Below are 230,686 nucleotides of genomic sequence, written 5' to 3' on the forward strand. Positions count from 1 at the left end.
AGGTGCAACTGCTCCGCAGGCGGCCGGTGTTATCCACACGGATTTCGAGAAAGGATTTATCCGTGCAGAAGTGATGAAGTACGACGATTATACCACTTTGGGTTCCGAAGCAGCAGTAAAAGAAGCGGGGAAATTCAAAGTAGAAGGAAAAGAATACATTGTGCAGGACGGAGATATCATGCATTTCAGATTTAATGTGTAAGCTCTTAATGAAGTATACTGATTTTGAAACCCCGGCATTTATCGCCGGGGTTTTTTGCATATAATAAGCAGTGTTCGATATTGTTTTACAGATATGAATTCACGAAAAAATTAAAAATCTGGTTATCAGCAAGTTCAAAATCCGGCCTTTTGCAGTCGTGAATTCATCCTGTTTTATACTTCTAAATTCCCCGTAAACCCTTACTGAATGGCTAATTTTGTGCCTGGTTTAATAAGAATTTGTATGAAATTAACAGCATTAACACTCATTTGCACCCTCTTTCTGATGGGAGCAAGGGCACAATCATTAAGTCCCGTATCATTGGAACAACTGGTGAATACAGACATCCCCACGACACAATACAATAGTCAGGTCGCCGCCGACCCAACGGGCGGCTACGTGATTATCTGGACTACCCAGGAATCCGGGGGAGCGGTTATGGGTCGCCGATATGATAACACACACACCGCAATTTCAGGCGAATTAACCATCAATGCGGAAACTTCGAATAACATCAGTATCGAGCATTGGAAAGCCGGGAAATACATTGTTTCATACCTCGAAGGCTTTAACCTGAAATTTGCTGTTTTGGACGCAGCGAACGTCATGGGCGCAGAGGTATCAGTGATCTCGTCCACTTCCAGATACGATCTTTCCCCGAAAGGAGATTCATTGGCTTTTATCTACAATAGGACCAGCAACGATCAATTGTATTTGAGAGGATACAACCTGGCTTCCAATTCCTGGCTGAATGCAGAAATGCTGGTAACAGAGGTCGGATCGGCAGATTACGATGAACCGAACATCGTGTATCACACCAATGGACGCATGACGGCAATTTACCACATGTATATCAATACTTCCGGCTGTTGTACATATGACAAAAGAGTAATGCGTAAAACTTTCAGTAGTTCCTACGTTGCAGAGATTCCTGAATATGCCTTGTGGTCCATCGATTACCAATTTAACGTGGGGTATGACCTGGATGCAAGCGGAAATAACAATAATGAGGTGATCGTTACAACCACACATGGTACAACCTCTTCGCAGCGATACATGCGCATGTGGATTTTAGGAAATACGGGTACACCCATTGTCAACAATGCGGTAATGCTTCCTGTGGTAACCACCAACGATTGGTACGATTATATTAAAGGGTATTTGTATGATAACGGGGATTTTGTAATCGCTAAAACGATTCGAACTGGAGGTTATACGAATCCGAATGGAAGTGAAGCATACGTTATTTACGGAACAAATTACAATGCAAGCAACAGTGGACTTTTACGCATGAACAGTACATTGTCGGGTGACCAGGTACATACCAATGTGGCAAAATTACCCAACGGAGGATTTGTAGGATGTTGGTCCGGAAACGGTTTCCAGGGCGATACACAAGGAATTTATTCCAGGGCTTACAATGCAGTGGCATTTCCAGGTGTTGTATTCAGCAATGCAGGAGCATACACGGTTAGTGAAGCGGGAACCACTGCGACTATTGGTGTTACTCTTGCTACTCAGCCAACAGCGAATGTAACGGTAAACCTGAGTTCATCAGACTTAACAGAAGGAACAGTGAGCCCGGCTCAGTTAACGTTTACAACCTCAAACTGGAACCAGGCACAGAATATTACCGTTACAGGAGTTGACGATACAGCCGACGACGGAAACATTTCTTTCAACCTGGTGGCTTCAACTACCGGAAGCACGGATGCAACTTATTCCGGTTTGGCGAATAAAACCCAGGCGATAATCACTTTGGATAATGATGCAACGATTACCATGCCTGCTGCTCAAAGTTTTTGTAAATCCACAGGAATGAGCGGCGTAAACGCGATCTTTACGAATGTTGGTTCTGCTATTACATCCGTAACCGGTGCAAGCAGCGACCAATCTGTTGTTGATAACAGCGATATTACCGTAAACAACTTAGGAAGCGGAACGTATGGGATCACGATCAATAACCTGAATAACAATGTAACCGGAACGGCACAAATCACATTAACGGCAACTGACGGACAATTTAATTACACGGGAAGTTTCAGCATTACTACTACGGGAGTTAACCTGGTAGTGAATGCATCTTCCAATGCTATTTGTGCGGGAGAATCGGTGACACTTTCAGCTACCGGCGGACAAAACATTTCCTGGAGCAACGGTGTTGTAAACAATGTGGCTTTTACGCCTGCTGCAACAACAACTTATACCGTAACGGCAGACAATGGTTCAGGATGTAACGCAACTGCGACTCAGACGATTACTGTGACACCTGTTCCTGCCGTTCCTTCGATCAGTGCAAGCGGATCACTCGCTATCTGTGGAAATGGTGCTGTAACACTGACTTCTTCCAACGCAACAGGAAACATGTGGTCAACAGGAGCAAATACCCAAAGTATTACGGTTTCAAGTACCGGAACTTATACCGTTTCGGTTTCGAACGGGGCATGCTCCGCAACTTCTGCACCGGTGGCAGTAACTGTGAACCCGGCTCCGGCAGCACCTGTTATTACCCCGAACGGACCAACTACTTTTTGTGACGGAGGTTCTGTAACGCTGACTTCCTCGCAAGCGAACGGGAATACCTGGTCAACCGGTGCCGCTTCTCAAAGTATCACCGCAACAACTGCTAATACTTATGTATTGACTTACACAGATGCAAACGGCTGTACTTCTCCGGCAGCAAGTATATTGATTACGGTAAACCCTGTTCCGGCAGCACCTGTTGTTTCTACAAGTGGGCCAACGGCCTTTTGTGCAGGCGGATCGGTAACACTGACTTCGTCTTATGCTTCCGGAAATACCTGGTCGAACGGCTCAACGGCGTCCAGTATTACTGTTTCCAACGGAGGAACTTATTCGGTGACTTATTCGAATGGCGGAGCTTGTTCGGCAACTTCAATTCCTGTTGTTGTAACTGCAAACCCGGTTCCGGCAGCACCGGTAATCACTCCAAACGGACCAACTACTTTCTGCGACGGAGGTTCGGTAACGCTGACTTCATCACAGGCAAGCGGAAATACCTGGTCTACAGGAGTTAGTTCCCAGAGCATCACTGCTGTAACAACCAATACTTATGCATTGACCTATACAGATGCAAACGGTTGTGTTTCACCATCAACAAGTGTGTTGGTTACCGTACAAAGCGCACCGAATGTTTCAGCAGGATCGGACCAAACGGTTTGTGAAGGCGAAATGGTAACATTACTTGGATCGGGAGCTACATCTTATTCCTGGACAGGTGGAATCACCAACGGGATTAGTTTCCCGATCACGAATCAAACGACTTTCCAGGTAACAGGAACAGGAAGCAACGGATGTACTGCAACAGACCTGGTAACTGTATTCGTAAACAGTGCTCCGAATGTGAGTGCGGGACCGAACCTGGTTGTTTGTAACGGGGAATCAATTACACTGAACGGAAGCGGCGCGGCAACTTACGATTGGGATAACGGAGCTGTAAACGGAGTTTCTTTTGTTCCGACTTTGGGAACGACAACTTATACGGTGACCGGTACCAATGCTGCAGGTTGTGAAGCCGAGGATGAAATGACCGTAACGGTGAATCAATTGCCGAATGTGAGCATTTCAACTATTCCGGTTTTCTGTTTATCAGATGGTCCGGCAGCTTTAACCCAGGGAACACCTTCAGGTGGAACGTATACAGGAACCGGAATTACAGGAGTTATTTTCACTCCTTCAACAGCAGGCCTGGGAATTTTTCCGGTAAGTTATACTTACACAGATATCAATGGTTGTGAAAATACTGCTCCGGGAACGATCACGGTAGATCAGTGTTTGGGAATCGATGAGCAAGCATTGGCAGAGTTATCGGTTTACCCGAATCCTACAACCGGATTGGCAGTAATCGAATTTCCGGGAGTGTTCAGCTACACGGTAACAGATGCGCAGGGTCGAAAAGTGCTGGAAGGAAATGCTTCTGACAAAGCACCGGTGGATCTATCCGCTTTCAGTGATGGCGTATACCAGGTAGTGATTCAAACTGAAAATGCTTCTACCAGCCTAAGAATGGTGAAGAACCAATAAAAAACGTTTATTTGATCGAAAAGGCATTCGTTACTCAGCGGATGCCTTATTTGTGATGTTCCGCTTCAACAACCTGATCAGGTAGAGAGAAATATAAAAGATACTGACAGAAACAAGGTGATAAGTTAATCCTGAGTCAATGAATGGGAGATTGTTAAACATGTTGACTCTGTGTTAGATAACCAAAGAAAAAAGCATCACGCAAGTGATGCTTTTTTAATATTAAATTCGACTTCAAATATTAAACACAAAATAAAGAGCTATCGGTTGAGAAAACGATGTGTAAACACTCTTTGTGTTCGGAGCTATTTCATCCGGTAAATCCGGGAATCCTGAAAGTGGGGTGTAAATGTTACGTGTCTTGTATTTAGAAAAATTTACGCTGAAGTTTGCTTCAGTCAATAGGCTAATCCGATTATTTATTCTGAATCTAAACCCTAAAACCGGTGCGAAACCATAAGTTACTGAATGGTTTTCAAAACCTACAGCGTAACCACCATTGAAAAATGCTGCTTCATTCCGTTCACTTCCAATAGACAGTCTAAAATCCAAGCCGTAAAAAACCTGCCAGCGTTTAGACAACTCTGATTTAAATTCCCATCCCAATCTTGAATCTACCGAATTGGATTTACGTTTGTAAATACTCGAATCACCCACCATTCCAGGAATTTCTTCATCAGAAACTTGTCCTCCGATTCCAAAACGGATATTCCCGGGTTCAAAATACCGGCGGTAAGTGAGGTAATAAGTAGGCGAATAGCTATAATCCGAAGTGTTCTGGAATTTCGTGAAAAAACGAATAGTTCCCGTAACATCAATACCAAACTCATTCTTGTACTTATGAACTGAATCATTTTGAGACAAGCCATTCTGTGCCAGAAGTAAGCATCCGGAGAGTATGATAAGCAATTTGTTTTTTTTCATTTTGAATTAGTGTTTTAGTAGTCTATCGGATTACCACTCTTTTACTTAGCTTATTGGTTCCATCCCCAATATTAACAATATAAATTCCATTAGAAAGATTTCCAAGGGTAATAAATTCTGTTAGTTGACCATTTGAAACGGTTGATGATTTGGAATAAATCCGCTGACCAATAACGTTGATTACTTCTATATTGATTTTTCCCTCTAATTTAAGGTTTGATCCTACGATTGAAAAATTACCTGTCGATGGATTCGGATAAACTGTAAGATTTCCATTCGTTTCATCATTATCCAAATCATGAAGACCCAAAACGACATCGGTTAAATCGAACTGAGCAAGAAAACCATCCGTCCAGGCAAGCGGTAGGTCCATAGCACTTCCGGAGTTGTCATATTGGATATATGCGTTGGGTGATGCTGTTAAGTCGACAGTAATTGGAAAGTCCTGATTTGAATTGGTACTTCCACCAATGTACAATATTTGGTCATTATAGACAGTAATACCATTTCCATAGTCGTTGGATGCGGCATTTACATTAGAACCGTTATAATACCATTCTCCTCCAAAATAAGTTCCCCATCCGTAAGCAAGCCATGGATTCAGTCCTAGAATAAAGCTATCGTAATGAACTCCGGTCGGATCATTTTCAAGTACCGGTTGATTGTAATTTCCATTTAAATTTTGAAGCGGAAAATTGGTGCTTTTAGACATCCCGATCACGTAAACATTACCAGCGTCAGAAATTTCTACATTTCCGCATTGATCATCGCTTGAACCACCAAAATAAGAGGAGTAATACAGAATGTGCCCACCTGTGGTTTCAGTAATAAATTTCAACACAGAGATAAATCCATCCGATGCACCACTTAATGTGTTATTAAAATGGATTTGCGGATTTGAAAGCGATTGCAAAGGGAAAGTAGTTGAATTACTTTTGGTTTGGCCTGTAATGAAAAGGCTCGTGGTAGATGGATTGTAATCAATTCCCAAACCTAGATCTTCTCCGGCTCCTCCAAAGAAACTTGACCAGCGAAGTACGTCTGAAGAATTGAATTTTGCAAAGAATGCATCCGAAGCACCTCCCTGATAGCTCGCTTGGTAGTCGTTTAGTAATTCAGCAGTCATAGGGAATGAATTTGTATTGGTTCCTCCGGTTGTACCTACAATGAAAAGTTCATTCTGACTAGTTTGAGGATTAAAAATAGTATTCATTTCATTAACTACTAAGTCATTGTTTCCAAACATAGTTGACCAGGTTAACGCATTAGCCGCGTTGAATTTAGCAATGAACCCTACTTTTGTTCCTGTTGTACTTTGCGAGTATTGTGAACCGGTTGCTACTATCGGAGAACTGGAAACTCTTTTTCCTTCCCCGGCAATGTAGACATTCCCGGAATTGTCCGTAGCAATACATTTACCTCTGAAATCAGCATTGGTTGTATGTTCACCGAATAGAGTAGCCCAGGTACGTGCGCCGTTACTCTGATTGAATCTATATAAAGTCGCATAGGTTGCATTTACGGTAGAAGTTGAAGGAGCAAGATTGTAAGCTCCAACCTTTGTGAAAGCGAGAAATTTATTGGGTTCTGAATATACTCCGGTTAATCCGGTTACATAGACATTTCCTAATTGATCTGTTGCAATTCCACTTGCAAGTTCTGTTTGCGCCCCGTAAATAGTACTCCAATTTCTTTCTCCAAGAGGCTTGTGACTCCCAACTATAATTCTTGTATAGTAAGTCGTTGATGGTGAATAAACTGTTTGTGTTGTGTGTGGAAAAGTTAACCCTGTTGTGTAACCTGTGAAATAGACATTTCCTGAGCCGTCGTGATCAATATCCTCGATGTAATCGTCTTCTGTGTTGCCATAATAAGTACTCCAAAGAAGATTGTCTATTGACTTCGGTGCTGCTGCTGAATGCCCTTGGTCCATCACAATGATAAGAGGTTCAGTACCTGAGTAACCTACAATTTGAAAACCAATTGTAGAATCATCCACTAATTCATATTCAGCATTGCAAAGAATTGCCTGAGGAAAGCCCGTAGAGTCAATCGTATAAACATGGGGTTTTTCAAATTCCATAGTACCCAATGTAGATTGGACATAAAGGTGATTTAGACTGTCTATTATCAAAGAGTCTAACCCATCGAATTGTAAACGGATATTTTCGGTTTTTGCACCAGGATAAATAATAAAATAGTTTTTCAATCCATTTTTATTGCTGTATTGGTGATAATCAATTTTGTCGTATATGCCATTAAGCACAACTCTGCTGTATGCTTTATTCTTTGTTATTCCATCCGGAATGTGGGGAAGGTAATAATTAGTAAATCCTGCTACTTCTTCTGTTTTAAAAATTCCATAATCCGCATTTGCATTTAGAAAGGTCATATCCACTTTCTGATATGCTTTTTGGGATGATTGTTCACCTACAAACACGTAAGATATGCGGTCTTCACAAATAAAAACACCCGGATTGGAATGATCATTATATATTTTCACTTCTTCTGCGACATCACCGTTTGTATCTAAAAGTTGACCGCGATTAACTTCCATACCCCAGCCCGATGTAGGAGGCTCAATCAACATATCCGGTGGGATCACCAAGAATATTCTTTTGATGGAAATTGAAAATGTAGATGGGTCGGTAGAGTTATTAGCTGTACAACCGGCTCTTGAACAGGTCTGATTTGGAACCTTTCTGTCAACCCGGATGAAATATGTTTGTCCAATTGAAAGGTTGGAAGCGTTGAGATCAATGTTTAATAACTTGGCTTCTGAGTAATGAGGCAATTCATCCTCTGCAATCATATTAAGACCGGTACAACTCCCTGAAAACAGTTGTATAGAATGAATATGTGGTACGTTAAGTCCATATTTCGCGGTTTCCAAGGAAATATTGACATAGGGACTTGTAGCGGTAAACTCAAACCAAAAAACAGTATCGGCAGTTGTATGGTTGGAGTAGTCAGTAGAATCGGTTGGAATAAGCGTAATAGCATCACTACAAGTGGCACCTGTTTGTGAGAAGCTATTGTGGGACGCAAAAAGTGCAAACAGCGCAGTAATAGCGAAAAGTTTAGTCTGTTTCATAAGTAAATAGTTGGGTCCAAAAATGTAGATAGGGATTTTGAACGGTAGTTAATAATTGTTGTGAATTAGTTTTCTGTTGCTAGGCGAAATACCCAGGATGGAATAGTGATTTTTTCTGTGTTGTGAATTAACGGTTTAATTTTTACTAAAGTAGAAATTTTTGAATTCGGAAAATTTTTCAATTGAAATTTAACATTGTAAAATTTGCTTCAAATCATCCATTAAATAAAAAAGCACCGATCCACTGACCGATGCCTTTTTACTTATCCATTTAAATTTGACTTACGGTGATTATTTCCATCCGCCACCAAGGGCCTGGTAAACACTTACCATGTTATAAAGTTGTTCCTGTTTGATCTCTACCAGGTCAAACTTGGCTTCGATAGCGTCGCGCTGTGTCATTAAAACTTCCATGTAATCTGCTTTCGCGGATTTAAACAAGTTTGTGGAAATGGTAATCGACTGATTCATCGCATCCACTTGCTTTAATTTCAGGTCATAACTGTTTTTCAAATTCTGAACTTTTGTGACCCGGTTGGCTACTTCGATGTATGCATTCAGGATCGTTTGTTCGTATTTGTAAACCGCCTGGAATTGTTTGGCGTTTGCAGAAGCATACTTCGCCTTCAGCGCATTTCTGTTGATCAACGGAGCTACCAGATCACCGGCAATGTTATACAACAAGGACTGCGGCGATGTTATCAGGTACTTGACATTGAAAGCCTGGTAACCAACTCCGGCAGTAATGCGCAGGGAAGGGTAGAATTGAGCCCTTGCAACTTTCACATCCAGGTTCGATGCTGTCAGGTTCAATTCAGCCTGCCGGATATCCGGTCGGTTTTGAAGCAATTGGGAAGGAATCCCGTTGTAAATCGTATCCGGAACCATTTGCTGGAAAGCTGTTGAGTTGCGCTGAACCGGTTGCGGGAAGCGTCCTACCAGGAAGTTGATGCGGTTTTCTGCCTCGACGATCTGCTGCTGGATGTAAAATAAGTGGCTTTGGTTCTTGTAAACCTCCGCCTCAAACTTCTTCACGGCCAATTCGGTTACTTCACCGGCAACTTTTTGCAACTTCACGATTTCCAGCGCATTTTTCTGGATCTCCAGGTTTTGCTGCAGGATCATCAGTTTGTTATCGTATGCCATCAATTCGTAGTACGACTCCGAGATTTCAGCCACCAGGTTGGTAACCATGAAGTTTTTACCCTCCACACTTGCCAGGTAACGGGATGCAGCTGCATCTCTTCCGTTTCGCAATTTGCGCCAGATATCGATTTCCCAGGAAGCATTTACGCCTACCATTAAATCTCCAAGCGGTTCGGGGAAAGCTTTCCCGTCGTGGATCGGCAGGTTTTTCTCCACTGCTCCGTCACGGGTGTATTCACCGACTTTTTCCACACCGGCCCCAACGCGAACACCGGCTGAAGGCAGGTATTCTCCCTTTTTGGCTCTTACTTCTGCTTTTGCCACATTGATCTCCTGCATGGTGATGTTCAACTCCTGGTTATTTTTCAGGGCAGTATCAATCAATGCAATCAGGTACTGGTCCTTGAAGAAATCTTTCCATTTGATGTCGGCCGTATTGGTGCTGTCTTTGGAATCAGAACCCGGATACGTTGCAGGAGTCGATTTATTTTCCGTCTTTAAAGCTATTTTCAGGTCTTTACATGCGGTGACACTGACTGCCAGTGCTGCAATGATGAACCAGCTTCCTATTTTATTTTTAGTGCGCATTGTCTTCAGTTTCATCGGTTGTTGGAAAATTGTCTATTGCATGAACGAAGTCCTCTGTCAAAGAGCTGTCATCTTCGTTCTTGATCAGTTTGCGGCCATCAGCCAGCGTACCGAAGATGTAGTACAGACCCGGGATAATGATTACTCCGAAGATCGTTCCGAAGAGCATTCCTCCCAGTGCACAAGCCCCGATCGTTCTGTTACCGATAGCTCCCGGACCGGTTGCAATAACCAATGGGATCAACCCGGCGATGAACGCAAAGGAAGTCATCAAAATCGGACGGAAACGCACTTTTGCACCTTCAATGGCCGCTTCCAGAACGGTTGCTCCTTCGTGGTGCTTCTGCATGGCGAATTCCACGATCAACACGGCGTTCTTACCTAAGAGCCCGACGAGCATGACTAATCCTACCTGTGCATAGATGTTGTTCTCCAATCCCATTAATTTGATCAGTAAGAACGACCCGAAGATCCCGGCAGGAAGTGAAAGAATTACAGCCAATGGAATGATGAAGCTTTCATACTGTGCCGCCAATACGAAGTATACGAAGATCAATACGACGATGAAAATGTACAAAGCTTCGTTTCCACGCATGGTTTCGTCTTTTGAAAGTCCTCCCCAGTCGATGTCGTAACCTCTCGGCAATGTTGATTTGGCAACTTCCTGTGCTGCTTTGATCGCTTCACCGGAACTGAATCCTTTTGCAGCAGAACCACGAATGGATGCGGTTGTGTACATGTTGTAACGGTTGATCTCGTTGGCTCCCTGTGATTTCACGATTTTCATAAAGGAAGAGAAAGGAACCATTTCGCCGCGGTCATTTTTCACATATAGTTTCATGATATCTTCCGGCAATCTTCTGTATTCCGGAGAAGCCTGAACGAATACCTTGAAGAAACGCTGGTACTTGATGAAACCAAGTTCGTAAGTACTACCGATCAAAATGGAAAGCGTGTTCATCGCGTTTCCGATGGAAACTCCTTTCTGCATCGCCAAATCGTTGTTGATCTGAAGTTCGTATTGCGGATAATTCGCACTATAGAACGTGAACAGACCTGTGATTTCCTTGCGTTTGCGCAATGCATTCATGAATTCCGTATTCACACGTTCCAATTCCAGGTAATCACCCGTGTTGGTCTTATCCAGCAACTGAAGAGAGAAACCTCCCGCTGCACCATACCCCGGAACCGCCGGCGGATCAAAGAACTCGATGGTTGCACCCGGAATTACTTTCGCTTTTTCTTCCAGTTCATAGATGATTTCCTGCACGTTATGCTTTCTTTCCGACCATGGATCCAGGTTGATCAGACAGGTTCCGGCATTGGAACCACGACCTTCCGTCAATACCTCGTATCCCGCAAGGGCAGAAACGGATTTGATACCATCTACTTTTTCGGCAATTGCCTGCAGTTTTCGTGCAATATCATTGGTTCTTTCCAAAGTTGATCCCGGAGGTGTCTGGATAATCGCATAGATCATTCCCTGGTCTTCACTCGGGATGAACCCGGAAGGCAGTTTCTCACTGAGCCCGAAAATACCCAACCCGAATGCAATCAGGATAATGGCGGTCACCAGTCGCCGGTTTACGATCTTATTCAATAACCCGACGTATCTTCCGGTCATTTTCTCGAATCCTCTGTTAAACCAGTCCAGGAAACGGTTGATCGGTGTCTTCTTGCGTGGTTTCCCGTGGTTGTTTTTCAACAGCATCGCACAAAGTACCGGTGTCAGTGTCAATGCAACCAACCCGGAAAGAACGATGGAAGTTGCCATGGTAATCGCAAACTGGCGGTAGAAAATACCTACCGGACCCGACATGAACGCTACCGGAACGAACACGGCCGTCATCAATAAGGTAATGGCGATTACGGCACCACTGATCTCTTTCAATACTTTCTTCACTGCCTGGTAAGGCGAAAGGTGTTCTTCTTCCATCTTGGCGTGAACGGCCTCGACGACGACGATGGCATCATCGACCACAATACCGATCGCCAGTACCAATGCGAACAGGGTGATCAGGTTGATCGTTAACCCGAACATTTGCATGAAAATGAACGCACCGATCAATGAAACCGGAACGGCAATGGTTGGAATAAGGGTAGAACGGAAGTCTCCTAAGAATAAGAATACTACCAATGCCACGAGGATAAATGCTTCCCCAAGGGTGTGAAGTACTTTTTCAATGGATGCATCCAGGAAGTTCGAAACGTCATAACTGATCTCGTACTCCATTCCCGGAGGGAAGGAAGTCTTTTTCAATTCTTCCAGTTTCTCTTTCACGCGTTCGATGACCTCTGTTGCGTTACTTCCGTAAGTTTGTTTCAATACGATCGCTGCAGAAGGATATTCATCCTTGTTGGAGTAAATATCGTAGTACTCACTACCTAGTTCTACCTCCGCTACGTCTTTCAGTCGCAGGATTTCCCCGTCCGGATTGGAGCGGATAATCACATTCTTGTATTCGTCTGCTTCGTTGAAACGGCCTTTGTAGGTCAATACATATTCCAGTGCTTCCGCACGTTTACCGTCACTTCGCCCGATACGTCCCGGAGACCCGATGACACTCTGGGAGTTCAGGGCTTCCATGATTTCGTCGGTGGAAATGTTGTAAGCCCGCATACGGTCCGGCTTCAGCCAGATACGCATTGCATACTGGCGGCTACCCAAGATACTTGCCTGACCAATCCCGTTAATACGCTGCAATTCAGGAATCATGTTTACCCCGGCAACGTTGAAAATGAATTTCATGTCGGCTTTCGGGTCCTTACTGTACAGGTTGACGTACATCAACATACTCGGCATGATCCGGTTCACGATAACCCCTTCACGCTGTACGAGGACAGGAAGACGGTTCAATACCTGTGCAATACGCGTATTCACCTGTACCAATGCCTGATCGGGATCTGTTCCAAGGTTGAATACGATCTGGATATTTGCTTCCCCGGCACTGGTTGCATCGGAAGTCATGTATTTCATTCCCGGAACCCCGTTTACGGCTTGTTCCAGTGGAATCAGTACGGATTCTGTCAGTACTTTCGCACTCGCTCCCGGGTAGGAAGCTCTTACGATAACTGTAGGCGGTGCAATCTCGGGGAACTGTGAAGTTGATAACCCACTGATCGCAAGTACACCCATGAAGATGATGACCAATGATAGCACGATTGCTAAAACAGGTCTGTGTATGAATTTATTAAACATAATCTGATCGGATTAAAGTGGGTGTTACTCCGTATAAACTTTCAGGTGATTGATTACCGATTTCGGGTCCTGATACTGGTAAGTGATCTTATCTCCATCTCTTACTTTACGAATTCCTTCCAAAAGAATGCGCTCGTCCGTTTTCAACCCGCTTTTAAGAATATACAAATCCGGGATTTCGGAACGGATTACGATTTCTCTGGAATGTACCACATTGTCCTTATCAACTACATAAACGTATTTCTTTTCAAGAACTTCGTATGTTGCTTTTTGAGGAATGATCATTGCACGCTTCAAAGGAACCACCATTTGGATACTTCCTGTTTCCCCGTGTCTGAGCAATTTTTTCGGATTCGGGAAGGTAGCACGGAAAGCGATGTTACCGGTTTCATTGTTGAAATCCGCTTCAATGGTTTCTACTACTCCCGGGTATTCATAGATCTCGTTATTGGCCATCAGCAACTGGACATTTTTCATGTTATCGCCCTGGTTAACCGTTTTGAAATTCAGGTACTGAGCTTCAGGAACGTTGAAATAAACCCACAATTTGCTGTTATCGGAAAGGGTTGTCAGCAAGTCGCCTTCATCCACCAAACTTCCCAAACGAACCTGGAAACGGTCCATAATCCCGTCAAACGGAGCTTTGATCTCTGTGAAGCCCAAACGAACCTGTGATAAAGACAATTCAGCTTTTGCCTTGTCGTATTTTGCTTTCACCAATGCCAATTGGTTTTTGGAAATCACGTTGCTGTCTGCAAGCATTTTCGCGTTCTGGTATTCTGTTTTCGCAAAGTTTGCTTCAGCTTGTGCTTTTTGCATCTCCGCTTCGTACATCATTGGCATGATCTGGAACATCAACTGGCCTTTTTTCACCATTTGACCTTCGTCTACATAGATCTTTTGCAAATAACCTTTTTCAAGGGCTCTGATCTCAATATGTTGGATTGCACGGATCTGACAAACATAATCCTGTACAATGGTAGTATCTTTTAATAAAGGACTTGTCACCAATAATTTACCGGTTTCTTCCTTTTCTTCTTCTTTCGGACCGCAGCTTGTAGCGCACACTGCAACGATCAAGCTCATGAAAATGAGAACTCTCTTCATAATAATCGTGTTTTTAAAACGAGTTGTTTTTGTTGTTAAATTGTGTTTGGATTTTTAGATCCAGCGATAGTTTTCCGAACTAATATAGGATTGTTTTAACAAACATCAAATCAATCAGTAAGGAAAAAATAATTAGTTGAGACAATGAGCATTGTCTGCTGGATTCTATATTCTGAATACCTGAAAAACGACATGTCTTTTATTGGCTGTAATAAAAGACAACTGTTCACAGAACACAGAACTGTTTTTGGTATTGCCGTAGAGGTAATCGAGCGATTGATCTACCGGGATACCCGCAAAGAACAGATTATTATAAAGGTGTTTACCGGAAGAGAAGTCTTCCGTTTCTTCTTCCAGGTTTTCAAAGATCAATTCGGTATCTTCAGCAGGAATGGAAGAGTTTGAATCGATAGAGGAACTTGATTTGTGGTGTTTAACTACAAATTTAGAATGTTCCGGATAATGATGATGAAAATTGAAAGGAGTGTTTGCCCGCTCTGCCGGATGGGCGTTCAGCTGGTTCGAACCAAGGATCTGGAGAACACACAAGAGCTGAAAAAATCCAATAAGCAAACTTTTCATGGTGTAAAACTAACAGAGAGTTGAAACATAGCCAAATTTTCCGGTGTTAAATATTGGTTAATGGTTACAGGTACGTGATCCGTCGTTACCTACCATACAGAAAATCACACTTTTCGCCCGAATGCTGATGTACAAAAAAAGGTTCTCATTTCTGAGAACCTTTCAAAAGTGTTTTATGAATTAATATTCATCTTCATTAAATAGGAAGTCATCCTTAGACGGATAATCCGGCCAGATTTCTTCAATGCTTTCATATACATCACCCTCATCTTCTAAATCCTGGAGATTTTCTACTACTTCTAAGGGTGCACCTGCTCTGATCGCATAATCAATCAGCTCGTCTTTTGTTGCAGGCCAAGGAGCGTCTTCTAAGTAGGATGCTAGTTCTAATGTCCAATACATGTCTTAGTATATTGTTGTTTATTTGCGCAAAAATAACCTTATTCTAAAAAAATCCAAGTGTTTTCTGCCTGATTAAAAAAAAACTTTTTAGTTTGTTTCTAATAGTTTGAAAATCAGTTTGTTCTTGGTTTCCACGGGGTTTCCACCGCATTTAGTTCGTGAGCCAGTTTCCGGGAAAGGACGAATAAATAATCACTTAGCCGGTTCATATAGGCACTGATTAGCGGTTCTACAGGTTCCGATTCGCTCAAATGAGCAACCAGCCTTTCTGCTCTTCTGCAGATGCAACGTGCTATGTGACACTGAGAAACCACGACATTGCCGCCAGGCAGCACGAAGAATTTCATCGGAGGTAATGCATTGTCCATTTCGTCGATCTGGTTTTCCAGATAGGTGACGTCACTTTCGAATAATTCCGGAAGTGTCATTTTGGATTTGACCGGGTCGGCAGCCAGGTGCGAACCGATCGTAAACAAACGGTCCTGGATCTCGATCAAAACCGCTGATTTGGATTCTTCACCGATCAGGTCGCGCAATAAACCGATGTAACTATTCAGTTCATCCACGGTACCGTAGCTTTCAATCCGGATATGATGTTTGGGGAGCCGGGTTCCGCCAATGAGTCCCGTGGTTCCTTTATCGCCTTTTTTGGTATAAACTTTCATACTCTAAAGTTAACGATATTTCACTTATTTGTTCCTCCGTAATCTATTTACCATGGAAGATTTTTGTTTATATTTGGTTGAACGAAAACAAAAACTATGAAAATAATCACGGCACTGACCATGTTCCCGGTGATCCGATCATCGGTTTCCTGGTGCCATGCTTTATCATATAACCCCATTAATCAAAAGTTGTAAGAGTATGAAGAAGAAAAGCCTATTAGCAGTTGCCGGTATCGCCATTTTAGTTGCGTGCAGTACCGCAAAGAATTCCTCTGAGTCGTCGGCTCCGAAAGTAGAAGCGATGCCCACCCAGGGAGATGTTGACCGCATGCAGTCTAAATTCCCGGGAATGACCCTGGATGAACTGTACCAGGGAAAACAATTGTTCGAATCGAACTGTAATTTGTGCCACAAGCTGAAAAAACCATCTTCCGAGCCGGAATCGGAGTGGAGAGAAATTGTGCCGCGAATGGTCAAAAAAGTGAATAACAAAGAAGGCCATCACATTGATGAGGCAGGGCAGGAGAAAATCCTCCGCTATGTAATCACGATGGGATCGGTAGAGAAATCATAACAGACAACAGGCCGGCGATTATCGCCGGCCTGTTTGTTTTTATAAATCAAACCGGTCGGCATTCATGACCTTGGTCCATGCTGCCACGAAATCGGTTACAAATTTCTCAGAAGCATCCGAACTTCCATACACTTCGGCGATGGCTCTTAATTCGGAATGAGAACCGAAAATCAGATCGGCACGTGTGGCCGTCCATTTTACGGCTCCTGTTTTGCGATCGCGGCCTTCAAACAATTCCTGGTGATCGTCTGTTGCTTTCCAAACGGTATTCATATCCAGTAGATTCAGGAAGAAATCATTAGTCAGTGATCCGGGTTTTTGAGTAAGGACACCGTGTCTGGAATTGTCGAAATTCGTATCGAGAACGCGCATTCCTGCAAGAAGCACTGTCATTTCAGGAGCGCTTAAATTCAGTAGCTGAGCTTTATCGACCAGCAATTCTTCCGTTGAAATGAGCGATTTGGCTTTCAGGTAATTGCGGAATCCATCTGCAAAGGGTTCCATTGCGGTAAAGGAATCCACATCGGTTTGCTCCTGTGAAGCATCCATACGCCCGGGAGTGAAGGGAACGTTAATGGAATGTCCGGCGTTTTTTGCTGCCTGTTCAATTCCGGCACAACCTGCCAGCACGATTAAATCGGCCAGTGAGATCTTTTTGCCGTCTGTTTGTGCGTCGTTGAATGTTTTTTGAATGGCTTCCAGTTTTTCCAGTACCGTCCCAAGCTGAGCGGGATTGTTCACTTTCCAGAATTTCTGCGGGGCCAACCGAATACGTGCGCCGTTTGCACCACCGCGTTTATCTGATCCTCGGAAAGTAGAAGCAGAGGCCCAGGCAGTTGAAATGTAATGGGATAAAGGAATTCCCGAATTCACTAGTTGCTCTTTCAGGTGCTCCACGTCTTTTTCATCAACCAGTTTGTGATCCACTTTCGGAATGGGATCCTGCCAAATCAATTCTTCTTTCGGGACTTCCGGCCCTAAATAACGCGCAACCGGTCCCATATCCCGGTGTGTGAGCTTGAACCATGCACGTGCAAACGCGTCTGCAAATTCATCCGGATTCTCGTAAAAACGGCGTGATATTTTTTCATAAACAGGATCAAACCGTAAGGAAAGATCGGTGGTGAGCATGGTCGGAAGGTGTTTTTTGGACGAATCGTGTGCGTCCGGGATGGTTTTCTCAGCGTTCTTAGCAACCCACTGATTTGCACCGGCCGGACTTTTGGTCAATTCCCATTCGTTGCCGAAGAGGTTATCAAAGAAATGGTTGCTCCATTTGGTAGGAGTTTGTGTCCAGGTTACTTCCGGTCCGCCGGTTGTGGTATCGGCACCTATTCCGGTATTGAACGTATTGGCCCAGCCTAAACCTTGCGCTTCGATTCCGGCTCCTTCAGGTTCAGCTCCCACCAAATCCGGGCTTCCTGCTCCGTGGGCTTTTCCGAAAGTATGCCCGCCTGCAATCAATGCAACAGTTTCTTCGTCGTTCATGGCCATGCGTGCGAACGTTTCGCGGATATCTTTTGCTGCTGCAATCGGGTCGGGATTTCCTCCGGGACCTTCCGGATTTACGTAAATCAATCCCATTTGAACGGCCGCTAGCGGATTTTCCAGGTTCCGGTCACCGGAATAACGCCCGTCATCGCTGAGCCAGGTCTTTTCAGAACCCCAGTAAACATCCTGATCCGGTTCCCAAACATCTGCCCGCCCGCCGGCAAACCCGAAAGTTTTGAAGCCCATGGATTCCAATGCGACGTTCCCGGTTAGGATCAATAAATCCGCCCAGGATATTTTCTGCCCGTATTTTTGTTTGATCGGCCATAAAAGACGCCGTGCTTTATCGAGATTCGCATTATCCGGCCAGCTGTTCAAAGGTGCAAAACGCTGTTGCCCGGATCCGGCACCGCCACGGCCGTCGCCAATGCGGTAAGTTCCGGCACTGTGCCACGCCATGCGAATGAAAAACGGCCCGTAATGTCCGAAATCTGCGGGCCACCATTCCTGGGAATCGGTCATTAAATGGTGCAGGTCTGCTTTGACTGCCTGTAAATCCAGGCTATTGAATGCTTTTACATAGTTAAAAGAGCTACCCAGGGGATTGGACTTTGAATCATGCTGCCTCAGCACATTCAGTCGTAATTGGTTTGGCCACCAGTTGTTATTTCTGATTATTTTTTCGGTTGAAGAATTACCGTTTGTTGCGCCTGTAAAAGGACATTTTGAAGCGTCTCCGTTTGAATGATTTTCCATAACTGTTTCATTTGGTAGTGTCTTTAAATGTATTAATTGTTTGGATGAATGGAAAAGGTTTTTATAAAAAAACAGGCACGCGATTAATTGCGTGCCTGCTTAAAATAATTTCGTCTTAAAGATCTTCGGGCGGATGGTGAACTGTTCTTTGGTTTGTTCTTCCCTGCGCCAGAGAATTCCCATGCGTCCCAGATCAACGGAAACATGGAAACGCGGATCGGAGGAGAGGTATTTCCAGCAATCCCACATGTCTTCGCTCCAGCGGATATCATCCAGGATGAATGCGGTGTTGCTGTGTGTCTGATCGAATAGTTTGTCGATGTATTCCATGGTGGCTTTCCCGGAGTGATTTCCGTCCAGGAAGACCAGGTCGTATTTCCCGATTGCGGGAAGTTCCAGGAAATCGTCGAAAGAACTGCAAATGGTTGTAATACCGGAAAGGTTCCAGCTGTCAAACTGCCTGGATGCACGCGATAGAATGGCATCGCAGCCTTCAACGGTAATCAGATGCCCGGAAGGATTACCGGACTTTAAATGAATGGAGCCTGTTCCGATGGATGTTCCCAGTTCCAGCATCAATGCGGGTTTGTAGTGGTTTGCCAGTTTCCATAGAATGTCGCCGTAAATGCCTTTGCTGCTGGCGTTTTTTGCAAGTTCTGAAACGGAACGGCTTGTCCCGGCCATGCGGGAAGTCTTTCCCATTTGTTTGGATCCTGCACCTAAATCGATTATTTTAAATTGTTCCGTATCCTTTTTGACTTTTTGTAGCCATTTTTTTCGTGCAGAGAGAAAATTTTTATCCACTTTTGTCGTTAGACAGTTGTCGACAAAGTCGAATACAAAGGGAGAATGAATGCCATGTCTGCCTTTAGATTTGAGTAAAAATCCGAAAATTGATTTGGAATTTTGCATGACACAAAGAAACGAAAAAACGCTACAGGAAGCATGCTTATGCTAAAAACTACAATAGAAATACAATCGGAACGCCTGCGGGCTCCGCAACCGGCATTAAACCTGGTTTCTGCCTGTAAAATACAGGAAGGGATCATTGCTTTGAGCGACGAGAAAATTGCGGATCTGGCGCAAACATTTTATCAATCGACCAAAAAGATTTCGGTCTTTATTCCGGCATCCGGTTCGGGATCACGTATGTTCCATTTCCTGTTTGAATTTCTGGATAACCCGAATGAAAGCAATAGCGGATATGTAGAGCGTTTCCTGACACATATTGAAGATTTTGCGTTTTTCTACCAGTTCCCCGGCTCTATTCAAAAAGCTTTGCGAAACAGGAGCATGGACCTGGATGCTTTCGTGTCATTTATCCTGAACAATAAAGGCTACGGGTTGGCGCATCTTCCGAAAGGGTTGATCCCGTTCCATAAAAACGGGCCTTTCTTATTGTGCCCGATCCAGGAACATGTGGTTCAGGGGCAATTGCTGAACCAAAATGCGTGTTCGTTCCATTTTACGATCCAGCCCAAATTCCAGGAGTACATTCAACGGCAGCTGGAGTTTCTCGAAGGAATGACATCCCGGAAATTCGATGTGGATTTCTCGGTACAGAATATTGAAACCAACGCGGTTGCTTTTGACGATAATTACCAGCCGATCCTGAATCCGGAAGGCGATTTGCTGACCAGGCCGGCCGGACATGGTGCTTTACTGGAAAATTTCGGCCAATTGGATGCAGATCTGATTTTCATCAAGAACATCGATAATATTCAGCATTACAACCACTCGGAAACGGCAATCGAAACACAGCGCATGCTGGGCGGTTTATTCCTGGAAGTGCAGGAAGAAGTGCAGAAACTGATCGCTGATTTTTCGGAAGAGGCATGGAATGATTTCAACAGCGAATATCAATTATTCCATGAATCGGTGAATGGTTTGTCGCACCGGGAGAAACTGGAGTTGCTGAAAAGACCGCTTCGCATTTGCGGAATGGTGCGCAATGAAGGCCAGCCGGGAGGAGGTCCGTTCTGGGTTGAGAATAACGGCGAAATCACGAAGCAAATTGTGGAAAAAGCGCAAATCAATCCTAAAAGCGACCAGGTGCGGGTGATGATCCAGTCTTCGCATTTTAACCCGGTAATCATGGTTTGCCAGGGAAAAAACAACGATGGTTCGAAAATCGACCTGGATGCATTTAAAGACGAGAATGCGTATTTCAAAGTGAGTAAATCACATAATGGGCAATCCATTCATTTTGTGGAGCTTCCGGGGCTTTGGAACGGTTCGATGGCGAAATGGAATACGGTTTTCGTAGAAGTGCCTAGCAAAACGTTCAGCCCGGTGAAATCCATTCTGGATTTATTGGATAAGGCGCATCAACCCTGATTTGATGTAAAATGTTGAAATGTCAAAAGTCAAAAGTTAAAAAGGTCTCCTTTTTCTTGTTTACATTTCCCTTTTTACATTTGACTTAATATAGTTTTTGTCGTTTCAATAAATACTTCACCAATACATCCTGGATCGGGTCTTTGATGTCGATTGCATAAAAATCTACGTGGTATTGCGTGCATTTTAAACTCACCTCGTTGAAGTAGCGATTGATTTCCGTGGTGTATTTTTCCTTGATCTCAGCCGGTTGCAGTTTCATTTTTTCACCCGTTTCCATGTCGATGAGGTTGATCGGGTTGTGGCCCAGTTCAAAATCGATTTCCGTAGATTTGTCCATCACGTGGAAAAGGACCACTTCGTGTTTATTATGCTTCATGTGCTGAATGCTTTGCATGAATTCATCCAGGCGTGAAGGATCGTCCAGCAAATCCGTGAAAATAACAATCAGGCTTCTTTTGTGACACAATTCCGCAACATCGTGCAGGCTGGAAATGGTTTCCGTTAATTTCGGGTCAACAGGCTGGTATTCGTGCAGCTGTTTTTCCATTTCGTGCAGCAGGAAACGGTGATGAGCACCCGATGATTTTGCCGGAGTATGCAGGAACAGTTTGTTGTGGAACAGGGAAAGTCCCACGGCATCGCGTTGTCTTTTCAGTAATTCGGATAAAGATGCTGCGGCAAGTACCGAAAATTCCAGTTTCGAAAGCGTATTTTTCCCGCTGTAGTACATGGAAGAAGAAGTGTCGACCACCATTTGGCAGCGCAGGTTGGTTTCTTCCTCGTATTTTTTGGTGAACATTTTTTCCGACCGGCCATACAATTTCCAGTCGATGTGGCGCGTAGATTCTCCGGGATTGTACAAACGGTGCTCTGCGAATTCCACGGAAAAACCATGGAACGGACTTTTGTGCATTCCGGTAATGAAACCTTCTACGACCTGTTTTGCAAGTAATTCAAGATTGCCGAATTGGGCCAGCTGGTCCTTTTGGATGGTAGTCAACATGCTTCGAAAATACGTATAAATGTGATTGATTGCGGGAAGTTTGACGAATTTTAAGAAAGAACTTCCGTTTCGGTATCGATTACCAGTTCTGCTTCTTTTTTACTCTTTCTGCCGGCCCGGAAAACAGTGCCTGCAATGACTCCGGAAATCACCAGGCAAACACCGATTAATGAAGCTAATTCCAGCTTTTCATCAAAAATAAACCAGCCGGAAAGCAAAGCGTAGATCGCGCCGATGTATTGGAAAGGTGCAACGACTGCTGTATTTGCCGACAGGAATGCGCGGGTCATACAAACTTGTGCTATTTGGGTAAACACCCCGATAGTCAATAGAATCAGCCATTCGATTCCCTGTGGAAAGGTGAAATCAAACAAACACCAGATTCCTGTCAACGGAAGTGCCAGCATGGGAAAGTAAACCACGATATTGATAGTTTCTTCGGTTTCTTTCAGTTTTGAAATGGCATTGTAGGCAATTCCGGAGAGAACAGCAGAAAGGATTCCCATTCCCATCCAGAAAAGATCCGCATTTTGCCCGCTGAATCCGCCTGAAAGCCCGTTGAGCCCGATGAAAACAACCCCGAGGAAAGCAATCAGGCTGCTGAAGTACTGCATTTTGCTGACTTTTTCACTGAACAGGCGAGAAGCAATCAAAACGGTGAAAATAGGAGAAAGGTATTGCAAGGTAGAGGCGATTGCCAGAGGAAGTTTGTGCAGCGTGAAAAAGAAAATCGTCAGTGCGAGCATTCCGGCAGTTCCTCTTAAAAGAAGCCATCTGCGGTTGTTTCCAAGCAAGGGAAGTCCGCGGTATCTGATAATTGCCGCGCTGATCAGGAATGAAACCAGGCTTCTGAAAAATACCAATTCGTGTGCAGGATATTTTTGAAGGTGAGGAATGAGATCGTTATCCGGATTGCCGAGCAATTTCACGAAAAAGTTGATGACGAAAAAAGCCATTCCGGAAAGAATGATGTAGACAATTCCTTTGATCATATCACAAAAGTACACGGTATGTTCAATTTCCGTTCCTATTTGTTCAATTTCATGAACCTGTCTGGAAATACTTTCGTAGTTTTAGAAGTATAAATGAAGGTGTTTATGAAAAAGCTTCTGATACTGTTATTCGTTTTGAATTTGTTTTCATATTCCAATGCACAAATTGAAAATGACAAATGGAGTATAACCGGTGAGTTGATGCTGCCTGCCGGATTGGGAAATAAAATGTTCAAGAATTATCTGAACGGATTGGTATACGCCCATCCGAAAATTCAGTACAAACCGTTTAAACACTGGTATGTGGCTTTCGGACCGAAATACATGTATTACAAAGTGAACCAGTTCCGTATCCCGTTTGAACCGGGAGTCAGTGACGATTCTGTTTCCAATCACCAGAAAGTATATTCCATGACCGGCGGAATGCACGTACTTGGAGGCGATATTGAACTGGGATGGACGAGTTGGGTCGGGCCGCGTTTAGGCCTGGAATTCGGTGTGCGCGGTGGAATTGCGCAGCATTGGTTCAATACTTCCGGCACGCGTGCTTACGGAAAACAGGAAGTAGTAGCAGCTTATGTTGAACCGCTGATCTCTATCGTACTGGCATCCGATGAAGCGGTTGCTTACCGCTGGATAGTGGGATACAATTTTACCGGATACAAATTTACCGGCAGCCGCATCGGTTCCACGACTTCGGGCGGATATTCCGAGAAGGATCTGAGGGGCCCGACACAATCCGTGTTTGTCGGCTTTGCCATTTCCCTATATTTCAATAATCAACGTTCAGACGTGTTCCTGGATGAGCCGGCAGAGTAGCAAAGTTTAATGGTTCAAAAGTTTAAAAAGGTCAAAAAACTGTGAATTCCTTTTGAACGATTAAACAAATTTATCTTTTGAACAAAAACGAGCTATGCTCGTTTTTTGCTTTTTATTTAACTGTTTCCACCATTCACGGTGTTGTAGTTACCATTCGCCGATTTTTGATGGTATGGTAAACGTTCCGTGCCGAAATTTGCTCCGATTAATAGTTGATTTAACTCAAAGTGCTTAGTTTTACTGAGATTTTGGATTACTCAATGAATAAATCGAAAAGAATTTAAACGCTTGTTTAAAATTGTTGTTTAAATTTGTCGCGATTTTAAAAATATGAGCAAAGAACTATCTACAGAAGAAAAGATCCGCGAAGCTGCAAAGAGTGTCTTTATTGCTAAGGGATTTGACGGCTGTACCTCCCGGGAAATAGCCAAAGCTGCGGGAATGAACGTGGCGCTTGTAAACTACTACTTCTGTTCCAAGAAACAATTGTTTAAGCTCATTTTTGAAACCGCCATGGAAGATTTTATGCTTTCAACGGTGGAAGTCTTCCGGAAGGATCTTAGCCTGGAGTCGAAAATGCGCATTTTTATCGAGCGGGAATATGAATTCCTGACTTCTCATCCGGATATTCCGCGTTTTATTTTATCCGAGCTTTCAAGAGGTGATAAGTGTGAATTCGATCATGCGGGAATCCTGGATAAAATCTCCAGTACAGGCGTTTTTGAAGAATTGCTGGAAGCCCAGGAAAAAGGAGTGATCCGCAAAATCGATCTTACCAATATCATGCTGATGATCATGTCGAACTGTCATTATCCCTTCATGGCAAAACCCTTGTTGAAATACCTGAACAGTTTGTCGGAAGAAGAATACCAGGAGCGTTTGATGCTCCAGAAACAATACGTTACGGAAATGCTGATCGGGTATCTGTTTAACCCGAAAACAAATATATAAACACTTCATTTAAACAAAGATTTAATATGAGAAATGGTTTTTTAGGTGTACTCATGGTTTTAGGAGTCGGAAGCGGTGCTTCGGCTCAGGTACTGGACCTTGAAACATGTTTGAAGATGGCGGATACGGCCAATTTATCCATTGTTAATTCCCGTTTGGACGTAACAATGAATAAAAGCCAGGTTTCTTCCTACTTAACTGCGCGTTACCCGAAGATTGTGGCAAATGCCGATTATCGGTACAACGCGATTATTCCCGGCCAGTTATTGCCGGCAGAGATCTTCGGAGGTACTCCGGGACAATATGCAACGGTAAAATTTGGTGTTCCTTACGTATTCAGCAACTCCATCCAGTTGCAGCAGATTTTGTTCAATCCGCAGGTAAATTACGGGATCGCTACCCTGAAAATTCAGCAGGAAGTAGTGGAAATCCAGCAAAAGATTACCGAGCGCGACAGCAAAACGCAGGTTGCCAATACCTTCTTCAATTTGCAGGCAGTGAACAAACAAATTGCTTTCGTGGATTCGAACCTGGTAAATATCGAGCGCCTGATCGGGAATATGGAAGCCATGGAGAAACAGAAAATGGTAGTGAAAACAGAAGTGGACAAATTGCGTATCAACCGCTTGAATTCGGTGAATGCCAAGCAAACACTTTTGGCCAATAAAGACCAGTTGGAAATGCTGTTGAAGATCCTGATCGGTTTACCGGAAGATCAGAAAATCACCCTGGCATCGGATGATTTGGTGGAGAAATCCATTTTGGTGGACGGAAGCACGATCAATTACCCGGAACTGGAATTGGTAAGTGCACAGAAACGGATGAATGAAGAAGAGAAAAAAGGAAATAATATGGCGTATTTACCTTCGCTTTCTTTCATTGCGGGATACAATTATACTTATAACATGAAGCCGGAAGATAAAGTGCGCCAGGGAATTCCATCCGCGTTTTTGGGAATCCGCCTCGACTGGACCTTGTTTGACGGAATGGAGAAATACTACAAGCAAAAAGTTACCAAGGTGGCCCACATGAAACTGGAGAACCAGGAAGAATTGTTGAGCCAGCAATTGCACATGCAAACTGAAAATGCAAAACGCCAGATCGAAATCCAGGTGAATTCATTGGGGATTGCACAGGAACAATTGAAGCTTTCCCAAAGTGTTTACAAGCAAACGGAACTTCAGTATAATGAAGGAACAGTTGATTCCAACGATCTTGTAAAGGCGAGCACGGATTTGCAGCAATCACAAACGAATGTGGTTTTGGCGTATGTTCAGTTGCGCCAGGCGGAATTAGAGTATTTGAAAAACATAGGAAACGTTAAATAAGAGAAAGCTCTGTATCAACAGATCTGATAATATAAAAAAACAAGCAATGAGAAGAGTTATTACTATAGTCGTCGTAGCAGTAGTTTTGGTAGGACTAATTGTATTTAAGTTAATGTCGAACAAGAAAGAAGTTCAGGCAAAAATTTTCATCAACGATGTAAACGCAGCGGTTTTGGTTAAGACCGGATATCCGACTACCCATTCATTTGAAAGTTCATTGGCTTTTCTCGGAACATTCGAGCCTTCCCGCCAAAATACGATCGGATCTGATGCAAACGGGAAATTGGTAAGCATCCGTTTTGAAGAAGGAGACCAAGTGCGTCAGGGCCAGTTATTGGCAAAAGTAGATGATGAAATGCTACAGTTACAGCTTCAGAATGCCGACGTAGGTTTGGAAGGCCAGAAGAATGACGACAGACGTTACTCCAACCTGGAAAAAGAAAATGCCGTTTCAGGTGTTCAGGTAGAGAAAACGCGTTTGGGAGTTCGTTCCGGTGAATTGCAGAAGAAGCAAATTCAGAAACAAATCAAGAGTACTTCCATCGTTGCTCCTTATTCCGGGGTGATTACCAGAAAAATGATCGATTTGGGATCATTCGTGGGGCAGGGAACGCCTTTGTTTGAATTGACAGATATTTCAAGCCTGAAACTGACGGTAAACGTTCCGGAAAGAGACGTGTTGAAATTCCGTTTGGGACAGGCAGTTTCTGTAAGAGCAGATATTTACGGAGACCAGGAATTTCCCGGAAAGATTACGAATATTTCGGTAGTTGCGGACAGAGCACACAACTTCAAAGTGCAGATCACGGTTCCAAACCCGAAAAGAGATTTGATGGCGGGAATGTACGGTTCGGTTCGTTTGAAAAACAATGCAAGCGTAACCCGCCTTGCTGTGCCGCGTGTTGCTTTGGTAGGTTCATCCAAGAATCCGCAGGTATATGTTGTTCGTAACAACGTAGCGCATCTGACCACATTCAACGCAGGAACTTCAGACGGAGATTACATCGAAGTAGTGAGCGGAATCAACAAAGGAGACGTCATCGTTGTAAAAGGACAGGTGAACCTTCAGGACAAAACAAAGATCAAAACCAATTAATAATCTAAGAGGTCATGACATTAACGGAATTATCCATTAAGAGACCGTCCTTCATTATTGTAATCTTTACAATTCTGATCGGTGGAGGTCTGATAAGTTACAATCAATTAAGCTATGAGCTATTGCCGGATTTCTCTCCGCCAATTCTTACAGTGACTACTTTATACCCGGGAGCTTCTCCTGCAACTGTTGAAACACAAGTCGCCAAACCTTTGGAAGATGCTTTGAGCGGTTTGGAGAACATTTCCGAGGTAACTACTTTTTCCATGGACAATGCGTCCATCGTCATGCTGGAGTTCAAAGCTTCCGCAGATATTGATGCCGCCCTGGAAGATGCACAGCGAAAGGTCAATACGATCCTGAATGATTTACCGGAAGGAGCGAAATCTCCGACCATTGCCAAGATCGAACCGAATGCAGCGCCGGTACTCCAGGTGAGTGCAATTGCGAAGAATATGGACGACCGGGAATTCATGGAGTTGATGGATAAACAACTTCTTCCCCAGATCAAACAAACCAAAGGTGTTGCTGAAGTTCAGGTAATCGGAGGTGAGAAAAGAGCATTTCGTGTGGATGTGGACAAAGACCGCCTGAAAATGTACGGCTTGTCTTTAGGACAAGTGAACCAGATTGTTGCTGCTGCAAACGTGGAGTTTCCTACCGGGAAGCTGAAAAATGAATCGGAGCAGATGACTGTTCGTTTGGCCGGAAAATTCCAAACGGTTGACGACCTGAAAAACCTGATTATCTATACGGACGGAACTTCTTCTGTGCGTTTAGGTGATGTGGCCGATGTAACCGACGGATCGGAAGATGTGGTAACCGTGAGCCGTTTTAACGGATTGAACGGGATAGGTCTTCGAATCAAGAAGCAAAGTGATGCGAACGCCGTGGATATGGCCAACCTGACGAAGAAGAAATTCAAGGAAATCGAAGAGAAATACAAGGAAGAAGGAATTAAATTCACCGTTGCAACGGATACTTCGCTTCCTACGATTGAATCGGTAGACGCCGTATTGCACGATTTGGAATTGGCCGTACTATTGGTAGCGGCGGTAATGATGTTGTTCCTGCACAGTTTCAGAAATGCCCTGATCGTATTGATTGCCATTCCGGCATCTTTGATCTCTACATTTATTGCGATGTACTTGCTGGGTTACACCCTGAACCTGATGACTTTGCTTGCGATGTCTTTGGTAATCGGTATTCTCGTGGATGACTCCATTGTGGTACTGGAAAACATTTACCGCCACTTACAGATGGGGAAAGGCCGCAGAAAAGCAGCTTTGGACGGGCGTAACGAGATTGGATTTACGGCATTGGCCATTACCCTGGTGGACGTCGTGGTATTCTCGCCGGTTGTCTTCATTGAAGGAACGATTTCTGATATCCTGCGCCAATTCTCGGTAGTAGTGGTTGTTTCCACATTGATGTCGCTATTGGTATGTTTTACCCTGACACCTTGGCTGGCTTCCCGTTTGGCAAAAGAAGTGAAATTGAATCCGAAGAATCCGTTCCAATTATTCCTGATCTGGTTTGAGAATATGATCAAATCCTTCACGGAAGGTTATGTGAAACTGGTTGCGTGGTCTTTGAAACACAAGATCATCATGGGGCTTGGTGTACTTGTTATTTTCTTTGCAAGTATGGCATCCATGGGACTTGGTATTGTGGGACAGGAATTCGTTGCCCAGGGAGACCAGGGGAAATTCATGATCAAACTGAAATACGATAAGAGTACCACTTTCGAAGAAAACAATGCTACGACGCTGGAAATCGAGCAGATGATTCTTGCTCAGAAAGACGTGATCGATATTGTTTTTGCCAATGTGGGTGGGCCTTCTTCCGGGATGGGTGCTGCTTCTTTCGGTCAGGAAAACCGTTCTGAGATTACAGTGAAAATGAAGAAGGATATGCAGAAGAAATATCCGACGCTGAAATACATGAACGAAATCCGTAAGAAAATCCAGGACAAATACCCGGGAGTAGAGGTGAAAGCTTTGAACATGGGAATGGTTGACTCGGAAGAAGCGCCGATCGAGATTTTCCTTTCTTCGGATGATTCTGATCTATTGATGAAAGAAGCGAAACGCTTGAAACAGCACATTCTGACCATTCCTGGAGCGAAAGATCCGAGTATTTCCACGGATGAGTTTTCCCCGGAAGTACGCATCGATTTGGACCGCGAGAAAATGGGACAATTGGGCTTGCCGATCGCAAGTGTCGGAATGCAGTTGCAAAACGGGTTGACCGGTAATGACGATGCGCGTTTTGATGTAAAAGGAGAAGAGTACGATATCCGAATTATGCTGGACAAATACGACAGAAGCAACGTGGATAACATCAATGAGATGACTTTCGTTACCAATGATGGAAAACAGGTTCGTTTGAGCGAATTTGCGGATGTTTCCGTTGAAAACGGGTACGGTCAGCTGGAGCGTAAAAACCGTATTTCGAATACCACTCTGAGATCTTACGTATTGGGGACAGCTTCCGGTACGGTAGCGGATTCCATTACAGCTTACCTGAAAAAAGCGCCGCTGGATAAAAACGTGCGCATGCTTTGGGGAGGTGAAGTAAAACGTCAGAAGGAATCCATGGGAGCATTGGGTACGGCAATGGGAATCGGTTTGATCCTTGTTTACCTGATCATGGTGGCACTTTATGACAACTTCGTTTACCCGTTCGTCGTATTGTTCTCCATCCTCGTTTCGTTGATCGGGGCAATCCTGGCGCTGAACTTAACACAGTCGAATATGGGAATCTTTACTATGCTCGGGATGTTGATGCTCCTCGGACTCGTGGCCAAGAACGCCATCCTGATCGTGGATTTCACCAACCACTTGAAGGCGGAGGGAAGATCTACGTACAGTGCGCTTCTGGAGGCGGTTCGCGAACGGATGCGACCGATTTTGATGACCACTATCGCCATGGTAATCGGTATGATTCCGATTGCAACTGCAACGGGTTCCGGAGCGGAATGGAAGAACGGATTAGCGTGGATTTTGATCGGTGGTTTGACAAGTTCAATGTTCTTGACTATTATTGTAGTACCGATCATGTACTACGTAGTAGATCGATTACAAGTGAAATTGACAAGAAAGAAAATAAACCTCGAAGGTGAAGACGATGCTACCGTTCACGGAGTGATCTAATATTAACTAACACCAAAGAATGGGAAATCCGGCATACTATCAATGCCGGATTTTTTTGTTCCTATTTTCCGGATCACGAAGGATTTATATTAATTTCGATTCGAACCTTGTTTTAATGAGAAGTTTACCAGTTTTTTTGTGTCTGTTTCCTGTTTTTAGCAGTTTGATCGGTTTTTCCCAGGAAGAAAGTGTATTTCAGCCGGTTGATATTTCATTCGATCTGGATAAACTGAAAATGCTGGATTTCGGAAGCGATTCTTTGGATAGGAATAAGCTCTTGTTTCAGTTATTTCCCGCCCCGATGAATGAAGACGATCCCGAATTGTCCGAATGGCGGGTTTCTGCTTTCTGGAAATGCTCTTCCTGTGTCAAGCAGGATTTCGTTGCTTACCAGGATGAAGAAATGATAGAAAAAGAAACACTTCCCTACGATGCAAATTATACGATCTGTACGAATATCCTCTACTATCAGTCGGAAAAGGGAAGTCTGAGAGCAATAGCCAGCTTTTCCACTTCTTTGATGAATGACGGTACGGGAAGATTCACCCGCGGTTTGCTGAGCCTGGCACATTTGGAGAAGCAGAACGGAAAATGGGAGTTGCTGAATTTTGAGCCTTTCGTGAATTTGCAGGGGACATTTACGGTTGCTTCACCTGTTGACGAGGTAATGATCGGTGAAAACGGAAAAACCTATCTGCTGATTCATGGCGGCGAGGCAAATGGTGTTTCAGCAGAAGAATACATGCCGTGGTACCAGGGCTTATATGTCCTGGATGGTGAAACCTTGAGGGGGCTTTTTACCCAGCAGTCAGCCAGTTGCACTGAAAATGGCCCACCTGTCGGCAGTAACTGGACCACAACAATCAAAGATATAAAAAATGTTGCCGACGGAGTTCAGTTCACGCTGGAAACAAAAGGATTACTGGTAAAGGAATTTGATTGGTACAGGCCGACCGTTCTTCAATATGTGAACCAGGAAGATTTTGACCATTTACCTGCCCGTTTCGAATTTGAAGCAACCATGCAGGTCATCAAGTTGGAGAAAAGACTTCAGATAGAAAAACCGGTTGTTTCGATCCGTTACAAAGACGAAAAAGGAATCATCCGTACACAAGCGATAGCCACTCACAACACAGACAAGAAATGAAAGGAATTTTAAGCACATGGCTTTTACTGGCTGCTTTATCCCTGAATGCTCAGGATAAAAAAGTCTATATCGATGAATTCAGGGTAACAGACCAGGTTATTCACGGGAGTATTGATGAGAAATACGAGATTACGATGTACCTCAAACTTGACGATTATTTCGAGGATGGAACTAGCCACACGGTTTCCGGATGGTATTATTACGACAACGTGAAAAAGAAGATTCCACTGATCGGTGTTTGCTCGGACCGTTTTGTTTTGTACCAATTCGCAGATCAGAAACGTGCCGACAGTATCCGGGAATTCAATGCTCCGGTTAACAGTATGTGGGAAGTGATGGAGAATCTGAGCAATCGTTCCGGGTATCTGGAAAGGTTTGAGTTTGCCTACGAAGATTATACTTACAAAGGAACCTGGAAAAATGACAAGAAGGAATTAAAGGTCGTTTTTAATACCAGCGACATTAACCTCACCGGAAGAAATGAATTTTTGGTCCTTCAGTTCGGTGCTCAAAACAAAAAGCACTTCGATATGAAGCAATTCGGTCCGTTCTATTATGGATATTCCGTTTTTGCGAGTAAAATGGATGCAACAGGGTGCAAAGTATTGCTGCAATACGAATTGAGCTCACGGCTGAATCCTAACGGAATGTGTGGTGCAGGACAAGAAATCGGGTATTTGCTCCTGACATTCGATGCGAAAGGTGATCTGTTGGATTACCGGGACGAACAAGTAGAAAGCTGCCTGGGAAATATCTGGTCGGAAGTGACCGAAATTCCGAATACAGGCGGGAAGAAATTGACTTATAAGGTGATCTATCCAGATGAAAAGGAGCGAACCGTCACGGTTGATGGCATAAATTTCACGCTTCTTTCCAAATAATTCATGAAACGAAGAGCAAAGCGGTTTTATACGATTCTGGTTGGGATATTTATCCTGACAATAACCGCTTTTGCATCCATGTCATCAGAATATGAACCCGTTTCTACGGAAATTCAGATCGATACATTCGAGGTGCTCGATAGTGTACGGAATCGCTTGATCCCTTATGCTTTGTATTCCCCGGTAACGAAAAAAACTCCGGATTCCATTCGCGTGGTGATTTTCAGTCATGGATACGGGTCGAATTATTCGCGGAACTACCTGAATTATTCTTACCTCACTAAAAACCTCGCGCGCGCCGGATTCTGGACTTTGAGTATTCAGCACGAATTGCTCGGAGACCCTTTGATCCCGAAGGAAGGGAACATGCAGGTTGTTCGTATGCCTTTCTGGGTCAGAGGTGAAGGAAATATCCTGTTCGTATTGAATGATTTTAAGCGGAAACACCCGGGACTGAAAATTAGTTCGGTTGACCTGATCGGTCATTCAAACGGGGGAGATATGAGCGTCTTGACGGCAAAAGATCATCCGGAACTGATCCGGAAAGTCATTACACTGGATCATTTGAGAATGCCCGTTCCGATTACATTGAAGCCCCAGTTTTCGAGTTTACGGTCGACCGATAAAGTTGCAGATTCGCTGGTGATTCCTTCAGCAGAAGATTGTCTGAAGTATGGGATACACATCGTTCAATTGAAGCATGTCACACATAACGAGATGAATGACGAAGGGTCGAGGAAGCAGAAAAAGCAGATCAATCAGTACATTCAAAAAATCCTCGAAGACCGGTTCTGATTTCCTCTGAAAAGCCCGTTACCACTGACTGAATAGACACATGTCTATCCGTATTTTTTAGATGAGTGGGCGTTCGTTGGCTTGTGCTATTAATCCCGCAGCAAATAATTGTAACGCTGAACCGTATTCTCCAATCCCAGGTAAAGCGCATCCGAAATCAAAGCATGCCCGATAGATACTTCTGCCAATTGAGGAATGTTTTCCTTAAAGTAACGAAGGTTTTCCTGGTTCAGATCGTGTCCAGCATTCAACTCCAGGCCTAATTCCAATGCACGGTTTGCGGCGGTGACAAACGGTTTGATAGCGTCTTCCCTGTTTTCAGCATAATGGTCTGCATAAGGACCGGTATACAATTCAATGCGGTCTGTTCCTGTTTTCACAGCGTATTCAATGTTCTGTAAATCGGTGTCGACAAAAATAGAAGTGCGCACGCCCCAGGATTTGATACGACGAATAATATCCTGCAGTACTTCCAGGTGTTCTTTTGTGTTCCAGCCTGCATTGCTTGTCAGAACATGCGGCGGATCCGGCACTAAAGTTGCCTGTGCCGGGCGAATAGCTTCAATCATTTGCATAAAGCGCTCGTCCGGGTATCCTTCGATATTGAACTCGGTAGTAACTACTTTCGATAAGTCCACGACATCCTTTCCGGTGATGTGTCTTTCGTCGGGTCTTGGATGGACCGTAATTCCGGCAGCACCGAAGCGCTCACAGTCAATAGCTACCTGTACCACATTGGGAGTGTTTCCCCCGCGGGCATTTCGGATAGTAGCAATTTTGTTGATGTTCACGCTTAATTTTGTCATGGCTTTTTTCTTTGGATTGCGAAGATAACGAGTATTTATTGCTTTCAGATGTTAAAGTTCTTGAAAGTTTCCGGAGTCGATTTTAACGTTTTCTAAGATGAAAATTTGACATAAAATTGTATCATTGAAGCATGAAACTCCTTTCGATAATCACTTTTTTGTCTTTGCCCGTATTCCTTGGCGGGTGTTTTCTATTTGCACCTTCAGCACAGAAAACCAATCGTAAATACCTGCAAAAAGCTCCATATGATGCGATCATTGTTCCGGGTGTTCCGTATGACGGGAAACACTGGAGCGAAGCTATGCGGAATCGCGTGCAGTGGTCAAACTACCTGTATAAAAAGGGGATTGCCAAAAATATCATTTACTCAGGTTCGGCGGTGTATACCGAATACGAAGAAGCTCATATTATGGCGCTTTACGGCGAGGCACTGGGCATTCCGAAAGAACACATATTCATGGACCCGAGATCGGAACACAGTACCGAGAATGTTTATTATTCCTACCGCCTGGCGAAAAAACAGGGATTTCAAAAAATCGCTTTGGCCACAGATCCTTTTCAACTGAACGGTATGCGCCAGTTCATCAAGAAATTCGAGCTGCCGGTAGATTTGCTGCCAATCGTTAAGGATACACTGCTAAAGCAGGACCTTAGGGAACCAACGATCAATCCGGATGCCGCAAAACGCCCGAATTTTGTTTCCATTGTGAACCGGCAATCCAAATGGCAGCGACTCAGGGGTACTTTCGGGCAATACATTTGCTGGAAGGAAGAAGACCTGAAGAAAAAACATTTACGTAAGAAATACGGGGACAGAATTGAAAATTAATGCATTACTTTCAGAACAGGGGGTTGAAATGCTAGATGGTGAAATGTTTAAATGTAAAATGTAAAATGTAAAATGTGAAGTGTGAAGTGTGAAATGTTCGAAGGATTTGCAGGAAATGATTTTAAGTTTCTTTTTTGAACTTTTGAACTTTTGAACTTTTGAACTTTTGAACTTTTGAACTTTTTTAACCTTAAACTCCAAACAGAATCAGTGCCTTAAAACTTCCAATTATCCTTATTTTTAATTACAAAGGAAAAAGATATGAATGCATTAGAATGGGGAGCTTTGTTCGGGCTAGAATCAATCACTGTTCCGGCGAGAACGCAGTTGGTGCAGGAAGGTTCCATTGCGAGAAAGATCTACATCATTGAAAAAGGAGCGCTCCGGATCTGGCTGAATAAGAACGGAAATGAAATTACCAGCCAGTTTTTCTTCGAGGGTAAGCTAGTTGCTTCCCTGGAAAGTTTTCTAAGTCTCGAGCCCAGTGAGTTTTGCCTGGAAACCCTGGAAGAATCAAAATTGTATGTGCTGGATAAAATGACCTTCGATGAATTGATGAAAAACGATACCGATTTCAAAGAATGGTTCCAGGAATACATTTTAGACCGCTTTTTGTATTACTCGAAACACGTGCTCTCTTTCCTGAGAGACAAACCGGAAGAACGTTATCTGCACTTGTTAAAGACCAATCCTGAATTATTGAAACGTGTTCCGCAGCAGGATTTGGCAACCTATATCGGCATTACGCCGGTTTCATTGAGCCGCATCCGGAATAAAATCGCGAAGAGTAAGTGAGAAGGTGAAATGTAAAATGTGAAATGTAAAAAGTGAGACGCTTCTCTCGCATTCTGTTTCTTAATTAATTTACAATTGTTAAGAGAGAAGATCCCGGTTTGACAGACCTTTGCAGCTAAAAGAAAGTATATGAAAGCTGCAATTATCAAAGAACTGGGACAAACTCCCGTTTATTCCGATCATCCGGATCCTGTACCTGCCAATGAAACCGAATTGCTCATGAATGTGAAAGCCGCCTCGGTAAAGAACCTGGATAAGCTTCGGGCGAGTGGAAAGCACTATGCCAGTTATACCGAACTTCCTGCTGTTGCGGGAATCGACGGAGTTGGTACACTGGAAGACGGCACACTGGTTTATGCGCAGGGAATTTCAGGAACACTGGCCGAACAGGCACTTATTCGAAAAGGTCAGTACGTCGTTGTTCCGCAAGGGTTGGATATAATTCAGGCGGCGGCATTGCCCAATGCGGTAATTGGCGCTGCAATGGCTTTGCGTTTCCGGGCAAAGATGAAAAAAGAAGATGTCGTGTTAATCAACGGAGCAACAGGAGTTACAGGTAAACTGGCGGTTCAGCTTGCAAAGCACGACGGAGCTTCCAAAATTATTGTAACGGGAAGAAATAAATCCGTTTTAGAAGAGTTACGTGGTTTGGGAGCAGATGAGGTGATTTCGCTGCTGGATTCCGATGAAGCGATTATCGAACGGCTTAAATCCATTCATCGGGAAACACCCATTTCCTGCGTGATTGATTATTTGTGGGGAAAACCGGTGGAACTGATCATTTCTGCACTGAAAGGCGGGGGTGTCAATTCCTTTACTCCTCAGGTAAAAATCGTGACAGTAGGAAGTATGGCCGGAGAAAACATCTCACTTGGTTCCGGAACGTTGAGAAGTTCGGCTATTGAAATCCTGGGATCCGGTTTGGGAAGTCTTTCCAGAGAAGACCTGCATCGGTTCTATAAGGAAGTTTTACCCGAAATATTTGAATTGGCGAAGGATGGAAAATTAAAACTGGATACTTATACAGCACCACTTTCCGAAGTTGAAAAGGCCTGGGAGTTGGCTTTGGAGGGAGGAGTGAGATTGGTCATTTCGGTAGATTAAATTTCTACAAATTCTTCGCTCGTAGCGACCTTTTTAGTACTTTGGCAGACAACATGACAGCAAAAGAAGTAATAACAGACGAGATTCCCCCGTTAATTCATACAGATTCAGGGGAGAAGGCATTGATATGGATGGAGGAGTTTAAAGTTTCCCATCTTCCGGTATTAAAAAACGGCAATTTTGTAGGCTTAATTTCCGAAAGCGACATTTTAGATAAGAAAGACCTGGAATTGTCATTGGATGTACTATTTGACCATCTTCCGAGACCGTATGTTTTGGAAACAGCTCACATATATGAAGTTTTGGCTAAAATGGCCGAGCACCGCATTTCGGTTTTACCTGTATTGGACGTTGCAGAGCAATACCTGGGATGTACGAGCGTTCATCAGCTAATGACGTTGATCGCCAATACAGCAAGTATCAAAGAATCTGGAGGAATAGTGGTGCTGGAAATGAACCGGGTAGATTATTCCCTGGCCCAGATTTCCCAGATCGTTGAAAGCGAAAATGCAAAAATCCTTTCTTCGTTTATCATGTCCTCCGGAGACAGTACTAAAATCGAAGTGACCCTCAAAATATCCGAAGTAGATTTATCGCGGATCATCCGTTCATTCGAGCGACACGATATGTTGGTAAAGGCAAGTTTCCAGCGTTCAACGGACCAGGACGATATGCAGTTCCGATATGACGCATTGATGAATTATTTAAACATTTAAAATGCTTGTAGCGGTATATAGTAAGAAAGTAAATAAAGCTACGATCCCGATCTTCAGGCATTTCGTGACATTGGCTGACCGTTTTGGCTGGAAATTGATCCTCGAAAAAGAACTGAAAGACCAATTGGTGAAGAAAGCCGGGATTTGCAGCGAAGCACAAGTATTCACAAGCTATGCGGATTTTCATCATGGAATAGACCTGGCATTCAGTATCGGTGGCGACGGAACGTTCTTAAGAACGGTTGCTTACATCCGTGATTCCGGGGTTCCTATCCTGGGAATAAACACCGGAAGATTGGGCTTTTTGGCAACGTTGGGCGATGAATCGTTTGACAATGCGCTGGAAATGGTCAATCAAAAACGCTATGATTTCCAGAAAAGATCCTTGCTTCGGGTAGAAACCGAACGCAGTATTTATGGTGCGGATAACTTTGCGATGAATGAAGTGACACTTTTAAAGAAAGATACTTCATCCATGATTACCGTAGACGCTTTCCTGGATGATAAATACCTGAATTCGTATTGGGCGGATGGGCTGATTGTAGCTACTCCGACCGGTTCTACGGCTTATAATCTCAGTTGTGGCGGACCGATTGTTACTCCGGGTTGCCAGGTTCACATCATCACACCGATTGCACCGCATAATCTGAATGTCCGGCCGGTTGTTGTTCCCGATAACATGCCGATTAAACTGAGAATTGAAGGAAGGGAACGAAACTACCTGATCTCTGTCGACGGAAACGCCAAAAGTATCAAACAGAACGAAGAAGTTTTGATCAGAAAGGCCGAATATATGATTAATGTCATTAAATTAGAGGACACTAATTTCCTGGATACGATCCGTAACAAAATGTCATGGGGAAAAGACCAGAGAAACTAACGTTTTAGGAATGAAATCAAAAAGGACATCACTTGCGGATATTGCCGAAAGTTTAAATGTTTCAAAATCTACTGTCTCATTTGTGTTGAATGGTAAAGGAAAACAGTTCAACATCAGTGAAACGACGCAGAAATTAATTTTGGATAAAGCAAAAGAGTTGAACTATGTTCCGAACTACTTTGCAAAGGGCTTGAGAGAAGGAAAGACACAGACAATCGGTTTGGTGCTTGCGGATATTTCGAACCCGTTCTACTCGGAATTGAGTAAGGCTATCCAGGAATCACTTTACGAGAAAGGATATAGCTTGTTCATTGTTTCAACGAATGACGACAGTACCATGGAGTTGAAATTGATCCGCGACCTGATCCTGCGTTCCGTAGATGCATTGATTATTGCTCCTTGTAACGGAATTCCGGCTTTGAAACCGGTATTGGACGAAACACCCATTCCGGTGGTTTGGGTAGATCGTATCGGGGATGAATTTGCAGATTTTGTGGGAGTGGATAATTACATGGAAGCTGCCATGCTTGTAAAGAAATTCTCGGTGAAACCTAAAAAAGTAGGAATTCTTCATCCGAAAAGATCCGATGTAATGACCATTCAGCTGCGTATTGACGGAACAAAATCGGCATGCGAGAAGCAGCATATTCCTTTTGAATTGGCCGAGTTGAGCGAAAATCACGACGACAGTTTCCATAAAATAAAGCAAATGCTCGACGCAGGCGTGGATTCATTTGTGGCTTTGAACAATAAAGTAGCCCTTCACGCAATCAACGCACTGAACCTGTTGAAAGTAGAAATCCCGAAAAAAGTACGCATCATTTCGTTTGATGATTCGGAAGCATTCTCTTATTTTGCGCCGCCTGTTACAGCTTTAAGACAACCGGTAAACGGAATCGGGAAAGAGACCGTGGAAAGATTGATGGACCGCTTGAAAGAATCTACTGAAAACCGCAAGCATTTGATGATGGAATGCTCTTTCATAGAAAGAGGGTCACATTAAACAAGTTTAAATAGTTTAAAAGTGTAAAATTGTTCAATGAAAAACGTTTGAACATTTGAACATTTGAATCTGACACGGCAGAAACATTTGAACCTTGTTAAGGGCTCAATAAAAAACCGCAGACAAACTCCGCGGTTCCATATCGGTAATAGACGTGTTAGAATTTCTTCCTGAACAAATATATTTAAGCACTTAACTACTTCCAAATTAATTTACTAGTTCATTTAAATTATTCGGCAGGTGTTAAAAAAAATGGGTTGAATACCTGAAAATAACAGCATGAATGTTTTTTATCGATCCATGAAAAAACGCTGATTTTCAAAAACAGTTTCCTCTTTATTCCATGATCTCAGCATATAAATACCTTCTGACAGAGAAGTAATCAGTTGATTTTCAGATTTCTCATCGTTATTCAATACTTCGGTAATAGCTTTTCCGTTCAGATCAAATAGCTGATAATAAACTGATTTGTCTGCAAAATGGATCGAAACAATCCCGTCTTCAGAAGAAAGCCCGGTAATAAGTTTTTTGGAATCTGCCGAGCAATTGAAAGCTGAAATCAGGTCGCTGTATTCCAGTTCACCGTCAAAATCAACAGATGTCAGACGGTAGTAAACCTGCTTGTCGGTTTTTTGCGGATCGAGGTAGGAATATTCCAAAGGAACTTCCGAGTTTCCGCTTGCCTCGATGGTTGCAAGCGGGTAAAAAAGTTGCCCGTCATACGTGTAATCGATGACGTAGTGATCCAGGCGGCTTTCGGTTTCAACTCTCCAGAATATGCGGTTGGATTCGCCCTCGCAATGTGTTTTAAAGATGCTCAGTTCCACCGGAAGTACAACCGTTGCAGGACAGAAATACTGCTGGTTGTTCAATCCGCCTGTCGCTGCAGTAGCCCCCCAATACACGGTATTATTTCCTCCGAATACGGAGGTCACAAAATTTCCGTTGCAGGTCAGGCGCAAACTTCCGTCCACGTATACTTTCAGGTTTAGTGTCACAGGGTCCCAGGAAATCATAATGGTGTGAACAGCGCCGTCATCCAGGTTTGCCAGCGAAGCAAAAGCAGCTACAGGGCCGCAATAAGGAGCACCGGGACCTTGCAGGTTTCCGTCAATTTCCACAGCAATGTGATCTGCGAGCATGTCGTAAACGTGGGTCGGATTGTCATTGTCGTAAGTGTCGAATTCAATTACCAGGGAATTGGGAATATTTCCCGCTCCAAGTTGTCCTCCTGAAGTTCCACAAGCTGTTGGGTTCGGCTGGAATGTAAAGGTCGTTCCATCGGCACCGTTGATGTTATTCCCGAAGTAATAGTTCAGGGAAAGATTAAACGGCTGGTTGAAATTGATTGCGGTATTGTTCCAGGCACATCCGGTTTGATTGGAAGTTTCCGGAGTAAGTTCAATACAGCTTTGACCACCGATTGTCTGGTAACTTGCATTTCCGTTCAAACAGTAGCTCCCGGTATTTGCGACCATTTTATAAGCCATGGTCACGTTGGAAGTTAAATCATGCACGCAATTGTATTTGGAAATCAGGATCCGGATGGTTCCCGTAAAAGTAGCGGTCCAGTTAATGGAAGCATTGCTGCCGCATATGTCATCGGCATAAACAATCTGCGTAGCGCCGGTTGCATCCAGCAAAGTCAATTGACTGTCTATCGAGGAAGAACTTCCACCGGCACAAAATGTAAATTCGTATTGGTTGCATTTGACCACATTGACCGTATAATACCTTCCGTTTTGGGTAGCAACTGTCTGGTATGCTGCAGTTGGTGTCAGTGATCCGGATGCTGTTCCGCCGGTGCAGGCGAATACAGGAATGAGCGATAGACTACTAAAAAATAGTAGTAGGATAGTTTGCTTCATAATCGTAGTTTTAGCAAACATACTAAAACGATCTAGTCATTTCCTAATTTTTTAACGAATAATTTACTAAAGATTTAGCTTTTCTTCATGAATAGAATAAATACAAAAAAAACTCCCCACCGGAGTGAGGAGTTTTTACATAATCAAATGTGTTTATTTCGGTTAAAAACTTGGGCAACTGATTGTTCGGAAAGTTTTCGTGCTGATCTTGGCATTTTTCGGATATTTCACCGAATACCCGATTTCAAGGTTGGCCGTTTCACCCGGTTGCAAGGTAATCATGTAGGAAACTTCTCCGGTCAGATCGTTTTTCTTACCGATTCCGATGGTTTCTACCGTAACCGTAATTTCGCTGGAACTGGAAAGCGGAATCTGGTCGAATACATTGATCTTCACAGGGACTGTGCGGTTATTTCGAACCTGGATATCATAGAAGTACGTGTCTTTCTTCGTGCTTCCGGATACTTTCTTCGTACTCATTTCAGATTTCAGCTTGCGCAATACCTGGATTTTTGAATCGCGACCGAATGACAGGCTTAGCGTGTCGTCAACATTATTGGTGTTGATCTCGCTCACACCGACATAATTTCCTGCAAAGTAAACATTGGTCGGACCGGGAATCAGATCCAGGTCCTGCCATCCTACAATGTTTGCCAGTAAGAAAGATCCCTGATCCAGTTTCGGTACCGAAACATGGGTGAAAGTTGCCGGCATGTTCATTTCCTTGATCTCAACGATGTATGGTTTGGCATCGGTAGGGCAGGAGAACGGATGCGCGATCAGGAATTCAGCATTCAGGTCGGATATCTCGATTTGTTTCATGGCAACCGTGCTGACTTTTTTTCCTTCATTTTTACCCATTTTGTCAGAGCCGAAAAAGCCTGCAGAATTTTCCGTTACTTTCTGGTCCAGCACGTAGTTGTCATAAGCACGCTGATTAGCCATATTGATTTCATTCATGACCTCATTGCGGTAATCTGCTTTTTGCTGAATCGGCTGAACATACGATTTTTTGGTGTATTCTACCTGCTCTCCGTAACGGATGTAGAACGGGTTCAATACCGGAGAAGCAGCACTTAAAAGCGGATCTGAAGTACTCAAAGTCAGCGCAACATTTTTCCACTCATTTCCGGTATTGTTATAAACCTGTGCTTTGTATTTCAGGTTGATGGGCTGGTTCAGGTCTGTGGCGGAAAGATCGTAAGTTGCTGCCCAGCCGCAGTCGGAAACCAAATACTTCAAAGTCCCGGAAATGTCGGTGTTATTGTCCACATCAATCAACACGATAACCTGGTTACTGCGCTGATTTTCGGTGTAGTTCAACTCCGTTAACTGAAAACGGGTATCATTGATCTTTGCAGAAAGCACGTCCTGTTCTTTTTTGATTTTGGTAATGGTTTTATTGATCTCGAACGTGCGTGTACGGTAGTATTCACCGGCTGCCTTGATCTGATCAATCGTTAAGGTATTCTGGCCCTTCAGATCTTTATTGGTGTTTAAAATTCCCAACTCAGCCTGGTACGAGCTCAATAAATCCACATTCAGCTGATGCCGGTCTTTTAATTGTTCCAGTGAATCGGCCAGGATTTTAATTCTGGGGTTCCATTGTTCGGCAGCTAAAAAATCCATTTCAGTGGAAATAGAAACCAGCCGGAAAGAACCGGAACTGGTAAATTGGATGGTTCTCGGATCTGCAAATGCAGAAATCCCTGAAAAAATGACCTTGTTTCTCCCTTTTGTCAATTTTATGGGTGTTTCGTGGGTCATTTCTCCCGCTGTCAGGAATAGCTTCACCTTCTTGATCTCTGTTTTAAGGACCTGTTCGTGCATGTTCTGTCCAAGAAGTGCAAGTGGAAAAAGAACCAGCAAAAGGTGTAAAAAGTGTTTTTTCATAGAATTGGTTTTAGCGTAATACATATGAATGGTAGTTGCGTTCAAAAAATGAATTGTTTTATTTAAAACAAAATGTGTTAAAACAAAAACTTTGTGAAATAAATAAATTGTTTCTAATTTTGAACCCTGAAAAGTAGTAATAAAATGAACTCGACATTATTGGAAGCTGTTGCGGGAGAATATGGTACTCCTGTGTATGTATATGATGAAGCAAAAATTATTTCACAGTATAACCGCCTGAAGAACGCTTTCGGGAAGCAGGAAGTGAAATTGCATTATGCGATGAAAGCATTGAGCAATATCAATGTGTTGAGAACACTTAAGGATCAGGGAGCAGGTTTGGATGCTGTTTCTATCGAAGAAGTTCATTTAGGCCTGAGAGCAGGTTTTGAACCCGAAGAAATCATGTACACACCCAACGGAGTGGCTTTTTCCGAAATAGAAGAAGCGGTTGCTTTGGGAGTGATGATCAATATTGATAACCTGAGTGTACTGGAACATTTCGGGATGGTATTCGGATCTCTGGTACCGGTTTGTATTCGCATAAATCCGCACATTCTGGCAGGCGGGCACGCAAATATTTCTGTCGGGCACATTGATTCCAAATTCGGGATTTCGATTCACCAGTTGAGACACATTCAGCGGATCGTTGAACATTATAAACTGCACATTGTAGGTTTGCACATGCATACGGGCAGCGATATCGTGGATGCGGATGTATTCCTGCAGGGAGCAGATTTGCTCTACCAGGCGGCAAGCTATTTCCCGGAATTGCAGTTCATGGATTTCGGTTCCGGCTTCAAAGTGGCCTATAAAGAAGGAGATTTTGTAACACCGATCGAAGAAATCGGGGCGAAAATCGGGGAATCCTTCCAACATTTTTGCAAAGAATACGGCCGTGATCTGGAATTGTGGTTCGAACCGGGAAAATTCCTGGTGAGTGAAAGCGGGGTGCTCCTGGTTTCTGTCAATGTGGTGAAACAAACTACTTCAACAGTTTTCCTGGGCGTGAACAGTGGGCAAAATCACCTGATTCGGCCGATGTTCTACAACGCTTATCACCGCATTGAGAATGTTTCCAATCCGGAAGGCTATAAAAAATTGTATTCGGTGGTGGGATACATTTGTGAAACGGACACGTTCGGTTATGACCGCCCGATTGCAGAAGCGAAAGCCGGAGATGTGCTGGCAATTTACAATGCCGGGGCCTACGGCTTCAGTATGAGCAACCAGTACAATTCGCGATTGAGGCCTGCAGAAGTTTACATCCGGAATGGGATGCCGCAGCTGATTCGTAAAAGAGAAACCCTGGATGACGTTATCCGGAATGAAATCGATTTGTCAGTAAGTTCTACCTACGCTACAAATGAATAATTAAAGTTCCGATATCTACCGTCGGGACTTTTTCATTGACCTTCGTCGGGCCGACATTCCTTGCCGGCTCAATAATTTTTGGGAGTAGCCTGCTTTTGAGCGATCAGGATCAAATCGGTATCCGTTTCTGTTTCGGAAACCGGGAATGGCTGCTCATGGGTTGAAATCACGCGAAATCCGATCTGTTGCAGCAAACGGGTTAAAAAACCGGTTTCGTAATAATACATCATCACTTCCTCGCCGGTGCTGGAAGCTTTCATACGCGAATTTTCGTACAAATCCGTCATCGTACTTAAATAGAGAATCCCGTTTTCGTTCAGTTTTTCATACACCTTAAAAAGAAACAACTCAACTTGTTCGATAGCCAAATAGGGAAATAGAAATCCTACTACGATGGCGTCGAAAGAAGTGTCGAGGTAATCGATTTGGAGAGCATCGTATACCAGGAAGCGCGCGTTCGGATTGTTTTTCCGGGCCAGTTCGATCATATTCGGAGCGAGGTCTATTCCAAGCAATTCGAGTTGAGGCAAACGTTCCAGCAAATAATGGCTGATATTGCCCGGACCGCAGGCTACATCCAGTACTTTCGAACGTTCTTCCAGGTGATTCAACAGGATGTTCAATGATTCGCCGTAATGATCTACCGAAAAGAAACGCTGCTGGTAGGAGTCTGCCAGTTTATTGAATAAATCAACTGCTTTTTGATTATTCATTGTGTTCACAATTTTTTCGGGTAAATTAGCAAAAATGTTGCTTTTATGATGCGCACCTTAGGATTTGTGATCGCCTTACTGATAGCGATACCGCTTTTCTTTTCTTGCTCTGATAATAGTGAAACAAACGGGAGTGAAAAGTCGCGGAGAGCTCAAAAGGAAGGGCTGAAAGGAAAGAAAAAGAACTCCGGTAAAGAAAAAGTGGTGGAGGCTTTGCCTAAAAATTATGAGTTTGTCTATAATGACTCATTAAGCGATTATATCAATGCGTATAATAAAACGCTGGCTCTGTTTGAACTGCCTATCGTTGAAAAGGATATTCAGACCAAATACGGGAATGCACACGTGCTCGTTTGCGGAAATTCCAATAATCCGCCGCTTGTATTGCTTCATGGAATGAATGCGAGCTCAACCATGTGGTATCCGAATATGAAAACCTTCGCCAAAAATTATTGTGTCTATGCAATTGATTTTCTATTGGAACCCGGAAAATCGACCTGTAATCTGAAGCGTTTGGATAAAGACCAGATTGCGGAATGGTACGATGAAATTTTTACAAAACTGGGATTGAATTCCGTTTACCTGATCGGTTGTTCACGCGGAGGATGGCTTGCAACGGCGGTTGCCCTGAACAAACCCGAGAAAGTGAAAAAACTCGTGCTGTTGAGTCCCGCCCAGACATTTACATGGATTCCTCCAAGTTCGGCATTGTTGAGTAATATTACCTATTGCATTTCCCCGGACAAGGAAAAACTGGGAAATATCCTGGCCGGATTATCGGTTAGAAGTGTCAAGATCAGTCAAACGTATTTCGATCAGTACTACCTGGGGACGGAAAAGGACAATCTTTCTTCCTGCATTTTTGAAATGACCCCTTATTCCAGGAGATCCATGGAAAAGTTGAACATGCCGATCCTGCTCCTGATCGGAGATAAAGATATTGTCAACAACCAGCGCTGTCTGGACAAAGCGAAGAAGTGGATCCCGGACATACAAACCGGAACAATCCAGGATGCGGGGCATTTTTTAAGCTTCGATCAGCCGGATACGGTCAATAAACTCGTACTGAATTTCCTGAGGAATTAAGTGTGTTCAATAATTAACAGTTGGTTATAACTTAGTTAATCCTCTCTGCTTCATAAGAATCAGGCAACTACTTTGTCGTAATTTCGTTCTTGAATTAGAATTTGTAAATAATTCGACACACTATGAGATTACTACTACTAGCAGCAATAGCTTCGTCTATTGGTGCAACTACTACGCACGCACACGAAAACGGTGTGCCCTTAAACTCTGTTTGCCAGGTTTCCGGTGATACCCTTTCATCAGATTCCCTGCAAAAACTCTATCAGCACATTGATCTGCTTTCCGTATTCGATTTGAAGAAATGGCGTGAATCCTACATTTATAAGAACAGGACACAGCCTTCCGATCAGAATAAGCAGATACTGATTTACATCGAAGAACGCCTAAAAGTTATCAAATGAAAAAGCTGATCTACTTTCTAGTCTTCGTTCTGACCGGTATGTCAGGCTATGGACAACCTCCCTGCGGATCAAATCCTGCAGCGGGGAATACCTGTGCAACAGCAACTCCTATCTGTGAATTAAACGGTTATTGCGGAAACACATCTTCCAGTTACACAGCTGATGCGTGGGGTTCTGCCGGCGCTCCTTTCGGATGCGGCTTCCTGGGATTAAGTTCTTGTCCGGGTACGGGAGTTCTGGGTTCGTTTTGCGGATCGGTGGAAAATGATTCCTATTTATCGTTTGTGGCTTCATCTTCGTCCATTTCGTTCAACTGCTGGGTGTATAATTCAACCTACGGCGACGGAATCCAGATCATGATTTTCTCCGGTACCTGCGGAGGGAATATCACGTCTTATTATTGCGACCAGATCGTTCCATCTTCGTCTTCACAAACCGTTTCTGCAACGGGATTAACTCCCGGAAACACCTACTACATCATGATAGATGGTTTCGCTGGAGATATTTGTGATTATACATTCGCAGCAAATACAGGTATTTCTGTTCCAGTGGACGTAACACCGGCTACTTCTACTATTTGTGCCGGACAATCCGTCACACTTACAGCTACTGGCGGTAACGGAACATATACCTGGAACGCTTCGCCGAATTTAAGCGGAACTACCGGAGCTACCGTAACGGCAACACCGCCATCGACTCCCGGAACTTATACTTACACGGTGAATTCGGCAACAGGAAATGCCTTGTGTCCGTCTTCCACCGTCGCCACAGCAACCATTACGGTTAATTCCTGCGGAGGTTGTACGGTCACCGCCGGAAACAGCGGCGATGTTTGCCAGGGAACAGCAACTTTTAACCTCACGGCATCCAATGTGGCCGGTGCTTCCTGGAATTGGGTAGGGCCAAACGGATTTACGTCCAATGTCCAAAACCCGACCAATGTACCTGTTCCTGCTGCTGCAGGTTCTTACACTTATACCGTAACTGCAACTGTGGCGGGTACTCCGTGTACGTCCACCACAACAATTGTTGTAAATCCTACACCGACGATCAATGCTCCGCTGACAACGATCTGTGTTGGCGGTACAACCAATTTGACGGGGTCGGGAACTGCTCATGCATCCACTCCGTGGGCTTCTTCGAATCCTGCAGTTGCAACGGTTTCTGCATCCGGAGTGGTAACGGCTGTTTCCGCGGGATCAACAACGATTACTTTTATGAACTCCGGAGGCTGTACGGTCACACAGGCAATTACTGTCGTTTCTTTGCCAACGGCTACCATTGCCGGAAGTACGACCATTTGCAGCGGTCAGAATGCAACCATCACATTTACCGGAACACCCAATGCAACAGTTACTTACCAGGTTGGCGGACCCAATCAAACCATTGTGCTGGACGCTGCCGGAAACGGAACATTGCCGGTTTCCCCGGCTGCAACAACCACGTATACGCTCGTAAGTGTGCAGGTGAATCCACCTGGCGGCTGCAGTTCCACGCTGAGCGGATCGGCTACTGTGACCGTGAATGCGCTGCCAACAGTAACGGCCATTACCCCGATTACCGTTTGTTCCAATGCAACGGTGAACGTACCTGCATTCACATCGACTCCTGCAGGAGCGACTTTTGACTGGACAAACAGCAATACAACTATTGGCCTGGCCGGAAGTGGTTCCGGGAATATCGCTTCATTTACCGGCCTGAATCCGGGATCGGGTTCCAATGCCGGAACAATTACCATTACACCGACTTTAAGCGGATGTGTCGGTAGTGCAGCAACTTTTACAATTACCGTAGATTCACCACCGGTTGCAAACGCCGGAAACGATGTAACGATGTGTGCCAATGCACCGGGATCGTACCAAATCGGGCAAACTCCTGTTGCAGGTGTAAACTACTCGTGGTCACCGGCAACCGGTTTGAGCAATGCGGCAATCGCCAATCCGACTTTTGACGGAAGTGTTGCAGGTGTTACAAATTATACGCTTACAGCCAGTGTGGGCGCTTGTTCTACCACTGATAATGTCACCGTTACTATTTTTGCTTTGCCGGTCGTTACTTTCAACAGCGACATTACTTCCGGATGTAATCCGCAGCAAATTATGTTCTACAATACAACCGCGAATTCCGCCAATTGCAGCTGGTATTTCGAAGGGATCGGAACGGATAATATCTGCGGGCCACCGGTTATTCAGAATTATACCAGTGACGGGGTTTTTGATGTGAGCCTGACGATTACCGACCTGAACGGATGTGTGAACATAGCCCTGGTTAACGATATGATTACAATATTCCCGCAGCCAGATGCGAGTTTTAACGCTACTCCGACCGAAGTATTCATTTACAATCCGCTGGTGAATACGGATAACAATTCGAGCAATGCGACCGGTTATTCCTGGGATTTCGGTGACGGATTTACTTCCGGAGCATTCAATCCGAGCCATACTTACCCCGACAGGGCGGCAAGTTACACCATCACTTTGTATGCAATGAATGGAATTTGTATCGATTCGGCAACAACGACGGTTGAAGTGAAAGAGGAATTGACCTGGTTTGTACCGAATTCCTTTACGCCGGACGGAGATGAAATGAACAATGTTTTCCTGCCGGTTTTCAACGATGCCTTCGATAAACAGTCTTACACGATGCTGATCTTTGACCGCTGGGGAGAAATTATCTTCGAAACGCATGACACCAATTTTGGCTGGGACGGAACCTACAACGGCCAGCTTTGTAAAGAAGGAGCCTATACCTGGAAGATTGTCATCAAGCAAAAGGTAAAAGATTACAGGATCGACCTCAATGGTCATGTGAATATCCTGAAATGATGCGAAAATCCCCGGCCTGCTATTGCGAACCGGGGATTTTCTATCAGACACCAACCACTACTTAGCTACTTAAATATCGATTGTTTTTAATTTGAGTTTTTTCCGTCACAGACGGCAATCAAATCAATCAGCCACGGCTGATTGATTATTTCATTTTCTTCTTTTCCCGTAAATGCAATGCTTTGTGATAAATGATAGGGAATACAAGTAGTGTAAATACCGTAGCTGTGACCAACCCGCCGATAATGACAATCGCTAAAGGTTTCTGGCTTTCCGATCCGATTCCGGTACTGATCGCAGCAGGAAGCAAACCGATTGCAGCCATCATGGCAGTCATGACAACCGGCCTTGTTCTGACTTTCACGGCATTCACAATAGCCTGGTTCAGATCATCCATGGTTTTGGATTGCTTGTGGAATTCCGAGATCAGGATCACACCGTTCTGTACACAAATCCCGAAGAGCGCTATGAAACCGACTCCGGCAGAAATCCCGAAATTCATTCCGGTAATGTGCAGCGCCAGGATTCCCCCGATCAGTGCAAAAGGAACATTGATCAATACGTAGGCGGCATCACGGGCGTTGTTGAACATGATGAATAGCAAGATAAAGATCATGATCAAACTGATTGGAACTACTTGTGATAAACGATGACTGGCACGCACCTGGTTCTCAAATTCCCCGTTCCAACTCATCCGGTATCCGTCCGGAAGTTTTACGTGGGCTTTTACTTTGTGCTGCGCTTCGGCGATCGTACTTCCAAGGTCTCGTTCCCGCACAGAGAATTTCACCCCGATAAAACGTTTGGTATTGTCGCGATAAATAAACGCCGGGCCGGTTACCTGTTTCACTTTCGCTACCTCTTTCAGCGGGATCCGGTCACCGGTGATTGTCGGGATCATCAGCATCAGGATGTCGTCCTCATTCTTTCTGAAATCCTTGTCGTAGCGAATCCGGATATCGAATTTCTTTTCTCCTTCGTATTTCTGGGTCGCCGTTTTTCCACCGATCGCCATTTCGATCACAGCCTGGGTTTCCGCTTTCGTAACCCCGTAGATGGCCATTTTTTCTTCGTCGAGGACAACGCTCATTTCCGGCTGACCGATATTCCGCAAAATACCGACGTCTTTGATTCCGGGAACGTCCTTGATCTGGTTCAGTACCTGGTTGGCATATTCGTCGAGTTTGTCGAGGTCGTCGCCGTAAATTTTGATCGCATTGGAAGCGTTCATTCCGGCTACCGCTTCTGCTACGTTATCGATAATGGGCTGCGAATAGTTGTAATTGATTCCCTGGTACTTTTTCAGTTTTTTGTCCATTTGTTCAACGAGGTCGTCGAGTGTAATCTTACGCTTCCATTCTTCTTTCGGCTTCAGGTTAACCTGCATCTGAACATAGTAAAATCCGCTAGGGTCCGTTCCGTCATTACTTCTTCCGGTTTGGGAAAGGACTCCGTTTACTTCCGGGAATTTGGTTAATTCACTTCGCAATGTATGCACCATTTCAACGGTTTTCGGCAGGGAATAACTCATCGGCATTTTAGCTTCTACCCAAAGAGCTCCTTCGTTCAATTGCGGCAGGAATTCCGTTCCCAGCCAGCGGGTAGAGAAGATGGTCAATCCGAATACGATCAAGGAGATCAGGATGGCCAGTTTTTTCCGTGCGAAAGTCCAGTTGAATCCTTTTGCAACCGTTTTACTGACGAACCGCGTGAAGAAATTCTCTTTTTCCACCACGTTTTTGCGCAACAGGATCGAACTCAAAACCGGAACCAGCGTTAGTGTGAAAATCAAGGCTCCCAGCAAAGCAAAACCTAAAGTCCAGGCCAACGGTGAGAACATTTTTCCTTCTACTTTCTCAAAAGAGAAGATGGGAAGCAGGGCGGAAATAATGATCAGTTTGGAGAAGAAGATGGCTTTCCCCATTTGAACTCCTGTTGAACGGATCAATCCCATTTTGGCAAGCCGGTTGAATTTTTCCGTTCCTACCTGTTTTGCTTTGTGATCGAGGGCGACAAATATCCCCTCGACCATGACGACGGCTCCGTCAATGATGATTCCGAAGTCGATAGCACCGAGTGATAACAAATTGGCGCTCATTCCTTTCAGGTAGAGCATGAAAAAAGCAAACAATAATGCCAGCGGAATGACGATCGCCACGATAACCGTGGTTCGCCAGTCGGCCATGAAAATAAATACGATCACTGTTACCAGCACAATTCCTTCTACCAGGTTGTGCATCACCGTATCGGTGCAATATTTCATCAGGTTGTCGCGGTCATAGAATGTTTCCATTTTGACATCCGACGGAAGGGTGGTGGAATTCAATTCATCGATCTTTTCTTTCACACGCGAAAGAACTTCACTCGGATTTTCCCCTTTCCGCATCACGACGATTCCTTCCACCACGTCATCCTGTTTGTCCATTCCAACCTGCCCCACGCGCGGAGCACTGGATTCGTTCACGCTCGCTACGTTTTTAACCAAGAGCGGATTCCCGTTGAAAATGTCCACGATCGTATTTTCAATATCTGTTTTGCCGTCCAGCAAACCGATTCCCCGGACCACATACGCCTGCCCGTTCTTTTCGATCACGTCACCACCGACGTTGAGATTGGATTTGCTCACGGCATCGTACAATTCAAGCGGAGTGAGGTTGTATTGCTGCAATTTTACCGGATCTACGGAAATCTCGTAGATTTTTTCCTGTCCGCCGAATGCCACTACGTCTGCAACGCCGGCAACACTTCTCAATTCCCGGTCAATAGTCCAGTTTTGAATGGTCAGCAACTCACGCGAATCCCGGTCTTTGCTTTTCAGCACGTAGCGGAAAATCTCGCCCGTTGGCCCGTATGGAGGCTGCACGTCTGCATCCACTCCGTCGGGAAGCTGCACGTTTTTCAGCTGATTGTTGACCTGTTGCCGGGCAAAGAAGTCGTCTACATCGTCTTCAAAAATGACTTTGATCACTGAAAGCCCGAACATGGTGATGCTTCGTACATTGGTTTTGCGCTGCACACTGTTCATGGAGATTTCGATCGGTGTCGTTACAAAACGTTCGACTTCTTCGGCACTTCGCCCGTTCCATTCGGTTACGATAATGATCTGTGTATTGGTCACATCCGGAAATGCTTCGATCGGAATGCGGATGTAACTGATCACACCTGCAATAACGATTAATCCGACCCAGAAAAACGTGAAGAATTTGTTCTTCAGGGAGAATGATAGAATGCCTTTGATGAAATTGTTCATATTCCCTGTTTTAATCGTTTAACGCATCGTAAATCAGCAAACCGTTTTGTGAAATGATCTTTTCACCGGTTTTCAATCCGTGATTGATGTAGGAAATATCCCCGAGTTGCCTGTAAACTTCCACTTCGCGGGTTTCAATATCGTGACGGTTTTTGAAAACCATGACCCAGTACTTGTTCTTATCAAAAATGATGGAAGAAGAAGGGACCGTGATCATCTGCTGGTTTTCTGAATAATGCACATCGACCGTACAATTCATTTCAGGCTTCAGTTTGAAATCCTCATTCGGAATGGAAATCCGGATTTTCATGGATTTTGTTTGAGCGTCGATCACGTTGTAGATCTTCTGGATCTTGGATTTGTAGGGATGATCCGGAAAAGCAAGTGTCTGAACCGTCACATCGTAACCTTCTTTGATCTTGCTGATATCGATTTCATTAACGTTCGCTACCGCCCAGATTTCCTTCGTTTCAGCAATGGTAAATAGTGCTTCGGAATCGGTGGAACGCAGCTGCTCGTTCTGGAACAGGGTTTTGGTGATCACAAATCCGCTCATCGGGGCAACAATGTTGTAAATAGAACCCGATTTCAGGTTGTAGATCTTGTAAATCTCGTTGATGCGTTTCAACTCCGCTTTGGCCATTTCGAGTTCTTTGGATGCCATCGCCACATCTTTTTCCGAATTCAATTTCCCGGAAAACAAGTCTTTTGCTACCTGCAGGTTCTTTTCCGCTGTGGCAACATCGTTGATCGCATCGAGCCGTTCTTTTTGGAAACCGGCTATTTCCACACTCTGGATGCTGGCAAGGATTTGTCCCTGTTTCACATAATCCCCCAAACCAACATTGATCGATGTAACGACTCCGCTCAGGATCGGGTAGATCTGTGCCATTTTGTTGTTATCAGCTTCGATTTTCCCGAATAAGCGAATGCTGTTCTTTACATCCTGGTTGCTTGTGGTGTAGAATTCACATTTCTTCAGCATGGTGTCGCTCATGGTGAATGTCTCGATCGTTTCTTCCTGCTTGTTTCCGCATGCACTCAGGATTACCAGTAATAGAAACAGGCAAATCGCAATTCCTGTATATGTTCTTCTTCTTTCCATGTTAATAAATATCTTTTCCGGTTAATAGATTGATTTGTTCTGCTGAAATCACTAATTGGGTTTTGATGCGCATCAATTCGGCAAGCACGTCGTTGTAGGATTCAAAAAAGTCAATGAATTCAATGATGGAAACATTTCTTTTCTGAAAATTGATGCTCATTCCTTCGACCGTTTTTTCGAAATCATCGTTATACAATTCGTTCGATTTCCTGTATTCCGAAACGGTCTGGATGTAATACGCATAGCTGTTGTTGATCCTGCTGACGATCTCATTCTCTTTTGCTTTTAGATTGTACTCGGCTTCCTGCAAACGGTATTGGGAAGTCTTGATATTTCCCTGGTTCCGGTTCCAAAGCGGCAACGGAATGGCAATACCGGCATTGACCTGGTTGTTGAAAGCGCCGCCCCGCTGATCATAGGAAGCAAACAAATTGATATCTGGAACAGCTGAGCGTTTCTGGTACTTTAAATATTGTTCGGCAAGCACCTTGTTTTCTTTGATAACGAGTAATTCCGGCAGGTTTTCCATGGCCATCGCCCGGATATCCGCCACAGAAGCGGGGATGAGGTAATGGTCGAGGTTAGCGTCTGTCGGATCGGGTAAAACAACGGAATTGGTCTGCAATAAAATCTGCAGATCGGTTTGGGTCTGAATGTATGCCTGGAACAATTCTGCGCGGTCATTATTCAGCTGAATGTAAGCACCGCGTAAACGAACCACTTCTTTCAGGGCAATGTTTCCCTTATTGGCCTGGATCTCGTAGGATTTCAGCAGGGTATCCAGCAAGCTTAGCTGGTTGGCATATTTCCGGAGCAGGAAATCCTGCTGGCCGATTGTATACAAATCACTGTGCAGCCTGAATTTCAATTCCCGGACCAGTTGCTGGAATTCCAGTTCAGCGATTCCTGCGTTGGTTTTCGCCAGTTCAATTTCAGACCGGCGTTTTCCTCCCAAGACAATCAGCTGCTCCAGTTGAAACGATTTCTGCCCGGTTTTTCCTACATGGAAAGCCTGGTTGTTTGCCGGATCGTAGGCATTCACGTCGGCGGTGAAAATCGGATTCGGGTAGATCTTTGCCTGGATAATCTGGGCTCTTTGCGCTTCGATATCCATGGATGCTGCCAGGAGGTAATAATTTTTGGCCAGGAAAATGCTGTCTGCTCTTCGGATGCTGAGATGTAAAGTGTCTTGCGCATGCAGTCCGATTGAAGTCAGAAGAATCAGGAATAGTGACGCTGCTAATTGTTGCATGTACTTCTGTTTTAAAGTACAAAACTCCAATTATAGAGCTTAAAATTGCCTTAAAGTCATTAAAATTTACCTTAAGGAAGGGTGATTTTGAAGCGGTTGGTGTTTTTGGACGGAGATTCGTAAGTAATTGATCCTTCATGCATTGTAATGATCTTGTTGACGAATACCAATCCAAGTCCGAATCCTTTTTTTCCTTTGCTGTTCCCTCCGCGGAAGAAATGCTTAAACAGGTAATTCACTTCCTGCTCATTGATCGTTTTCCCTTTGTTCTCGAAGAAAATCTCCAGTTGTTCCTGCGTTTGGATGTGAATAGTTGCATGACCGTCCGAACTGTAATTGATGCAGTTTTCCATCAGGTTGGAAAGAATGGCTTTCATCAACCGTGCATTTCCGGTGATCACCAATTTGTTTTCATCAAGTGGTTCGGCATACTCCACGGAAAAAACAAAGTCGGGATAGACATTCCTTAAATTATCCGAAACATCGAAGATCAGTTCGTCAATCCGGAATTGTTCATTGAATTTGGCGCCTGCCGTTTCAATTTTTGCCATTTCCAGCAGGGAATTGATGATCTCACTCAAACTTCGTGTATCTTCCATTTGATTCCGGATTATTTTTTTCAATGCTTCGGGATCGGTTTCTTTTTCCATCCGTTCAAAATTGGAAACCAGGATGGCAATCGGGGTTTTCAGTTCGTGGGAAATGTGATGGATAGCGTGTTTCTGAAAGGCAAAAGCCTCGTTCATGCGGGTCATTAATTCATTGAAAACGGAAGCCAAAACGGCTAATTCGTCGCGGGTGTCGGTATAAGTGATCGGTTGGAAATTGGAACTGAAATCGTAGGAACTGATCTTGGAGGTAATGTCTTCCAAAGGAGTGGTGATTTTTCGCGAAATGTAAAACGAAACCAAAATGATCACCGCCGTGATGCTGATAAATGTCACGATCAGGATGTATCTCAGGTAGCGCAGTTTGGAATACCCGAAATCGTCGTAAGCCTTACTGATCCCGTAATAAATTTTTCCTTTCCGGGAAATGTAGGTCCCAACCACGTCATACAAACCGTCTTTGGTTTCGATCCATTTGTTTTTGGGATTCAGGTGCTCGAGGATGTTTTTTGAAACCGGAACCGGGATATCCACGATGTTCGAATAGATCAGCTCTTTGTCTTTGTTGAACAGGAGCAATTTCTCATTGTACAATTCGTTGATCGTTATCTGGTCCAGGGTTTCAATAATATCGGCATCCGATTCTTTGATGTCCGAGAGAAATTCCAGCGTAGTGGCAATTTTCTCTTTTTGCCGCATCTGGAAACTTTCTTCCCGGTTCTCGGAAAACAAAATATAGATCACGCCAAAGGTAACGGCCGTAATTGCCGGGATAATCAGCGAGAAATAGAACAATATTTTATTCCGGATCTTCATTCCGGATCGAAAAAGTAGCCGTAGCCGATCTTGGTTTTAATGTTTTGCTTTCCGAAGGGCTTATCGATCTTACCGCGCAGGAAATTGATATACACTTCGATGGTGTTGGTATTCGCATCCACGATATTTCCCCAGATCTCGCGTACTAAATCCTGTTTGGAAACCAATTCGCCTTTGCCCGAAACCAATTTAACCAGGATTTGGAATTCGCGCGGGGTCAGTGAAATTTCCTGTCCCTGACGGGTTACTTTCTTGGTGGTTTGATTAATCACCACGTCATCTGCAACCAGCACGGCATTTTCCGATTGTTCCCTGTTCGTATTCGTTTCGCTGCGTTTTATTAAGGATTGGATACGCAGCAACAGTTCGCGCATGTAAAAAGGCTTGGTGAGGTAATCATCCGCTCCGCAATCGTATCCCTGGATTTTGTCTTCCAACTCGTCAAAAGCTGTCAGCATGATTACCGGTGTTTGCGTATTGTACGAACGGAAATTCCTGCAAATCTCGTAACCGTTTTTCCCGGGAAGGTTTACATCCAGGATCACACAGTCGAAAGTCATTTTCTTCAGCAATTTTTCTGCGATATTCCCGTCATAGGCGAATTCAACCTGCAACTGTTCTTCCAGGAGGGCATCGCTGATGTTGCGGCTTAAAATAGCATCGTCTTCAACCAATAAAATGGATTTCACCGGAACAATTTAAATTATGTTTTGCAAAATAGGCATTTAATATGAATTCAAAATTCAAAATGTAAAATTCAAAAGGTAGGAACGCGATGCATCGCGTTCCTACGGTATTTTCATTTTAATCAGGAATCAAATCCGTGGTAATTTTCGCTGAAAGCAGACAAAGCGGAATTCCTCCGCCCGGATGCACGCTTCCCCCGGAGAAATAAAGCCCGTTTATTCTGGAAAAATTCGGGTGACGGAAAAATGCGGCCATGCGGTCGTTGGAACTTGCTCCGTAAAGTGCTCCGGCGAAACTATTCGTGCGTTCTGAAATACGTAACGGGTCCAGGTAATCTTCTTCTTCAATCAGGGATTCTATATCAGTTTGAAGGATGCGGCTGATCTTTTGAATCACCTGTTTCCGCACGTTCGAACGGAGTTTTTCCCAATCCTGTCCCTGATCGCCTGGGACATTGACCATCACAAACCAGTTCTCAGTTCCTTGCGGCGCATCTGCAGCAACCACTTTGGAGGAAATGTGAATGTAAACCGTCGGGTCATCGCAGACCGTTTTTTCTTCGAAAATGGCCTTGAATTCGTTTTGATAATCTTCGCTGAAGAATATGTTGTGGACATCCAATTCCGGGAAAGATTGCTTCATTCCCCAGTAAAAAATAAGTGCGGAACTGCTTGGTTCCTGTTCCAGGGTCTTTTTCGGTGCTTTCTGCTGCGGAATTAATTGCCGGTAACTTTGTTTCACATCGCAATTGCTGATCACCAGCTCTGCCGGATAAAAGCCTTTAGCAGTTTCTATTCCGGTAACCTTTTTGCCGCTAATCCGAATGTTTTGAACGCGTTCACCGAAATGGAATTTCACTCCCGACTCTTCGGCCAATTGCTTGCAGGCCATCGTTATCTGATGCATTCCTTCCATCGGGAAATAAGAGCCGATGCCGAATTCCAAATGCGGAATACTGTTCAGTACTCCCGGAGCTTTGTAGGGATTGGAACCGTTGTAGGTGGCAAACCGGTCGAAAAGCTGTACCAGTTTCGGGTGGTTCAGGCTTTTTTGATTGACCTCGTGCATACTCTCGAATAAATGCAGTTTGCGCATCGATGAAACCGTTTTCAGGATGTCCGAAGAAATGTAAGTACTGAACTTATGCAGCGATTTTTCGAGGAAAGAATGACGTGTCCGCTCGAAAATATAGGTGCTGTGTTCAAGGTATTCTTTCAGTGGCAAAGGATCAATGCGGAGCTTATTTTCGACTTCCTGCAGGAATTTCTCCCGGTCTGCGTACGCATGCAGCACCGTTCCGTCTTCGTAGAAATAATGACAAAGCATTTCCAGTTGCCGGTAGGAAAAATAATCCCGCGGATTTTTCCCCGCCAGTTCAAATAATTCATCCACCAGGTAAGGAAGCGTGAACAGGGAAGGCCCGGCATCAAAACGGTAGTTTCCCAATTGGATGGTGGTGAGTTTTCCGCCCGGGTATTCATTGGCTTCAAATACAGAAACCGCATATCCTTTAAGTGCTAAACGGATTGCAGCGGCTATTCCTGCAATTCCCGATCCGATAACAATCGCCTCCTTCGCCATGGCCTAAAAGTAACTTAATTTCAAAATACTGCTTTGGAATTTGCCGGTTAATTGTTCATATTTAGGAAAAAATGAATCTATGGGCAGAGCAATTGGAATAGGAGGAATTTTCTTCAAGTTTAAGGACGAGAAAGCGATGATAAACTGGTATAAAGAAGCATTGGGACTCAACCCGAACGATTACGGCGTTTTGTTTGCTTTCAATGGAAATTCCGGCCCGCGGGCATATTTGCAACTGGGCGTTTTCCCCGAAACCAGTGATTATTTCGGAACGGAAAGCCAGCGTGCCATGATCAATTTCCGGGTGGAAGGAATCGAAAGCCTGCTGGTGCATTTGCAAACAATGGGTACGGTAATCTGCGACAATATTGAGACGTACGAGTACGGCAAGTTTGTTCACATTCTGGACCCGGAAGGAAACCGGATTGAGTTGTGGGAACCGGTGGATTCGGGGTTTGACAAAGAAAATATCCAGGAAATGCGCTAAAATTCAATTCAAAGTGTTTCTTAACCCAAGTCAATGAAATTGGGAAATGACCGGAATACTTTTGTGTTGTATTCAAAAAATAGAACAACATGAAAGCAGTTCATTGCACGTCGTACGGAAATCCGGAAGTACTGAAAATCGTTGAAATTCCGAAACCGAAACCTCAGTCGGATGAGTTAGTAATCCGTATCCATGCTACAGCGGTAAATTCCGGGGATGCACGCATTCGCCGGGCTGACCCGTGGGCAGTGAGATTGATCTTCGGACTTGCGAAACCCCGGAAACCCATTTTGGGAGGTGTTTTTTCAGGAGAAATCGTGGAAACGGGAAATGCGGTCAGTAAATTCCGGGTTGGTGAGCTGGTTTTCGGCTCTGTGGGAATGAAATTCGGTGCTTATGCGGAATTTATAGCCGTCCCGGAAACAGCGGCTATTACTGCGAAACCGGAATCGCTGAGCCATCTGGAAGCTGCTGTCATTCCTTTCGGTGCTATGACAGCTTTGCATTTCATCCGTAAAGCAAACATCCAACCCGGACAAAAAGTGTTGATCTACGGGGCTTCCGGAGCAGTTGGTTCGGCGGCAGTCCAATTGGCAAAATTTTATGGAGCGGAAGTCACGGCGGTTTGCAGCGGCGCAAATGCGGAATTAGTGAAAAAGATCGGCGCGGATAAGGTTATAAATTACCGCAAGGAAGAGTTATCGGTAAATAAGGAACAGTACAATGTGATTTACGAAACAGTCAACAAACTCTCCTTTTCGGAAAGTATCAAACACCTGAAAAAAGACGGGACTTTGATCCTGGGAGCAGCGGATTTTTCTAAAATGCTTCGTGCAGGTTTCGCAAGAATGTCGGGCAAAAAAGTGATAACGGGCGTCATCAAAGAATCAGCTGAAGGAATGGATGCTGTAAAGAAACTGATCGACGAAAGAAAATACCAGCCGGTTTTAGATCGCGTATTCACCCTGGACCAGATTGCACAGGCGCATGAATATGTGGATTTGGGACATAAGAAGGGAAATGTGGGGATTCTGGTTATACCGTAGCAGAGGGATTATTTCAATACCAATCTTTTCCGGATCCTGCTCAGCGATTCGGGTTTTACTCCTACATAACTTGCAATGAGGTATTGAGGAATGCGCTGGATGAGTTCGGGACGTGTGCGCATCAGGTTTAGGTAGCGTTCTTCCGGTGTGTCGGTGAAATACGAACCGGAAAGTTCCTGCTGTTCGGCAAATACTTTTTCCATGACCTTGCGCGAAACGGTTTCCAGTTTCGGGAATTGTTTATAAAGCTGCTCTTCTTTTTCCCGGTTTCCAACAACTAAAGTGCATGCATCCACGCATTCCAGGTAGTGTTTGGAAGGAGAACTGTTAGTCATGCTCTGCATGGAAATCACCCATTGTTCTTCAGTAAAGAAATTATTGGTTTTTTCTTCTCCGTTTACCAGGAAATACTGGCGTACACAGCCTTCCAGCACAAAATAGGCTTCCGAAGAGATTTCACCTTCTCTCAATAGAATGGTTCCTTTAGGAAATTTCCGGATCGTCAATGTTGCCACAATGCCGTCAATTTCCTCCTGCGAAAGCGGAAGTATCCTGGAGAAATAGGAGAGAAGCTTTTGTTCCATGAACCAACCCGTTAATACGCTTCCAGTCGCAGGTAGCGATCGGATGCAATGGTCGTGTAATAAATGGCAGCCAGTGTTCCCAAGGGATTGTGTTTTGCAAAACTGGTCAGCCGGAAAGCTTTTTTTCCGTTCTCTTCCAGGTTAACCTCGATGATATTGCTTCTTCCCCAATCGATCTTTGCCTGGATGGTGTGATTCCCTTCCGGAACTTCAAATACGGCTGTTTTCCCGTTTGCCAGAGATCCGACGTGTTGATCATCGATGAAAATCTTGATATCTCTCAAACGATTGGCATATTCGCTGGAACGGGTAATTTCTATCTGTGGCATACTAAATAAGTTACCGGACAAAAATATTCTTCCTTTCCAATAAATACAACCCTTATTTATATTTAAGGCGTACACCGATCCCAACCCCGATATTCCACCTTCCGTTTGCCGTAGCTGTTTTTGCATTGTAATAAAGCGGTACCTGGAAAGCGATCATGTTGTAGCAATAAGTGAAACCTACGCCCAGGTTGGGAGTGATCGGGAAGTTCTTGAATAGGCCTTTGTCTTCTTTATACCGAAGGGAAGGAAGCATTCCCAGGAGGAATTTTGATTTTTTGATAGTGAGACTTACGCCCGGTCCCGTAAAATTGATAAAAGCTCCGTTATCCACATATCCGCCGACAATTACTCCATCAAACGGATTGAATTTAACAACCGGTTTTGCAGGGTCTGTATTGGTTTCCTGGGTAAAAGCAACGGATTGAAAGAGGGAAAAAACGACGAATGCTACGGAAGTGAGAGTAATCGAAGTAAACTTAAGTTTCATCTTTTTTTAGGCAAAAGGAGTTCTTTTTTTGGAAAAATCGGAAGTTGCCGAAAGATGAATGTACTGAGGGAAGCGAAATATGTAATGAAATAGAAAAAATAAAGGCCATGAAAAAATTTTTTTTCATGGCCTCTGAAAAATGATCTTAATTAGAAACGACGCATCGCTCTGATATTAAAGGTTGCAGCTTTGTTAATGGATAGAACGGATGTTCCTCCGGGAGTGATCACTACTGCATTTGCATCCGTATTGCTGGCTTCTTTTGAACTCCAGTATGGAGATGTCAATAAGTTTGTTCCACCGTTTGCTGTAGCGGTTGCATCTACGATCGTATAATTAAGCCCGAGCAGTTCCAATTCTGCAGGTGTTGGAAGGTACCAATCCGAATAGGTCGTTGCTCCTTCTGTGATTTGCAGCTCATTACAAGTTGCTGCTGCGTATGGATCGCCGTCATCACCGATAGATACCTGTGCCCCGATAACAATTACCGTATTTGCTGCACCTGCGAAAATCCCGTTTCCATCTCCGCGCGTTTTACCGTAAGTACCGGCGAACCATCTTACTGTCGGCAAATCATTTTTAGCAACAACCAAACCATGCTGTCCGGTTTCATCTACGTAAAATACTACCCCGCCTTGTGCAAAATCACCTACTTCGTATTTTACCAGTCCGGCAACGTATCCCATAGCGGCAATGTCTGTAGAATCTGTGTGATGGTTCCAGTTTGCAGTATCAGCAGCAGTAATCCCTGCCGCGACCGATGCATCAAAAACAGGGTCGTTTTCGTTCGCACTTCCTGCGTGTAAAGCGTAAGGAACGCTCAATAACTGGCTGGTTCCGGTGATCGTGTAGTTCGTTCCGCCTGCAGGATCTGTTTCCGTTTTTACGAAATAGGGTCCGGCCGCCCAGTCAATAGCTGAAAAAGTACCTGAAACAACGGTTCCTGCTCCGATTTCAATACTCACCAGACCATTGATATTGGATGACGGTGTTTGTGTTTCCTGGTAAACCGTACTTCCGCCCGGATTTCCCTGTATAATGCTGATTCGCATGCCCACGTTTTGATTGGTGACTAAAGTATTGGATGCATTACGGATAACAGCCTGGTAGCTCATTTTTTGAGGTGCTTGCGAAAACAAGTTGAAAGCAAGTAGAAGCAAGATGGCGGTATTTAAAATTTTGGTGTTCATGATTTAGTTTTTAATAATGTTGAATTCTTTTACTAACTGACCGTTATCAGTTATTCTTAATAAATAGGAGGCAGGAGCTAACTGATTCATCGAAACTCCTGTTTCAGACTGGCTGATCTCTTTTTCTTCGATGAGTTTTCCCCTGGTGTCAAAAAGCTGGTAAGCAAGCTTTCCGGTTGTGTGCTCATTGACTGAAATGGTCATGGACCCGTTGGTTGGATTTGGGAAAGCAGTTAATTCCAAATTGATGTTCTGCTCATCCAGTCCAAGGGTGGTGAAAATTTCGTAAGGCTGCTGAACTCCCTGGTTCACTTTTCCGTTTGTTCCGGAGAGTGCTGTGTAAGCAACTTGTCCGATGGTGTAGCTACTCGTTCCGCCTGTTCCGCTGGCTTCATTGCCGGCAGCCGAAACAGCCTGCTGCGCATAAAGCCCTCCCGAGCTTGCCATAACGAGCGTTACAGCAACGATTAATTTTTTTTTCTTCATAGTTTTTATAATTATGTGATTGAGACTGAAGGGGGAGTTTCGGAGTTGCATGCATTTTTTTTACTAACGTTTTAGAAGTATATCGTTGAATTCTGAAGCATTATTTAATTAGTTGAATCACTACTTTAATGAAATAAACCGAATTTAAATCAAGATTGCTTGAAGATTAAATAATTGATTAATAATTAGTTGAATATTTTTTTTATGCTTAATACCTAATTTTCTTAGGTAAAAATTTGAATACCTAAATTTCTTATGTATATTTGTCCTATGTATTCATCAGAACTTTTAAAAGGTACGCTTAAAACAATCGTTCTCAACCTGCTTAAGGACAAGGGCAGGATGTACGGTTATGAAATTACCCAACGCGTGAAGGAACTCACCGGTGAGAAGATCCAAATTACCGAAGGAGCACTTTATCCGACTTTGCATGCGCTTGAGTCACAGGGCGAATTGCAGACGGAAGAGGTCTTTATTGGTAAACGGGTACGAAAGTATTATTCACTCACCGAAAAAGGGCAGTCGACAGCCAAAGAGAAAGTAAACGAGTTGGTGGATTTCATGAATACCATGAAGTTTTTGTTGGATTTAGAGCCAAGAACTGGAAATGGTTAAAGTTTCGGACGAGCAAGTTGATTTTATTCTTCATGAAATTGAAGCGCGTGGGGTTACCATGGAAGATCTGCAATGGAACCTGCTGGATCACATGTGCTGTATCATAGAGAATGAAATGTCTGAGACTGACAACTTTGACCAGTTCTTTCAACGGCTCTTGCCTCGATTTTTCAACGACAACTTGCGTGAAATTCAGGAGGAAACAGAATTGTTATTAACCTTCAAACATTTTTACGCCATGAAAAAAACAGTAAATATTTCAGGAATTTTAGCCGCTATTCTTACCCTTTTAGCGTCAGTTGCTAAAGTCATGCATTGGCCCGGAGCGGGAGTCGCATACGTACTGGGAATAGCCATTTTCAGCTTAATTTTTCTACCTCTGATGATCGCTTTGAAATTCAGGGACGAAGGAAGTAAAACGGATAAACTGGTGCTCAGTTTTGGATTTTTAGTCGGAATAATTGCATCGCTGGGTTTTTTGTTCAAACTGATGCATTGGCCGGGGGCAAACATCCTCATGCTTTCAGGCCTGGCATCATTTACCTTCGTGTATGTCCCCATTTATTTTACCACGAGAGTGAGAAGACCTGAGTTGCGCTTCAATTCCACCGTGAATTCCGTTCTGATGATGGCTTGCGGTTGCTTATTGTTCGCGATGTATAATTTGAGCTATTCGGTCAAAGTGGAAGAATCTTCCCAACAGGCTTACCGTTTGTTGAACGAGGAAGTGCAAAAAATGGAGCAGTCGAAGGTTGCCTCTGTGAATCAAAACGATGTGAGAGCATTGAAAAAACAAGTAGCCGAACTGAATCAGCAGATCCTGGAATTAAAATCCCTGATCATTAAAAGTTCCGGTCATCTGACCGATCAGGAATACAACGCCATGACAGAAGATGAAGCTTACGGCAGTTTACCCAAAGATGAAGTCATGTCACGGGTATTGAACGGATCGATGATCAGTAAATGGGACCAGATTTGCAAGCTGACAGAAGAAGTGAACGGAAGACTGAAAGCGGCCTATCCCGAACACAAAGAGTTGGTATTTGAGATCAGTTCCATTGATCTGCCAACGAATACTACCAAAATTGCCCTGCAAAACCTGACATTGATACAGATGCACCTGCGCCTGTTGAAATTAATCGCCGGCTAAATCATCATTTTTTGAGTGAACAAAGCGGGGAGAGGGAATCTGCGGATTTCCTCTCTTTTTGATAGATAGATCATTTATTTCAAAAGCGGACCGTACTGAGCTACTTTTTCCTTGTTTCCGGCCTGCTCATAGGAAATGATGGTTAACCGAAGGGCATTTACATTCGAAGGATTTTTGGTGTAAATGCTTTCGAAGGTCTGAGCGGCGTTTATATAATCTGCTGCGGCGCCATAGGCGCTCCCCAGGTTTGAAGCCATTTCAACATCGTCCGGGAATTTTTCCAGTCCTTTTTTGAAACCGGCAATTGCTTCCTTGTAGCGCTTCAGGTTGAATTGTGAAACACCGTACCGCTTAAAATGTCCGATTGTTGCGTCTTTCGATTGAATGACTGTTTTCAAGGCTTTTCCGGCGTTGTCGTAATCTTTTAATGCAAAGTAGGCGTCTCCCAGGTTCCCGTATGGCAAGGTGTCGTGCGGGTTAATGGAAATCGCTTTCTGACTGTAGAAAACGGATTGTTCGAATTGATTCAACCGGTAGCAGGCGACACCTAAATTCGTGTAGGAATTGGCATCCAGCGAATCAATAGCAATGGCTTTTTTGAAACTGGATGCGGCAAGCTGCAATTGTTGTTTGTTTGCTGTTGAATCTTCTCCGGCAGCATTCATGACAACTACTCCGTAATTGAATTGAACACGTGCACTGTTCGGGCTGTTTTCAAGATCCGCAGTGAAAAGCGTGGTGTTGGATTCCCATGCTTTGTTACGCTGGATCGTTTTTACGCCAAAGATCATTCCCATCAACAAAAAGATCGCAACAGGGACCGTTAGCCATTTTTCCGTTTGCTGAGCCTTGAATAGACTGAAAATGATTAAAACCAGAGAAATAATGATGCCCAGAGAAGGTGCATAAATCAACCGGTTGGCATATGTTGTTCCTATCAGGGAGAAAATATTGGTTACCAAGGCAATTGAAATGAGAAAAAACAAGATGCCGAATGCAATTTCGGGTTTTGATTTACGCGTTTTCACCACGGTCAGTGCCAATAGAATTACTACCAGTAATGTGCTGATTACCGGCAATGAAGTAAAATTCAGGCACGGAACCTGGTTGTACGAATAATCGTAGCTCAGGCTAAACGGAGCAACAGTTTCCAATAAATAGCGGCCTAAAATACCCACCCCGGTGGCAACCCGTGATCCGCTTTCGCATGCAACCAGCGAATTATCGTGATACGTGTATTGAATAGGAGGAGTAGGATCTGCGTGAATAACGGCCTGATGTAAAATCAACCAGGCACCTGCAACAAGGATTAGCGGAAGTAATTTTTTCAGAACAGGAACAATGGATTCTTTTTTCACCATCCAGAAGTAAAGCCCTAAAACAGGCAGATACATAACCCCGGCTTCTTTCGATAACAAACAGGCGAAGAATAAGAGGGCGGTTTTGACCAGGTCCATTGGTTTTCCGCTGCTTTTCAAAAGGCTCAAAAAAGTAAGCAGGAAGAAGAAAAAGCAAAGGATCTCATCCCGGCTTTTGATATTGGCAACCACTTCCGTATGGCTCGGATGAAGCATGAAAACAAAGGTAATTGCGAACGAAACCCAAACGGAATAGTCAGGCAGGATTTTAAGCAGGAGCTTGAAGAGCAAGCCGATCGTAAGCGCATATAAAAGCACATTCACGAAATGATGTATAGCTGGATTGTTTGGTGAAATCGCCCATTCGATGGCAAACATAACCATCGATAAAGGACGGTACAACCCGGCGTTGGCATCCCAGAAACCTTTCCAGTAGAAGGTCGAAAACAGGTCGGAAATGCCTCCGAATCCTTCCTGTACAAAGCGGTTGTTTTCAATTACGGCTACATCGTCCAATACAAATCCGTATTGAATAGTCGGCACAAAAAGCAAAAATGCCCCGATGGACAACAGCCAGAATAGCCTGCGACGGATCAGTTGTGAATGGTCAACGGGAGTAGCAGGTACAGCTGTTTTTTGTACAGGCTGTTTGGGAGTGAAGGAAGTGTTTTTCTTGGACATACAGCTGCTAAATTAGGGAATTTATCGGTTGTTCAGGCCAGCAGATAAAAACATAGAATCTGAAATGATCCGGGACACTATCCGGAGCGTATTCGCTTAATTTTTTACGACGCGTTTCAGAACTTTTCCGGTTTCCGTTTCAATAGCAAAGAAATAAACCCCGTTCTCAAAAGAATCCAGTGAAATTTGCTGATCAGCAGTGATCTGACCCGCAAATAAAACCTTGCCTTGCGTGTCTGTGATGGATAATGAAGCGCTGTTCACGGGCAGGGAAATCGTGACCTTGTTTTGTGCAGGATTCGGGAATACTGTGAAAGCTTCGTCGGACCAGTCTGGGATGCCAAGATTTGTCATTTCCAAACAGTCGGAAGTAATGGAACAGCCGTTGTTTGTAATCAAAACGGAGTAAAATCCATTGGAAGAAGGAGCGAAAAACTGGCCGGTTGCTCCCGGGATGTAGGCATTTGTAAAGCAATCGATCCATTGATAACTGGTGCCGAAAGAAGCAATGAAATTGCCGTCGCCATTGTTGAAAACAAAGTCTGAAGGAATTACTCCCACGGTTAAATTCAAAACCAATAGCGAATCACATCCGGAAGGGGTGGAAACTGTTCCCAAATAAATCCCTGTGCCCGGATAATTCAGGCCGGTTACAGCCCAGGTATAGGAACCACAGGCAAATTCATAAGAAGTAGCAGTAGGATGCGGAACAATTTGCTGCCAGCTGAAGACCGGGTAGTCAAACGAGCATCCGCCCATTTTCCAGATGTCGTTGGATCCGTTGGAGGTTTCCAATTCAAAATCCCATCCTGCACCAATAAAAGTTTGAATGTCTTTCATGGCGGAAGTTGGCAAACCGGCGCCGCCGAAACTGTGAGTAACTCCTGAAGCCTGCATGTCCCAAAAGGAATGAAGAATAGTCCCTTCATTTCCTCCGCACAAACCGCCGATCGTATCATTACCGGTACTGCTTGTCACATTTCCCACTGCATGGCAATTTTTGAGATCGCCGGAATTATAACCGATCAATCCACCGAGAAATTGTATGCCGGTCACAGAACCCGTTGCATAGCAATTGATAACAGTTCCGGTTGAAGCAGTAAATCCTATCAAACCTCCTCCGGAATAATTCCCGCTTACAGATCCTGAAGCAAAACAATTGGAAATAGTGCCGTCTGAATTTCCGATAAGTCCTCCCACAGCATAATTTCCGCTCACATTTCCGCTTGCAAAGCAATCCTTTACGATAGCATCCACGGATGTAGGGCCAAAACCGATTAGACCAATCAAACCACCTACATAACTGCCGTTATTCCCAAATACATTTCCGGTAGCATAACAATCGTTTACAGTACTGTTTTCAATAAGTCCAATCAGGCCTCCAACGATATTTCCGTCTACATCTGCCGTAGAATGGCAGCGCGCAATGATGCCATTCGTATGATATCCGGTTAATCCTCCTGTAAAGTTTAGATCGCTTCCGGTGAAAATGATATTTCCATAAACAGTGCCGGTTGTGTAACAATCAACAATATCTCCGTCATCAAAACGTCCGACCAGTCCGCCGTTATAACTTTGGCCTTTCACAAAAATGTGCGTAAGACCTAATCCTCTGATCGATCCCCAAACCTTGCGTCCGAAAAAGCCCTGGTAATCTACAGTTGGCCTGTTGATATACAAACTGTCAATCAAGTGCCCGTTTGCATCGTAAGATCCTAAGAATGCAGTGAATTCATTACCAAGTGTTTTGAAACCTTCTCCGTTGTTGTAGAAATTGCCCCCGGTTTGAAAGTCGGAAGAGTTGAAGTAAATGTCTGCAGTTTGCAAAAAGTATTTGTCCCAATGATTCTCGTGTTCGCTCAAATACTGCAAATCCGATTTGGTCGCTATTTGATACGGATCTAAAATTGTTCCCGCACCTCCGGAGTAAGTTTGGGCATGGGAGATGCCTGTGAAAAGTAACAGGAATAAAACAAAAAGAGATGGGTGGTATGACTTCTTCAAAAGTATAAGTTGTTTTGGTTGGGCTCAAAGATAAAGAAAAGGGGACAGGTTGGAACAAAAAAAGGGAGACTCATTTCTGAATCTCCCTTTAACCAGTAGTAACCGGTTTTAATTTTTAACGATACGTTTTAAGACTTTTCCGCTTTCCGTTTCAATGGATAAGAAGTAAACTCCGTCTTCATAAGAACCAAGATCTACTTGCTGGCCATTGTTAATCGGTCCGGTAAACTGAGTTTTTCCTTGCGCATCAGTGATGGTTAATTTCGCACTGTTTACAGACATGGAAATCGTTACTTTGCTTTCCGTCGGATTCGGGAATACCTCTACAGAGGACAGATCCAGGTCGGATAATCCCAAATAGTCTATTTCCACACAATCGGATGTATCTGAACAATTGCTTGCATTGGTAATAACTACCGAATAGTTGCCATTTACGGAAGGAGCAAATGTTTGAGCAGTTGCACCCGCAACCGGCATGTTCGTTGAACAATTGATCCATTGGTATGTTGTACCTGCAGAAGCTGTAATGGTTCCGTTTCCATTATCTGCAGCGGTTGCCGTAACAGATGGATTGATGATCAGATCAAGGATCAGGATAGAATCACATCCGTTGATGTCCACCAGGGTATCAAAATACATTCCGGTAGCTGTATACGTTACACCATTTGCCGCCCAGGTATAGCTTTCACAGGCTGATGCCGGTTGCAAACTGGAGAACCCTCCGATTGTCAGGTTTAAAGTAACAATGGAGTCACAACCTGCTGCGTTCGGGATTGTATCCGTATAAACTCCGGAAGCAGTGTATGTCACTCCGTTTTGAGCCCACGTGTATGTTCCGCAAGCAAACTCAGAAGAACTGGAAGAGCTTGGAGTATTGATTGTCAGATCCAGTGTCACAATCGAGTCACATCCTCCGGCAGCAGGGATCGTATCCACATACAAACCTGAAGCCGTATAAGTCATTCCGTTTTGAGCCCATGTGTAAGAGATACAGCTGCTTTCTGTAACGGTATTCGTAATCTCGGAAACAATCGAAAGTGTCAGTGTCACAATTGAGTCACACCCGTTTACAGTAGTGAATGTTTGTGTATAAACACCACTTGAAGTATGTGTTTGTGTTCCCCAGGTGTAAGAATTACAAGCGTCATGTGAGAAACTGCTTGTTACTACAGCCGGTTCTGTAATGGTAAACGTTTTAGTGTCCTGGCAGTTATTATCATCTGTAACGGTAACCGTGTAAGTTCCCGCTTCCAAACCTGTAGCCGTAGCAGCCGTTCCACCGGAAGGAGACCAGGAATAAGTGTAAGATCCTGTACCACCGCTTGGAGTAACCGATGCTGATCCGGTAGCGCCTCCGTTACAAATAACATCCGACTGTGAACTTACAGAAAGATCGATTGCCGTTGGTTCGTTCAGAACAAAAGTTTGAATGGCAGTACATCCGTTTGCATCCGTAACTGTTGCTGTATAAGATCCTGCTTGTAGTCCTGTAGCCGTAGCAGCCGTTCCACCTGAAGGAGACCAGGAATAAGTGTATCCCGGTTGCCCACCTGTTACAGTTACTGTTGCCGTACCATTTGATCCTCCGTTGCAGGAAACTTCTGTTTGGGAAGCACCTGTAATTGCTAATACAGGAGGTTGAGTGATTACAAAGGAAATAGTAGCGGAACATCCGTTTGCATCCGTTGCAGTTACAGAGTATGAACCGGCTGCAAGTCCTGTGATGGAAGTTGTTCCGTCACCGGTTGGCGTTCCAGGATTCCAGTCGTAAGTAAAGGCGCCTGTTCCTCCCGTTGCGGGGTTAACAACAAGTGCACCTGTGCTTCCACCGAAACATGCCACATTCGTTTGAGCAGCTGCCGTAAATGAGATAGCTGCAGGTTCTGTAATCGTAAATGATTGTGAAGTTGTACACCCGTTAGCATCTGTAACGGTAACGGTGTACGTACCTGCTGTCAGACCGGAAGCTGTAGCAGCCGTTCCACCGGAAGGAGACCAGGAATAGGTATACCCCGGATTTCCTCCGCTTGCCAAAACAGTTGCAGAACCGTTCATTCCGCTGTTACAGGTAATATTTGTTTGCGCTGCAGCAGAAGCTACTAATGCTGTAGGTTGTGTTATTGTTGCATTCACGGTTCCTGTACATCCGTTAGCGTCTGTAATGGTTACGGAATAAGATCCGGCAACAAGCAGTACTCTGTCTTCGGTCGTTGCACCACCAACCCAGTTAAAGGTATACGGACCAACACCACCGGTAGGAGTAAGGTTAATGGCTCCGGTATTTCCGCCGAAACAAGAAACATTGGTTACAACGGTAGTACCTGAAACTACAGCTGCAGGTTGTGTTAACGTTGCGTTGATCGTAGCTGTACATCCGTTTGCATCTGTAATGGTTACCGAATAAGATCCTGCAGTTAAACCTGTTCTGTCTTCAGAAGTAACACCACCACCCCAGTTAAAGGTATATGGTCCTGTACCACCCGTAGGAGTAAGGTTAATAGCACCTGTATTTCCGCCGAAACAAGCAATATTGGTTACCACCGTAGTTCCTGAAAGAGCCGACGCCGGTTGAGTCACCGTTGGAGAAACTGTTCCTGTACATCCGTTTGCATCTGTGATGGTTACTGAGTATGTTCCTGCTGTAAGATTTGTTCTGTCTTCGGAAGTAATACCACCGCCCCAGTTAAAAGTGTATGGAGCTACACCGCCTGTCGGAGTAAGGTTGATTGAACCCGTGTTGTTCCCGAAACAAGCAATATTGGTTACCACCGTTGTTCCTGAAACCGCTGATGCAGGTTGAGTAACTACGATAGGTGAAACCGTTCCTGTACAGCCGTTCGCATCCGTGATCGTCACGGAATAGGATCCTGCTGTAAGTGAAGTTCTGTCTTCGGTAGTAACACCACCAACCCAGTTGAATGTATATGGTCCTACACCGCCTGTTGGAGTGAGGTTGATTGCTCCTGTATTGTTACCAAAACAAGCGACATTCGTTACCACGGTTGTTCCTGAAACGGCTGCTGCAGGTTGAGTTAACGTTATCGGTGAAATCGTTCCCGTACATCCGTTAGCATCTGTAATCGTTACGGAATAGCTTCCGGCTGTAAGGTTTGTTCTGTCTTCGGAAGTAACACCACCGACCCAGTTAAAGGTATACGGACCTACACCACCTGTTGGTGTGAGGTTAATTGCACCTGTATTTCCACCGAAACAAGCCACATTGGTTACTACTGTTGTTCCTGAAACGGCTGCTGCAGGTTGTGTAACGGTTGGAGAAACGGTTCCTGTACACCCATTCGCGTCTGTGATTGTTACGGAATAGGTTCCGGCTGTAAGGTTTGTTCTGTCCTCGGAAGTAATACCACCTCCCCAGTTAAACGTATACGGACCAACACCACCGGTAGGAGTAAGGTTAATTGCACCTGTGTTTCCACCGAAACAAGCCACATTGGTAACCACTGTTGTTCCTGAAACGGCTGCTGCAGGTTGTGTAACAGTTGGAGAAACGGTGCCTGTACATCCGTTCGCGTCTGTAATGGTTACGGAGTAAGTTCCGGCTGTAAGGTTTGTTCTGTCCTCGGAAGTAACACCACCACCCCAGTTAAAGGTATATGGACCAACACCACCGGTAGGAGTAAGGTTAATAGCACCTGTATTTCCTCCGAAACAAGCAATATTGGTTACCACAGTTGTTCCTGAAACAGCAGTTGCAGGTTGAGTCACAGTTGCATTGACTGTTCCTGTACATCCGTTGGCATCCGTAATAGTTACAGAGTATGTTCCGGCTGTAAGGTTTGTTCTGTCTTCAGTAGTTGGACCGGAAGCCCAGTTGAAAGTATATGGACCAACACCGCCTGTTGGAGTGAGGTTGATCGCTCCTGTGTTTCCACCGAAACAAGCCACGTTCGTTACCACTGTAGTTCCTGAAACAATTGCAGAAGGTTGAGTCAATGTTGCGTTGACTGTGCCTGTACATCCGTTTGCGTCTGTAATGGTTACAGAGTATGTTCCAGCTGTAAGGTTTGTTCTGTCTTCCGTTGTAGGACCGGAAGCCCAGTTAAAAGTATATGGGCCAACACCACCTGTCGGAGTGAGATTGATTGCTCCTGTATTTCCGCCGAAACATGCCACATTTGTTACAACAGTTGTTCCTGAAACAGCCGCCGTAGGTTGTGTCACGGTCATATTCACGGTACCTGTACACGCGTTTGCGTCCGTAATGGTTACCGAATAGGTTCCTGCAGTAAGGTTCGTTCTGTCTTCAGAAGTTACACCGCCTCCCCAGTTAAAAGTATAAGGTCCTGTTCCTCCGGTTGGTGTGAGATTGATAGCACCTGTGTTTCCTCCGAAACACGCTATGTTTGTTACAACACTCGTTCCGGATACCGCTGCCGGTTGAGTAACAGTTGCATTGACTGTTCCTGTACATCCGTTTGCATCTGTAATCGTTACAGAATAAGTACCTGCAGTAAGGTTGGTTCTGTCTTCGGTTGTTGGACCTGAAGCCCAGTTAAAGGTATAAGGGCCTGTTCCTCCTGTTGGAGTGAGGTTAATAGCTCCTGAGTTTCCTCCGAAACAAGCCACGTTTGTTACAACGGTTGTTCCAGAAATGGCAGAAGGAGGCTGAGTAATGGTTGCATTCACAACTTTGGTACAATTGTTTGCATCCGTAATAGTTACAGAGTATGTTCCTGCAACAAGGTTTGTTCTGTCCTCTGTTGTAGGACCGGAAGCCCAGTTAAAAGTATATCCCGGGCTTCCTCCTGACGGAGTAAGGTTAATTGCACCTGTATTTCCACCAAAACAAGCCACGTTGGTTACTACTGTTGTCCCATTCAAAACCGGTGGCTGCGTAATGGTAAAGTTCTGTACCTTCTGACAACCTGCCGCGTCTGTTATTGTTACGTTGTATGTTCCTGCTGTAAGTCCGGCTCTAATAGCACTGGTACCACCTACAGACCATAAATACGTGTAGCTGCCGATACCACCGGCTGGTGAAACACCTGCTGCTCCGGTACTGTTCCCGTTACAGTCGACATTTGTCTGGCTTGGATTGGCCGAAATATTGGAAACGTTCAATGTTCCGCTATTGGAGTTCGTAGTACAGGTTGCTCCACCATTGATAGCAACAGCCCGGTATAACCATCCGTTCATAGAAGCCAGCGGAGAAGTAATCGTCAGGGTGTTGGTAGTAACACCTGAGTGATAGGTATCATTGGTTAGATCCGTGAATCCTGAACCGCTGTTATATTGCCACTTGTAAGCGGTAGTGTTGCTTGCCGCAACAGGCCCGAAAGTGGTTGTACCCGTACCTGCACACATATTGTGTGATGTTTGCGGATGTGCAGAGAAAACAGGTGCGGTACAGGCAGGAGTATGGTATAGTCGGAAATTGTCAATTGCCCATTCTTCCCCGATACCATTTGCAGAAACACGTATACGAAGTATCATGGTTGTTCCTGTAGCGGTAATCGTTTTAGTGCGTTCTGAAAAGGTATATGTGAGTGGAGTTCCGTCACCGATCCCATCTCCATTTGTATCCAGGCATAACTGTTTATTAGTATTGTCATTTCCTCGGAAATCAAGAAGAGTCGTCCATGATCCTCCGGAGTTAAAACTGTATTCAACAGTCATGTAATCTGTTGATGATGCACCAACTAATTGGTTTTCCCAGGCTGCACCGTTGTTGGCCGCAAAAAGACCCCGGAACTCGAGGTTTGTAAGGCCAGAAGCATTGATGCCCTGGAATTCTATTTGCAGTTCGGCTTCAAGTACACCTGAATGTCCTTCTCCGGCCCAAAATTTAGTGCCTTCCATCCCGGAGTATTTAGGAGGGTTAACGGAAATTCCGGTAACACCATCTGTCCGGAGGAAATAATTGTCCCCGGAACCGGTATTGACTTCGGGAACGCGGGTACCGCTGCTGGGTGAACCACTGTCCTCGAAAGCATCGCTCCAGAACAAGGTCTGGGAATGACCTGCTAAAGCAAAGAGTGTTGCAATAACAGCTGTAAGTAATTGTGTTTTCATGTTAAATTATTAAGTTGTGTGTAGGGGATTATTGTTATGTTGATTAGAGTATTTTGAGTAACCGGCACCAAAGAAAAGCAAGTGCATGAGGGGAAAAATTCCGGGCCCGCAATGCTGTTGTCTATGTGAACGACTCTTTTCATCTTGTTTTGTTAATTGAATTGATACCCGACAACCGGTTTTAATTGATTGAATTGACCTGCAGTTACAATTCCATTGGAGCCACCGATTACCTGTACGTTTATACAATCTCCGTCCAGGCAGGCAACCGAAATGCTATGTTCATTGGCTTGGAGTATCGTACCCGGTTTTGCCTGGTGGCGCTCCTCACCTAAATGGGCAACGATAATTTTCATTGGATTTCCCATGAACACCGTATCAGCACCTTGATTCCAGGGATTACAGGCTTTGATCAATTGCAAAATTTCCGCTGCATCCATCCGGTTCCACTGAATGAAAGTGTCTTCCCATTCCGGCTTTTCGAAGTACCGTGCGTGATTTTCATCTTGTTCCTGTCGTGGGACCATAGAACCGAATTCGAGCATTTGTGCCATATTTTGAGCGGACATTGCCGCGCAAAAGGATAATTTTCCGGCAAGCGTACCAAAGTTGTCTTCGGGTGCGATATCCACTTTTTCACTGAAAATAAGATCTCCCTCATCAAATTCGGCATTCATGAAATGAACGCTGATTGCCGTTTCGGTTTCTTTATAGCGAAGTACTTCGAAAATGGGCATCGGGCCACGGTATTGGGGAAGCGGCCCGGTATGGAAATTAATGAATTTGCCTTCCCATTTGGTCAGCAGGTCTTCGGATATCCGGTACGGAAAACAAATGCTGAAAACAGCATCCGGCTGAACTTCTTCGAGCCAGTTTTCCAATCCTGAAGCAGATTTAGCGGTTGGGAAGGATTGGAAGGGCAACCCTGATTTCTCGCATTCCGAATCAAGGAGTTTAACGGTTGCGGCGTCCCCGTTTCCAATGGCAATGCCGCAGAGGTATTTTTCTACGGCAAGTTGCTGAATGGCTGGCAACGCAAAGCGTCCGCCGCATAAAACTGCTATTTTTAATCCGCTCATCAAATACACGTATAACTGTTATACCATCCCGAGACAGCGTTATCCAATTCCTGGGATATCAACTCTTCATAAGCAGATTCCGTATCTGCAACTTCACGGACGATCTTTACGGAACAACGGTCATTCCCGTCGTTTTCGATTTCGACCTCGTAAAGCGGTGCAATTGACACATGTGTTTGTGCATGGAAAGAAACTTTTCCTCTGGGAGTTTCAAAACTGAATTCCTTCAACTTTTCGGATGCAAGAAGCGCATTCGGGCTTTCTTTGAACTGTTCCAGTAAAAATGCAGCAATGATTCCCGCCTCCCATCCCAGGAGACAGAACAGGTTAGCCTCACGTCCGGCGGAAGCAATGGCTTCTATAAATTGCTCGTTTTCCGGGTTTTCAAGTTTCTTCGACCAGGCAGCTATTCCACTAACCGGATTTCCGGGGTACACTGCTTCCTTCAGCATAGATTCTTCAAAGGCAAAAGGAGGAAGATATACCGGAACGGGTTGCTCCGAAAAATAGCGTTGCAAATCGCGGAAGAACCATTGTACATAGTCTCCGCTAAAAATGCTGAGTACGCAGTCACTCTGGGAGGACTCGTATTGATCCTTGAGTGGTTGCATGGAAAAGTCTTCTTCGCGGTAACCGGTGGCGAGGCTCAATTTGATGCTTCCGCCGGCTTTCTGGAAACCGTTGTGTGCTCCCACCGTGTGTAAATAACCACCGTCGTAATAACCAGTGACGATACTTGCTGAAACGTGGCCATTTCGTACCGCCATCCCCGAACTCAACCAGCTTCCCAGCGCATTTTGCAGGGAATGGTAAAAGATATTCGGAGAAACCGGCCATTCCTGGGGCATGTGCGCACCTGCATCCAGTACGATCAATAAGCGATTGGCTGCCGCAAACAAAGGGCGTAATACCTGTGCTGTCCGGTGACCGATGTATGCAAATACAATCTGCGCATTTTCATGCATGATCAGGTTTTCTGCACATTTGTAGCACAATTGTTTATCCGTTCCGAACCCGATGTTTTCAGTCAAAACACGAACATTCTCATATCCGGAAGCAGCCAATGAAGACTTCATTCCCTGAAAAAGATCAAAGCTTATTCCCTGGTAAAAGGTAGATCTCGGAAGTAAAAAACCAATCGTTTGCATAGTATTATAAGAGAGGGAAAGCCTGAAGACCTTCCCTCTGTTTTTTGAATTAATTACGGCTTGGGAAAATTCCCTGAAGAGCAATTGAATAGTTCATACACAAGTATGGAGTCAATAGACTAAATGGCTGACTTCCCCCTGAAACAGAAGTAGTACCTCCAACAACAGGAGGTGCCATGGATGCAGTTGGTGATGCAGTTGGCCCGAACATATCGTTCGGTGAACTGTTCCCGATGTAGTTTCCTGCTGCTCCTGCATCTTCGTTACCTGTGTTTACAGGAATACGAACAGTAATTCCAACTGCAGAGTGAACGTGCATAGGCATTTGAGCAGTTGTAAGGGTCGTGTTTTCAACACCACCTACTTGCCCTATTGAATAAGGCGATAATCCTGGTCCTTGTCCTTGTCCTACAGGAACACGGCCTTGTAAATCCGGTAACGCAAAAGTTGTTTGTCCGTTACCGCCGTAAATGGTTCCGAGTAACGAAAAAAGTGCAGTGTTTTGTGCAATTGACAGAATCTGCCCCTGGCAAGTTGCATAGCCTTTTGGAGCAAAGTTAAAACCGAAAAGTTTTACTTCTCCGATAAATGGTTCAGTAGACATAGTTATTATTTGTTTTAAAAGTTACAATAGACAAATGATAACGTATGAGCAATTTAAAGGTGACCCTATGCGGGGGATTTTTGAATAGCGTTGTCGTCATCAGTGAATGTTTAATTAAGGTTCGACAAATATAACGGTTTAATAGATATAAACTAATTTGGATGTTCAAAACTATGAAATGATATCCGGTTTAAGATGAAGTGGATTGGTAATCAGGGGGAAACCCTTACGGATCTTTTAGTGTGTTATTTTGTCTAAACTCCTGTGTTCATAGAGCTTTGCATTCAAACTCGCTACTTTAAACAAACGTTAATTTCTCCGAAAAGGAAATTATTTCTGAGATATACTGATTTTAAACCGTACCTTCGTTTAAATATTTAATACAAGTTTAATGAACAAAGGAACAGTAAAGTTCTTCAATGAAACTAAAGGATTTGGTTTTATTAAGGAAGAAGACTCCGCAAAAGACCATTTCGTGCACGTTTCAGGATTGGTAGATGAGATTCGTGAAGGGGATTTAGTAGAATTTGAATTAGAAGAAGGTAGAAGAGGAGTGAACGCCGTAAACGTTCGCGTAATCCAATAATTCATTTTAATAATGAACGGAAGAGTTTATTCGTTTTTTAACGGGTAGACTCTTTTTTATTTTACCGGAAAGAATGTTCAAATGTTTCAGCCGAGGCTGATTCAAATGTTCAAATGTTCAAATGTTCAAATGTTCAAATGTTCAAATGTTCAAATGTTCAAATGTTCAAATGTTCAAATGTTCAAATAACTTTATTTAAACACCCATTGAACCACTTTGAACAACATTAAACCTTAAAAAAAACAGAGGAAAAGAAAAATGGCAAGATCACAAGAAAGCTTCAACAAAAAAGAGATCCAAAACAAAAAAGACAAAAAGCGTAAAGAGAAAGAAAAGAAAATGCTTGAGCGCAAAGAAAACGGAAAGGCGAGTTTCGAGGATATGATCGTTTACATCGATGAGAACGGAAATCAAACAGATACTCCGCCGGATTTATCAAAGCGTGTTGAATTCAACGCTGAAGATATCGTAATCGGCGTGCCGAAAAAAGAAGAATCCGAACCGGAAGATAAAGTGCGCAAAGGAGTTGTGACTTTTTACAACGATGCGAAAGGATATGGTTTTATCAAAGACAGCGTATCCGGAGACAGTATATTTGTTCACGCAAACCAATTGACGGAAACCATTACGGAAGGAAACCGGGTGAGTTTCGAAGTTGAAAAAGGACAGCGCGGACCAAATGCGGTCAGAGTGAAGAAAGACTAAGGTTTTGATTTAACCGGGCAGGTTAGTGCATCACTGCAATGAACCCGCTCCTGAATTCAGTCCTGGAATCGGTGTAATTTACAACGATCGTATAGGTGTAAATTCCGTCCGGGACATCCAGGCCGTGGTATTTACCGTTCCAGGTGTCTTCGACGTCTTTTAAAACCGCGACTTGTTCTCCCCAGCGATTGTAAATTCTGCAATCGATTTCCCCGATACACACACCTTCGATTTTCCAAAGATTGTTGTACTGATCTCCATTCGGAGTGAATGAATTTGGAATGTACAGTACATTTTCTACATCGGTTTCAAAAATAATCAAGGTGTCCATCGAACAACCTGTTTGGGTGTTCAGGATGCTCAACAAATAAGATCCGTCATCCAGGTTTGTATAACTGGTTTCGGTAGAAAAACCTGTGTGGTTAAAATCAATAGACAATACGCCGCTTGTGCCCGGTTTGTTCTGAACCAGGATACTTCCTTTGGTCAGACAAAGTGGGTCCGAGGCAATAACATCCACATTGGCCGGCGCATCCGGATCGATGGTTATTGTAACACTGTCTTCGGCAACACAACCGTTTGCAGTAGCCGCAAAAACGTGGAATGTGACTTGCTGGTTACCTATGGTGGCGACTGGATTCGGGCAGGTCGTACAGCTTAGATAGGTTCCCGGTGACCAGGAGAAGGAGGTAAATGGCTCACTGGAAGTATAGGTCAACGGAACAGAAGCAGTTCCGCAGGTAAGGACATTTGCTCCGAGATCGAATTGGGGAGCTGGTGCCTGGTTGATACGAACAGTGTCGGATTGGAGATTTCCGCAGGAATCCGTTACGGTTACCCAATAGGTCCCGATTCCGTAAGCTGTAAATGTGCGTCCGGTGCTTCCATCATTCCAGAGGTAATCCAGGAAACCTGCACCTGCATCAAATGTATAGGTTCCGGATGTACAAATAGAAGTGTCGCTTCCCAAATCCAGTATCACCGGCGTATTGTTTACAAGCGTCAGTTTAACAGTATCGGTTGAGGTACAGAATCGGCGGAAACTGACATCATCCATTCCGAAATCCACCCCGTAACCGTTGGTTTCCAGGTTGATTAGCCGGATAGTAACCGAAGAATTCGGTCCTGAATTCCACATGGTAAGACCGTATTCGTCCCAGATAAAGTTCCCTCCCAGGGGTACTGAAATTCCTGTTTCGGTAGGAAGTGTCAGATCACCGGTAACATCGCCGATAAGATGCGTCTCAAAAATCGGTTGATTTGCAGCAGCCCGCGAAGCCCAGAACGAAAAACGATAGGTAGTATTGGGACTTAATCCTAAAATAGTTTGTTCGTAGATCATGGTCGGACCATTCGTGCAGCCGTCCATGGACATAAACATGGAATCAGTTGTCGGGGTGTGATCATTTATCCCCGGGTAAACCTGTCCGAAAAATAACTTGCCGACATAGTAATTGCAGGGAGAATAGACCGTACTGTAAATCATGTCGGAAGAAAATCCCGTATTCCCGGCTGAAAAGTCTCCGTTTGTGACCATTTCGGGGCCGATCTTTGTTGCGGCAACCACATATTCCATGGTAGTACTAACAGTAGCTGTGGGGTTTGCAATATTCGGGTTGCTTAAACCGGTAGTTGGCGTCCAGGAATACTGATCAAATCCCGGTGAAGCGTTTAACTGGGCAGGGTTTCCGGGACATGCGGGACGATCTGCGCCTGCTGAAACAGGGTCGCAATTACAGTTCTCGTCAGCAATTCCATCTCCGTTATCGTCAATTCCGTTCCCGCATATTTCAGAACAGACCACGATACAGGACTGATCCAGGGAATCCGGCTGCTCGGCAGACCAGGCAATAGTATTACTGAAATAGCCGTCGTTCCCGTTGGGTGTTGCGTCCACAATGGAACTTCCCCCTGACTGGTTGAAATGATAGTACAATTCCAGGTTGTTTTCCGTTCCTGACAAACAGTGATCGTAATTCGCTGCAATTTCGGCGGAACTCAACGGACGGCTCCAAATACGCACTTCATCCATCAATGCGCCGCTTGGCGGACCGGGATAGCCGGGTGCAAAAGCTTCGTCCCAGCTTAAACGGGTCGGAATAATCCGGTTGAAAGGCGCGGAGTTGACCGTTCTGGTATCCACCAACTGTCCGTTCACATATAACCGGGAAGTTTGATTGGCGTAATCCATGACAGCTGCCGCGTGATACCAGGTTCCGGGTTGGAAACCGCCGGGAGGAATGTAAGAACACATGTTTGGGTTGGGACCTCCGGCACTATTCGGCGCATCTACCCGGAAAGTCAGGTAATCAGAGGGAGAACTTCCCGCGCCCTGCCAGCCGAAACCAAGGCAAATGTCTTCATAAACCACATTATCTATCGCGTCTATCAAAGGCCTGGTAGGAGTAGCCCCACCAACCAAAGGTGTTACGATGTTGAACCAGCATTCCCAGGTAAAACCATTGCTGCTGATGTAAGCCTGGTTGTCGGGGAAAGGAACAGCATCGTTGTTGTTTAACAGTTCAACCGACCCGAAACAGGCCGAAACAACCGGTTGGTTCACCATGATTTTCACCGAGTCGATTCCGTCGAGGCAAAAGGAAGGATTGGTACTCGGAACCCGGAATTTCATCCAGTAAGTTCCTGGTGCCGGGAAGGTGTAGCTCAGGGAGGTTCCTGTTCCCAGAACAGTGTTCGGGTTGATATACCAATACGGGGAAGGACTGTTGGTAGTTGCTGTAAAATTAACGCTGCTTCCGGCTAAAACAGTTGTAGTGGAAGCCGGCGTGGTAATTGTGGCAGTAATAGGAGTGGGGCAGGGAGGCGTACAACTTAAACAGTTCAGTAAACTGCTTCTGACTGTTGTCAAAAAGTAGTACATGCGGTCGTATTGTCCCTCAGTAAATTGATTGTAGCAGGAAAAAGCGCTGTAATCCATGTAATCGTCACTTAAATCAGCAACATCTGTTGTAAATGGATTATTTGAAGAAGGATCATCGGCATCTGTATTACAGGAATTGGCAGAAGGATTACATGCTGCAAAAGTAGTTTGGTCGGGTGGAGTATCACAAACGCGGTCACCGTCCATGAGGCAATTTGAATTTCCGCATCCGCCCTCAAAGGTGTGGTATAATCCCAGGTAATGACCGATTTCATGCACTCCCACAGCATCTGTTTGCGAGTTATTCCCGAAAAAACCGGCTTCAATGACCACACCGTCCATGTTTAGTCCGTGGGAAGATGGAAAAAAAGCATAACCAATAACTCCGGTTCCCATGCTGAGGCTTGAAATTTCCTTGATGACCCAGATGTTCAGGTAACAGGTCGGGCTCCAGCGGTTCACGTCTTTAAGCGAAATATCGTCGACTTCCATGACCTCATTGGTGAGCGGAGAAACGTTTCGTGTAATCCCGGTTGTGGCATTTCCGTTGGGATCACGCTGTGCGAGGCAAAACTGGATTTGATTGAAAGGGCTTGCTGCAAACTTCGCGTTGATATTGGCTATTGCATTCTGAACCTGCGCATCGCTGATGTTTTCCGGCCCGGATTGGTGCACGATGTGAACCACCACAGGGATGGTTTGTAACGATTTTGGTGTGTTGTGAGAACCTCCTTTTTGCTTCAAAAGTGTGTGTTGAAACTTTTCCTCGTCCAATTGCTGTTGCCGTGACTGCAACATGGGGATGGATTGGTGGAGGATGCCTGTTGCACAGCCGTCGAACACTTTTAATCCGGTGGTTTGGGCAAGCGATATTCCGTGAAACAGGCTTAAGAACAGTACGAACAGGGTAACTCTCATCAGTAAAGGTTATACTGATGGATAACGCAATTTTTTGGTATTGGTTGGCTTTGGGAGGATCAAAAAAAATAAAGAGTTCAAAGAGTTCAAAGAGTTCAAAGAGTTTTCTTATTTAAACTTTTGAACGATTAAACCTTTGGAACAAAAAAAAAGGCTCCCTTTCGGAAGCCTTTCAGTTATTTATCGATCGAACCGGTAACCCGCTTCATGAATTCATTCAGGGCATCTTTCTGGGATTTCCCCGCTTTGATTTCCTTGTGAACTTCAATGGCCCCGGAGAAATTGGAAAGGATTTCACCGATTACGTCCAGTTCTTCGTCTTTCAACCCGGGAGCATCAATCAAGTGCTCCAACGTTTCGATTGTTTCATTGACATAGTCTTCATCGTTCTCTTCGATAAAGGCTACCATGTGTTTAATTACCGGCAACCGCATCTTTGATCTCTTGAATGATTTCTACTTTATTTCCCTGGGCTTGCTTTACCAATTCGCCGTTCACAAAGCCCGCGAAAGTAGGCAGGTTGGAAACATCCGCAAATTTGCGCGAGTTTGGTAATTTCTCTGCATCCACGTAATAGAATTCTATTCCGGGATTTTCTTCAGCCATTCGTTTGAATTTAGGCTTGGTGATTTTACAGTTACCACACCACGATGCTCCGTATTGAACCATCACTTTTTGATTGGTATTCAATAACTGCTCTAAATTGTCTTCCGTTAACTCTGTAAACATGATTTCTTAGTGTTTGCTTAAATATTCTGCTGTACTTGCAGCATTTGCTTTCATAGCATCTTTTCCTTCTTCCCAGTTTGCAGGACATACTTCACCATGCTGTTGTACATGTGTGTAAGCATCCACCAAACGGATATACTCCTGCACGTTACGCCCTACAGGCATGTGGTTCACTGACTCGTGGAAAACTGTTCCTTCTTCGTCGATCAGGTAAGTTGCACGGTAAGTCACGTTGTCACCTGCTGAATCTTCATCGTACGGATCGAAATCCAAAATATCCAGTTCTTCAGCCAAACGACGTGTTGAATCAGCAATCAACGGGAATTTAACTCCTTCGATACCTCCGTTGTCTTTCGGTGTGTTTAACCACGCAAAGTGAACCTCAGCAGTATCACAAGATGCCCCGATTACCAAAGTATTGCGTTTTGCAAACTCAGCAGAAGCCTCCTGGAAAGCGTGAATTTCCGTCGGACAAACGAACGTGAAATCTTTCGGATACCAGAACAATACTACTTTTTTCTTGTGCTCAATGGCATGCTTCAACACATCGATTTGAAAAGTATCTCCCATTTCATCCATTGCATTCACCAATACGGAAGGGAATTTTTTACCTACTACACTCATTTTTTTGATTTTTATATTTGATTTAATTAATTGCTCTTTCGCATGATCATTATAAAGATGGTCTCTTGATAATGGATCACTTAATAATTACTTCCCCAGCCATGCAGCGAACATCCAGTTCGTTTTCTCTTTCTCGCGAACCAGGTCACTCATCATGGCGTTTGTTCCTTCATCACCCAAATCCGCTGATTCGGATAAAATTTCACGTTCTAATTTAAGAATAGTTTCCTGCGCATTCAAAATGTACGTCATACCTTCTTTTCCGTCGTGGATCGTTCCGTTCTCTTTCAAATCACTGTGTTTCAGATAGTCTTCGAAACGGTGAAGCGGGGTAATGCCTAAAGTCAGGATGCGCTCTGCCAGATCATCAATAATGATTTGCGTTCTGGTGTACAATTCCTCGTATTTCAAATGCAATTCGAAGAAATTTGTACCTTTTATATTCCAGTGGATCGCACGCAAATTTTGATAATGTACCTGGTACGTTGCCAACAGGCGATTCATTTTGTTATTCAGATCTTGTTGTGAACTCATAGCTTTTTTTAATTAGATATCGAGACTTCAGGATTTTAAGATGTCAGACTCAGATTTTTAAAAATCTGAAGTCCTAAAATCCTGATGTTTGTTGAAACAAAGGTGGTGATTATTCAAATATAAATGATATTGATTAACTTTATAAATCCATAGAATTAATTTATAATGATTTCACCACAGCAAATAGCATACATTCTTTCCGTTTATGAAACGGGATCCATCAGCCGGGCAGCCGAACAATGTTTCGTAACGCAACCCACACTTTCCATGCAACTGAAAAAAGCAGAGGAGTTATTGGGGCATATTATTTTTCACCGGGATACGAATACGATGGAACTGACGGATTTCGGGAAGTCGCTGATTCCACTTTTGCAGCAAATCCAGGGAGATTTCGGCGCAATAGACCGCATCAGTCAAATCTATTCCGGAACTTATAAGGAACGTTTGCGAATCGGGGTAATCCCTACGGTTGCAGCTTATTTGTTATTGGATAATTTCCAGGAATGGCAGGCTTTGCTTCCGAATACCCAGGTTTTTGTCGAAGAATTGAAAACCGAAGAATTGATAGAAGCCCTGGACCAACGGAAAGTGGACCTGGCTATTTTGGCCGGACCTCTGAACCAGAATCATTACCGCATTACGCCTTTGTTCATGGAAGAAATCCTGGCGTATGCTCCGAGCGTTCCCGGTGAAATCTTATTGGTCGATCAGTTGAAAGACCTTCAACCGTGGTTGCTCAACAAAGGAAATTGCCTGCGCACGCAGATGATGCAATTTTGCGCGATTGATGATGATTTGCCCTCAAGCTGGAATTACCAGGGCGGAAACATGGATTTGTTGATGCGCATGGTTGACCAGCAGGGTGGTTACACGCTGATCCCGGAATATTACCATCCTTTCGTTTCTCAAACTACCGAGTTCAAATCGATCCGTGACAACCAGGGTTCTTTCCCGGGCAGGTCTATTATCGCAGTAAGTGCTTTCCGGCATGCAAACTGGGATTCGATGGAAAAGATTATCCGTTCCATTCAGCACAAATACAGCAAGCCGGTTTCGAAGGAGTTGGAGTTGTTGAGTTGGAAATAGGAATGAATGATTAATGGAGGAATTATCAAGAATGAGAATCCACTTGATAATTGCGTCATTTATAATTGATAATTCTCTCGTATCTTTGCGGTTCAATCTATAATCTAAATGATCAGGTACCTATTCGGGATTTTAAGCATTTTCTTTCTGTCGGTCAACGCCGGAGCTCAATTGAGTGCTGAAAATACCTTGCAACTTCGTCAGGAATTACTGGCACAAATCAATGCGCTAAGGGCTGGAAAGAAGCTCTCAACATTAAAATTCGATCCTGTACTGGAGAAAGCGGCTGTTTTTCATTCGAATTACATGGCGAAAAACCGGATTTTAAGACACGATGAAAAAGACCCGAAAAATGCAGTTCCTAAATCCCGGGTAATCAACGCAGGAGGAAACGATATGGAACTGGTGGGTGAAAACATCATTCAATCTGCTCCGCAAACCTTTCCGCTGGGAAAAGAACAGGTTTCAAAGCTGGCTAAAGAATTGTTCGAATCCTGGAAAAAATCCCCTCCGCATTACGGCAATATGATCAACGCCAATTATGTGCTGGCTGATTTCGGCTTTGCGGTCGATACAGTTAATAAAATCGTTTATGGAACCAATTTATTCGGGAAACGCGGAACAGTCATTGCCAATCAATTGTCTAAGAATTCATTCGGACTCAGAATGGCTCCATCCAGTTGTCAGAACGAATTTGAGGGATATTCGAATTTGATTTACAACCTGGGAAACAGTATTGCTGTGGTTAACGGTAAGGTGATGCTGTACCTGTCCGACAAAGAATTGATTACAAAAACTCTGACTAAAACCAATGATGGATTGGCGGTAGACCTGTTGGAAAGAAAGCAGTTTCCGTGCGGTAGAGAGAACATACTCGATATGTCGCCGTTTTACGACGGGGTTTTATTAAAACCGAAGTACAAGCAGGATATTCTTGGCGGAAACGAAGCGGAAAGCGATTACCGGTTTGTGGTTTCCCTGGGAGATGTTCCTAAAAACCTGGCAGGAAAAGAGCTTGAGCTGACTTTGGTCTTTATCAAGAACGGGGAAGCGTGTTACCTGATCAATTCCGGCGATGTTCCTTCGGACCGCTATAACCTCGGTGAAGTGGAACCGATCGTATATGTTCCGGAAAAAGTGCCTTTTAATTACGAAGGGATCATTCAATCGGAAGAAGTGAAATTTGATTTCAAGCCAAAAGATTCCATTCCGGCTAAATTACCGGCCCTGAATGTTCAGCATAAACGCATACACTCGGTTTACATTCAGTCCTATTCCTCCATCGACGGGGATTCCCTTTCGAATGCATATTATCACTACATGCGGGCGCAATGGATCAGGAATTATGTCAAAAAGAATACAGCAGCCAAAGACGACCAGATCCAATTGGATTACAAGGAAAACTGGGAATTGATGGAATTCCAGATGCGCTATCATTTTGCAGAGGATTTGTTGTTGCTTCCTCACGATTCGATCCGGAAGTATTACAGCTTTCTGGAAGAAATTCCGTGGAAACAACTCTTTACGGAACAGCGCCGTTCAAGTGCCACGATCAATTATTATGCGCAGCTTCCTCCAACAGCTTCTCCCATCGATTTGGCGCGCTTGAATTTAAGAACAGCGTTGATCAATGGTCAATGGGATTTGGCCAACAAATGCCTGGCGGAATTTTACCAGAAAAAGGAATTTCCCGAATTCATTTTGGATAATCCGTATTTTGAGATCATCAAAGGGCAGCCGGAATTGGTGCAGAATATTGCAGCGATTTACATTCAAAACGGAATTTACGATTTGGTTTCAGAAACGCAATTCTTATTTGCAGCGCTTCAATTAGGGGAAAAGCTTTCCAAAGGAGCAAAGGAAAACCTGGCGATCCTGTATTGCAAGCTGTCTTACGATCTGCTGGGAGTGTGGGATTTGCCTTCACAGCAACTGGCGAATGTGATTAAACCGAAAGAAGTGCTCCGGGTGATCCAGGATGTGGATTTTCGCCCGGAAGTAATGGCAAATGTTCATTTGACTTTTATTGATTATTACGGACAGATCAATGATTCGAAACGCATCTCAACTTCTTTTGATTTTATAGCCGATTATTACAGCAAACGAACAATGAACCTGAAGGATGAAATCCAGTTGTGCCTGTTCTTCAACCGGTGGAGCAAATACGATTTGACGATCACTCACTTACTGCCGAAGTTCAAAGAGAAAAAACTGAATAATGAAGGGATTATGCTGCTTGCAAAAACGATGGTTTTTTTCCCGGAATCGGATCCGAAAACAATCAATGAAGTATTGCGGGCAGCGGCAGTGAATAAAGCGGGATGGTGTAAATGGCTTCGGGAAGAATTCCAGTTGCTGCGCGACGAGGAAACGAAAAAGCTCTACTGTAAAACCTGCGGATACTAGGTAATGATTAATTATCAATGACTCAATTATCAAGGAAGCAAGGATGATAATTCCTTTAAAATTCTCAATTTTACATTTTCAATTTACGTTATGGCGCTTATAAAATCATGCAGAGGGATAGAACCTCAATTCGGAGAGGATGTTTTCCTGGCAGAAAATGCAACGGTAGTCGGTGATGTGGTCATGGGAGACCGCTGTTCGGTTTGGTTCAATGCAGTGATCCGCGGGGATGTGAATTCCATCCGTATGGGAAACCAGGTGAATGTGCAGGACGGCGCTGTGATCCATTGTACGTATGAGAAAACCAAAACGACTTTGGGAAACAATGTTTCGATCGGGCATAATGCGCTGGTTCACGGCTGCACGGTAGAAGACAATGTATTGATCGGAATGGGTTCAATTGTGATGGACAACTGCTACATCGAATCCAACTGCATCATTGCAGCAGGAGCGGTTTTGCTGGAAAATACGCATGTAGAAGCATGGAGTGTATATGCAGGAATCCCGGCAAAGAAAGTGAAAACCTTGTCCCCGGAGCTATTCGAAGGTGAAGTGCAGCGCATCGCGAATAATTACGTGATGTATTCCGGTTGGTTTAAGTAGGTTTAATAAATTCAAAAGTTCAAAAGAAAGTTCAATCCGATTGAATATTAAACGTTGGAACTCTTTGACCATTTTTGTCACATAGAAAAGCATCAGCTATTGCTGATGCCTTTTGTTTTGGGTTTTAGATTTGGATGGTTAATGAACTAAACTAAAAACTGCGAAGTATGGATATATACCTGTTTATGTCGGGAATTCAAAAAGGTAAACACGGAAACTGATTTTTATCAGAAATTTTTTTTCGAAAGAGAACTACCTTTGACCTATGAAAGAGATCGAAACGAAAGCAGACGTGGAATTACTGGTAGATGTTTTCTATCAGAAACTGGTAAAGGATGAATTGGTTTCCCACTTTTTTGCGAAGCTCGATCTGAAGGAACATTTGCCACGTGTGGTGCAATTCTGGAGTTTTATTTTATTGGACGAAGCAGGTTACAGTGCCAACATGATGGAGAAACACGCCCGTTTGAATCTTGACGCGGCATCTTTTGACCGCTGGCTGAAATTATTCCATGAAACAGTCGATCAGTTCTTTACAGGAGAGAAAGCCGAATTGGCCAAACAGCGCTCCACATTGATTGCCTGGACGATGAAAACAAAGTTCATTAAATAAGTGAAAATTGAGAATGTAAAAATTGAAAAGCATTTGGGATAATTATTAGTAAGAAGAATTCCCATCCTTTTAAATGCAAATTCCTCTTTTCAATTCTCCATTATACATTTTCAATTGATTTTTAACGCAAGAGCGTTACATGCCCCGTAATGACCTCCGCATTGGCATAAGGTGCGCAGGAAGTATAGCGGATCACGTAGCTGTAAACATCCTCCTTGCACGGAAGCCCTGTAAATGTTCCGTCCCAGTGCTCTTCGTAGTTCGTGGAGCGGTAAACTTCTTCTCCCCAGCGATTGAAAATCTTCATATCCCATTCAACGGGAGTTAAGCCCATTTTCGGATAGAAATCATTGTTGAACTCGTTTCCGTCAGGAGTGAAGGTATTCGGAACATAGACCATAAACGGTTCGATGGCGATCGTTTGGAAAGTGGTGTCGCTGCAGCCGAACTGATTGAAAACAATTTGTTGCGGGTAGTGCATTCCGTCTGAAAAATACGTGTGAACCGGGTTCGGGTCCGTACTTCCGGAGTTGAATTCATTGAAGAAGTAACTGATGTGCGTGGCTCCCTGTGATAAATCGGTAAACTTGACCTGGGAATCACAGATCGTTGTCTCGGTTTTATCCACGGAGAATCCGGCTACCGGTTTCGGGTGAATGGTCACAAGATCGGGCTGTTCCAAAACAAAGGTGTCGATACATCCGATTGTTGAAATCACGGTCAGTTCCACGGAATAAGTTCCCGCGTGATAGTAAACATATAACGGGTTTTCTTCGGTACTCGTTCCCCCGTCTCCGAATGTCCAGGAATAGAGCAACGGAGCTTCATACTGGCTTAAATTGATGAATTGTGCCGGATAAGGTTCGCATTTCAACTCGTCGCTGATTGTAAACCCGACGGTTGGTACCGAGAAAATAAATACGCTTGACTGGGCACTTTCCGAACAATTCAAAAAGCTTGCGGTCAGCGTAACGGGATAAATGCCGGAATCGTCATAAACAACGTTGTTCACATTCAGGCTGGTCGCGTTCGAAGGAGTTGCGTGGCTTCCGAAATCCCAGGAATATTGCGTGATGGAAGGGCCTGTAACCGTTCCCACAAAATTGAAACTGTTATTGGTAACACAAAGCGAATCGTTGTGTGTAAAGGAAACGCTGAGCGGTTCGTAAATGGTAATGTTCTGAACCATGGTATCCGAACAGTTCGGCCCGCTGCTGGCAATTAGCGTAATGGGATAAGTTCCTTCTGCAGGAAAGGTGTAAGTAGGGGAAACCGCATTGCTGACATCCGTATTGATTCCCGGTACACCGAAATCCCAGGAATACGTGGTAGATCCGGTCGAATTATTGGCAAAAGTCTGTGTATACCCGATACACTCGTGGTTTGTCTGGAAACCAACCTGCGGATCCGGTTTGCTGTAAAAGAAAATCGGTTTTGAAACGGTATCGGCACATACATCATAGGTTCCGATAAGCGTTACTACGTTTCCGGTGGGTGAACTGAAAGCAACGTTGTTGACATTTGCGGCCGTTGAAGTACCGGGCGTTGCATTCGGCCCGAAATTCCAGCTAAACTGTGTGGCCGGAGGTCCGTTGATGATCTGGCTGTGGAAATCGAGCGTATTGTCAATGAAACAGGTCGAATCTACAAAACTGAAATCCACCTGGAACGGGTTTTGAAGAATCAGGTCCACATACGTAGTATCGGTACATGGCCAGCCGGGATTGGCGACCAGCATCACGTGATAGGTTCCCGGTTGCGGGAAAACATAAGTCGGTTCAAAAGCCGTACTGTTGTCCGTTGTAATACCGTTTACACCGAAATCCCAGTAATAGCTGCTTGCTCCGAAACTTTGATTGTCGAACGTGAAGCTCAATCCCTGGCAGTAGGAAATAAATCCGGGTGTTTCTTCCTGTTCGGTAACAACCGCTGAAAGCTGTACGTTGCAGTTTACCACGCGGAAAAGGAAATCACGGGTCACATAACTGATCAGTACGCCGTTTCTCCATTCATTTACGCGGATTCCGACTACATACAGTCCCAGGTTGTTTGCGTCTACAAATAACTGGCCTGTTGTCTGATTAATGGTCGTAGTAGACCCTGGCCCAAGCGGTACCGTGACACTGAATCCTCCAGCCCAGTTTACATTGGGATAAGGCGGGTTCGGAATCGGGTTTGGTGCAGGGTTCACGGAATTTGCTCCGGCGTGCGGCGTTACCAATTCATAGGATAAACTGTCTCCGTCAGGATCGATAGCACTGTGGTCAAAAATCAGGTTTTCGTTGTTACAGATAACCAATGGCGGGTAATTCACAAAACGTGCCGAACTGTTCACGTATTGGTTTCCTCCCCCCGGTGGAATAATCGCTTTGATCGTTAAACCGGTATCATCCGGGTTTACCAGGTTGGTAATATTCGGCCCTCTGCAGCAGCGCTGGTAAGCAACAATATAGCCGCTTACAGACGGTGGCAGGTTTAAGATCACCGTGTAGATGGCCCGTTCCGTACAAATTCCGGAAGGAGGCGTGATACAGGGATTATTAAAAACGATCGGTAAAATGGTACTTCCCGGAAACGTTACGTTCTCATCCGAGATACGGATTCCCGTACCGGTGAAAACACTTAAAGGCATGGGAGAATCGTATGCGGCTCCTGTAGAAGCACAATCCCGGTAAAGAGCAATGTAGAATTTGTAATTGTTGCCTCCCAGGTAGTCGTAGTAAATTTCACCTCCCACAATATGCGACGCCTGGGACGGAAGAGTCCAGATTAACAGGAATAACAGTATGAGGTTTTTATACATAAGCGGAGATAAGCAATATAAAATTCAGTATTTTTTTTGAAATCACTAAAAGTTTGACCTTCTATTGATTAAACGGTTTCATTTTTCATGTTAACGGGACGATTTTTATCAAAGTTCATGCCAATTACGAAAGAACTGATAAATTCTTATCCCAAACGAACGCTATTTAAAATATAGTTTCGAAATTGGTGACATGAAATTTGGGCTTTGGTTGCTTTTTTTACTGTTAAATCTCTCTCTTTTTGCCCAGAGAGGGCTGATTCAGTATTCCAAAGAAAACGGCCTGATCTCTAATGAGATCCGTGATGTTGCTTATGACCAGAAAGGATTTATCTGGCTGGCTACTCCAAAGGGAATAGAACGTTTTGACGGACAGCGCTTTATCCATTTCAGACACGATCCGGTGGATTCGCTTTCCATTGCATCCAACGATATCCAGGGATTGGTTTTTGACGGGAATAAAACAGTTTGGGGTTTTACCTACAACAAAGGATTAATTGCCATTGAAACCGAAACATTCCGTATTTCCAATTACAGCAAGCGCAACATTTCCTCTTTCGGAAGTAACCGGATCAGTGCTTTAACGATCCTGAACGGAATTATCTGGTACACATCTGTTGAAGGAAAGCTTTATGCATTCGATCCGGAGAAGAAATCAACCCGCCGGTTTTCAGGATACAGGCCCGACTCCAAAATAACCGGGCTAAATGCCATTCTTCCGGATCAGCTGGATCCCGATAAATTGTGGATCTGTGCCATGGACGGTTTGTACCGGTTCGGAATTAGAAAACAGCAATGGCAGCCGTTTAAATTTAACAGATCAACGGATATCAACCCCGAATCGACTTTCCGCTACAGCAATGAGATGAGGTGTGCCGTCCAGGACAGTAAAGGGAACTTATTTATCGGTCTGAGGAGAGGCGGTTTGCTTTATTTCGACCAGTACCAGGGTTTGTTCAAGTCTTTCCCGATTTCCATTGACGACCTGAAATACCAGGAAATTTCATCGATTGAATGGCGCGATCCGAGATACCTTTATTTGTGCCTGCTCAACAAAGAAATCGTGTTATTCGACACCAGTAAAAAAGAATATGTGCGTTACGAAGAATCCGAACGTAGTGCGGTAATGCCTTTTCACATTACCAAATTCGGTTCCCAGCTGGCCATTGCCAGTTCCAATGCCGGCCTTTTTGTGCACGACGAATCATTGATCTACGGAACAAAAGTCAAAACAGACCTGCAATTGCGTGCCGTACGTTATTCCCCGGATAAAAAGAGTGCTTACCAGTTGTTGGGAGGTTCTTCCAGCTTGTTAAAGCGGATTTTGGGGAACGGGCCGGAAACCATTCCATTGAACGGATTGGTGGATGCAAAATCGTTCTATTACCTGCAAGACGGAAGCATGCTCATCGTGGGAGCAAATGGACTGATCCGTGTTGGCCGGGATCACCGCATTGTAAAAAAAATGCTGCATCCGGATCACCAGTCGATTGATAAGCGCTTCCAGAATTCGTTATTGGTCGGTGATTCCCTGTTGTTTATAGGTACGCTGGATGCGAGTTTGTTGTGCTACCGGCTTTCCGATTTTTCCTACCGGCGTATTTATTCCATTTCGGAAGGAAACAAACTGGATGAAACCCGCGAGTATTTTCCCCTTGCGATGGTTTACTTTAACAACGCCGTTTATTTTTCTGAAAACGAGCAATTGTACCGGTATCACATCCGCTCGAAACAAGTGGAGAAGATCCGGTTGTTTAACCATGAAAATACGGACCAGATTACCTGCCTGTCCATTTGTCCCCAAAATAAATTATGGATCGGAACCCGTGCAAGTGGTGTTTGGAGCTACGACCTGAACACGAAAAAACTTCAGAACCGGTTTACTTCTTTCAATGGTTTGCAGAATGATGAGGTCAATCAATTGCTACTGGATCCTTCGGGAAGATTGTGGATCCTGAATCCGTCCTGTGTGGCGATTGTAAATACTGCTTCCGGAAAGGTGCAAAGCCTGGAAAAACGCAACGGAATAAACGACGTTTTCGGAATCACGATGACGCCGGATTCCATCTATTTCCTGCAGCCGAATTCCTACATCGTGGGGGATGCAGCCAAACCCTTACCGATCCGCAAAAAAGCAATTCCATACATTATCCAGATCCGTGATATGAACGGGATGACCCGCTTTTCGACCGATAAACCCAAGTATTCCTACAACCAGAACAACCTGGTTTTCGAATTCGGGATCCGGGATTTTTCCAATTCGGAAAACAACCTGGTGAGTTACCGGTTATTGGGGCTCGACGATAAATGGATCAACGGGAACCAGAAGAACGAGGCGCTTTATCACAATTTACCGAGCGGAAAATATACTTTCCAGGTGCAGGTTGTTGAAGGTGACGAATCAACGATTACTTCCTATTCGTTTAAAATTACGCGGCCGTTCTGGCGCCGTTGGTGGTTCATTACACTGGCTTCTCTGGCCACTGCTTTCGGCATCTGGTTCTTCATGCGCTCTCGGATTAAGCGTATCCAAAGTACCGAGCAGATGAAGGCAGAATTCAGTTTGCAGATCAATGAACTGGAGTCCAAAGCCCTGAGAGCTCAAATGAACCCGCACTTCCTGTTCAATAGCCTGAACTCGATCCGTTTGTTTATCCTGAAAGATGAGGTGGACAATGCGGCGGATTACATTGCGAAGTTCTCCAAGCTTTTGCGGATGATCCTGAATTATTCCCGCCAGGACATGATCACGGTTTACGATGAGATCCAGTCTTTGAAATTGTACCTGGAATTCGAGCGCTTGCGTTTCGACCAGGATTTTGATTTCGACCTGCAGATTGACGGGCAGGAAGTACTGGATTGCCAGATTCCGCCGATGATCATTCAGCCCTTTATTGAAAATGCCATCTGGCACGGATTAATGCCGCGCGCCGAAGAAGGAGGGAAGATCCGGGTTTCCTTCCAGAAACAGCTAAGCGGATTGTACGTGATGGTGCAGGATAACGGGATTGGAAGGGAAAAAGCCAAAGAGAATAACCGGAAACGTTCGCTGAAAGAGGGGAGTGTCGGGCTCCAGATCACCAAAGACCGGTTGCGGTCATTAACTTTGCGCACGAAAAGGCAGAACGAATTCGAGATTGAAGATTTAATTGATGAAAATGGTCGGGCAATCGGAACTTTAGTTACCTTGTACTTTGAAACACCAAACTAGATATGAAATTACGTGCAATAATTGTTGATGATGAAAGGCACAGTTTAGAAACTACTGCTATATTAATCCGAAAGTTTTGCCCTGATGTAGAGGTGATTGCAGAATTGCAAAACCCGATCGACGCGGTCGAAGTCATTAATACCGAAGAGCCGGATTTGCTCTTTCTTGATATATCAATGCCTAAGATGAACGGCTTTGAATTATTAAACGTATTGACCTATAAAGATGCGGATGTAATTTTCACTACTGCTTACGACGAATATGCGCTGGAAGGCTTCAAACAAGGGGCTGTTCATTACCTGGTGAAACCGATCGATGCGGAAGATCTGGTGGAAAGTGTTCAGCGGGTTAAAAAGAAGCGTACGGAAGGAAAACCATCCGGGATCAACGGAATGGGACTGAAACCGAAAATTCCGATCTCGTCGCTGAACGGGGTGGAACTGATCGAGGTAGACCAGATTATCCGCTGCGAATCAGACGGAAACTACACCACCATTGTCCTTCAGCAACGCAAAATAACCGTTTCGAAAACCCTGAAGGAAATCGAAAAGCAATTGGTTGATTTCCCTTTCTTTTTCCGCTTGCACAATTCCCATTTGGTGAACCTGAACCAGGTCGTGAAATACATTCGCGGGGAAGGTGGTTCGGTGATTTTGTCCAACCAGGAAGAGATCGGCGTATCCCGAAGCAAAAAAATGGAACTTCTCGAAGTTTTAGGAATCAACTAAGTCAGGAAATTACTCATCGAAAAAGAAGATCTACGAGTTTTGGTTTTCCGGTTATAGGTCTTTGATTACATTTGATTTAATAAAAACTACTTATGAAAGCACTTCTACTTGTGTTCATGCTATCTCTTGTATCGGCGGTGGTTTCTGCTCAGCAAGGATTGATCCAAAATGTCGGAAGCACGGCCAAAGCAAAGGCAAATGCCCAGGATTTCAATACGACGCGCAATAACAAAGAACGCGGAAACCTGATGGATGACAAGAAATCCAGAGAAGCTGCACCTGCATCCGCTCCGGCACCGGGAGCCATTCAACCGGAAAGTGCCGAACCTGCACCAACAGAACCAAGCGGAGAATACCAGGCGTCTTACACGTTTACGAGTAGTGTAACTTACCAAGTGGAAAACACCAAAAAACCGGGAGAATCCCAGACCATCCATTACGATTTCGGTGACCAGGTACTTAAAATGGCCGCAAACCCGGATATGTCTTCTATAATAGATTCGAAGAACGGGGTGATGATCATGCTGAATAATAAAGAGAAAACCGCCATGGTGATGTCGACCAAAACCATGGAAGCAGCCATGAAACAGCAGCAGATGAACCAGGGGCAAAAACCGGCTGCTAAAATCACGAAAACCGGTAAAACCAAAATGATCCTCGGGTACACATGCGAAGAAATGCTCATCGAATCCGACAAGAAAACAGAAGTCTGGATTGCCAAAGATGCAGGAATCGACGTGAGCAATACCTTTGCCAGCATGAATAAAACCTCTCCGTCACAAATCCCGAATGAAGCTTTGCAACAAGGAGGAATGCTCATGGAAATGACTGGTTATGATGCTGCGGGCAAACCTGAAATGCACATGATTGTAACCGCCCTTTCGAAAGAATCCAAAAGTGTAAACATCGGGGCTTACAAGATCACGAAATTATAGTGTAGATTTTTACCGCAAATTTCGAAATGATTGGGATAAGTTTGGAAATCTTTTGAAACCTTTTTCTCAAAACTTCGAACCTCTTTATGCAACAGAAAGAGGTTAATATGTAGTTGTTCAAAAGCGAGTGCGGTAGCCGAGCCAATTATTTGCGCATTTGTGGGAAAGGAAATGAGGATTGTTACAGTAACTAAGCTACCGGAAAATCCTCCGGATCCGGGTAAATGTAGTGATATCCCAACTCCAAAGAAAGCTGATTGGAAATGATGCGTTCCGACCGTGTTCGGTCCTCGAATAAGGGCGGATCAATTCCCAGTTTCGAAGCCATTCCTTTGTAAAGTGGCCCTTTGAACGGATGCTGAGTTGCACAACCGTTGATGGTTTGATTCCACAATCTGTTTTGAATCACGTATTCGATCAAACCGATGGCATCTTCCTGGTGAATCAGGTTCACACGGTCAAACTCCTGGTAGGTTTTTCCGGATTTTGCCATGGCCGTTACCGGGTAGCGTTTCGGGCCGACGAGCCCGCTCATGCGTATTACCGTCAGCCGGTCCCTGAGGATAGAACTGATAGCCAGTTCCGCATAGCCGATAGCATTTGTTTTCACAGAACCCGCCGGGTAATCCGATTCCCGGAAAATACCGTCACGTTCCGGGTAAACGGAAGTAGAACTGATCTGAATGACTTTGCAAGCAGGAGAGATGAGGTCCAGTACACGCACACAATCTTTTGCATATGCCTTCTCATCCGTTCTGGAAGGTGTAAAAGCCAGGATAATGACATCCAGGTCGCTGAAATAGGCCGTGCCTGATTGTTTTTTGACCAGCGGATCAAACAAAACATGCGAAAAACGTTCGTGGGAAAGCCCGACCGAACGCGAACGGGTGGTTCCAAGTACCTGGAATCCTTTATTTAATAGTGATTTGGCGAGTGGAAGTCCGAGCCATCCCAATCCGATTATTCCGATCTTCATGGGATAAATGTAAGGTATTTTGAAATTGTCTGGTTGGTATAGAACAGATAGGGGCGTAAAATTTTACGCCCCTATCTATATGGCCGGTTAATTTTCCTTGATCCACGTATTTTTGATCGTGTGGCGAACCAGGTAGTATTTGTTATCTCTCCAATAAAAGAAACACACGCAGTTGTTGATCCCGTCAATGATCATTTCGTATTCGTTCCCCACGTCACTTTTGATATTCATCGTGTACTTCACTTCTTCTTCGTTGTAGTCGTAGTTGCTGATGAAATAATCGGAAGAGATACTTGCCGTTGTGTGGTGAAAAGTGGTCAGTTCCTTGTTGAATTCAAAGAGTGTTCCTCCTTCGTCGGTAGACAGAATGTCCCACTGGGCAGTTGCTTCGTTCCAAACACCATCCTGGCGGTAATTCGTGGAGATGTTCAGTTGAGCAAAAGAAATGATTGAGGTGAAAAGCAGGCTGATGATTAAAAGGATCTGTTTCATGACGTACTAATTTAGATAAGACAAAGGAACGGTGGAAATGCGGTATGCGCAATAATGCATTTGTCGTATTCTGTTTACTTCGAGTGGATTGTTAGTATGAATGCCTGTTTTGGAGAAGAATGTTGCAATTCTCCCTTTGAAGGGGGATAAAGGGGGATGGCCACCCCTCTTAATCTCCCCTCAAGGGGAGAAACGGTATAAAAATGACTTGGATCATCTTTCTAAGCCTCTTTTATCCCTAATTTTGGGCATCAAATAACGATTATGTTCTCAAAAGCTTTCATACGATTAAACTGGATCACGCTGGTACTCATTTTCCTGGTAATAGTTGCAGGAAGCGTCGTTCGCACCTCCGGAAGCGGAATGGGTTGCCCGGACTGGCCCAAGTGTTTCGGTAACTGGGTCCCGCCTACAACCGAAGCGCAACTACCTGAAAATTACCGCGAAGTTTACGGAGAAAAGCGCGTGGCAAAAGTGGAGAAATTTGCGAAGTTCCTCACCATGCTTGGCATGAAGGAAACGGCTGAAAAGATTAAAAAAGATCCCCGCACTTACGAAGAAGAACCTTTCAATGCACAACGCACCTGGACCGAATACGGAAATCGCCTGGTCGGATTCCTGGCAGGAAACGGCGTTTTGATCATTTTCCTGTGGGGATTCTGGAAATACCGCAAGGACCGCCGTTTCGTGTGGCTTTCGTTTATCAATCTCATTGCGATTGGTTTAAATGGCTGGTTTGGTTCGATTGTCGTTGCCACCAACCTGGTTCCGTGGACGATCACCGTTCACATGTTCCTGGCGCTTTTGGTGGTTTGTTTGCAATTACTGCTTATTCGCCGGATCAGCCCGGTCCATCAAAAAACGCTGAACCTGCCTGTGGCCATGAAATGGCTGATCGGGATTATCCTGGCAATTACAGCTTACCAGATGTTCCTCGGAACGCAGGTGCGCGAATACATCGACCAATTGACCCAACAAGGTTTGGGAAGAGATTCCTGGACCAGCAAATTCGGCTGGGCGTTCTTCATTCACCGCTCGTTCTCCTGGGCCGTTCTGGTATTGATGATCCTGCTGGTGTTTCTGAACTACAAAACCGACAAAGTGAAATCTGTTTACTGGGCATTCCTGGTGCTGGTGATCGAATTGGTGGGCGGAGTCTTGCTGGCGTATGCGGATATGCCAGGATTTGTGCAAGTGTCTCATTTATTGTGTGCTACTGTTTTGTTCGGGATCCTGTTCATGCAATTCATTCGCCTGCGACCTTTAGCCAAACCGCTTGGAAAAAGCAGTATCCGCGGATAATTTTTAGCGAGCTCATTGTATTTTCGATTTGAAATTCAACAGAAGTACTATATTTGCACCCGTTAACATTAAGTATGTCGCTTATCGACATTGTCCCTTGTTAACATGAGAAAAGTTTAGCTTTCTTTGGCTTAACTGTCTTTGTCAGACGGAGCCAAGGTCTTCAAAAGCTTTATTTTTTCCGGTCCTATAGCTCAGTCGGTTAGAGCAACTGACTCATAATCAGTAGGTGCTTGGTTCGATCCCAAGTGGGACCACAAAAAGAAAGAGCTCAGACATTCATCGTCTGGGCTTTCTTTTTGTTCTTCATTCTCATTCTGCTTCTCATTCCTTTGTGGCTCTTTCTTTTTGTAAGCGAAAATGAGAACGAGAATGAGGAAGAAATTGTGGTTCGAAGCTCCAATCTGTCTCCTCCCTCGGAGGAAGGATTAAGGTCTGATGACTCTGACGAGTATCAGACTCCGTCAGAGAGGGTGGCGAACTCCAATCTTCCGTAAGCATCGATTTCATTCAGTTTCCTAAAATTTAGAGCGGTTCGATTCCGTTTTGCTCTCGGAAGTAATGCTTAGAGCTTGATTCACAATGGTTAAATTATTTCGTTAACCTTTTGAATGAATTCCAATTATATTTAGCTAAATGAAAGTCTGATGCATTATCCCGATGGTAAGCTTATGGACATCAGAAGTAACCGGAAGTAATGAAAAATAGACTAAAAATAATTGGACTGTTAATTGGACTAATACTCGTTGTAATTCTTTTCAAATTCATGTTTTTTAATCCTCGGGAGATTATGTTTGAAGATTCCATTATTTATGGTAAAGTCAAATCAATAAAAGAGATATCTTATAAAGCACAACTGAGAAACAATGAACCCGTAAAAATTAAAAGGTGGCGCAAAGGACACTTAACTGATGACTTTCATTGTTTTTTTAATGAAGAAGGGCGGCCGATCAAAAAAATCATTTATCCTGCAGCGGACACCGGGACAGTCAGTAAAACTTTACGATATAAATATAATAAGAGAGGCCAGTTAATAAATTATTATCAGGATAACGATAAGCCTACAAAACCAGAATATTTCTACAATCAAAATGGGCAACTCATTAAAGAAAAAAGACCATTAAATACTATTCGCTATGACTATTATCCAAATGGTAGCTTATATCATAAAATTCAAGTTGATCCAGAAATCGGTGATGAATTCATAACAACCTATACTTATGAGAACAACTTTATAAAATATCTTGATGTTTATTACACTGTTGCGGATTGGCATATTATAGATGCTTATGAGAGAGATAAAAGTGGAAATATTGTCAAATATAAATTGGTAAGTTCATTTAGTGAATTAAATAGAGAAAAATGGGATGAATTTGAATATGAATATGACAAGTATAACAATTGGATAAAATGTATTCATCTTAGAAACAAAAAGCCAATTTACATTATTGAGAGAGAAATCGAATACTATTAATAGCGACGCCTCATTACATCAACTAAAATTGTGTGTAATCAAAAACGATCTACTATTTCCGGTTCCATTTCCGTTCACTCTTCTCCACAAAAAGAAAAGAGCATTATGAAACTGTGGACTACAAACCTGAATAAAAAGAATCGAACATTCCCCTTACTCCTTGAATTGAGATCTGAAACTTTGGTTTCCTTTAAATTTTATCTTTGCCTAATTCCAAACTGACTTTATGAAACTCATCAGCCTGCTTTTTCTCCTTACTTTCTACAATTCTTCCTTTTCTCAGGGCACTGTATACAATCTTGAAAACAAAAAGATCGAATACCGGTTTGAGATGACTTCGGAGGCCATAAACATCGAAGTGGCTTTTATTCCAAGAACTTCCGGTGACTCCATCTACATGGAAATGGTGATCGACTTGTTTGATGCAGGTGAAAACCAGGCGCTTTTTACGGATTTCTCAGGTGATACTATCGTTTACACGATGGATACCAAAGGAAAGATCATTGATCCGATGAGATTTAAAGGATTTGGCAAGGATGCAACATCCGTTTTGAATACCGGATTGTTTTTCCTGGAGTTTCCCGGTGAAAAAATTGTGCAGGGAACGGAATGGAATACCGATAATCCGGTTGTTGATATGATATTTTCCAGGGTCGAAACAAGATACTATGTCAGTAAGATTGAAAAAGACGGAATGTACCTGATTTCGACAGAATCTGAATTTATAACGGAGGAAGATGGCGGATATACAAAGACCATGCTCGGAATGTACCTGCTGAATCCCGTCACACTTGAAGTTGAATCGGCAAGTATAGATGTCTATGGGTTCAACGGATTCAGGAATTTTTCAAGTGCAATCCTGATTTATAAGAAAGGGAAGTTTCCATTGATTAAGTAAATGATTTGCTTATTCGGGAGATTATATTCTACTTTTTCAAAGAAATACAACTATTTATCGTAATATTGCAATATTACGATAAAGAATATGGGAACAACAAAAACAGATCTCTTTACGCACGAACAAAACGAAATAGCTTCCATTCTGAAGGCAATTGCCCATCCTGCGCGTATTGCTATCCTGGAATACCTTATCCAGGTAGACAGCTGCATTTGTGGCGATATTGTCAACGAATTGCCACTTGCGCAACCTACGGTTTCACAGCATTTGAAGGAACTGAAAAACGCAGGCCTGATTAAAGGCAGTATTGAAGGAACGTCGATTTGTTACTGTGTGGATAAGAACTCCGTGGCCCGTATTCAAGCTTATTTTTCAGGTGTTTCGTCCAAATTGGACAATAAAGCCGACCAATGTTGTTAAACAAATTTCAAGCACATGAAACTTTCAGAAATCAAAACCATTTTACCGACATTAGAGCATGTCGAATTTCAATTAGCGGACGGTTCTTTCGTTCCTGAACACTTCCACGTTACAGAGGTCGGAAGCATTCAAAAACATTTCATCGACTGCGGGGGAACGATCCGCAAAGAGAACGTAGTCAATTTCCAGTTATGGAACGCAAACGATTTTGAACACCGTTTGAAGCCGGGAAAACTGTTGAACATTATTCGGCTTTCAGAGGAAAAACTGGGAATTGAGGACAACGAAATCGAGGTTGAGTACCAGGGAGAAACAATCGGGAAATATGGCCTGGATTTCAATGGAAAGCACTTCGTGTTGGTATCGAAAGCAACTGCGTGCTTAGCCAATGAGGCGTGTGGAGTTCCCCAGGAAAAAACCAAACTTCAGCTTTCGGAATTAACCTCGAACGAAGGCGCATGTTGTACTCCTGGCGGTGGTTGCTGTTAAGTTATGAAAGAAGTAGTCATTAAGTACAAAAAGCCCTTAGTCATAACCACTTCGGTTATTGCGTTACAATTGATCTTCGGGTTCGACCCTAAGTTCTGTATTATCAATATCATTTGGTTATTCGTGTAGAGCTATGAAGCATGTTTTAATCCTTTGTACGGGAAACAGCTGCCGAAGCCAAATGGCACACGGATATTTGCAACACTTTGCCGGAGATCGCGCGAAAGTGTACAGCGCAGGAGTGGAAGTACACGGAGTGAACCCGAAAGCAATAGCAACGATGCAAGGTGACGGAATAAATATTTCGCATCATACGTCGAATCATGTGGACGAATACGCCGGAATCCCTTTTGATTTCGTTATCACGGTTTGCGACAACGCAAAAGAACGCTGCCCGTATTTCCCCACGCAAGCGCAGCAGTTTCATCACAATTTCCCTGATCCCGCAAAAGCTGCCGGAACTTCGGAAGAAGTAAGCGCAATATTTGAGCAAGTCCGGGATTTGATTAAAGCCTATTGCAGGCAATTTGTGAGTGATCATCTCCTTTAGATAAGAGCTTTAAGAGTTCAATAAGACCATAAAAAGCCCGGACCATAAATGTCCGGGCTTTTTTGCTTTTTCAGTGCTAGTATGAGAAATGAGCATGAAATTCCGGTTCGACGTACGAATTTGAGATGTACCACCGGTTTATTTCCGACCTCTGACATAGGGCTGTCACCTGGCGGGGATACGTTTGCATCATAAATCTTTAAACGAATAAATATGACAAACGAAATGAATCCCGTGTTTAATGTCTTCCGGTTTCCGGAGCCTGCTCTTGTTTCGGTCAACGGTGTGGAATTGGAAGTTTTTGAAGCAGGTAGAGAACATGGAAACCCGATTGTACTCTGCCACGGTTTTCCCGAACATGCTTTTTCCTGGCGTCACCAGGTACCTGCATTGGTGGCAGCCGGCTATCATGTCATCATTCCGAACCAACGGGGTTATGGCCATTCATCCCGTCCGGCGGAAGTAACGGCATATGACATTGAACATTTGACGGGCGACCTGGTTGCATTGCTTGATCACTTCGGATATGAAGATGCAACTTTTGTGGGCCACGATTGGGGGGCTAATGTGGTTTGGAACCTGGCGCTGTTGCATCCTGAGCGCGTCAATAAAATCATCAACCTGGCTTTGCCTTACCAGGAACGTGGAGAAAAACCATGGATTGAGCTGATGGAAGCATTTTTCGGAGGAGATTTCTACTTCGTTCACTTCAACCGGCAACCGGGAGTGGCAGATGCTATCCTGCATGAAAATACATCGCGCTTCCTTCGTAATATATTCCGCAAAAACGTACCGCTTGCGCCACCTGAGCCGGGAATGGTCATGATCAATCTGGCCCTGGCAGAAAAACCACTCGGAGAACCTTTGATGGAGGAGAACGAACTGGCCGTATTTGTTTCCGCCTTCGAATCTTCCGGGTTTACAGGAAGTATCAACTGGTACAGGAACCTAGACAGGAACTGGCACTTCATGGCGGACATAGCGCCGATGATTCATCAGCCGACTTTGATGATTTACGGTGAACGGGATACGATCCCGAAATCTGAAAACCTGAAAAATATCGTACCGAACCTGGATGTTGTCAGCCTGGATTGCGGTCATTGGATTCAGCAGGAAAAACCGGAAGAAACTACCCGGGCAATTTTAGATTGGCTGGAGCAACAAAATGCTTAATCTGAAAAAAATCACTTCTCTAAGCCTCATTTCACATGGAATCCGAAGCAGATCAACAGTGGCTGACTGCTTTGGATTCTCCTTCCGTTTTTACCAAATGATAAACCCGGGAATTTCTTTTTTACCTAATTTTCGCACATGAATGCATTCATCGAATACAGTTTACAGTTCGGGCATTTGAATCAGCAACAAATAGCGTTGATTGAAAGTAAAATGAGCGAACTGGATCTCCAGGAAGGTCAGTATTTTTCGGAGGCGGGGAAAATTCCTGCGCAGGTAGGTTTTGTGGTGGAAGGCGTGATGCGGGGCTGTTATTACAACAACCGGGGAGACGAAATTACCCGTTGTTTCATTCCGGAGAACAACCTCGTAGTCGATTATTTCAATTTCGAGGCCAATACTGTTTCGGCAGAATACCTGCAGGCAGCTGCCGATTGCAAGCTCCTTGTATTTTCCAGGAAGGACTGGGAGGAGCTTCCCCAAACCATCGTTGGATGGGATATTATCAAGAACAAGATGGTACAGAAATGCCTTTTTATGAAGTCGCGGAAAGGCCCGGTTATTTCACAGGATGCAACGACCCGTTACCTGGAATTCCTGGAAAATTATCCTTCCCTTGTGAACCGCGTTTCCCTTGCGCACATTGCTTCTTACCTGGGTGTTACCCAGCAATCCCTGAGCAGGATCCGCAGAAATATCCGCTAAGCTTTTTTACCATTTGGTAACTCGTTTCATTTTTTGAACCGCCAATTTTGCTTTATGCAAATTTAAAAGTGAAAAAATGAAAACAGTATTGATTACAGGCGCAAACAAAGGAATCGGACTAGAAACCGCGAAGCAACTTTCAAAAAAAGGCCTGTTCGTTTATCTGGGAAGCCGCGATCCCGAGAGAGGAAAGCAGGTAGCAAAAGCATTAGCCGGCAAGGGATTCGAAAACATTCAGGCCATTGAAATCGATGTGACGAAACCAGCTACAATATTGGCTGCCCGGCAAATCATCGAACAGGAAAAAGGCAGCCTGGATGTTCTTATCAACAATGCGGGAATCAGCGGAATCGTTCCGCAAAATGCACAGGAAACAGGCGTTGAGGTCTTCAAAGAGGTGATGGATGTGAATCTATACGGAGTGGTAAGCGTTACACAGGCTTTCCTGGAACTGCTGAAAAAATCAGCTGAACCCCGAATCGTAAATGTGAGCACCAGTGTGGGATCGTTGTCGCTGCAAAGCAATCCTTCGTGGCCGGCGTATGACTATGCAAAATATGCTGTTTATGCTTCGTCGAAAGCGGCGATGAACATGTATACGGTCCATTTGGCCTACGAACTACGGGACACCGCTTTCAAAATAAATGCCGTTTGTCCGGGCTACACCAAAACGGATTTCACCGGTCACATCGGCGGAGAGGTTGAAACAGCCGGAAACCGCATCGCAAAGTATGCCCTGATTGACCAAAACGGTCCGACCGGCCACTTTTTCAGCGAAGAAACGAATCCGGAAACGGGAGAAATTCCGTGGTGATAAGTCATGACCAATTTTTCACGCAGATGGCGCTGATTTGCGCAGATAATAGGTAACTATCTGCACTCTCCGCCGAGGCGGATTAGAGTCGATACAATCTGCTTGCACTAATAAAGCCACCGAAACTTCAGGACAATACTTAACGAAAATAAAACCCAGGTCCGGTATATACGAGGGTTTGAAAACGGATAACAGCAAAGGCGTCCCGGCTAAGCCGGGACGCCTTTATTCATAATGAAATAATCTTACAATGCGAACGATACCGGTAATACCATCTCGGCATCTACTTTTTTGCCGTCCTTTTCTCCCGGGATCCAGTTCGGCATGGAAGAGATCACACGGATTGCTTCTGCGTCGATTTCTTTGCTGACACTGCGCTTAACAGTCGTTTTGGTCACTTTTCCGTCTTTGGTTACCACGAACGAAACGTAAACCTTTCCGGTAGTTTTTGATTTTACGGCCTCTTCCGGGTAGCGGATGTTGGCAACCAGGTACTTGGTCATAGCTTCCATTCCGCCCGGGTATTCCGGCTGTTTGTCGACTTCCGTTTCCTGTTTGCTAACCGGTTTCGATGCAGAAGTAATTTCAGGGATAGCTGCCTCTACGGTTGTCATAGTAAGGGATTTGGTATCTTCCTTCTCCGCATCCGATTTGAAATCAATCGTTTTTTCTTGCGGTGCCTCAACCTGCTTTACCGTGCGATTGGCAGGGACTTCTTTACGCGGTTGTATTTCGCTTTTTCGTTCCGGGGCTGAGCTTTGTGCCCGTTTTTGCGGTGCCTGGTCACTTTCGGCCGTGAAAGAGATCAAAGTCAATCCGCCTGCAATGATTGGAAGGGCAAGTGCCGCTATCAATACTTTTTTCGAGGTGTTTTTCATGATTTTAATACGTTTTATCAGCGTGAGCTTCGTCACGAACTGATTGGTGAATAAATATATGGATGAACTAGTTCCAAGGGAATACGCCAGCAGGAATTCCATGTAGCCGACGCGGTATTTGTTGTACATGATCCGGTCCACTTCAAATTCGTGGATATGGACCAATTCTTTTTTCAGCAGCAGGAATAGGGGATTGAACCAGGAAAGGCAATGTGCGGCTTCCAGGAACAAACGGTCTGCCGAATGGTATTTCTGCGCATGTACTTTCTCGTGCTGGAAAATAATTTCCCGGTCGTAGGCGGAAAGTCCTGCGGGTAGTTGAATGAAGTGAAAGAAGGAAGCAGGAGCCTCATCGGGTAGTTCTACCAAAGTGAACCCGTCTTCCCGGGTGGGTTTAGCTTTCAGGAATGTTCTGAGCACCTTGTAAATGTTGTAAACCATCCAAAGGGAAAGCAGGGAAACGCCAATCCAGTAGCCGGATTCAAGTAGGGCCGTATAGTCCAAAGAACCTGTTTGCGTGGTTTTTTCAGGACTAATCCGTACTTCCTGCAGTTCAAAAACCGGGATGTGATAACTCCACGATGATTCCGAAACGCTTGCGTGTTTGATCCATACGGCAATTCCGGATAAAACAGGAATCGAAAGCAGGGAAAAACGCTGCCAGCCGAATGAAAGGAAGCGCTGAGTGAGCTTAAAAACGCAGAACAACAAAGTGATCAATACGTTGGCTTCGAAAATGTACCACAAGTAATTAGTCATGACGTTCCTTTTTAATGATTTCCAGCAATTCGTTGACATCGTCCAGGTCCAGGTTGTTTTCCTTCATGAAGAATGAAAGCAGTTTCGCATTCGAGTTCCCGAAATAGTTTTCCTTCAGTGACTGAAAACGCTGAGCGGAATAAGCTTCTTTACTGATCATGGGGTAGTACTCGTTCGATTTCCCGTAGGTTTTGTATTCCACGAAACCCTTTTGCACCAATACCCGGATTACTGTCAAAACAGTATTGTAGGCCGGACGCGGTTCTTCCAGCTGTTCGTGAATGTCTTTTGCAAATCCTTTTCCAACAGACCAGATCGCCTGCATGATTTGTTCTTCTGCCCGTGTCAATTCCTTTTTCATGAAGCAATGATATAATTACTTTTTTAATTATACAACTATATTTATAAATATAAATGTTAAAATATTTTTGGAATGCTGCTTTCCTTGTTTTATCAGGGGTTTGGAAAAGTGAAAAAATAAATGTGTAAAAAATACACTAAGAAATTTGGAGATTCAAAAAGTGAATTTATCTTTGTGTAATAAATACACTTTGAATGAAGCAAAAAACACACTACCAATATGAATACGAAAGACCGGCACTGGCCACCGACTGTGCTATTTTTGGTTTTGATGGCGGGGAATTGAAGTTGCTTCTTCTAAAAAGGGAAAAAGAACCATTCGAGAATAAATGGGCTTTGCCTGGTGGTTTTGTCTACATGCACGAAACGGCAGAAGTATCAGCAAAGCGGATTCTCATGGAAAAGGCAGGAATAAAAGACGTATTTATCGAGCAGTTGTACACCTTTAGCAGAATTGACCGCGACCCGCGCGAACGCATCGTTTCTGTGAGCCATTATGCACTGGTGGATAAATCGCAGTTTGAATTGATTGCCGGGCGTGATACCATCCAGGCGGAATGGCATCCGATCTCCCAATTGCCGGAGTTGGGTTTCGATCACGCTGAAATCGTGGCGATGGCCATTGAACGTTTGAAAGGAAAAGTACGCTACCAGCCCGTCGGGTTTGAATTATTGGATGCGAAATTTACCCTGACACAGCTGCAGTTACTGTACGAAGCGATTCTACAGACGCCGATCGATAAACGGAATTTCCGCAAGAAGATCACCGCGATGGGATTGCTGAAACAACTGGATGAAAAAGAACAGAACGTACCCAGGAAAGCCGCGTTCTACTACAGTTTCGACAAGAAAAAATACGAAGAACTGATGAAGAAAGGCTTCCACTTTGAATTGTAAAAGGAATATTGGACATTAAGACATTAAGACATTAAGACATTAAGACATTAAGACATTAAGACATTAAGACATTAAGACATTAAGACATTAAGACATTAAGACATTAAGACATTACCTAAGTCCTGAAATCTTAAAATCCTGATGTCCTAAAATCTAAAAAGAAATGAAAACACTAAAAGACATCAGTAAATTTCTAAGCCTCATCCTCCGGCACAAACCGGAAACGATAGGCATAACCATGGACCCGAACGGCTGGGTTGATGTAGATGAGTTAATGGAAAAATCCGCTGCAAAAGGATTCAGATTCGATTTCGAAACCCTGGAAGAAGTCGTTTTTACCAACGACAAACAACGCTTCACATTCAACGATGATTACTCTAAAATCCGTGCGAACCAGGGACATTCCGTCAATGTAGACCTGGAATTCGAACCTACCGAACCTGTTGGTTACCTGTATCACGGAACGGTAGACAAATTCCTGGAAAGCATTCGCGAGAACGGTTTGCAGAAACGCAGCCGCCTGCATGTTCATTTGAGCAAGGACCTGGAAACAGCTACAAAAGTGGGAAGCAGACGCGGGAAACCGGTGATCCTGAAAATCGATGCGGAGCGCATGTTCCGGGACGGATATCCGTTCTACTTATCCAAAAACGGCGTGTGGCTTTGCGATGAAGTTCCGGTACAATACATTGAACTATAGCAGTCATGAAACGCATAGATCTCGCACCGGATTGTTACCTGCTGGAAGATTTCTTCAATGCCCGCGAATGCGAAGAGCTCATTCTGTGGAGCGAACAACGTGGCTATGAAGAAGCGAAAGTGCAGGTATACGGAAAGGAAATGATGGTGAAAGGAATCCGGAATAACTCCAGGATTACGTATATTGATTTCGACCTGGCAGAAAGGGTTTGGGAACGCTTCAAACCGCATGCAGTACTGGAATTCGGGAATAGCAAAGCCATTGGCCTGAATGAGTTGTTCCGTTTTTACAGGTATGAACCAGGCCAATATTTCAAAAAACACATCGACGGGAGCTTTGTTCGTGGAATCGGGGAGGCAAGTTGTTTTACCTTTATGGTCTACCTCAACGACGATTTTGAAGGCGGAGAAACGACTTTTGAGAACTTCACGGTCAAACCGAAGCAAGGAACCGCGCTGGTGTTTCACCATCCGGTCAAGCATGCGGGAGAACCAATCCTTTCCGGGGTGAAATATGCATTGCGAACAGATGTCATGTACCGATTAAACGAATAAAAATGAAAAGAACACTGGTAATAGGAGATATTCACGGAGCGTTTAAGGCTTTGGAGCAGGTGTTGGGTCGTGCCGGGCTGACTGATCAGGACCGGCTGATCTTCCTGGGCGATTATGTGGATGGCTGGAGCGAGTCCAAACAGGTGATTGACCATTTGATCGCACTCAAAAAGACCCACGACTGCATATTCATCCGCGGCAATCACGATGTTTGGTGCGAAGAATGGCTCCTCCGCAAGGAAAAAAATCCGGTATGGGTTAAGCATGGTGGAAATGAAACCATCCGGAGTTATGAAAATTCCAGCCTGGAAGAACGTGACCGCCACGGAAAATTCTTTTCGCAGATGCAGAATTACCACATCGATGAAAACAACAACCTGTTTATTCATGCGGGCTTTTCATCGATGCACGGTCCGGATAAGGAAACCTACTCGTCGAACTACAGTTGGGATCGAACCTTGTGGGAAATGGCACTTGCAGCAGATCCGAACCTGGACCCGGATTCACCGTTCTATCCGAAGCGTTTGAAGTTGTTTAAAGAGATTTTCATCGGTCACACGCCAACAACCAATTACGACATCGAAACACCGATCCATGCGGTCAACCTGTGGAATATAGACACCGGCGCAGCATTTACCGGAAAAGTTACTGTCCTGGATCTTGAAACAAAAGAATTCTGGCAAAGCGATGTCGTGCAAACGCTTTACCCGGATGAGAAAGGAAGAAATTAGTAGGTAATTTAATTATCAATGATGAATTATCAAGGATCTAAAATCAGTCTTGACTCTTGATAATTCTTCTTGATAATTGAATCATTAAACATTGATAATTAAAAAAACATGATCCTCAAACCAACATCTGATCTGTCACAGGCTGAAAACCGCTTCAAGATCTTCCTGGCCGGTTCCATAGAAATGGGAAAAGCCGAGAACTGGCAGGAGAAATTGGAGAAAGAACTTCAAAGCCTGGGAGAAATTTGTGTACTCAATCCGCGGCGTGACGACTGGGATACCGGCTGGAAACAGGAAATGACGAACGTTCCGTTCTATGAACAGGTAAATTGGGAATTGAACGGATTGGAAGCCGCAGATTTGATTGTGTGCTATTTTTCTCCCGAAACACAATCACCCGTGACGATGCTGGAACTGGGATTGTTTGCGCGCTCGGGGAAACTCGTTGTTTGCTGCCCGGATGGATTCTGGCGAAAAGGGAATATTGATATTGTCTGTGAAAAATACGCGATCCCGATGGTGGAAAGCGTTAATGACCTGGTGGTTTATGCGGCAAAAACAATAAAACAGAAAAAATGAAAAAAGAAATTAACTACATAAAAGGAGATGCCACGTCTCCGGAACAGGATGGCAATAAAATCATCGTTCATATTTGTAATGATGTGGGCGGTTGGGGAAAAGGATTTGTTATGGCCATTTCAAATAGATGGAAAGAGCCTGAAAATCAGTTCCGGGAGTGGTTTAAATCACAAGATAATTTTGAACTGGGAGAAGTAAGATTTGTGCAGGTAGAAAGCGATTTATGGGTTGCAAATGTAATTGGGCAGCATAAAATCCATAAGGATGAGCATGGAAATCCCCCGATTCGTTATGGTGCAATTCGGCAAGGGCTTACAAAAACCGCTGCATTTGCAGAAGAAATAGACGCCTCCGTCCACATGCCAAGGATCGGTTGTGGTTTGGCCGGCGGAACCTGGGATCAGATTGAACCTATCATTGAAGAAACACTGATTACCAAACAAATTGAAGTAACAGTTTACGATTTCTGACAGGAGTATTCCAGTCATTAATTCGTAATTTGGCATTCGCAATTCGCAATTACCATGAACGAACTGGAACGAAATATCGCAGCGCTTTTTGAAGTCAAATCGGAGGATCTGAAGACGATCAGTGCTCATTTTCATGCAATCGATTTGCAAAAAGGAGATTATTTTTTCAAAGAACACGGGTATTCCAATCAACTGGGATTTGTGAAATCGGGATTGTTGCGTGAATGGGTAACCCTTCCGGAGAAAGAAGTGACCAAATGGGTGGCAACTCCCGGGTATTTCATCACGGACCTGAACAGTTTCCTGTTTGATAAGCCTGCCGGTTCTTCGCTTCAGGCATTAACGGATTGCGAATTGTATGTGATCAGCAAGGAAGATTACCGGAATATGGGGAAATCCATTCCGACCTGGAACACCGTTGAGAAGTTGTTCATGGCGAAGTGTTTTGCCACCATGAGCGACCGTATTTTGGCGTTTATTTCCATGACAGCCGAAGAACGCTACCTGCAATTATGGAGTTCAAATAAAGAGCTTTTCAACCAGGTACCGCTCCAATACCTGGCTTCCATGCTCGGTATGACACCTGAAACGTTTAGCAGGCTTCGGAAGAAAATGACTGCCATTTCTTGATATTTGTCAAGAGCAGACTCCTGGTTTTCATCGAATTTTGATTTATCAAAACAATCGAAATTTAAAACAGATGAAAAAGGAAATCAAAACAGCTATTATTATTGAGGCAACTCCCGGCCGCGTATGGGAAGTATTGACCGGCTTTCAGCAATACCCGAAATGGAATCCCTTTATCAAATCCGTTCAGGGAACCGTGAAAACAGGAGAAAAGATCGTTGTGAGGCTGGAGCCGCCAGGAGCAAAAGGAATGACTTTTAAGCCAAAGGTACTAGCTTTTGAAACCAACCGGGAATTCCGGTGGATTGGCAGTTTGATCTTCCCGGGATTATTTGACGGCGAACACCGCTTCGAACTCATTGACAACGGAAACGGAACCACGACTTTTATCCAGGCAGAGAAATTCAAAGGTATTTTGGTACGTATGCTCTCAAAGATGTTGGACGGCAGTACATTGAATGGTTTCCGGGCAATGAATGAACAATTGAAAATAGAAGCGGAAAAGTAAGTTTCTTTCGGTATGCTTAACGGGAAACCCGAATTGAAAAAAGAAACAGGATCAATGGTAATTCGACGGGCCGGATTTTTGCGGAATGAGATTGGTTTCCTTAGTTTTAAGAAAAATTTGACCTATGAAACAAATCGTTACCTACGTTTCTGCCCTTGTTTTGGCAGCTTCTACTTCTTTCGGGCAATCCACATTAACGGTTGATTGCTACAATTCGAATTCCATTTACAATTTATATTCAATCGATGATCAGGTCATTGAATATGCCACATATGGCAATGAACTAGCGTTTTACGTGGCGGTGATCGATCCTGCAACCTGTACGCCCTGGGGAACGAGTTACAACGGTGCCAATACGGATCACTCTTTTGGCAATTTCAACGAAAATGGTGCGTACCGGCAACGTGTGGAGTACTTTTTTGCTTTCAGTATGACGGATTCTGTGCAGCTTGCCGGAATGACAAATATGCTTCAGACTATTCCAGCCGGACATTCCATACTTGTTTATACTCCGATAACATACAGTTACACAGATGTAAATACTGTGAACTCCAACCTGATCCAAGAGTTGGAAAGCAGATGGGCGCCGAATATCATCCAGGGAAATGACATCATGATCCTTTACGGCGAACAGGGAAATGCGAGTTCGTATGTAGAAGAAATCACCCAGGATAGCGGCAAGGTTTCATTCACCACAGCGATCTGTAATTCCCCTTTATCAGTAAATGCAGAAACCATCGAACCGAAATTGGTTGTGAAACAGGACGGAACTACGTTTACCCTCAATCCGAACCTTCAAACGGATGAACTCCAAATCGTGGATGCGGCAGGAAAACAAGTGTCATTTGTAAAAACGGACCATACGATTCAATTGCAAGGTGCAAGTGCAGGAATATACGTATTCCAGGCAACAGCTGCAGGGAAAACCTACAGGAGCAAGCAATTGGTTTCGTTCTAGTACAGGTGAATCAAACCGGCTTGAATCCTTTTACAAACGCATTCAGGCGGTTCATCCATCCTTTCAGGAATACGGCGTTCTTGCCTTTTGCAATGCGCTGAAAGAAAGCTGCCCGCTGTTTTACAAGTTCGTCGAACAATTCTTTGGGCGGAATGGCATTTGCCGCTGTAATTGTTTTAGTACCGATTACTCCGTCTACGGAAACTGCTCCGCCTTTTTGGTTGATTGCCCGTTGCAGGGTAAGTCCGGCTTGTCTTACTCCCGAACCCCACGCAATGGTGGTTACCATGAAACCGATCGACAAAGAGTTGAACGAGGCTGCCTTTACTTTGGAATAATACAACGAATCGAAAACAATGAACCAATCTGCATTGGACATGTCAAGGAAACGCTGATCGTTTAATTTTCCGAATTTTTTTCTCCAAACAGCATAGGTGATCCCGGCGTTGGTGTGCCAGCCGGTTTTGTTTTTGTAAGGAGTGGGACAGGGAGTTTTACTGGCAGAATCGGAAGCGTGTCTGCTAAGTCCGCCTTCCCATTTTCGTTCGAAATTGATGAAATCTTCGAGTGTCATAACGTGAATAATGTGTGAGTAGAATTGTCTGTATAAAGATGCATAAATTTTTGAAATATGCAGGATTCCAGGTGATTATTAATGAGTTAATGTTGTTTCAGGCTGCTAATTTACGGCGGGAAGTTCGTAAGCTTTTTACGAAGACCGGGAATTTGAGCGATTTTTCGGACAAAAGAAAATCGGATGAATTTTCCGGGTTCATCCGATCTCTCCTTTGCTTCCGGAGGCTTAGGTTTTATTGCGTTAAGATCTTAAATGGTGTCCAAACCATCTTTTATCCTTAACGGATACTTTTGAAATTTGGTTGGAAAATGATGAAAAGTTCAATCGCTGCCGTTTAAAAGAGTTCAAAAATTTTTTTTGAGGAATAAAAAAATCGGATGAACGATTTCACTCACCCGATTGATCTATTAGGGAGTCCGTTACTGTTCTCCCGAAGCAGGAAGTCTACTTTTCGGACTTTCGTTCCAGTATTGCATTATGATGAATGAAATCGCTACGGCGCATCCGATTCCTTCCGTAAACAACGTCAATGCAGCCTGACCTATCGTAATGTGATTGTTCCACAGGATTCCGCCTTCAAATTTGCTGATGAAATCCGGTTGAATGAACATCGCGTAGATCACAAAGCCAATCAGGGATAAACTGACAGTGACCACATTGGCAAGGATCAGCGATACCCAGGCATTCAGGTAATTGCTGTCCACATTGTTTTGGTGGTTTTTCCGGGCTAGCCTGTTCGTAAAAAAGATAATGATTGCAACGTTTAGAAAACGCAATGCCGTAACGTGTTCCAGTGAGAAGAGTTTGGTGAGCAGGAACAGGATGACGATGCCCGCGAAGCTGTAAAGCCCGAACCGGACGGATTGAGATCGATTGTACATAGTGATAGAATTTAAAAGTTATCAGAATTTACACGAAAAGGAAATACGATCCAAATTTATTTTTGCGTAACCCGTTTGATTTGAGTGAATTAATAGGTTTGAATAGAGGTGGCTGAACTGATAAAGATAACTGAGTCCCGAAGTTTCGGGAAAGTTACCTTTCAAAAAGAAAATCGGATGAATCATCCGATCCACCCGATTTTCCGATTTGTCAAGAGATTTTACTCTTTGGCGGGTTCCACAGGAACACACTTGTTGTCCGGAGTTCTTTCGTTCCAATACAGCACATTCATAAATGATACTGCTAAGGCGCTTGCCATACCCTCAAAAAAGAGTACTACAGCAGCCTGACCTATTGTTACGTGGTTATTCCAAAAGATACCTCCGTCAAACTTGTTTATAAAGTCAGGTTCTATAAAATTGGCGTAAATCACGAAACTGAATACCGATAATACAACCGTGATGACATTGGCCAGCATCAGCGAGCCGAATGCTTTCAGGAAGTTGTCGTCGTTATCCAATTGCCGGTTTTTTTTCGCCAGTCTGTTGGTGAAGAAAAACACGATGAAAACGTTTAGAAAACGTAAATAACCGTTGTTTTCCAAAGAAAATAATTTCATAATCAGAAATAGCACTGCAATACCTGCAAAACTATAAAGTCCATAGCGGACGTGTTGATATTTCGTGTTCATAACTTTGCTATTTGAATGAGTTTAGAAGTTACGATAAACGATCCTGCGACGCAAGGTATTTAACATTTTAAAACAATTGCAGGTACGCGATCCGGAATTGCGCATCGTAATCCGGAATTATGTACATTAGTACTCTAAATTCCAGACCTATGAAATTCGTCCTTTATTCTTTGGCTGTTAGTGCATTGCTTGCTTCGTGCGGAAATCCTGCTGTTCCGGATTCTGAAACCGGCGGAAAAACAGCTGTTGATGAGACCAAAGCGATCAAATTAAATTCAGCCGACCTTTTCAACGGTGAAAAAGTGCGTTTATTCCTGTACCAGAATCCAAAAGCAAACCCGGAATCCAATAAATTATTCCTGAGCGCATTGGATGAGTTTAAGAATAAAAAGAACCTGCAGGCGGCAAGTGAAGGGTTTAAAGCTTCCTTATCGGAATACCCGAGCGCAAAGGCTTATTACGAATTGGGAAATGTTTACATGGAACTAAAAAATTACCAGGCGGCATTGGATGCTTATTCACTGGCTGAAAAACTGGGATACGAACCTTTCTCCAAAGTATTGTTCAACGTGGCGTGTGCTTATTCACAACTGAAGAATTTCCCGATGAGCGCGGATTACCTGCAATTTGCCATTCAATCCGGGTATGTGAATATTGAGAACATCGAAAAAGACAAGGACCTGGCAAATCTGAGAGAAAAAGAACCTTATCTGTACAAGCAATATATGGATCTGGCTTTAAGCGGTGTTTCGGACGTGGAAAACCTGCATTGGCTTCAATTTAAACGCCAGTTCGTGCAGGCTTCTTTCCCTATTAACCTGAATACCGAGCAGGGAAAAGTAGTTTACGACGATAAGAACCGTATTTCTTACGATTACGAGCGTTTTGTTTCTGAAATGCGCAACGAACGTTTTTCACGGGAAGTAAGCAAAGGCTTTTACAATTTCGTACAGGTAGCAGAAAAACCGAACTACGTTGCTCTTATTTATGTGATCAAGGAAGAATTTAATGGCGATCAAAGTCCGTTGTCTTACTGCCTGGTAACATTTTCGAAAACCGGGAAGCTGATTGATAAAAAGTTGATCGCAGGCCGGGAGGATTATTCTGAAATGCTGAAAATGTGCACGGTCAACAAAGATTTAACCCTTACAATTACCAATTACGAAACAACATTCCAGAAAGATCCGAATGAAGAAGGGTATTACGATAACCCGATTGTTTCGAAGAAGAAAATAGATTCGGAAAAATACCGCATCGACGCATCCGGGAAAATACTTTATGTGGAAGGGAAAACATTTGCGGAAGCTGCCTTGCTCAACGGTTGGCTAATAAACGTTTTATAAGTCCGCGTTTGATTAAAATTTCCGCTACAACCAGGTTGAGCGTCCAGCTTAGCCAGGAAAGCAGCACGTACAAATCCACGGGATCCATTCTCAGGTAGAACACATCGAATAAATAGGAGTAAAGCCTGAGCGAAACTGCCGATAGGGTCAGTGCGTAACTGCGCACCATCCATTTTCCGTGTTTTTCGTAATCTTTTTTGCGCACGTAATGATAAGCCAGGTAAGTTGTTCCCAGCCAGAGAATGCTCAACATCACAAAGCTTGCCTGGGCAGGATATCCGCCGTTTGCATATAAGGACATCACCAAAGCTGCCGGTCCGGAGATCAATAAAGTAACCACCAGGTAAATAAAACCGGATATGCGGTGAATGTTCGGTCGTTTATTCAGGATGGTTTTACTGAACTGGAACAAACCGCTGGTAATGATCAGGATACTCGTAAATACATGGATGTAAAAACTGTACCTCCAATGTTTGATGTGGTAAATCAGTTGCTTGGTTTTCAGGAAATCAATTCCGCGGCGCATTTCCAGGTAAGGAAGCGACAACAGCAGCAATAAATACGAAGCATAAAGTATTCCTATCACAAAGAATATCCAGGCCGTTTTTCTCATGAAACCTCCTGAATTAATAGAACTCAGGGTAAATACTCAAATTATCAGGCCCCTCGAAACTTGGCCCTTCGTCTTCTTTTTGGGTCAGTTTGAATTTCATAACCTGGGTTTTGAAACGCGTATTTTTCGACCAGTTGATGACCATGGTTTTTTTGTCTGTAAACTTCCAGGATCCTTTGATAATTTCCTGTTGTTCTTTTTCCTGTCCTTCCGGGTAATAGGTATAGCGCAGGATGCCGTTTTCCTTGAATTCAACATAGCCGCCATCCAGGTTGGAAGTATTGAATATGTCCATGAAATTATCTTCTGTGATTTCTCCTCCATCGTAGTAGAATTTTCCTTCGGGTTCTTTGGTGGTTTTTTCAGCCTGCTTTTTCAGCTTAAACTTCTTGGAAGGAATCTTAGGATCATTTGCTGTCCAGGTTGCATTTACGCTACCGTCTTTCTTGGAAATGATCAACGTGAAAATTCCGTCAAATTTATTGTCGCCCGGCTCGTTCAAGGTCAGTTCGAACCCGTCTTTTTTCTGTACCACCGAACCGCTGATATTCCGCTGTAACCCTTTGTGTACGTTGTAACCGATTGCTTTTTTGTCATTCACATACGTCAAAACCACATTGATGAAACCGTCTCCGAAATCCCCGGTGTACAACCCGCGGAGTGTGTCGAAATTGGTTTCGGGAAACCATTCTTCACGGGTTACGGAATCAGCAGGTGTTTTTTCTGTTCCTGCAGTGTTTTCAGTTGTTCCGGTATCTGATGAACAGGAAGCGATCAGCAGGGAAAGGGATAATCCGGTCAATAATGCGAAAGGTGTTTTCATAGAGCCATTAATTCGTAGCTAAAAATAAACTTTTTGCGGAAAACAAATCAATCCGGATGATCCGGATAGCCGAATGTTTGCAAAATGCCGTTTAAATCGGTCAAAAAAACTATTTTTGCGAAAAAAATCAAGATTAACGCTTTACCATGGAAGAATTCATTATCGATAAAATTGAGGAGATTGCTTTTTCAAGAGTCGGACCGACCGATTCGCTTTGGCAGGAAAAAGTACTGGATTCAATTACCATCGTGGAATTGGTAGTGGAACTGGAAGCGGAGTTTGGTATCAAGATTCCGTTTAATGAAATTGTAGAAGATAATTTTGAAACCGTTGAACGCATAGTCACCTATTTGAATTCCAAAAAATGAAAAAAATCCTGCCGGGTTTATTCAAGTACCACCTCATTCCAATCGCAATTTCCCTGGGAGTTCTTTATTTGCTGAATTTCCTGTTGGCGACTTATTATAGGCCGGCTCAAAAACCGGAGCACATTGTTGTTTCCGGAACTGCCGGATATGAGCGGGGCATTATTGCCGATTTTTACAACAAGCAAACCGAAATTGAATTGATCGGTTCACTGAGCGATAAACAAAAGCTGACCATTTTCGGTTCTTCTGAATTGGCTTTAGGGGAGGCATATTCGAGTTATTATTTCATGCCGGATAGCATCGGAATACCAACCATTGCTTTCGGGCACGCATATCATCAGAATTTAAGTATAGCCTGTGAATTACTTGCTGCCGGAGATAACCTGAATGGAGCTAATGTATGCATAATACTGAGTCCGGGATGGTTTGAAACCGAAGGAACAAATATCGAAGCCTTTCTGGAATTTGTACGGCCTGATTTTCTGCGCCGGATTATTCATGATCCATCTATTCCGCTAAGCAATAAACTGCGTGTTGCCGATTTTGTGAGGGATTTCTATAGTGATATCAATAATCCTTCCGTAGAATTGACTTACTTGAAGAACATGAGCCTTTACGGAAGATATTCCTGGATGCCGGGGAAATTCAATGAACTTCCGCTGAATATTATCCCGCATGTGGATTATCAGGTGGTTTCCGCTCCGAAAAAGCTGGAAAAAGCAAAGAGAACGGTTGATTGGGCTTCGGCGAAGAAAAGAACGGAGCAAGACTTTCTGAAAACATGCCGGAACAATTCTTCTTACATAGATAGTGCTTACTATGTGGATAATTTATTGAAAAACGGAACGTATAGAAGGGGAAAAGTGGAACCCGATAAGTCTGACCGGGAATTTGAGGACTTTCAACTGGTGGTGGAAATTCTAAAACGACATCATTGCAAGGCGACCTTTGTCCTGCAGCCGCTCAATCCTTACCATTTTGATTACATGTACCGGTTTACGCCAATTCAGAAAAGAATCCGGCAGGAACTTTCCCGGGCACATTTTCCGCTTTTAGATATGTACAGAACCGATAAATCGCGTTACGTACCCGGAACCTTGAAAGACATCATGCATCCCGGAAACAGGGGATGGATAGAAGTGAGTGAATTTTTAGTCAAACGATACCGTCACCTGTATGAATAAAAGGAGATTTTTAATGAATACGCTGATCTATATCTTACTGCTCGTAGGGTATTATGTGTTCTATGTAGCACAGATCGACTCGGTTTTTTACGGTTCCAAAGAACAGGAATCCACCTCGAAAGTGAACTTTATCTATCAGCAATTTTAACCGATGGGAAAACTGAACCAAATGCTGCCGTTTACGGAGTCCGGTTTTTTCTACTTTCTCTTATTGGGAGTGGCCTTGCTGGTAATTTGTAAAGGGTTGTTTTCCCGGAAACTGAAATATGCATATGTATTGGCAGTGATTAGTTTGGCCTACATTATCCTGTATTTCACGAAGCCGGTCCAGATTTTGGGATTGATGACCTATTGTTACCTGATTTACCTGCTTTTTGCGCGTGTTTTGAAGTATTCCGGTTTATTGATTCCGGTCATCTTGCTTTCCTTGCCGATGATCTTTATGAAAACACTCAACATTCTTCCTACCGGAGAACCGGGAGCTTTACACACATTGGCAACCATTTTCCAGATTGCCGGGATTTCGTTCATGACCTTTAAAGTCATTCAGTTGTATATCGACGAAGGACAAAAAGAGGAACGCGTTTCCGTCCTGGACTTTTTCAATTTCACGGCTTTCGTCCCGACTTTACTGATTGGCCCAATTGACCGTTTCGGGCGATTCAAACAAAACGTGGATAACGGATACGAATCCATGACTTCCGAATTGTTCCTGGATGGATTGAATGACCTGGTTCGCGGACTGTTGTACAAGTTTATCATTGCCCACGGAATCCTGGTTTTGGTATTGAACCAATTGGAGAATAACGGAACAGTGCTTTTCCACCTAACAAATATGTATTCATACCTGTTCTATTTGTTCTTTGATTTTGCCGGTTATTCGCTGCTGGCCATCGGTTTCGGTAAAATGATGGGAATCCGGGTTCCGATCAACTTCAACAAGCCTTTCCTGGCTGTAAACCCGAAAGATTTCTGGAAACGCTGGCATGCCACACTCGGAGACTGGCTGAACGATTACTTCTTCAAGCCGATCTTCAAGGAATTGACCACCAAAAAGAAATTCAAACCGATCCAGAGACAGAATTTAGCCTTGTTCCTCACTTTTACCCTCATGGGATTCTGGAACGGGTTCGAATTGCACTTTATCCTGAGCGGTATGCTCTTCGGACTTTTTTCTATCACGCATAATTACTATGTTTATCGGTGTAAAAAAGAGGGGAGGGATGTGTTTTTCGGGAAATTGTCGCCCAAAGCCGTTCAGTTCATTTCTATTTTCCTGATGTTTAATTCGGTAGCTTTTGCCATTTATGTCTTCAGTGGTAAGATCAGCTACCTGTTTGATAAAATATTCTAAACGATGAGGTTTTGCTTTGATTCCAGGCAATTTACAGATCAGCATACAGATTCCGGAAAACTGGCCGTTGTTGGCGAGAACGGAGAAATTACATGGGCGGAATTCGAGTCGCGCGTAGCGAATTTTTGTACGTTTTTCAAAAGCAAAGGCTGGGATAAACTGGAATTCCCGGTAATCCTTTACGGCCATAAGCAGGTCGAAATGATCGTGGCGGTTTACGGATTAATGCAACTGCAGGTTCCTTACATTCCTGCTGATGTGATTTACCCGAAAAACCGCGTGGAGTCGATCAAACAGATCTCAAAAACGAACCTGATCATTAATTGTTCGGACGAAGAACTGGATTTCAGCGACGTTTCGATCCTGTCGTTCCGGAACAATACGCTTGAAATTTTGCAGGAAGCAGAAATGATACTTGCGGCGGAAAAACCGGCAGATCCGTTGGTTTACCTAATTTTCACATCCGGAAGTACCGGAGAACCGAAAGGAGTGCAGATCAGTACGGAGGCCGTTCGCGATTTTACCCAGTGGATGCGCGAGGATTTCGGGTTTCAGCCGCACGATGTTTTCATCAATATTGCCGTTTTGAGTTTTGACCTTTCGGTGTACGAACTGATGTCTTTCGGGGCGATCGGGGCAACGCTTTTACTGAATTCCAAAACTGTATCCGAAAACCCGGATCTGTTGATGGACAGGATCCAAAAATACCAGGGGTCCATTTGGGTTTCAACACCATCGTTTTCCTTTATTTATTCCCGCATCGATGAGGTAAGCCGCCTGGAAAGCATCCGGTATTTCCTGTTTTGCGGAGAATTACTTCCGCACAGCCTGGCAAAAACATTGGTGGAAAAGTTCCCGAAAGCAATTGTTTACAATACCTACGGACCAACTGAAGCAACGGTTGCCACAACCATGATCCGGATCGATGAAGCCGTTTTGGAAAAACACCCGGTTTTACCGGTGGGAAAATCCAAGCCGAGAAGCCGAATAGTAATCGACCGGGATGAAATTGTGATCGTAGGAAAGAATGTTTCACTCGGATATTTGAACCGTCCGGACCTGAATGTAGAGAAATTCATCACCATAGATGACGAAAGAGCCTTTAAAACAGGAGATCAGGGATACCTGGAAGACGATGTGTTGTTTTTCAAAGGCAGAAATGACGACCAGGTGAAGCTGCACGGTTTCCGGATCGAATTGAATGAAATTACTTCCGTTCTCAACGATTTGAGCTTTGTGTTGCAAGCCGAAACGATTCCTTTGAAGCGAAACGGGGAAGTGAAGAAAATTGTGAGCCTGGTCCAATTAAAAAGCGGGTTGGAAGAACACACGGATTGGAAAGCGGAAATACTGGAAGGATTGAACAGGAAACTGCCTTATTACATGATTCCTTCCGACTTTAAATTCATTGATAAAATGCCTCTGAACCAGAATGGTAAGGCCGATAAAAAAATGCTGGAGCAGATCTATCTTGCAAAAAGCTGAAACGAATGTGTAAGTTGAATATCCATCGAAAGGATATATCGATTTAAAACCTTATTTTTGAACTTTCGAAGAAAATTTATGGAATACAACACCACGAGACCGAAGTTATTACTTCCGGAGTATGGTAGAAACGTACAAGAAATGATTTCTCACGCGATGGAAATCGCAGATCGCGACGAACGCAACAAAGCAGCCAGAGCAATTATTGAAGTCATGGGACAATTGAATCCGCATTTACGTGACGTAGATGATTTCAGACACAAGTTATGGACACATTTGTTCGTGATGTCTGACTTCAAACTGGAGGTCGATTCTCCTTATGAAATTCCAAAGCCGGAAACATTGACAAGCAAGCCGGAACAAATGACCTATCCGAAAGGACGGATCAAGTACGGACATTACGGGAAATACACACAGGAAATCCTGAAAGATGCAAAAAACATGACGGAAGCCGATGAGCGTGATTATTTGAAGATCACCATGGCTAATTTCATGAAAAAGCAGTACTTGGCTTACAACAATGATGCGGTGGAAAATCACGTGATCGCCAATCAGTTGAGAGACCTTTCGCAAGGCGAATTGATCCTGGAAAACCCGGATGAATTGATGAATACCAACCTGATCCTGAAATCGTTCGGAATTCAACCGAATAAACGCCCGAAGAAGAATCAGAAAAATCAAAAAAACTTTAAAGGAAAAAACCAAAATCGTAATAAGAATTAAGTATGTCGTCTTTTGAAATTTACGGAGGAAAGAAGCTAAAAGGAGAATTGACGGTACAAGGTGCAAAGAATGAAGCTCTACAGGTTTTATGTGCGCCTTTGCTGACCGCTGAAAAAGTGACTATTTCAAATATTCCGGATATCGTGGATGTGAACAAGTTGATTGACTTGTTGCAAACGATGGGAGTGAAGATTGAGAAAGTAGAGCGCGGTACTTATATTTTCCAGGCAAAAGATATTGATCTGGCTTACCTGGAAACCGAAGATTTCAAAAAAAGAGCGGCATCTCTTAGAGGTTCCATTATGATCGTTGGGCCTTTATTGGCCCGTTTCGGGAAAGGATTTATTCCAAAACCGGGAGGTGACAAGATTGGTCGCCGTAGACTGGATACGCATTTCGAAGGATTTGCCTTGCTGGGTGCGAAATTCAATTACGATGCAGGCGAGCATTTTTACTCGATCGAAGCAAAGAAATTAAAAGGAACATACATCCATTTGGATGAAGCTTCCGTAACCGGAACTGCAAACGTGATCATGGCGGCGGTTTTGGCTGAAGGAACGACCACATTCTATAACGCAGCTTGTGAGCCTTACATTCAGCAATTGTGTAAAATGCTGAATTCCATGGGAGCAAAGATTTCCGGTATCAGTTCCAACTTGCTGACAATCGAAGGGGTAAAGGAATTGGGAGGTTGTTACCACCGCATTTTGCCGGATATGATCGAAATCGGAAGTTTTATCGGTTTGGCGGCAATGACGCAGTCGGAAATTACCATCAAGGATGTAAGCTGGGAAAACCTGGGCGTTATTCCGAATACGTTCAGAAGATTGGGAATCAAACTGGAGCGGAGAGGAGACGATATCTACATTCCGGCTCAGGAATCTTATGAGATCGATACCTTCATCGACGGGTCTATTCTGACCATTTACGATGCACCATGGCCGGGATTCACCCCGGATTTATTGTCGATCATCCTGGTGGTGGCAACGCAGGCAAAAGGAAGTGTATTGATCCACCAGAAAATGTTTGAATCCCGTTTGTTCTTCACGGATAAACTGATCGATATGGGAGCACAGATCATTTTGTGTGACCCGCATCGCGCAACCGTTATCGGATTGGGAAGACAGCATAAATTACGGGGAATCCAAATGACATCCCCGGATATCCGTGCAGGAGTTTCCCTGTTGATCGCAGCACTTTCGGCAGAAGGAAAAAGTGTTATTCACAATATTGAACAAATTGACAGAGGTTACCAGGATATCGATATTCGTTTGAGAAACCTGGGAGCTGATATTCGTCGTGTAAATTAAGGCTTTATGAAAAATTCAATCATCATTCTTTCTACCTTGTTATTCGTAGCACTGGGTTCATCGTCTTTCAAAGCATTGAAACCTATGCCAGGTATTGGTACAAAAGCACCTGAAATCGCTTTAACTGGCGTTGACGGAAAAGTGGTAAAGCTGTCTTCCCTGAAAGGAAAGATGGTATTAATTGACTTTTGGGCTTCCTGGTGCGGACCATGCAGAAAAGAAAACCCGAATGTGGTAGAAGCGTATGGAAAATACAAGAACACGAAATTCAAGAATGCCAAAGGATTTGAAGTGTTTTCGGTTTCCCTGGACCGCGATGAAACAAAATGGAAAGAAGCGATCAAAGCAGATGGCCTGATTTGGAAAAGCCACGTTTGGGACAAGGCAAATGAAGCCGGAAAAGCATACAACGTTCAATTCATTCCGAGTGCTTTCCTGATTGACGGTGAAGGGAAAATCGTAGCGTCAGGAGAGGCTCTAAGAGGATTGGGCTTGCATGTGGAATTGGATAAGTGCAAGAAATAGTTTGTTCGGACCTGATACGCTCTGAAAAATACAAATAGACATCCATCTATTTAGTCAGTAGTAGCGCGCCTTTTTTGATTTTTTTAACTACCGCTTCCCTGGTTTTTCAAATCCAAATCTGTTAAGTTTACGTAACTGTTCAAAACGATTGAAGATGAAAAACTATTTAATTATTTGCAGCTTGTTTGTCGGATTGACAGCTTGTTCCCAGGAGCAAACCAAAACCAATTCGCCTTCCCCGAAAAAAGAAACAAAATACAATAAGTTAACCCCGCAGGAGGAAAGTGTTATTCTTTTTAAGAACACAGATCGCGCTTTTACCGGGGATTATTACCAAAAGACGGATAAAGGAGTTTACATCTGTAAGCAGTGTAACAATCCGCTCTATAAATCAGACGATAAATTTGAATCTCATTGCGGCTGGCCAAGTTTCGATGACGAAATTGACGGTTCCGTAATCCGCGTTCCCGATGCAGACGGAATGCGTACAGAGATCATTTGTGCTAATTGCAAGGGACATTTGGGACATGTTTTCACCGGAGAAGGGTTTACGGATAAAGATACCCGTCATTGTGTGAACACCAGTTCCATTCAGTTCTATCCTTCCAAAGATTTGGACAAACTTCCGAAAGTGATTAAGTAAGAGAAAGTAAGCTTTCTATTCCGCCGTCATTGACGAAATAAATTGAAATTAAATAAAAGGCCTTCTGTTTGCGGAAGGCTTTTTAGTGTTCGAATAATTTCATCACTCCTGCGCAAATTAGCAAATTTGCCAGTTTGCCAAATAGCAAACCGAATTTTTAAAGGGGTGTAGCGCGTTTAAGGAATTTTTCACCGAATTACGGCACGAAATCAAAGCAGCTTGTCTGAAGCGAAAATCGGCCATCCATAATGGTATTCACAATCCGTAATTAATTCGGAATTTTCAGCGTCTGACCAACACGGATCAAATAAGAACGCAAATGATTGGCATTTTTAATTCGTGTCGGAGTCGTATGGAACTTCACGGCAATTTGTGAAAGCGTATCGCCCGATTTAACCGTGTAACGCTTGTAATGCGCAGCCGGAACCGAAGGTTTGGCAGCAACCAGTAAAGATGCTCCCGATTCTGTCTCTTTTTGTACCACTTCTGCAAGCGTTACAGAATTCCCGATTTGCGGATCGTAATATTTATAAAAATGCTGCTGAATGTTTATTGCATGCGTTACCGTATCGATCTTAGCTCCGTCCCAGGTATAGCATTGCAGAACGTTATCATTAAATTCCAATACTTTCACAGGATTCAATGCGGTGTGTAAGCGGTGCATGCGCGGACATTGTTTTTGAACGGCAGGTAATCCGCCACCGGCAGAACCACGGCTGTCGACGCTCATGTAGCATCTTCCGTCAAGACTTGGCCCCACTACAGCAGTCCAGTATACCGTCAAAGTAGAAGGATCGATTTGAATGTATAACTTCTTCAGATCGGAATTAAAGCCTCTGCTGCGCACTTCTGCTAATCCGGCATTGATCTTGTCGTTTAAAAATCCTCCGAATCCGTCCATTCTTCTGCGATTAAAAGAATGTAAAGCGTCATACACATATCGCTGGCCCATGGCAGTATACGAATCCGAAACCAGGAAATCATTTTCTGCAAGCTGAATCGTATCCGGATTGAATTTCTGGAAAACAGGAACCTGCAAGATCTTTTTAATAGGAACAACCGCCATCGAGTCTGGTTTTTCAACCTCCGGTTCCGTGTCGGATTGCGCGTAAAGCGTTTGACTACTAACCAGAATACTTAAAAAAATGAATTTGATCCCCCTCACGATTGTTGTTTATTTCTATTTAACGCACCTAAATTTAACACGTTACATTGGAATTTTAAAATAAAATTCGATGAATAGCCCGATAAACAGGGTTAGAATGTGAAATAACAACTCCATTTATACAGGCTTCACAACAGCTGAATATAGCAGTATAACTGTGATGCAGCCGTAATTTTAATTAATTTCGGTCTATGGTACGGGATCTCAAAGAAATTACTGCGATTTGGGCTGAAAAGCTGGAGAAATACTATTCGGAACGTGAAATCCGGAACCTGCTGCTGATAGTTTTGGAGGATTCTTTGGGGTTTAACCGGTCTGAATTATTGGTTTCCCGGGAAATAGAACTTGCGGAAAAGCAGGAGGAGGAACTGGAACAAATTTTAGTCAGGCTTCAAACCGGAGAACCTGTTCAATATGTGATAGGTTTCACGTATTTCGATGATCTGAAGATTGGCGTAGCTCCCGGAGTGCTGATTCCTCGTCCGGAAACGGAGGAATTGGTGTCCTGGATCGCAGAAACTATTTCCGGCAGGGAAAATCCGGAAATAGAAGATTGGTGTACCGGATCAGGATGCATTGCGTTGGCATTGAAAAACCGGAAACCGGGTGCACGGGTAAAAGGAACGGATATTTCTCCCGAAGCATTGCAGATCGCTAAAAACAATGCGAAAGAACTGGAACTCGAAGTCGAATTCGAACTGCGAAATGCCCTGAAAGCTGAGAAAACAACGGGAGTTGATCTGATTGTTTCAAACCCGCCCTATATTCCCTGGCAGGAAAAAGAGCAAATGCACCAAAATGTAACGGAATTCGAACCGGATTTGGCGCTTTTTGTCCCAAATGAAGATCCGTTATTGTTTTACCGGTCTCTGGCTGAATATGCCGCGAAAAGTCTCAATGATAAAGGATATTTGTTCTTTGAGCTGCATGAGAATTACGGGCAGGAAACCAAAACGATGGTGGAGGAATTGGGTTTTAGCGCGGTAGAAATCCGCAAAGACCTGCAAGGCAAGGATCGCATGCTGAAAGCTCAATGGCTGGTTGACCGTATCGAATGATTTTGTATCTTCAACCTTACTTTTAGATACATCATGTCAGATAAACCGATAATCAAAGAATATTCCAACGAAGAAATTACTGTCATCTGGAAGCCGGAAAGTTGCATCCATTCTACTGTTTGCTGGAAACAGGCAACCGGATTGCCGGACGTTTTTCAACCTTCTACCAAGCCCTGGATTAAACTGGAAGGCGGCACCACTGCAGAAATTATCAAACAAGTCGACAAGTGCCCGAGCGGAGCATTGAGTTACCGGATGAAAAACGAACAAAAAGAAGTTGTTCAGTCAAATGTGGTGGAAACGTTACCAAACGGCCCGCTATTGGTTTACGGAAGTATTACGGTAAAACATCACGGTTCGGAAGAGTTGAAAGAAAGCAAGGTAACTGCCTTTTGCCGTTGTGGAGCGTCTTCCAATAAACCTTATTGCGACGGAACACACGTGCAAATCAATTTCTCGGATTGAGAAGGTTTAAATGTTGAAAATGTTCAATAACTATTGAACCCTTTTGAACTCATGGAACCTTTGAACATTATTTTGAACAATTCACTTATTCAGGCTAACTTTGCACTCCAGTAAAGAAAATGTCCGAAAACAAGTTTATTCCTTTCAAATCAGACGTATCAGCAATTCCGCGTCCTGAAAAATTTACATTCCCGTTTTATTACGATCCGCACGAACTGGCTGTCAGAGCAATGGACCAGGTTCAGGATTACCTGCAAACCCAAACCGAATGGACACACAATTTCGGATTGGATGATGCACAGCAAGGATTGGTGATCGGGAAAATGTTTGGGGTGTTGGTGGTTGAAAACAAACAAGGTGAATTAGGCTTTTTAGCTGCGTTTTCCGGAAAGCTGGCCGATTCCAATGAATTCGATTATTTCGTTCCGCCTGTTTTTGACTTGCTCGATTCAAAAGGGTTCTTCCGGAAAGAAGAAGTCATTATCAATAACGTGACCCTTGAAATTGAACGCCTGGAAAACGAAGAAACATACCTGCATGCAAAGACAAACCTCGCATTAGAAACAGTAGCTTACCAGGCAGAATTACAGAAGTATAAAAAGGAAATCAAGGAAGCAAAAGCCCGGCGAAAACAGCTGCGCGAACAGGCAAGTAATTTGAATGCAACCGAATTGGAAACTTTGCTGGAAGATTTGAGGAAACAATCCATTCGCGAGCAATACTTCCTGAAAGACTTTACGGATTCCGGGAAGAAAAAGATCGCAGCTTTAACTGAAGTGGTCGATTCGTTTGAAAATCAGTTGAATGAATTGCGCGAAAAGCGTAAAAACATGTCAAACACCCTGCAAGGCGAAATTTTCGATTCGTATTACTTTTTGAATGCTAAAAAAGAGCGAAGAAGCCTGCAGAGCATTTTTCAAAATACCATCGACCATAAACCACCTGCAGGAGCAGGAGAATGTGCTGCTCCGAAATTGCTACAATATGCTTTTGAAAATGACCTGAAACCTGTTTGCCTGGGCGAATTTTGGTGGGGAGCTTCTCCGAAGTCGGAAGTGCGCGTACACAAGCAGGTTTATCCGGCTTGCCGCGGAAAATGCGAACCGATTCTGGGGCACATGCTTCAGGGAATTGAAACGGACGAAAACCCGATGCTTCAGAATCCGGCGGAAAACAAAGAACTGGAAATTGTTTTCGAAGATGATTACCTGGTAATTGTCAATAAACCGGCGGAATTTCTTTCGGTGCCCGGTAAAAACATCGAAGATTCGGTGTATACCCGCATGAAGGAAAGATATCCGCTTGCTACCGGCCCGTTAATTGTGCACCGGTTGGATATGTCCACTTCCGGGATTTTGGTACTTGCCAAAGAGAAGAAAGTACACATGCATTTGCAGAAACAATTCATCAAACGCAACGTACAAAAACGCTATGTAGCACTTTTGGACGGAAAGGTGGAAGGAGATTCGGGAACTATCGATTTGCCGCTGCGTGTGGACCTGGATGACAGGCCGCGCCAATTGGTTTGTTACGAACACGGCAAGCGTGCCGTTACCAAATGGGAAGTCGTAGAACGAAGAAACAACCAAACTCTGATCTATTTTTACCCGATAACCGGAAGAACGCATCAGCTGCGCGTTCATTCGGCACATGTACTGGGATTAAACGCACCGATAATCGGAGACGACCTGTACGGAAGCAAAGAATCGCGTCTTCACCTGCATGCGCAGTTCCTGCAATTCACGCATCCGGTTACAAAAGAAGCTGTTAAGATCAAAGTCGACGCAGAGTTTGCATAGCCCTTCAATCTTCACACTCAAACTCGTACTGATTTTTTTGGTTGATTGCCCATAATTCACAATTCGGCATACGGAATTCCTAATTATTCCACTATTTTTGATTACCCAAATTCTTAGTATGAATCCAACGGAAGCGCAACAACGAATCGAACAGTTAAGCAAAGAGCTGACACAGCATAATTACAACTATTATGTAGAAAGTAATCCGACTATTTCCGATTACGAATTCGATATGCTTCTGAAAGAACTCCAGGACCTGGAAAGCGAATTCCCGCAATTCGCTTCCGATCTGAGTCCTACCAAACGGGTTGGTGGAGATATTACCAAGAAATTTGAGACGGTTGTACACAAATTTCCGATGCTTTCCCTGTCGAATTCCTATTCCGAGGAAGAAATCATTGATTGGGAACAACGCCTGAAGAAACTGGCAAGCGGGCCGATCGAATATGTGTGCGAATTGAAATACGACGGAGTAGCAATCGGGATCCGTTATGTAAACGGGAAGTTTGCACGTGCGGTAACGCGCGGTGACGGGACACAAGGCGAAGACATTTCGGCAAACGTGAAAACGATCCGCACGGTCCCTTTAACACTGAGAGGAGATTTCCCGGATGATTTCGAAGTGCGCGGAGAGATCTTTTTCCCGCGTAAAAATTTTGAAGCCATGAACCGGCAGCGGGAAGAATTGGGGGAACCGGTTTTCGCGAATCCGCGGAACTCTGCTTCCGGAACCTTGAAATCCCAGGATTCGAAAGTAGTTGCCGAAAGAGGATTGGATTGCTATTTATACGGAGTTTACGGAGACGACCTGAATATGGAATCACATTTGGAAAGTGTAGAGAAAGCACATGAATGGGGATTCAAAACCCCGCAGGTGAAGGACCGTTACATTCAAAAAACTTCCAGCATTGAAGGAATTATGGAGTTTATCCATTATTGGGATAAAGAGCGCTATAATCTTCCTTTCGATATCGATGGAATTGTGATCAAGGTCAATAATTACGACCAGCAGGCAGACTTGGGCTTTACGGCAAAATCACCGCGTTGGGCAATCGCCTATAAATTCAAAGCGGAACGTGTTTCCACCCGGTTGGAAGAAGTGACTTACCAGGTCGGAAGAACAGGAGCAATTACGCCCGTAGCGAATCTGACGCCTGTTTTGCTGGGCGGAACGGTAGTAAAAAGAGCTTCTTTGCACAATGCAGATCAGATCGAAAAACTGGATTTGTATCTGGAAGATGAGGTTTTTGTTGAGAAAGGAGGAGAGATCATCCCGAAAATTGTGGGAGTGAATACCGAATCCCGTCAACCGACAGCAGAGAAAGTCATCTTTATTGAGCATTGTCCGGAATGTGGTTCTGAATTGCACCGCAGGGAAGGAGAAGCACAGCATTACTGTTTGAATGACCTTGTTTGTCCGCCGCAGGTGAAAGGCCGTATGGAGCATTTTATCTCCCGGAAAGCAATGAATATTGACGGGCTGGGTGCAGAAACAATCGACTTGCTGTATAAAAAAGGATTGGCAACAAGCGTTGCGGATCTGTACGATTTGACCTTTGACCAGGTGGTGAACCTGGATCGCATGGCAGATAAATCTGCGAATAACCTGATTATTGGGATCAGAAACTCCAAAGAAGTTCCGTTTGAACGCGTATTGTTTGCGTTGGGAATTCGCTTTGTAGGAGAAACCGTGGCGAAAAAACTGGCTTTTGCTTTGAAGAACATCGACGCTATTGCAAAAGCAACTTATGATGAATTGATTGCAGTAGATGAAATCGGGGAGAAGATCGCTATTGCGGTTCAGCAGTTCTTCCAGGATCCGCGCGCAATTCAGACGATTGATCGTTTAAAGGCAGCCGGAATACAGTTCGAAGTAGAAGAAGTGGCACTGGATTCCAACGAACTGGAAGGAAAAACATTCGTGGTTTCAGGTGTGTTCTCCAAATTCAGCCGCGACGAGATCAAAGACCTGATCGAAAAGAACGGTGGAAAGAATGTGGGCTCCATTTCTGCAAAAACGAGTTATGTATTGGCCGGAGATAATATGGGACCTGCAAAACTGGAAAAAGCAAGTTCTTTGGGTATTCCGATTATCTCGGAAGACGATTTCCTGGCGATGATTTCAAATTGAGAAATTTAAACCACATAGGATAGGAACATAGGTCAGCAGTTTAATTTCAGTCTAAGAAATCAGCAACCAGGCGCATCCATTTTTCGGTGACCTGATCCGGTTTAATCCGTTTCAGTTCTTCTGCATTGAACAGAACCTGTTTCGCATCCCATTCCAACCTTCCTTCTGCAAAAGTGCGGGTTTGGCTTTCTTCCGAAGAAACCATCGATTGAAAAGTCAAAACCGAAATCTTATCTTCATTCTGTTTCTCATTCTCATTCTGAATCAAAAGCCACTTATAAATCAGGCCCTTATCTTCTGACTGAATATCCGTTCGCTTAATCTCGGTAATGATTTTTTCATCGTTTTCAAACCAGAAAAGCACTTTGAATGGAAATGGATTTATCATAAGGCAAAATTAGTGGAATTACGGTAGGGGCGAAAAATTTTTCGCCCCTACCAGCTACCAATTCGTACAATTAATTCGCAATTCGGAATTGGGTATTCGCAATTGGTAAAAGGATTTCGTAATTTTGATCTGACTTTTTACTGTTTAAAAAACAAATACAGATGAATCTATTTAAAGGAGCCGGAGTCGCATTGGTAACGCCATTTAATGCAGACATGACGATTGATTTTCCGGCATTGCGCAGATTGGTACAGGAACAAATTTCCGGTGGTACGAATTACCTGGTGGTTCAGGGAACTACAGGAGAATCTCCAACTTTAAACAGTGAAGAAAAGAAACAGGTGCTGGAAACTGTTTTGGAAGAAAACAACGGTAAATTGCCGGTTGTTTACGGAGCAGGTGGTAACAACACCATGTCGGTGATTGAAGCGATTAAAAAAATCCCGAAAGGAGTGGATGGAATTCTTTCCGTTGCACCTTACTATAACAAGCCTACGCAGGCAGGATACCTTGCACATTACAAAGCATTGGCTTCCGAAACTGATTTGCCGATCATTTTATATAACGTACCGGGAAGAACCGGCTCGAATGTATTGGCTGAAACAACCCTGGAATTGGCAGAGATAAAGAATATCGTAGCCATGAAAGAAGCTTCCGGAAATATGGAGCAGATCATGGAAATCATCCGCAGCCGCCCGGAAAACTTTTTGGTGCTTTCGGGAGATGATGCGATTACCTTGCCTTTGATTGCAGCGGGTGCAGACGGAGTTATTTCGGTTGTAGCGAATTCATTCCCGAAACAATTCAGTCAGATGGTGACGAGCGCGCTGAACGGTGATTTTGAAACAGCCCGTAAATTCCATTACGATTTATTGCCCGTAACGAAATTGCTTTTCGCGGAAGGGAATCCGGGAGGGGTGAAAATTGCCCTGGAAGAACTGGGATGGATGAAGCCTTATATGCGTCTGCCATTGGTTCAGGTTTCAGAAGGGTTGAAAGCGAAAATTGTTGCAGAAACAAAAAAACTGACGAAATAATCACGGGATTAATTGAAAATTAATAGATTCGCAGGAAATTACTTGATGATGAAAAATAAACTAATCTTAGGTAGTATCGTATTACTATTCGCTTATGCATGCGGCTCCGGTGAGGAAAAACAGGAAGTTGCAACCGTTGAAGAACAGGAAACAGTAGATGCTGCTAACGTAAACTACAATATTCCATCGCCTTCCGAGCAGTTCGCGCTCATTTCCAAGATGGATGCAGTAAAGAATACCAAAATTTTACATGACCCGGCGTTGGCGGACAAGTATTCCAGCTCTTCTCAAAAAGCATTGAATTTCGGTGTATATACGGCAGATGTAGCTTATTTGACTTCGTTTAACGAAACCAACAAATATTTGAACTACTTCGGTAAGTTGGAGAAATTAGGATCAGATATTGGTGTTGCCCAGGTTTTCGGGAACGAATTGGGTGAATTGGCAAAGAAATGGGACGGAAATGCGGATTCATTGTTCAAATTGAGCGATGACGTATACAACCGTACATTCCAGCGTTTGATCGAGATTGACAAAGGAGACGAATTGTCTTTGATGCTTGTTGGCGGATGGGTTGAGTCGATGCACCTGATGATCGGAAGCTCCAAAGGTTTCGGGAAATCACCGAAATTGGACCAGGCTTTGGCAGACCAGAAATTGGTTGCTGAGAACTTGCTGGAGTTTTTGGTAAGCTACCAGGATAACGAAGCGGTGAAAGAATATTCGGCTGCGATTGAGGAGATTCTGAAAGTATATGAGCAGTTGGATTGCAATTCAGGTGAAACACAGGTGCAGAATTCAAATGGGAAGCTGACTTTCTCCGGCGGAGATAGCTGTAAAATGACTCAGAAGTGTTTTGATAACCTGTCGAAGAAAATCGCAGAAATTCGTACTAAAATTATAACTGCTTAACTTATTGGATATGAAATTTACATTAACGTTAGCCCTATTAGCAGGTTTTGTATTTGGTTTCGCTCAGTGTCCTCCGGCAGAGGCATTCATGAAAAAGAAAAAGACCAAAGATGCTTATACTTTAAATTCCCAGTCACGCTCAGGTTCTGTTGCTTCTGATGAATCGTATGAAATGTCTTTCATTGCACATGCAGGATTGGATTACCGACTGACAACCGTGTTGGGTGAAGGAAGCGTGGGGACATTGAACTACGAGATCTACGAATTGGTGGTAGAGAAAAAAACAGAAGGAGAAAAAGAAACGTTCAAAAGAACCAAAAAAGTGCTTGCTTCCTCAGGAAGTACAGAAGCTTTGGAGTTCACATCCGATAAATCACGCAAAATTTTCATCAACGTATCCATTACAGGAGGTGATAAGAAAAAATTGGCTTGTGTAGGTGTTTTAATCGAAACAAAACGTTCCGAGAAAACAGGATTTTAATTCATTATCGAATCGAATAATGGCAGGGGTGTTCCGCATGTGCGGAACGCCCCTGCTTGTTTTTATGCTATTCACAATCCGTAATGCATAATTTGTCATGCATATTCGGCATTCGGTATTCGTAATTCGTAATTTTGTAAAATGGATGCATCGCAAAAAATAAAAGAGTTTGTAGACCAGGCTCAATCAATCGTCATTACCTCGCATAAATCTCCCGACGGGGATTCTATCGGAAGTTCATTGGCAGTCTACCACATTTTAAAGAAATGGGGAAAGCAGGTGCAGATAGTTCATCCGGATCCGGCTCCTGAATTTTTGCATTGGGTGACAGGCCGGGAACAGATCGTTGATTTTGAAACGAAGGCAGAACAAGCTGTTTCCATACTTCAGACAGCCGATTTGATCTTTTGCCTGGATTACAATGAGCCTTCGCGTGTCGGAGACCAGATGCAGGAATACTTAATGGCATCCAAAGCAACGAAAGTAATGATTGATCATCACCTGCATCCGGCAGATTTTTGTCAGGCAGTGATATCCGAAACTTCCGCGTGTTCTACCTGCGAATTGGTGTACAAATGGATGGAAGAAATCGATCATTTGGATGATTTGAACGAAACTTCCGGAACGTGCATTTATTTAGGAATTATGACCGATACCGGATCGTTCCGTTTTCCTTCGGTGAGTGCAGCTACGCATGAAATCGTTGCTGATTTGATCCGGAAAGGTGTGAAACATTACCTGATCCATGAAAATGTGTATGATACCAATACGGTTGACCGCATCAAGTTGAGAGGATATGCCTTGTCGGAAAAACTGGTTTGCCTGAACGACATTCATGTAGCCTACGCCTCGCTTTCGGAAGAAGAATTGAGAAAATACAATTACCAAAAAGGAGATACGGAAGGATTGGTGAACCAGATTTTGGGTATCCAGGGAATCAAGATGGCGGTGCTTTTTGTGGAGAAGGACGGTAAAGTGAAGATTTCTTTCCGTGCAAAAGGAGATTATTTCGTGAATGAATTGGCTAAAACGCATTTTGATGGCGGAGGCCATGCTTATGCTTCCGGAGGCGCTTCGACCGAAAGCCTGGAAAAAACCATCGAAAAATTTGTAACATTTGTAAAAGATTTCATTCCTAAAGCATGATAAAAAAAGAATTTCTTTTCTGCCTTTTACTGGTGTGTTCGTGCACAGAAGAAGAGGAGCAGCCGAAACCCGTTCAGTGGGATATGAAAAAATCCACCGAAATGAATAAAGAAATGGCGGTTGAAGAAAGTATCAATATCGATCTTTATTTTGCCCAGCATGAAAATTGGGACGTAAAAGAAACGGGAACAGGATTGCGCTATGTGATTCTCAAAAAAACGGACGGAGCTGTTCCTAAACCCGGAATGGATGCAAAAACGCAATATAAGATCAGTTTGCTGGATGGAACGGAGGTTTATAAAACGCCGGCTGATGAGTTGGATATCTTCCGGGTGGATAAAAGCGAAATGGAATCGGGAATTCACGAAGGTATCAAATTGATGAAAGTCGGTGAAAAAGCGAAACTGGTGTTTCCTAGTCACCTGGCACACGGATTAGTAGGAGATTTACAGAAAATACCGCCTTTATCTCCTCTGGTCGTTGACATCGAATTAATCGGAATAGAATAAAACCCTTCACACTCACACTCGAAATGAACACCATGAAAAATTGGACATACATCACCATCGGTCTTTTAATGGCTGCCTGCACCAACGGGGTGGAAAAAGCAACGAATAATACTTCTAAAAAGAAGGATGTGGTAAGCGGTTTGTCGGAAGCAGAAAAATTGATTGAACCCAAAAAACAAATCGCGGATAAGAAAAGTTTCCCGAACGGAATTAAGATCCAATGGTTTGAAAAGTCGAATGGCGAACCGGTTAAAGAAGGATCGGTTTATGAGATTAATTTCAAGACCAAGCTCCAAAACGGGGAAGTGGTCGATGGAAATTATAAGCTTCAAAGAGATATGTTGCCATTCCTGGTCGGATATGGAATGCAGACTCCCGGTTTCGACCTGGCTATGAAAGAATTGAGAGTGGGTGATTTTGTGGAGATTTTTATTCCGGGAGCACTGGCACGTGGCCCGAAAGGTATTCCGGGAATTATTCCTCCGAATGCTCCGAATATCGTAATGCTGAGAATCGGTAAGGAAATAAAACCGACGAAAGTAATTGACGGGGTAAAAGTGTGGAGATTGGAAGAAAATCCGGAAATGAAAGATGCAAAAATCGGGGAAAACTCCAATGTGGCTATTCATTATTTTGTCGGGACTAAATCAAATCCGCGTTACGATAATTCTTACCAGAGAGACACGCCGTTTGCATTCGGAATGAAAGATCATTCCCTGATTCCCGGTCTGAGAAAGGCAATGATGAATATGAAAATGTATGACAAGTTATATATTCTCGTTCCTGCAAAAGAGGCTTACGGATCAAGAGGTTATGTGGATATGGTGAAGCCGAATGAAGAATTGTTTTACGATATTATCGTGATGGATGTGGACGGGAAATCTGCACTGCAAGCGGAGAAATAGCAGGAGGTTCGTATTTTTCAAAACGCGGTTTTCAATGAGCAAAATGGAGTTATGAACTTGTAAATGTTTGAATTAACGTTTTTTTTCAGCTGAAAAGTGGCTTTTTTTTGTTAGTTTTGCCGCACCCCAGAAAATACCAAGGCTTTAATTATGAACAAAATTCTTTATTTCCTGCTCTTCTTCAGTTCATTTTCGGTTTTCGCTCAAACTCCGATCGACACCGTGGATACTGAAAAAGGTAAAATGGTTATCTACTCCAATCGAACATGGAAATTCTTACTGGATGAAGAGTTCGACGGTATCATGAATGAAGCCTTGTTCAACCAGATCCAGGCAGATACAAACCTGAACCTGATCCAAACCTGGAACAATGATATTTGTTTTTCTTCCGACAGACCGGATATGTCTCGTTTAAACGATACGATCTGGTTGTGTATGGTTGATGACCTGCATAAAGAGTTTGTATGCCCGGTACCGGGAATCGTAACTTCCCGCTACGGATACCGGAAAGGAAGATACCACAACGGAATTGATTTGAACCTGAGAACAGGAGATACCGTAAAAGCTGCTTTTTCAGGACGTGTGCGTTACGCAAAATGGAACGACGGAGGTTTCGGTAACCTGGTTATTATCCGTCACCACAACGGACTGGAAACATTCTATGCGCACCTTTCCAAACATTTGGTAGCTCCTGACCAGGAAGTGAAAGCCGGTGAACCGATCGGATTGGGTGGAAACACCGGGCGTTCATTCGGAGCTCACCTGCACTTCGAAGTGCGTTTCTACGATGCACCGATGAACCCGGAAGAAGTGATCGATTTCGCGAAAAAAGAACTCAAGGACGAAAACCTGCTGGTGCAAAAGAGATTGTTCCGTCCGGGAGCAAAACCAACGGATGAAGAAATTTCAGGAGAATCCATTGCGGCAGTTCAGGCAAGAACAGAAGCTGCTGCTACCCGCAAATATTACAAGATCAGAACCGGAGACACCTTGTCTCAGATTGCCGCAAAAAGCAATACAACGGTTTCCAGGCTTTGTAAGTTGAACGGGATCCGCCCAACGACACTTTTGCAAGTTGGTCGACAATTACGCGTCAGATAAAGACGAATCACCTTAAAATTTCGTTTAACTAAAATTAGCTGTTAAAAATTTGGTTCATACTAGTGGTTTTCATAAATTGCTGGTATGTCGTGCAACTACAGAATTGTTTTGGTAACAGATGGAGGCTCAGATGCCTTACTTGTTCCGATAGTCGGATTAAGTGCATTGTCGCGCCGAATTCACGCTGTAGATATTGACCGTTCCCTTTACAATTGGATTGATCTGCTGGTTGCTTCCGGAGACAGTGTATTACTGGCAAGCCTGCTGGCAAAACAGGAAATTTCCTTAGTAGAAGAGTTGGGAGCGTTGGAGAAATTGCTGCGCTACCAGAACAATGGATACAGCAAAGAAATGGTTTCCCGCCTTTTTGATGAAGATGACACGCTTTATGCGTTGCGGAAACATTTTCTCTTCATGACGTATGATGTCGATTCCGATGAATTGTTTCAGTTTTCAGATAGCAGGCCCACTCAGCAATCCATCAAAATTGATTCTGTCCTCAAAGCTTGTATGGGAAACCCGAATGAACAGCAATTTATCAAGTTGGGCTACAGAAGATTGATGAATGCCAGCCAGTTTGCTCCGAACCCGATTTTACAGGCTATGCACTATGCGGATTGTTTGTATCAGGATGATTCGGTAGTTATTGTGAGTATCGGTTCAGGAAAACACAAAGATGCGGACCTGGAACAACAATTCTCCGAACAGGCACAGAACGAATTCGAGGAAGAATTGCGCAAACACAAAAAATGGCATTATTTCAGATTTGATCCTGAATTTGAACGGGATGACTCCATGGAGACCAAAATCGAAAAAACGCGCAGGTATTTTGAAGACGAAGCTCCGAACATGGACCGTTTATTGCGCCTGATGGAGATTAAGTCGGGGAAATTAGTTTAAAGTTCAAAACAACTTTTAATAACGGTTATTTTTCTCTTTGATTAACCATTTTCGAGATCACTACTTGAACTCTTTAAACAGTTTGACCTCTTTTTTGAACTCTTCTAACTTGTTAACTTTTCAGAAACAATATTTCCGCCACGTTTGCCGTTATGGGATTTCTCCTATTTTTGTCGTCATGAAATGGATTTTCTTACTTCTTACCATAATAACACTTGGCAGCTGCAACTCGTATAACCGCATCTTAAAATCAGACGATTACGAAGCGAAATTCACGGAAGCGAACCGCTTGTATGATTCTGAAAAATACGAGAGATGTGTGGCTTTGTATGAGCAGGTTTACCAAAGAAGCCCGCGTTCTCCGCAGGGAGAAGTGGCTTTTTACCGTTTAGGGAAAGCATGTTTTGCCGTGGAAGACTGGTATTTGGCAAGTTATTACCTGGCTGCATTTCCATCCAAGTTCCCATATTCCCCGAAAGTGGAAGAAACAACGTTCCTGGCTGCGGTATGTGCGGTTCAGAACAGTCCGGAAGTGTCGTTGGACCAGCATGAAACGGAAGTTGCATTGAATGAGCTTCAGAACTTTGTAACGCGTTTCCCGAATTCGGAATTGCTGGATACGTGCAATGCGATCATGGACAAGTTGCGTTACAAGCTGGAAACAAAAGATATAATGACGGTGAGGTTGTATTCCAAAACGGAAAATTACCGTGCAGCAGTAGTGAGCGGAGAGCAATTCCTGGATAATTATCCGCGATCTGTTTACCGGGAAGAAGCCTGGGCAATTTTAATTCGCAATTCCTACCATTTGGCAAGTAATAGTGTGGATACAAAGATTGCGGAACGAATTGAAAAAACAAAAGAACGATTCAACGTTTTTCTTGTAGAATTCCCAAATTCAAACTATCTTCGCGAATTCGAAGGGTATATTGAGAAATTGAAAAAGATCGATGTTCCCGAATCTAACAAGTAAATAAATAGAAGAAATGAGCTTCAAAAACAACAATGCTGAGCGTTCAACTGTAACGCGTGATACAATTGATTTAGAGCAGACAACAGGTAATATCTATGAATCGATTGTAGTATTGTCCAAAAGAGCGAATCAAATCAGCTCTTCAATGAAAGAAGAATTGACTGCTAAATTGCAGGAGTTCGCTTCATCCACAGATAATTTGGAAGAGATTTTCGAAAACCGCGAGCAAATTGAAATTTCCCGCTTTTATGAAAAACTTCCGAAGCCGGTTGCTGTTGCAATTGAAGAGTTGAAGGACGGACAAATTTATACCAGAAAAAATCAAGAGTAATCTAAACTCGATATGTCTTTAGAAGGAAAAAAGATTCTGGTTGGTATTACTGGCGGAATCGCAGCGTACAAAATAGCATCCTTCGTAAGATTATTAAAGAAACAAGGGGCAGAGGTCAGATGTATGATGACTCCTGCCTCTTCTGATTTTATAACACCGCTTACGCTTTCCACCTTATCCGGATCCCCGGTAGGAATTGAATTCTACGATTCCAAAACCGGTGAATGGACCAACCACGTCGAATGGGCTTTGTGGGCAGATGTGATGATCTTCGCCCCGGTGACAGCCAATTCACTGGCAAAAATGGCTCACGGCTTTTCAGATAATTTCCTGCTGGCAACCTATTTGAGTGCCAAGTGCCCGATTTATATTGCTCCGGCAATGGACCTGGATATGTATCAGCATCAGACAACCAAAGACAACCTGGCCCGCCTGGAATCATTCGGTTATACGATCATTCCGGCTGAAAGCGGCTTTTTGGCAAGCGGACTGGAAGGGCAGGGAAGAATGGCTGAGCCGGAAGTGCTGCTTCAGTACATGCTGGATCATTTTCATGCTGACAAACGTTTTTCGGGAAAGAAATTCCTGGTTACTGCCGGGCCGACTTACGAGGCGATAGATCCTGTACGTTTTATCGGGAACCATTCTTCGGGAAAAATGGGCTTTGCCCTGGCAGAAGCAATTGCATCGAAAGGGGGAGAAGTTGTTTTAATCAGCGGCCCAAGCAGCCTGAGCACAAAACACAAAAACATCGAATTGATCCGTGTAACTTCTGCGCGCGATATGCTGCAGGCAGTACAGGATAACTGGAAACAAACCGACATGGGGATATTCGCTTCCGCGGTTGCAGATTATCGTCCGGCGGTTGCCGAAAGCCAGAAGATCAAGAAAACAGCCGATCAACTGGAAATTCTTTTGGAAAAGAACCCCGATATTTTGTCCTGGGCAGCTTCCAATAGATCAGGAGAAAACCAAAAAGTGATCGGCTTTGCCTTGGAAACCCAAAACGGCCTGGATTATGCTAAAGGAAAGCTTGAAAAAAAGAATCTGGATGCCATTGTGCTGAATGAAATGGGGGAACCGGGAGTTGGTTTCGGAACGGATACGAATTCCGTTAAATTACTCTTTAAAAACAATAAAATGTGTAGCTTTGAGTTACAATCAAAGCAAGAATTGGCTTTCTTGCTGTTGAATGAACTGATGAATAATATCTATGAATAAAATTCTAACCCTTGTCTTTTTGACGCTTATCGCAAGAGGCTATTCCCAGGAATTGAACTGTCAGGTTTCACTGATTACCAATATCAAAACCGAGGTAACTTCTGCTGAAAAAGAATTGTTTGAGCAATTGAAACAGGTTGTTACCGAATTGATGAACAATACCAAGTGGACCGATGAAAAGTTCAAAGTGGAAGAACGCATCAATTGTCAGCTGCAATTACAGATCAATACCATTAATAACGGGGAATTTACCGGGTCTATCCAGGTTCAGTCCAGCAGACCGGTTTACAACGGATCTTACAATACGACTTTATTTAATTTCCAGGACGACAACCTGGATTTTACCTATACGAGAAGCAGCCAGGTGATTTATGCCAAGAACCAGTTCAGGGATAATTTGTCTTCCGTTCTGGCATTCTATGCGTATTATATTATTGCACTGGATTTTGATTCTTTTTCCAAACAGGGCGGAACCAAGTATTTCCAGGAAGCACAGCAAATTGTGACGAATGCACAGACTTCTTCCGCAAAGGGATGGAAATCCAACGAACAGGGAAAAAAGAACCGCTATTGGCTGGTGGAAAATGCTTTGCAGCAGTTGTTCGAGCCTTTGAGAGAATGCTACTACGAATACCACCGTTTGGGAATGGATCATTTATACGACAAACCGGACGATGCGAAAAAAGCGATCTACAATGCATTGGATAAATTATCCAAAGTAGCTTCAGCACGGCCAAATACGATCAATATCATCAACTTCGCGTATTGCAAATTGAATGAGTTGAAGAATCTCTATTCTGTTGCAAAGCCGGAAGAGAAAACACAGATCGTAGCGGTATTAAAGAAAATTGACCCTGCGAATTCAACCAAATACGAAGAAATTCTGAATTAATGTTGAAATCCCTTTCCGTTCAAAATTTTGCTTTGATTGAACATGTTTCCCTTCATTTTCACGATGGACTGCATGTGATTACCGGAGAAACAGGTTCGGGAAAATCCATATTGCTTGGTGCATTGAACCTCATATTGGGAGAACGTTCCGATTTTTCTGTCATCCGCGACCCGGAAAAGAAAACCATCGTTGAAGCCGTCTTTCAGTTAAATGAAAGCTTTAAGGATTGGTTTATCCGTGAGGATATCGATTGGGAGCCGGAAACACTGATTCGCAGAGAAATTACCAGCCAGGGAAAATCACGTTCTTTCATTAACGATACACCGGTTCAATTGAACCAGTTGAAAGAATTGACCGAGCAATTGGTCTATATTCACTCGCAGCACGAAACACTGGAAATTAAAAAAACGAAGTTTCAGTTTGATTTACTGGATTCATATGCCGATAGCCTGGATCTTGCCCAGCAGGTAGGAGCAACTTACAACCAGATCCATCGGTTGAAGACAACCCGTGAACGTTTGGAATCGTCCCGATCGAGCCAGTTGCAGGAATTGGATTATATCCGCTTCCAGTTGAATGAAATTCAGCAGTTAAACCTGGACCAGGTAGATTATGCTGCTTTGGAAAACGATTTTAATAAGTTGTCGCAACTGGATGATCTGAAAGAAGCATATTCCTCGGTTATCCAGGCAATGGAACAGGAAAACGGCGCAACAGACCAGCTTAGAAGATTGAAAGTTCATATCGACAAGTGGAAAAATGCAGATGTTGATCTGAACAGTATTTCTGTCAGGCTGCAGGAAGTCATTGCGGAATTGCAGGAAATTTCCAGAGATTCGGACAGGCAGCTGAACCAGTTGGAAGGCGATCCGGAAACGTTGTTTCGCTTAACCGAATCACTGGACGAATACAACAAGATCTTAAAAAAGCATCATTTCTCGACCCAGGAAGAATTGATCGCTTATTTCAATAGCCTGGAAAGCAAACTGGAAGAATCCGATTCTTCGGATGAGCGCATTGCTGAATTAACGGCAGAAATTGATAAGAAAGAGCAGGAATTACAGCAATTGTCGGAGAAATTGTTCGGGAAACGATCCGCGGTTGTTTCAAAACTGGAAGGGTATTTACTGGAATTGCTGACGGAAATGAAAATGGAACATTCCCGCTTCCAAATCCTGCTTGAAAGATCTGAAAAGATGGACGCAAACGGCGGAATGAGTATTCAGATCCTTTTCTCGGCGAATAAAGGCCTGGAATTAAAGCCCATCGAAAAAGCTGCAAGCGGCGGGGAATTGTCCCGGGTGATGCTGGCTATCCAATTGATCATGAGTGAGAAGAAATCCCTTCCTACTTTGATTTTGGATGAGATCGATACCGGAGTTTCCGGCGAAGTTGCTTTGAGAATGGGGAAATTGCTGAAGCAGATGGGAAAACATTTGCAGGTTTTTGCCATTACACACCTTCCACAGGTCGCTGCAAAAGGAGATTACCATTTCGAAGTATCCAAGTCACACGCAAACAGTCAAACGATTTCTGAAATTCACGAGTTGAACAAAGATCAGCGTATTGAAGCGCTTGCGAAACTGATTTCCGGTGAACAGGTCACAGACCTAGCGCGTTCTTCTGCCATCGAATTGATGAACTGAAGTTAAAGAATCGATGTTAAAAGTGAGAAAAAAGAATTAGTAATGATATCCCGTTGAACTTTTAACTTTTTCAATTTTAACATCCCACTTTACCGTATCTTTACTAACAAATACACGAATTATGTTCAAGGTTCTTTTCATAACACTTTCGCTTGCTGCAACTGCTTTTCATTCTGAGGCAAAGAATTCCGATGGAACTGTTTATTCAGACGCCGGAGAAATCAGTAAAATGCGCATACAGGCTCATCGTGTAGCTTGCCAGCCGGGTGGTGCGGCCAATTGTTTTTCGGTTCAGAAAGGAGCAACCATCGGGATGGATTCCTGGGAAGTGCTTCAGCAGCCGATTGAAGGATTTGATTATGAAGAAGGATACACCTACGATGTGATCGTGAAAGTAGATGCTCAACCGGGAAAAACAGGTGCTGAAAGATTCAAATACACGCTGGTTGAAATAATTTCGAAGGTCAAAGAGGCCTGATTCTCTTTTTTCTCCTATCTTTAAAATTATGGAGAAGAAATGGGTAATAACCGGTCTGATACTGGTCATCATTGCAATCATTTTAGGAGCATTCGGTGCTCATGGATTAAAGGATTTAACTTCCGACAACGATATTCTGGCAGCTTTTGATACTGCTACGAAATACCAGTTTTTCCAGGGGCTGGGCTTTTTAATCATTCCGTTTATCACAACACGTTTTGCAATTTCTGGCAAAGCAGTTTTCTATTTGTTACTTCTGGGAACTATTTTCTTTTCAGGAAGTATTTACGGATTGACTTACTCCAAAGTGCATGCAGGCGGTTCCTTGTCCAAAGTTTTTGGCCCGGTTACACCTATTGGCGGATTGCTGATGATCGTCGGATGGACCGTATTATTAATCCAGGTAATCCGGTCGCGTAATTCATGAAATTTACTGCAACGATATTGGGTTCGGGAACATCGCAGGGAGTTCCGGTAATAGCTTGTGAGTGTCACGTATGCACTTCGCAGAAACCGGAGGATAATCGTTTGCGCTGTTCGGTTCTGCTGGAAATTGCAGGAAGGAATTATGTGATTGATGCAGGCCCGGATTTCAGGCAGCAAATGCTGAAATTCAAGGTGAAAAGCCTGGAAGCAGTTCTGTTTACACATGAACACAAAGATCACATGGCTGGGCTGGATGATGTGAGAGCCTTCAATTTTATTGAAAGCAGGGATATGGACATCTATTGCTCAAAAGCTGTTGAAATTGCATTGAGACGTGAATACCATTACGCCTTCCAGGAAGATAAATACCCGGGAATTCCCCAGTTGAATATCATCAACATTGAGAATAAACCATTTAAGCTTTCGGGAAGTATCCCGGTTATTCCGGTGGAAGTGATGCACTATTTCATGCCTGTTTTGGGGTTCCGGATAGCTGATTTCGCTTATATAACGGATGCTAAAACAGTGGAACCGGAAGAAATTGAAAAGCTGAAAGGAGTAAAAACATTGGTAGTGAATGCTTTGCGGAAAGAGCCGCATATTTCACATTTCAACCTGGAAGAAGCTTTGCGCTTTATAGACCAGGTGAAGCCGGAACGTGCTTATTTGACACATATTTCGCATCTTTTCGGAACACATGAAGAGATCGAAAGAGAATTGCCTCCAAATGTATTTGCAGCTTTTGACGGTTTGAAACTCGAATTCGATTAACCGGCATTTTTTCAGATAAGCATCCGATTTTAGTGAATTCCGCCGAATTCCAATGATAGCTGGAAATATTCCTTGTAGGCTTGAAATTAAATTCTAAATTTGTTCCCAAATCAAACAATTATGTCAAAATTATTGGAAGGAAAACGTGGAATCATTACCGGAGCATTGGACCAAAATTCAATTGCCTGGAAAGTTGCTGAAAAAGCACATGAACACGGCGCGACGTTTGTTTTAACAAATGCTCCAATTGCAATGCGAATGGGGGAGATTAATGAATTGGCTGCAAAGACGAATTCACAGATTATTCCTGCCGACGCAACAAATACAGAAGATTTGAAGAAGCTTTTCACAGAAGCTCAGGAAATTTTAGGTGGTAAGATTGATTTCGTACTTCACTCGATCGGTATGAGTGTGAATATTCGCAAGAACATTCCTTACCAGGACCTGAACTACGACTTTTTCCAAAAAGGAATTGATGTTTCTGCTTTGTCACTGCACAAAATGCTTTCCGTAGCGAAAAACATGGATGCAATCAATGAGTGGGGAAGTGTAGTAGCTCTAACATACATGGCTGCTCAGAGAACTTATCCTTTCTACACGGATATGGCTGATATCAAGGCAATGCTTGAATCAATCGCAAGAAGTTTCGGTTACCACTACGGTTTGGAGAAAAAAGTACGTATCAATACGGTTTCCCAGTCTCCGACTAAAACAACTGCCGGAACAGGTATTAAAGGATTCGGTGATTTCTACGACTATGCAGATGCGATTGCTCCGCTTGGAAATGCAAGCGCGGAAGACTGTGCAAATTACTGTATCACGTTATTCTCTGACTTAACGAGAATGGTTACGATGCAGAACTTATTCCACGACGGTGGTTATTCCACAACAGGAGTCAGTGACGCTGTTCTGGGGAAATTGGGAATCTAAATCTGATTTTTTATAAAAAACAATATGATGGGGACGTCCAGGCTTAGCCGGGACGTCCCTTTCTGTTTTATACTAATTACTACTTTCGTAACGTTTTACCAGAAAACGATTACTTCTATAAACGGACCTATTATGAAAAAGAGATGCATCTTGCTGTTTGTGATCCTCTCGTATCATACATCTGCCCAGGATTTGCCTTTGAAAGGCGGACGAGGAGGAATCCTGTCTTTTGGACAAAGAACAACCCTGAGTGCATTTAACGGAGATCACGAACGCCCGGCAGTTGGTTTGGGAGGACAAATGAGACATCAGTTATCCGACCGGGTGAACACGGAATGGTTCATGGATTACTTGCCCGTAACCAATGAATATACGCGTAGAAATGACCTGCATATTGGTTGGAGTGTTCTATTTTACCTGCTTCAAAATCCAACTCCTAAAGTTCAGCCATACATTGTTGCAGGACATTGCTTTGACCGCACCTTGCAAACAGAACTGGCAGACCGCACGAATAAAATTGAGCGCTGGAGCAGTGCAGTACAGGGTGGAGCAGGAGTTCATTTCAATCTGACGCCGCGTTTTGATGTTTCACTTTCCAGTCAATACATGATCCATTTGGGAACAGATATCCATTCGCAAGTGGAAGAAGACGGAAGTGTTCATTTTGAAAAGCACAAGGGAGGTTCGCTCGAAGGATATTTACTGACCTCGTTGACGTTAAACTATAAATTGGCAGACTTATGGAAATCAAAAAGGAAATAGGCATCTTGTTTTTGGGTTTTCTCACCGGAACCAATTTTACGGATGCACAGATTCTTGCCGAAGGCCAGCGCGCCGGATTGCTGCAAACGACCGGGAGTATTTATCCTTCTCAGCAACTGAATACAAAAGGATTGAATTTATACGTCGGCGGATACCTGAATTATCACTTTGATGATAAATACAGTTTCAGAGGAGACATTTACCAGTTCATCGGTGCTCAGTCGAAACCGGGTTATGTCAACGATCATGTACAGGTTCAGGCAGGATTCATGCGTTACTTTCCTGTAAAGCGATTAGACCCGTTTGTAGGATTGCAGGTCGGTTTTTCAGCTATCCAGACCAATGAACGAAGCGAACGCATTTACAACTCGGCTTTTGCCGTAAAAGCAGGATTAAATTATCACGTTTATAAATTCTTCTATTTCTTTCTGGAATGTCAATACATTCACCAAACAGATCCGTGGCATGCACGACCGCTTGATCAGTTCATGGGAACCGGAGGATTGGGCTTTCAATTGCCTTGTAAAAACGTAAGACAATAGCTCAAATGGTTCAAATGAATTGTTTAAACTTTTTGATTCCGATAGCTATCGGAACTTTTTGAACTCTTTTGAACTCTTTTGAACTCTTTTTAACTTGATTAAGTTATCCTCCCCAGTCGCAATTGGATTCCGGATCTGCACAATTAAACTGTAAGGCCGGTTCTTCTTGGTCTCTTTCAATGCTTTGTTTGAGCAATAAAATCCGGTTCGCTTCCGGGTACGACAAGATTTTTGTTTTCAGGATGCGGTTTATTTCTGCCAGTACAATCGGTTTCGGGTACATGTAAATCCGGTGTTCCATATCGTTGATTACGCGTTCGCGAAGTAAAAGCAGGTCTTTTTTGAACAAATCGCTTTTTTGAATCACCTGGAAGGAACCACTCAGGAATTTGTAATTGTTGGTGTCTCCCAACAAGGAGCCGCCACCGTAATCCCAGGTGCGTTCAAAGAAGTTCAACCAGCCCGGTTCATGTCTTCCCTGATCTCCTTCCGCTAGAATCTTCAAGGCCATGAAATCATCATCGGCTTCTCCTTTCGTGTATTTTGCGAGCTTTTGAAGGGCCAGGAAGTTGTAATCCAAAACGAATTCGGTACACTCAGCTTCACAGGAAGAACGGAATGCAAAGGATTTATTGATGAAACTCAAAGCCTCCATGCCGTTATAACCGTCGGGGAATTTCTTCGAAACCGCTTTTTCAATATCTCCGAATACTTTTTTTCCTGCGTGGTAAACACGTGCAAAATCTTTGTCTGTATGAACATAAGAAAGCGAATCAAGATAGGCCACCATGGAATTTACCGTCTTTTCAGGAAGGATTTTATTCAGCTTTTTAACCTGGTCGGGAGTGAGGTTGCGAACAACGGGATTCCGTTTGGGAACGGTGTCTGTTGCTGTTTCTTCCGGTTTATTGGTGGTTTCCTGATCGGTTTTTGCCTGGTCAGCAGTTTCTTTTTCCGGACTGTCGGAACAGGAAGCAATCAGCAAGCAGATTGAAAAGCAGAATAAGAGTTGTTTCATAGCGTAAAGTAATAAATCGCAATCTAAATTACATTATTTTTAAGTTTGAAATCATAAATAAATCCTTCATTCGTTAGAATAGCAATGAAACGTTTGACGAAGCTCTTTAAATCTATATTTCCGGCACTTTTGTGCCTGTTTTTTGTATTGCCTTCACATGCGTCCCATACAGCTCCAAAAACTCCGGATTACATCATTATCGATTCCTGGGTTAGCGGTTTTATAGCCGGATTGGTCAAGAACAAGGAGAAAAGATGGAAAGCTGCCTGGAAACGGGCGAACCTGAGTGCAAGAAACGATGCGCGTATCTGGGGAGGGTTATTTGTTTCGGATACCAATTCCACCTCCGGAAAGCGCTTTTTGGAAGTAGGTTCCCGGTTTACTTACCAGGGGCCACAAACGGGCATCGGATTTTTTATGGCACATTTCTACAATACGGTGTTGTGTAAAGTCAATACGGTCTCTTATCCGAATGGAAGTACCTTGTTGAACATGAACGTGGCATGGACAGGTATTTGTTTCGGGAATTACATCCTGGCTAAAAAGAACAGTGCTCCCAATCCCGATAACCGCATTTTCCAGCATGAGTACGGACATTATCTTCAAAGTCGACGCATGGGATTTGCTTACCTGGTGCGCGTGGGGCTTCCGGCAATCATGAGTACCGGTGTGCACGATGAACACCCGGTAGAAGTGGATTGCAATCGCGAAGGATTTTTGTATTTCAACAGGATCAACCCGAATTTTCAAAACGATGCGGGATATGCGGACAGAAAAGGATGGGATTTTTTATACAACCCTTTTCCGGATACCATCGGTATTAAAACGACGGTCGGGAGAAATACTTTTCGCTACATCGATTACCGGGATTCAATTGGCAGGGCACAGGTGGAATCACTGAAAGTCAAGGCTAAGTGGTTTGATTATGCAGGATGGATTGCTTTTCCTGTCCCGGCTATCATCGGAGTTTGCAATGCAGTTAAATACAACCGGGAACAAGGCGAAGGATCCGGCTCAGGACCTTTGATCATTATTGAAGGGCCCGAAGAAAAGAAAGTAAACTGATCAGATCTTTCCGGTGAGGTCGTAAGCCACGTAGCCGAACATTTCCTTCAATAATCCGTGCCAGTCATTCATGGTGCTTACATCCGGTATTATCAGCTCGTCAAAGGTATAGGAACGCTTCGGACCGGTGTACAAATCCGTTGAATAGGTGTCACATTTCACTCCGGCTTTCACGAAACAAGCTCTTGCACGGCGCATGTGCTTCCCGGAAGTTACCAATAGCACGGATGTTGAATTCGGGAACAAACGGTCAAGTATTTTCTTCGATTCAACAGCATTTTCATACGTGTTTTTGGATTTGGTTTCCGTAATAATTACATGTTCCGGAATTCCCCATTTAACAAGAGTTTCTTTCAATTGTGAGGCTTCATGAAGCCCCTTATCGATGATGTAACCGTGATCGCCGGTAATCAGGATGCGATCAATTTTTCCGGACTTGTACAATGAAATGGTTTGCCAGATCCGGTCGATTCCCCTTCTTGCGCTCAACACCTTCAGATCGTTGTTGTATTCAGCCATCCCGGTCAATACAACTGCAACGTCGTAATGTTTGATTTCGGAAGGTGGCGTACCGAAAACTTCCCATTGCCGGCAGAATTCCTTAAAAACAAAGGTGTTGCTGAAAAACAGGGCAATAAAGATTGCTGCATATTTTCCTCTTTTAGCCCGGATGCTCTTTTTGGAGAAGAATGCAAAATAAAGGGCGATCAGCAACCAGGTAAAAGGGCTGATGGTAAAAAGCAATATTTTCGAGAGAATAAAAAACATCTTTTGACGATCAAAAGTAAAAAAAAAGCCCCGACATTTATCGTCGGGGCTTTCCTAAAAAAGTGAATTTATTATCTTACAAGGTGAACAAAAGTTTGTCCTTCGACTACTTTCTCGCCTTTTACACTTGAGATTTTGTAAGTAACGAAATATACTCCGTCAGCCGGAACAACTCCGTCAATTTTTCCATCCCATTTCGGATTCATACCTGATCCCTGGAATACGGTATTTCCCCAACGGTTTACAACACTGAATTCAATGTTTGAATAGTTGGTAACTACGAATTCAAAGAAATCATTGTCTCCGTCACCATTCGGTGTAAAGATGTTCGGAATGTCGAATACAGGCTCAGGGAACAAACAAGATCCGTCGTTTTGAACTGCTGTAGGATCATAGTTGATTGCCAACGGGTCTGTACATCCACATGTTTGTGCGGAAACTGTCACATAAGCTGTATCAGAACAGTTTGCATCGTCATAAGCAACCAACATAATTACTGCATTACCGGAATAAGTGTGGTTTTGAGTATTTGCGTTGTTTACGTTGATAACCGTTCCGTCACCAAAATCCCACAGGTAATGTGTTGAATTCTGACTATTGTTTTCAAATGCAACGTTGAATGGTGTACAACCAGCCAACGGATCTGCATCGATAATGGCTACAGGAGCATTTTTAATGCTGATCTGAACGCTGTCCATATCCGAACAAACATCATCCGTTACCATGAAGTAGTACCATCCCGGAGAACGGTTTGTCCAAACAGTTGAGTTGATGAATGAAGGATTCGTTGCTCCCGGTCCATGCCAGTTGTACATAGGCTGGTTGTTTACAGCAGTAAGTCCTGAAACATAAGCTACAACAGCTCCGTCAGTCAAACATGAACTGGCATCATAAGCAACCAGTGAATCGATATTCAGGATTTTATTGACCACGAGGGTGACGCTATCCTGCCTGTTGAATCCACAACCGTCTGTAATGGTAACGTGATAAGTAATCGAATCATGTTCAGCACCACCTGTAGGTAAAGCCTGCGGATTGCTGGTACTTGAAAGATCTGTCCAGTTAACAGAATATGGAGGAATTGATCCTGAAATGTTTGTTACCTGAACGGAAGGATTTGTTGTAGGACAGTAAGAATAAGCGTAATCCTGCAAGTTGTATGTTAAGTTATCATCATACGAGTGAATAGTCACCGGTGAAGATGTACACTGTAACACGCCGGATGAATCGTATACTGCAATTGTGAATGTTGAATCCGTACCTGCAGGTCCTGCAATGATATCATTGGAATCTCCTGTTAAACCGTTGCTCCAAAGCAATGTAAGGGCTGCAGAACAGTTTCCTCCCATCGCGTTAATAACGATGTTATCCAATCCCCAGTTGTCATACCCGTTTCCGGATGTGTTTTGCTGGTACCATCTGAAAGCTGTGTTGGTAGTATTCGCTGCTGCAGGAATAGGAACCGTGTATGCTCCCCAAACTGACATAGATGTTGTACCTGTTGCATAGGGAGTCATAGTTGTAGGGATACTTGTTAAAACAGTTCCGTCCCATGTCCAGTAAGCCATAGTTATCCATGTAGCTCCGCCGTCAGTACTATACTGCAAAGCAACACCCTCATTCCACTGGTCAAGCTGCTCACATGGAGAAGAGATTGTATTCGCATAAATCATTTCGAAGTTTACATAACCACCCGGACAGTGAATATCGAAACCAGCCGTTGTAATACCCGGAGTCACACCCGATGAAGAGGTAGATGCCCAGTAGAACGGAGTTCCGTCAGGCGAAGCCGGAGCACATGAAGGTGTAAATCCAAGACCTCCCACTGTTGACCAACCCGAAGGAATGGAACTTGTGTTGAAGTCGAAAGATTGGTTGGAGTTCAAAATGGATGCCAGTACGTCTACAGTTACAGGAGTACCCGGACAAACCGTTGTATCCAATGGTGAAACGGAAACGTAGCACTGACCGAATAATTGGCTTGAAGTGGCCAAAACACCGAAGAATAGTAATAATTTTTTCATAACTAACTTATTTAATGATTAGGTTTTCCGTACTGATGTATAGAGGATTCCAACCATTTTTCTGATTGTGGTTGATCAAAAGTTCAGACAACGGAGAACGCCCGTTTGAAGGATTTCCTTCGATGGACGAATGTGCCGGAATAGTCAACGTTTTATAGTATTCACGGCTGCTGCAACCATTACAGCCCATATTGTAATGTACTGCCAAAGAATAAGCAACTGTTAAGTCTTTATCTGTTGTGTTTTCCAATTTAACGATAACATATTCCACATCTAAAGGCCCGCCTTCAGCTGTGTGGATTTCTTTTTTGGAAAAGAATTTGATTCCCTGTACTTCCTGGAAAAGGTTCCATTCATTTTTAATAGTAGTTACCGGTATCTTGCTTTGGGAAAAAACATTACCGCTCAACATCAGGAAACCCAGAGCCAGTAAGGTTAATTTTGCTAATACGCCTATTTTCTTCATAATCTCAAGTTTGATTCGTTGGTTATAAAACGAAATAATTAATTAATACGTTGCGTGAAGGTATGCATAATTTGAAAAAAAGGTTGTTTTGGCAGAGCTATTATGTTAAAATATAATGAATTTATGTCCTTCTGTTAGAAGTCTAAAAAAGGAACGTCAAATAACACATAGCTGATAGTTAGTGCTTTAGTTCTTCCAAACAAGCCCGGACAGTCGGGAATTCAAAATGAAAATCTTCCTGTAGTAAATTTTCCGGAAATATGTACCTGCTCTTTAAAATCAATTCGGTTTCCGTTCCCAGAAAAACAACTCCCAATTGCAGCATCCATTTGGGTTGATTGATGAAATAAGGAATGGCAAGACTATCGCGCAGTTCTTTTTGAAATACCTGGTTTCGAACCGGATCCGGAGAACCGAAATTATAAATAGCAGGAGGGTTTTCCTTTTCAGCTACAAAGAAAAGTGCCCTGCAAAAATCACGGATGTGTATCCAGCTGATCAGTTGATTTCCCGGCCCCATTTTTCCTCCCAATCCAAAACGCGCCAGTTTTTTCAGCACCGGGTAAACACCACCGTTTTTGCCCAGTACAATGGTAGAACGCAGGGCGATTTGTTTGGTAGGAAGATCTTTGAAGGCGAAGAATTCTTTTTCCCAGGCCTTACAAACGTTGACAGAAAAACCTTTCCCGATAATTCCGTTTGCTTCTGTGTTCGGATGGTCGAGGGAATGTTCATAAATCGTGGCGCTTGCAACATTGATCCAGCAAACGGGTTTTTGTTCGCAATCCTGGATAGCCTCACCGATAATGCGGGTACTGTCCAACCTGGAAGCGAAAATAGCTGCTTTATTCTTTGCAGTATACCGGCAATTCACGGATTTTCCGGCAAGATTGATTACCAAATCAGCTCCTTCGAGCTCTTTTGCCCAGGGACCGGTTGTTTTTCCGTCCCATAACACATTCTTGATTCCTTCGGGAAGTTGCAGCATCGGTTTTCTGGATACGGCAACCAGCTGATAATCTTTTTGATACTCGTTGGTATAATCGATGATGGATTCTCCGATGAACCCGTTTGCAGCGAAGAGAACGATTTTTTTCATAATAGCAAAGTTTTAAAGTTGGAAAACGAGCGGGTAAATGCACAATCGGAATAAAATCCAGCTGAGGCTTAATTTTTGACTCCAGTCTTTCAGTGCAAGCCGTCTTTTGTGCCCAAAGAACATGAATGCAACCGTTGTTCCGTAACAAACAACTGCCAGAAAGTCGGTGTGGATTCCGGTGAAGTCTAAAAATTTCAGTCCGATCCCAAAAACGAGCAGTGCAAGCGCTCCCAGGAAAGAAGTGAAGACCAGGTGCCCTAAATAATCATAACTGTTTTCCTGTCCCAGGGCAGTGAATGCCAGCCACTGAAAACCAATTTGAGCGAGTAGTAAAAGAATATCGTTTACAGGATTGAGTACCAGGTAATCAGTCAGAAAACTTTCGAAGTACCAATGAACGATCAGGTAAGTCAGATAACTCATCAGACCGATGAAAATGATTCGCCAGGTAAGAGATTTGGCAGGTTCGCATGCCACACATTCGAAGTTTCTTTTTTTAACCGGTGCGAAAATTCTCCGGTTGTAACTGAAGAGTAAATAAAGCAATTTGAGCAACCAGTTAATGGGTTTGAAATTTCCAAGAATACGTACGAGTATAAACCTTTTTCCCAGAAGAGCTACCAATCCGTCAATTCCGTAAAGAACTTCGTTTGTCTGGTGATTGAGACAGGCAATTTTTGTTTGCGCAATATTGGTATCTATGTCGTTGGGATGCGCTGCAACATATTGGTTGTAAGAAATCCGTCCGTCGGGTTCGATAATTCTGTATTTCACAAAGATGCGTGTGTACCAGCGGCACAGCGGACAATCTTCGTCGTAGAGTAGTGCAATATTTTCCATGATATTTTTATTTATTATTAATTCAAAACTTTCAATATATTTTGAAAATTAAATTCAAAAAAAGGGAACTAAGTCCTTCTATTTGAATAAATTCAATATTTTTCCAAAGAACACGTGTTCGTCTGCTTTCATTAAAGTGCTCGACAAAGAATCCAATCGGCTCACCAAACGTTCGATGTTTTCGATGGTAGCCACGAAGGAAATCGACTCGTAGGATTGTTCTACTTTTTTTAGTTCCGCCAAATGCTGCTGCAAAGGTTCAAGCTCTCTTCGCTTGCGTTCTTTTACAATGCGTTTGGCCACTTCCCACATATCTTTTTCTGCCCGGAAATATTCTTTGCGGTCGCCGGCAATGCTCTCTTTGTAAATTAAATTCCAATTAGCCAATTCACGGATATTCATATTGGCATTCCCGCGTGAAATGGAAAGCCGCTCCATAATGTCTTCCGTACAAAGCGGACTGTCACTTACAATTAAAAGCGCATGGACCTGGGCCATGGAACGATTGATTCCCCATTGAGTACCGAAGTTTCCCCATGTCTGAATGAATTGCTGCTTGGCTTGTTCTAATTCCATGAATCAAATATATACAATATTTTCAATAATAATTGAAAATTGGAATTTATTTTTTCAAAATATTCAACCTCTGTTGTTTACCGTTTTGAATGAGCTGCAATTGGTACATTCCGGTAGCAAAATCTTCCATGGAAATGAACGTTGAGTGGGTATGATTGGCTGTCAGCAATAATCGTCCGTCGGGAGCATACAGGTTTAAAATTGCTTCGCCGTTAAGGGTAACTTGGAGTTGATCGGTTGCTGGATTCGGGAATGCCTGTACATTCAAAGCTTCCAGGTCTGTCAATCCTAGCGTTCCATTGATAATACCGATCGCTTCCAGGTCAAAACCGCCTGATTCGAAAGCTGTGGGATAAGGATCGTTGATAATCATCCCGAATTGATCGGTAGTTACATGACCCGAGATCGCACCGATTGCATCAATGACTCTGACCAATGTTACGGCAGATTTGTTCAGGTCCGGGTCGTTTGGAAGATCACTCAGATCAAAAGGAGTTCCGTAGCCGATACGGTATTTTCCCGCCAGGTTATTGATCATTCTGCAATCCGTATAGGAAGCGTTGGAAGCCTGTGTGACTGTCTGGACTTCACTGGTAGAGGGGAAACGGAAAAAGTGAACACCGTCGGAGCTGACTTCTACGTGAGCCATTTCAATGTAATCATCCATAAATCCATTCTCGAAAATGGCAAAATCGTAACCCGGGCCATCCATAATGAATTGGTCGAAGCTTAAGGTTGCAATGCCACTGTCTCCCAGGGAAACAACATCAGTAACGGATCCGGTTGCAGGCCCCAACGCCAGGTTCAGGTTCCCGAAACTTGCCCGGTTTGATCCGCTTACTATAATGGTGGTATCCGCAATATCCAGATAACCTCTTTGAATTGTTCCTCCGCTTGCCCATGAAACAAAACAGGAACTGTCTTTTTTTATGGCATTCGTTCCAGGGTTTCCCGGAGCAGGATGAAAACTTTGAGCATTTACAAAGCCAGGCAGGATTAAAAGGAATAGAATGAGCTTATTCATAGATTAAAATGCTTGTTGGGTTTAATCCCACGTTATAACTTGTTTCAAAATTGCCGTTCGCAGAAAATACATGAACCTGTCCGGTCACGGTGTAATTTTTTGCATCCAGACAATAGACTTTGTTGGTGATGTTGGAATAGTAGATACCATACAATGTCTGGATTCCGGAAGTCGAAATGTATTGCGGGTTGACAATGGTTTCCGTATTGGTATCGAAGAGCGCAATGCGGTTATTTCCCGAACTGAAATCGTGGTAAGAGATCAGGAAGTTGTTAGTGAACCGCGAAATTCCGCTGGCATCGAATGTGAAGGATTGCGCCAGTGTGTTCGTATTGGCATTGATGCGGTGCATGCGTGAAGGAATGGAGGCGTAATCACCGCGTGTGATGACATACACATCTCCGCCCGGGTCCGTTTGAATGGATCCGGGGTTTTTACCGACTGTGATCCGGGTGATTTCCTGTAAACTTCCCAAATCAATGACGGAAACGGTGCTGTCGACATTCGGGAAGTTCAATCCTCCTGAATTTGCAACAAACAATTTTCCGTTGCTAACTGTGAGCCCTTCCGGGTTTGCGCCGACCTGAATGCGATTGGTAATACTCAATGAAGCGGTGTCCAATACGTCTACAAATCCATCATAACAAGTAATGTATGCTTTCGGTCCGTAGAAGGTAATGTAACGCGGCTGTTTTGGAGTTCCGTTGGCAATCATGGAAATCTGGCTGATGCTGTTCCCAGTGGAGGCGTCGAGTATTTCCAGCGTACTGGAAACATTCACAATGACGTAAATCTTTCCTCCGTAACGCTGCATGTCGTTTCCGGTGTCGCCCAGTGAACGATTGGTTTTTTGCTCGAAAAAATTGCTCGTATAAGCGTTTTCAGAAAAACTGTACCAACCCAAAGTAGCATTGTTTTGCTGGAACAACCCTTCGTTCAGAACGAGCATTCCATGCTGAAGCGTTTGCGGGGCTTCCGGTTCTTCCACCTTTTTCTTTTTACAGGAAAATGCGAAAAGGGCAATCACGGGTATGAGAAGAATTTTAGAGTGCATATTGAAGTCTGATATTAAAATGTGTTCCCGGCATTACAAAGTAATTGATATAACTGTATTGCCTGTTGGTAATATTATTGACGCTCAGGCGAAGGGTGAGTTCGCTGGATTTTAATTTTTGCGTGTAAGAAGCTCCTGCATCCAGTAAGAAATAGCCTTCGAGCAAATTCGACGGAATATTCTGGTTCAGTGCATAGCGCTCACCCAAATAAGATCCCAGAACGTAGAAATTCAACCTTTTCCAGGAATAATCGAGTTCCACGCTTCCGGAGTGCAGGGGCGAATAACTCAATAGGTGTCCGTAAGTCGGGCTGAGTGGATCGCTGATGTCCTGCGTGTACTGGAAGGTATAGTTGATGCGCATTCCTAAAGTATGTTGTTTGATCTTTTTCTGGATGAATTCGGTAAATTCCACTCCCCAGGCATCGGATATCCCGATGTTTTGAATGCTCCAGATGAAGAGGTTTTTGGTCGGAATTGCCAGGATTTTGTCGTAGACATATGAATAGAACGGCTGGATCATTGTTTGAGAAATCCCCTTTTTGAAGGGAAGTGTCAGATCGTAACGCAGCGAAGCAATGTGTGCTTTTTCAGTCCGGAGTTTGGTGTTCCCGATTTGCTGGTAGTACAGTTCGCTGAAGGAAGGCTGCCGGCAAGTATACCGGTAAACGACCCCAATCCTGTTTTTGCTTCCAAGGTCGAAACTCCAGGAAGCGGCCGGTAATAAGTTCCATTGACTGTTGAGCGTGGTGTCGCGCTTTTCAAAAACACCCTGTAGTCCCACTTGGACCAGAATTTTCCCGATGGCTTTCCATTCAATCCCCAACAGGCTTTCGGAAGTATTCCGGTAAGGGTTCCCGACCAATGTTTTTCCTTTCAATTCTTCAGAAATGAAGGAACTTCCGATCAGTAAGTCTAATTTTTCCGTGATGGAATAAGCAGCCTGTGATTGTGCATCAAATTGGGCCGAATAATAGCGTGAATCGAGATAGCCTTGTGAATTCAGGTAAGTGGAATCCAGGTATTGAAGGTTATTCTTTTGATAATTGACCGAAGAAAATACATTCCAGCGGTTCTTTTGGAATTGATGGTTCAAAGCTCCGCTGAGTCCGTAACCGTTTAAATATTGCGCGGCGTTGCTGTTGTAGAAGATTACTGCTCCTGCCAGTTCTTTGCGGTATTCATTTCCGGAAACCCGGAGTTGAAAGCGGTGGTATTGATTGGGTGAAAACTGAATGGAGGCGGTCCCGAAATATTCCAGTAAACTGTTGTTTTCTCTCCGGTCTTTGATGGTTGTATTGCCGTTCAGGTAGGTGTAAGGGTAGGATCCTCCGTATGAACGGATTTTCCCGGTTAGTGTTCCGGCCCATTTTGCAGAACGTTTTTGCAGCATCAAATAACCTTCGTATTGATCAAACGATCCGGCTTGCGCACCAAGGATAAAATTTCGCTGGTTTGTGCCTACGTACGAATGAACGGATTCGACATTGACAACCACTCCGGCAAGTTTTGCATGAATGGGGATTTGAGTGCGGGTAGGGGAAAGGGTGATTAATTCCAGTTTTTCAATGAAATCAACAGGGAAGGAACTAAGATCTGCCTGGCCGCTTTGTGTGGTCGAAACGGAAGAATGGTCCTGGACCAAAGCGGTATGTCCGGCGCCCAAACTGCGAAAACTGACGGTTTTCAGTCCGCCGACATCTCCGTAGTTTTTAATTTGAAGTCCGGGAAGCAGGTTCAGGATCTGTCCCAGGTCATTGGCTAATTTGTTCTGGATTTTATCTTTCGATAATTCGATCTGAATGCTGTTTTCCTTTTCGTTGACCGGAGAAATAACCACCTCTTCAATAGGTTTAACCTCCTGCCCGAAAACCGGACAAGAGGTTGCAATCAACAGGGTTGGTATGGAAAACCGTAAAAACAATTAGATCTTGCTGATGCGAGTTCGTGCAATTCCTTCGGAAGTGCTTGTTTCAATCAGGTACGTTCCGGCCTGGACCGCGCTTAAATCAATTTCCTGGATTCCGTTTGTTTGTTGGGATAAGATCAATTCTCCCGACAAAGCGTAAACATTGATTTGTCCGTTGGCAGATTTAACCGTGAATTTTCCCGTAGAAGGGTTCGGATAAACTTCCTGGCTCGCAAGGCTTAATTTGTTCAGGGAAGCGGTTCCGTATGTGATATTATCCAAGGCAAAATAAGCCGGAGTATTGATTCCCCAGGAACCTACATCGGAAGATTCCAGTTCGAATTCCAGGAACTGAACTTCTCCCAGTGAAGTCAGGTCAACAGTTTGCCAGGTATTTACAATATAATCTTGTGCATTAGTTGCAAAACGGTAATCTGCCAGGTAGAAAACAACCGTATCCGTTGTGTTGCTTTGAGCATCTTTCCCGATGATCAATAAACGGAACCAGTCCTCACCGTTTGTTCCGTCAGGATTTCCCTGAGCATTATTCGGTGAACCGAATACTTTCCCGAAAGCATCACCGTCGCGCATGGAAATAGCAGCGTATGTGGTATTTGTCAACTGAATGCTGCTCAATACTTTTTCAGATCCGAAATCGATGGATGAGTTCCCGTAGTTGACAGCATAATTCTGGCTTCCGTTTCCTCCTGTTCCGGTAAAAGCGGAAAAGTCGTTGGTGTATCCGGCAGTAGTGACATCTGTGGAACTGGAGTAGATAAATCCTCCGGACCAGTAGCCGGAATAGCTGTTTTCAAAATAAACTCCACCGGAAGTAAATCCTCCTGTAGAATCTGAACCGTCCCAATGTGTGTTGGGAGCAAGTGTTAAGTCGTCGAACGTAACAACCGTTTGGGCTTGTGTGTATTGGATGCAGAATACACTAACTGCAAGTAACATTTTTTTCATTGCCTTAAGCATTTAAATGTGAATAAATAAAAGCAAATGAAAAAATCAGAGAATAAGAACAAACTGAGAGAAGGGTTCCCTCATATTCGAACTCGACTTTAATCTGAAGTCTTCATTCAATTCATCGTTCCAGGCAGGTATTCTGACTTCTCTCCGGTTACTTCTCCTTCCCATTCCCGCAGGTGCGGGATCAGTGGATTTATTGAAGACCGTTTGATAAGAGTTACAGCTGCAGATACAGTTTCGGATTCTCACCGAATTCCCTATTGTCTTTTGTAAACTTACAATCGAACCTAAAACGGGGCAAAGGTATCTTTTTTTTGTGAATTGCAAATTGCGAATGACGGATGCCTGATTATTTTGGATGTTCAAATGTTCAAATGTTCAAATGTTCAAATACTTTTTTAAATAATTGTTTGCATCCATTTGATCATTGATCAATTGATAATTATCTTTTCAATTTTCAATTCATTGAACTTTTGAACTGTTTTGAACCTTTTCAACCTTCTTCACATTCACCTTTTAATAAGTTTCAATTCCTAATTCGAAAAAAAGATTATTTTTGCAACGCTTAAATAAATTTTCAAATGGCAGGAACTACCAGTTTTAATGATATTAAACGTCAATTCAAAGACAACAAAAGACTTCGTTTGATCACTTACGCAGTGGTTGGATTAATCGTTGTAATCCTTGGATACATTCTTTACAGACAATTTGTTTACGCTCCGAACAACCTAAAGGCAAACGAAGGTTACTACCGCGGGTTGAATCTGGCAGCGAAAGACTCAGTAGATGCAGCAATTGCAGAATTGGAACCGTTCGTTAAGAAAAATGACGGATATCAGGGTGGTGAAGTAGCTGAGTTTACATTGGCTCGTCAGTACATGGCTAAAGGAGATTTCCAGAAAGCATTGAAATTGCTGGAAGGTGTTAAACTGAAAGATACTTATGGTCCGGCAATGGCACTTGGTTTACAGGGAGATTGCTACAGCGAATTGGGTAAATACAAGGATGCAATGGATATGTATATTGATGCTGCTGAAGCTAATGAGAATGAGTGGACAACACCAACTTATTTGTTCAAAGCAGGTCAGGTTGCAGAAGAAATCAAGGATTTCGAGAAAGCAAAAGAACTTTACGAAAGAATTAACAAGGATTATTACATGTTCGGTCAACAAAAATCGATTGACAAATACATTGCAAGAGTATCCAATTAAATAATTAGAAACGTGGCTACAAGTTTAAAAAACTTATCAGCGTTCGATAAAGATACAATTCCAAACGGTGCCGATTTTTCAATCGGCATTGTTGTTTCTGAATGGAACGGTCATATTACTTCCAAACTCCTGGAGGGAGCAATGGAAACACTTCTGAACGCAGGAGTAAACCAATCAAACATTCATGTGAAGCAGGTTCCGGGGGCATTTGAATTGCCTTTGGGAGCTCAGTGGCTGGCGCAGAACGAACAAATCGACGGAGTGATTGCTATCGGTGTGGTCATCCAGGGAGAAACCAGGCATTTTGACTTTGTTTGTTCCGGAACAACACAGGGTATTGTAGATGTTACCTTAAAGTACAACAAACCGGTAGGATTTTGTTTGCTGACAGACAATACGGAACAGCAATCCATTGACCGTGCAGGAGGAAAACACGGAAATAAAGGTGTGGAAGCTGCAGTGACGGTACTGCGAATGATCGAACTTAAAAGAGAATTATGAATTCAAAATTCAAAATTCAAAAGTTAGGACCTTCTCTTTTGCATTTTGAATTTTACATTTTGAATTTGAAATGACATTAATCAAATCTATTTCAGGAATCAGAGGAACCATCGGTGGTTCTCCGGGAGATAATTTAACTCCGATCGATGCAGTTCAGTTTGCAGCTGCTTACGGAACCTGGCTTCGGTCCGTTTCAGGTACCGGAACATTGAAAGTAGTAGTGGGGAGAGATGCGCGCCTTTCCGGTGAAATGATTTCCACACTGGTTATTCAAACCCTTTCTGGACTCGGGATTGAAGTGATCGATTTGGGATTATCCACCACTCCGACAGTTGAAATGGCGGTTCCTTATCACCAGGCAAACGGGGGAATTATTCTGACAGCTTCACACAATCCGAAACAATGGAATGCCCTGAAGCTATTGAACAGCAAAGGAGAATTTATTTCCGGTGCGGAAGGGGAATTGTTGCTGCAAATCGCTGCTGAAGGAAGCTTCGTTTTCGCGGAAGTGGATGATTTGGGGAAAGTAACGCCCGATACTGAAGCAATTGACAGACATATTGAAGCCATTTGCCAGCTTCCGGATGTGGATATTCCGGCAATTAAAAATGCGAACTTCAAAGTGGTTGTGGATGCCGTGAACTCTACCGGAGGAATTTCTGTTCCGCAATTGCTGCGCAGGATAGGAGTCACCGATATCGTTGAAATGTATTGCGATCCGACAGGACATTTCCCGCATAATCCGGAGCCTTTGAAGGAACACCTGGTAGAATTGTCTGCACGCGTGGTTTCGGAAGGCGCTCATTTGGGAATTACCGTAGATCCGGATGTGGACCGTTTGGCTTTGGTAAACGAGGACGGATCGATGTTCGGGGAAGAATATACACTGGTTGCCGTTTCGGAATACATCCTTTCGAAAAGAAAAGGCGCAACGGTTTCCAATTTGAGTTCTACCAGAGCTTTGAGAGATATTACAGAAGAAGTAGGATGTAATTACCATGCTTCTGCAGTGGGAGAGGTGAATGTGGTAGTGAAAATGAAAGAAACCAACGCAGTAATCGGAGGCGAAGGAAATGGCGGGATCATTTACCCGGACTTACATTATGGAAGAGACTCTTTGGTTGGAATAGCCTTGTTCTTATCGCATTTGGCGCATAAAAAAATGAGTATGACGGCGCTTCGTGCTTCTTACCCGAATTACGAAATGGCGAAGAAGAAAATCGATTTGACCCCGGGAATTGACGTGGATGCAATCCTTGTGAAAATGGCCGACAACTATAAAAACGAAGAAGTGGATACCGTAGATGGTGTGAAAATCTATATCGGGAAAGAATGGGTACACCTGCGTAAAAGCAATACGGAACCGATTATTCGTGTTTATACGGAAAGTAAAGATGCGCAGGCCGCTTCGGATCTGGCAGACCGCATTATCGGAGAGATAAAAGCACTGATTTGATATCAAGGTCACTGAGCGCAGTCGAAGTGACCTTGACAGTCTAAATCATGTATAAATAGTTTAAGGAGGGTTGTTGAGCAAGTCGAAATCACCCTGTCAAATAGGATGTCTTGAAACATTCAAAAAAGGTCACTGAGCGGAGTCGAAGTGACTTTTTTCTTTTTTGTTAAAATTCTTTTGAACGAATTTTCCTTCCGGAAGTACTAAAGGGAAATTGATTCCTATGAAAAGAGTAGTTATTGTCCTCCTGGCGATTCTCCCGAGTTTCCTCTCACTTGCAGCCAACGACAAAGAAATTATTAAATCTTCCATCAGTGAAGTAACGGTTTATACCAGTGGTGCACAGATTTACCGCAAAGCAAATTTCAATGTAAAACCCGGTATTACCGAACTGATCATCGAAGGTGTAAGTCCGAATATTGATCCGAAAAGTTTACAGGTCAAAGCTTTTGGCAATGTGGTGCTGATTGATTCCAAGTACCAGGTTTACTATCCGCAACCAGAAAAGATCAAATTGGAGGGGCTTCCGCTGAAAATCCGCAAAGACATTAACCTCTTGCAGGATTCCATCGACAATATCCAGTTCGACATCAAAGAGATCCAGGATGAGATCGATGTATTGAATACCTCCAAAACTATTCTGACCAACAACGGGGCGATTCGCGGACAAGGAAAAGTGAATGATTCCATCCAGTTATTGAAGCAGGCAATGGATTATTACCAGTTGAAGATGAACGAAATCAACAAAAAATTGCAGATACTCAACAAGCGGATAAAAGCAAAAAACAACACTCTGCAGGAAATGAATACCCGCCTGACGGATCTTCAGAATTATCAATCATCGAATGCACCGAAAATTCCCGAGGGCCCGATTCACCGGATCATTGTGACATTGCAGTCCAAAGAAGTAGTTGCGGGAAGACTGGCCATTTCTTATTTGGCTTCCGGAGCTTCCTGGATTCCTACTTACGATATCCGCAGTGAAATTACTTCCGGGAAGGTTAACCTGGCTTACAAGGCAAATATCCAGCAAAATACCGGTGAAGCGTGGAATGATGTACAATTGACCTTATCAACGAATGATCCGTACCAAAACAAGATCAAGCCCGATTTGCATCCGTGGTATGTGGATTATTACAACTTCGGAGCTATTAATGGTCGCATGAACAGTTACAGCCTGACTCCGGCGCCTTCTATACAATACGATAAAAAAGTGCTTAAAGAGGAAGCGGATGCCGAAACACTGGATATGGAAGGTGAAACTGCAGCAAACTTTACAACCGTTATCAACCGCGTATTGTCTGCGGAATACAAGATAGATCTTCCGTATACGATTGAAAGTAATGATGAAAGTCATTTGGTTTTGGTCCGAAATGTAGACCTGACGGCGAATTACCGTTATTACACCGTTCCTAAAATCGATCCGGGAGTATTCCTGATGGCAGAAGTGTTGAAACTGGAAGATTTACAACTGGTTCCTGCTAGCGCGAATATCTTCTTCGACGGAACTTATATCGGGGAAACATACATCGACCCTACAACCATGAACGATACCTTGAAGCTGAGTTTGGGGAAAGATCCGAACATTGTGGCAAAACGCATTTTGCTGAAAAAAGATTACAAGGAAAAAGTGATTGGAAACGATATGGAGCGCACGTATGCTTATGAAATTTCGGTGAAGAACCTGAAAGCAAATACGATCGAATTGGTCATCGAGGACCAGATTCCTGTAACCAGTAACGGAGAAATCGTTATAGAAGCGATCAATACGGGGAAAGCTGATTATGACAAAACGACTGGAAAATTAACCTGGACATTGGATCTGAAAACCAAAGTCACAGACAAATTTACCTACTCGTTTAAGATCAAATACCCGAAAGATCGAAATGTCATCCTTCAATAATTGTTTTGTAGTTTGAAACAAGTCCCTCAGTTTGCCGGCTGGGGGATTTTTATTTTAGTTCAAAATGTTCAAAATGTTCAAAATGTTCAAAATGTTCAAAATGTTCAAAATTGAGTCTTTAACTTTTGAGCCATTTTAACTCTTTGAACTTTCTTTGAACCTTTCAATTGCTTCCGGATCATACGAAAAGAAAATATTTGCCCAAATGATTTTCGACAAGGCATACAGGTAAGGACTCAGGAAAATGGAAAGCCCGGAAATGACGCAGATTTGCAGCCAGATGTTCGCTTGCGGCATAAATAAATTAAAGCTTACCCAGCAAGCTACAAAAAGTGCGACTCCCAAACCGTATGATACATACATGGCGCCGTAATAAAACCCGATCTCTTTTTCGTATTTCAGACCACAGTTGGGGCAATATGTATAGGTTTTACCGATGTTTTTCATGGAATAGGGATGAGAAAGGAAAAAATCACCTTCCTGGCATCTGGGACATTTCATCTTGAAAATACTGTATAATCTCGATCCTTTTCCGAATAACATCTGTTGCAAATTTGAGCTGGAGCAAAGTTAGAAACACCCTACAGAAGAAAAGGTGATTTACATCATGTTTTAATTTTTTTTCTGAAAAATAATCTTTTTTGAAACCTTTTGCCGGATCTCGCGTTAAGGGAAATAACGGATCAATTATTAACATCTACAGGTTAAGGGAAAGAGGCTAAGTGCAGTTGCATTTGGCCTTTTTCTTTTCAGATACTTGGTGTTACTCCCAGTAGGTATATGTTAATTATTCAGCTTGTTTGGTTATAATCAGTAAATTGGGAGAGCTAAAACAATAAAATGAAAAAAACTCTCCTCCTTTGCTCCATGCTATGTGGATCCTTTCTTTCCAATGCGCAAAGTTTCCAGTTGAAGTCGGAAGACTCCAAAGTGATTGAACTGACGCAGCAATTTACAGAAAAACCTTTTGAATTCAAGGAAATCAACGGGCAGAACATGATTGATTTCTCCCGATCATTCCTGGTTTTATCCCGGGAAAAAGGTGCTCCGGCCCTTCCTTTATTCCACACAACCGTTCAGCTTCCTGAAACCGGGAATCCTGAAATCGAACTAACATTTGACGAAGTAACGATTTACGATAACATGTTGGTAGCTCCGTCAAAAGGAGTTCTCAAGCGAAATGTAGTGCCTTCCTCGGTTGCATATACATTCGGTACGGCTTACAACACCAATGATTTTTATCCGTCTTCCATAGCAACGGTGAAAACTCCGTTTATCTGGAGATCCATGCGTGGTGCGGTGATAGAAGTTTCTCCTTATCAATACAACCCGGTAACCAAACAATTGATCGTTTACAAAGGCATTCACATTACTGTAAAAAAGAATACGGAGATTACCGGAGTGAATGAATTGAACGGTCAAACAGATCCGGTGATGCAGTCGGCTCAGCAGAAATTTGTCTTGAATCCTAAAACGGAGAAATACTCACCGATGGAAGAGAGTGGAAGCATGCTGTTCATTGCTGCTCCGGCTTTAATAGAAGAAATCACGCCGTTGGTGAACTGGAAGAACCAAAAAGGAATCCGGTCTGCACTGGTTTCTACCACTACGACAGGAACAAACGATACCGATATTCAGGCATATATCCAAAATTACTACGCGGCACATCCCGATCTGGTTTATGTGCTTTTGGTCGGAGATCACGACGATATTCCTGCACATACTTATGGCATGTCGGGCGGTGAGAATTTGTATTCGGATTCTTATTACGGCCAATTATCCGGCGGAGATTATTACCCCGAATTGTTTGTGGGCCGTTTTTCCGGTTCGGAAGCAAATATTACAACGATGGTTGACCGCACCCTGGAGTACGAAAAGAACCCGATGGCAGGCGACTGGATGGAAAAAGCGATTGGTTTGGGATCGAATGAAGGCGACGGAATCGGTGACGACGACGAACCGGATTGGCAGCATCTGAGAAATATCCGTACTGTTTTAATGGATTACGGATACTCAGAAGTTTCTGAATTTTATGATGGTTCTCACGGTGGTTCGGATGCTGCCGGAAGCCCGAATTCAGGAATTATTCTTCCTGCAGTAAACAATGGAGTAGGTCTGTTTAATTACACCGGTCATGGCGACGTGAATTTATGTGTAACCGGGAATTTCCAAAGCACACATGTAAACCAGGCGACAAACAATGGAAAATATCCGTTTGTAATCTCTGTTGCCTGTAATAACGGGACTTTCACTTCCGGAACTTGTATTTCTGAGGCATGGACAAGAGCTACTAAAAACGGAACACCATCCGGTGCAATCGGTGCGGCAGGTTCCTCGATTTTGATGGCCTGGGCCGAACCGATGCAAACGCAGGACGAAATGGCGGCAATTATCGGAGAAACATATCCAGCGAATCACAAAACAACATTGGGTGGCTTGTTCTACAATTCACAGATGTCAATGCTGGAAGAATATCCTTCCGGAAGCGGTGTGGAAGTGATGCAAACCTGGGTACTGTTCGGAGACCCTTCGGCGCAGTTCAGAAATAAGCAAACCTTGCCGATTACGGTGACACATACCGGAAATGTTCCCGTGGGTACAACTTCCATTACTGCAACATGCGATGTGGAAGGAGCTTTGGTTGCTGTTTCTCAAAACAATGTGCTTTTGGGTTCTGCAATTGCTTCAGGCGGGCAAGCGGTAATTACTTTTCCGGCCTTAACGACGGATGATTACCTGGTGGTTACGGCAACGAAGCAGAATTATGCAACTTATCAGCATGCTGTACAGGTAGCGAACGGTCCTTTGGGATTGAATGAGCTGCAAATGGAATTGTCGGTATACCCGAATCCGGCAAATGATGAATTGCACTTACTTGTTTCAAACGGTGCAGCGGAATCCTTCCGTATCATTAGCCTGGATGGAAAAGAAGTATTAACGAAACAGTTTTCTAACGGAAACCAGGAGACAATCAATACAGCTTCATTGAGAGCCGGATCCTATATTGTGGAGATTCTTTCCGCGGGACAAAGCGTGCGAAAGAACATCCAGATTTTACACTAAGCATCGGTTCGTAATTTAGCAAACCGGCAAATGAGCAAATTTGTAAACTTACGAAGAGACAGTTAAACGATAGAAAGACCTTTCGGATATCCGGGAGGTCTTTTTTTCTGCTTACTTTTGACCCATGAAAGAATTGGATGTTTTAGTAATCGGTGCCGGAGCGGCAGGTTGTTTTTCGGCAATCAAGGCTTCGGAAAACCATAAACATGCAAAAATTGCCATTCTGGAAAGAAGCTCCAAACCTTTGGCTAAGGTCAAAATATCGGGAGGCGGAAGGTGCAATGTTACCAATGTCATTTCCGAACCGGAAGCATTATCCAAACATTACCCGAGAGGAGAACGCTTCCTGAAAAAAGCATTCTACCAGTTTTCAAGTTCAGATATGAAAAACTGGCTGGAAAACAGGAACGTTCCGTTGAAGCTTTATCCAGACGGATGTTACTTTCCGCTGAGCAATGATTCACAAACGATCATCGACTGTTTCCTGGGCGAATTAAAGAAGAACGGAGTTCAATTATTGTTGAATCAGCGGGTCGAATCCATTAAAAAGCTCGATTCCGGCTTATTTGAAGTTCAAACTCCTGAAGAACTGTTTCGTTCCAAAGCAGTCATTGTAACAACCGGCGGACAGCCAAAGCTATCCGGGTTTGAATTATTGAAAGCCTTTGATCTGAAGATCGTTTCACCGGTTCCTTCGCTTTTTACTTTCAACATGCCAAACGAACCCATTAAGGAACTGATGGGAATTGTCCAGGAAAATGCCGTAGTGAAGATTATCGGGGAGAAATGGACTTCAAACGGACCGTTATTGATCACACATTGGGGAATGAGCGGCCCGGCGGTATTGAAATCATCGGCATTCGGCGCAAGGATCCTTGAAACAAAGGGATACAAATCCCAAATTGCAGTTAACTGGACAGGAGAGGAGAACCAGGAATCGGTGCGCGAAGTGATCCGGGAATTTGTAAAATCCAATAAATTAGTTGTAAATACGCCACTTTATTCCCTGAAATCGAGATTATGGACGTACCTTGTAGAGAAAGCAGGGATTCCAAATCAGTTCAAATGTTCGGAATTGACATCCAAACACCAGAATAAATTGGTGGAAGTCCTGGTAAATGACTTGTATTCCATGGAAGGAAAAACAACCTTTAAGGAAGAATTCGTAACAGCGGGCGGAGTAGATCTGAATGAGATCAACGTACAAACGATGGAAGCGAAGAAAGTTCCCGGGCTCTTTTTTGCCGGTGAAACTTTGGATATCGACGGAGTAACCGGCGGATTCAATTTTCAGGCTGCATGGACTACCGCTGCTATTGCCGGAAAAAACGTATTAAAAACCATTCAGGAATGATTCGAATAGCCCTTTTAACCTTGGTTCTTGGATTGGTGGCTTCGTGCCATCCTCCAAAAGATGTGTCTGTTGCTCAACCGCAGCCGGAAACAAAAACCGGTAATCCTCAACCGGTTGTAACGGACAATGGAATCTATTTTCTGGGAGAAGTACAGATACTCGATTGCGGAGTTGTTATTCAGGTTTTCTCCGGTGAAACACAGCATAAGTATTCTCCCTTGAACTTAGATCCTAAATTTCATGTCGATAAATTGCGCCTGAAACTGAAGTTTGTAGAATTGGACGAACAAGCAACGATTTGTTCCGAGTTCCGGGCAATCGATATCAAAGAAGCTTTTGCCGTTCGCTGATTACAATTGGTCCATCAAAACACGGTATAATTCGATCATCGATTCGATATCCTTCTTGTAAACCTTTTCATTCGGAGTATGCACATTGTCTTCCGCTGCCCCGATAAAGCACCAGTCGATAGGAAGGTCTGATTTCTGTAATACAGAACCGTCGCTTCCTCCGGCAGATTCTACTTCCAATTGATGTTTGATCCCGGATTCTCTGGCAATATTCAGAATCTTGTTCAGGTATTTTCTTCTGGGGATCATGCTGTCGCGCATGGAAATTGCCACTCCGCCTTTGTGAACAACTCCGTGAGTAACCCACGTAATGTCGCAGATTAAAGCTTGCAGCACATCATAAGTGTTCATCAGGTATTTGGCACAAGCTCCGACGGAATTTCCTCCGTGCTCCTCATAAGTTGAAAATACGATTGCTCCGTTTTCCATCGTTTCAGCCAGTTGCAGCGCTACATAAACCCCTAAACGGTTGTCGAGGTAGGGAGACTGAACGTATTCCTTTGTTTCTTTGAAATTGGGTTTGAATGAAAGCAATGTACCGCGATCAACAGTACGGTCGCACGATAACTGAAGGCGCTGTTGATTGTATTCATTCTCAAAGATCATCAGTTCGCCTTCCACAATTCCCTGTGAATCATTTCCGACCAATTGTGTTCCGTCGATATTTTTCGGTCCTCCTACACGGATCAATTCATTCTCATAACCAACGGAATAGCCGATTGTGTCCATATGCGCATAAACAGCCGTTCGTGGATTTCCGAAAACCAGGATCATGGCGTCCTGGAAACCTGCTCCATCAATAATGTGCGGCTTCGATTTCCATGTTCCCTGGTTTCTGAGTACATAGTCTTTGATAAATGACTTGATACGTGATTCATCGCTTGCAAGTCCCTGCACGCTGATAAGATCCTGGAGTAATTGACTATTGGATAATTCCATGGTTTTCTATTCTGATATGTTTTTCTTCCGGAAGCAACAAATTTAATGCTGCAAACTGATCCAGAAGCCCCGATTCCGAAACCGGTAATTGAATACTTAGTTGACAAGATAACTGAAAATCCTGGTTAATGATTTTCGCAGGACTATTTTTTAATAATGCCATGACCTGTGGCATTTCATTGTAATCGTAGAATAGTGTGACACGAATTTCGTCTTCCTGTTCGATAATCCGAGCACTTTCCAAAGCTTCTTTGGAGGCTGTGCGATAAGCATTGATCAAACCGCCGACGCCCAGGTTGACTCCACCGTAATAACGTACCACTGCAATAAGGATGTTTGTAAGATCGAATGATTGGATCTGTCCCAGGATCGGAGCTCCTGCTGAATTGGAAGGTTCACCGTCGTCACTGGCCCGGTATTTTTTCTTATCACTTCCCAAACGGAATGCAGAACAAACATGCACAGCCTGGTAGTGCTCCTTCCGAAGGCGTTGGATATGTTCTTTGATCTCTTCTTCGGTTTTGCACGGAATGGCAAATGCAAGGAATTTAGATCCCTTCTCTTTGTAGAATCCTTCGCTTGGTGCTGTAATTGTTTTGAATTTGCTTTCGGGCATAGGGTTACAAAGATAGGAAGAATGAGATTTTAGAGATTAATTAAAGGGAATACCAAATTTCTTGCTTAAACAGTTTTTATTTAAATACTGATAATCAGGTGTTTAAATAAATATCTGTTCATATCTTTGCGAAGAAGCGAATTCCCGAATTTGCGACTTCTCAAAGAATTGTTTCATAAAACAAAATGGCCTCCGTTTCGGGAAGCCATTTACTATTATTGAATTGTCAATTTCTTTTCCAAATCTTCCAGGTAAACCCGGAATTGTTTGTCTGTTTCCGAAAGGTTAATAACCGTTCTGCAAGCGTGCAATACAGTTGCGTGGTCTTTTCCTCCACAATGCGCTCCGATGCTGGCCAACGATGATTTCGTCATTTTCTTGGAGAAATACATGGAAATCTGACGAGCCTGAACAACTTCACGCTTACGTGTTTTCGATTTCAGCATTTCGATCGGTAAATCGAAGTAATCACAAACTACTTTCTGGATGTAATCGATAGAAACTTCGCGAGCGGTGTTTTTCACGAACTTGTCGATCATTTGTTTCGCCAGGTCCAGCGTAATTGCTTTCTTGTTCAACGAAGCCTGTGCAAGCAGGGAAGTCATCGCACCTTCCATTTCACGGATGTTTGTGTTGATACTGTAAGCAAGGTATTCAACAACTTCACGTGGAAGTTCGATACCGCTGCCATACATTTTCTTCTCCATGATTGCAATACGTGTCTCCAGGTCCGGAGTAGAAAGGTCTGCAGATAATCCCCATTTGAAACGGGACAGCAAACGCTGCTCCATTCCCTGCATTTCAACCGGCGGTTTATCCGAAGTCAAAATGATCTGTTTTCCATTTTGGTGCAAATGGTTGAAGATATGGAAGAAAACGTCCTGTGTCTTTTCTTTTCCGGAGAAGAATTGCACATCATCGATGATCAATACGTCGATCATTTGATAGAAGTGAATGAAATCATTCGTTGTCTGATTGCGGACAGCATCAATGAACTGGTGCGCAAATTTCTCAGAGCTTACATAAAGCACCGTTTTATTCGGAAATTGGTTCTTAACACCGATACCGATAGAATGAGCCAAATGCGTTTTACCCAAACCGACACCTCCGTAAATTAACAAAGGATTAAAAGCAGTTCCTCCGGGTTTGTTTGCAACAGCATATCCTGCTGAGCGAGCCAAACGGTTGCAGTCGCCTTCCACGAAATTCTCGAAGGAATAGGCAGGGTTCAGGTTCGAATCCACATTTACCTTCTTCAATCCCGGGATAATGAACGGGTTTTTAATCGGGTTGTCGCTGATGTTCAAAGGCATGTTTACAGGCGCATTCTTCACCGCTTTCTTGTTCGAAGCCGGAAGTTTAACCGTGTAAGGATTGGAATTGCTGGCAGAATTTTCCATCACAATACTGTATTCCAAATGACCTTCCTGGCCTAGCTCTTTTTTGATTACTTTTTTCAATAAAGTAATGTAATGCTCTTCCAACCATTCATAAAAGAAGTGAGATGGAACTTGTATTGTCAGAATGTTGTTTTCAAGCTTTACGGGAACAATCGGCTCAAACCAGGTTTTGTAGGCTTGAATCGGTAAATTATCCTTGATAACTTTCAGACAGGAATTCCAAATAGCGTCATGGTTGGCACTCATTTAGCAGGGTATTTAAAAGTTTATAATAATTTGTTAATAAAAAAATAATCGGCGTAATAGATTCATAGCTCAAGCGTTAAGCCTCTGAATTTTTTAGTGAGCAAATATTCTCATAAAAAAGTGAAAAAAAAAGTTGTTTAGGGGTTGATTATTTGAAAAGTTTTGCTTTGTGTTGAAGTAATCCTTTAACATCTTCTTTTAATTATCTTAAAACTTACTGATTGTTCGATGAATAAGTAAATTTTATAGTTTAATGTTAAAAAATCCTGTTTAAATGAAAATAAAATCGCCTCTCTCAAAGGTACGAAATTAGATTCCAATAACAGTGAATTAATACTGTTGAAATATACTTTTTAACACCTTGGGATTCTAACTCAAAATCTGAAAAATAGTTACGACATTTAACGGCATTTATTTAGAATTTACAATTTCATGAAAACTTCATTTGAATTCCCGACGAAAGTGCGTGTGAGATATGGTGAAACGGATCAGATGGGCTATTGCTATTACGGAAATTACGCAGCATATTTTGAAGTTGGAAGGGTGGAGGCAATGCGTTCCCTGGGAATGAGCTACCGGGAATTGGAAGAAAGCGGCGTGATGTTGCCTGTGAGTCATTTCGAAGTGGATTACTTCAAGCCGGCTTTATACGACGATGAACTGACGATTGTTACTGCAATAACCGAACTGAAAGGTCCGCGCTTATTTTTTGAATACACGCTTTATAATGAAAAGCAGGAATGCCTGAGTAAGGCAAAAACAACCCTGGTCTTTGTTTCGAAAGAGAATATGAGGCCGATACAGCCGCCGCGCGCTTTTGTTGAACTAATGGAAAAACACCATGCTTGAGTCGACTTATTTTAAGCTGAAGTTTCCGGCAGAAGCGGATTTGAAAAACTGGCTGACGGAACGGGACGGAGAAATCCGTATCGGGCAAAATGTACTTTTCAGAGGAGATTCGGAGAATTGGAAGGAGAAAAAATTCCATATTCTCGGGATCAGGGAAGATGTCGGACCGAGATTAAATGCCGGCAGAGGAGGATCGCATGCGGCGTTTGATGCTTTCATTCCCCGCTTTTTGGGAGTACAGTCGAACCAGTTCCTGAATGGGAATTCGATTTGTGTGCATGGAGTGATTGATTTGAAAGAACCGATTGATGCCATTGCCAGTATGCACATAGATGATCTGGATTACCTGGTTTCTGGTTGGGTAAAAGAGGTAGTCGATTGCGGAGGTATTCCGGTGGTGATCGGTGGCGGACACAACAATGCGTATCCGATTATTAAAGGGGTTTCGGAATCGCTCGGCCTGGCAATATCGGTGGTGAACCTGGATCCGCATGCAGACACACGTGCTATGGAAGGAAGGCATTCCGGAAATCCGTTCTCCTACGCGTATGAATATGGTTTCCTCGGGCATTATTCGGTGCTTGGACTGCATGAATCTTACAATAACCAGTTTATCCTGAATAGTTTGCAGGACATGAAGGCGTTTTTTACGTTTTACGAGTCGTGGCTGGAAAAACCGTTCAAATTCCAGGCGGATATCGATAAAGTGTATGATTCGCATTATCAAACGGTGATGGGAGTGGAACTGGATATGGATTCGATTGCATACATGCCGTCCAGCGCGTTTACTCCTTCGGGAATTTCGGTGGACCAGGCGCGGATTTATGTTCGCAAGATGGCTTCGCTGGAAAAAGTCTGCTACCTGCATTTGCCGGAAGCGGCCCCTAAAAGCGAGACGGATGAGATCATAGCCGGGAAAGCCTTAACGTACCTGGTGACAGATTTTGTGAAAGAGTATCAAAAATACCATCATTAATTCGTAATATTGGGTTTGTGGCTGCACTCCGAAATATTACCTCCCAAACGTTTCAATTTATAAGGGTATTTTTTCCCTTGGTTTTATTGGCTCATCATTTAAAGCACAACCTGCTTGCATTCTTTTATTGGGTGTTTTTCTTTTTGCTGATTTCAGATAAAGTTGGAATTGGTTTCGGCCTGTCTTACCTCTTTTTATCTCCCGAATACCAAGGGAATACCAGTTTTTTTTCTTTTTTACTGATCGGTTTCTCGTTTGGAGGACTTACGATGGCATTTCATTCGTATTCATACATGCGATTGGCTTCCCGTTTTTCCTTCCTGGCAATGGTTAACAAACCTTTTGTCCGTTTTTGTATCAATAACAGCATCATTCCAACGACTTTCATCCTGTTTTTCATAATCCGGGTGGTTCGTTTTCAGCGTATGGAGGAATTTGAGTCCTGGATAAACGTCTTTTTCTTTGTTTCGGGGTTTTTGGTGGGCTTTTTCCTGTTTGTGGGAGTTGCATTGCTTTATTTCTTCCCGATCAACAAGAATTTATTCGAGTTGAAGCGCTTCGATGAGAACAGTTCGGTGCGTACGACCCGCTGGTTGCGTTTCGGGAAACGGAACCGTATTAAGGTAAAAGGATCGAACAGGCAACGCTTGTATTGGTATATTGGAAGAGGATTGCGGGTACAGCAATGCCGTTCTACCAAACATTATGCACAATCCCTGCTGCAGTCTGTTTTTGATCAGAACCGGATTTCCACCACTATTTTTGAGATTGCGACGATTGTCACGTTTATTCTCATCGGGCTTTTCGGTGGAAAAACCTTCCTGGATGTTCCTGCAGGGGTAAGTGTGGTTTTGTTGTTGACTATTATTATGATGCTGCTGAGCGCCTTGCAATCCTGGCTGCGTGTTTGGGCGTATCCGGTTCTCATTCTGTGTTTTCTGCTCATGAACTATTTGTCGAAAACGATGAATGTGTTCAAATTCCAGACCCAGGCCTATGGCTTGTCGTATGATCAGCCGGCTGTTTACAGCGATTCGGCTATCTATGAAATGAGTAAGGATTGGGAGGTACGTGAGGACGATTACGAAAATTACATTTCCTACCTGGAAAATTGGAAAAAGCAAACGGGAGAGAAGAAACCGGTATTGGTGGTGGTAAACACTTCCGGAGGAGGTTCGCGCAGTGCTTCCTGGGTTTTCCAGGTGCTGCGCATGTGTGATTCCCTGACGGATTTCAGGTCGTCGAAACACATTGCCATGATAACGGGAGCTTCCGGTGGTACGGTGGGCGCGTCGTATTACCGTTCTTTGTTGCTGGAGAATTACCAGACCCAAAAGGTAGATTTCAACGATAAAAAATATTTCGAAGAGATTTCACAGGATTTATTGAATAAATTGTCTTTTGCGGCATCCACCAACGATCTGTTTTTCCGCTATCAATCTTCCTTTGAGGACTCAGAATACAGTTATGACCGGGCAATGGCGTTTGAATCCGATTTGAATGAGAATACCGGGGAGCGTATGAATAAACCGCTGCGCTACTTCCGGGCCTTTGAAAAGAAAGGAATTATTCCGAATCTCATTTTGACACCTTCGGTGGTGAATGACGGCAGAAGGATCATGATTTCGTCACTGGGACTGAGTTTCTTAATGGATTCCGCTTCGCCTTCGCCGGAAAACAATCATGTGCAGGAAAATATTGATATTCACCTGCTGCTGAAAAGACAGCAATCGGAAAAACTGCGCTTGTCTTCTGCTTTGCGCATGAATGCGTCCTTTCCATATGTACTTCCGATGACGAGTTTGCCCACTGTTCCGGAGATTCAGGTGATGGATGCAGGCGCAAGGGATAATTTCGGGACTAAAATTACGGTTCAGTGGCTTATGCGACTGGAATCCTGGATCAGTAAAAACACGAGTGGAGTAGTAATCCTGCAGATCAGGGATAACAAACGGATCATGTACAATGAACAAACGCGTTCTTTCGGGCTTTTCGATAAGTTTACGGCGCCCATTTCAAATGTGTTCACCAATTTCCCGCGTATCCAGGATTACGACCAGGACGAATTGATGCGTGTGATTATGGATAAATATGGCGTTCCGGTTAAAACGGTGAACCTGAACCTGAGAGAATTGCAAAAAGACCGCATCAGTCTTTCCTGGCATTTGACCCAGCACGAAAAATTGAAAGTCCTGGCAGCTATCCGGCGTTCGTCAAACGTAAAAGAGTTTAATCGCTACCAAAAATTAATTCAAAATTCAACATTCAAAATTCAGAAATGATTGGTTTTTGCATTTTGCATTCATCATTTTGAATTAATTCGATATTCAAATTCGTAATTAGTCATGATCCCATTTTCGTTTGATTGATCCCGGTGTTGATGTAATTTTCCATCCTTTTTTCGTTGCCTCCTTAAACAGGAATTTCCGAAATTTCCGCGGGTAAAAGAATTTCCAGGTCATACTGCTTCTCGATCGGTCTTTCGTTACGTCAGCCAGCGACAATAAGTGGTAGCAGGCCGCCGCACAGCGCATCCCGAAAAATGCATACGGATATGGGGCTGCTTTCAGGAAAGGGCCGGAATCTTTGAGTAATTGCTGTTTTTGAGCAGGAGTAACCGGGATGAAAATGCGGCAGGTTTTGGTGGTGTCGCAATAGAAAGTACGGTAAAATTGCCTGCTACTCGATAGAAGGTATTTACCGGTGTCCGAATTGATGTTGGTAGCAGCAACTCTTCCGCCGGGAACAAAGTGCATCACACTGTCATTTCCGATTCTCAGACCGATGTGTCCGCCCAATTTTCCTCCGAACCAATGCCGCTCACTCTTTTCAATGGGTTTCGATCCGTAAATAACTTCAACAACAAGTGTGTCTGTTTGAGAAACTGCCCGAAAGGGAAGCAAAATCAGAATGATCAGAAGCGATTTCATAAGGTTGTTTTCTCAATGATACAATTCTTTGTTTGCCGGGTTCAAAATAATATCTGATCCGTGGCTGGAATTGATTCAGATGTGCCTGATATCAATTCGCAATTCTTAATTCGAAAATGATTATTTTCGTTATATGTCTCAAGCAGCACAACTTTACAAGTATAATCTCGATGCTTTTACGCTGGAGAAGAACACGGAAGATTATTTCGCGGAAAACTTCAATCCGTTTGAGGATATGAATTCGACTTATTGGCTGAATTTTCATTCCATGAAGAATAAGGCGGCGATCAATAAACTGTGTGATAAATTGTGTATCGACAGGTTGCTCCAGGAGGATTTGTTTGCGGAAAATAAGCGCACACGACTGGAAGAATATTCGGATTACGTTTTCTTCAGTATCATTTCCGCACTCCCCAAGGAAGGTCCGAACCATTACGACCTGAACAAAGAGCGTATCAGTTTCATAATCGGGGATAATTACCTGATTTCCTTCCAGGAAAAACCTTCGGATCACTTTCCGGAAGTGCGTGAGCGGATTGAGTACAAACGCGGGAAAGTGCGTTACAAAGGACCTGACTTCTTGTTGTTCCGCATGCTGGAAGCGATTATCGACAACTATACGGAAGTTGTTGAGCAGATTGCTCTGAACATTGAAAGGCTGGATAAGATCGTGCTCCGGAACCCGCAAAGTGAGGTGCTTCGGAAAGTGGAATGGGAAAAACGGAAATTACTCGATTTACGAAAGATCGTATTCCCGATGAAAGAACTGATGGGGCAGCTGGATCGTGTGGAAAATGAAATGATCATCGAAGATAATATTCATTATTTCCGGGAACTGAAAGATACCTGCTTCAGTTTGATCGATGAAATCGAAGCGCAAAAACAGATGCTGGATGGTATTGCGAACCTCTATTATGCAATTCAGGGCCAGCGCATGAACGAAGTTATGAAAGTGTTGACGGTAACCAGCGCGATTTTCATTCCTTTGACCTTTATTGTCGGGGTGTACGGGATGAATTTCGAAAATATGCCGGAACTGAAATCGCGTAACGGTTATTACATGGTTTGGGGGCTCATGATCCTGATAACTGCCGTTTTGGTATTTGTTTTCTGGAAAAGAGGCTGGCTGAAACGCAATAATTAAGCCTGGTCAATCAATTCGTTAGCGTACAGCATAAACCGGGATTCTTCCAATAACTGGTAAAGTTTGATCCATTCCCTGTGGTTGAAAGCCAGTACCATTTTGGAGGTGTCGGTATGCATGTAGATTTTCTCACCGGTTTCCTTCTTTTCCTCGTAATGCATGGTGTGAATGTTGTGAACCTGGTCTGAAAACCGCATGAATTCGTCGTAGGAAAGGATGAGTACCACATTACCGAACCCCAAATGGAATTGTTCGCAGTTTTTACATTGAATGAGGCAGCCGAAGGAGTTGTTGCTGATTGTTTTGTAATGACACATCGGGTTTGTTTTGAGGTAAAATTATTATCTGGAATCATTCTAAACAATACCCGGAAAACGGTATAATTTTCTGCCACGAAATTAACCTTTCATCGTTCATAACTCGTAACAAATCATGGTTTAAACAAGCCTTTTCGTGACTATCTTTGATACTTCGCAAAGAATCCGTTATTATGGCTGAAAATCAATATACTGAAGACAATATACGATCTCTGGACTGGAAGGAGCATATTCGCCTGCGACCTGGTATGTACATCGGGAAGTTGGGAGATGGTTCTTCTGCCGATGACGGGATCTATATTTTGGTGAAGGAGATTGTCGACAATTCCATTGATGAATTTGTCATGGGAAATGGAAAACGTATCGACATCAAGGTGAAGGACGGGAAAGTTTCTGTCCGTGATTACGGACGTGGAATTCCCCTGGGAAAGGTAATTGATTGTGTTTCTCAGATCAATACCGGGGGGAAATACGATTCCAAAGCCTTTAAGAAATCTGTCGGACTGAACGGAGTGGGAACAAAAGCGGTAAACGCATTGAGTGATCATTTCATGGTTTATTCGGTGCGGGATGGTGAGAAGAAACAGGCTACTTTTTCGAGAGGGGAATTGGTTGAGGATTCAAAATTGGAAAAAACAACCGAGGCAAATGGGACATACTTTGAGTTTATCCCGGATGAATCGATCTTCAAAAAGTTTGCATTCAAAATGCCTTACCTGATCAAGATGTTCTGGAATTACTGTTACCTGAACCGTGGACTGGCGATCTACTTCAACGGGGAGAAGTACCAGTCGAAAGATGGATTGAAAGATTTGCTGGAAGACAACATGGACGGAGATCCGCTTTACCCGATCATTCATTTGGAAGGCGAAGACATCGAGGTGGCATTTACACACGGGAAAACTTACGGGGAAGATTACTATTCCTTCGTGAACGGCCAGCATACAACTCAGGGTGGAACGCACCAAAGCGCATTCCGCGAATCGATTGCGAAAGTAATCCGTGATTTCTACAAAAAAGATTACGATGCTTCGGATATTCGCCAGTCGATTGTAGCTGCAATTGCAGTGAAAGTAATCGAGCCGGTTTTTGAATCCCAGACCAAAACGAAATTGGGTTCACAGGAAATCGAGCCGGAAGGAAAATCCATGCGGGCGTTCATTAACGACTTCCTGAAAGATAAACTCGACAATTACCTGCACCGTCACCCGGATGTGGCAGACACCCTGGAAAAGAAAATCAAGCAATCCGAGCGCGAACGGAAAGAACTCTCCGGAATTCGTAAGCTGGCGCGCGACAGGGCGAAGAAAGCCAGTTTGCACAATAAGAAACTGCGCGACTGCCGGGTTCACTTAACCGATTTGAAAGACGATAAACGCGAGTTGACAACCTTGTTCATTACCGAGGGAGATTCGGCGAGCGGGTCGATTACGAAATCGCGGGACGTCAATACGCAGGCGGTGTTCTCATTGCGTGGAAAGCCTTTGAACTGTTACGGACTGACGAAGAAAGTGGTATACGAAAACGAAGAATTTAACCTCGTTCAGGCAGCTTTGGATATCGAAGAAGACATGGATAACCTGCGTTACAACAACATTGTGATCGCAACCGATGCCGATGTCGATGGAATGCACATCCGTTTGCTGTTATTGACCTTCTTCCTGCAATTCTTCCCGGACCTGGTGAAGCGAAATCACGTTTACGTGCTTCAAACGCCATTGTTCCGTGTTCGAAACAAGAAAAAGACCATTTACTGTTACTCGGAAGAAGAACGGAGAGCAGCCATTGCAGAATTGGGAAAAAATCCGGAGATCACACGATTTAAGGGATTGGGAGAAATTTCCCCGGATGAGTTCAAGCACTTTATCGGTGACGATATTCGCCTGGAACCGGTTATCCTTACAAAAAATGCTTCCATTGATTCCATTTTGTCCTATTTCATGGGGAAAAACACCCCGGAACGCCAGGATTTCATCATAGAGAACCTACGCGTAGAGAAAGACGATGAGAAGAGTGTGGAGTTGGATACTCCCGATTCAGGAGAAGAAAATACAGAAATAGAAAAAGCTTCTTAAGAGTAGTTGATGCAGTATATCCAGGATATAAAGAGGGTTTTCGGAAAGGAATATCCGAATTTTCGGCAGTTTTATTTGATATCCCTGAAGTGAAAAATGGAAAACACTGTCTGCCAAATTGAACTGGTCACATGAACAACTGTTTGCTACAAAATACCTTCCATATTTACCAACGGAAGAGGAATTGATTGATGAAATCGAAAAAGAAAAATTGAAGTTCAAACTTAATAACGAAGAACGACAATGAGTGAAGACGAAATTGGACCGGTAGATCCGGAAAACGATGATCTGAATAACGAAGAAGGAGGAGAAGAAGAATCTTCTTTTGGGACGGATGATCACAAACATACGGACGAAAATATCATTCCGCTAAGTGGTTTGTATGAGAATTGGTTCCTGGATTATGCATCTTATGTAATCCTGGAGCGTGCAGTTCCTTCCCTGCACGATGGTTTTAAACCGGTTCAGCGAAGAATTTTGCATTCCATGAAGGAATTGGATGACGGACGTTACAACAAGGTAGCGAACGTGATCGGGAACACCATGAAGTATCACCCGCATGGAGATGCTTCTATCGGTGATGCATTGGTTCAACTCGGACAAAAAGAATTATTGATCGATTGCCAGGGAAACTGGGGAAATACACTGACCGGTGACGGTGCGGCTGCTCCGCGTTACATCGAAGCACGGCTTTCCAAGTTTGCCAACCATGTGGTATTCAATCCGAAAACCACCAACTGGTTGTTAAGCTACGACGGACGGAACAAAGAACCGGACAATTTACCGGTAAAATTCCCGATTCTTTTGGCTCAGGGAGCAGAAGGAATTGCAGTGGGAATGGCTTGTAAAATCCTTCCTCACAATTTCAATGAACTGATCGAACAGTCGATCAACCATTTGCGGGGTAAAAAAGTAGAGATCTTCCCGGACTTCCTCAACGGAGGAATGGCGGATTTCACCAATTACAACGACGGGTTAAGAGGTGGAAAAGTACGTGTTCGCGCAAAGATTAAAAAGGTTGATAATAAAACCCTGACGATCAATGAGATTCCTTTCGGATGTACAACCAGTTCGTTGATTGAAAGTATCATCAAAGCAAACGATAAGGGGAAGATTAAAGTCAAAAAAATCGAAGACAATACGGCTGCAGAAGCTGAAATTGTGATCCATCTGGCTCCGGGTGTTTCTCCGGATAAAACTATCGATGCTTTGTACGCCTTTACGGATTGTGAAGTTTCCATTTCACCGAATGCTTCCGTGATTGACGGAGATACTCCTCGATTTATGGGCGTGTCGGAAATTCTGAAAGTAAATACAGACAACACGCTTCAGCTCCTGAAAAGAGAATTGGAGATCCGTTTGTCGGAACTGGAAGCACAATGGCATTTTTCCACGTTGGAGAAGATCTTCATCCGCGAAGAAATGTACATCGACTTTAAGTTGTACTCCGACAAGGAAAACTTATTCCAGTACATGTATAAGCGTTTCGAAAAGTTTAAGAAACAGTTTATCCGCGAAATTGTAGACGAAGATTTACAACGTTTGACCCAAATTCCAATGATCCGCATCACGCGCTTCGATTCGGATAAAGCCGATGAACTGATCGCGAAGCTGGAAGCTGAAATGGAAGAGGTTAAAAAGAATTTGGCAAACCTGGTGGAATATGCCATCGAGTACTTCAAAGATCTGAAAAAACGCTTCGGGGCCGGGAAGGAACGTCGTACTGAAATGAAAGTGTTCGACAACATTGCTGCTACGAAAGTTATTATTGCCAACCGCAAATTATATGTCGATGTTGAAGAAGGATTCATTGGTTGGGGCTTGAAAAAGACCGAAGCAGTCAACGATTGTTCTGAGATTGACGATATCATCGTCTTCTTCGATACCGGTAAATTTATTGTGACCAAAGTTGCCGAGAAAAAATTCGTAGGGAAGGGAATTGTTCATGCGGATGTCTGGAAGAAAGGCGATAAACGCACGATTTACCACGTCATGTACCAGGATGGTGCCGGTGGCGCTACGATGATGAAACGTTTCTTCGTGAACTCGGTAACACGGGATACGGAATACGATCTGACACGTGGAATCAAAGGATCGAAACTGTTGTACTTCTCGGTTCACCCGAACGGAGAGCGGGAAGTGGTTACGGTAATGCTTCGTCCGCGTCCGCATTTAAAACGCCTGCGCTGGGATGTGGATTTAGGCGATTTATTGATCAAAGGCCGCCAATCTGCCGGAAATCGCGTAACGAAAGAGATCGTACAAAAGATTACCCAAAAAGAGGTCGGAGGTTCTACGCTTGCTGCGCGTAAGATTTGGTACGATACCGTTGTAGGACGTTTGAACGACGAAGGAAGAGGAAAATTCCTGGGCTCTTTCAAAGGAGAAGACCGTATTTTGACCTTGTATAAAAACGGGGATTACCGCTTGTCTACATTCGATTTGGCAACTCACTACGATGAAGATATGATCCACATTGAAAAGTGGGTTCCGGAAAGACCGATTTCAGCGGTTTACTACGACGGAGACAAAGATCTGCACTATGTGAAACGTTTTACCTGTGAAATCACTTCCGATAAACGCGTTTCCTACATTTCGGAATCCGAAGGCTCGTACCTGGATTGTGTTTCCACAGCCTACAGGCCGGTTGTTCGTATCGTTTATAACAAGTTACTGAAAGAAACGAAAAACCTTCCGGACAATGAAGTTGCTTTGGCAGATTTCATTGACGTAAAAGGAATGAAGGCACAGGGCAACCAGCTGACAAAGTTGAAAGTGAAAGAAGTCGTTCTGACACATGAGATCGAAGGATCAGAACCGTGGCCGGATGAAGAACCGCTGGAACTGGAAATCGACAATTCGGAAGATTCCGATGGAGATACCGAAAATACGGATGGGGAAAGCCCGACGATCGAATGGGATATGACCAAAGATCCGGATGATCCCGAACCGACATTGTTTTAAATAAATTTAATAGTAGGGGTGAAAATTTTTCACCCCTACTACATTTGAAATAAATTAAATTGTACCACCAGGTATTATACTAGTTGGTATAATACCTGGTGGTATAAATAGCGTGTTGTTATCTTTCTTTTATCCGGTAAAAGCCGTATATTTAAGTATAAATTGACACACCATGCAAGAACTCTATTCACCCTTTATTTTTGGTAATACTGTAAGCACGGAAGCGTATACGAACCGGGAAAACGAAGCGCACCGGTTGAAACAGAACCTGTTGGGAGGAATCAACACCATTTTGATCTCACCACGTCGCTGGGGTAAATCTTCGCTTGTAGAACGGGTGTTGATCGATATCAATAAATCGGATAAGAAGTGTAAAACGGTCTTGCTGGATCTCTTTACAGTCAATAGTGAAGTGGATTTCTTTGAATTGTTCACCCGGGAGGTTATCAAAGCAACTTCTACCAAATGGGAAGATTGGGTACGCGACACGAAAACCTTTTTAGCGCAGCTGGTTCCTACTGTTCATGTTGGAGTGAATCCGCACCTGGATTTTACGATCAAGTACGAGCAGGAGAAAGTTCGGGAGTTTGCGGATGAAATACTGAATTTGCCCGAACGCATTGCAACCGAAAAAGGAATCCGGATGGTAATTTGCCTCGATGAATTCCAAAATCTTACCAATCTTGTCGAATACGAACCGCTGGAAAAGAAAATGCGTGCAATCTGGCAGCGCCAAAAACTGGTTTCTTACTGTTTATTTGGCAGTAAACGCCACATGCTTGAAGCCATTTTCAACAATCCGTCTAAGCCCTTTTACCGTTTTGGCGATTTAATGTTGCTTCCGAAAATCAAAGAAGAAGCCTGGGTGAAGTTTATCCAATCGAGTTTCCGGAAGTCAGGGAAACAGATCCCGAAAGAAATTGCCACCATGGTTCCCCGCCTGATGAAAAACCATTCCTGGTATGTTCAGCAATTATCCCATTATGTCTGGAACCAAAACCGGGGAGGAGAGCCGGTCGACAAACAAATCATCCAACACGCCTTAACGGAATTGATCTTCGCGAATCAACCCTTGTACCAGCGCGAAATTGAAGGAATGAGTACCACACAGATCAATTTACTGAAAGCAATTTATCAGAAAGAAAAACAACTCACTGCATCGGCGGTGATGCGAAACTACGCATTGGGAACTCCGCGGAATGTTTCCAAAAACCGCTCTATCCTCGAAGGACGCGATATGATTATCAAAGATGAATCGGGGATTTACGAGTTTTTAGATCCCGCTTTCGAATTGTGGTTCGGGAAGCAGTATTTTCAAACACCCTGGATTTCAGCAGTGGAATAGTTCTAACTGTTTCTGACGTGGCAGATTCAAATGTTCAAATTGAACCATTTGAACTCTCTTTTTTGAACTCTTTGAACGTTCTTACTTCTCCACCTGCAACTGAAGCGCACATTTCTTGCCCAAACGCTTCATATGCCTGAAATGAGAGGCCAATGCCTGCCCGGCGCTCGGATATGAATAGTAATTCACCCCGAATTCTTCACAGGTTTTAGCCACGATCTTTTGAATAGCCGGATAATGAATGTGGGAAATGCGCGGGAATAAATGATGTTCGACCTGGTAATTCAATCCACCGACAAACCAGCTTACAATTTTGCTGTCAACCGCAAAATCGCTTGTTGTAGCCAGTTGATGCACGGCCCATTCGTTCTCAACCACCAGTTCTTTGCAGTGACAATGTTCAAACTCCACGTTTTCAACCACGTGTGCCAACTGGAATACGAAAGACATCGTTAAACCGAGCATCGCATGCATCACCGTAAATCCAAGAATGGTCCAGCCGATTCCCCAAACGAATGAAGGAAGTACCAAATACAATCCGAAATAAACGACACGCGTCACCCAGAACATTACGTGATCAAACGGTTTCATGCGGCAAACTTCCACGTTGAAACGGGAACCTAAGATGTAATCTTCGAAATCCTTTACTAAAACCCAGTAAATAGTAGAAATACTGTATAAGAACGGCAAATAGATATGTTGAAAACGGTGAGCCTTGAAACGTGGCTGGGATTCGCTCATTCTCAGGAATGGAGTTTTAGCAATATCGTCATCAATTCCGTCGATATTGGTATATGTGTGGTGAACCAGGTTGTGTTTCTGGCGCCACATAAAGGAATCGCTTCCCAATGCGTTCATTGACAATCCGAAGAAATAATTCACGCTTTTCTTTTTTGAAAAAGCCTCGTGACAAGCATCATGCATGATATTGAAACCGACCAAAGCCTGCACAAATCCCAACAATCCGGACAAGATCAAAGCCAGGTATCCGGGGATCGGAAGCAGCATGACAGTACAATAGATAGCAATATAAAAAGTAATGATGATAAAGGCTTTTAGATAGAGTTTCCAGTTTCCGGAAGTTTCCAATTGATTTTCATCAAAGTAATTCTGGACAGATTTCCTTAGGGTACAGAAGAATTCGCCCTGAGGCTTGGAAAATTGAACTTTTTTCAAACGGCACGTATTTAAAATTCAATGCAAAGCTACGAAATAAAAGCGTTGGTTCCGGATTAATTGATTGACAGGTCAATGGATAGCGCAGATTCCGATGCAAAAAACGCTTTTTTTAACCTGAATAATTATTTATCTTTGCTGCTCCCAGGGATGATTTCTCTCCTGCGACCGCAAATGAGGAAAGGATGATTGCTCTCCGCGACGAGTGATAGTAGCTTAAAAAAAGATTATTATGGAAACACTGGACAAATTGTCATCGGAAGAATTGATGCAATTGGAAGATCGCTATGGAGCGCACAATTATCACCCGCTTCCGGTTGTACTTGCTAAAGGAGAAGGAGTATATGTTTGGGATGTGGAAGGGAAAAAGTATTTCGACTTCCTGTCTGCTTATTCAGCAGTGAACCAGGGACATTGTCACCCGAAAATTGTAAAAGCATTGACAGACCAGGCGCAAACCCTGACTTTAACTTCCCGCGCTTTCTATAACGACACTTTGGGAGTTTACGAAAAATTCGTAGCTGAGTACTTCGGCTTCGATAAGGTACTTCCGATGAATACCGGTGCTGAAGCAGTTGAAACAGCGATTAAAATTGCCCGCAAATGGGGATATGAAAAGAAAGGGGTTGCTGAAAACCAGGCGCAGATCATTGTGTGTGAGCAAAACTTCCACGGAAGAACCACAACCATTGTTTCATTCTCCAGCGATCCGGATGCAAATACCAATTTCGGTCCGTTTACACCGGGGTTTATCCGCATTCCGTACAATGATTTGGATGCATTGGCAGAAGCGGCAAAACAACCGAATGTTATCGGGTTCCTGGTTGAACCGATTCAGGGAGAAGCCGGAGTATATGTTCCGGATGACGGTTACCTGGCCGGGGCAAAAGAAATTTGTTCGAAGAATAACGTTCTGTTTATTGCCGATGAGGTTCAGACAGGAATTGCACGTACCGGGAAATTATTGGCGGTTGATCATGAAAATGTAAAACCGGACATTTTAATTCTTGGTAAGGCAATTTCCGGCGGAGTTTACCCGGTTTCAGCAGTTTTTGCAAACGATGAGATTATGATGGTGATCAAGCCCGGACAACACGGTTCTACTTTTGGAGGAAACCCGTTGGCTGCGAAAGTTGCTATTGCGGCTCTGGAAGTGGTAAAAGACGAGAAACTGGCAGAAAATGCCGAAAGATTGGGGAAACTGTTCCGTGCGGAAATGAACCGTATTATTGAACAAACCGATTTGATCGTGAAAGTACGCGGAAAAGGATTGCTGAATGCAATTATCGTAAACGACACCGAGCAAAGTAAAACAGCCTGGAACTTGTGTGTGGAATTGAAGAATAATGGCCTTCTGGCAAAACCTACTCACGGAAACATCATTCGATTTGCACCACCGTTGGTGATGACTGAACAACAACTGATGGGATGTGTTGCCATCATTGAAAAAACAATCCTGAATTTCAAAAAATAAGAGGACTGATTCATTGAATAATTCCTGAAATGAAGCTCTAAAATCCTTTCACTCAAGTGGAGGGATTTTTTAGTTGACCGAACACCGTTTATCTATCCAATTCCGGATGTCGTCAAATACTTGTTCTCTTACTTCCTCATTTAAGATTTCATGACGCATTTTAGGGTACAAAAACACCCCGACATTTGAAAAACCATCTGCTTCCATATTCTTAACGGTTGTTGTAACTCCTTTCCCGAAATCTCCGATCGGATCTTCGGCGCCGCTTACAAACAGGAATGGAAGTTCTCTGGAAATATTTTCCGCCCAGTCTTTTTTGGTCGATCGGATGTTCAGGTCAAGCAACGTATGAAAACCGTTATTGGTAAAGGGAATACCGCACAATTCATCTTCTATGAAAGCCTGTTGGTTTGCTTTGTTCACGCTTAGCCACCTTGTTTCTGCCGATTCGTTTTTGAACCGCTTATTATTCAGGTTGCTGAAAAAACGGTTCAATCTTCCGCTTCTTTTTTGTGGTGCAAGCGTATTCAGGATGGAGAATACAAACCGGGCAAACGGTGCAATGGCTTGTTTTCCACCTGTTCCCACCACAACAGCGCCGTCAAAACGGTGATGTGCCTGTTGCAGCAAACAGCGCGTAATGAAAGAACCCATCGAATGCCCGAGCACAAAATGCGGGACTCCCCGAAATTTCTTTTCCAGGAAACCGTCCATCTTTTCAGCATCGTCTACCACGCGTTTGGCAGCTCTGGTTGCATGGAAAAAACCGTGATCGGATTTCAGGACAGCCGTTTTGCCATGACCTGCATGATCGTAAGTAAGAACTGCATATCCGTTTGCAGCCAGGAAGCGCGCAAATTCTGCATAACGCCCGCTGTGTTCCTGCATGCCGTGCAAGACAAGAATGGTAGCTTTTACCGGCTGTTCCAGGGGATGGAAAAGGGTGTGAAAAATGGCCTGTTCCGTTCCTGAGTTGGTTAGCTTATCTGTAAAATCACTGGTCTCTTTGATCATATGATTGCGTTTTAATATCAGGATCCTTGCTAAGGAAGAAGTAAGGTAGTTATAAGAAAGAAATAAAATAACTGCCGGGTTCAAAAAATAGGTGAAATTTCGGTCAGTTTTTAGCAGTCTGATTATCTTCGGCAAAAAATTACCTATATGCTATTGATCATTATTTTAGTTGCTGTCCTTATTCTGATCCCTTTGATCGCTGTCATAGTTATCAAAAACGGACTGGTTGCCAAAGAAAACCAGGTTGAAAATGCCTTTGCATCTGTGGACGTCATGTTGAAAAAACGCTTCGACCTGATCCCTCAGCTGACTTCCTGCGTGAGCGGATACATGACTCACGAAAAAGAACTCCTGGAAAAATTGACTGCTCTTAGATCAGGTTCCCGTGATACGGAAGCATTGGCGCAGGGAAACCACGAATTGCAGAACCAGTTCAGCCAGTTTTTAATCAAAGCGGAAGCTTACCCGGATTTAAAGGCAAGCGAGCAATTCATCATGCTGCAAAGAAGTATGAACGAAATGGAAGAGCAATTGGCGGCTTCGAGAAGGACGTATAATATGTCTATCGAGATCTTCAATAACGCCGTATTGCAGTTTCCGTCATCGGTAATTGCGAAGCGCAACAATATGAGCAAAAAAGAATACCTGAAATTCAACGACTAAATCATGGAAATTAATTTTGCACAACTTCAGGCGGATATGATTGCCGGAGATTTAGGAGTTCTGGAAGCAGAAAGAAAAGCATATGTGAAACGTTTCTGGACGGGCTTTTTCATTTTTTTAGGAGCACTTGGGGCCGTATGTGCTGCATGGCTCACGATCGGAAGAATGAATCCGGTTCCTTATCTGGTGGCAGCCGTTGTGGTTTTCCTGGCGGGTTTGGTTATTATGATTGTCAGACACCAGAGATTCTACAAGAATTTTAAGAATCAATTCAAGGGCAAAGTGATTCCTGCAGTTGTAAAATTCGTAGATGAACGCCTGCAATACGATCCGAACAGGGGATTGATGTCCGAATATGCCGAAAGCCGGATATTTACACAACGTTACGACCGTTATAAGGCAGAAGATACGATTTCCGGTAAGTTCGACCTGACCGATTTTGCATTCGGGGAAATCCACACGGAATACAAAACTGTTTCAACGGATAGTAAAGGAAACCGCCAGGAACATTGGCACACCATCTTCAAAGGAATGTTCTTTGTGAGTGATTTTCATAAGAATTTCCAGGGTGAAACCATGATCGATGTGGATACCATGGAGCGTTATTTGGGGAAATTGGGTCGTAAATTCCAGCAATGGAATCCAAGCCGTCCGGGAAACCTCGTGAAATTGGAAAACCCGGAATTCGAGAAGAAATTTGCCGTTTACAGCACCGACGAACAGGAATGCCGCTATATCCTGACACCTTCCATGATGGAAAGATTGCTGGATATGACCAAACGAATCAATTTCAAAGTTGCGATTTCTTTTCGCAACAACCAGGTTTTTATCGCTGTTTTCAACAACATGGACCTGTTCGAACCATCCGTTTTCGGTTCTTTGCTGAAAGAAGAAGATTACCGGATTATCATAAACATGATGAAACTGATGACAGGTATCATTGAAGATTTGAATCTGAATACACGAATCTGGACGAAGGAATAATCGATTTAGTAATCTTTTAATTGAATTCTAACGCCTGATTTCTCATTGGAAACATCGCATTAACTATATTTGAAGCAACAAAAACAGAATCGATTTGGCAACAAAAATAAAATTTGGAACAGATGGTTGGAGAGCAATCATCGCAGATGAATTTACAGTAGAAAACGTCGCAAGAGTAGCCTATGCAACAGCACAGTGGTTGAAGAAATCTGACTGGAACTCAAAAATCGCATTGGGTCACGATTGCCGTTTCGCAGGAGAGCTTTTTGCTGAAACTGTTGCTAAAGTGCTTTTGCACGAAGGAATTGAGGTATTGATGTCGAAAGGATTTGTTTCCACACCGATGATTTCTCTGGCTGCAAACCAATTGGGCTGCGGTTTGGGAGTTATTCTGACTGCAAGCCACAATCCGCCGTCATACAACGGCTACAAGTTGAAAGCACATTACGGCGGGCCGTTAACGCCTGAGTTGGTGCAGGAAATCGAAGATATTATCCCGGAATCCCTTCCGTTTGATTACAAATCGGTTGATTTGAGCCAGTTTGAGAAATCCGGAAAACTGGAAATCGTAGATTTTGAAACACGCTATATACAGCATATTGAAAAGAACTTCGATTTGGAGGCAATCCGCAAATCAGGGTTGAACCTCGTATACGATGCGATGTACGGTGCAGGACAAAATGTGATCAGACGTATTCTTCCGGATGTTCAATTGCTGCATTGCGATTACAATCCTTCTTTCATGGGACAGGCTCCTGAGCCGATCCAGAAAAACCTGCAGGAACTGGAGCGTTATATCATCTCCAAAGGAAATATTCACTGTGCACTGGCAACGGATGGAGATGCAGACCGTATCGGGCTTTACAATGGGAAAGGTGAATTCATCGATTCTCACCACATCATTTTGTTGCTTTTGCATTATTTGGTGAGCAACAAAGGAATGAGCGGAAAAGTCGTTACGGCATTCAGTACCACACCACGCGTGAAAAAATTGGCGGAACATTACGGTTTGGATTACGAAGTGGTTAAAATCGGTTTCAAATACATAGCCGGTATCATGGTCGATGAAGATGTATTGATCGGTGGAGAAGAATCCGGGGGTATTGCTGTGAAAGGACATATTCCTGAGCGCGACGGGATCTGGATGGGACTGATCATTTGGGAATACATGGCAAAATCGGGTAAAACTCTCGATCAACTGATCGAAGAAGTGTATGCGATCGTCGGTGCGTTTAAATTCGAACGGAATGATTTGCATTTGACGGAAGAGAAAAAGCAGGCCATCGTTGCAAAATGCAGTAATAACGAATACAAGCAATTCGGAAAATATACGGTAAGTGAAGTGGGCACGATCGACGGATGGAAATTCTTTTTCGACGATAACCGCTGGATGATGATCCGCGCATCCGGAACAGAACCGGTTTTGAGAACTTACGCAGAAGCACCGACTCTGGAAGAAGTAAGGGAAATCCTGAAAGTAACCGAGGAAACAATTTGTAAATAAAAAAAAACGTCAGCCTGAACTGACGTTTTTCTTTTAATGGTGTCCGTGACCTCTTCCGTGACCCGGATGATGACTAGGTCCGGGTCCGTGATGAGGGCCACGACCACGTTCTTTCACTATTACTGTGCGTTCTTCTACGTAAACCGGTCTTTCCACATAAACGGGTCTTCTTTCGATATAAACCGGTCGCGGATGCGGTGCAGAATTAATTTCTACATGAAAACTAACATTCGGTTTAGGTCTGCTTTCTGCATAAACTCTTACTGCACGTGCCGGTGGCGGCGCAGGAGCGCGGTATTCCACATAAGCTCTTCGATGCTCTACATTGTAATAATAAGGGTGTTCCGATGCTATCCACATTTCAATGCGTGGAGAATCGGAATAGGTAAAATAACTGGCTGACCAATAATAATGCGGTACAGGTTTCCAGTAATTATGGTCCCAAACGAAGTAAACACTTTCAACGGGATCGTAATAAACGTTTTGTCTCGGGTAATAATAATACCGGTGTTTTTTCGGTGGATGCCCGGGATGCGCATACGAGTTCCCTGTCATGCTTAAAGCGAAACAAAGCATCAATATGCGGGCTGCGAATTTCATTGAATTTTTCATGACTAAGTGTTTTTGATTCGTACCGGGAAATAGTCAAGTGCTTTGCCAATTCCACCCGATAAGCCTGTTAAAAAAATGAAAATGCCTTTAAAATCGAGGGAAGCAAAAAAACAATTCTATTGATAAATAATAATGCGCGGTTACTGCTTTGTTTCAAAATGAATAACGTATTTTCAAATTGAAAAAAGTTTAGAATTAGAAACAAAAGGAAGAGACCAGATGCATCGCGTCCTCTCTTTTGATTATTTTTGGGAGTATCATTGAATTAAAGGCATGGCAGGTTCAAGTTTTGGAAACATTATTCGCTTAAGCACCTTCGGGGAATCTCACGGCGTAGCTGTCGGAGGTATTCTGGAAGGAATTCCTGCCGGATTTTTAATTGATTTGGAGGCCATTCAAAAAGAACTCGACCGTAGAAGGCCAGGACAATCGGCAATTGTTACGCAACGAAAAGAGTCTGATAAAGTGCGTTTTCTCTCCGGGATTTTCGAAGGAAAAACCCTGGGAACTCCCATTGGTTTCCTGGTTGAAAACGAAGATCAGAGATCGGCTGATTACAACGAATTGGAGAAAGCATTCAGGCCTTCACATGCAGATTTTACGTACCAGCAGAAATACGGCATTCGCGATTACCGCGGTGGTGGACGTTCCTCAGCGCGGGAAACCGTTTCAAGGGTAGTTGCAGGTGCAATTGCCAAACAGGTATTGGCACACGAAGGAATTCGGATCGATGCTTTTGTGGATAAAATTGGTCCGTTGGAGTGGACCGGAACCTGGAATCCGGAATTGAAAGATATCAGTGAATCAACCGTTGTGCGCGTTCCTTCGTTAGAGTTGGCAGAACAAATGGAAGCATTGATTCGCGAGGTACGGAAAGAAGGTGATACCATCGGAGGACGTATCCGCTGTGTCATAGAAGGAGTTCCTGCCGGACTTGGAGAGCCCGTTTTTGATAAATTGCATGCAGAATTGGGAAAAGCAATGCTTTCCATCAATGCCGTAAAAGGTTTTGAGATTGGTTCCGGCTTCGGTTCGGTAACCATGAAGGGTTCTGAGCACAATGATCTATTTACGACCGACGGAAAAACAAAAACCAATCATTCCGGCGGTATTCAGGGAGGAATTTCCAACGGCATGCCGATCGACTTCCGGGTTGCATTTAAACCGGTAGCAACGATTATGCAAACGCAGGAAACGATCAACGAATCCTTTGAACCTGTTTCCCTGAGTGGAAAAGGCCGTCACGATCCATGTGTGGTCCCAAGAGCAGTTCCCATCGTGGAAACCATGGCTGCACTCGTTATCCTTGATTACCTGTTTATCCAAAAAGCCTATCACTAAATGACGCAAGGTTTAGAAAAAATCCTGGCTAAGAGATGGATGATTTTCCTGTTGTTCCTCTCATTGACCTATTTATTCGGAACGAAATCAGACAGGAGATACGGCTGGACGAAAACGGTAGCCAAACAAGTCATACCAATTTCTTCGGATGCTGCCGGATACTATGCATTCCTGCCCGAATGGTTTATTTATGAAGGAAACAATTTCGCGTTCCACGACAGTATCCGCGATAAATATCCGAAAGCCGGATTTGAGGATGGCGTTGAAAGAAATGAAGACGGAACATACCACGACAAGTATTTCACAGGAACCGCTCAATGCCTGACACCATTTTTCCTGATCGGGCACGCACATGCACATATCATTGGTGTAGATACCGACGGATACACCTGGCCGTATATTTTCTGGCTGAACATCGGAATGGGATTTTATGCCATGATCGGGCTCATAGCCTTATTCTTGCTGTTGAGGCGTTTGAAAATAGGTTATTTCGGATGTTACATTGCCGTACTTTCTGTTGCATTGGGAACCAATTTCAGCTATTATGTTTACGCGGAAATTCCTTATTCACACATTTTCTGTTTTTCGATCGTCAATGTATGCCTGCTGCAGGGAGTGAAATGGATACAGGAAAATAAAACGAAGAATTTATGGTTTTTCGGTTTTTTGCTGGGACTTTGTTTGATGATTCGCCCCACAAATGCATTAATCCTTGTCCTGATCCCGTTTTTATTTTCTTCCAATAAAGAGTTCGCCGGCAGAATGGCCGGGCTTTTCAAAGCATGGAAACACCTGCTGGTGATGCTGCTGTTGTTCGTGATCCCCGTTATTATTCAAATGTGGTTCTTCTACCTGCAAATGGGAAAGATCGGGTTGAATGCTTACTCCGACGAAGGATTCACAAACTGGAATGATCCGTATTTCCTGGAAATACTGTTCGGTTTCCGCAGGGGAATTTTTATTTACGGCCCCGTCATGTTGTTACTGATACCGGGATTGGTATGGATGTTCTTTAAAAAAAGGAGAATGTTTGCCGGAATCCTGCTGTTTATCTTGTTGTCAACTTATGTATTATCATCCTGGTGGTGCTGGTGGTACGGCGGTTCGTTTGGATTCCGCCCGATCGTGGACTTTTGTGGAATCTGGATCATCCCGGTTGCCTTTCTGGCACATCATGCGAAAACCTGGGGACGGATGCTCATCCTTATTTTGGTCGCAGGTTTTGTATGGGTGTATCAGACTTATGAGTTCCAACGGAAAAAAGACATCATTCATTACGATTACGTGAATTATGGAATGTGGAAAGAGACGTTTATGCAAACGGATTCGAGGTTCAATTTTGCATTCTATTCGGATGTAGACACTTTACCGGCAAAAAAAGTACAAGTCGGAAGCCCGGTTGATTTTTACGAAGGAGACAGGAAGCTTGTTCCCGGGAAAATTTACGGATATAACGGGAAACAATTCGTTCCTGAGAGAGCCGTTGCTGTTAAACATGTGCAGGTAAAAGATTCGAACGCTTTTGCCGGATTACGGATTACATTCCAGGGGTATTTGAATTCCGGGGAAGAGAACCCGTTTGTGAGAACGCAATACTTTAAGAATGGCAATTTGGTAATGGAAAAGGACATGTTGGCCGGATGGCGGTTTCCCCGGGTAAAAACCTGGCAGAATATCAGCATCGATGTTATTCCGGATCGCAAATGGAGCGAAATAGATTCGGTGAAATGCAGTTTCTTAATGGGAGAGAAAGCAATGAAATTCAAGGACTTGCAACTGCGTCTTTTCAAGCTGAAATAGTTCTCAACCCCGACTCATAAAAAATGTTTTTTTCCATACAAAAACAGTAGAAAATGTAATCCTTTTTCGGGCATTAATGCTTAAATTCATAGGCATGGAACGAAAAAAAGTAGTCATCATAGGTGGTGGCTTTGCGGGATTAAATCTCGCCCGTAAATTGGCTAAGTCCGATTGTGAAATAGTCCTGGTGGATAAACAGAACCACCACATGTTTCAACCTTTGTTTTACCAGGTGGCAAGCGCACGCCTGGAACCTTCCAATATTTCCTTCCCGTTCAGGGCCATTTTCAAACGAAGGAAAAATGTTGATTTCAGGTATGCAACCGTAAAACGGATCCGTCCGGAAGAGAATATCATCGAAACCTCGATGGGCGAAATTCCCTACGATGAACTGATTATCGCAACAGGTTGCAGAACCAACTTTTTCGGGGATCCGGAATTGGAGAAAAATACGCTGGCCATGAAAACAACCCAGCAAACAATCCATATTCGGAATACCATCCTTGCCAAGTTTGAAAAGATCATGTTTGTGAATACCCAGAAGGAAAAAGACGAATTGATGAACCTGGTAATTGTGGGGGCAGGCCCAACAGGTGTGGAACTTTCCGGGGCTTTTGCAGAAATGAAATCCAAAGTTCTTCCGCACGATTACCCGCATTATGATTTTTCCAAACTGAAGATCACTTTGCTGGAAGGAAGCCCGAATACCCTGAACGCAATGAGCGATAAATCCCGGACATGGTCCCGGAAATATTTGGAGAAAATGGGAGTGGAAGTAAGAACATCAACCGTTGTTTCTTCCTATGATGGCCATAATCTGACCTTGAAATCCGGAGAAATAATCCCGACTCAAACGGTTATTTGGGCGGCAGGAGTGCAGGGAAATGTGATTCCGGGACTGGAAAAGGCAACGATGGTCAGAGCGCGTTATACTGTCGACAGACACTCATTGATTAAAGGTTACGACAATGTTTATGCTATTGGAGATATTTCCTACATGGAAACGGAGAAATATCCGCAAGGGCATCCACAATTAGCGAATGTAGCGATCAATCAGGGGAAAACATTGGCTAATAACTTTCGTGCACGCTGGTCCGGAGGAAAGATGACTCCGTTTGAGTACAAAGACAAGGGAACAATGGCAACGGTCGGAAAACACAAAGCTGTAGTAGAATTGCCGAATTTCAAATTCCAGGGATACTTTGCCTGGATGGTTTGGATGGTGCTTCACCTGATGCTGATCCTGAGTATTCGAAACAAGATCGCCGTATTTTTCAATTGGGCGTGGAGATATATTACCGGAGATACTTCGTTGCGTTTGATCCTGCGGGATGAAAAAGACCGGGAACTCACCAGGAGCAATGATTAGAGAGCGTTTAAAAAGTTTAAGAGTTCAATTGTTTAAACTTTGAACCCGTTTAAACCTATTGAACTATTTGATACTTAATCTTAAAACCGTAGTTTTGATTCTCAATCAAAGCTGCGGTTTGCTGTTCAATCAATATATTTTTAGTCCGCCCGGGTGGATATTCTCAATCGTCTTATGGCTTTCGTTTGGTGCTTTCGGGCAACCAGGCAACGGTCAGTTCATGAATTACGGAGTGAAAGACGGGTTGTGCGAAGCGATCTGCAGTGGCATTGTCCAGGACAGCCGCGGATTTTACTGGATTTCAACCCAGGGAGGTATCAGCCGTTTCGACGGAACGAACTTCAAGTCTTACTATCCGAGTGAAATGCTCGGGGAAAAACAAGTGCTGGATAACTCGCGGGTTTTCTTCGAAGTATCACCGAATCGCCTGTTGGTTACTTTGGGGAACGGACAAGCTTTTATATTGAATTGCATATCACAAAAGTTTACGCCGGTAGAAAGTTTGAAGAACCGTTATAGCCTCAATATCGAACGGATACCGGGTAACCGCTACCTGGTTTCTTCAACAGACACCCTTTTTGTTCTCGATGGTTCGTTGAAGATAATTGAATCTATTGTTCCGCCCTTAAAAAAGAAACATTTTGAAATCCGGATGCAGATGCTTGATGATTCCAGGTTCCTGGTGTCATCTACCAAAGAATTTTTCCTGTTTGACTTTAAATCCCGGAAGTTTGAGCCTTTTAAACCCGAATTACCGCAAGACGGTTTATTCAATACCGGGTACGAGATTTTGTACGTGGACCGCTACCGGAAACGGATCTATTTCCTCAATTTCTTCAAAGGAATGATAGAAACCGATTATCAGGGGAAAGTCATGTTCCACTGGGAATCCGGTGTGCTGCAGAGAGATTTGTGTGGTTTGCTGAAACAAATGATCCCGGATGGAAATAATCAACACATGGTTTGGGTTTGCGGAAACCAGGGGGTTGCTCATCTAAACCTTGTTTCGCGGCAGGCAACTGTATTTAAACACGATCCGTTGGTCCCGTTTTCCATTGCAAGCGGATTGGTTACCGGTTTGTTTTTGGACCGTTACCAAAACTTGTGGGCCACAACCTACAAAGGAATCAGTGTGATGAACAAAAACAGCATCCTGATCGATGAATGGGATTTTAAAACCAGTCCGGATGAACCGTTTATGAATATGTGCCGCATATCGGATCATGAATTGCTTGCGGTTAAATACGGTTCCGGGGTTTTCCGGCTTTCAGAGAAAACCAATCGCTTTGAACCTTATCACGAAAAAGCATTGCACTATTGGTTTGCATTCAGGAATGGTGATCAGGTTATTAATGGTGGAAGAGGCACGGTTTTGAAAGTGGTGAATCTCAAGACAAACCAGGTAAAGGATTTAAACTTTTTAAAGCCCTATTTTAAACAATCGGAATTGGTTTGCCTGGGATTCCGCAGCACGGGCGGAGCTTGGTGGTTCAGTGGGAATTCCGGTGGAGGTTTGGTCAGGTATGATCCGGTAAGTCAAAAAGCAGTTCATTTTTCGCGGGATAAAAAATCATTTTCAGGATCTTATTTTACGAATTGGTCGGAAGCGCCGAATGGGGATCTCTGGTTTTCCAGCAATAAAACACAGGTAGTCACGCATTGGATCAAAGCAAGTGACCGGTTCGAAGAAATAGACTTTGCGAAAATTTTCGAAAAACAGCATCAAAGTATTATTCAGTGCCTGGCTGCCGACAAGAAGGGAAATATTTGGCTCGGATTTGAAGGGACAGGATTGGTGTGCTACAACATTCAGTCGCAGAAAACAACCTTTTACGGGAAGAAGGAAGGAATTACGTCCAATTTCGTTTACAACCTGGTCTTTGATGATCAGCAGCGGTTGTGGGTCGGTACAAAGAAAGGGCTGGCCTGTCTTGGTGCAGATCGAAAAACCGTACAGTATTTCGGGTTGGCGAATGGCTTTCCGTCTGAACATTTTGACCAAAGTTCCTGGTTTGATCCCAAAAACGGCATGTTGTGGATTGCCTCGGACAACTATTTACTGCGTTTTTTCCCGGATAACCTATTGAAAACAGAAAACCGCAATTTGCAGATCTTCCTGGATGAATTCCTCGTATCGAACGAAAAACAACCACTAGAACAGGACAATGCATATGATTTTCGTCCCGATCAAAATACCGTTCAATTTACGTTTTCTACCCTGAATCCTTTGGGAAAGGAGCAGATCGAGTACAGTTATTTGCTGGAAGGATCGGATGGCAAATGGATTTCCCTGGGAACACATTCCAGTGTTATTTTCCCGTCTTTACCTTCCGGAATATACCGGTTTCATCTTCGGGCCAAAATCCCGGGAACCAAAAAATGGATTTACCTGCAGGACCCGGTCCGTTTTGAGATTGCAACTCCCTGGTTCCGTTCCTGGTGGTTCAAATTGATCGTTATCCTGTTAAGTGCAGGTATCATCTTTCTGATAACACGCATTTATTTTCAGCGTAAGATCGAAAAGCAACGTGCGATATTGGAACGGCAGCGCGCTGTACAGAATGAACGGGACCGCATTGCTTATGACATGCACGACGACCTGGGTAGCGGACTCACCAAAATTTCGTACCTGAGCAAAGAAGCCATCCGGAAGGCCGAAAACCGTGCGGAACTGGATCGCATTAACGAAACTTCCGTTGAATTGGTGAAAAACATGAGCGAATTGATTTGGGCCATGAAAGTGGAAAACGATTCGCTTGCTGATTTGATGAGCTACCTGCGCCGCTACGCGATGGAATATTTTGAGACCAGCCAGATCGCTGTTCAAATGGAAGCGGATGAATTTGAAGAGGACCGCCAGATTTCGGGTGAGATCCGTCGACAGGTGTTTTTGATCTTTAAAGAAGCACTGCACAACATTGTCAAACATGCAAATACAGAGCGCGTGTTTATTCAGATCCGGGTGAACCAGCAATTGCAAATACGGATCAGGGATTATGGCTTAGGGTTAAAACCGGAAGCAGAAAGGAACAGGAGCGGAAATGGAATGAAGACCATGCAGGAGCGGACACGCCGTTTAAAAGGCCGCATGGAATTGAAGAATCATGAAAACGGAGTGGAATTGTTTTTTGAAATACCACTTTAAAAATTCAAAGAGCTAGTCTTGATAATTAATAATTAGCAAAAATCAACCGTTTGTTTCATTGTTCTTTAAAGAGCAAAGTGCGTAATTTGTAACCGATGATTGGTATTTGCATCATAGAAGATATTGTCGATATACAACAGGGGTTGCGTTCTGTGATAGAAAGCGATGACCGGCTGCATTGGATTCGTTCGTTCGAAACAGCAGAAGAAGCCATTGAATGGATACCTAGATTAACTCCGGATGTAGTCATTACCGATATCAATTTGCCCGGAAAGAATGGTATTGAATGTGTCCTCGAACTGAAGAACATGAATCCGGCCATTCAATTCATCATGTTTACCATTTATGAGGACAACGACCAGGTTTTCGAAGCTTTGAAAGCAGGGGCAACCGGTTATATTCTTAAAAACACTGTACCCGAGAAAATTGTGGAGGCAATCCTCGAATTGCATGAAGGCGGAAGTCCCATGTCGCCCAAAATAGCCAGGAAAGTATTGCAGTCGTTCAGCAAAACGGAAAACCCGGTGCTGCAGCTGATTTCCAAGAGGGAACGGGAAGTCCTCGATTTACTGAGCAAAGGATACCTTTACAAGGAGATTGCCGACAAACTGAATATCACTTTAAGTACGGTAAAACGCCACCTGAACCACATCTACGAAAAATTGCAGGTCCAGAACAAAACCGAAGCGGTGAATAAACTGTACGGGAAAGGTTAAACGTTCAAAAAGTTCAAACGTTTAAAAGTTCAGATTTCGATAGTTATCGGGATAAAATTTTGGTTAGAACTTTTGAACTATTTGAACCCATTGAAACTTTTTAAACTCTTCAAAATGAACCTAACGGTTGATTGACAGGTGCTTATTCACCATCTAATTTTGCTCAAAACAAAGTTTATGAAGAGAAAGATGAGAGTAGTGAAGTGGGCGGTTTTGCCACTGATGTTGGTGTTTGTTTCCTGTAAAAAGAATAACCCGGAGCCGGAGGAAACTCCGCAAAACCCAACTCCGACGCCGACTAATTGTAACGTGATTGAAGTGAGCAATACGATTTCCAATCCTACAACCTGGACTTCCGGGAACGTATATGTCGTAACCACCTGGATTGATATCGATGCTCCTTTGATGATTGAACCAGGCGTGATCGTGAAATTCAAGCCCGTTGCCGGCTTGCAGGTGTATGCGAAAGTAACTGCGGATGCTTCTGCAAGCAATCCGATCATTTTTACTTCCTGGAAAGATGATAATTATTGCGGGGATAATAACGGAGATGGCACTGCCACTACAGCAAGTAAAGGAGATTGGGGATACATCAATATGAGAGGCGACCAGCATGGTTCACTTTTCAGGTATTGCAAATTCTTCTATGGAGGAGGAGATGGTGGCGGACGTGTTGTAAGAGCCGATTCAGGTACCGGGAATATTCACGATTTCACTTTCGATCATTGTACTTTCGCTCATACTTATGGCGGTACCAACTATTACACTGCTGCTTTTGACGGAGCTGAAATGAAGGATCCTTCCGTGAGTATTGTAACGAACAATGTTTTTTATGATAATGCAATTCCGATTTTAGTAAAAGGTTATTACGCATTGGATGCAAGTAACAGTTATCACAATCCCGACAATACAAGTGAAACCAATAAATACAACGGTATTGCGGTTTATGGTTCCGGAATGCTCAACACAACGGTTATTTATTCCGAAACAGAAGTACCTTATGTGCTAAATGTAGGCGGAAATAATTACCTGAGTTCTAACGGAAGTGAACTGCTTGTGATAGGAGCGGGGGTAACTCTGAAATTCAGTTCCGGTGGAGGAATCTCCGGATCAAGCGCAGCCAATTTTACGATTGATCCTTCTGCCGTATTCACTTCTTCCAGAGACGATGCACATGGTGGGGATTCCAATGGTGACGGAAGTGTTTCTATGCCTGCAACCGGCGATTGGGATGGTGTGAGCAGAGGATCTGATGGCTGGTACTCCACCAATGTTTTTTACAGCCTGCACTAATTATTTTCAATTAAAAGACTAAAGCTATGACTCGATTTCCCACTTTAGTTTAAGTATAACGGTTAGGTAGCAGCGAGCGGTCGGATTATTGTAAGTGGTCCGGCCGTTTGCTTTTATCCGTTTTTCACCACGCGTACCGTTTCCCTGAATGCTTTCGACTGGATAATGATGAGGTATAAGCCGCTGTTCAAGTCGTTCAGATCAATTACCTGACGGAATGTTCCCCGGGCAATCTTGCCGGAATGGATTTCGCGGATAAACTTCCCGCTTGCATCGTATAGTCGAATATCCATGCGTTCTTTTTCAGGAGCCTGGATTTCCAGCGTGGTGGTTTCTACCGCAGGATTCGGGAACGCAAGGGCCTTGAATTCGGTTGGATAAGGATCGCCGTTTTCGTCCAGTTCCACATTTGTTGTCGTTTCTTCCAGGAAAGTCCCGTAATAGACAGGACCGATCCCACCGACCATGATTTCCGGCTCGATTTCTACTTCGGGTTCAGGTGGTGGTGCCTGTACAAACGACACTTCGTAAGCACCCATAATGTAATTTTCTTCTACCAAAATTTCCGGAGGTGGCGGAAGAGCAATGACAGAATCCGTAACCGGAGCAAGCTCCATTTTATCAGCCTGGTCAGAAGCGATATTGTAAGCAATTTGCTGCACAGATTCGATTCTTTGCTGGTCTCTTTCATCTTCGCAGCTGAATAATGTCAGGCCGAAAACGATCAGTAAAGCCGCGATAAACAATTGTTGCGGATTGCGTTTCTTCTGAGAAATCCAGGCTTTGAATTCTGCATTCAACGCATCTTCCTGGCTGGTAGTCATGCGGACGCAAACGGTCTGATTGCTTAATTCCAATAAGGTTGATTTGATTTCGTTTATGGATTTATTACTGAAATCGTGCACGTGTTTGGCACATTTCTGGCAGAAAGCCCCTTTTTCAGAAGGAGTCATTTTGGTCCAGTCTTCAGAACAAGGTGTTTGGATTCCGATCGTTTTCATAGCAGCTGCTTTTGGTTTCTAATTTGTTGCAGGTAAGCAAGATGCAAGCTAAAAGGATTTTCCACACACATTCTTAAAAAGATTTAAAGGTTCGGATTTCATTGATTAAAATGTGGCGGAATAGAATTGAAACGAATCTAAAATGGTAACTTTGAGAACAAATTACTGAAAACATGATCCAACGCATACAAACCGTTTACTTTTTATTGGCAGCTTTACTTGTTGCATCAACACTTTTCGGAACAGACCTGTTTGCTTATCACCAGGGAGATGATTTTCACGCAACAGCTTATACCTTGTTCCGCGGGGAAGAAGTGGTGAAGAAGGTTGATTTCTGGATGCTTTCTGCTGTACAGATCGTTTTCGCACTGATGATCATCTTTTCCTTCAAAATGCGTCACCGCCAGATTTTCCTTGGATGGATCCTGTTAATCCTGAACATTTTCAGTTCTGCATGGATTGTATTAGGCGGAGTTGTAGAACCTTCACAGTGTACAACTTGTGGGGAAGTAGCAACTAATTTATCATTCGGGATCACATTTTATGCCCATGCGCTTGCATTCGTCCTGGTATTCCTGGGAATCCGCGGTGTGAGAAAAGACAAGAAGACGATTGATTCTTTGAATCGATTGAGATAATAAATCCAAACAAATTTAAAAATAGAACGTAGGGGGTGAAAAATTTTCGCCCCCACGTTCAAAAAAACAACAAGCAATTATCATGAATTTTCTTTCCGTTGAAAACCTGACGAAATCCTTCGGGGATCGCATCATCTTCTCAGATATTACCTTTGGAATCGATCAGGGAGACAAAGTTGCCATTGTGGCCAAAAACGGAAATGGTAAAACCACGTTGCTGCGTTGTTTGATGAACCTGGAGCAAATTGATTCCGGGCGTGTTGTTTACAGGAACGATTTGCGTGTTGCGTTTATGCAGCAAACAGAAAACCTGGATGAGAACCACACGATCCTGGAAGCCGTTTTTTCGCACGATATGCCGGAGTTGCAGATTGTGAAAAAGTACAACCAGGCCCTTCGCGAAGGGAATGAAGAAGCCATTCATGCCTGTTACGAAGAATTGACGGAGTTGAATGCCTGGGACATGGAAGTGAAAGTGAACCAGATCCTTTCCGTGTTGAAATTGAACGATACGAGTTTGTTGGTCGGAAGTCTTTCCGGTGGACAGAAAAAACGCGTGGCGCTGGCGCAGGTATTAGTTGCGGAAGCCGATTTTTTAATCCTGGATGAGCCTACGAATCACCTGGATTTGGATATGATCGAATGGCTGGAAGAATACCTGTCCAAATCGAAATCCACGATCCTGATGGTGACTCACGACCGCTATTTCCTGGAAGTAGTTTGTGATACGATCTACGAATTGGAAGACAAAACGATCTACAAATACAAGGGAAATTTCTCTTACTATTTGGAGAAAAAAGCAGAACGCCAGGAGCAATTGCAATCGACTATCGATAAAGCAAGAAATACCTTTAAGAAAGAATTGGATTGGATCCGAAGACAACCCAAAGCTCGTGGAACGAAGCAAAAAGCCCGGATCGAGAACTTCCAGGATGTTAAGAAAGTAGCCAGTCAGCGCATTGATGAAGATGAGATCGACATTCCGGTGAAAATGGAACGTTTGGGTTCGAAAATTCTTGAATTGCATAAAATCGGGAAAGCTTATGGCGATAAGGTAATCCTGGAGAATTTCTCTTACAACTTCCAGCGCAAGGAGCGTTTGGGAATTGTTGGAAACAACGGAACAGGTAAATCCACCTTCCTGAACATGATCCAGGGAAGGGAAGAGGTTGATAAAGGAAAGGTGGTAACGGGCGAAACGGTTGTTTTCGGTTACTACAGCCAGGAACTGATCAAAGTAGACGAAGACAAGAAAGTGATCGATGTGATTCGCGACATTGCTGAGTTCATTCCTTTGGAAAAAGGCCGCCAGCTTTCTGCTGCGCAATTCCTGGAAAAATTCCTGTTTCCGCGCAGTATGCATTACAACTTCGTACACAAATTGAGCGGAGGTGAAAAGCGCCGGTTGAAACTGATGACCGTTTTGATGGCCAACCCGAATTTCCTGATCCTGGATGAGCCTACGAATGATCTGGACATCTTCGTAATGAGCGTTCTGGAAGACTATTTGAGAACGTTTGAAGGATGTTTGATCGTGGTTTCGCACGACCGTTATTTCATGGATAAAATGGTGGATCACCTCTTCGTTTTTGAAGGTCAGGGTGCGATCAAAGATATCATCGGAAATTACACCGAATACCGGAAACAAACCGCAGCCGATTATAAAAAGGAAAAGCAGGTGGATGACAAACCGGTTGAAGTAGTGAAAGTAAAGCAAATCTCGGAAGAAGCTCCCAAAGAAAAACGCAAGTTGTCTTTCAAGGAAAAAAGCGAGTTCGATCAAATCGAAAAAGACCTGGAACGCCTGGAAGAAGAAAAGGTCAAATGGACCAATGTACTTTCGGATTCTTCTGCTACAACCCAGCAATTGATGGAAGCCGGAGAGAAATTAAATGCGATTGTTTCCGAGATCGATCAGAAAACAGAGCGCTGGATTGAACTTTCGGAGTTTGCGTAAAGAAACTCACCAAGCATTTTTAAGTATATCCAACAAAGTAGGCGCGCGATTAATCGTGCGCCTACTTTGTTATTATTTAGATTGTTTTTAAAATAAATTTTAGACAAGACTAAAAATAGTTTTATATTTGTGCAAAATAATTTTTGTGCGGTATATAGTTTTATCTGTTTTCTTAAGTGTTGCTTCTCTGTCAATGAGTCAAAATCCCGTTGTTGATTCACTAAGAACGCTTCCGGATTCGCTCAAAGAGATTGAAGAAGTAACAGTTACCGGAAGCCGCATCGAACAATCCCAAAAAAACAGTGTTGTTTCTGTTTCGACTTTAGACCAGAAATTATTCCGGGCCATTTCTGCTTCATCTATTTCCGATGCCCTGAAGTTTTCTCCCGGAATTCGTATGGAAACCAATTGTCAGACCTGCAATTACACACAGGTTCGGATGAATGGCCTGGGAGGTTCTTATTCCCAGATACTGATTAACGGAAGGCCTCTGTTTTCATCCCTGATGGGACTTTACGGGTTGGAACAGATTCCCACGAACATCGTGGACCGCATTGAGGTAGTGAATGGTGGCGGATCCGTGCTCTATGGTTCAAATGCCATTGCCGGAACAATCAATATCATTACCAAACACCCCGAATATAATTTCATCGAAGTGTCGGATAAATTTTCACTTACTCCGAAAGGACCGGTAGAACAGGCGGTGCAGTTGAACGGTGCGTTTGTCTCCAAATCCAAAAAGAGCGGGTTTTTATTTTCGGGAATGAACAAAATCCGCGACGGATACGACCGCAACGGAGATGGTTTTACCGAAATTCCGAGAGTGAATAACTCTCTGTTGGGAATCAATGGGTTTCAGAACCTGGGCAAGTCCATTGAATTGCATGCCGATTTTTGGATCCTGCACGAACAGCGGCAGGGTGGACAATTGTGGAACGGAGATCCGCAGCAGGCAGATCAAAGCGAGTTCCGGAACCAGATAACCAGCATCGGTCAGTTTTCCGGGGTGTGGAAATCGAGGAATAAGAAATGGAATGTACAGGCGTATACCGGCTACCAAAAAACGAACCGGCATCATTACACAGGTGTCGATCATGCGGAAGCTTGGGGAAAAACGGATAATGTGACTTTGCAGTCGGGAGTTCAGTTCAGTTTTCTGCAACGTTTCGGGGAAAAGAGCAAATCCACGCTGATCGGTGGAGCAGAACACTATTACGATGCTATCCGGGATGAAATCCGGGGATATGACTATTACATCGACCAAAACATTACGCAATTCGCCGGATTTTTACAGGAACAACTGGATTTGGGACAGAAGTGGTCGTTTGTTGCCGGTGTGCGTACAACCAGCCATTCGAAGGTCCGGAACCTGATCGTAACTCCGAGAGCTGCCGTTTTGTTCAAACCGAACGGACAATGGCAGTTCCGTTTGTCATACGGCAACGGATTTAAGGCCCCACAGGTTTTTGAAACCGATATGCACATTGCTTTTGCCAACGGCGGGATTTCCCAGATCCGTGTGGATAAGAACCTGAGAAGTGAACAGTCGCATGCTTATTCGGCGCAGGTCAATTGGAGCAGAAGAAGAAAACGGATGCTGTATTCCTCCGAATTCACGCTATTTCACACGCAATTGCTCCATTCTTTCGTGCTGAACGAAATCCAGAGTGATGATCCGGATAAAACGTTGCTTCTAAGAACAAATGGCTCCAATGCGGAAGTAAGCGGTTTGAGTGAATCGGTGCGTTTGCGCTGGGATAAGTATGTGCAGATCGATTTAAATGTGACTTACCAGGAATCACGGTATACAGAAGCGCAGCAATGGTCGCTGGAAGTAGAACCGATCAAAGGATTTCTGCGCACACCGAATGTTTACGGTTCTTCCACCATTTCGATCTTCCCGGAAGGAAGCTGGTCCGGATCAATCAGCTGTGTGTACACCGGAAGCATGCTGGTGCCGCATTTTGGCGGAGCTCCGGAACTGGATTACGATGTTATCCTGAAAACGAAGTCTTTTTGGGATGTCGGAATCCGGGCAGAGCGTGCCATTCACATTCATCGATTTGAGCAAACGGTTCGCATCGGGATCGGGATACAAAACCTGTTTGATAGTTATCAGAGCGACTTCGATACATCCAAGTACCGCGACAGCAATTTCATTTACGGGCCTCCGAAACCACGAACTGTTTTTGTGGATTTAAAGTGGGTAATCGGCGGGAAACATTGAAAATTGTATTTTTATAAAAAAACGGAACATGATTAATCCTTTATTTGAAGCTGCTATGGAAGGTGATATTGCAGGTGTTGAACAAGCAATTGCAGACGGAATTTCACCAAATTCAACAGATGAATCGGGAAGAACCCCATTAATGGTTGCTGTTTATAAGAATCGGGCGATGCTTGCTGAAACTCTTATCCAACATGGTGCAAATGTAAATGCCAAAGACAAGGAAGGATATTCAGTCATTTATTATGCCGGAGCACATGGAAATTTCGAATCATTGATTTCATTGTATGAGAACGGTGCTTTTTTTGACAAGAACGATCCCTCATTTGTTGAAACGTTGGAGATTGCAAAAGAAAATGGTCATACACATGTTGTTGAACTGCTGATTGCTGCAGAAGCGAAAAATAAATAATTGGATAGGAATATGCAGGTATGTAGGGACGCGATGCATCGCGTCCCTACATGAGTTATTTTCAATCAAATTCTTATTCCGATCACACAAACATCATCCACCTGTTCCAGCGCGCCTTTCCAATTTTCAAAAGTTGTTTCCAGGTGTTCTTTTTGTTCATCCATCGGACGGTCGTGAATAGCAAGAATCGATTCCTTGAACTGTTTGTATTTGAATTTCTTTCCGTGTTCACCTCCGAATTGATCGGCATAACCGTCGGTAAACAAATAGATCGTTGTTTTCGGTTCAAGAATCATCGAACGGGTATTGAAAGGCTTTTCATCTGCGTAAGTTCCGATAGGCTGCTTGTCGGGTTTCCATTCGATAATTTCGTTGCTTTGTGCAGGAACAATCCATAAGGGATTATTCGCCCCGGACCACAGTAATTCCTTCGTTTTAACGTTTAAACATCCCAGACTGATATCCATTCCGTCCTTCACGTTTTCCACACTTTTGTTGAAAGTGGAAATCACTAATTCGCGGGTTTTATCCAGGATTTTCCCGGGTTCAACCAGGTTGAATTCCAAAACGGAACGATTCAGTGCATTGCAGCAAATAACACTCACCATTGCTCCCGGAACACCGTGCCCGGTACAATCTGCGGCTGCAAAGAACAAATAATCTTCAGAAACTGTCCCATTGCTGACCGTATGAGTTTCCAGCCAGTAAAAATCTCCGGCAACGATGTCTTTCGGTTTGTAAAGAATAAAACTTTCCGGTAAAGTTTGGTGCCAGTAATCAACTGCCGGAAGAATGGCATCCTGCAAGCGTTTTGCATAGGTGATCGAATCGAGGATTTCCCGGTTTTTGTGTTCCAGCGCATCTTTTTGGTCTTCCACGACATTCTTTTGTTCCAAAATGATTTTATTGGCCCTGTTCTGCTGCTTCAATGACCGGAATAGCAGGAATCCAAGCCCGATGAAAACGATCATACTTCCTGCAAAAAAATACTTTTGATTTTGCTCGCTTTTGATCTGTTTCTTTTGATTCTCAATTTGAATCTGTTTCTTTTCGGACTTGTATTTTTCGGTCAGTTCGGAAAGCTGATGTGCATTTTTCAGGGAAAAAATGGAATCCTTAATCCGGATATATGTTTTTAAGATGCCAAAAGCCGCCCGGTCATTTCCCATGGCATGATGCACGTTTGCCAGGTGCATGTGCGTAGCCATCACATTTGCGTTGTAAATGTTATTGGCGTTTTTAATACTGGCTTCAATGAGCGGAAGTGCTTTGGCATATTGCTTTTGTTCGTAGTAGGCCAGGCCCAGGTTGTCTGTCCAGGTAATCCCTTTCGAAGAAGAACCGACAATGGCAATGGCCTTTTCATAGTATTCGATCGCTTTCGGGTAGTTTTTCTGCTTCATGAAAATATTGGCATAATTGCCGTAAACATCCGGCTCAACGGTTCCCAGCCGGTTCATGATATCCATGGCTTTTTTGATGTAGACCGTTGCGGAATCCAATTGATTTTCAAACTCATAGCAGATGCTGATGTTTTCATAAATAATCAATTGTCCCTGCAGGAAATTGTTTTTGATAAATACCTTGTTGGAAGCATGGAATTTTTCGATCGCTTCTTTATTGCGTTTTTGGTCGCGGTAAAGGATTCCGATGTTGGCTTCGCTTTTTGCGACTCCCATTTCGTCGTGTGCTTTTTTGTAGTAGCGGATGGAAAGCTGGTAACATTCGATGGATTTAGAGATATTCCCCGCTTCGTCCATCAGGATTCCCAGGTTCTTGTATGCCAAAGCAATTCCGGGATTGTATTTGAGGCTTTTGGCAAGTTTCACATTCCCGAAAAGTAGTTTTTCCATTTGTTTGGGATGTGAATATTTGAAAGACCAGGAAATCTCGTTTTGGAAAATGACTTTATTCGTATCATCTTTCATTTTTGAACAGACATTCAGGATGGAATCAAGTTGTTTTTCTGTTTGGGAGAAGGAAAATGTACCGAGTAATGTAAAAAATACCGCAAGAGCAAATCTGCTTTGTTTCATAAGTTTGTAGCGCTAAATAGTAATTCGAACTAAAAATACTAAAAAGGTCTTCAATCCGTGGCGGCTGGTATGGATTTCTTTTTTTAACGGAAAGTTTCTCATCATTGCTGTAAATCTGTTGGATTTTATACTTTTAAAAGAAAAACATGATCTCCCGAATTGTCGTCTTGATACTCTTCTTTCAATCCTCTTTCTTGTTTGCCCAGGTTTCAGATGCTGAAATGGAAAAATTAAAAACCAAATGGCGTGCCGAGCTCAGACAGAAAGGCCATGAACTGGCAGGGAAAACAGAAATAGTACAGGGAAAGAGTGAGTTTTCAGATTCGATCCGGCGCTTATTTTTGGAAGATACATTCGTGGTGGAAAACCTGCACCGGAAACAACTGGAGAAAGACCTGACCAACCTGGGTATGAATAAGGCCAATTTGGCTTGTGCATCCGAATATGAGCTTTTGGTTGATAAATACTACGGAATACTTTTGTCAAAAATGAAGCCGGATGATAAAGAGTTGCTCATTTCCTGGCAGCAATCCTGGAAGGCGCTTATGGATAAAGAGCGTGTCCTGATCGGAAAATTCATGCAGGAAGCATACAGCGGAGGCGGAAGCGTACAATCATTGACCTATACCAGCCGGTTGATGCATGGGCAGAAAGACCATTTGATCCTGCTGATGAATTACTTGTCGGAATTAATTTAATCTCATGAAAAATACACTGACTCTCTTATTGGTTTTGTTTTCGGCTTTGGCATCTTCACAGACTTCCTTGAAACCCGGGTACGATAAGCGTGAAGCAGCAGAATTGCTGAAGGTGAATTTCCGTTTCGCGGATTCGTTGATGTGGGATTCCTTGCCGGGCCCGGAACGTTTTCAGTTCAAATACCGTTCGCCCACATTGGGGTTCGACAATAAATGGGATTATTGGGAAGACAAAGATGGAGTAGGAGTGTTGTCTTTGCGCGGCACAACAGCTAAGCCTACCAGCTGGGGAGCTAATTTTTATGCAGGAATGATACCTGCCAAAGGCTGGATCAAAACAAGCGAAAAGGACACGTTCTATTACGAATTGTCAAAAGACCCGAAAGCATTGGTGCATGTGGGCTGGACGACAGCGCTCGGATGTTTGTGGCAGGATATGGATTCCCTGCTTTTTGCACAAATCGACCGGGGAAAGAAAGATTTTTACATCACCGGGCACAGCCAGGGCGGTGCATTGGCTTATTTGCTGACGGCGCATTTGCTCATCATGCAGGAAAACGGGATTATTCCAAAAGATGTTCGCTTTAAGACTTACTGCAGTGCGGCACCAAAGCCCGGGAATTTATACTTCGCGTATTATTACGAAAAAATGACCCAGAGCGGCTGGGCGTATAACACCGTAAACGCGCTGGATTGGGTACCGGAATCGCCGTTCTCGATTCAAACTGTCAACGACTTTAATGCAATCAATCCGTTCAGGGATGCAAAAAAAGCCATGAAGAAATTGCCGTTTTTTCCCAGGCTGATCGTCCGGAGTATGTACAATCAAATGGACCGTCCTTCCCGGAAAACGCAACGGCGCTTTGAGAAGAACCTGGGGAAAAAGATCGGGAAGTTGCTGACTAAAAACCTTACCGGATTTGAACCGCCGCAACTCGCTGAATCCTCTTCTTTTACGCGTTGTGGAAACTACATTATTTTGTACCCGGATGTGGATTATTACGCAAAGTTCCCGCAAGACCGGAAAGCGATTTTTTTGAATCATCAGCTGGAACCGTATTTGTTTATGCTGGACAAACTGCCGAAATAATTTAACGGACTTTTTTGCCGTTCATTACCTTTTCTGTCCGTACCAGTTTTGAATAGCTATCGTAATAGTCAATTTTTCCGTTGAAGAGTTTTTCTCCTTTAAAAACCCCCGTTTCTTCGGTGTAAGGAATCTGGAATTCAACAGGCATTTCCATATTCATTTTATATCCGAATTTAGGTCCTGTTTTGCGGATGACTTTCCCGTTTTGATAATATAGTTCTGTTTGATCGGAATAGTTTTTACGAATAATCTCTCCAGGAACTGTATTTGAAAAAGTAATTAAAAAGTTGTCAAATCTTGACATGTTCGTGTATTGATAGAATTCCGACATTTTTAAACCGTTGGGGTAAAATTTGCGGGTTATCCGGAAAGTAGAATCTGCTGAGAAGAATTTTGTTTCGGACAAACGGCCGGTTAGGTCATAGGTGAAAATAGTATCCGGTTCTTTGCTATTCCGGCGAAAATAGAATTGCATGCAAACGTCACAATCGAGCAGGTATTGCCAGTTTATCGAATAATCGCACTGTCTCCCCGTAAGAATCCAGTAGCCTGTTTTCTGGCCTGAAGGAGTATATTTATTGACAATCCTTCCCTTAAAAAGGGTATCTGTGTTTTTCCCGTCCACCACATTTATGGAATAACTAAGATGAAGGCGGTCATAATAAACACTACGCTTTCCGCTTTTCAGGAAGTCATTCTCAAAAGTACCCTCATCTTGTATGGCATATGTGCGATTGTTCTCAGTGAGTTCAGTTCGTATCGAAATAAGTTCACAGTTTTTGTAAAAGTATTCGATCCGTTTGTTGGGTTCCATCTCTACTATATGAGAAGCACAGTTCTGGGATTCATCGTAAGTACTTATACGATTTTCGTCCTTAATTATTTTTGGAAATTCGGACTTAACCTGTTCATAATTTTCAGGATTTTCGGGAACTTTTTCCCGAATGTAGTTCTCGTCCATTATTCCCCAGGTTGATACATGAAGTAACCGGATCGTTCCATCGATTTCATATTCGATCTCCAGTGGTCGGGAGAAAGGTGTGTGAACGAATTGTGCTTTTGCTGAAATGATAAGAGATTCACCGGGTTTAAGAACGATATTTCCACTGCCCAGGAAACTAATTCTGCCATCGGGATTGGGAACACGGATCACCTTAATTTGTTTGCTTGTATTGTTTGTTGCAAAAATTTTTAAAGTATTCAATTGGTGATTTTTCGGTAGTGTATTCCAGTAAATGCCTTGCGTTTTACCCGTAAAGTTGAGGTGTATTTCTTTTGTGATACCATCGGTGTACTCAATCACGGTATCTATGGAATTATACCGGTCTTTTTGTGTATATCCGTTAAAAACACATAGTACAAAGAGTATTTTTAAAATGTATATAATTTTCATAATGAGAAGTGATTCACCAGGTTGCCTGTGACAGACGGGGTTAATGACAGTAAATTTCCGATATTGAGTCAAATTTAAGATAGAATTAATCCAAATAATGTTATATTTGAGTTAACACTAAATGACTCACTTGATGCTATTCACTTTACTAAATGAAACCGCTTTTACCGGCAGGTAGTACTAATCTAGTTCTTGTTTGAAAATAGCGTCATCAGGTTTGAACCTTTTGATAGTTGATGTGTGTGGAATCGTTTCGGGTGCTTTAACAGGCAGAACGGGACAATGGTTGTTGGAAATATTAGTTAAATCTAAAAGAGCAGAAGTATGAAGGATTATCAACGGTTTTCGGAAACGCAGAAATTCAGACAGTGGTGGTTGTGGTTTCTTTTTGCAGGAATTAAAGGAGTAATGGGCTTTTTCATCGTGACCCAGGTTTTGTTCGGGACACCCTTTGGAAACAATATCGTGCAAAATGCCATGCTGCTGATCAGTTTCCTGTTTATGCTAGTACTTTCCCTGTTGTTTTTCATCATGAAACTGGAAACGCGCATTACGGATACCGGCATTGCGGTACGTTTTTACCCGATCCAACTGAAGTTCCGCAATTACAAGTGGGAAGACATCGACCAGATGTACGTACGGGAGTATGCTCCTTTAGCCGAATATGGTGGTTGGGGAATACGCTACAGTTTAATGGGCAAGGGAAGGGCTTTTAATGTTTCCGGGAGAATGGGCTTGCAACTGGTTTTTAAAGACGGCAGAAAACTCCTGATCGGAACGAACAAACCGGAAGATTTGATACAGGTTTTGTCGGTAATAGGAAGATAATATAAAAACAGTAGGGGCGTAAAATTTTACGTCCCTACTGTTTTATCCGATTTTTACCGGCTGGCCCAGGAATTTGGAATCCACGCCGAATAGAATATCCCAAAAGACTTTCATGCGGGCAAAGCGTTCGCGGACTTTCGTTTTAAAACCTCCCATTTTAGCGACATCCTTTGCATTGTAGCCATAAACAGTCATCCCGAAATGCTCTCCCAGGTAAATGGCGCGTTCGTTGTGGAAGCGTTGTGAAATTACAATCACTTCTTTCTGACCGAATACTTTCAGGGCTCGTTCCATGGAATCCAGTGTTCGAAAACCGGCGTAATCCAGGAAAATGTGATTTGCGGGAATTCCTGCTGCTACGAGTGCGTTTTTCATGTCGGTAGGTTCGTCGTAGGTTTGAATGCTGTTGTCGCCACTAACCAGGATGTATTTGACTTTCCCGGCGCGGTATAATTCTACTGCGGCTTTTATCCGGTAAGAGAAGTACAGGTTGTCGTTACCATACCGGTTCGTGCGGGAAGTACCAAGTACCAGGGCAACTTTCACTTCCGGGCATTCACTTACCCGGTCGAATACTTTTCCTTCTGCATTGGATTCGATGGCCCAATTGGCCCCGAAGAACCAAAAAAGTCCCAAAAGTAAGCTGATCATTAAAGTTCGTTTGATGATTTTGGACCAGTTGCGTTTGCGTTTCATTGTTGTTGGATTGAGGAGCAAAAATAGTTGAAAAACAAAGGTAAGGGTGGAAATTAGTGTCAAAAAAAGCAGGGCCGCGATTAATCGCGGCCCTGCTATCTACCTAAAACTAAACTACTCTATGAAAAAAAGTTCTTATCCGTTAGTTGCATCGATTTCCTCTTCCTGGGAAATCGGTTTTCTGAATACTATTTTGCCGTCGAAGATATCCATCACAACTGTCAGTGAGGTATCCAGTGTTCCAGCCAGTAATGCTTTCGACAATTCGTTGAGCACCTGCTTTTGGATGACGCGTTTCACCGGCCTTGCTCCGAAATGCGGATCGTATCCTGCTTCGACCAAATGTGCTTTTGCTTCTTCGGTCATGTGCATTTTAATTCCTTTTTCAAGCAACATACTTTTCAATTGGTCCAATTGCAACTGAACGATTTGTCTGACATATCGCTTGTTGAGCGGTGTAAAGATGATCGTTTCATCGATACGGTTCAGGAATTCCGGACGAATGGTTTGTTTCAGCAATTCCAATACTTTGAATTTTGCTTTTTCCATTGCGTCGTGCAGGTTTTCTTCCTTCACGCCTTCGAAGCTTTCCTGGATCAAATGAGATCCCATGTTGGAAGTCATGATGATGATCGTGTTCTTGAAATTTACCGTTCTTCCTTTGTTATCTGTTAAGCGCCCGTCGTCCAGTACCTGCAGCAGGATATTGAATACATCCGGGTGTGCTTTTTCGATCTCGTCCAATAACACGATGGAATAAGGTCTTCTTCGAACGGCTTCTGTCAATTGTCCGCCTTCATCGTATCCTACGTATCCCGGAGGCGCTCCGACCAAGCGGCTTACGCTGTGTTTTTCCTGGTATTCCGACATGTCGATACGCGTCATGGCATTTTCATCGTTGAACAGGAAGTCTGCCAATGCTTTTGCCAATTCTGTTTTACCGACTCCGGTAGGACCTAAGAAGATGAACGAACCGATCGGTTTGCGCATATCCTGTAGTCCGGCCCTGCTTCGTCTTACGGCATCCGAAAGTGCTTCGATTGCTTCTTCCTGGCCAACAACCCGTTTTCCGAGTTCGTCTTCCAGGCGAAGTAATTTGGAAACTTCGCTTTCGACCATTTTCGAAACCGGGATACCGGTCCATTTTGAAACCACGTCCGCGATTTCCTGTGCATCAACTTCTTCCTTGATCAACTTGGAATTTGCCTGTAATTCGATCAGTTTCTTCTTGCCTTCTTCCAGCTGGATTTCGGCTTCTTTGATTCGTCCATAGCGGATTTCAGCAACTTTTCCATAATCTCCCGAACGTTCGGCCTGATCGGCTTCCAGTTTCAGGTTTTCGATCATTTCCTTCGTTTTCTGAACACCTTCCACGATGTCTTTTTCAGCCTGCCATTTGGCGTTGAAAGCATTGCGTTGTTCTTCCAGGGAAGCCAGTTCTTTACCCAGGACTTCCAGTTTTTTGGTGTCGTTTTCACGCTTGATGGCTTCGCGCTCGATTTCCAGCTGCATGATACGTCGCTCCAGTTCGTCCAGTTCTTCCGGTTTGGAGTTGATTTCCATGCGCAATTTGGAAGCAGCCTCGTCAATCAAGTCGATTGCTTTATCCGGCAAATGGCGTTCGGTAATGTATCTTTGAGACAATTCAACTGCCGCAATGATTGCCGCATCCTTGATCAGCACTTTGTGGTGATTTTCGTATTTGTCCTTGATACCCCGCAAGATCGAAATTGCATCTTCGGTATCCGGTTCGTCTACCAAAACCGGCTGGAAGCGGCGCACCAATGCTTTGTCTTTTTCGAAATATTTCTGGTATTCATTCAAAGTGGTTGCTCCGACTGCTCTGAGTTCACCTCTTGCCAATGCTGGTTTTAAGATATTTGCTGCGTCCATTGCACCTTCACCGCCACCGGCTCCGACTAGTGTGTGGATTTCATCAATGAACAGGATGATCTCACCGTCGGCGCTGGTTACTTCTTTCACCACCGATTTCAAGCGCTCTTCGAATTCACCTTTGTATTTTGCCCCGGCAACCAAAGCACCCATGTCCAGACTGTAAACTATTTTGGACTTCAGGTTTTCCGGAACGTCGCCGTCGATAATCCGATGCGCAATTCCTTCGGCAATGGCTGTTTTACCAACTCCGGGTTCACCGATCAGGATCGGGTTGTTTTTTGTTCTTCGTGTAAGGATCTGAAGTACCCGACGAATTTCGTCATCACGACCGATCACAGGATCTAATTTCCCTTCCCGGGCCAATTCGTTGAGGTTCTTGGCATATTTTTCCAACGATTTGTAAGTTCCTTCCTGTTGGTTGGAAGTAATTTTCTCTCCGTTTCTTAATTCCATAATATCTTTTATAACCTTTTTCTTGTCGAGTTTCGCATCACGCAGTAATTGCCCGATCTGGTCTTTTGAATCGATCAAAGCCAGGAACAGCATTTCTACCGTTGCATATTCGTCGCCGTTCTCTTTAGCGGTTTTTAAAGCTTGCTGCAGTGTTTCCTGTGCTTTCGGGGAAAGATAGATCTGTCCGCCGGAAACTTTGCTCTGGCTTTCAAGGATCCGGTCCAAAGCAAGCTCTATTGTTTTCGGGTTTACCTGTGATTGTTTCAATAAGTAAGGAACCACATCTGCATCTTTCAGAAAAATCCCTTTCAGCAGGTGAGCATTTTCGATAGCCTGATGCCCTTCTGTTTGAGCATACTCCTGAGCTGCCTGAATGACTTCCTGTGTTTTTATTGTAAATTGGTTGCTATCCATTTTTTGTAATTTTGATTTCTTTCAGTCAAATCGCGAACCAAAACCCGTTTTGAGCTCTTTTTAAGACAAAAAGACAGTTTAAAGAATTTCAAACCGACAAAATGACATCTCTCATTCGGATGAGATGAGCGCGATAAATAGTAATTTAGCCAAAAATTGCCGGGATGTCTAAAATCAAAAGAACTTACAAAAAACTCTATCCTTATTTTGTGGATGTATGGCAATACATTGCAATCATCGTGATCTTTATCCTTGCCGCAATCTTCTTTCTGTAGATCTACCGTGTCCGGAGTCTTTGAGAGAGCGATTGTCTGCGACCAATGATCCTAAATTATTTCCGCACTAATCCTGGATTGGCCCTGATCATTCAAAAGCAAAGATTTTTCTTATTTTTGTTCAAAAGTTTAAAAGCGTTGGAAAATCAACTTGAAATCTCAATAGTCGTTCCTTTATTCAATGAAGTAGAGTCTTTACCGGAACTGCATGCCTGGATCAAGCGGGTATTGAACGATCATAAGCTTACTTACGAAGTCATCTTTGTGGACGACGGAAGTAAGGATGGTTCCTGGAAAGTTATTGAATCGTTGAAGTTAATCGATTCGAATGTCCGGGGAATAAAATTCCAGCGCAATTATGGAAAATCAGCCGCACTGCATACCGGTTTTCAGGCTGCGTTGGGAAAAGTGGTGGTTACCATGGATGCAGATTTGCAGGATTCTCCCGATGAACTGCCGGAATTGCACCGGATGATTACCGAAGAAGATTACGACGTGGTTTCCGGATGGAAGAAAAAACGTTACGACCCGGTTACGAAAACCGTTCCTACGAAACTTTACAACTGGGCGGCGCGCAGGATGACCGGGATTCATTTACACGATTTCAATTGCGGACTGAAAGCCTATAAAAATGCGGTGGTAAAAAGTATCGAACTATACGGCGATATGCACCGGTATATTCCGCCGCTGGCGAAGTTTGCCGGATTCAATAAAATAGGTGAGAAGGTGGTGATTCACCAGGCACGTAAATACGGAACCACTAAATTCGGGCTGAACCGTTTCCTGAACGGTCCGCTGGATTTGATGACCGTTGTCTTTATGGGGAAATTCGGGAAGAAACCGATGCATTTTTTCGGCGCAATGGGATCTTTATTGTTCATTGTCGGTTTTGGAATTGCGGCTTACCTGGCCATTGATAAGTTGTTTGTGCATTCAACGGCCATTAAGCTGGCGGAACGCACGGAATTCTTCGTGGGGCTTACAGCGATGATCATGGGAGTTCAATTCTTTTTGGCAGGATTCCTTGCGGAGTTGATAGGCCGTAATTCTTCCACCCGAAATCATTACCTGGTAGAAACTGAAATCTGATATTTCATGAAAAACTGGCATGTTGACCGCTCCTGGACACTTTTCCTGGACCGTGACGGCGTAATCAATGTAAGGCTGATGGGTGATTATGTCAAAACCCGGGAAGAATTCGAATTGCTTCCGGGGGTTGCCAGGGCTGTTTCCAAAGCAAACACCCTTTTTTCACACGTTTTCGTAGTAACCAATCAGCAGGGAATCGGAAAGGGAGTCATGACCGAGCGTAACCTTTCGGAGATTCACAGTTATTGTAGTGAATTACTCGAAGTTGAAAACGGACACATAGATCAGTATTATTTTGCCCCGAATTTAGCTTCAGAAAATTCAACTTTGAGAAAACCGAATTCAGGAATGGCGCTTTTAGCCCAATCGGAATTTCCGGCAGTTGATTTCCGGAAATCGATCATGGTGGGCGATTCAGACTCAGACATTGAATTTGGCAGGAAACTTGGAATGAAAACGGTGTTCATCAGGCACACAGGTGCTGAGGAACATCCAGCAGCTGATTTAACTTGTGATTCGCTGGAATCATTTATAAACTTAATGACCGATGAGATTTAGAATTCTTTTTACCGCATTGTGTTTTATTGCTCCCTTGAGCTGGGGCCAGACTGTTAATCAAAAAGATACACAGGGAAGAAAACAGGGCCCCTGGCAGAAAACTTATCCCAAATCGCGTGCTTTTGAATATAAGGGCCAGTTTAAAGACGATAAGCCCGTAGGAACATTCTATTATTATTATGCGTCTACCAAGAAAAAAGCCATTGTCGTACATGATGAAAAAACAGGACGTTCTACTTCGGTCATGTACCACGAGAACGGTGTTTTGATGGCGAAGGGAATTTTCAAAAACCAGGAAAAAGACAGCATTTGGGAATATTACGGACCTTCGGGGAAATTAAGCACGAAAGAAACGTATTCAAATGGAAAACTGAACGGGAACCAGACGATTTATTATGTAATGGAAGATCCGAGTGACAAGCGTATTCTACCTGCTAAGGTAACTCCTTATAAAATGGGAGTGATCCACGGTGATGTGATCGAATACTTCGACACCGGAATTATTAAGAGCAAAGTGACGTATGTCAACGGGAAGAAAGAGGGAATAGCAATTACCAATCACCCGAACGGAAAAGTGATGATCACGGAACGCTTTAAAGGAGGAATTCAGCATGGCTGGCAATCTGCGCACGACCAAACCGGGAAAGAAACCGGGAAACAGTATTACCGTTACGGGAAACGGATTGAGGGTAAGGAACTTGACTCTTATCTGAAGCAGTGTAAGGCAAAAGGAATCAATCCGAACGGTTAATTCTTCGTCCGGATCTTTCTTTTGATCAATTCGTTCGAATTGAATCCGCTTTTTTTTGTAATTTCCGTCCGTGATTCAAAAAATCGGAACCATAGCAATCGTTTTTTCATGCCTGATTGTTTTTCTTGCAGCCAATTCGTGCAAGAAAACCGATGAGTTCAGCATGTATTACGATTATTATCCCCTCAAACAAGGCCATTACAACATCTATTCCGTTCATGAAGTGATCGTTGATCAGCAAGTAAATGTAAGAGACACCTTCGATTATTTTATCAAAACGCTTGTCGGCGATACCATTACCGATAATTCAGGCCGTCAGGCAAAGCAGTTTGAGCGTTATTACAGTGCGAATGCAAACGGTCCCTGGACCATACACGATGTCTGGACAGCGATCAAATACGATGGAAAAGCAGAATTGGTAGAAGAAAATAACCGCGTTATCAAACTGGTTTTTGCACCGAGTGAAGACGACGAATGGAATATGAATGCTTACAATACGCTGGAACCTTTGGAATGCTATTATTCAAGTATTCATCAGTCTTATTCTTTGGGAGGAAATACCTATGCTTCAACCGTAACCGTGGAGCAGGAAGATTTTTCATCCTACATTGATTCACGCCGCAAATACGAAGTTTACGCCCGTGGAGTAGGGTTGGTACACAAATACTTCCGCGATTTTATCATCAACAACGGCAATCCCAACAATGTGAAAAAAGGACACTTACTGGAGATGCGCCTGATATCCTACGGAGAAGAATGACCCGTATTGTAAGCAACATTTACGCTGGTTTTTAATTGCATGTGTGCTGAAATTTTAACTTTGCCGAAAAGGAATCCATGTATTTTTCATTTATTATTCCCGTTTACAACAGGCCAGATGAAATAGATGAGCTGCTAAAAAGCTTGACCGAGCAAACCTATCCGGAAGATTTCGAGGTGGTTGTAGTGGAGGATGGTTCTACTATTCCTTGCGGCGATATTATTGAATCATATCAGGACAGATTATCCATATCCTATTACAATAAACCGAATTCAGGGCCGGGTGACTCCCGGAATTATGGAATGCGGGCTGCAAAAGGAGATTATTTCCTGATTTTGGATTCCGACTGTATTTTACCGCCCGATTATCTGAGTTCAGTTGCTGCGGGTTTGGAAAAAACATATGTAGATTGCTTCGGCGGACCGGACAATGCGCTGGATTCTTTTTCGGATGTTCAGAAAGCGATTAATTTTACAATGACCTCTTTCCTCACCACAGGCGGTATTCGCGGTGGATCTGAAAAAATAGGGCGATTCCAGCCCCGGAGCTTTAACATGGGGCTTTCCAAAAAAGCTTTCGAAGCTTCAGGAGGATTTGGGAATATTCACCCGGGAGAAGATCCGGACCTTTCCATTCGTTTGTGGGAAATGGGTTTTGAAAGCAAGCTGTTTAAAGATTCCTATGTTTACCACAAAAGAAGAATTGACTGGTCGAAATTTTACAAACAGGTCAATAAATTCGGAAAAGCGAGACCAATCTTGGATTCCTGGTATCCGGCATACAAAAAAATCACGTTTTGGTTCCCGACCTTATTCTGCTTAGGATTTGTTGCTTCGCTCATTTTAGGACTATTCGTAACACCATTTTTCCTGCTGCTTTACCCGTTGTATTTCGGAGTTCTTTTTGTTTCCGGAGTTCTAAAAACAGGAAGTATTAGAATAGGTGCGCTTGCTGTAATTGCTTGTGTGATCCAGTTTTACGGATATGGGATGGGATTCCTGAAATCCTTCCTGAAAGTTGCCCTGCTGAAACAAAAACCGCAAGAGGCATTTCCTGAATTATTTTTCAGGAAGTAGACGGTTCTTTCCAAATCAACCAATTTTACCGCGCTAAAATCCTGATATCAAAAGGGTTGAATAGTCTTGTGTGCTTTTTTTTTAAAAGGTTTTACACATAAGTTGACATTGATAGTCGTAAATGATATATTTGCGGGCTTAAAAAATACAATCAATCAAAATGCGTAATAAAGGATTTTTCTGGTTTTTAACGATTTTGCTTACCGGAGTATGTGTGTATCAATTATCATTTACTTGGGTAGCAATCGGCGTTGAAAACGATGCTGAACGTGAGGCACTGGGTCTGGTCGAAGAGTTAAAAACAAAGGCTGCTGCTACTGACAGCAATAAAGTTGCTTTGTCTAATGGAACTATCATCGATTTCAACAAGCCAGAGGCGTTTGAACTTGCGAAGGCAGCAATGATCAACCAGGTATTGACGGAGAAAGCAGAGAAAGCTGTTTATCCTGTTATCGGATCAAAATTCAAGGATGTAAAAGCACGTTCACTAGCGTTCGGTTTGGACCTTGTAGGTGGTATGAGTGTAACGATGGAAATCGATGTTCCTGCGTTTGTTAAATCCTATGCACGCAATGCAAGAGATTTGAAATTCTCAGCACCATTTGACGAAGCTTACAGAATCCACACCACTAAAGGAGGAGATTTCATCGATTTGTTTGTAGATGCTTTTGAAAAGAAGAACGGATCAGACAAATTGGTTCGCCAATTAAATATCAGTGAAGTAAAAGAATTGTCTTACAACTCTACAAATTCAGAAGTTGCTTCTTATTTCCATGATAAGATTGCAAGTTCGATGGACGGAGTTGAGCAGATTATGAGCAAGCGTATCAACCAGTTTGGTGTTGCGCAGCCGAATATCCAGAAAGAGTCCCGTAAGAACCGTTTGTATATCGAACTTCCGGGAGTTCAGGATGAGGCAACAGTTGCCAAGAAATTGCAATCAACTGCAAACCTTGAGTTTTATGAGACTTACGTATTGGCAGACCAGGGAATCCAGGTTGGATTATCCAATGCGAACGTTGTTTCAAGAAGTCCTGAGATCAAGAAAACGGAAGCTGACACTGCAACAACAAATACTGCTGATTCAACAGGAACAGATACGGCTAAAGCTGTTGTGAAACCTGCAAAATCACTTTCTCTTTCTTCCAAGCCTATGGCTGGTGCTAAAAAACCATTGTTCGACTATTTGAAAGTGGAGCCTGGAATGGGATTGGGTACTGCGGATGCAGAAAACAGAGATGAAGTAGACGAAATTTTGAAGCGTTCCGATGTAATCAGCCTGTTCCCTCAGGATTTGAAATTCATGTGGTCTGCTAACCTGGAAGATATCGGTGACGGTAAAAAAGGATACGTATTATATGCTGTAAGAATTCCGGAAGGAGGAAAAGCAATGGTCGGAGGTGAAGATGTAAAATCTGCCGTTCGTTCATTCAACCAGCAAAACTTACAAACTACGGTAAGCGTAACCATGTCCATCGACGGAACTCAGAAATGGGCTCAGATGACAGAAAGAAACGTTGGACGTTCCGTAGCAATTACGATGGATAACGTGGTTTATTCCGCACCGGTAGTAAACGAAGCAATCAAAGGAGGAAGCACAGAGATTTCCGGAAACTTTACCATTGCTGAAGCAGATGACCTTTCCGGGTTGTTGAACGGTGGTTCACTTCCAGCACCTTGTGTGATCAAGCAGCAAACAAAAGTAGGACCGACAATCGGTAAAGAAAACTCTGAAGCGGGATTGATTTCATTTGCTTTCGCATTCCTGGCAGTATTCATTTATATGTACTTCTACTACGGAAAAGGAGGTTTGGTTGCAAACATCGCTTTGGCAGTGAACGTAGTATTGATCTTCGGTTGTTTGGCTTCTTTCGGAGCAGTATTGACATTGGCAGGTATTGCAGGTATCGTATTGACAATCGGTACGGCGGTCGATGCAAACATTTTGATTTTCGAACGTATTAAAGAAGAAAATGCTGCCGGAAAATCTTCCGAAGAAGCGGTGAATATCGGTTTCATCAAAGCATTGCCTTCTATCATCGATGCGAACGTAACGCACTTGTTGGTAGCAATGATTTTGAAAATCTTCGGAACAGGGGAGATCGAATCTTTCGCAACAACATTGATCGTGGGTATCTTCACATCGGTGTTCTCAGCGATCATTATTTCTAAATTGATCATTACTTCTTCTTTGGAAAAAGGAAGAAAAGTGACTTTCAGTACGAAGTATACACACAACATGTTCTCGAACTTCCATTTCGACTGGATTGGTAAGAGAAAGTACTTCTACATCTTCTCAATCACCGTTACAGTCCTTGGTATCGCTGCTTTCGCAACAAGAGGTTTGAAACAAAGTGTTGAGTTTACGGGTGGTAGAACATTCGGTGTGAAAATGGAGAAACCTGCAGACATCGAAACGGTAAGAAAAGCAATGGAATCGGTATTCATCGAAGCGAACGGAGAGAAATCCAACGTAGAGATCAAAACAAAATCCAACGCTTACAACGTAGAAATCACTACCAACTATTTGTTGGCTGACGCATCTGCAACTTCCAAAGTAGAAGATAAAATGAAAGACGGGTTTGCAAGTATCAAGGATAAATCCGGAGAAATCCAGGTAACGGATACACGCTCGATCTCTGCTTCCGTTTCGGAAGAAATGTGGTCTTCTGCAACACTTTCCATTACATTGGCTTTGATCGCGATCTTTGCATACATCTTTATCCGTTTCGGTCAGTGGCAGTACTCATTGGGTGCGATCTTAGGATTGGCGCACGACGTATTGTTCGTTCTTTCGGTGTTCTCTTTACTGCATGGTATCCTGCCATTCAGCCTGGATGTGAACCAAGCGTTCATTGCAGCGATCCTTACGGTAATCGGTTACTCGATGAACGATACGGTGATCGTATTCGACCGTATCCGTGAAAGCCTGAACTTTGACAAGAACCAGCACGAAGCGAAAGAAGTAATCAACGAAGCATTGAACAGAACGCTAAGCCGTACATTCAATACATCCATGATCTTGTTCGTGGTATTGCTGATCATGTTCATTTTCGGTGGACCTGCAATCAAAGGATTCCTGTTCGCACTATTGGTAGGTGTTGTAATCGGAACCTATTCTTCCCTGTGTGTTGCTACACCGATCCTTGTTGACTTCACGAAGTCATTCAAGATCAAGAGTAAGAAATAATCATACTTAGATAGTTGAAAGCGGCCGGTCAATAGATCGGCCGCTTTTTTTATGCTCTTTTTTACAACCTTTTGAAGAGAGTTCAATCAAAATGGAAAAGGTTCAATGAGTTCAAGCGTTCAATAAAGTTAAAACTTTGGAACTGTGGAACCTTTTGAACAATTTAACTTGTAAAAAAACACGCTATGATAGTGATCGTTTCATTGGTTCTCGCGCTGCTTGTGGGGAACATATTAATTCAGAGAAAAGACTAACTCAGAATGAGAGTGAGAATGAAGAAGACTTCTAATTTGTTTGAAAACTGACCAGGTACGAGGATCATACATCATTCTCGTTCCCAATTCCCGCTCTGTCTCTTATCCTCCGTAAGGGATTTTCAGTGTTTCACTGTTCTTGCGCAGGTAGTAGCGCAAAATGGTCCGCGCATCTTTATCTTCCGGGTGAAGTTCGATAAAGCGCAGCCAATGCCGGTGAGCTTGTTTCATCGTATAATACGGAACAAATCCAAATCCGCGGTAAGAGCCGTTTTCGATCCATATTACGCTCTTTTCGCGTTTGTCGCGGCCATTTTCCACAATAAAGAAATTATCGTCGTCAAAAGTCAGCAAATTGATCAGTTCGCTTACACGTTGGTTGTATGATTCCGGATGTTCGGTTCCCACACATGCTCCGTGGCATTTGCGTACCTGGTAGCCGAAACAGCTTCCGTTGCTTTTTTCAATGCTGCACAGTTTCTGGCAAAGCTGGTGTTTTTCAACCAGGCCAAAAATGTATTCATTGGCTTCGCGTTTCGTGGTAAATGTCGTAATCGGCGCGCTGGATGTTTTACTGATCTTATCTACATAAAGCTGCAGGTATCCGGCCTGATCCTGGTAATCAAATAATCCGTAAGCAAAAGTGCTTTTTCGAAGTGCCCGGTTGTAAACAGGTTTGTGTACTTTGATCAGTTCCGATTCGAACAGCAAAGCAATCAGTTCGGAGCCGGTCAGTTCGAATTCGATCCGTGCAATTTCCTGGCGCATAACCGAACCTTTGAGTGTTTTGGAATTCTTCAAATGCTGTTCGATCCGTTTGCGGATGTGCTTGCTTTTACCGATGTAGATTAGTTGGTTTGCATCGTTGTAGAACTTGTAAACTCCTGGTTTATTCGGAATTTCTTCCAGTACATCAAGATCCAGGTTCGGATGCAAAATCTTCGGATTAACTTCTTCCTGTATAAATGTCTGCAGGCCTTTTGAATCCGTTTGATGCAAGAGTGTAAACAAATGTGCGGTAGCTTCTGCATCGCCTTTGGCGCGGTGCCGGTCTACCAGATTAATTCCCAAAGCTTTGGTCAGTTTACCCAGGCTGTAAGATTCGTGGTTCGGGATGACATAGCGTGCAGC

The 230,686-nt window shown here is 43.5% G+C and carries 200 protein-coding genes, 1 tRNA gene and 1 riboswitch (2 of these 202 running past the window's edge); of the genes, 125 read left to right on the top strand and 76 right to left on the bottom strand.

Features of this window, described 5'->3' with window-relative positions:
* Together ychF and ABDW02_RS03070 are read left to right on the top strand one after the other, a co-directional pair.
* On the top strand, positions 1 to 202 hold the final stretch of the coding sequence (gene ychF, locus ABDW02_RS03065; RefSeq protein WP_343634248.1) for a redox-regulated ATPase YchF. It extends 890 nt beyond the left edge of the window; 202 of the gene's 1,092 nt are visible here — the last part of the coding sequence; the start codon falls outside the window, past its left edge; it ends in the stop codon at positions 200 to 202.
* Positions 203 to 445: 243 nt separating this feature from the next.
* Positions 446 to 4,246 carry a T9SS type A sorting domain-containing protein gene (locus ABDW02_RS03070; protein ID WP_343631965.1) on the top strand — a complete coding sequence of 1,267 codons (3,801 nt, stop codon included), beginning with the start codon at positions 446 to 448 and terminating at the stop codon, positions 4,244 to 4,246.
* Between the two features lie 234 nt (positions 4,247 to 4,480).
* Here ABDW02_RS03070 and ABDW02_RS03075 read toward each other — a convergent pair whose 3' ends face one another.
* The 8 genes from ABDW02_RS03075 to ABDW02_RS03110 all read right to left on the bottom strand — a co-directional run bounded on the left by ABDW02_RS03075 (position 4,481) and on the right by ABDW02_RS03110 (position 15,953).
* Positions 4,481 to 5,170 carry a hypothetical protein gene (locus ABDW02_RS03075; RefSeq protein WP_343631967.1) on the bottom strand — a complete coding sequence of 230 codons (690 nt, stop codon included), beginning with the start codon at positions 5,168 to 5,170 and terminating at the stop codon, positions 4,481 to 4,483.
* A gap of 22 nt (positions 5,171 to 5,192) precedes the next feature.
* Positions 5,193 to 8,264 (bottom strand): SBBP repeat-containing protein, encoded by a 3,072-nt coding sequence (locus ABDW02_RS03080; protein ID WP_343631968.1) that lies wholly within the window; start codon positions 8,262 to 8,264, stop codon positions 5,193 to 5,195.
* A 291-nt stretch (positions 8,265 to 8,555) separates the two neighbouring features.
* The gene (locus tag ABDW02_RS03085; protein WP_343631969.1) at positions 8,556 to 9,998 is read right to left on the bottom strand and encodes an efflux transporter outer membrane subunit; all 1,443 of its coding nucleotides are present in this window, start codon (positions 9,996 to 9,998) and stop codon (positions 8,556 to 8,558) included.
* Positions 9,988 to 13,197 (bottom strand): efflux RND transporter permease subunit, encoded by a 3,210-nt coding sequence (locus ABDW02_RS03090; RefSeq protein ID WP_343631970.1) that lies wholly within the window; start codon positions 13,195 to 13,197, stop codon positions 9,988 to 9,990. The genes ABDW02_RS03085 and ABDW02_RS03090 overlap by 11 nt, the downstream gene beginning before the upstream one ends.
* Before the next feature lie 24 nt (positions 13,198 to 13,221).
* Positions 13,222 to 14,304 (bottom strand): efflux RND transporter periplasmic adaptor subunit, encoded by a 1,083-nt coding sequence (locus ABDW02_RS03095; protein ID WP_343631971.1) that lies wholly within the window; start codon positions 14,302 to 14,304, stop codon positions 13,222 to 13,224.
* Positions 14,305 to 14,469: 165 nt separating this feature from the next.
* On the bottom strand, positions 14,470 to 14,886 hold the full coding sequence (locus ABDW02_RS03100) for a hypothetical protein (RefSeq protein ID WP_343631973.1): 417 nt from the start codon (positions 14,884 to 14,886) through the stop codon (positions 14,470 to 14,472).
* Positions 14,887 to 15,066: 180 nt separating this feature from the next.
* Positions 15,067 to 15,288: a DUF2795 domain-containing protein gene (locus ABDW02_RS03105; RefSeq protein ID WP_124745056.1), complete on the bottom strand. Its 222-nt coding sequence runs from the start codon at positions 15,286 to 15,288 to the stop codon at positions 15,067 to 15,069.
* A gap of 113 nt (positions 15,289 to 15,401) precedes the next feature.
* Positions 15,402 to 15,953, bottom strand: a complete 552-nt coding sequence (locus ABDW02_RS03110) for a cob(I)yrinic acid a,c-diamide adenosyltransferase (protein WP_343631975.1) — start codon at positions 15,951 to 15,953, stop codon at positions 15,402 to 15,404.
* Between the two features lie 199 nt (positions 15,954 to 16,152).
* Between ABDW02_RS03110 and ABDW02_RS03115 the strand changes: the two genes are divergently transcribed.
* Complete coding sequence (locus tag ABDW02_RS03115; protein WP_343631977.1) at positions 16,153 to 16,527, top strand: hypothetical protein; 375 nt, start codon at positions 16,153 to 16,155, stop codon at positions 16,525 to 16,527.
* Positions 16,528 to 16,566: 39 nt separating this feature from the next.
* Here ABDW02_RS03115 and katG read toward each other — a convergent pair whose 3' ends face one another.
* Both katG and ABDW02_RS03125 read right to left on the bottom strand, forming a co-directional pair.
* On the bottom strand, positions 16,567 to 18,774 hold the full coding sequence (katG, locus tag ABDW02_RS03120) for a catalase/peroxidase HPI (RefSeq protein WP_343631979.1): 2,208 nt from the start codon (positions 18,772 to 18,774) through the stop codon (positions 16,567 to 16,569).
* A 99-nt stretch (positions 18,775 to 18,873) separates the two neighbouring features.
* Positions 18,874 to 19,476, bottom strand: coding sequence for a class I SAM-dependent methyltransferase (locus ABDW02_RS03125; protein ID WP_343631981.1), 603 nt, complete (start codon positions 19,474 to 19,476; stop codon positions 18,874 to 18,876).
* Between the two features lie 243 nt (positions 19,477 to 19,719).
* On the opposite strand from ABDW02_RS03125, the gene ABDW02_RS03130 reads away from it, so the two are divergent.
* Positions 19,720 to 21,111 (top strand): DUF4301 family protein, encoded by a 1,392-nt coding sequence (locus ABDW02_RS03130; protein ID WP_343631983.1) that lies wholly within the window; start codon positions 19,720 to 19,722, stop codon positions 21,109 to 21,111.
* Positions 21,112 to 21,196: 85 nt separating this feature from the next.
* On the opposite strand, the gene ABDW02_RS03135 is transcribed toward ABDW02_RS03130, so the two are convergent.
* The gene (locus ABDW02_RS03135) at positions 21,197 to 22,117 is read right to left on the bottom strand and encodes a DUF58 domain-containing protein (protein WP_343631985.1); all 921 of its coding nucleotides are present in this window, start codon (positions 22,115 to 22,117) and stop codon (positions 21,197 to 21,199) included.
* A 50-nt stretch (positions 22,118 to 22,167) separates the two neighbouring features.
* Positions 22,168 to 23,109: a DMT family transporter gene (locus tag ABDW02_RS03140; protein WP_343631987.1), complete on the bottom strand. Its 942-nt coding sequence runs from the start codon at positions 23,107 to 23,109 to the stop codon at positions 22,168 to 22,170.
* A 105-nt stretch (positions 23,110 to 23,214) separates the two neighbouring features.
* Between ABDW02_RS03140 and ABDW02_RS03145 the strand changes: the two genes are divergently transcribed.
* The 8 genes from ABDW02_RS03145 to ABDW02_RS03180 all read left to right on the top strand — a co-directional run bounded on the left by ABDW02_RS03145 (position 23,215) and on the right by ABDW02_RS03180 (position 33,281).
* Complete coding sequence (locus ABDW02_RS03145) at positions 23,215 to 23,928, top strand: hypothetical protein (RefSeq protein WP_343631989.1); 714 nt, start codon at positions 23,215 to 23,217, stop codon at positions 23,926 to 23,928.
* 330 nt (positions 23,929 to 24,258) lie between these two features.
* Entirely contained in the window at positions 24,259 to 24,879 is a 621-nt protein-coding gene (locus tag ABDW02_RS03150; protein WP_343631991.1) for a TetR family transcriptional regulator, read from the top strand.
* Between the two features lie 26 nt (positions 24,880 to 24,905).
* Entirely contained in the window at positions 24,906 to 26,207 is a 1,302-nt protein-coding gene (locus ABDW02_RS03155; protein ID WP_343631993.1) for a TolC family protein, read from the top strand.
* 46 nt (positions 26,208 to 26,253) lie between these two features.
* Positions 26,254 to 27,303, top strand: coding sequence for an efflux RND transporter periplasmic adaptor subunit (locus ABDW02_RS03160; RefSeq protein WP_343631995.1), 1,050 nt, complete (start codon positions 26,254 to 26,256; stop codon positions 27,301 to 27,303).
* A gap of 14 nt (positions 27,304 to 27,317) precedes the next feature.
* Positions 27,318 to 30,458, top strand: coding sequence for an efflux RND transporter permease subunit (locus ABDW02_RS03165; protein ID WP_343631997.1), 3,141 nt, complete (start codon positions 27,318 to 27,320; stop codon positions 30,456 to 30,458).
* A 115-nt stretch (positions 30,459 to 30,573) separates the two neighbouring features.
* The gene (locus ABDW02_RS03170) at positions 30,574 to 31,605 is read left to right on the top strand and encodes a hypothetical protein (RefSeq protein WP_343631999.1); all 1,032 of its coding nucleotides are present in this window, start codon (positions 30,574 to 30,576) and stop codon (positions 31,603 to 31,605) included.
* Complete coding sequence (locus ABDW02_RS03175; protein WP_343632001.1) at positions 31,602 to 32,486, top strand: hypothetical protein; 885 nt, start codon at positions 31,602 to 31,604, stop codon at positions 32,484 to 32,486. Before ABDW02_RS03170 ends, ABDW02_RS03175 begins: the two co-directional genes overlap by 4 nt.
* 3 nt (positions 32,487 to 32,489) lie before the next feature.
* Positions 32,490 to 33,281 carry an alpha/beta hydrolase gene (locus ABDW02_RS03180; RefSeq protein WP_343632003.1) on the top strand — a complete coding sequence of 264 codons (792 nt, stop codon included), beginning with the start codon at positions 32,490 to 32,492 and terminating at the stop codon, positions 33,279 to 33,281.
* An 89-nt stretch (positions 33,282 to 33,370) separates the two neighbouring features.
* Here ABDW02_RS03180 and ABDW02_RS03185 read toward each other — a convergent pair whose 3' ends face one another.
* On the bottom strand, positions 33,371 to 34,087 hold the full coding sequence (locus ABDW02_RS03185; protein WP_343632005.1) for a pyridoxine 5'-phosphate synthase: 717 nt from the start codon (positions 34,085 to 34,087) through the stop codon (positions 33,371 to 33,373).
* A 131-nt stretch (positions 34,088 to 34,218) separates the two neighbouring features.
* Here ABDW02_RS03185 and ABDW02_RS03190 point away from each other — a divergent pair, with 131 nt between their 5' ends.
* The 6 genes from ABDW02_RS03190 to ABDW02_RS03215 all read left to right on the top strand — a co-directional run bounded on the left by ABDW02_RS03190 (position 34,219) and on the right by ABDW02_RS03215 (position 39,415).
* Complete coding sequence (locus ABDW02_RS03190; protein ID WP_343632007.1) at positions 34,219 to 34,917, top strand: YdcF family protein; 699 nt, start codon at positions 34,219 to 34,221, stop codon at positions 34,915 to 34,917.
* Between the two features lie 261 nt (positions 34,918 to 35,178).
* Entirely contained in the window at positions 35,179 to 35,712 is a 534-nt protein-coding gene (locus ABDW02_RS03195; protein WP_343632009.1) for a Crp/Fnr family transcriptional regulator, read from the top strand.
* Positions 35,713 to 35,841: 129 nt separating this feature from the next.
* The gene (locus ABDW02_RS03200) at positions 35,842 to 36,816 is read left to right on the top strand and encodes a zinc-binding dehydrogenase (RefSeq protein WP_343632011.1); all 975 of its coding nucleotides are present in this window, start codon (positions 35,842 to 35,844) and stop codon (positions 36,814 to 36,816) included.
* 53 nt (positions 36,817 to 36,869) lie between these two features.
* The gene (locus tag ABDW02_RS03205) at positions 36,870 to 37,532 is read left to right on the top strand and encodes a CBS domain-containing protein (protein WP_343632013.1); all 663 of its coding nucleotides are present in this window, start codon (positions 36,870 to 36,872) and stop codon (positions 37,530 to 37,532) included.
* Between the two features lies 1 nt (position 37,533).
* Positions 37,534 to 38,412, top strand: a complete 879-nt coding sequence (locus tag ABDW02_RS03210) for an NAD kinase (protein WP_343632015.1) — start codon at positions 37,534 to 37,536, stop codon at positions 38,410 to 38,412.
* A gap of 10 nt (positions 38,413 to 38,422) precedes the next feature.
* A complete protein-coding gene (locus ABDW02_RS03215; protein WP_343632017.1) occupies positions 38,423 to 39,415 on the top strand; it encodes a LacI family DNA-binding transcriptional regulator in 993 nt (330 codons plus the stop codon).
* Positions 39,416 to 39,705: 290 nt separating this feature from the next.
* Here the strand turns inward: ABDW02_RS03215 and ABDW02_RS03220 are convergent, their stop codons facing one another.
* Together ABDW02_RS03220 and ABDW02_RS03225 are read right to left on the bottom strand one after the other, a co-directional pair.
* Positions 39,706 to 41,283, bottom strand: coding sequence for a hypothetical protein (locus ABDW02_RS03220; protein ID WP_343632019.1), 1,578 nt, complete (start codon positions 41,281 to 41,283; stop codon positions 39,706 to 39,708).
* Between the two features lie 162 nt (positions 41,284 to 41,445).
* The gene (locus ABDW02_RS03225; RefSeq protein ID WP_343632021.1) at positions 41,446 to 43,176 is read right to left on the bottom strand and encodes a DUF4139 domain-containing protein; all 1,731 of its coding nucleotides are present in this window, start codon (positions 43,174 to 43,176) and stop codon (positions 41,446 to 41,448) included.
* Positions 43,177 to 43,320: 144 nt separating this feature from the next.
* Between ABDW02_RS03225 and lysA the strand changes: the two genes are divergently transcribed.
* Positions 43,321 to 44,550: a diaminopimelate decarboxylase gene (lysA, locus tag ABDW02_RS03230; RefSeq protein ID WP_343632023.1), complete on the top strand. Its 1,230-nt coding sequence runs from the start codon at positions 43,321 to 43,323 to the stop codon at positions 44,548 to 44,550.
* Positions 44,551 to 44,618: 68 nt separating this feature from the next.
* Here lysA and ABDW02_RS03235 read toward each other — a convergent pair whose 3' ends face one another.
* The gene (locus tag ABDW02_RS03235) at positions 44,619 to 45,263 is read right to left on the bottom strand and encodes a class I SAM-dependent methyltransferase (RefSeq protein WP_343632024.1); all 645 of its coding nucleotides are present in this window, start codon (positions 45,261 to 45,263) and stop codon (positions 44,619 to 44,621) included.
* 45 nt (positions 45,264 to 45,308) lie between these two features.
* Here ABDW02_RS03235 and ABDW02_RS03240 point away from each other — a divergent pair, with 45 nt between their 5' ends.
* From ABDW02_RS03240 to ABDW02_RS03250, 3 genes are all read left to right on the top strand, one after another.
* Positions 45,309 to 46,349 (top strand): alpha/beta hydrolase, encoded by a 1,041-nt coding sequence (locus ABDW02_RS03240; protein WP_343632025.1) that lies wholly within the window; start codon positions 45,309 to 45,311, stop codon positions 46,347 to 46,349.
* A gap of 122 nt (positions 46,350 to 46,471) precedes the next feature.
* Positions 46,472 to 46,750, top strand: coding sequence for a hypothetical protein (locus tag ABDW02_RS03245; protein ID WP_343632027.1), 279 nt, complete (start codon positions 46,472 to 46,474; stop codon positions 46,748 to 46,750).
* Complete coding sequence (locus ABDW02_RS03250; protein ID WP_343632029.1) at positions 46,747 to 49,575, top strand: T9SS type B sorting domain-containing protein; 2,829 nt, start codon at positions 46,747 to 46,749, stop codon at positions 49,573 to 49,575. Before ABDW02_RS03245 ends, ABDW02_RS03250 begins: the two co-directional genes overlap by 4 nt.
* Positions 49,576 to 49,720: 145 nt before the next feature.
* On the opposite strand, the gene ABDW02_RS03255 is transcribed toward ABDW02_RS03250, so the two are convergent.
* The 6 genes from ABDW02_RS03255 to crtD all read right to left on the bottom strand — a co-directional run bounded on the left by ABDW02_RS03255 (position 49,721) and on the right by crtD (position 58,874).
* Positions 49,721 to 52,825 carry a CusA/CzcA family heavy metal efflux RND transporter gene (locus ABDW02_RS03255; RefSeq protein WP_343632031.1) on the bottom strand — a complete coding sequence of 1,035 codons (3,105 nt, stop codon included), beginning with the start codon at positions 52,823 to 52,825 and terminating at the stop codon, positions 49,721 to 49,723.
* Positions 52,826 to 52,835: 10 nt separating this feature from the next.
* Positions 52,836 to 53,930, bottom strand: coding sequence for an efflux RND transporter periplasmic adaptor subunit (locus ABDW02_RS03260; protein ID WP_343632033.1), 1,095 nt, complete (start codon positions 53,928 to 53,930; stop codon positions 52,836 to 52,838).
* A 1-nt stretch (position 53,931) separates the two neighbouring features.
* Positions 53,932 to 55,182, bottom strand: a complete 1,251-nt coding sequence (locus ABDW02_RS03265) for a TolC family protein (RefSeq protein ID WP_343632035.1) — start codon at positions 55,180 to 55,182, stop codon at positions 53,932 to 53,934.
* Between the two features lie 71 nt (positions 55,183 to 55,253).
* Positions 55,254 to 56,606 carry a HAMP domain-containing sensor histidine kinase gene (locus ABDW02_RS03270; RefSeq protein WP_343632037.1) on the bottom strand — a complete coding sequence of 451 codons (1,353 nt, stop codon included), beginning with the start codon at positions 56,604 to 56,606 and terminating at the stop codon, positions 55,254 to 55,256.
* Positions 56,603 to 57,295 carry a response regulator transcription factor gene (locus tag ABDW02_RS03275; RefSeq protein ID WP_343632039.1) on the bottom strand — a complete coding sequence of 231 codons (693 nt, stop codon included), beginning with the start codon at positions 57,293 to 57,295 and terminating at the stop codon, positions 56,603 to 56,605. Before ABDW02_RS03275 ends, ABDW02_RS03270 begins: the two co-directional genes overlap by 4 nt.
* Positions 57,296 to 57,410: 115 nt before the next feature.
* Positions 57,411 to 58,874 carry a 1-hydroxycarotenoid 3,4-desaturase CrtD gene (gene crtD / locus ABDW02_RS03280; RefSeq protein ID WP_343632041.1) on the bottom strand — a complete coding sequence of 488 codons (1,464 nt, stop codon included), beginning with the start codon at positions 58,872 to 58,874 and terminating at the stop codon, positions 57,411 to 57,413.
* Positions 58,875 to 58,953: 79 nt separating this feature from the next.
* Here crtD and ABDW02_RS03285 point away from each other — a divergent pair, with 79 nt between their 5' ends.
* Positions 58,954 to 59,361 carry a VOC family protein gene (locus ABDW02_RS03285; RefSeq protein ID WP_343632043.1) on the top strand — a complete coding sequence of 136 codons (408 nt, stop codon included), beginning with the start codon at positions 58,954 to 58,956 and terminating at the stop codon, positions 59,359 to 59,361.
* 89 nt (positions 59,362 to 59,450) lie between these two features.
* Positions 59,451 to 60,407: an NAD(P)-dependent alcohol dehydrogenase gene (locus ABDW02_RS03290; RefSeq protein ID WP_343632045.1), complete on the top strand. Its 957-nt coding sequence runs from the start codon at positions 59,451 to 59,453 to the stop codon at positions 60,405 to 60,407.
* A gap of 8 nt (positions 60,408 to 60,415) precedes the next feature.
* On the opposite strand, the gene ABDW02_RS03295 is transcribed toward ABDW02_RS03290, so the two are convergent.
* The 5 genes from ABDW02_RS03295 to ABDW02_RS03315 form a co-directional block, all read right to left on the bottom strand.
* Positions 60,416 to 60,991, bottom strand: a complete 576-nt coding sequence (locus tag ABDW02_RS03295; protein ID WP_343632047.1) for a Crp/Fnr family transcriptional regulator — start codon at positions 60,989 to 60,991, stop codon at positions 60,416 to 60,418.
* Between the two features lie 11 nt (positions 60,992 to 61,002).
* Complete coding sequence (locus tag ABDW02_RS03300) at positions 61,003 to 61,320, bottom strand: hypothetical protein (protein ID WP_343632049.1); 318 nt, start codon at positions 61,318 to 61,320, stop codon at positions 61,003 to 61,005.
* 52 nt (positions 61,321 to 61,372) lie between these two features.
* Positions 61,373 to 61,807, bottom strand: a complete 435-nt coding sequence (locus ABDW02_RS03305) for a hypothetical protein (protein WP_343632051.1) — start codon at positions 61,805 to 61,807, stop codon at positions 61,373 to 61,375.
* A 149-nt stretch (positions 61,808 to 61,956) separates the two neighbouring features.
* On the bottom strand, positions 61,957 to 62,997 hold the full coding sequence (locus ABDW02_RS03310) for a hypothetical protein (RefSeq protein WP_343632052.1): 1,041 nt from the start codon (positions 62,995 to 62,997) through the stop codon (positions 61,957 to 61,959).
* 3 nt (positions 62,998 to 63,000) lie between these two features.
* Positions 63,001 to 63,483: a T9SS type A sorting domain-containing protein gene (locus ABDW02_RS03315; RefSeq protein ID WP_343632054.1), complete on the bottom strand. Its 483-nt coding sequence runs from the start codon at positions 63,481 to 63,483 to the stop codon at positions 63,001 to 63,003.
* 270 nt (positions 63,484 to 63,753) lie between these two features.
* Here ABDW02_RS03315 and ABDW02_RS03320 point away from each other — a divergent pair, with 270 nt between their 5' ends.
* Both ABDW02_RS03320 and ABDW02_RS03325 read left to right on the top strand, forming a co-directional pair.
* Positions 63,754 to 64,098 (top strand): PadR family transcriptional regulator, encoded by a 345-nt coding sequence (locus tag ABDW02_RS03320; RefSeq protein ID WP_343632056.1) that lies wholly within the window; start codon positions 63,754 to 63,756, stop codon positions 64,096 to 64,098.
* On the top strand, positions 64,091 to 65,248 hold the full coding sequence (locus tag ABDW02_RS03325; RefSeq protein WP_343632058.1) for a hypothetical protein: 1,158 nt from the start codon (positions 64,091 to 64,093) through the stop codon (positions 65,246 to 65,248). The genes ABDW02_RS03320 and ABDW02_RS03325 overlap by 8 nt, the downstream gene beginning before the upstream one ends.
* Before the next feature lie 74 nt (positions 65,249 to 65,322).
* On the opposite strand, the gene ABDW02_RS03330 is transcribed toward ABDW02_RS03325, so the two are convergent.
* From ABDW02_RS03330 to ABDW02_RS03355, 6 genes are all read right to left on the bottom strand, one after another.
* On the bottom strand, positions 65,323 to 67,287 hold the full coding sequence (locus ABDW02_RS03330) for a tetratricopeptide repeat protein (protein ID WP_343632060.1): 1,965 nt from the start codon (positions 67,285 to 67,287) through the stop codon (positions 65,323 to 65,325).
* A 96-nt stretch (positions 67,288 to 67,383) separates the two neighbouring features.
* A complete protein-coding gene (locus ABDW02_RS03335) occupies positions 67,384 to 69,291 on the bottom strand; it encodes a T9SS type A sorting domain-containing protein (RefSeq protein ID WP_343632062.1) in 1,908 nt (635 codons plus the stop codon).
* Positions 69,292 to 69,399: 108 nt separating this feature from the next.
* Positions 69,400 to 75,321 (bottom strand): T9SS type A sorting domain-containing protein, encoded by a 5,922-nt coding sequence (locus tag ABDW02_RS03340; RefSeq protein WP_343632064.1) that lies wholly within the window; start codon positions 75,319 to 75,321, stop codon positions 69,400 to 69,402.
* Positions 75,322 to 75,473: 152 nt separating this feature from the next.
* Positions 75,474 to 76,400 (bottom strand): formyltransferase family protein, encoded by a 927-nt coding sequence (locus ABDW02_RS03345; RefSeq protein WP_343632066.1) that lies wholly within the window; start codon positions 76,398 to 76,400, stop codon positions 75,474 to 75,476.
* Positions 76,400 to 77,548: an ABC transporter substrate-binding protein gene (locus tag ABDW02_RS03350; RefSeq protein WP_343632068.1), complete on the bottom strand. Its 1,149-nt coding sequence runs from the start codon at positions 77,546 to 77,548 to the stop codon at positions 76,400 to 76,402. The genes ABDW02_RS03345 and ABDW02_RS03350 overlap by 1 nt, the downstream gene beginning before the upstream one ends.
* A gap of 49 nt (positions 77,549 to 77,597) precedes the next feature.
* A complete protein-coding gene (locus ABDW02_RS03355; RefSeq protein ID WP_343632070.1) occupies positions 77,598 to 78,152 on the bottom strand; it encodes a tail fiber protein in 555 nt (184 codons plus the stop codon).
* 391 nt (positions 78,153 to 78,543) lie between these two features.
* Here ABDW02_RS03355 and ABDW02_RS03360 point away from each other — a divergent pair, with 391 nt between their 5' ends.
* Positions 78,544 to 78,738 carry a cold shock domain-containing protein gene (locus ABDW02_RS03360; protein ID WP_343632072.1) on the top strand — a complete coding sequence of 65 codons (195 nt, stop codon included), beginning with the start codon at positions 78,544 to 78,546 and terminating at the stop codon, positions 78,736 to 78,738.
* Positions 78,739 to 78,996: 258 nt separating this feature from the next.
* Positions 78,997 to 79,443, top strand: coding sequence for a cold shock domain-containing protein (locus ABDW02_RS03365; protein ID WP_343632074.1), 447 nt, complete (start codon positions 78,997 to 78,999; stop codon positions 79,441 to 79,443).
* Between the two features lie 22 nt (positions 79,444 to 79,465).
* Here the strand turns inward: ABDW02_RS03365 and ABDW02_RS03370 are convergent, their stop codons facing one another.
* From ABDW02_RS03370 to ABDW02_RS03390, 5 genes are all read right to left on the bottom strand, one after another.
* On the bottom strand, positions 79,466 to 83,242 hold the full coding sequence (locus ABDW02_RS03370) for a LamG-like jellyroll fold domain-containing protein (RefSeq protein WP_343632076.1): 3,777 nt from the start codon (positions 83,240 to 83,242) through the stop codon (positions 79,466 to 79,468).
* Between the two features lie 176 nt (positions 83,243 to 83,418).
* Positions 83,419 to 83,676 carry a hypothetical protein gene (locus tag ABDW02_RS03375; protein WP_343632078.1) on the bottom strand — a complete coding sequence of 86 codons (258 nt, stop codon included), beginning with the start codon at positions 83,674 to 83,676 and terminating at the stop codon, positions 83,419 to 83,421.
* Positions 83,657 to 83,971, bottom strand: coding sequence for a thioredoxin family protein (locus ABDW02_RS03380; RefSeq protein WP_343632080.1), 315 nt, complete (start codon positions 83,969 to 83,971; stop codon positions 83,657 to 83,659). Before ABDW02_RS03380 ends, ABDW02_RS03375 begins: the two co-directional genes overlap by 20 nt.
* Before the next feature lie 6 nt (positions 83,972 to 83,977).
* Positions 83,978 to 84,595 (bottom strand): peroxiredoxin, encoded by a 618-nt coding sequence (locus ABDW02_RS03385; RefSeq protein ID WP_343632082.1) that lies wholly within the window; start codon positions 84,593 to 84,595, stop codon positions 83,978 to 83,980.
* Between the two features lie 87 nt (positions 84,596 to 84,682).
* A complete protein-coding gene (locus tag ABDW02_RS03390; RefSeq protein WP_343632084.1) occupies positions 84,683 to 85,129 on the bottom strand; it encodes a Dps family protein in 447 nt (148 codons plus the stop codon).
* 165 nt (positions 85,130 to 85,294) lie between these two features.
* Here ABDW02_RS03390 and ABDW02_RS03395 point away from each other — a divergent pair, with 165 nt between their 5' ends.
* From ABDW02_RS03395 to ABDW02_RS03410, 4 genes are all read left to right on the top strand, one after another.
* Positions 85,295 to 86,215 carry a LysR family transcriptional regulator gene (locus ABDW02_RS03395; RefSeq protein ID WP_343632086.1) on the top strand — a complete coding sequence of 307 codons (921 nt, stop codon included), beginning with the start codon at positions 85,295 to 85,297 and terminating at the stop codon, positions 86,213 to 86,215.
* A gap of 108 nt (positions 86,216 to 86,323) precedes the next feature.
* A complete protein-coding gene (locus ABDW02_RS03400; RefSeq protein ID WP_343632088.1) occupies positions 86,324 to 88,621 on the top strand; it encodes a CAP domain-containing protein in 2,298 nt (765 codons plus the stop codon).
* A 90-nt stretch (positions 88,622 to 88,711) separates the two neighbouring features.
* The gene (locus tag ABDW02_RS03405) at positions 88,712 to 89,224 is read left to right on the top strand and encodes a gamma carbonic anhydrase family protein (RefSeq protein WP_343632090.1); all 513 of its coding nucleotides are present in this window, start codon (positions 88,712 to 88,714) and stop codon (positions 89,222 to 89,224) included.
* 265 nt (positions 89,225 to 89,489) lie between these two features.
* Positions 89,490 to 89,837 carry a group III truncated hemoglobin gene (locus tag ABDW02_RS03410; RefSeq protein ID WP_343632092.1) on the top strand — a complete coding sequence of 116 codons (348 nt, stop codon included), beginning with the start codon at positions 89,490 to 89,492 and terminating at the stop codon, positions 89,835 to 89,837.
* A gap of 121 nt (positions 89,838 to 89,958) precedes the next feature.
* Here the strand turns inward: ABDW02_RS03410 and ABDW02_RS03415 are convergent, their stop codons facing one another.
* A complete protein-coding gene (locus ABDW02_RS03415) occupies positions 89,959 to 92,640 on the bottom strand; it encodes a PKD domain-containing protein (protein WP_343632094.1) in 2,682 nt (893 codons plus the stop codon).
* Positions 92,641 to 92,833: 193 nt separating this feature from the next.
* Between ABDW02_RS03415 and ABDW02_RS03420 the strand changes: the two genes are divergently transcribed.
* From ABDW02_RS03420 to ABDW02_RS03430, 3 genes are all read left to right on the top strand, one after another.
* Positions 92,834 to 95,851, top strand: coding sequence for a histidine kinase (locus tag ABDW02_RS03420; protein WP_343632096.1), 3,018 nt, complete (start codon positions 92,834 to 92,836; stop codon positions 95,849 to 95,851).
* Between the two features lie 2 nt (positions 95,852 to 95,853).
* Entirely contained in the window at positions 95,854 to 96,579 is a 726-nt protein-coding gene (locus ABDW02_RS03425) for a LytTR family DNA-binding domain-containing protein (protein ID WP_343632098.1), read from the top strand.
* Positions 96,580 to 96,671: 92 nt separating this feature from the next.
* Positions 96,672 to 97,514 carry a DUF4412 domain-containing protein gene (locus ABDW02_RS03430; protein ID WP_343632100.1) on the top strand — a complete coding sequence of 281 codons (843 nt, stop codon included), beginning with the start codon at positions 96,672 to 96,674 and terminating at the stop codon, positions 97,512 to 97,514.
* A gap of 190 nt (positions 97,515 to 97,704) precedes the next feature.
* Here the strand turns inward: ABDW02_RS03430 and ABDW02_RS03435 are convergent, their stop codons facing one another.
* Both ABDW02_RS03435 and ABDW02_RS03440 read right to left on the bottom strand, forming a co-directional pair.
* Complete coding sequence (locus ABDW02_RS03435) at positions 97,705 to 98,490, bottom strand: NAD(P)-binding domain-containing protein (RefSeq protein WP_343632102.1); 786 nt, start codon at positions 98,488 to 98,490, stop codon at positions 97,705 to 97,707.
* 87 nt (positions 98,491 to 98,577) lie between these two features.
* On the bottom strand, positions 98,578 to 98,982 hold the full coding sequence (locus ABDW02_RS03440) for a hypothetical protein (protein WP_343632104.1): 405 nt from the start codon (positions 98,980 to 98,982) through the stop codon (positions 98,578 to 98,580).
* 264 nt (positions 98,983 to 99,246) lie between these two features.
* Between ABDW02_RS03440 and ABDW02_RS03445 the strand changes: the two genes are divergently transcribed.
* The 10 genes from ABDW02_RS03445 (at position 99,247) to ABDW02_RS03490 (ending at position 106,807) form a co-directional block, all read left to right on the top strand.
* On the top strand, positions 99,247 to 100,284 hold the full coding sequence (locus tag ABDW02_RS03445; RefSeq protein ID WP_343632106.1) for a COX15/CtaA family protein: 1,038 nt from the start codon (positions 99,247 to 99,249) through the stop codon (positions 100,282 to 100,284).
* 183 nt (positions 100,285 to 100,467) lie between these two features.
* A tRNA-Ile gene (locus tag ABDW02_RS03450) sits at positions 100,468 to 100,541 on the top strand.
* 440 nt (positions 100,542 to 100,981) lie between these two features.
* A complete protein-coding gene (locus tag ABDW02_RS03455) occupies positions 100,982 to 101,758 on the top strand; it encodes a hypothetical protein (protein WP_343632108.1) in 777 nt (258 codons plus the stop codon).
* 226 nt (positions 101,759 to 101,984) lie between these two features.
* Entirely contained in the window at positions 101,985 to 102,656 is a 672-nt protein-coding gene (locus ABDW02_RS03460; RefSeq protein WP_343632110.1) for a hypothetical protein, read from the top strand.
* Positions 102,657 to 102,743: 87 nt separating this feature from the next.
* Positions 102,744 to 103,076 (top strand): metalloregulator ArsR/SmtB family transcription factor, encoded by a 333-nt coding sequence (locus ABDW02_RS03465; RefSeq protein WP_343632112.1) that lies wholly within the window; start codon positions 102,744 to 102,746, stop codon positions 103,074 to 103,076.
* Positions 103,077 to 103,091: 15 nt separating this feature from the next.
* The gene (locus ABDW02_RS03470) at positions 103,092 to 103,565 is read left to right on the top strand and encodes a DUF6428 family protein (RefSeq protein WP_343632114.1); all 474 of its coding nucleotides are present in this window, start codon (positions 103,092 to 103,094) and stop codon (positions 103,563 to 103,565) included.
* 133 nt (positions 103,566 to 103,698) lie between these two features.
* A complete protein-coding gene (locus ABDW02_RS03475) occupies positions 103,699 to 104,115 on the top strand; it encodes an arsenate reductase ArsC (RefSeq protein WP_343632116.1) in 417 nt (138 codons plus the stop codon).
* A 213-nt stretch (positions 104,116 to 104,328) separates the two neighbouring features.
* Positions 104,329 to 105,288: an alpha/beta hydrolase gene (locus ABDW02_RS03480; RefSeq protein ID WP_343632118.1), complete on the top strand. Its 960-nt coding sequence runs from the start codon at positions 104,329 to 104,331 to the stop codon at positions 105,286 to 105,288.
* A gap of 138 nt (positions 105,289 to 105,426) precedes the next feature.
* Positions 105,427 to 105,993 (top strand): Crp/Fnr family transcriptional regulator, encoded by a 567-nt coding sequence (locus ABDW02_RS03485; protein WP_343632120.1) that lies wholly within the window; start codon positions 105,427 to 105,429, stop codon positions 105,991 to 105,993.
* A gap of 76 nt (positions 105,994 to 106,069) precedes the next feature.
* Positions 106,070 to 106,807, top strand: coding sequence for an SDR family oxidoreductase (locus ABDW02_RS03490; RefSeq protein ID WP_343632122.1), 738 nt, complete (start codon positions 106,070 to 106,072; stop codon positions 106,805 to 106,807).
* Positions 106,808 to 107,052: 245 nt separating this feature from the next.
* On the opposite strand, the gene ABDW02_RS03495 is transcribed toward ABDW02_RS03490, so the two are convergent.
* Both ABDW02_RS03495 and ABDW02_RS03500 read right to left on the bottom strand, forming a co-directional pair.
* Positions 107,053 to 108,444 carry a TonB family protein gene (locus tag ABDW02_RS03495; RefSeq protein ID WP_343632124.1) on the bottom strand — a complete coding sequence of 464 codons (1,392 nt, stop codon included), beginning with the start codon at positions 108,442 to 108,444 and terminating at the stop codon, positions 107,053 to 107,055.
* Positions 108,437 to 108,805, bottom strand: coding sequence for a BlaI/MecI/CopY family transcriptional regulator (locus ABDW02_RS03500; RefSeq protein ID WP_343632126.1), 369 nt, complete (start codon positions 108,803 to 108,805; stop codon positions 108,437 to 108,439). Before ABDW02_RS03500 ends, ABDW02_RS03495 begins: the two co-directional genes overlap by 8 nt.
* 194 nt (positions 108,806 to 108,999) lie before the next feature.
* Here ABDW02_RS03500 and ABDW02_RS03505 point away from each other — a divergent pair, with 194 nt between their 5' ends.
* The 9 genes from ABDW02_RS03505 (at position 109,000) to ABDW02_RS03545 (ending at position 114,828) form a co-directional block, all read left to right on the top strand.
* Complete coding sequence (locus tag ABDW02_RS03505) at positions 109,000 to 109,701, top strand: NUDIX domain-containing protein (RefSeq protein ID WP_343632128.1); 702 nt, start codon at positions 109,000 to 109,002, stop codon at positions 109,699 to 109,701.
* 163 nt (positions 109,702 to 109,864) lie between these two features.
* A complete protein-coding gene (locus tag ABDW02_RS03510; RefSeq protein WP_343632130.1) occupies positions 109,865 to 110,401 on the top strand; it encodes an RNA 2'-phosphotransferase in 537 nt (178 codons plus the stop codon).
* 5 nt (positions 110,402 to 110,406) lie between these two features.
* Complete coding sequence (locus ABDW02_RS03515) at positions 110,407 to 110,955, top strand: 2OG-Fe(II) oxygenase (RefSeq protein WP_343632132.1); 549 nt, start codon at positions 110,407 to 110,409, stop codon at positions 110,953 to 110,955.
* A gap of 2 nt (positions 110,956 to 110,957) precedes the next feature.
* On the top strand, positions 110,958 to 111,686 hold the full coding sequence (locus ABDW02_RS03520) for a metallophosphoesterase family protein (protein ID WP_343632134.1): 729 nt from the start codon (positions 110,958 to 110,960) through the stop codon (positions 111,684 to 111,686).
* Positions 111,687 to 111,794: 108 nt separating this feature from the next.
* Positions 111,795 to 112,265 (top strand): nucleoside 2-deoxyribosyltransferase domain-containing protein, encoded by a 471-nt coding sequence (locus tag ABDW02_RS03525; RefSeq protein WP_343632136.1) that lies wholly within the window; start codon positions 111,795 to 111,797, stop codon positions 112,263 to 112,265.
* Positions 112,262 to 112,735: a macro domain-containing protein gene (locus ABDW02_RS03530; RefSeq protein WP_343632138.1), complete on the top strand. Its 474-nt coding sequence runs from the start codon at positions 112,262 to 112,264 to the stop codon at positions 112,733 to 112,735. Before ABDW02_RS03525 ends, ABDW02_RS03530 begins: the two co-directional genes overlap by 4 nt.
* Before the next feature lie 54 nt (positions 112,736 to 112,789).
* Positions 112,790 to 113,365 carry a Crp/Fnr family transcriptional regulator gene (locus ABDW02_RS03535; protein WP_343632139.1) on the top strand — a complete coding sequence of 192 codons (576 nt, stop codon included), beginning with the start codon at positions 112,790 to 112,792 and terminating at the stop codon, positions 113,363 to 113,365.
* 70 nt (positions 113,366 to 113,435) lie between these two features.
* Positions 113,436 to 113,870, top strand: coding sequence for an SRPBCC domain-containing protein (locus ABDW02_RS03540; protein WP_343632141.1), 435 nt, complete (start codon positions 113,436 to 113,438; stop codon positions 113,868 to 113,870).
* Positions 113,871 to 113,994: 124 nt separating this feature from the next.
* Complete coding sequence (locus ABDW02_RS03545) at positions 113,995 to 114,828, top strand: T9SS type A sorting domain-containing protein (RefSeq protein ID WP_343632143.1); 834 nt, start codon at positions 113,995 to 113,997, stop codon at positions 114,826 to 114,828.
* Positions 114,829 to 114,838: 10 nt separating this feature from the next.
* On the opposite strand, the gene ABDW02_RS03550 is transcribed toward ABDW02_RS03545, so the two are convergent.
* The 3 genes from ABDW02_RS03550 to ABDW02_RS03560 all read right to left on the bottom strand — a co-directional run bounded on the left by ABDW02_RS03550 (position 114,839) and on the right by ABDW02_RS03560 (position 116,978).
* Positions 114,839 to 115,402 carry a putative peptidoglycan-binding domain-containing protein gene (locus ABDW02_RS03550; RefSeq protein WP_343632145.1) on the bottom strand — a complete coding sequence of 188 codons (564 nt, stop codon included), beginning with the start codon at positions 115,400 to 115,402 and terminating at the stop codon, positions 114,839 to 114,841.
* Positions 115,403 to 115,824: 422 nt separating this feature from the next.
* A complete protein-coding gene (locus ABDW02_RS03555; RefSeq protein ID WP_343632147.1) occupies positions 115,825 to 116,286 on the bottom strand; it encodes a hypothetical protein in 462 nt (153 codons plus the stop codon).
* Positions 116,287 to 116,507: 221 nt separating this feature from the next.
* Positions 116,508 to 116,978 (bottom strand): DUF4199 domain-containing protein, encoded by a 471-nt coding sequence (locus tag ABDW02_RS03560; protein ID WP_343632149.1) that lies wholly within the window; start codon positions 116,976 to 116,978, stop codon positions 116,508 to 116,510.
* Positions 116,979 to 117,127: 149 nt separating this feature from the next.
* Between ABDW02_RS03560 and ABDW02_RS03565 the strand changes: the two genes are divergently transcribed.
* Entirely contained in the window at positions 117,128 to 118,321 is a 1,194-nt protein-coding gene (locus ABDW02_RS03565) for a hypothetical protein (protein WP_343632151.1), read from the top strand.
* Here the strand turns inward: ABDW02_RS03565 and ABDW02_RS03570 are convergent.
* Both ABDW02_RS03570 and ABDW02_RS03575 read right to left on the bottom strand, forming a co-directional pair.
* On the bottom strand, positions 118,293 to 118,934 hold the full coding sequence (locus tag ABDW02_RS03570; RefSeq protein ID WP_343632153.1) for a DUF2306 domain-containing protein: 642 nt from the start codon (positions 118,932 to 118,934) through the stop codon (positions 118,293 to 118,295). The genes ABDW02_RS03565 and ABDW02_RS03570 overlap by 29 nt on opposite strands.
* A gap of 13 nt (positions 118,935 to 118,947) precedes the next feature.
* Positions 118,948 to 119,757 carry a hypothetical protein gene (locus ABDW02_RS03575; protein WP_343632155.1) on the bottom strand — a complete coding sequence of 270 codons (810 nt, stop codon included), beginning with the start codon at positions 119,755 to 119,757 and terminating at the stop codon, positions 118,948 to 118,950.
* Positions 119,758 to 119,903: 146 nt separating this feature from the next.
* On the opposite strand from ABDW02_RS03575, the gene ABDW02_RS03580 reads away from it, so the two are divergent.
* From ABDW02_RS03580 to ABDW02_RS03620, 9 genes are all read left to right on the top strand, one after another.
* A complete protein-coding gene (locus tag ABDW02_RS03580) occupies positions 119,904 to 120,125 on the top strand; it encodes an acyl carrier protein (RefSeq protein WP_343632157.1) in 222 nt (73 codons plus the stop codon).
* Positions 120,122 to 121,309 (top strand): D-alanyl-lipoteichoic acid biosynthesis protein DltD, encoded by a 1,188-nt coding sequence (locus ABDW02_RS03585; protein WP_343632160.1) that lies wholly within the window; start codon positions 120,122 to 120,124, stop codon positions 121,307 to 121,309. Before ABDW02_RS03580 ends, ABDW02_RS03585 begins: the two co-directional genes overlap by 4 nt.
* Before the next feature lie 13 nt (positions 121,310 to 121,322).
* A complete protein-coding gene (locus tag ABDW02_RS03590) occupies positions 121,323 to 121,457 on the top strand; it encodes a hypothetical protein (RefSeq protein WP_343632162.1) in 135 nt (44 codons plus the stop codon).
* A 3-nt stretch (positions 121,458 to 121,460) separates the two neighbouring features.
* A complete protein-coding gene (locus ABDW02_RS03595) occupies positions 121,461 to 122,663 on the top strand; it encodes an MBOAT family O-acyltransferase (RefSeq protein WP_343632164.1) in 1,203 nt (400 codons plus the stop codon).
* A 3-nt stretch (positions 122,664 to 122,666) separates the two neighbouring features.
* Positions 122,667 to 124,148 (top strand): AMP-binding protein, encoded by a 1,482-nt coding sequence (locus tag ABDW02_RS03600; protein ID WP_343632166.1) that lies wholly within the window; start codon positions 122,667 to 122,669, stop codon positions 124,146 to 124,148.
* Between the two features lie 78 nt (positions 124,149 to 124,226).
* Complete coding sequence (locus tag ABDW02_RS03605; protein WP_343632168.1) at positions 124,227 to 124,871, top strand: DUF4290 domain-containing protein; 645 nt, start codon at positions 124,227 to 124,229, stop codon at positions 124,869 to 124,871.
* Positions 124,872 to 124,873: 2 nt separating this feature from the next.
* Complete coding sequence (gene murA, locus ABDW02_RS03610; protein ID WP_343632170.1) at positions 124,874 to 126,181, top strand: UDP-N-acetylglucosamine 1-carboxyvinyltransferase; 1,308 nt, start codon at positions 124,874 to 124,876, stop codon at positions 126,179 to 126,181.
* A gap of 6 nt (positions 126,182 to 126,187) precedes the next feature.
* Positions 126,188 to 126,706 carry a TlpA disulfide reductase family protein gene (locus tag ABDW02_RS03615; protein ID WP_343632172.1) on the top strand — a complete coding sequence of 173 codons (519 nt, stop codon included), beginning with the start codon at positions 126,188 to 126,190 and terminating at the stop codon, positions 126,704 to 126,706.
* A 154-nt stretch (positions 126,707 to 126,860) separates the two neighbouring features.
* A complete protein-coding gene (locus ABDW02_RS03620; protein ID WP_343632174.1) occupies positions 126,861 to 127,349 on the top strand; it encodes a methionine-R-sulfoxide reductase in 489 nt (162 codons plus the stop codon).
* Between the two features lie 268 nt (positions 127,350 to 127,617).
* Here ABDW02_RS03620 and ABDW02_RS03625 read toward each other — a convergent pair whose 3' ends face one another.
* Positions 127,618 to 128,514, bottom strand: a complete 897-nt coding sequence (locus tag ABDW02_RS03625) for a LysM peptidoglycan-binding domain-containing protein (RefSeq protein ID WP_343632176.1) — start codon at positions 128,512 to 128,514, stop codon at positions 127,618 to 127,620.
* 191 nt (positions 128,515 to 128,705) lie between these two features.
* Between ABDW02_RS03625 and prmC the strand changes: the two genes are divergently transcribed.
* From prmC to ligA, 4 genes are all read left to right on the top strand, one after another.
* The gene (gene prmC / locus ABDW02_RS03630; RefSeq protein ID WP_343632178.1) at positions 128,706 to 129,572 is read left to right on the top strand and encodes a peptide chain release factor N(5)-glutamine methyltransferase; all 867 of its coding nucleotides are present in this window, start codon (positions 128,706 to 128,708) and stop codon (positions 129,570 to 129,572) included.
* A 33-nt stretch (positions 129,573 to 129,605) separates the two neighbouring features.
* Positions 129,606 to 130,037: a (4Fe-4S)-binding protein gene (locus ABDW02_RS03635; protein ID WP_343632180.1), complete on the top strand. Its 432-nt coding sequence runs from the start codon at positions 129,606 to 129,608 to the stop codon at positions 130,035 to 130,037.
* A gap of 119 nt (positions 130,038 to 130,156) precedes the next feature.
* Entirely contained in the window at positions 130,157 to 131,836 is a 1,680-nt protein-coding gene (locus tag ABDW02_RS03640) for a pseudouridine synthase (RefSeq protein WP_343632182.1), read from the top strand.
* 118 nt (positions 131,837 to 131,954) lie between these two features.
* The gene (ligA, locus tag ABDW02_RS03645; protein ID WP_343632184.1) at positions 131,955 to 133,967 is read left to right on the top strand and encodes an NAD-dependent DNA ligase LigA; all 2,013 of its coding nucleotides are present in this window, start codon (positions 131,955 to 131,957) and stop codon (positions 133,965 to 133,967) included.
* 46 nt (positions 133,968 to 134,013) lie between these two features.
* Here the strand turns inward: ligA and ABDW02_RS03650 are convergent, their stop codons facing one another.
* The gene (locus ABDW02_RS03650; RefSeq protein WP_343632185.1) at positions 134,014 to 134,355 is read right to left on the bottom strand and encodes a hypothetical protein; all 342 of its coding nucleotides are present in this window, start codon (positions 134,353 to 134,355) and stop codon (positions 134,014 to 134,016) included.
* A gap of 161 nt (positions 134,356 to 134,516) precedes the next feature.
* On the opposite strand from ABDW02_RS03650, the gene dapA reads away from it, so the two are divergent.
* The 19 genes from dapA to ABDW02_RS03745 all read left to right on the top strand — a co-directional run bounded on the left by dapA (position 134,517) and on the right by ABDW02_RS03745 (position 150,318).
* Complete coding sequence (gene dapA / locus ABDW02_RS03655; protein ID WP_343632187.1) at positions 134,517 to 135,392, top strand: 4-hydroxy-tetrahydrodipicolinate synthase; 876 nt, start codon at positions 134,517 to 134,519, stop codon at positions 135,390 to 135,392.
* 48 nt (positions 135,393 to 135,440) lie between these two features.
* Positions 135,441 to 136,304 (top strand): hypothetical protein, encoded by an 864-nt coding sequence (locus tag ABDW02_RS03660; protein ID WP_343632189.1) that lies wholly within the window; start codon positions 135,441 to 135,443, stop codon positions 136,302 to 136,304.
* Positions 136,305 to 136,314: 10 nt separating this feature from the next.
* On the top strand, positions 136,315 to 136,785 hold the full coding sequence (locus ABDW02_RS03665; RefSeq protein ID WP_343632191.1) for a hypothetical protein: 471 nt from the start codon (positions 136,315 to 136,317) through the stop codon (positions 136,783 to 136,785).
* Between the two features lie 141 nt (positions 136,786 to 136,926).
* Positions 136,927 to 137,931, top strand: a complete 1,005-nt coding sequence (locus tag ABDW02_RS03670; RefSeq protein WP_343632193.1) for a bifunctional oligoribonuclease/PAP phosphatase NrnA — start codon at positions 136,927 to 136,929, stop codon at positions 137,929 to 137,931.
* Entirely contained in the window at positions 137,928 to 138,440 is a 513-nt protein-coding gene (locus tag ABDW02_RS03675; RefSeq protein WP_343632195.1) for an FKBP-type peptidyl-prolyl cis-trans isomerase, read from the top strand. Before ABDW02_RS03670 ends, ABDW02_RS03675 begins: the two co-directional genes overlap by 4 nt.
* Positions 138,441 to 138,472: 32 nt before the next feature.
* Positions 138,473 to 139,345 (top strand): FKBP-type peptidyl-prolyl cis-trans isomerase, encoded by an 873-nt coding sequence (locus ABDW02_RS03680; RefSeq protein ID WP_343632196.1) that lies wholly within the window; start codon positions 138,473 to 138,475, stop codon positions 139,343 to 139,345.
* 150 nt (positions 139,346 to 139,495) lie between these two features.
* A complete protein-coding gene (locus ABDW02_RS03685) occupies positions 139,496 to 140,446 on the top strand; it encodes a M23 family metallopeptidase (protein ID WP_343632198.1) in 951 nt (316 codons plus the stop codon).
* 84 nt (positions 140,447 to 140,530) lie between these two features.
* A complete protein-coding gene (locus ABDW02_RS03690; protein ID WP_343632200.1) occupies positions 140,531 to 141,346 on the top strand; it encodes a hypothetical protein in 816 nt (271 codons plus the stop codon).
* A 178-nt stretch (positions 141,347 to 141,524) separates the two neighbouring features.
* Positions 141,525 to 142,319: an outer membrane protein assembly factor BamD gene (bamD, locus tag ABDW02_RS03695; RefSeq protein ID WP_343632201.1), complete on the top strand. Its 795-nt coding sequence runs from the start codon at positions 141,525 to 141,527 to the stop codon at positions 142,317 to 142,319.
* A 13-nt stretch (positions 142,320 to 142,332) separates the two neighbouring features.
* Entirely contained in the window at positions 142,333 to 142,650 is a 318-nt protein-coding gene (locus ABDW02_RS03700) for a DNA-directed RNA polymerase subunit omega (protein ID WP_294670142.1), read from the top strand.
* A gap of 12 nt (positions 142,651 to 142,662) precedes the next feature.
* A complete protein-coding gene (gene coaBC / locus ABDW02_RS03705) occupies positions 142,663 to 143,871 on the top strand; it encodes a bifunctional phosphopantothenoylcysteine decarboxylase/phosphopantothenate--cysteine ligase CoaBC (protein WP_343632209.1) in 1,209 nt (402 codons plus the stop codon).
* Positions 143,864 to 144,763 (top strand): DUF4835 family protein, encoded by a 900-nt coding sequence (locus tag ABDW02_RS03710; RefSeq protein WP_343632211.1) that lies wholly within the window; start codon positions 143,864 to 143,866, stop codon positions 144,761 to 144,763. The genes coaBC and ABDW02_RS03710 overlap by 8 nt, the downstream gene beginning before the upstream one ends.
* Positions 144,763 to 146,409 (top strand): DNA repair protein RecN, encoded by a 1,647-nt coding sequence (recN, locus tag ABDW02_RS03715; RefSeq protein WP_343632213.1) that lies wholly within the window; start codon positions 144,763 to 144,765, stop codon positions 146,407 to 146,409. The genes ABDW02_RS03710 and recN overlap by 1 nt, the downstream gene beginning before the upstream one ends.
* A 121-nt stretch (positions 146,410 to 146,530) precedes the next feature.
* On the top strand, positions 146,531 to 146,887 hold the full coding sequence (locus tag ABDW02_RS03720; RefSeq protein WP_343632215.1) for a DUF4377 domain-containing protein: 357 nt from the start codon (positions 146,531 to 146,533) through the stop codon (positions 146,885 to 146,887).
* A 28-nt stretch (positions 146,888 to 146,915) separates the two neighbouring features.
* Positions 146,916 to 147,314, top strand: coding sequence for a DUF423 domain-containing protein (locus tag ABDW02_RS03725; protein ID WP_343632217.1), 399 nt, complete (start codon positions 146,916 to 146,918; stop codon positions 147,312 to 147,314).
* Entirely contained in the window at positions 147,311 to 148,084 is a 774-nt protein-coding gene (locus ABDW02_RS03730; RefSeq protein WP_343632219.1) for an MBL fold metallo-hydrolase, read from the top strand. The genes ABDW02_RS03725 and ABDW02_RS03730 overlap by 4 nt, the downstream gene beginning before the upstream one ends.
* Before the next feature lie 120 nt (positions 148,085 to 148,204).
* Entirely contained in the window at positions 148,205 to 149,014 is an 810-nt protein-coding gene (locus tag ABDW02_RS03735) for an SDR family oxidoreductase (protein WP_343632221.1), read from the top strand.
* Positions 149,015 to 149,146: 132 nt separating this feature from the next.
* Positions 149,147 to 149,776, top strand: a complete 630-nt coding sequence (locus ABDW02_RS03740) for a hypothetical protein (RefSeq protein ID WP_343632223.1) — start codon at positions 149,147 to 149,149, stop codon at positions 149,774 to 149,776.
* Complete coding sequence (locus tag ABDW02_RS03745; RefSeq protein WP_343632225.1) at positions 149,755 to 150,318, top strand: hypothetical protein; 564 nt, start codon at positions 149,755 to 149,757, stop codon at positions 150,316 to 150,318. Before ABDW02_RS03740 ends, ABDW02_RS03745 begins: the two co-directional genes overlap by 22 nt.
* 103 nt (positions 150,319 to 150,421) lie before the next feature.
* Here the strand turns inward: ABDW02_RS03745 and ABDW02_RS03750 are convergent, their stop codons facing one another.
* Complete coding sequence (locus ABDW02_RS03750) at positions 150,422 to 151,336, bottom strand: hypothetical protein (protein WP_343632227.1); 915 nt, start codon at positions 151,334 to 151,336, stop codon at positions 150,422 to 150,424.
* Positions 151,337 to 151,420: 84 nt separating this feature from the next.
* Between ABDW02_RS03750 and ABDW02_RS03755 the strand changes: the two genes are divergently transcribed.
* On the top strand, positions 151,421 to 152,401 hold the full coding sequence (locus ABDW02_RS03755) for a hypothetical protein (protein WP_343632229.1): 981 nt from the start codon (positions 151,421 to 151,423) through the stop codon (positions 152,399 to 152,401).
* Here the strand turns inward: ABDW02_RS03755 and ABDW02_RS03760 are convergent, their stop codons facing one another.
* From ABDW02_RS03760 to ABDW02_RS03805, 10 genes are all read right to left on the bottom strand, one after another.
* A complete protein-coding gene (locus ABDW02_RS03760) occupies positions 152,402 to 153,169 on the bottom strand; it encodes a YdcF family protein (RefSeq protein WP_343632231.1) in 768 nt (255 codons plus the stop codon). It abuts the gene before it with no gap.
* Between the two features lie 71 nt (positions 153,170 to 153,240).
* Complete coding sequence (locus tag ABDW02_RS03765) at positions 153,241 to 155,193, bottom strand: gliding motility-associated C-terminal domain-containing protein (RefSeq protein ID WP_343632233.1); 1,953 nt, start codon at positions 155,191 to 155,193, stop codon at positions 153,241 to 153,243.
* A gap of 7 nt (positions 155,194 to 155,200) precedes the next feature.
* Positions 155,201 to 155,659 carry a hypothetical protein gene (locus ABDW02_RS03770; protein WP_343632235.1) on the bottom strand — a complete coding sequence of 153 codons (459 nt, stop codon included), beginning with the start codon at positions 155,657 to 155,659 and terminating at the stop codon, positions 155,201 to 155,203.
* 178 nt (positions 155,660 to 155,837) lie between these two features.
* On the bottom strand, positions 155,838 to 156,758 hold the full coding sequence (locus ABDW02_RS03775; RefSeq protein ID WP_343632237.1) for a TIGR01777 family oxidoreductase: 921 nt from the start codon (positions 156,756 to 156,758) through the stop codon (positions 155,838 to 155,840).
* A 12-nt stretch (positions 156,759 to 156,770) separates the two neighbouring features.
* The gene (locus tag ABDW02_RS03780; RefSeq protein ID WP_343632239.1) at positions 156,771 to 157,598 is read right to left on the bottom strand and encodes a hypothetical protein; all 828 of its coding nucleotides are present in this window, start codon (positions 157,596 to 157,598) and stop codon (positions 156,771 to 156,773) included.
* Positions 157,599 to 157,676: 78 nt separating this feature from the next.
* Entirely contained in the window at positions 157,677 to 158,174 is a 498-nt protein-coding gene (locus ABDW02_RS03785; protein ID WP_343632241.1) for a MarR family transcriptional regulator, read from the bottom strand.
* A 46-nt stretch (positions 158,175 to 158,220) separates the two neighbouring features.
* Positions 158,221 to 159,198 (bottom strand): T9SS type A sorting domain-containing protein, encoded by a 978-nt coding sequence (locus ABDW02_RS03790; RefSeq protein WP_343632243.1) that lies wholly within the window; start codon positions 159,196 to 159,198, stop codon positions 158,221 to 158,223.
* Positions 159,191 to 160,186, bottom strand: coding sequence for a YncE family protein (locus ABDW02_RS03795; RefSeq protein ID WP_343632245.1), 996 nt, complete (start codon positions 160,184 to 160,186; stop codon positions 159,191 to 159,193). Before ABDW02_RS03795 ends, ABDW02_RS03790 begins: the two co-directional genes overlap by 8 nt.
* Positions 160,187 to 160,241: 55 nt before the next feature.
* Positions 160,242 to 162,146, bottom strand: coding sequence for a TonB-dependent receptor plug domain-containing protein (locus tag ABDW02_RS03800; protein WP_343632247.1), 1,905 nt, complete (start codon positions 162,144 to 162,146; stop codon positions 160,242 to 160,244).
* A 30-nt stretch (positions 162,147 to 162,176) separates the two neighbouring features.
* Positions 162,177 to 163,127 (bottom strand): DUF4465 domain-containing protein, encoded by a 951-nt coding sequence (locus ABDW02_RS03805; protein ID WP_343632249.1) that lies wholly within the window; start codon positions 163,125 to 163,127, stop codon positions 162,177 to 162,179.
* A gap of 114 nt (positions 163,128 to 163,241) precedes the next feature.
* Positions 163,242 to 163,439: riboswitch (cobalamin riboswitch) on the bottom strand.
* Between the two features lie 275 nt (positions 163,440 to 163,714).
* Here ABDW02_RS03805 and ABDW02_RS03810 point away from each other — a divergent pair.
* From ABDW02_RS03810 to ABDW02_RS03825, 4 genes are all read left to right on the top strand, one after another.
* Complete coding sequence (locus ABDW02_RS03810; RefSeq protein WP_343632251.1) at positions 163,715 to 164,344, top strand: tetratricopeptide repeat protein; 630 nt, start codon at positions 163,715 to 163,717, stop codon at positions 164,342 to 164,344.
* A gap of 12 nt (positions 164,345 to 164,356) precedes the next feature.
* Entirely contained in the window at positions 164,357 to 164,845 is a 489-nt protein-coding gene (ribH, locus tag ABDW02_RS03815) for a 6,7-dimethyl-8-ribityllumazine synthase (RefSeq protein WP_343632253.1), read from the top strand.
* 70 nt (positions 164,846 to 164,915) lie between these two features.
* Positions 164,916 to 166,301: a phosphoglucosamine mutase gene (glmM, locus tag ABDW02_RS03820; RefSeq protein WP_343632255.1), complete on the top strand. Its 1,386-nt coding sequence runs from the start codon at positions 164,916 to 164,918 to the stop codon at positions 166,299 to 166,301.
* Between the two features lie 223 nt (positions 166,302 to 166,524).
* Positions 166,525 to 168,204 (top strand): DUF4139 domain-containing protein, encoded by a 1,680-nt coding sequence (locus ABDW02_RS03825; protein ID WP_343632257.1) that lies wholly within the window; start codon positions 166,525 to 166,527, stop codon positions 168,202 to 168,204.
* Positions 168,205 to 168,339: 135 nt separating this feature from the next.
* Here the strand turns inward: ABDW02_RS03825 and ABDW02_RS03830 are convergent, their stop codons facing one another.
* Complete coding sequence (locus ABDW02_RS03830; RefSeq protein WP_343632259.1) at positions 168,340 to 168,747, bottom strand: DUF983 domain-containing protein; 408 nt, start codon at positions 168,745 to 168,747, stop codon at positions 168,340 to 168,342.
* Positions 168,748 to 169,044: 297 nt separating this feature from the next.
* On the opposite strand from ABDW02_RS03830, the gene ABDW02_RS03835 reads away from it, so the two are divergent.
* The 3 genes from ABDW02_RS03835 (at position 169,045) to ABDW02_RS03845 (ending at position 172,971) form a co-directional block, all read left to right on the top strand.
* The gene (locus tag ABDW02_RS03835) at positions 169,045 to 171,267 is read left to right on the top strand and encodes a C25 family cysteine peptidase (RefSeq protein ID WP_343632261.1); all 2,223 of its coding nucleotides are present in this window, start codon (positions 169,045 to 169,047) and stop codon (positions 171,265 to 171,267) included.
* 124 nt (positions 171,268 to 171,391) lie between these two features.
* Positions 171,392 to 172,621 carry an NAD(P)/FAD-dependent oxidoreductase gene (locus ABDW02_RS03840; protein WP_343632263.1) on the top strand — a complete coding sequence of 410 codons (1,230 nt, stop codon included), beginning with the start codon at positions 171,392 to 171,394 and terminating at the stop codon, positions 172,619 to 172,621.
* On the top strand, positions 172,618 to 172,971 hold the full coding sequence (locus ABDW02_RS03845; protein ID WP_343632265.1) for a hypothetical protein: 354 nt from the start codon (positions 172,618 to 172,620) through the stop codon (positions 172,969 to 172,971). The genes ABDW02_RS03840 and ABDW02_RS03845 overlap by 4 nt, the downstream gene beginning before the upstream one ends.
* On the opposite strand, the gene ABDW02_RS03850 is transcribed toward ABDW02_RS03845, so the two are convergent.
* The 3 genes from ABDW02_RS03850 to dnaA all read right to left on the bottom strand — a co-directional run bounded on the left by ABDW02_RS03850 (position 172,972) and on the right by dnaA (position 176,172).
* Entirely contained in the window at positions 172,972 to 173,910 is a 939-nt protein-coding gene (locus tag ABDW02_RS03850; protein ID WP_343632267.1) for a M20/M25/M40 family metallo-hydrolase, read from the bottom strand.
* Entirely contained in the window at positions 173,894 to 174,526 is a 633-nt protein-coding gene (locus tag ABDW02_RS03855; RefSeq protein WP_343632269.1) for a YigZ family protein, read from the bottom strand. Before ABDW02_RS03855 ends, ABDW02_RS03850 begins: the two co-directional genes overlap by 17 nt.
* 215 nt (positions 174,527 to 174,741) lie before the next feature.
* Entirely contained in the window at positions 174,742 to 176,172 is a 1,431-nt protein-coding gene (gene dnaA / locus ABDW02_RS03860) for a chromosomal replication initiator protein DnaA (RefSeq protein ID WP_144331727.1), read from the bottom strand.
* Between the two features lie 432 nt (positions 176,173 to 176,604).
* Here dnaA and ABDW02_RS03865 point away from each other — a divergent pair, with 432 nt between their 5' ends.
* From ABDW02_RS03865 to ABDW02_RS03875, 3 genes are read left to right on the top strand one after another with little or no spacing between them, the layout of a single operon-like run.
* Entirely contained in the window at positions 176,605 to 177,021 is a 417-nt protein-coding gene (locus ABDW02_RS03865) for a thioesterase family protein (RefSeq protein ID WP_343632275.1), read from the top strand.
* Complete coding sequence (locus ABDW02_RS03870; RefSeq protein WP_343632277.1) at positions 177,014 to 177,997, top strand: arginase family protein; 984 nt, start codon at positions 177,014 to 177,016, stop codon at positions 177,995 to 177,997. Before ABDW02_RS03865 ends, ABDW02_RS03870 begins: the two co-directional genes overlap by 8 nt.
* A gap of 17 nt (positions 177,998 to 178,014) precedes the next feature.
* Complete coding sequence (locus tag ABDW02_RS03875) at positions 178,015 to 180,279, top strand: hypothetical protein (RefSeq protein ID WP_343632279.1); 2,265 nt, start codon at positions 178,015 to 178,017, stop codon at positions 180,277 to 180,279.
* Between the two features lie 57 nt (positions 180,280 to 180,336).
* On the opposite strand, the gene ABDW02_RS03880 is transcribed toward ABDW02_RS03875, so the two are convergent.
* Positions 180,337 to 180,927, bottom strand: a complete 591-nt coding sequence (locus ABDW02_RS03880) for a hypothetical protein (RefSeq protein ID WP_343632281.1) — start codon at positions 180,925 to 180,927, stop codon at positions 180,337 to 180,339.
* A 133-nt stretch (positions 180,928 to 181,060) separates the two neighbouring features.
* Between ABDW02_RS03880 and corA the strand changes: the two genes are divergently transcribed.
* Entirely contained in the window at positions 181,061 to 182,071 is a 1,011-nt protein-coding gene (corA, locus tag ABDW02_RS03885) for a magnesium/cobalt transporter CorA (RefSeq protein WP_343632283.1), read from the top strand.
* Here the strand turns inward: corA and ABDW02_RS03890 are convergent.
* Positions 182,068 to 182,388, bottom strand: coding sequence for a DUF6686 family protein (locus ABDW02_RS03890; RefSeq protein ID WP_343632285.1), 321 nt, complete (start codon positions 182,386 to 182,388; stop codon positions 182,068 to 182,070). The two genes, corA and ABDW02_RS03890, sit on opposite strands and share 4 nt — an antisense overlap.
* A 173-nt stretch (positions 182,389 to 182,561) precedes the next feature.
* Here ABDW02_RS03890 and ABDW02_RS03895 point away from each other — a divergent pair, with 173 nt between their 5' ends.
* From ABDW02_RS03895 to ABDW02_RS03905, 3 genes are all read left to right on the top strand, one after another.
* On the top strand, positions 182,562 to 184,463 hold the full coding sequence (locus ABDW02_RS03895; RefSeq protein ID WP_343632287.1) for a DNA topoisomerase IV subunit B: 1,902 nt from the start codon (positions 182,562 to 182,564) through the stop codon (positions 184,461 to 184,463).
* Positions 184,464 to 184,706: 243 nt separating this feature from the next.
* Positions 184,707 to 187,427 carry a DNA gyrase/topoisomerase IV subunit A gene (locus ABDW02_RS03900; RefSeq protein WP_343632290.1) on the top strand — a complete coding sequence of 907 codons (2,721 nt, stop codon included), beginning with the start codon at positions 184,707 to 184,709 and terminating at the stop codon, positions 187,425 to 187,427.
* 172 nt (positions 187,428 to 187,599) lie between these two features.
* Positions 187,600 to 188,772 (top strand): ATP-binding protein, encoded by a 1,173-nt coding sequence (locus tag ABDW02_RS03905; RefSeq protein ID WP_343632292.1) that lies wholly within the window; start codon positions 187,600 to 187,602, stop codon positions 188,770 to 188,772.
* 81 nt (positions 188,773 to 188,853) lie between these two features.
* Here the strand turns inward: ABDW02_RS03905 and ABDW02_RS03910 are convergent, their stop codons facing one another.
* Positions 188,854 to 189,948, bottom strand: coding sequence for an acyl-CoA desaturase (locus ABDW02_RS03910; protein WP_343632294.1), 1,095 nt, complete (start codon positions 189,946 to 189,948; stop codon positions 188,854 to 188,856).
* A 232-nt stretch (positions 189,949 to 190,180) separates the two neighbouring features.
* Here ABDW02_RS03910 and rocD point away from each other — a divergent pair, with 232 nt between their 5' ends.
* Positions 190,181 to 191,422 carry an ornithine--oxo-acid transaminase gene (gene rocD, locus ABDW02_RS03915; protein ID WP_343632296.1) on the top strand — a complete coding sequence of 414 codons (1,242 nt, stop codon included), beginning with the start codon at positions 190,181 to 190,183 and terminating at the stop codon, positions 191,420 to 191,422.
* 69 nt (positions 191,423 to 191,491) lie between these two features.
* Here the strand turns inward: rocD and ABDW02_RS03920 are convergent, their stop codons facing one another.
* Positions 191,492 to 192,436 carry an alpha/beta hydrolase gene (locus ABDW02_RS03920; RefSeq protein ID WP_343632298.1) on the bottom strand — a complete coding sequence of 315 codons (945 nt, stop codon included), beginning with the start codon at positions 192,434 to 192,436 and terminating at the stop codon, positions 191,492 to 191,494.
* A gap of 147 nt (positions 192,437 to 192,583) precedes the next feature.
* Between ABDW02_RS03920 and ABDW02_RS03925 the strand changes: the two genes are divergently transcribed.
* The 3 genes from ABDW02_RS03925 to ABDW02_RS03935 all read left to right on the top strand — a co-directional run bounded on the left by ABDW02_RS03925 (position 192,584) and on the right by ABDW02_RS03935 (position 195,587).
* Entirely contained in the window at positions 192,584 to 193,099 is a 516-nt protein-coding gene (locus tag ABDW02_RS03925) for a LemA family protein (protein WP_343632300.1), read from the top strand.
* A gap of 3 nt (positions 193,100 to 193,102) precedes the next feature.
* Complete coding sequence (locus tag ABDW02_RS03930) at positions 193,103 to 194,083, top strand: DUF3137 domain-containing protein (protein ID WP_343632302.1); 981 nt, start codon at positions 193,103 to 193,105, stop codon at positions 194,081 to 194,083.
* A gap of 94 nt (positions 194,084 to 194,177) precedes the next feature.
* Complete coding sequence (locus tag ABDW02_RS03935; RefSeq protein WP_343632304.1) at positions 194,178 to 195,587, top strand: phosphoglucomutase/phosphomannomutase family protein; 1,410 nt, start codon at positions 194,178 to 194,180, stop codon at positions 195,585 to 195,587.
* A 33-nt stretch (positions 195,588 to 195,620) separates the two neighbouring features.
* On the opposite strand, the gene ABDW02_RS03940 is transcribed toward ABDW02_RS03935, so the two are convergent.
* Positions 195,621 to 196,199, bottom strand: a complete 579-nt coding sequence (locus ABDW02_RS03940; RefSeq protein WP_343632306.1) for a hypothetical protein — start codon at positions 196,197 to 196,199, stop codon at positions 195,621 to 195,623.
* Between the two features lie 273 nt (positions 196,200 to 196,472).
* Between ABDW02_RS03940 and aroC the strand changes: the two genes are divergently transcribed.
* The 6 genes from aroC (at position 196,473) to ABDW02_RS03970 (ending at position 205,863) form a co-directional block, all read left to right on the top strand.
* Complete coding sequence (gene aroC / locus ABDW02_RS03945) at positions 196,473 to 197,540, top strand: chorismate synthase (protein WP_343632308.1); 1,068 nt, start codon at positions 196,473 to 196,475, stop codon at positions 197,538 to 197,540.
* Positions 197,541 to 199,340, top strand: a complete 1,800-nt coding sequence (locus ABDW02_RS03950; protein ID WP_343632310.1) for a hypothetical protein — start codon at positions 197,541 to 197,543, stop codon at positions 199,338 to 199,340.
* A gap of 94 nt (positions 199,341 to 199,434) precedes the next feature.
* Positions 199,435 to 200,709, top strand: coding sequence for an NAD(P)/FAD-dependent oxidoreductase (locus tag ABDW02_RS03955; RefSeq protein WP_343632312.1), 1,275 nt, complete (start codon positions 199,435 to 199,437; stop codon positions 200,707 to 200,709).
* A 94-nt stretch (positions 200,710 to 200,803) separates the two neighbouring features.
* Entirely contained in the window at positions 200,804 to 203,854 is a 3,051-nt protein-coding gene (locus ABDW02_RS03960; RefSeq protein WP_343632314.1) for a two-component regulator propeller domain-containing protein, read from the top strand.
* Positions 203,855 to 203,949: 95 nt separating this feature from the next.
* Positions 203,950 to 204,570, top strand: coding sequence for a response regulator transcription factor (locus ABDW02_RS03965; RefSeq protein ID WP_343632316.1), 621 nt, complete (start codon positions 203,950 to 203,952; stop codon positions 204,568 to 204,570).
* A 177-nt stretch (positions 204,571 to 204,747) separates the two neighbouring features.
* The gene (locus ABDW02_RS03970; protein ID WP_343632318.1) at positions 204,748 to 205,863 is read left to right on the top strand and encodes a hypothetical protein; all 1,116 of its coding nucleotides are present in this window, start codon (positions 204,748 to 204,750) and stop codon (positions 205,861 to 205,863) included.
* A 113-nt stretch (positions 205,864 to 205,976) separates the two neighbouring features.
* On the opposite strand, the gene ABDW02_RS03975 is transcribed toward ABDW02_RS03970, so the two are convergent.
* Positions 205,977 to 206,864 (bottom strand): T9SS type A sorting domain-containing protein, encoded by an 888-nt coding sequence (locus ABDW02_RS03975; protein ID WP_343632320.1) that lies wholly within the window; start codon positions 206,862 to 206,864, stop codon positions 205,977 to 205,979.
* A gap of 173 nt (positions 206,865 to 207,037) precedes the next feature.
* On the opposite strand from ABDW02_RS03975, the gene ABDW02_RS03980 reads away from it, so the two are divergent.
* The 4 genes from ABDW02_RS03980 (at position 207,038) to ABDW02_RS03995 (ending at position 212,098) form a co-directional block, all read left to right on the top strand.
* Complete coding sequence (locus ABDW02_RS03980) at positions 207,038 to 207,502, top strand: DUF4293 domain-containing protein (RefSeq protein WP_343632322.1); 465 nt, start codon at positions 207,038 to 207,040, stop codon at positions 207,500 to 207,502.
* Between the two features lie 82 nt (positions 207,503 to 207,584).
* Positions 207,585 to 209,459: an ABC-F family ATP-binding cassette domain-containing protein gene (locus ABDW02_RS03985; RefSeq protein WP_343632324.1), complete on the top strand. Its 1,875-nt coding sequence runs from the start codon at positions 207,585 to 207,587 to the stop codon at positions 209,457 to 209,459.
* A 145-nt stretch (positions 209,460 to 209,604) separates the two neighbouring features.
* Positions 209,605 to 211,686: a TonB-dependent receptor gene (locus ABDW02_RS03990; RefSeq protein ID WP_343632326.1), complete on the top strand. Its 2,082-nt coding sequence runs from the start codon at positions 209,605 to 209,607 to the stop codon at positions 211,684 to 211,686.
* A gap of 28 nt (positions 211,687 to 211,714) precedes the next feature.
* Positions 211,715 to 212,098 carry an ankyrin repeat domain-containing protein gene (locus tag ABDW02_RS03995; RefSeq protein WP_343632328.1) on the top strand — a complete coding sequence of 128 codons (384 nt, stop codon included), beginning with the start codon at positions 211,715 to 211,717 and terminating at the stop codon, positions 212,096 to 212,098.
* A gap of 65 nt (positions 212,099 to 212,163) precedes the next feature.
* Here the strand turns inward: ABDW02_RS03995 and ABDW02_RS04000 are convergent, their stop codons facing one another.
* On the bottom strand, positions 212,164 to 214,134 hold the full coding sequence (locus ABDW02_RS04000; protein ID WP_343632330.1) for a SpoIIE family protein phosphatase: 1,971 nt from the start codon (positions 214,132 to 214,134) through the stop codon (positions 212,164 to 212,166).
* A 146-nt stretch (positions 214,135 to 214,280) separates the two neighbouring features.
* Here ABDW02_RS04000 and ABDW02_RS04005 point away from each other — a divergent pair, with 146 nt between their 5' ends.
* Together ABDW02_RS04005 and ABDW02_RS04010 are read left to right on the top strand one after the other, a co-directional pair.
* Positions 214,281 to 214,832: a hypothetical protein gene (locus tag ABDW02_RS04005; RefSeq protein WP_343632332.1), complete on the top strand. Its 552-nt coding sequence runs from the start codon at positions 214,281 to 214,283 to the stop codon at positions 214,830 to 214,832.
* A gap of 4 nt (positions 214,833 to 214,836) precedes the next feature.
* Positions 214,837 to 215,922, top strand: a complete 1,086-nt coding sequence (locus ABDW02_RS04010; protein WP_343632334.1) for a lipase family protein — start codon at positions 214,837 to 214,839, stop codon at positions 215,920 to 215,922.
* A 1-nt stretch (position 215,923) separates the two neighbouring features.
* On the opposite strand, the gene ABDW02_RS04015 is transcribed toward ABDW02_RS04010, so the two are convergent.
* Positions 215,924 to 217,315: a hypothetical protein gene (locus tag ABDW02_RS04015; protein ID WP_343632336.1), complete on the bottom strand. Its 1,392-nt coding sequence runs from the start codon at positions 217,313 to 217,315 to the stop codon at positions 215,924 to 215,926.
* A 324-nt stretch (positions 217,316 to 217,639) separates the two neighbouring features.
* Here ABDW02_RS04015 and ABDW02_RS04020 point away from each other — a divergent pair, with 324 nt between their 5' ends.
* On the top strand, positions 217,640 to 218,143 hold the full coding sequence (locus ABDW02_RS04020) for a hypothetical protein (protein WP_343632338.1): 504 nt from the start codon (positions 217,640 to 217,642) through the stop codon (positions 218,141 to 218,143).
* A gap of 42 nt (positions 218,144 to 218,185) precedes the next feature.
* On the opposite strand, the gene ABDW02_RS04025 is transcribed toward ABDW02_RS04020, so the two are convergent.
* Positions 218,186 to 218,839 (bottom strand): ElyC/SanA/YdcF family protein, encoded by a 654-nt coding sequence (locus tag ABDW02_RS04025; protein ID WP_343632340.1) that lies wholly within the window; start codon positions 218,837 to 218,839, stop codon positions 218,186 to 218,188.
* A 135-nt stretch (positions 218,840 to 218,974) separates the two neighbouring features.
* A complete protein-coding gene (gene clpB, locus ABDW02_RS04030; protein ID WP_343632342.1) occupies positions 218,975 to 221,602 on the bottom strand; it encodes an ATP-dependent chaperone ClpB in 2,628 nt (875 codons plus the stop codon).
* A gap of 413 nt (positions 221,603 to 222,015) precedes the next feature.
* Between clpB and ABDW02_RS04035 the strand changes: the two genes are divergently transcribed.
* The 6 genes from ABDW02_RS04035 (at position 222,016) to secD (ending at position 229,301) form a co-directional block, all read left to right on the top strand.
* Positions 222,016 to 222,966 (top strand): glycosyltransferase family 2 protein, encoded by a 951-nt coding sequence (locus ABDW02_RS04035; protein ID WP_343632344.1) that lies wholly within the window; start codon positions 222,016 to 222,018, stop codon positions 222,964 to 222,966.
* A gap of 6 nt (positions 222,967 to 222,972) precedes the next feature.
* The gene (locus ABDW02_RS04040; RefSeq protein WP_343632346.1) at positions 222,973 to 223,524 is read left to right on the top strand and encodes an HAD-IIIA family hydrolase; all 552 of its coding nucleotides are present in this window, start codon (positions 222,973 to 222,975) and stop codon (positions 223,522 to 223,524) included.
* Positions 223,514 to 224,275 carry a toxin-antitoxin system YwqK family antitoxin gene (locus ABDW02_RS04045; protein ID WP_343632348.1) on the top strand — a complete coding sequence of 254 codons (762 nt, stop codon included), beginning with the start codon at positions 223,514 to 223,516 and terminating at the stop codon, positions 224,273 to 224,275. Before ABDW02_RS04040 ends, ABDW02_RS04045 begins: the two co-directional genes overlap by 11 nt.
* A gap of 70 nt (positions 224,276 to 224,345) precedes the next feature.
* Positions 224,346 to 225,035: a hypothetical protein gene (locus ABDW02_RS04050; RefSeq protein ID WP_343632350.1), complete on the top strand. Its 690-nt coding sequence runs from the start codon at positions 224,346 to 224,348 to the stop codon at positions 225,033 to 225,035.
* Between the two features lie 77 nt (positions 225,036 to 225,112).
* Positions 225,113 to 226,111 carry a glycosyltransferase gene (locus tag ABDW02_RS04055; RefSeq protein ID WP_343632352.1) on the top strand — a complete coding sequence of 333 codons (999 nt, stop codon included), beginning with the start codon at positions 225,113 to 225,115 and terminating at the stop codon, positions 226,109 to 226,111.
* Between the two features lie 160 nt (positions 226,112 to 226,271).
* On the top strand, positions 226,272 to 229,301 hold the full coding sequence (gene secD, locus ABDW02_RS04060) for a protein translocase subunit SecD (protein ID WP_343632354.1): 3,030 nt from the start codon (positions 226,272 to 226,274) through the stop codon (positions 229,299 to 229,301).
* 356 nt (positions 229,302 to 229,657) lie between these two features.
* Here the strand turns inward: secD and ABDW02_RS04065 are convergent, their stop codons facing one another.
* A protein-coding gene (locus ABDW02_RS04065) for an exonuclease domain-containing protein (protein ID WP_343632355.1) crosses the window boundary here: on the bottom strand, positions 229,658 to 230,686 show its 3' portion. Its footprint extends 348 nt past the window's final position; only the last 1,029 of its 1,377 coding nucleotides appear in the window; its start codon lies off the right edge, out of view — the gene reads right to left on this strand; the stop codon is at positions 229,658 to 229,660.

Origin of the sequence: Fluviicola sp., from assembly GCF_039596395.1 — a bacterium.
GTDB lineage: Bacteria > Bacteroidota > Bacteroidia > Flavobacteriales_D > Crocinitomicaceae > Fluviicola.

Bases quoted from the DNA above. Each gene is read 5' to 3' on its own strand.
- ABDW02_RS03070 (WP_343631965.1), top strand. From the start codon at position 446: ATGAAATTAACAGCATTAACACTCATTTGCACCCTCTTTCTGATGGGA.
- ABDW02_RS03075 (WP_343631967.1), bottom strand. From the start codon at position 5,170: ATGAAAAAAAACAAATTGCTTATCATACTCTCCGGATGCTTACTTCTG.
- ABDW02_RS03080 (WP_343631968.1), bottom strand. From the start codon at position 8,264: ATGAAACAGACTAAACTTTTCGCTATTACTGCGCTGTTTGCACTTTTT.
- ABDW02_RS03085 (WP_343631969.1), bottom strand. From the start codon at position 9,998: ATGCGCACTAAAAATAAAATAGGAAGCTGGTTCATCATTGCAGCACTG.
- ABDW02_RS03090 (WP_343631970.1), bottom strand. From the start codon at position 13,197: ATGTTTAATAAATTCATACACAGACCTGTTTTAGCAATCGTGCTATCA.
- ABDW02_RS03095 (WP_343631971.1), bottom strand. From the start codon at position 14,304: ATGAAGAGAGTTCTCATTTTCATGAGCTTGATCGTTGCAGTGTGCGCT.
- ABDW02_RS03100 (WP_343631973.1), bottom strand. From the start codon at position 14,886: ATGAAAAGTTTGCTTATTGGATTTTTTCAGCTCTTGTGTGTTCTCCAG.
- ABDW02_RS03105 (WP_124745056.1), bottom strand. From the start codon at position 15,288: ATGTATTGGACATTAGAACTAGCATCCTACTTAGAAGACGCTCCTTGG.
- ABDW02_RS03110 (WP_343631975.1), bottom strand. From the start codon at position 15,953: ATGAAAGTTTATACCAAAAAAGGCGATAAAGGAACCACGGGACTCATT.
- ABDW02_RS03115 (WP_343631977.1), top strand. From the start codon at position 16,153: ATGAAGAAGAAAAGCCTATTAGCAGTTGCCGGTATCGCCATTTTAGTT.
- katG (WP_343631979.1), bottom strand. From the start codon at position 18,774: ATGGAAAATCATTCAAACGGAGACGCTTCAAAATGTCCTTTTACAGGC.
- ABDW02_RS03125 (WP_343631981.1), bottom strand. From the start codon at position 19,476: ATGGGAAAGACTTCCCGCATGGCCGGGACAAGCCGTTCCGTTTCAGAA.
- ABDW02_RS03130 (WP_343631983.1), top strand. From the start codon at position 19,720: ATGCTTATGCTAAAAACTACAATAGAAATACAATCGGAACGCCTGCGG.
- ABDW02_RS03135 (WP_343631985.1), bottom strand. From the start codon at position 22,117: ATGTTGACTACCATCCAAAAGGACCAGCTGGCCCAATTCGGCAATCTT.
- ABDW02_RS03140 (WP_343631987.1), bottom strand. From the start codon at position 23,109: ATGATCAAAGGAATTGTCTACATCATTCTTTCCGGAATGGCTTTTTTC.
- ABDW02_RS03145 (WP_343631989.1), top strand. From the start codon at position 23,215: ATGAAAAAGCTTCTGATACTGTTATTCGTTTTGAATTTGTTTTCATAT.
- ABDW02_RS03150 (WP_343631991.1), top strand. From the start codon at position 24,259: ATGAGCAAAGAACTATCTACAGAAGAAAAGATCCGCGAAGCTGCAAAG.
- ABDW02_RS03155 (WP_343631993.1), top strand. From the start codon at position 24,906: ATGAGAAATGGTTTTTTAGGTGTACTCATGGTTTTAGGAGTCGGAAGC.
- ABDW02_RS03160 (WP_343631995.1), top strand. From the start codon at position 26,254: ATGAGAAGAGTTATTACTATAGTCGTCGTAGCAGTAGTTTTGGTAGGA.
- ABDW02_RS03165 (WP_343631997.1), top strand. From the start codon at position 27,318: ATGACATTAACGGAATTATCCATTAAGAGACCGTCCTTCATTATTGTA.
- ABDW02_RS03170 (WP_343631999.1), top strand. From the start codon at position 30,574: ATGAGAAGTTTACCAGTTTTTTTGTGTCTGTTTCCTGTTTTTAGCAGT.
- ABDW02_RS03175 (WP_343632001.1), top strand. From the start codon at position 31,602: ATGAAAGGAATTTTAAGCACATGGCTTTTACTGGCTGCTTTATCCCTG.
- ABDW02_RS03180 (WP_343632003.1), top strand. From the start codon at position 32,490: ATGAAACGAAGAGCAAAGCGGTTTTATACGATTCTGGTTGGGATATTT.
- ABDW02_RS03185 (WP_343632005.1), bottom strand. From the start codon at position 34,087: ATGACAAAATTAAGCGTGAACATCAACAAAATTGCTACTATCCGAAAT.
- ABDW02_RS03190 (WP_343632007.1), top strand. From the start codon at position 34,219: ATGAAACTCCTTTCGATAATCACTTTTTTGTCTTTGCCCGTATTCCTT.
- ABDW02_RS03195 (WP_343632009.1), top strand. From the start codon at position 35,179: ATGAATGCATTAGAATGGGGAGCTTTGTTCGGGCTAGAATCAATCACT.
- ABDW02_RS03200 (WP_343632011.1), top strand. From the start codon at position 35,842: ATGAAAGCTGCAATTATCAAAGAACTGGGACAAACTCCCGTTTATTCC.
- ABDW02_RS03205 (WP_343632013.1), top strand. From the start codon at position 36,870: ATGACAGCAAAAGAAGTAATAACAGACGAGATTCCCCCGTTAATTCAT.
- ABDW02_RS03210 (WP_343632015.1), top strand. From the start codon at position 37,534: ATGCTTGTAGCGGTATATAGTAAGAAAGTAAATAAAGCTACGATCCCG.
- ABDW02_RS03215 (WP_343632017.1), top strand. From the start codon at position 38,423: ATGAAATCAAAAAGGACATCACTTGCGGATATTGCCGAAAGTTTAAAT.
- ABDW02_RS03220 (WP_343632019.1), bottom strand. From the start codon at position 41,283: ATGAAGCAAACTATCCTACTACTATTTTTTAGTAGTCTATCGCTCATT.
- ABDW02_RS03225 (WP_343632021.1), bottom strand. From the start codon at position 43,176: ATGAAAAAACACTTTTTACACCTTTTGCTGGTTCTTTTTCCACTTGCA.
- lysA (WP_343632023.1), top strand. From the start codon at position 43,321: ATGAACTCGACATTATTGGAAGCTGTTGCGGGAGAATATGGTACTCCT.
- ABDW02_RS03235 (WP_343632024.1), bottom strand. From the start codon at position 45,263: ATGAATAATCAAAAAGCAGTTGATTTATTCAATAAACTGGCAGACTCC.
- ABDW02_RS03240 (WP_343632025.1), top strand. From the start codon at position 45,309: ATGATGCGCACCTTAGGATTTGTGATCGCCTTACTGATAGCGATACCG.
- ABDW02_RS03245 (WP_343632027.1), top strand. From the start codon at position 46,472: ATGAGATTACTACTACTAGCAGCAATAGCTTCGTCTATTGGTGCAACT.
- ABDW02_RS03250 (WP_343632029.1), top strand. From the start codon at position 46,747: ATGAAAAAGCTGATCTACTTTCTAGTCTTCGTTCTGACCGGTATGTCA.
- ABDW02_RS03255 (WP_343632031.1), bottom strand. From the start codon at position 52,825: ATGAACAATTTCATCAAAGGCATTCTATCATTCTCCCTGAAGAACAAA.
- ABDW02_RS03260 (WP_343632033.1), bottom strand. From the start codon at position 53,930: ATGGAAAGAAGAAGAACATATACAGGAATTGCGATTTGCCTGTTTCTA.
- ABDW02_RS03265 (WP_343632035.1), bottom strand. From the start codon at position 55,182: ATGCAACAATTAGCAGCGTCACTATTCCTGATTCTTCTGACTTCAATC.
- ABDW02_RS03270 (WP_343632037.1), bottom strand. From the start codon at position 56,606: ATGAAGATCCGGAATAAAATATTGTTCTATTTCTCGCTGATTATCCCG.
- crtD (WP_343632041.1), bottom strand. From the start codon at position 58,874: ATGGCGAAGGAGGCGATTGTTATCGGATCGGGAATTGCAGGAATAGCC.
- ABDW02_RS03285 (WP_343632043.1), top strand. From the start codon at position 58,954: ATGGGCAGAGCAATTGGAATAGGAGGAATTTTCTTCAAGTTTAAGGAC.
- ABDW02_RS03290 (WP_343632045.1), top strand. From the start codon at position 59,451: ATGAAAGCAGTTCATTGCACGTCGTACGGAAATCCGGAAGTACTGAAA.
- ABDW02_RS03295 (WP_343632047.1), bottom strand. From the start codon at position 60,991: ATGGAACAAAAGCTTCTCTCCTATTTCTCCAGGATACTTCCGCTTTCG.
- ABDW02_RS03300 (WP_343632049.1), bottom strand. From the start codon at position 61,320: ATGCCACAGATAGAAATTACCCGTTCCAGCGAATATGCCAATCGTTTG.
- ABDW02_RS03305 (WP_343632051.1), bottom strand. From the start codon at position 61,807: ATGAAACTTAAGTTTACTTCGATTACTCTCACTTCCGTAGCATTCGTC.
- ABDW02_RS03310 (WP_343632052.1), bottom strand. From the start codon at position 62,997: ATGAACACCAAAATTTTAAATACCGCCATCTTGCTTCTACTTGCTTTC.
- ABDW02_RS03315 (WP_343632054.1), bottom strand. From the start codon at position 63,483: ATGAAGAAAAAAAAATTAATCGTTGCTGTAACGCTCGTTATGGCAAGC.
- ABDW02_RS03320 (WP_343632056.1), top strand. From the start codon at position 63,754: ATGTATTCATCAGAACTTTTAAAAGGTACGCTTAAAACAATCGTTCTC.
- ABDW02_RS03325 (WP_343632058.1), top strand. From the start codon at position 64,091: ATGGTTAAAGTTTCGGACGAGCAAGTTGATTTTATTCTTCATGAAATT.
- ABDW02_RS03330 (WP_343632060.1), bottom strand. From the start codon at position 67,287: ATGTCCAAGAAAAACACTTCCTTCACTCCCAAACAGCCTGTACAAAAA.
- ABDW02_RS03340 (WP_343632064.1), bottom strand. From the start codon at position 75,321: ATGAAAACACAATTACTTACAGCTGTTATTGCAACACTCTTTGCTTTA.
- ABDW02_RS03345 (WP_343632066.1), bottom strand. From the start codon at position 76,400: ATGAGCGGATTAAAAATAGCAGTTTTATGCGGCGGACGCTTTGCGTTG.
- ABDW02_RS03350 (WP_343632068.1), bottom strand. From the start codon at position 77,548: ATGCAAACGATTGGTTTTTTACTTCCGAGATCTACCTTTTACCAGGGA.
- ABDW02_RS03355 (WP_343632070.1), bottom strand. From the start codon at position 78,152: ATGTCTACTGAACCATTTATCGGAGAAGTAAAACTTTTCGGTTTTAAC.
- ABDW02_RS03360 (WP_343632072.1), top strand. From the start codon at position 78,544: ATGAACAAAGGAACAGTAAAGTTCTTCAATGAAACTAAAGGATTTGGT.
- ABDW02_RS03365 (WP_343632074.1), top strand. From the start codon at position 78,997: ATGGCAAGATCACAAGAAAGCTTCAACAAAAAAGAGATCCAAAACAAA.
- ABDW02_RS03370 (WP_343632076.1), bottom strand. From the start codon at position 83,242: ATGAGAGTTACCCTGTTCGTACTGTTCTTAAGCCTGTTTCACGGAATA.
- ABDW02_RS03375 (WP_343632078.1), bottom strand. From the start codon at position 83,676: ATGCGGTTGCCGGTAATTAAACACATGGTAGCCTTTATCGAAGAGAAC.
- ABDW02_RS03380 (WP_343632080.1), bottom strand. From the start codon at position 83,971: ATGTTTACAGAGTTAACGGAAGACAATTTAGAGCAGTTATTGAATACC.
- ABDW02_RS03385 (WP_343632082.1), bottom strand. From the start codon at position 84,595: ATGAGTGTAGTAGGTAAAAAATTCCCTTCCGTATTGGTGAATGCAATG.
- ABDW02_RS03390 (WP_343632084.1), bottom strand. From the start codon at position 85,129: ATGAGTTCACAACAAGATCTGAATAACAAAATGAATCGCCTGTTGGCA.
- ABDW02_RS03395 (WP_343632086.1), top strand. From the start codon at position 85,295: ATGATTTCACCACAGCAAATAGCATACATTCTTTCCGTTTATGAAACG.
- ABDW02_RS03400 (WP_343632088.1), top strand. From the start codon at position 86,324: ATGATCAGGTACCTATTCGGGATTTTAAGCATTTTCTTTCTGTCGGTC.
- ABDW02_RS03405 (WP_343632090.1), top strand. From the start codon at position 88,712: ATGGCGCTTATAAAATCATGCAGAGGGATAGAACCTCAATTCGGAGAG.
- ABDW02_RS03410 (WP_343632092.1), top strand. From the start codon at position 89,490: ATGAAAGAGATCGAAACGAAAGCAGACGTGGAATTACTGGTAGATGTT.
- ABDW02_RS03415 (WP_343632094.1), bottom strand. From the start codon at position 92,640: ATGTATAAAAACCTCATACTGTTATTCCTGTTAATCTGGACTCTTCCG.
- ABDW02_RS03420 (WP_343632096.1), top strand. From the start codon at position 92,834: ATGAAATTTGGGCTTTGGTTGCTTTTTTTACTGTTAAATCTCTCTCTT.
- ABDW02_RS03425 (WP_343632098.1), top strand. From the start codon at position 95,854: ATGAAATTACGTGCAATAATTGTTGATGATGAAAGGCACAGTTTAGAA.
- ABDW02_RS03430 (WP_343632100.1), top strand. From the start codon at position 96,672: ATGAAAGCACTTCTACTTGTGTTCATGCTATCTCTTGTATCGGCGGTG.
- ABDW02_RS03435 (WP_343632102.1), bottom strand. From the start codon at position 98,490: ATGAAGATCGGAATAATCGGATTGGGATGGCTCGGACTTCCACTCGCC.
- ABDW02_RS03440 (WP_343632104.1), bottom strand. From the start codon at position 98,982: ATGAAACAGATCCTTTTAATCATCAGCCTGCTTTTCACCTCAATCATT.
- ABDW02_RS03445 (WP_343632106.1), top strand. From the start codon at position 99,247: ATGTTCTCAAAAGCTTTCATACGATTAAACTGGATCACGCTGGTACTC.
- ABDW02_RS03455 (WP_343632108.1), top strand. From the start codon at position 100,982: ATGAAAAATAGACTAAAAATAATTGGACTGTTAATTGGACTAATACTC.
- ABDW02_RS03460 (WP_343632110.1), top strand. From the start codon at position 101,985: ATGAAACTCATCAGCCTGCTTTTTCTCCTTACTTTCTACAATTCTTCC.
- ABDW02_RS03465 (WP_343632112.1), top strand. From the start codon at position 102,744: ATGGGAACAACAAAAACAGATCTCTTTACGCACGAACAAAACGAAATA.
- ABDW02_RS03470 (WP_343632114.1), top strand. From the start codon at position 103,092: ATGAAACTTTCAGAAATCAAAACCATTTTACCGACATTAGAGCATGTC.
- ABDW02_RS03475 (WP_343632116.1), top strand. From the start codon at position 103,699: ATGAAGCATGTTTTAATCCTTTGTACGGGAAACAGCTGCCGAAGCCAA.
- ABDW02_RS03480 (WP_343632118.1), top strand. From the start codon at position 104,329: ATGACAAACGAAATGAATCCCGTGTTTAATGTCTTCCGGTTTCCGGAG.
- ABDW02_RS03485 (WP_343632120.1), top strand. From the start codon at position 105,427: ATGAATGCATTCATCGAATACAGTTTACAGTTCGGGCATTTGAATCAG.
- ABDW02_RS03490 (WP_343632122.1), top strand. From the start codon at position 106,070: ATGAAAACAGTATTGATTACAGGCGCAAACAAAGGAATCGGACTAGAA.
- ABDW02_RS03495 (WP_343632124.1), bottom strand. From the start codon at position 108,444: ATGACTAATTACTTGTGGTACATTTTCGAAGCCAACGTATTGATCACT.
- ABDW02_RS03500 (WP_343632126.1), bottom strand. From the start codon at position 108,805: ATGAAAAAGGAATTGACACGGGCAGAAGAACAAATCATGCAGGCGATC.
- ABDW02_RS03505 (WP_343632128.1), top strand. From the start codon at position 109,000: ATGAAGCAAAAAACACACTACCAATATGAATACGAAAGACCGGCACTG.
- ABDW02_RS03510 (WP_343632130.1), top strand. From the start codon at position 109,865: ATGAAAACACTAAAAGACATCAGTAAATTTCTAAGCCTCATCCTCCGG.
- ABDW02_RS03515 (WP_343632132.1), top strand. From the start codon at position 110,407: ATGAAACGCATAGATCTCGCACCGGATTGTTACCTGCTGGAAGATTTC.
- ABDW02_RS03520 (WP_343632134.1), top strand. From the start codon at position 110,958: ATGAAAAGAACACTGGTAATAGGAGATATTCACGGAGCGTTTAAGGCT.
- ABDW02_RS03525 (WP_343632136.1), top strand. From the start codon at position 111,795: ATGATCCTCAAACCAACATCTGATCTGTCACAGGCTGAAAACCGCTTC.
- ABDW02_RS03530 (WP_343632138.1), top strand. From the start codon at position 112,262: ATGAAAAAAGAAATTAACTACATAAAAGGAGATGCCACGTCTCCGGAA.
- ABDW02_RS03535 (WP_343632139.1), top strand. From the start codon at position 112,790: ATGAACGAACTGGAACGAAATATCGCAGCGCTTTTTGAAGTCAAATCG.
- ABDW02_RS03540 (WP_343632141.1), top strand. From the start codon at position 113,436: ATGAAAAAGGAAATCAAAACAGCTATTATTATTGAGGCAACTCCCGGC.
- ABDW02_RS03545 (WP_343632143.1), top strand. From the start codon at position 113,995: ATGAAACAAATCGTTACCTACGTTTCTGCCCTTGTTTTGGCAGCTTCT.
- ABDW02_RS03550 (WP_343632145.1), bottom strand. From the start codon at position 115,402: ATGACACTCGAAGATTTCATCAATTTCGAACGAAAATGGGAAGGCGGA.
- ABDW02_RS03555 (WP_343632147.1), bottom strand. From the start codon at position 116,286: ATGTACAATCGATCTCAATCCGTCCGGTTCGGGCTTTACAGCTTCGCG.
- ABDW02_RS03560 (WP_343632149.1), bottom strand. From the start codon at position 116,978: ATGAACACGAAATATCAACACGTCCGCTATGGACTTTATAGTTTTGCA.
- ABDW02_RS03565 (WP_343632151.1), top strand. From the start codon at position 117,128: ATGAAATTCGTCCTTTATTCTTTGGCTGTTAGTGCATTGCTTGCTTCG.
- ABDW02_RS03570 (WP_343632153.1), bottom strand. From the start codon at position 118,934: ATGAGAAAAACGGCCTGGATATTCTTTGTGATAGGAATACTTTATGCT.
- ABDW02_RS03575 (WP_343632155.1), bottom strand. From the start codon at position 119,757: ATGAAAACACCTTTCGCATTATTGACCGGATTATCCCTTTCCCTGCTG.
- ABDW02_RS03580 (WP_343632157.1), top strand. From the start codon at position 119,904: ATGGAAGAATTCATTATCGATAAAATTGAGGAGATTGCTTTTTCAAGA.
- ABDW02_RS03585 (WP_343632160.1), top strand. From the start codon at position 120,122: ATGAAAAAAATCCTGCCGGGTTTATTCAAGTACCACCTCATTCCAATC.
- ABDW02_RS03590 (WP_343632162.1), top strand. From the start codon at position 121,323: ATGAATACGCTGATCTATATCTTACTGCTCGTAGGGTATTATGTGTTC.
- ABDW02_RS03595 (WP_343632164.1), top strand. From the start codon at position 121,461: ATGGGAAAACTGAACCAAATGCTGCCGTTTACGGAGTCCGGTTTTTTC.
- ABDW02_RS03600 (WP_343632166.1), top strand. From the start codon at position 122,667: ATGAGGTTTTGCTTTGATTCCAGGCAATTTACAGATCAGCATACAGAT.
- ABDW02_RS03605 (WP_343632168.1), top strand. From the start codon at position 124,227: ATGGAATACAACACCACGAGACCGAAGTTATTACTTCCGGAGTATGGT.
- murA (WP_343632170.1), top strand. From the start codon at position 124,874: ATGTCGTCTTTTGAAATTTACGGAGGAAAGAAGCTAAAAGGAGAATTG.
- ABDW02_RS03615 (WP_343632172.1), top strand. From the start codon at position 126,188: ATGAAAAATTCAATCATCATTCTTTCTACCTTGTTATTCGTAGCACTG.
- ABDW02_RS03620 (WP_343632174.1), top strand. From the start codon at position 126,861: ATGAAAAACTATTTAATTATTTGCAGCTTGTTTGTCGGATTGACAGCT.
- prmC (WP_343632178.1), top strand. From the start codon at position 128,706: ATGGTACGGGATCTCAAAGAAATTACTGCGATTTGGGCTGAAAAGCTG.
- ABDW02_RS03635 (WP_343632180.1), top strand. From the start codon at position 129,606: ATGTCAGATAAACCGATAATCAAAGAATATTCCAACGAAGAAATTACT.
- ABDW02_RS03640 (WP_343632182.1), top strand. From the start codon at position 130,157: ATGTCCGAAAACAAGTTTATTCCTTTCAAATCAGACGTATCAGCAATT.
- ligA (WP_343632184.1), top strand. From the start codon at position 131,955: ATGAATCCAACGGAAGCGCAACAACGAATCGAACAGTTAAGCAAAGAG.
- ABDW02_RS03650 (WP_343632185.1), bottom strand. From the start codon at position 134,355: ATGATAAATCCATTTCCATTCAAAGTGCTTTTCTGGTTTGAAAACGAT.
- dapA (WP_343632187.1), top strand. From the start codon at position 134,517: ATGAATCTATTTAAAGGAGCCGGAGTCGCATTGGTAACGCCATTTAAT.
- ABDW02_RS03660 (WP_343632189.1), top strand. From the start codon at position 135,441: ATGAAAAATAAACTAATCTTAGGTAGTATCGTATTACTATTCGCTTAT.
- ABDW02_RS03665 (WP_343632191.1), top strand. From the start codon at position 136,315: ATGAAATTTACATTAACGTTAGCCCTATTAGCAGGTTTTGTATTTGGT.
- ABDW02_RS03670 (WP_343632193.1), top strand. From the start codon at position 136,927: ATGGATGCATCGCAAAAAATAAAAGAGTTTGTAGACCAGGCTCAATCA.
- ABDW02_RS03675 (WP_343632195.1), top strand. From the start codon at position 137,928: ATGATAAAAAAAGAATTTCTTTTCTGCCTTTTACTGGTGTGTTCGTGC.
- ABDW02_RS03680 (WP_343632196.1), top strand. From the start codon at position 138,473: ATGAAAAATTGGACATACATCACCATCGGTCTTTTAATGGCTGCCTGC.
- ABDW02_RS03685 (WP_343632198.1), top strand. From the start codon at position 139,496: ATGAACAAAATTCTTTATTTCCTGCTCTTCTTCAGTTCATTTTCGGTT.
- ABDW02_RS03690 (WP_343632200.1), top strand. From the start codon at position 140,531: ATGTCGTGCAACTACAGAATTGTTTTGGTAACAGATGGAGGCTCAGAT.
- bamD (WP_343632201.1), top strand. From the start codon at position 141,525: ATGAAATGGATTTTCTTACTTCTTACCATAATAACACTTGGCAGCTGC.
- ABDW02_RS03700 (WP_294670142.1), top strand. From the start codon at position 142,333: ATGAGCTTCAAAAACAACAATGCTGAGCGTTCAACTGTAACGCGTGAT.
- coaBC (WP_343632209.1), top strand. From the start codon at position 142,663: ATGTCTTTAGAAGGAAAAAAGATTCTGGTTGGTATTACTGGCGGAATC.
- ABDW02_RS03710 (WP_343632211.1), top strand. From the start codon at position 143,864: ATGAATAAAATTCTAACCCTTGTCTTTTTGACGCTTATCGCAAGAGGC.
- recN (WP_343632213.1), top strand. From the start codon at position 144,763: ATGTTGAAATCCCTTTCCGTTCAAAATTTTGCTTTGATTGAACATGTT.
- ABDW02_RS03720 (WP_343632215.1), top strand. From the start codon at position 146,531: ATGTTCAAGGTTCTTTTCATAACACTTTCGCTTGCTGCAACTGCTTTT.
- ABDW02_RS03725 (WP_343632217.1), top strand. From the start codon at position 146,916: ATGGAGAAGAAATGGGTAATAACCGGTCTGATACTGGTCATCATTGCA.
- ABDW02_RS03730 (WP_343632219.1), top strand. From the start codon at position 147,311: ATGAAATTTACTGCAACGATATTGGGTTCGGGAACATCGCAGGGAGTT.
- ABDW02_RS03735 (WP_343632221.1), top strand. From the start codon at position 148,205: ATGTCAAAATTATTGGAAGGAAAACGTGGAATCATTACCGGAGCATTG.
- ABDW02_RS03740 (WP_343632223.1), top strand. From the start codon at position 149,147: ATGAAAAAGAGATGCATCTTGCTGTTTGTGATCCTCTCGTATCATACA.
- ABDW02_RS03745 (WP_343632225.1), top strand. From the start codon at position 149,755: ATGGAAATCAAAAAGGAAATAGGCATCTTGTTTTTGGGTTTTCTCACC.
- ABDW02_RS03750 (WP_343632227.1), bottom strand. From the start codon at position 151,336: ATGAAACAACTCTTATTCTGCTTTTCAATCTGCTTGCTGATTGCTTCC.
- ABDW02_RS03755 (WP_343632229.1), top strand. From the start codon at position 151,421: ATGAAACGTTTGACGAAGCTCTTTAAATCTATATTTCCGGCACTTTTG.
- ABDW02_RS03760 (WP_343632231.1), bottom strand. From the start codon at position 153,169: ATGTTTTTTATTCTCTCGAAAATATTGCTTTTTACCATCAGCCCTTTT.
- ABDW02_RS03765 (WP_343632233.1), bottom strand. From the start codon at position 155,193: ATGAAAAAATTATTACTATTCTTCGGTGTTTTGGCCACTTCAAGCCAA.
- ABDW02_RS03770 (WP_343632235.1), bottom strand. From the start codon at position 155,659: ATGAAGAAAATAGGCGTATTAGCAAAATTAACCTTACTGGCTCTGGGT.
- ABDW02_RS03775 (WP_343632237.1), bottom strand. From the start codon at position 156,758: ATGAAAAAAATCGTTCTCTTCGCTGCAAACGGGTTCATCGGAGAATCC.
- ABDW02_RS03780 (WP_343632239.1), bottom strand. From the start codon at position 157,598: ATGGAAAATATTGCACTACTCTACGACGAAGATTGTCCGCTGTGCCGC.
- ABDW02_RS03785 (WP_343632241.1), bottom strand. From the start codon at position 158,174: ATGGAATTAGAACAAGCCAAGCAGCAATTCATTCAGACATGGGGAAAC.
- ABDW02_RS03790 (WP_343632243.1), bottom strand. From the start codon at position 159,198: ATGAATAAGCTCATTCTATTCCTTTTAATCCTGCCTGGCTTTGTAAAT.
- ABDW02_RS03805 (WP_343632249.1), bottom strand. From the start codon at position 163,127: ATGAAAAAAATGTTACTTGCAGTTAGTGTATTCTGCATCCAATACACA.
- ABDW02_RS03810 (WP_343632251.1), top strand. From the start codon at position 163,715: ATGGCAGGAACTACCAGTTTTAATGATATTAAACGTCAATTCAAAGAC.
- glmM (WP_343632255.1), top strand. From the start codon at position 164,916: ATGACATTAATCAAATCTATTTCAGGAATCAGAGGAACCATCGGTGGT.
- ABDW02_RS03825 (WP_343632257.1), top strand. From the start codon at position 166,525: ATGAAAAGAGTAGTTATTGTCCTCCTGGCGATTCTCCCGAGTTTCCTC.
- ABDW02_RS03830 (WP_343632259.1), bottom strand. From the start codon at position 168,747: ATGTTATTCGGAAAAGGATCGAGATTATACAGTATTTTCAAGATGAAA.
- ABDW02_RS03835 (WP_343632261.1), top strand. From the start codon at position 169,045: ATGAAAAAAACTCTCCTCCTTTGCTCCATGCTATGTGGATCCTTTCTT.
- ABDW02_RS03840 (WP_343632263.1), top strand. From the start codon at position 171,392: ATGAAAGAATTGGATGTTTTAGTAATCGGTGCCGGAGCGGCAGGTTGT.
- ABDW02_RS03845 (WP_343632265.1), top strand. From the start codon at position 172,618: ATGATTCGAATAGCCCTTTTAACCTTGGTTCTTGGATTGGTGGCTTCG.
- ABDW02_RS03850 (WP_343632267.1), bottom strand. From the start codon at position 173,910: ATGGAATTATCCAATAGTCAATTACTCCAGGATCTTATCAGCGTGCAG.
- ABDW02_RS03855 (WP_343632269.1), bottom strand. From the start codon at position 174,526: ATGCCCGAAAGCAAATTCAAAACAATTACAGCACCAAGCGAAGGATTC.
- dnaA (WP_144331727.1), bottom strand. From the start codon at position 176,172: ATGAGTGCCAACCATGACGCTATTTGGAATTCCTGTCTGAAAGTTATC.
- ABDW02_RS03865 (WP_343632275.1), top strand. From the start codon at position 176,605: ATGAAAACTTCATTTGAATTCCCGACGAAAGTGCGTGTGAGATATGGT.
- ABDW02_RS03870 (WP_343632277.1), top strand. From the start codon at position 177,014: ATGCTTGAGTCGACTTATTTTAAGCTGAAGTTTCCGGCAGAAGCGGAT.
- ABDW02_RS03880 (WP_343632281.1), bottom strand. From the start codon at position 180,927: ATGAAATCGCTTCTGATCATTCTGATTTTGCTTCCCTTTCGGGCAGTT.
- corA (WP_343632283.1), top strand. From the start codon at position 181,061: ATGTCTCAAGCAGCACAACTTTACAAGTATAATCTCGATGCTTTTACG.
- ABDW02_RS03890 (WP_343632285.1), bottom strand. From the start codon at position 182,388: ATGTGTCATTACAAAACAATCAGCAACAACTCCTTCGGCTGCCTCATT.
- ABDW02_RS03895 (WP_343632287.1), top strand. From the start codon at position 182,562: ATGGCTGAAAATCAATATACTGAAGACAATATACGATCTCTGGACTGG.
- ABDW02_RS03900 (WP_343632290.1), top strand. From the start codon at position 184,707: ATGAGTGAAGACGAAATTGGACCGGTAGATCCGGAAAACGATGATCTG.
- ABDW02_RS03905 (WP_343632292.1), top strand. From the start codon at position 187,600: ATGCAAGAACTCTATTCACCCTTTATTTTTGGTAATACTGTAAGCACG.
- rocD (WP_343632296.1), top strand. From the start codon at position 190,181: ATGGAAACACTGGACAAATTGTCATCGGAAGAATTGATGCAATTGGAA.
- ABDW02_RS03920 (WP_343632298.1), bottom strand. From the start codon at position 192,436: ATGATCAAAGAGACCAGTGATTTTACAGATAAGCTAACCAACTCAGGA.
- ABDW02_RS03925 (WP_343632300.1), top strand. From the start codon at position 192,584: ATGCTATTGATCATTATTTTAGTTGCTGTCCTTATTCTGATCCCTTTG.
- ABDW02_RS03930 (WP_343632302.1), top strand. From the start codon at position 193,103: ATGGAAATTAATTTTGCACAACTTCAGGCGGATATGATTGCCGGAGAT.
- ABDW02_RS03940 (WP_343632306.1), bottom strand. From the start codon at position 196,199: ATGAAAAATTCAATGAAATTCGCAGCCCGCATATTGATGCTTTGTTTC.
- aroC (WP_343632308.1), top strand. From the start codon at position 196,473: ATGGCAGGTTCAAGTTTTGGAAACATTATTCGCTTAAGCACCTTCGGG.
- ABDW02_RS03950 (WP_343632310.1), top strand. From the start codon at position 197,541: ATGACGCAAGGTTTAGAAAAAATCCTGGCTAAGAGATGGATGATTTTC.
- ABDW02_RS03955 (WP_343632312.1), top strand. From the start codon at position 199,435: ATGGAACGAAAAAAAGTAGTCATCATAGGTGGTGGCTTTGCGGGATTA.
- ABDW02_RS03965 (WP_343632316.1), top strand. From the start codon at position 203,950: ATGATTGGTATTTGCATCATAGAAGATATTGTCGATATACAACAGGGG.
- ABDW02_RS03970 (WP_343632318.1), top strand. From the start codon at position 204,748: ATGAAGAGAAAGATGAGAGTAGTGAAGTGGGCGGTTTTGCCACTGATG.
- ABDW02_RS03975 (WP_343632320.1), bottom strand. From the start codon at position 206,864: ATGAAAACGATCGGAATCCAAACACCTTGTTCTGAAGACTGGACCAAA.
- ABDW02_RS03980 (WP_343632322.1), top strand. From the start codon at position 207,038: ATGATCCAACGCATACAAACCGTTTACTTTTTATTGGCAGCTTTACTT.
- ABDW02_RS03985 (WP_343632324.1), top strand. From the start codon at position 207,585: ATGAATTTTCTTTCCGTTGAAAACCTGACGAAATCCTTCGGGGATCGC.
- ABDW02_RS03995 (WP_343632328.1), top strand. From the start codon at position 211,715: ATGATTAATCCTTTATTTGAAGCTGCTATGGAAGGTGATATTGCAGGT.
- ABDW02_RS04000 (WP_343632330.1), bottom strand. From the start codon at position 214,134: ATGAAACAAAGCAGATTTGCTCTTGCGGTATTTTTTACATTACTCGGT.
- ABDW02_RS04005 (WP_343632332.1), top strand. From the start codon at position 214,281: ATGATCTCCCGAATTGTCGTCTTGATACTCTTCTTTCAATCCTCTTTC.
- ABDW02_RS04010 (WP_343632334.1), top strand. From the start codon at position 214,837: ATGAAAAATACACTGACTCTCTTATTGGTTTTGTTTTCGGCTTTGGCA.
- ABDW02_RS04015 (WP_343632336.1), bottom strand. From the start codon at position 217,315: ATGAAAATTATATACATTTTAAAAATACTCTTTGTACTATGTGTTTTT.
- ABDW02_RS04020 (WP_343632338.1), top strand. From the start codon at position 217,640: ATGAAGGATTATCAACGGTTTTCGGAAACGCAGAAATTCAGACAGTGG.
- ABDW02_RS04025 (WP_343632340.1), bottom strand. From the start codon at position 218,839: ATGAAACGCAAACGCAACTGGTCCAAAATCATCAAACGAACTTTAATG.
- clpB (WP_343632342.1), bottom strand. From the start codon at position 221,602: ATGGATAGCAACCAATTTACAATAAAAACACAGGAAGTCATTCAGGCA.
- ABDW02_RS04040 (WP_343632346.1), top strand. From the start codon at position 222,973: ATGAAAAACTGGCATGTTGACCGCTCCTGGACACTTTTCCTGGACCGT.
- ABDW02_RS04045 (WP_343632348.1), top strand. From the start codon at position 223,514: ATGAGATTTAGAATTCTTTTTACCGCATTGTGTTTTATTGCTCCCTTG.
- ABDW02_RS04055 (WP_343632352.1), top strand. From the start codon at position 225,113: ATGTATTTTTCATTTATTATTCCCGTTTACAACAGGCCAGATGAAATA.
- secD (WP_343632354.1), top strand. From the start codon at position 226,272: ATGCGTAATAAAGGATTTTTCTGGTTTTTAACGATTTTGCTTACCGGA.